Below are 230,686 nucleotides of genomic sequence, written 5' to 3'. Positions count from 1 at the left end.
TCTCGTCCGCGACCAGATGCATCATCCCAATCTTGTGCAGGAGCCTCTTGCCCGAGAAAAGCGGGTCCAGCGAGGCGCCAATCAACAGGTAGCGCAGGTTGATCACGAGCACGGCGAGGGTCATCTCGAATATGGGCATATGGCTCGACCACATGTCCACCATGACGAACTGGGCGGCGCCGGCGAAGACGGCGGTGTTCATGTACATCATGTCGAGCCAACTCAGCCCCTTTTGCGAGGCGAGCACCCCCAGCACGCTGCCATAGGCCATGGCGCTCGCGGCGACAGGCACATTGGCCCTCGCCCCTCTTATGAACTCGGGCTTTCTCTGTTTCATATTCCCACCTTAAAGGCTCATGCGCCTCGTTAAACTCTATATACCGCGTCGATACTACCATAGCCAAACTGTCGTCAATAGGCACAAATACAACATTAAATCGAGCCTTACTGTATTGCCCCTTAAACTTCGAGACATGAGCCCATGGATAATACTCCAGATGGAATTTAAATGTACGCAAAAACCTAAAAAAGCCTTTGACTGTCCTTATGAGAAAGTGATAAGTTCTCAATCGTTATCGCGGGTTCTGAACGAGTCCCAAAGAAATCTCGCTGCAAGAGGTTAGGAGGAGACGTGGGCGGTGTGGCCACCGGCAACGAGATGCAACGGACTGAAACGCAGGTCGTTTCCTTTGTCACGTTCGCGCTCGCTGTCCTGATCCTCTACATCTGCAGTCTGTACTCATATCTGCTGTTCCACACCTTGGTGGAACTCTTCTGCACCATCGTCACCATGGGTGTCTTTTTCATCGCCTGGAACTCTCGTAGATTTCTGGACAACCACTACTTCCTTTTCCTCGCCCTTGCCTTCTCCACCTCATCGGTCCTGCAGCTTCTACACACCTTCTCTTTCAAGGGCCTTGGCATCTTCATCGGATATGACGCCAACCTCCCCACGCAGCTTTGGATAGCCTCTCGCTACGTGGTCAGCCTCTCTTTTCTTGCCGCTCCACTCTTCATAGTCCGAAAACTCCACCTGCAGGCAGCCCTCTCGGCCTTCGTAACCGCGACCGTCCTCCTCGTCTTCGCCATATTCTCTGGAAACTTTCCCGACTGCTTCATCGAAGGGAGCGGGCTCACACCGTTCAAGATCTACAGCGAGTACCTGATCATCTCCATTTTGCTTGCTGCAGCCGCCCTGCTTTACAGGAACAAGCAACGTTTCGACAGCCACGTGTTCCGGGCACTTTTCGTCGCCGTGCTCAGCGGCGCCACCGCCGACCTCGCCTTCACGAAGTACCTGAGTGTCTACGGGCAGGCTAACCTCGTCGGGCACCTACTCCTCTTTCTCTCCTCCTTCATGATCTACCAGGCCATCGTGTCGACCGGGTTGAAGCAGCCCGCCGCGCTCCTGTTCCGTAGCCTCGAGCAGAGCGAACAGGCCCTGAAGCGCAGCGAGGCACAACTGCAAGCCGCCCTGGAGCAGCGCACCAAGGAGCTGGTCGAGAAAGAGGAGCTGTACGCCGAGTTGCAGCGCGAGTCTGCTGTGCGCAAGGAGGCGGAGGAAGCACTCAGGGGACGCGAGGAACAGTTCCGGCGCGCCATCGAGGATGCCCCGATCCCGGTGGTGATGCTGACCCAGCAGGGAGAGGTGCTCCAGGTAAGCTGGAGCTGGGTCGAGCTCACCGGCTACGGTCGCGCCGAGATGACGAGCTTCGACGCATGGCTTATACAGCATGTGGCGCCCCCGGCCGCCCAGGCCGTGCAGGCGCAGATGCAGGACATCTTCAGCGGCGCGAGACAGAGCTTCTACGCCGATTTCCCCATACGGACCCGCGCAGGGCGCTCGCGACACTGGACCTTCAGCGCCTCGGTGCTGCAGGGCAGGCGCCCGCTGGCGGTCTGCATGGGCGTCGATATCACCGAACGCGAGGAAAGCGAGGCCGCCTTGAAGCGAAGCAACCAGCGCCTCGACCTTCTCGCGGCATCGGCCAGCCGGCTGCTGCAAAGCGGCGCACCGCAACAACTGGCTGACGAGCTCTGTCGCGAGGTCATGAATTTCCTCGGTTGCGACGTCTTTTTCAATTATCTGCTGGACGAGACCGAAGGCATCCTGAAGCTGAACGCTTGCGCGGGCATCAGCGAGGAACGGGCGACCGAGATCCGGCGTCTGGATCTGGGGGTAGCGGTCTGCGGGTGCGCGGCACGGGATGCCTGCAGGATCGTCGCCGAGAACATCCAGGAGACGCCGGACCCGCGCACGAAGCTGGTAAAGTCCCTCGGGGTCCGCGCGTACGCTTGCCACCCGCTGTTGTCACAGGGACGGGTGCTGGGGACGCTCTCCTTCGGCACGCGCAGCAGAAACAGTTTCAATGACGACGAACTCTCCCTCATGAAGGCGGTAGCCGACCAGGTATCCATCGCCATGCAACGGCACCTGATGGAGGAGAGCCTGCGCCAGGCGAAGCAGGTGGCCGAGACGGCCAGCCATACCAAGAGCAGGTTCGTAGCTAACATGAGCCATGAGCTGCGCACGCCGATGACCGGCGTGCTCGGGATGCTGGACCTCGCCCTGCAGACGTCGGACGACACCGAGAGGACCGAATATATCGAGACCGCCCAGCGCTCCGCCGGATCCCTGTTGCGGATCCTGAACGACGTGCTCGATCTCGCCAAGGTCGAGGCGGGGAAATTCTCGCTGGACCCGAAACCGTTCGCCCTGCGCGCCTGCCTCTCCCAGACCGTGGAGATCGTCATGCCGGAGGTGCGGCGCAAGGGGCTCGAGCTCGCCCTGCAGGTCGATGAGCAGTTGCCGGATCACGTGCTGGGCGACCAGGTCCGGCTGCGCCAGGTGCTGACAAACCTCGTCGGCAACGCCGTAAAGTTCACCGAACGCGGCGGCGTCCAGATCGCGCTGCGCAGCGGAGCGCGCGCCCCGGACGGGTCCATCGAAGTCGGCTTCTCGGTGCGTGACACGGGCATCGGCATACCGGAGGAGAAACGGCACCTCCTTTTCAGCTCTTTCAGCCAGCTTGATGACTCAGACACCCGAAGCCACGGGGGGACCGGACTGGGGCTTGCCATCAGCAAGGAGATCATCGAGCGGATGGGAGGAAGCATCTTCCTGGAAAGCGAGGGAGGCAAAGGGAGCTGCTTTTCCTTCTCCGTGCGCCTGGGCGTGGCCCAAAGGGCAGCGGAGGCGGTCACTCCGGCAGTCGCACCTGCTTCTTTCTCACCGGGCATGGGCAAGGGACGCCGGCTGCTGGTCGCCGAGGACGACCCCACCATCCGGCAGGTGCTGGGGACGATGCTGGCCAGAATAGGTTACGAGATAGAGTTCGCGGAGGACGGCATCCAGGCCGTGGCGCGGTGGCAGGAAGCCTCGTTCGACATGGTGATCATGGACGTCCAGATGCCGCGGGTGAACGGGTTCGAGGCGACGCGCAGCATACGCGAGATCGAGGCTGGGCGCGACGGTAGGATCCCAATCCTCGCCATGACCGCCCACGCCATGAAAGACGACGAGCAGCGCTGCATCGCGGCAGGGATGGATGACTACATATCGAAGCCGATCGATTTCAGGGAGTGCCTGAACAAAATTCACGCGCTCCTGGGATGATCGGGGAGCAGCGGCGCTCCCCTTTCCCTTCTCCATCCCCTACTCGCGTTGCGGCGCCAACCTGCAGCGCCGACGTCCGAGGCGACACTTTTCAGTCGATCTGCTCCGTCAGGTAGTTCTGGATTCCCATCTGCTTGATCTGGTCCAGCTGGGCCTCCAGAAGGTCGATGTGCTCTTCCTCGTCGTGCAGTATCGACTCCAGGAGCTCACGGGTCCCGTTGTCGCCGAGCTCGACGCAGAGCCTGATGCTCTCGTTGTACCCCTTGATGGCCCCCTCCTCTGCCTGCCTGTCGTTCTCGTGCATCACGGGAACCTCGGCACCTATGTGCATTTTGTTGTAGTTGCTCACGATGGGGATGCCGTCCAGGAACAGGATGCGGGCGATCAGCTTCTCCGCATGCTTCATCTCGTCGATGGAGCGCTTGCGGATCATGCCGTGCAGTTTCTCGTAATTCCAGTTTTCACACATCTCAGCATGAACGAAGTACTGGTTGATTGCGGTGAGTTCCTCTGCCAGACGCGCGTTCAGCGTGGCAATCACTTTCTCATGTCCTTTCATTTAACACCTCCCCGTAGTTAGCCTGTCAAACGCCCCAAATGCTTTCGCTGTGACTTTTGCCTGAACAATTGAAACAGGGGTTTTCAAACTGTCAAATGAGCTGCTGAGTGTGGGAGCGCACTCTGTGACTGTGGCTGTGACTGCGGGGTGTGAACTGCAGACTGCGGAGTGCGGGATCATGCATGGAGGGAGTGACTGGGCCGACGATAGCACAGCCGGATTTTGCAGGCGGCGGGGGCCTGTCTTACGGGGTGGGGTCGGGCCAGGCGAGCAGGTCGCGCTCAAGGTGTAACTGGTAGGGTTTTAACGAGTAGGACCGGTAGCTGACCCTGCCGTCGTAATACAGCAAGGCCTCCAACCGCTGTCTCATGGTGGGACTCACCACCATTTCGAGGGCGGTTTCCTCGGAAACCCAGACGGCTTCCTCGCTGTCGTCGGTCGGGTTCAGCTCCCCGCTAAGGTAGCGCCCCAGAAAACCGAAGATGAGCACGGAGCTGGGCGAGACCATTGACCACATGGCGGCTAGCGGACCGATCTCGGCGTTCACCCCCGCCTCCTCCGCCACCTCACGCTTCGCGGCATCAACGAGGTTCTCGCTCTCTTCGACGTGCCCCTGGGGAATCTCCCAGCCACGCCTATAGTGGCGGATCAGCAGGACCTGGTTCTCGGCGTTGCGGACCAGACAACCAACTATCACCGTGTGCCGCGGCTCGCTCTTCCCGGTCATGCGCCACCTCCTTCCTTACCTTTGACTGCCTCGCACACTATGCCATTTGCAACGCGGCCTTGGCAAGGGCCCAACTCACCAACATCACCGGCCTAGCCATGTTCCGCCCGCGGTAGAAGCCTATGCACCACCATAAAAAACGACAACGGCAGTGCCTGTGCACCTCTTCTCCCAACGATGAGATGCCGGACACTGCCGTTGCCGTATTGTTGCCGCCGCAGTTGCGTTAGATCTCTGCGTTCACCTCTGCCAGGGACTCCTCGAGGATGGCGAGGCCGCGTTCCAGCTGCTCGTCGGTGATAACGAGCGGCATCAGCAGACGGACCACGTTGCCGAGGGCGCCGCAGGAGAGGATGACGAGCCCCTTGTCGAAGCAGAGCTTGACCAGTTTCTTCGCCAGGTCGCCGGCCGGGGCCTTGGTATTGCGGTCGCGCACGAGCTCGAGGGCGAGCATGGGCCCTTTGCCGCGCACCTCGCCGATGATCTCGTACTGCTCCTGCATCTTCGCGAAACGCTCCTGCAGCTGATCGCCGAGCTTCACGGAACGCTCGAGCAGGCCGTCTTTGAGGAAGATGTCGAGAACCGCAAGGGCCGCGGCGCAGGAGAGCGGGTTGCCGCCGTAGGTGCCGCCCAGGCCGCCTGCATGCGGCAGGCTCATGATCTCGGAGCGGCCGGTCACCGCGGAGAGCGGCATCCCGCCGGCGAGGCTCTTGGCGGTGGTGATGATGTCGGGCTCGATACCCCAGTGATCGATGGCGAAGAGCTTGCCGGTACGCCCCATGCCGCTCTGGATCTCGTCGATGATGAGCAGGATGCCGTGCTTCTTGCAGATCCCCTGCACGATCTCGAAGTACTCCTTCGGCGGGGTGACGAAGCCGCCCTCACCCTGGATCGGTTCGATGATCACCGCCGCGGTCTGCTCGGCGGCCACGTAGCCGGTGAAGAACTCGTCGAGCTTGTGCGCGCAGGCGCACTGGCAGCTCGGGTAGGTCTCACCGTAGGGGCAGCGGTAGCAGTAGGCGGAGGGGATGCGGTAGCTCTCCGGCGCGAAGGGACCGAAACCGTATTTGTAGGGTTTCACCTTGGAGGTGAGGGTCATGGTCATCAGAGTGCGGCCGTGGAAGCCGTTCTCAAGAGAGATGATTCCGGGACGCTTGGTCACGTAGCGGGCGATCTTGATGGCGTTCTCGACCGCCTCGGCGCCGGAGTTGGCCAGCATGGTCTTCTTCTCGGAGCTGCCGGGAGCGAGCTCGTTCAGACGCTTAGCGAGCTCGACGTACCCCTGGTAGGGCGCGACATGGAAACAGGTGTGGATGAACTTCTCCGCCTGCTCCTGGATCGCCTTAACGACCTTGGGGTGGCTGTGCCCCACGTTGTTGACGCCGATCCCCCCGGCGAAATCGATCAGGTCTCGCCCATCGACGTCGGTCATGATGGCCCCCTGGGCCTTGGCGATGAAGGCGTTGCTCAAAAGCGCGACCCCTCCTGGAACATGTTGGTTGCGTAACTCCATCAGTTGTTCGTTACCAGCGGTCATGGATACAGCTCCTTTGCCTAGTATTTGTGACTGCCGGGGTCGCTCGATGAGGACTCCGGCCCACGTGGCGGATCGGCACGGACGGCGTACGACGGCGTCGTCGGAATATCCCCCACTACAAGGACCGTACCAAGCACCCGCCGTCTACCCACGCCCAGTCATAAATCGGGATTTGACGTAAAGGTAAACAAGACTGAGACACGAACCGAACCTTATACAATGGAGCCCCTATGTATCTGCACATACGGGCACAGACAGGAGCCGAGGGGTTCCCCTGTTTCAAGGGCCGAAAATGTCATACGCGAAAAATAAGGACTTAGGACTGTGACAGTGGTATGAAGGGCCGTGACTGTTTTAGACTCCTTTTTTATTTATCCTTGAATATTTGATTCAATTCTGCATAATGCGCCGAAACACCCCCGTCAGCGACGCCGTGAACGGCCGTCGCGAAACCGCCTAAGCGGCCTTGCAACACTTGCAAAATAAGCCGGGAAGAAGGAGACGCAGCCCGTGAACAGCTCGCTCAACCCAGTGGAACTGATCGGTTTTTTAGGCAACGGTGATCTGCGCTCGGACCACTTCTACCAAGCCATGGTGAACGCCGTCGAGGTAGGCATCCTCGCCGTCAACACCTCGGGGATGATCATCCTCGCTAACCGGGCCGTTCGCGAGGGGTTCGGCGCCTTCCAGGGGGTACACCTGAACGACGTACTCCCGGAACTCTGGCCCAAGGTGGCGCAGCGGCTTTTGGGAACCTCTCGGAACAACGCGGAAATATCGGTGCACGGCATCGAGTCGAACTTCCTGGTACGGGTGAGCCCGATGCTCCTGGACCAGGAACAGGTAGGCGCGGTCTGCGTCTTCGTGGAGAGCACCGAGCTAGAGGACATGGCGAAGCAGATGGAGTTTTTCCAGGAACTTACCCGGGAACTTGACACCATCATCGACTCCTCCTCGGACGGGCTCTGGATCTGCGACGCCGACGCGAACGTGGTCCGCATCAACCCCGCCTCCGAGCGCATCAACAACGTGCAGGCAAAAGACGTGGTGGGGCGCAACATGCGCGACCTGGTAAACCAGCGTGTTTTCGACCGTTCCGCGACGCTCGAGGTGCTCCGCACCCGCTCGCGGGTGAACCTTCTGCAGTCACGCGAGGGGAAAAAGCTCATCACCATCGCGACTCCGGTCTTCGACTCCGCAGGCCGCATCACCCGTATCGTGGTAAGCGAGCGGGACATAACGGAAATCGACGACCTGCAGCGCGAACTCGAGGACCAGGAGGCGATCAAGGACCAGTTCCGCAACCAGATGCTCGAGATGCAGCAGGAACAGCAACTGGAGAACCAGCAGATCATCGCAAAAAGCCCCGCCATGCTGAAGGCTTTGCGCCAGGCGCTCAAGGTGAGCAAGGTGGAATCGACCGTGCTCATCCTCGGCCCCTCCGGGGTGGGAAAGGGGCTCTTCGCCGACCTGATCCACAAGAACTCGGAGCGCGCCGACAAGCCTCTCATCAAGATAAACTGCGGCGCCATCCCGGAATCCCTTATAGAATCGGAGCTTTTCGGCTACGACAAGGGTGCCTTCACAGGCGCGCAGACCGGCGGCAAACCGGGCTACTTCGAGCTCGCCGACGGTGGCATCCTCTTTCTCGACGAGATCGCCGAGCTCCCCCTCCCCTCGCAGGTGAAGCTTTTGCGCTTCATGGAGGACGGCACCATCATGCGCCTGGGCAGCACCCGGCCCCGCGAGGTGAAGGTGCGCATCCTCGCCGCAACACACCGAAATCTCGAGCAGATGGTCGAGGAAGGGAAGTTCCGCCTCGACCTCTACTACCGCCTGAAGGTGATCCCGATTCACGTCCCCTCCCTGAAGGAGCGCAAGGAATGCCTGCTCCCCCTCATCCTCCACTACATCGAGTGGTACGCGAAGAAACACAAGACCCGCAAACGCCTCTCCCGCGCGGCCTGCGACACCCTGCTAGGCTACCCCTTCCCCGGTAACGTGAGGGAGCTCATGAACCTCTGCGAGCGCCTCGTCGTCATGACCGAGACCGAGGTGATCAGCCTGCAGGACCTCCCCGCCGATGTAGCCAAGGGGGATGCCGCAGGCGACGCGGTGCCGGCGCAGTGGCCCGAGACCATGACCCTGCCGCAGGTGATCGAAAGCACCGAAAGAGCGCTCCTCGCGCAGGCGGTGGAGGCCCACGGCAGCCAGGCCGACATAGCCCAGGCGCTCGGCGTGAGCCAGCCGACCATAGCCCGGAAGCTCAAGCGCTACGGACTGACCGCATAGCGGGCACCCCGCCCGTATACGGACACCCTCTCGTTATTCAGATCTGAATATTTTCCTACCCTCCACGGAACCGTTCCGCCGAAACACGGCGCGCCACCCAGGTGCGTTTTCCTGCGGACAACCCTGTGCAGCCCCTCCGGAGCGCGATTTTCCGTCCCGATGCCCCCGTCGCCGCCCCCTTTTTACCCGTCGCCACCTCCTTGGCATGCTTTCTGCTGTATACGGCCAACCTGCGCCGAGGGTGCGGGCCGGGTCTCCTTCGGTCGCCGACAGCCGACGTCGCCTGCCTGAGCGCCGCGAGCACCGGATGTAATGCAATGCAACGCTGGCCGAACTCTAATCGCAACATCACAAACAGGAGGTAGCACAATGAAGTTTGGATTCGTCAGGGTACTGCTGCTCATCGCGGCCCTCTTCGTGGCCATCCCGGTCCACGCGGAACAGAGGAACTTCTACAAGATCGGCGTCATCACCGAGCTCTCGGGTGACCTCGTGACCGGCGGCAACATCACCAAGCGCGGCTACGACCTCTGGGCCCAGGAAGTGAACGCTAAGGGCGGCATCGAGGTCCAGGGCAAGAAGTACCAGGTGAAACTGGTTTACGCCGACGCCCAGAGCAACCCGGCCGCCGGCGCAGCGGCAGCCGAAAGGCTGATCACCCAGGAGAAGGTCGATTTCATCCTCGGCCCCTACTCCTCCGGCGTAACCCTCGCCGTGGCACCGGTGGTCGACAAGTACAAGGTCCCGATGATCACCGGCTCCGCAGAGAGCCCGCTCATCTGGAAGAACAAGTTCAAGTACACCTTCGGCACCATCCCCCCGATCAACTTCACCGGCGCCACCTCCATCAAGACCCTTACCGAGCTGAAGCCTGCTCCGAAGACCATCGCCATCATCGGCTCCAACGACGCCTTCTCCAAGGCGACCGCAGAGGCCTACAAGACCGCAGCCGAGAAAGCGAAGCTTAAGATCGTCAAGTTCAGCATCGTCCCCTCCGGCCAGGACATGACCCCGCTTCTTTCCGCAGTGCGCAGCATGAAGCCCGACGTCATCGCCTTCGGCGGCCATGACGAGGAGCACGTGAAGTTCGTGAAAGCGCTCAAGCAGATCGGCTACACCCCGAAAGCGCTCCTCATGCACTGTGGCATCACCGACAAGGCGTTCACCGACGCGGTAGGCAAAGACGGCGAGCAGATCTTCGGCACCACCTGCTGGACCGGCACCGCCAAGACCAAGAGCAAGGTGCTCTGGCCGACCGCTTCCGCCTACGCCGCAGCCTCCCAGAAGGCCTTCAAGAACCCGGGCGACTACACCCAGGGCGGCTGTTCCGCGGCAGGCATCGCCTTCCAGACCGCACTCCAGAAGGTCGGCGCGAAGCCGGGCATGGACGAGGCGATGCGCGCGAAGCTCGTGCAGGCGCTCGAGCAGATCGACGTGCAGACCTTCTACGGCCGCGTGAAGTTCGCCACCTCCGGCGAGTTCTACCACGCCAACGTCGGCCTCGACCCGCTCACCATCCAGATCCAGAACGGCCAGATCAAGACGGTTGGCCCGAAGGCATCGGTGGAAGCGGCCGCCCAGTACCCGATGAAGGAATGGAAATCCCGCTAAGCCTCGAAGATGGAACAAAGCTTCCCTGCCGGTCACCGCACCGGCAGGGACTGTTGAGGCCGCGAGTGCGGGAGATTCGCCCTCCCGCGGCCCCCATGAAGTAACTGCCGCATTTGCTTTAATCGCAACGCTGGAGGACTCGCTTTATGATGGAACTGCTGCCACAAGCCCTGACCGACGGGATTCTTTTGGGCGGGATCTACATCACCATCGCCATCGCTTTCTCGCTCACCTACGGGGTCATGCACGTCATCGACTTCGCCGTCGGGGAGTGGATCATGTTCGGGGCCTTCACCGGCTACTACCTGAACAAATGGACCGGTCTCGATCCCTTCATCTTCCTGCCGGTCATCTTCGTCATCTACTTCGGGGTCGGCTACTTGGTTCAGCCGGTGATCCACCGGGTGCTCTCGGGCACCAAGGGGAACCCCTTCCTGATGGGGCTCGTCTTCACCTTCGGCCTTGCCATCATGTTCCGCGGGCTCGCCCTCACCGCGTTCGGCTTCTACTCGAATTCGATCCCGTCCGCGTTCTCGGAAGGGTCCTTCAACCTCGACTCCATCGGCCTCACCGTGACCATCCCGACGGTACGCCTCATGGGGCTTGCCTACGCTGTTGCGATCACCCTGATCCTGCATTACCTCCTCAAAAAGACCAATTTCGGCCTCGGCGTCCGGGCGCTCGCGCAGCACAAGGATGCCGCGGGTCTCATGGGGGTGAACGCAAAGCGGACCGGTTCCTACGTGTACGGCATCTACGTCGGGATCTCCGCGATGACCGGGGTGCTTTTGGGCTGCATCCTCTCCATCGGCGCGCAGATGGGCAACGAGTACACCATCTTCGCCTTCTTCGTGGTGGTCTTAGCCGGCATGGGGTACCTGGCCGGCGTCCCCTGGGCGGCGCTTCTTTTGGGCCTCGTGCAGTCGATCTTCATGATCTACTTCAACCCGAGCCACACCCTGCTCGCCGTGTTCGTCATCCTTTACATCATCCTGCTGATTTCCCCGCGCGGGCTGTTCGGCAAGGGGGTCTGACATGAAAACCAGTCGCGGCGCAGCCATCCTCGCCATCATCACCGCAGCCCTATTGATCCTGCCTCTCGTCGTGCACGACACCTTCGTCCTGCGCGTGCTCACCGAGGGGATCATGTGGATCGGGCTTGCCATCGCCTTCGACGTCATCGCGGGCTACACCGGTTACCTGAACTTCGGTCACGGCGCCTTCTTCGGCATCGGCGCCTACACCATCGGCATCCTCATGATGCAGGCGCATCTCCCCTTCTGGGTGGCGCTGCCGCTGGGCGGCGTGGCGGCCGCCTTGACCGCGCTCATCGCGGGTATCCCGACGCTCCGGCTCAAGGGTGCCTACTTCGCCATCGCCACCTGGGCGCTCTCCCGCGCCATCCAGCAGCTCGCCCTGAACGTCGAGTTCACCGGCGGCCCGGACGGTATGCGCCTCGAGGCCTTCCTGAACCCGCTGTTCTTCTACTACCTGATGCTCATCACCGTCGGGGCTATCTTCCTGGTCCTTTGGTACCTCCTGGAGCGCGCTCCCTTCGGGCTTAAGCTGAAGGCGATCCGCGAGGACGAGGAAGGGGCGAAGGCACTGGGGCTCAACCCGACCATGCTGAAGATGCAGTCCTTTATCCTCTCGGCGATCCCGACCGGCATCCTGGGCGGCATCTACGCATATTGGATCACCTTCATCGACCCCTCCTCCACCCTGGGGGACCTGGTGAGCGACCAGGCGGTGGTCATGGTGGTGTTCGGCGGCATGGGCACGCTCTTCGGACCGGCGCTCGGGGCGATCCTCATCTTCGCCTTCAAGACCATCTTCTGGGCGTACCTGTCCGACTTCCAGCTTCTCTACCTCATCATCCTGGGCGCGCTGATCGCGATCAGCGTCATCTTCATACCCAACGGCCTCTGGGGCACCCTGGTCAAACGCAAGGCGGTGGCCAGGCCGCAGGAAAAGCCTGAACCGGCATCGGAACCCGCGGCCCTCTCCGCCGTGGCAGTACCGGAAGAGGGGAACTAATCATGACTGAACCCATCCTCAAGGTTAATTCGGTAACCAAATGTTTCGGCGGCCTCACCGCGGTCGACGACGTGAGCTTCAGCGTAGAAAAAGGCGAGATCGTCGGTCTCATCGGCCCCAACGGCGCCGGCAAGACCACCCTTTTCAACGTGATTTCCGGCTACTACGCCCCGACCAAGGGGAGCGTGGTGTTCCAGGGTAACGACATCTCCGGCAAGCCCCCCTACCACCTGGCCGGGGTCGGCATCGGGCGCACCTTCCAGGTGGTGAAGCCGTTCGCCGGGCTCACCGTGCTCGAAAACGTCACCATCGCCTCGTTCCTCAAACACCCGAAGAAGGCGGACGCGGAGCGCCACGCCTGGCAGGTGCTCGAGACCACCGGGCTTGCCGACCGCGCCCACCTTTCCGCCGCCGGGCTTACCCTGGCCGGCAGGAAGCGCCTCGAGATCAGCAAGGCGCTCGCCCTCGACCCCTCCTTCCTCCTTCTGGACGAGGTGGTGGCAGGGCTCAACCCGACCGAGGCGGACCGCACCGTCGAGCTCATCATGAAGCTCAAGGCGCAGGGGCTCACTATCCTCATCGTCGAGCACATCATGCGCGTCATCATGAACATCTCGGACCGCCTGGTGGTGCTCAATTTCGGCAAGAAGATCGCCGAGGGGACCCCGGCCGAGGTGTCCAGCGATCCGCACGTGGTACAAGCGTACTTTGGAGAGGAAGCAGCATGAATCTACTCGACGTCAACGGCATCTCCGTCAACTACGGCGACATCCAGGCCCTCTGGAACATCTCCTTCTCGGTGGCCAAGGGGCAGCTCGTGGCGCTCATCGGTGCGAACGGCGCCGGCAAGACCACGACCCTCAAGGCGCTTTGCGGCCTGATCCCGACCGCGAACGGCACCATCCACTACGACGGCACCCAGGTGACCGGCATGCCGGTGCACAAGGTGGTCGACCTCGGCATCACCCTGGTCCCCGAAGGGCGCCAGCTCTTCCCGAAGATGACCGTGGAGGAGAACCTACTGGTCGGGGCCTACCTGAAAAGGGCCCACGGCAAGCGCCAGCAAACCCTGAAGAGGATCTACGAGATCTTCCCGCGCCTGGAAGAGCGTCGCACCCAGACCGCCGAGACCCTCTCCGGCGGCGAGCAGCAGATGGTGGCCATCGGCCGCGCGCTCATGCAGGACCCGCAGGTGATCATGTTCGACGAGCCGAGCCTCGGTCTCGCGCCCATCATGGTGCAGGAGGTCTTCAAGGTGATCCAGGAGCTGCACAAGGCGGGGCTCACCATCTTCCTCGTCGAGCAGAATGTGCACCAGACCCTGAAGGTCGCGGACTACTGCTACGTCATGGAGAACGGGCGCATCGTGGGCCAGGGGACCGGCACCGACCTCGAGGCCGACGCCTCCATCCGCGAGGCCTACCTCGGCTTCTAACCAACCACCCAAGAAAACACGTTCCTTTCAGACTCCCTGAAACCGCTTTTCCTATAGGCGCCGGGTCCCTCCCGGCGCCTGCAAGGGAACCGTGCGGCCTGACGGGGGCTTTTTACCTTTTAGCTACGAGGTTTTAAGGATGCAGATCAGGATCAAACTCTACGCTTCCCTGCGCTGGAAGCTTTTCGAAGAGGCGGAGTGGGAATGCACCCCGGGGCAGAAGATCGCCTCCATCGTGGAGCAGTTGGGGCTTCCCAGAAACGATGTGGGGACCGTCCTCGTGAACGGGCTGCATGCGGCCTGGGACGAGATAGTACAGGACGGCGACGTCCTCTCCTTTTTGCCCCGCATGGGCGGGGGGTGACCCTGTCGGCACCGGCTCTCTGCAGGTGCCCTCGCCAGAGTTCCACCAATACCTGGGGGCAGGCACCTGTCGGAGCCAGTCCCAATAACGATTTTGCGGAGCAAAAAGATATGAGCGACAACAAAATGATGAGCACCAACCCGGAAAGCGTAGTCTACCAGCGCTGCACCATCGACCTCGCCACCGGCCGCGCCGACTTCGCTGCGGTCCCCTGCAGGAACTTGGAGGACGTCCTCGGCGGCTTCGGCAGGAGCTTCCAGATCTTGGCCGAGCGCGACGTGGCAAACGCCTACTCCCCGGAAAACCCGCTGATCCTGAACTCCGGCCTTCTGACCGGCACCAGCGTGATGACCGGGATGCGCAGCTATTTCTCCGGCTACAGCCCCCTGAAGCAGTCCGGCACCGGCCGCCCCGGCGCCATGTGGTCCACCGGCAGCGGCAACTTCGGCAACAAGTTCAAGTGGACCGGCCTCGACGAGGTGATCTTCGAGAACCGCTCCGAGGCCCCGGTGTTCGCGGTGCTGAGGGATGGGGCGAACGGTCCCGAGGTCGAACTGAAGCCGGCCGGGCATCTCATCGGCCTCACCGGGCATGCGAAGATCATGGCGCTTGCCGCCGAGTACCCGGACGCCCATTTCGCCGCCATCGGCCCGGCGGGCGAGAACTGGGAGACGAACTACATGGGTGCGGTTGTCATGAGCACCGATAACGAGCTGAAATCCGGGGAGCCGAAGAGCCGCTTCGCCGGGCGCGGCGGCATGGGGAGCCTCATGGGGTACAAGAACCTCCTCGCCATCGTGGCCCAGAGCCCGGACAAGCTGCAGAAGATCACCCCCGAGATCCGCGACGTGAACCGCGACATCCTTAAAAGCGGCGGTAGCGCACGCTTCCAGCCGACCAGCCAAGGGGGCGGTGGGGGTACCTGGGCCAACATCGAGGTGCTGCAGGTCTTCCACGCCGTGCCGCTCAACAACTTCCGCCCCAAGGGGTGCGACAACGTGGAGCGCCTGTTCCGCGACGAGGTGGAGAGGGAATTCGAGGTAGCCACCGAGGCCTGCCACCGCTGCGGCATCCGCTGCCACAACAACCTCTTCCACAAAAACGAGGACGGCAGCCGCGGCAAGCTCGCCGCGAAGTTCGACTTCGAGCCGCTCATCCTGTTCGGCTCGAACCTCGGCGTGCACAACCCGAAGGAGGTGTGTGACCTGATCCACCGCTGCGACCTCCTCGGCATGGACGCCATCTCGCTCGGCACTACCATCGCCTACCTGCTCGACTACAACGAGCGCCACCCGGAGGCGCCGATCCTGAACGGCGCAACGTTCGGCGACTACGAAAAAATCGCGGCGCTCATCGACGGCGCCGGGCGCGGCCTCTACCCCGAACTCGGGCGCGGCGTGAAGCGCCTCTCCGAGGCGCTCGGCGAGACCGCCTACGCCATGCACGTGAAGGGGCTCGAGCTTCCCGCCTACCTCCCGGACACGAACCCCGGCTACATCTTCGCCATCGCCGGTGGACACATGTCCATGGGGACGCACATGATGCTCGCAAAGGAAGGAAAACACTCCCTGGACGAGTGGGTGCAGGCGATCACCAGCGGCGGTTTATTACAGGTAGGCTACGACATGATCGGCCTGTGCAAGTTCGTCGGCGTCGGCATCGGCCACGACATCATCGTGCGCGCCGTGAAGGAAGCAGCAGGGCTCGAGATCGCTTCGGCGGACATTCTCGCCTCCGTGCGCCGGGCGTACCTGCGCGGGCTCGCCCTCGAACTGCGCCAGGGCTTCCACGAGCACGAGGAGTACACCCTCCCCTCGCAGGTAATGGACGACCCGAACCACAAGGTGACGCTCCCGAAGTTCATCACCCACGACTTCCTGGCCCAGCTGCGCGAGCGGGTCTGGAGCGTGTTCAAGCCTGAAATGGAAGGACTTTTGCCGGTCCTAAAGGGGTAGCCATGCGCCCAAGCGCCGACCAGAACCTCCTGGCAGCAGTCGACCGCCTCATCGCCGAAAGCGACGCGAGGTCCAGGGAGAACCTCGCCTGGCTGAAGGCGCAGATGGATTCCTACTTCTTCATCACCATGAAGGAGGAGTCCGAGGCGGTGCACGCCCTCGCCGTGGGGCTGAAGACCCTGGCGCAGAACCAGCGGCTCACCGTGGCGGACCGGGCGAAGACCCTGATCCTCGCCCGCCTGAACCGCCCCGGCTCGCTCTACGACACCCTGCGCACCCTGCAGGAGCGCGACATCTCCTACGCCGAGTTCACCCACTCCAAGGGGGCGGTCCCCGGGCTTTCCCAAGGGCTCGAGGTGCAGCGCTTCGACTTCGACAGGAAGGAGCACAGCGAAATTGCCGACGCCTCGCCCCCGGAGATCCCGGCCGAGCTGCGCACCGGCATCGAGGAGGCGCTGAAGGCGCGCTATCCCCTCTTCGACCTCGCCCAACTCGACGCGCTCCTGCGCCTTTTGTGGCTCAACAACGAGCAGTACGTCCGCATCTCCCCCCCGAACCGGGTGGCCCAGATCCTCTGGGTCTTCCAGGAGGGAAACCGCCAGGGTGGCATCTTCCTCGACGTGGAAGAGACCGACGACATGGGGCTCGACAGCGAGACCCGCGTCCTCTTCGCAGTCGGCAACCCGCCGCAAAACGATTTTCTCCTGCAGACCATGGAGGTCTTCAACCGCCTGGGCTTCGGGGTGCAGCGCGCCTACTGCCTCACCATCTCCAACGGCGTGCATCCCTACTTCCTCGGCACCTTCTACGTCAGAAAGCGCCCGGACGCGCCGCTTCTCTCCAAGGGGAGCGAGCTCTTCGACCGGCTGCAGATGGAGCTCTACAACACCCAGATCCTCTCCACAGCCTCGCGGACCTACCGCGAGTTCGTCACGAGCCGCGTGATGAACGGCGAGGAGGCGTCGCTCGTGAACGCCTTCATCGCCTTCTGCCACACGAACCTCGCCCATCACCACCCCGATCCGTACGGCTACGAGGACGTGATGCTCGCCTTCCACTCGCACCCGGACATCGCGCTCCAGCTCGCGAAGCTTTTCAGGATCCGCTTCCAGCCGGGGCTTTCCCTGCGCGAGGAGTTCTACCGGAAGACGCTCGAGGAGACGGTCCGCTTCGTCGAGTCCTACAACACCGGGCACCGCTACATCGACGACCTGCGCCGCGCCATCTTCCGCTGCGCCATCACCTTTATCAGGAACACGCTGAAGACGAACTTCTACGTGCGCGAGAAGCACGCCCTCGCCTTCCGGCTCGACCCCGCCTACCTTGGCGAGCTGGCACCCGAGTTCACCGCCGACCTTCCCCCGGAGCTCCCGTTCCGCATCACCTTCTTCTTCGGGCGCTACGGCAGCGGCTACCATATCGGCTTCTCCGACATCGCCCGCGGTGGGTGGCGCACCATCATCACGAGGAATCGCGATGAGTACGTCACCTCGGCGAGCACCCTCTTCCGCGAGGTGTACGTCCTCGCCCACACCCAGCACCTGAAGAACAAGGACATCTACGAGGGTGGCTCGAAGATGGTGGTGGTGCTCGACGCCGCCCGTCTCGAGGCGCGCGACCTCTCCACCCAGCGCCTTTACAAGCTGCAGTTTGGCTTCATCAACGCCTTCTTGGACATCTTCGTCACCGAGAACGGTCAGGCCTGTGACCCGCGCGTCGTCGACTACTACGGCGAGGACGAGCCGATTGAGCTAGGCCCCGACGAGAACATGCACGACGTGATGATCGAGATGATCGCGCGCCAGTCGCTAAAGCGCGGCTACCTGCTCGGCATCGGCCTCATCTCCAGCAAGCGCGTCGGGATCAACCACAAGGAGTACGGGGTCACCTCGACCGGCGTGATGCAGTTCGCCGAGACCGCCATGCAGCAGCTAGGCATCGACATAAGGCGCGACCGCTTCAGCGTGAAGTTCACCGGGGGGCCTAGCGGCGACGTGGCGGGGAACGCGCTGCGCATCATGCTCGAGCGCTCTCCCGAGGCGTGCATCAAGCTGATCCTCGACGGTTCCGGCGCCATCTTCGACCCCGAGGGGATGGACCACGGAGAACTATCCCGCATCGTACTCAAGCACGACCTGGACGCCTTCGATCCGGCCCGGCTGCACCCCGGCGGCTTCATCCTGTACCGCAACGAGCGGCGCACCGACGGGCTGCGCGAACTGTTCAAGCGCGCCGTCAGCACCGGGGCGGGGGTCCAGGAGCAGTGGGTGACCACGGACCAGTTCCACCGCGAGTTCGGGAACCTACTCTTCTCGGTCCCGACCGACCTCTTCATCCCCGGCGGGGGACGCCCGGAGACCATCGACGCCGAGAACTGGCCGCGCTTTTTCCGCGAGGACGGCACCCCCACCACCCGCGCCATCGTCGAGGGGGCGAATTCCTTCATCACGCCGGAGGCGCGGACCCAGATGCAGCGGCGCGGCATCGTCATCATGCGCGACGCCTCGGCCAACAAGTGCGGCGTGATCTCCTCGTCCTACGAGATCATCGCGAACCTCATGCTCTCCGAGGAGGAGTTCCTAGCCCACAAGGAGCGTTACGTGGGGGACGTGCTGACGATCCTGGAAAGACGGGCGCGCGACGAAGCGGAGCTCATCTTCCGGCGCCATCGCGAGGCGGGGGGAAGCTTCATCTACACCGAGATCTCCGACGCCATAAGCCACGAGATCAACGGCCACTATGCGCGCCTCTTCTCGTTCTTCCAGAGAAACCCGGAGCTGTGCGACGAGCCGGTCTTCCAAAACGCCATCCTCGCGCACCTCCCCGCCATGCTGCGCGAGCCCCAGTACCAGGGGCGCCTGGAGCGGCTGCCGGCCAAGTGCCGCTACGCCATCCTCGCCGCCGAGATCGCCTCGTCTCTCGTCTACCGGGGGGACCAGGAGGCGGACTTCAAGGAGATGATCAAGGGACACCTGTTGCGCAACTTCGCCCGACCCGAGATGCTCGCACAGACGGTGACGGCAGCACCATACATCCAGTAACTCACCCGCACGCATCAAGGAGGCGCACCAGATGGAGTTGAAACAGATACTAGTCTTCATGGACAACCTGGAACATTCCGCGGACCGGCTCGAGCTGGCCATCGACCTGGCGAAACGGCACCGCGCGACGATCACGGGACTCAAGGTGGCGGTGCATCCCCTGATCCCGATGCGAAGGGGGCACGACAAGGAGGCGGGCAAGGAGCTGGCGCTGCTTTTCCGTGAGAAGACGGCGGCCGCCGACGTGAAGGGTACATGGATAACGGCGGACACCAAGGTACTCGGCGGGGGCGTCGTCGAGGCGATCAGCCACTACGCCACCTTCGCCGACCTGGTCATCGTCGGGCAGAGCGAGCACGGCTCCACGGAGCGCCGCGCCACCGACTTCCTACCGGAAAAGGTGGTCTTCGGCTCCGGCAAGCCGGTTCTCATCGTCCCCTACGCCGGGCGCTACCAGAGCGTCGGCAGGAACATCCTCGTGGCATGGAAGACCGGGCGCGAGTCTTCGCGTGCACTCAGCGACGCCCTCCCCCTGCTGCAGGCCGCCGAGTCGGCCCACATCTTCGAGGTGAACCCGAGCAACGACGAGGTGGCCGACATGGAGGGGCTGCGCCGCTACTTGGCCTCCCACGGCGTGAAGGCCCAGGTCGAGACGAGCGCCATCACGGAGCTCGGCATCGGCGACGTGCTCTTAAACCGCGTGTCGGACGAGGGTAGCGACCTTCTGGTGATGGGTGGATACGCCGACCTGCACTTTGGCACCTACGTCCTTGGCGACGTTGCGAAGCACGTGCTGCGCCACATGACCATCCCGGTCCTCATGTCCCACTGATGGAGCGGATCGTCTTTCTCGACCGCGGCGGCATTTCGGTGCCGCTGCGCGCGCCGCACTTCCCGCACCGGTGGCAGGAATATCCGGACACGCGCGCAGGCGAGGTGGTGGAGCGCCTGACCGACGCCACCGTCGCCATCACGGACCAGGTCGCCATCACCGCCGAGCACCTGGCAGAACTGCCGCAACTGCGCATGATCGCGGTCGCCGCCACCGGCGTCAACCACGTCGATCTGGAGGCCTGCCGCCGCCTTGGTGTCGCCGTGACCAACGTGCGCAACTGGTCGGTGAGCGTTCCCGAGCACGTCTTCTCCCTCGTCCTCGCCCTGCGGCGTAACCTCCTTGCCTACCACGAGGCTGTTCAGGGGGGCGTCTGGCAGCGCTCGGAGGGGTACCTGGTGCAGGTGGAACCGATGCCGCGCTCCCTTTACGGGGCGACCCTCGGCATCATCGGCGTCGGCGCCTTGGGTAGCGCGGTGGCTGCGCTGGGCGAGGCATTCGGCATGGGGATCCTCTGCGCCGAGAGAAAGGGTGCGTCGGAGGTACGCGCGGGACGGACTCCATTCCCGGAGGTGCTTGCGAAAAGCGACGTTCTGGTGCTTCTGTGCCCCTTGACCGAGGATAGCTGTGGCATGATCGGAAAAGCCGAGCTCGAGCTGATGCCGCGCCACGCGATCCTCATCAACTGCGGCCGCGGCGGACTGCTCGACGAAGCGGCGCTGGCGCAGGCGTTGGCGGAAGGGACCATCGCGGGAGCGGGGCTCGACGTCCTGGCCCAGGAACCGCCCCGAGATGGCTCTCCGCTTCTCGACTTGAAACAGCCCAACCTGATCGTCACGCCGCATGTCGCCTGGATCAGCGACCGTTCCCTCGCCACACTGGCGGAGCAGTTGATCGGAAACCTGGAAGGGTTCGTTCTCGGGCACCCGCGCAACCTTGTGGTCTAACAAAAAAGCCGGGCCTCTGTCGGGGCCCGGCTTCGTTGTTTCCCTGTTTTTTACTGACTATTCGCCGTAGACGTGCAGCTTGTATTCGCCGAAGAGACCGAGGATGTTCTTCCCTTCCCAGTCGACTGCAGAAACCTTGGAAACGCCGCCGTTCTTCTTCGCGGTTTCGATGCTGCAGTCGCCGGTAGCTACCAGTCCCAGCACGCTCTTGCACTCCGCCACGCCGTGCTTTTTATCAGCACCGTTCCCGGTAGCCGCCACGGGGAGCTTCAACTCCGTGTAGAGGGCGCCCATCGGCATCGGCGAAGCGCAACCGAACATCATCCCAAGACCAGCCAACATACCAACGTAAAGAACTTTCTTCACAGCTTCCTCCTGAACAAAGATTTTGCCATCGCCTGCCGGGAACCATGGATTGTGCCAATCATCCCCGAAGGTTAGGCCCGGCGACCTTAGCATGAGCCCGCTCTTAATTCAAGTATTCGTATACGACAGTTCGCATTACCTTACTTGTTTATTAATTGACTGGTACAAACCATTGCTAGTAAAATCCACCAACCCCGCTAACTTAGGAAACCCATGGAAACCACTGCAGACATATTCCCGGTTTTAGCAAAAGTCATGTCGATCCTGCTCCTCTCTGGAGCCGCACTTTTGACTGCGGCGCTCTTTCTGGTACGGCAACTGACAAGGGAACTCCCCAAGAGCGCCAACCGGAACTGGTGGTACGTGCTGGCCGGGTTCCTGCTAATGTTCGTTGCAGGGTACGTAGGCTTTTTCTGCCTGAAGGCGGGCAGTCTCTACACGCACTCAGAGATGCTCGTCGTGGTCATCTTCGTGTTGGGCGCTGTCTTCTGCCTGATGGTCTGCCTCCTCGCCTACCGGACCACCCTGGAACTGAAGCGGATTTTTGTCCTCGAACACGAGGCGATGACCGATCCGCTGATGGGGATCTACAACCGGCGCGTGCTGGACCGCAGGCTGCGCGACGAGGTGATGCGTGCCCGGCGTCACCACCTGGACCTGGGGCTTTTGATGGTCGACCTCGACCGCTTCAAGTCGGTGAACGACACCTACGGCCACCAGGCAGGGGACCTCGTCCTGCAGCACGTGGCGCGGCTTTTGGTGGAATCGCTGCGGCAGACCGACGTGGTAGCCCGCTACGGCGGCGAGGAGATCACCATCCTGCTGCCGCACACCCCGCCTGCCGAGACGTGCGACGTAGCCGAGCGCCTGCGCCGCACCATCGCCGGGACCCCGGTGACCATCACTGATCACCACGGAGAGAAGACGGAACTGACGGTGACGGTGAGCATAGGCTGCACCAGCCTTCTGCCGGAGCACGACACGGTCGAGACGCTATTGCAGCGCGCCGACCAGGGGATGTACCAGGCGAAACAGCAGGGGCGCAACAAGGTGGTGCGGTTCGAACCCCAGCAAGAGGCGGCCACGGCGTAACATGATCCTGAGTCTTTTTTCCGTTGAAAATCTGGACATCCTCCCGGGGAACTGCTAGCCTATGTCAAGGCATAGGCCAACAGCAGCAGGAGGTAAAGATGAGCGAGCCTATCGAACGCCACGTCCGCCTTTTTAAAAACGGGAGAAACCAGGCTATCCGCATTCCCCGTGAATTCGAGCTGCCTGGGGATGAGGCCATCATGCACAAGGAAGGTAACCGGCTCATAATCGAGCCGGTGAAGAAAAAATCATTGCTGGGGCTCTTGTCCACGTGGACGCCTTCGGATGAGGAGTTTCCGGATGTCGACCAAGGTCTTCCGCCGTTGGACGATGTGGAGCTTTAGCTGTGTATCCTCTGGTTTATCTCCTCGACACCAACATCCTCTCTGAGCTCATCAAGCGCCCTGGCGGTTCGATAATGCACCGCATAGCGACCCAAGGCGAGGAAACCATCTGCACAAGCATCATCGTCGCCAGCGAACTCCGTTTCGGGGCTGCGAAAAAAGGGTCATCTTCCCTTCGTGCCAAAGTTGAACAAATCATCGACAACATCGAGGTGCTCGCGCTCGACGTCGATGCGGACGATCACTACGCCGAGATCCGAAGCGATTTAGAGCAGCGTGGACTGGCTATCGGCCCCAACGATCTCCTGATCGCAGCTCATGCCCGGTCTCTTGGCCTCATCTTAGTCACGAATAACGTACGCGAATTTTCTCGAGTTCCCGGACTAGTAGTGGAAAACTGGCTGGACACCCACTAGAACGACGCCGCGTTCGCTGAGATACGCCGACTCCTTCCCCACCTAAATCATGCGTGATCCCCCATCTGCACGTACTTCTTCACCGTGCGCCGGTCGAGGCGGGTGCGGCGGGCGACTTCCTCGTAGGTGCCGCAGGTATCATATAAAAGCCCGCAGTAGGCGGCGAGAAGCTCTTCCGCACCGAGCGAGCCCTCCCGCATCCCAGCAGCGATACGATCCGCACGGCCCAGCCCCTTCTCCCGGCGCACCACCTGGTAGCGACCGGTTAGGATGATCCGCTTCACCGCCTGCTCCAGCTCCCTTACGTTCCCCGGCCAGTCGTAATCCACCCCGACGTCGCGCCTAATCACCTTCTTCACCAGTTGCCGCTCCCGCGCGGGCACCTGCTGCCCGGCAACGCGCGACAGGATGGCCGCGATCAGGTTGTCCAGCTCCTCCGGGTCCTCACCGAGCCTCTCACGCAGCGGCGGGATGGTGACCACGTCTGAACAGAGGCGGTAGTAGAGGTCCTCCCGGAACCTTCCCCCAAGCATCATGTCATCGAGCGGCCGGTTCGTGGCGGCAACGATGCGCCCGCTGAAGCGCCTCGCCTCATGGCTCCCCACCGGATAGAAGACCCTTTCCTGCAGCACCTGCAAGAGCTTTATCTGCACCGGTACGCTCACGTCGCCGATCTCGTCGAGGAAGATGACGCCGTGCGGCGCACAGCGACTAAAAAGCCCCTCGTGATTCTCCACCGCACCGGTGAACGCCCCCTTCTTGTGCCCGAAAAGCTCGGACTCGAGCACCCCCTCGGAATATTGCGAGAGGTTGATGGCGACGAAGTTCTGGGTAAAACTCTCCGGGAAGCCGTTTGCGGCCCGGTCGTAGGGGATGAAGCCGGAGCGTCCGATGGCGGCGGCCGCGGCCCCCTTGCCGGTTCCGGTCTCACCGAGGAGCAGGATGGAGAACTCCTCCATACGGTTCCAAAGCCCCGCCTCGAACCAGCGGATATCGTGGGTGAAGACGCAATCCCAGAGATGCCGGCGCAGCGCCTTCATAGAAGGGGAGCTCCCGACGAGGCCGTTTCTGATGAAGTAGAAGGCGCGGCGCAACTGGTAGAAGACGGCGAATGTCCGCTCTGCCTCGTCTTCCGAGAGCCCGAAGCGCGCCATCTCCCCGAGGGCGTCGCCGGCGAAGCCCACCCGGCACGGCTTGTCTCCCGCCTGCAACTGGGCCTGGATGAGCCGGTCGAAATGGTCGACGTAGCGGTGAAATACGTGGAAGAGGAAGAACCTCCGCAGCACCTCGCGCCGGTTCCCTTCCACGGCACGCAGTTCGGCCACCCCGCGCGCCCGCAGGCTCTCGACCTGGGTCGCCACCCGGGTGAGCACCGAGGTGAGGATCTCGTCGGGGGAAGAACCGGGCGACGCGCCGCCGATAAGGATATCGAGGTCGTCGCGCGTATCGCCAAAGGGATTGGCAAAAGCCGCCCGTGCCACTGTCTCCAGGAAGGTCCACTCTTGATCAGTAATTTTTGCGACTGTCATATAACCTCTTCCCCTAAGTAATGCTGTTACTCCAACCATCTCATTTTCCCCTCTCCCCTTGGGAGAGGGTCAGGGTGAGGGAGTCGACACAAAGACAATGATCATTTTATGTAGTATCAATGCACATAAAATGTCAATAACCCATTTGAAGCCTCAGGCACAGTTGCAGTCATGTCTTACGGCAAACCAGCACTTTAGCCGCTATCACCTCTTTAAAACAGTCCTTGGCACACTCCCTGTAATAGTAATGCCATCTCGCGCACAGGAGACACCGACATGCACGCAGCACCCGCCAACGGCATCATCGACATGCACTGCCACACCGCCGGCATCGGCGCAGGAAGCAGTGGCTGCTTCATCTCGCCCGCCATGCGCAAAAGCTGGCGCTACAGGGTCTTCTTGAAAGCCTTCTGGGTCACCGAAGAGCAGCTCTTGCAGGAGGGAGACGCCCTGGTGTTGCGGCGCATCTCCGAGCGGCTCGCCGCCTCACAGCGCGTAACCGCCGCCGTCATCCTCGCCATGGACGGCGCGGTGGACGGCAACGGCGAACTTGACCGGAGCAGCACCGAGATTTACATCCCCAACGACTTTGTCGCGGCTGAGACCGCAAAACATCCGAATCTTCTTTTCGGCGCAAGCGTGAACCCGCTGCGCCACGACGCCCTCACGCGTCTGGAGAAAGCGGCGGCGGACGGCGCCGTACTGGTCAAGTGGCTCCCCTCCATCCAGCACTTCGACCCGGCCGACGAACACCTGGTCCCGTTCTACCTGAAGCTGAAAGAGCTTCGGCTTCCGCTCCTCACCCACACCGGCACCGAGCACTCCTTCACCATGACGCGCAACGAACTGGGCGATCCGGAGCGGCTCAGGCTCCCTCTCTCGCTCGGGGTGAAGGTGATCGCTGCGCACTGCGGCAGCTGTGGCAGAAACGAAGGGGAGAGCAACTATCACCGCTTTCTCCGACTCATCGACGAGTTCCCCAACTGCTACGGCGACATCTCCGCGCTCACCCAGATCAACCGGAAGTGGCACCTCGCGCGCCTGTTGAAGAAGGGCGTTTCAGGACAGCTTCTCTACGGCACCGACATGCCGCTTCCCAACACCGTAACGGTCACCCCCTACGCGTTCCCCATCAAGCTCTCGCCGCGTCGCATGGTGGAGCTTTCCCGGATCGCCAATCCCTGGGACCAGGACGTCGCCCTCAAGGAGGCGCTCGGGGTGCCCGAGCAGGTCTTCTCGAATGCTAGCGCCATCCTCAGGCTTCCCGTCCCCACACCCTGATCACCTGGAGCACCGCCATGACCACTGCCTCATCCAAATCCTTCGCCTGGTTGAACGCCACCCAGTTCCTCGGGGCGCTGAACGACAACATCCTGAAGCTCTTGATCATCTTCTTCCTGATCGGTAGCCGGGGACGCGCCCACGCCGGGATGATCACCGCCTCGGTCGGCGCCGCATTCGTCATACCCTTCCTCCTCTTTTCCGCGCCGGCCGGATGCCTCGCCGACCGCCTGGCGAAGTCGAGGCTCATCGTGAACGTGAAGCTCTTCGAGGTGGCGGTCACCCTCTTGGCCGTCGCCGCCTTCGCCTCAAGACAGGAACATCTCCTCTACCTGGTCGTATTCCTCATGGCGGGCCACAGCGCCTTCTTCGCACCGGCGAAGTACAGCATCGTTCCCGAACTGGCCCGAAAGGATGAACTCTCCCGGGTGAACGGCCTGATGGAATCCTGCACCTTCCTCGCCATCATCGTCGGCACCGGCCTTGCCTCCGGACTCGCCCAGGCAGCGGAAGGAACCTTCTGGATCGCCTCGCTCTTCAGCCTCGCCGTCGCCTGTGCCGGGCTTGCCTGCGCAAGGATGATCGGGGAAAGCACTCCCGGCGACGCGGCCCGTCCTGTGGCCCTGCTCCCCACTGGCATCCTGCACACAGTCCGCGGCATCTCCCGTGACCGCCACCTCATGCTCGCCATCATCGGGCTCGCCTGGTTCATGTTCATCGGCGCCTTCGCTCAACTGAACCTGATCGGCTACGGCATGGAAAGGCTCGGGCTCTCCGAGGCGCAAAGCGGCTACTTGTTCCTCGCCGCAGCACTCGGCATCGGCGCGGGCTCGCTCATAGCCGCCAAGCTCTCCGGCCGCGACGTGGAGTTCGGCATCGTTCCGCTTGGCGCCGCCGGGCTCACCCTCGCCCCGGTCCTCCTGCATGTACTCCCCGGCAACCTCGCCGCGAGCCTCATCGTCATCGTCTGTTTCGGTATCTCGGCGGGGGTCTTCAGCCTGCCGCTCCAGACCTTCATACAACTGCGGGCCGACGCCGCCATCCGCGGCGAAGTGCTGGCCGCTTCCTCCTTCATCAACTGGGTCGGCATCCTCGCAGCATCCGGGCTCACCTGGCTCTTCAGCGGCCCGATGGGACTCACCGCCGCGCAGGGCTTCAGCGCCGTCGGCGCGCTGACCCTGATCCTGACGCTTATCTCCTTCCGGATTCTCCCGGACTTCCTGATCCGCTTCGTAGCCCTCGTCACCATGCGGGTCTTCTACCGCCTGCGCATCAAAGGGCTCGAAAACCTCCCGGTGGAAGGGCCGGCGCTTTTGATCCCGAACCACGTCACCTGGGCCGACGCCCTCTTGCTCACCGCCACCTGCCAGCGCCGCATCCGCTTCGTCATGGAGCGGAGCATCTACAACACGCCGCTTCTGCGTGGCCTGTTCCGTCTCATGGGGGTGATCCCGGTTTCCTCGACGGACGGCAAAAGGGAGATGCTCGAGTTCATCAGGAGGGCGCGCGTGGCGCTCGACGAGGGGTACATGGTCTGCATCTTCGCCGAGGGGGCGCTGACGAGGACCGGCATGCTGGGCGAGTTCCGCGGCGGCTTCGAGCGCATAGTGAAGGACAGCGGCCACCCGATCATCCCGGTGTACATCGGCGGGGCATGGGGAAGCATCCTCTCCTACGCTCACGGGAAACTCCTCTCCCGGCTCCCGGCACTCTCCCCCTACCCGGTCACCATCCTCTTCGGGGACCCGATGCCCGCGACGAGCCTCGCCGTCGAGGTGCGCCAGAAGGTGGCCGAGCTTTCCTGCGACTACTTCGCCTCCAGAAAGGAGCAGCGCCGGCCGCTGCCGGAGTACTTCATCCGCACCGCACGCCGTTACTGGGGACGCCGCGCCATCGCCGATACCTCCGGAAAGCACCTCAGCTACGGCCGCACCCTGACCTCCGCTGTCGCCCTCGCCGGAAAGCTCGACGGGATGATCGACGATGCGGAACACGTGGGACTTTTGCTGCCGCCGTCCGCCGGGGGCGTACTCGCGAACCTCGCCCTCTCCATGCTGGGACGGGTCACTGTGAACCTCAACTACACCGCCTCCGAGGTTTCACTTTCCTCCGCCGTGGAGCAGTGCGGCATCCGCACCATCGTCACCTCGCGCGCCTTCCTGGAAAGGGTCCCGACCCTGCCGCGGCTTGACGACATGATCTTCCTGGAGGACATCGTCCCCGCCATCTCCGGCCGTGAAAAGCTCGCCGCCCTTCTCAAGGCGAGGCTCTATCCCGCCCCCCTCCTGTGCCGCGCGAAGGGGTTCCACGCCGACCAAAGCGCAACGGTGATCTTCTCCTCGGGGAGCACCGGCGAGCCGAAGGGGGTGATGCTCAGCCATCACAACATCATGTCGAACATCGAGGCGCTGCGCATGGTGTTCAAGGTCGATCTGAACGACAACATCTGCTCGGCCCTCCCCTTCTTCCATTCCCTGGGCTTCACCGCGACGCTCTGGTTCCCGCTCACGAGCGGCTTTTCCTCCGCCTACCACGCGAACCCGATGGAGGGGGAGAGAATCGCCCAAGTGGTGCGCGAACACCGCTCCACGCTCCTCCTCGCGACTCCCACCTTCCTCCTCGCCTGCCTGCGCCGCGCGAAGCGCGAGGACTTCGCCACGCTGCGCCTCGTGATCACTGGCGCGGAAAAACTGAAGAGCAAGGTGGCGGACAGCTTCGAGGAGAAGTTCGGCATCCGCCCAATGGAGGGGTACGGCGCCACGGAACTCTCCCCAGTTATCACCCTGAGCCTTCCGGACGTGGAGATCGATGGGGTGAAGCAGCACGGGGCCAAGGAGGGGAGCGTAGGGCACCCAATCCCGGGCGTCGCCATCCGCGTGGTCGACCCGGAAAGCGGAGCGGTATTGAAGCCCGGGAAGGCCGGGATGCTCCAGGTGAAGGGTCCGAACGTGATGCTCGGCTACCTGGGACGAGAGGAGTTGACCGACGAGGTGGTGCGCGACGGCTGGTACGTCACCGGAGACCTAGGCGTCATGGATGACGACGGCTTTGTCAGGATCACGGACCGCATCTCCCGCTTCAGCAAGATCGCCGGCGAGATGGTGCCCCACGGCGTGATCGAGGACGAACTGCACGCCCGGCTCGGGCAGAGCGGGATCCTCGCGGTAACCGCGGTCCCCGACGAGAAAAAGGGAGAGCGGCTGGTGGTGGTCTATACCCGCGGCGCGACCGATGCTGCGGCACTCTCACGGCACCTATCCGAGAGCGAGCTCCCCAACCTCTGGAAGCCCGGGCGCGACGGGTTCATCGAAGTGGAAAGCCTTCCCATCCTCGGAACGGGAAAGCTGGACCTGAAAGGGCTGAAGGAGATCGCGCTGGCGGCAACAAATTAGTTGTCATTTAGATGCGTTACCGGTATCTTTTCCGCGCCTGCGGTCACCATCCCCAAGGTGGGTAAAGGCCCGGCGGGAGAGGGAAAATTCAAACAATCGTACAAGGAGGCCCCACATGAGGCTTCGTCTCTGCATCCTGTTCTCGCTCTTCATCGCCCTCTCCTGCGCGCCGCCGGTCCTGGCCGGCGACACACTCAAAGAGCTCGTCGAAAGAGGGGCGTGCGGCGGGGAATCGGACAAGACCTGCACCGGGCACTTCCTCGAGGCGCACGGCTGCACCAAGGCGAGCGTCGAGCAGGGGCTCACGCGGGAGCTCAATGCGTTCCGCACCCTCGCGGAAGAAGCGCTCGCGCTGCGGGCGGAGACCATCAAGACCGGCATCCGCATCAAGCAGGGGATGGAGCAGGGCAAACCGCTCTCAGGCGACGACCTCGCCCTCATCAACCAGGGGATCATCCAGCACATGGCGCTGCGTGAGAAGCTCCTGGCCCTGGCAGAGGCGCACGAGTGCTGGCTCGACGCCGGCGACAGCGAGCTCGCGGAACTCGGCGTCACAAAGGAGAGTCGACTCAAGGGGGTCATGCTCTCCCTCTCCTCCGCCCTCGTTCTCTACGACAACTACCTGCTCGCCGTCTCGCTCTTCGAGGGGGACGCGAAGCTGCGCCGCATCCTGAACGAGCGCGACCCCGGTTATGCGGTGCAGCGCGCCGAGCTTGCCAAGGTCACCCTGAACTACGACTCGATCACGAATCGTCAGCGGGTGCGCAAGGCAATCAAGTTCTACGAGAAGCAGACGAGGAAGTCCCCCTTCACCTCGGACACCCTCGCCATGGACTACGTCTCCACCCTGATAAGGCAAAGTCCCTCCTACGACATAGTGAAGAAATGGTCCCCCTTCTACGTGATCGGCAGGAAGCTCGGCTTCTTTGGCGCGGTGACCACGGACACGGTGCTAGGTCTTGAGCGGGAAGGGACCAGCCTGTTCAGCATGGTCTTCGGCAACGCGGTGGGGCTCGTGGAGACCCGAAAGGGCAAACTGTACGGGAAGGAAGCGGTAAGGGCCGAGGTACAGAAGAACCTGCAGGCGGGAGACATCCTCCTGGAGAAGACCCCCTTCCGGCTCACCGACAAGCTGATTCCCGGTTACTGGGGGCATGCGGCGGTGTGGACCGGCACCGAGCAGGAGTTGCGGGAACTGGGAATCTGGGAACATCCGGTGGTGAAGCCGTACCAGCAACAGATAAAAAGCGGCCACATGGTGGTCGAGGCGCTGCGCTCCGGGGTCGAGATGAACACCATGCAGCACTTCCTCAACATCGACAGCATCGGTATCCTGCGCAAGACCGCGGCCACACGCCAGGACCGCGCCCACACTGTGATCCAGGCGCTGCGCCAGGTGGGGAAGCCGTACGACTTCAACTTCGACGTCGAGTCCAAGGGGAGGGTGTACTGCTCAAAGCTCGTGTACATGAGCTACAGCGGGGTCGATTGGCCGACCAAGAAGTCGCTCGGACGCGCCACCTTCACGCCGGACGACGTGGCTATCAAGGCGATCAAGGGGGGCACCCTGCAGTTGGTGACCTTCTACCACGAGGGAAATCTGGTCTCGCGCGAACCGCTCAACACCATGGCGAAGCTGATGGGGGTAGCCAACGGGAGCCAAGCGGCGCGGTAAGGAGTTGCGCTTCAACGGCGGGCTTCTAGGGACGTAAGGAAGGGGGACCGGCACACAAAGAGCCGGTCCCCTTTTTTATCAGACGCGGTGGATCATGGCGCCCTGGTGCTGGACGGTGCGCGCGTATTGGACGGCGGGCTTGCCGAAGGCCATGCAATAGCCGACGGTGTGGTCCTCTGGGATGCCGAGGCGGGCCAGGGATTCGGGGACGAGATCGTTGATGGCGATCTTGGCGAGGCCGTCCCAGACGGTACCCACGCCGTTTGCCTGCGCGAAGAGCTCGAAGTAGCTGAGCGCGATCATGCAGTCCTGCAACGGCGAGACCGCCTTGTCCGAGACCGACGCGACCAGCAGGTGCGGTGCGCCGCGGAAAAGAACGTCCACGCACTGCTCCTCCCAGAGCTTCACGAAATCGCCGAAGAACGCGAGCTGTTCGGGAAGCGCGTCCTCACGCACCAGGCGCGCGATGCCGGCCATGAGCTCATCGCGGAAAGAGGCGAGCTTTTCCCGATCATCGATGACCGTAAAGCGTACCTGGCGGGTGTTGACGCCGGTGGGCGCATGCCATGCAACCTCGAGCAGGCGCTGCAAAAGTTCGGGCTCCAGGTTCTCCTGCTTGTAGCGACGCACCGAGCGGCGCCCTTTCATCAGGGTCTCAAGCTTCGCCGGGTCCGGCCGCCAGTCCCCCTCAAGCGGCGTGCTATCTTGCGGGTCGAGCCCCAGGATCGATACGGCGCCGGTGGGACAGACCGCGAAGCAGTGCTGGCAGCGGTAGCATCCCGCCTCCTTCTCCGCCGCGATCAGCGGAAACCCATCGGCCGTATCCATGACGTGCGCCGGACAGTCGGCAACGCACAGGCCGCACCTGGTGCATTTATCCTTGTCTATCTTGAATTGAAGCATCCTTCCCTCCGAACCCTTTACCTGATGAAGTTGGTGAAGATCTTGGTTTCCTGCTCCGGCTCAGGCACCACCCCTTTGCCGTTTTCCACCAGCTTGAGAAGCCACGCCATGTTCTTGGCGAGAACGCGCATGATCTGCACCCCTTCGCCGTCCTGAAGGGCCTCGCCGGGGGTCCTGCCGTGGATCACATTCCAGTAGTTGGAGGTCGGGAGCAGCATCTCTGAGTAGTTCAGGAAGTGGTTCAGCTGGTCGAAGGTCGTCACTCCGCCGGAGCGGCGCACCGCGACCACCGCAGCACCCACCTTATGGCGCAGCAGGCCGCCGTTAACGCCGGCCACGAAGAAGGCGCGGTCCATGAACGACTTCAAGGTCCCGCCGACCCCTGAATAGTGCACCGGGGACCCCAGGATGATGCCATCGGCACCCTTCATCTTCTGGACGTACTCGTTCACCTCGTCGTCCTTGATGGCGCACCGTTCGTCCTGGTTCTTCAAGCACTGGTAACAGGCGATACAGCCGCGGATCGCCTTGTTTCCCACATGCACGATCTCGGTCTCGATCCCCTCCTTGGCCAACTCTTCGGCCACCAGCTTGATGGCGTGATAGGTGTTCCCTTCCTTGTTGGGGCTGCCGTTGAATGCCACGACCTTCATTGTGTCTCCTCCCGCCAGGCAGTTCTGAATCAACCCGACGCTTTTCTTTTTTTTGCAATTGGGCTATATAGGACCATTGGTGCCGGACCGTCAATAACGTACTTTTACGAAACGTAGTACCTTATTTGAAACACGGTACCCTACAGGGAACCTTACCAGAAGGAGATGACATGCAGCAAAGCCAGTCGACGGCCGAAGTAATGACATTGCGGGACAAGGAATACAAGTGCGGTATCGACGTGACACTGGCGCTCGTCGGTGGAAAATGGAAGGCCTCCATCCTCTGGCATCTCGCACAGGACACCATGCGCTTTTCCGATCTGCAGCGGCAGTTTGCGGACACGACGAGGAAGATGCTCACCCAGCAGTTGCGCGAATTAGAGGGCGATGGACTGGTGCACCGCAAGGTCTATCCGCAAGTACCGCCCAAGGTCGAGTACTCGCTGACCGAGCAGGGAAAGAGCATCTTTCCGATTCTGGAGATGATGTGCGACTGGGGGTCGAACTACCTTAAGGCGGCGAACACACCCTAAGGCAAATCCCCCCTGTCCCCCCTTCGCAAAGGGGGGAACGCTGGTTCGCGTTCCATGCTTTGTGGGCACTGTTACTGTAGGTTTCCCTGAATTCTGCGCAAAAACAAAGTAAAGGGCCCCTCGCCAGATGCCGGGGAGGGGCCCTTCGTGCTAATGGATTACCGCGCTAGCGGCCGCGTACCTAATCCTTATCCTGGCCGCGACCTCTGCCCTGGCCGCCGCCCCTCTCGGGGCCGCCACCTCTTTCCATCCTCTCCTGCATCCTTTCCTGGCGCGGTTCCATGCGCTGCTCCATGCGAGGCTCATGCCCCCTTGGAGGCTCCATGGCCTTCGGCGCATGCTGGGCAGGAGGCTGCATCCTCGGTTCGTGCTGCATCGGTGCCTGCCGCTCGCGTTCGGGGCCGCGCTGCATCTGGGCCGGCGGCATTGCACCCGGTCCTCTCATCTCGGGACGCTCCTGGCGTACCGGCGGACCCGACGGACGTTTTTCCGCCTCCCTCAGATGTTGCCGTACCACGTTGTTCTTCGGCTGGTAACGGTAACTGTCACGACGCACCCTTTGCTGCTGTTCGTAAGAAGAAGGATAGCGATCACCGGTATAGCGGCGCTGGTAGGTGGGAAGCGGCGCCCTGCCCGGCGTGCGGCTTCTGTCCCAGCGGTCCCAGCCGTGGCGACGGTCTTCCCACCCGCGTCCCCAGTGCTGTCCCCAGCGAGGCGGGTAGTTGGGCGCCCAGGACCTGAAGTAGACCGGCGGTTCAACATAGTACCGCACCGGAACGCGCAGGATGTAGACCGGTACCACGTAAGGATCGACGAGAGCCCATGGCCCGTTGTACCAGGAGCTCACGTACCAGTTATCGTTCCAGAAGGACCAGTACATGCCGTCATAAAAGAAGTAGTTGCCAGGGACGTTGGGGGCATAATAGACGGGATATCCAGGTATAGGGCGCAGGTCGGGGTAGCCACCGAGATTGATCCCGATGCTCACGTTGGGAAGCCCGATCCCTATGCCAACGCTGACCGAGGCTGTTGCGGTAGTGGACAGACAGAACAGCAAGCCCAGTACTATGAAGCAATGACGCAATCTTCGCATATTGTCCTCCATTTACTCAGCAGGGTGTTTTAGGTATCTCACAGCAAGGCGCGGCCTTCTCTTACAGCATCGCGCCGCCTAACAGCATACCACATTCCGGCTGCTGCACCAAAACAGCCGCACACGAAACGCTGCATTAGCCCCGGCGTTCCCCCCTTTGCGAAGGGGGGGCAGGGGGGATTTGTCTTGGTCAGACCATACACGTACTTTCTGCCGCTGCAATCGCCCACGCTAAAAAAGAGAATGACAGATGCCGAACACCGTGGTGGTCGCGTCTAGAAGGAAAGCGGCTTACGGGATCCAGTCAAACCTGCGGAAACCGCTGTTAAAAGCAAATCCCCCCCGTCCCCCCTTCGCAAAGGGGTGGGCGCGAGGTCACCTGCGGCGCTTCGTAGACACATTTTTGCTTCGTGCGGCATTACTTCGTGCAAAAGGAAAAGCCACCCGTTCGGGTGGCTTTTCGGTGCTGCGTTGTTACTGCTTATTACCGCTAGTGCTCTTCGGTATGCCCGCCGGTCATCCCTGCGCTGAAGGTATGGCAGTTGCTGCAGTCATACCCTTTGCTCTGGACATGGATGCTGTGGACGGTGTTGGCGCCCGGGAAGCTCTTGTTGCCGTGGCAGTTGTCGCACAGCGTGGCGATCGCTTCCTTGAGCGGGTAGCCAGTGCCGTGGCAGGCCGCACAGTTCTTGCGATCACGGTGGTTGCTGTGCAGCGAGGTGAAGCTCGTGTAGGTCTTAGCACCGTGGCAGACGTCGCACATCTGGGCCGTGGTGCCGCGACGCACATAGCCAAGGCTTGCAAACGGCATGCGGTTCGCACCTGCGGTGATCTGCGGGTGGCAGCCGCCGTTGGAGCAGGAAACTGCGGTCGTCTTCGGACCTACGCCGTGGAAGATCCCCTCGTACTGCTCGGTCGGGACGAAGGTGTGTGCGTTGTAGGTCATCCCCTGGGCGGCAGCGCCGAGCTGGATGGCGGTGTTGATGTCACCGGTCTCGAAGGCGTACTTGTTCTTCACCGGCAGGAGCTGCTTCGTGGTGGTCTCCATCGGCTGCGAGCCGGTGTGGAGCTTGAACGGGTAGAGCTTGGAGAACTTCCCGGTCGGATCCACGAAGGCGCCGTCGGGGCTGCTGATCACCTGCACGCCGCGGGAGTCGAGGCTGACGGGATCCTTGAACTTGTAGAAGTGGCTGAACCCGTTGAACCACGCGTAGGTCGGCATGATGTTGGTGCCTTTGGTCATCTCCGGGTCCCACAGCGCCTTGGCGGTGTCGATCTCCATGACCGCCCAGTTCCTGTGCGTGTCGGTCGGGATGGTCTTCGCGAAGGTCGGCACGTGGCAGACGGAGCAGTTAACCTTGTCGCTGTGACGGTTCAGGTCGGTGTAGCTCACGTTGGTTGAACGGTGCGGGATGCGGGAGTGGCAGTTCTCGCAGGAAAGTACGCGGGTGGTGTCGAGGGCGCGCATGTCGGAGCCGCGGCCTGCCATCCGGTGTCCCTCGGTCCTGTGGCACTCCTGGCAAGCGAAGTTCTGCCCATCGCTCCCCATGTGCACGTCGTAAGCCTTGGTGCAGACCTTGTTGGTCGATTCGATGTCGCCGCGCTTGTAGTTGTCACCGCCGCCGGACTTCTCGTGGCAGCGCATGCAGGTGGTGCGGGTCGGGCGGATCACGTTCTGCGCGATGGACAGTACGTTCAGGCCATCGGCCGGGACCATGGAGAAGGTGCCGTCTGCGTTCTGGATCACCTTCCTGGAGTAGCCGTTGCCGTGGCACATGAGGCAGTCGATGTTCTCGAGCTGCGCTTGGCTGGAGGTGGTGGAGGGCTTCAGGCCGTTGCCTGCATGGCAAACCGCGCAGCCGCCGGGGCCGGTGGTCCCGTCGGTTTTGGCGAAGATGGTCAGCCAGTTCATGTCCGGCTGGATGCAGAAGTTGTTGATGCCGCCCATCTTGGAGGCCTTGGAGCCGGAAGCCGCCAGTTCGATCGCCTTCTGGTTGTCGCCGGTCCACTGGTAGTGTACCGAACCGAACATGGCGCTCGCCTGGCCTGCGTGGCAGGCGCTGGTGATGCAGGTGGCCGGACCGTTGTACGCGGTTACGTAGCTTGCATGGCTCGGCACCGGGAGCTGCACCTTGAAGGTGGTGGAGCCGGTTCCGGTGTTGCTGCTCGAATCGGTGAAGCTGACCGTTGCGGTGTAAGTCCCTTTCGGCGCGGAGCTAGAGAGGGTGTAGTTGTAGTAGGCGAACCCGGTGTAGGGGTCCTTGCTCATGGCGACACCGTTCAGGAGCGTCGTCCCGGTAGGGCTCTTGATGGTGACGTTGGCGTAGCGGATCTGGGAAGTGGTGATCCGGGTGGTGCCGTTCTCGGCGTTGGCCTTCACGGTTACGACGGAGCTCTGACCATAGTTCAGCTTGTTGGTCGCCGTCTGCACCGAAAGGGTCGCCGCGAAAGCGGTGCCGTAGCAGGAAGCGGCCAGCAGCACGCCTCCAACCAGTGCGGTTTTCTTCATGTCAACCTCCTTGGATGTGTTCCCTGCAGTGCGAACAATCTGCCGTGGCCACGGTCTGTGCGTTCACAAGTGGCTACAATAAGCAACACTTATACCAAAATGTGCACGTCCTAATAAGTATCCGTTCCATCGACGGAAATGTCCGACCCCTTCCTACATGCTCGCCCCTCCGGGTGAGCCACCCCACCCTGTTGGGTGTTATACACCACGGACTAGGGTGAAATCCCCATTAGCAGAGAAACGTTGACATATTAAGCTAAATCTCATACAAGACCCCTGCTGACCATCACCTGCTCCAAGAGAGCCGTTCCAAGAGAGGCATCATGAAGAACGCTATCCGTGCCGTGATAACCGCCATCCTGCTTTTCCCAGCGTTCGTCAACGCTGCCGACGTCACCCTCACCCGTATCAGCAGCGGCGCAGGAACGAAACTGTTCCCGGACATATACGGCGGCCGCGTGGTCTGGCAGGACAGTCGTAACGGCAAGGCCGACATCTACCTCTACGACATCGCATCGGGAACGGAAACACGGATAACCCAAGGTGGGCACGACCACAAGAAGCCGCGCATCTACGGGGACAGGATCTACTGGCAGGACTACCGCAACGGGACCTCGGACATATACATATACGATCTTGCAGAGAAAAAGGAGAGGCCGGTGGTGGTGTCGCCGACCCAGAAGATCGACCTTGCCGTCTCGGAACGCTACCTGGCCTGGACCGACCTGAGGGACGGCAAGGGGACGGTCTGCCTGTACGATCCGGCAACAAAAAAGGAAAGGCGGATGATGTCAGGGCAGGCACCGCAAGGGTTCGCCGCCCTTTCGGCGCAGTACCTGGTCTGGAAGGACGAGCGCAACGATTCGGGCGACATCTACCTCTACGACATCGCCAAAGGAAAAGAGGCGAGGATCACCAGCAACCCGGAGGCCCAGTGGTCGCCCGCCGCGTACGGGAACCTGGTGGTGTGGGAGGATAACCGGAACAAGGACGTGCTGCCCAACTACGACATCTACCTTTATGACACCGCCACAGGGAAGGAGAGACAGCTCACCAGAAGCGACGCCAACCAGCGCTTCCCGCGCATCTGGGGGACCAAGGTGGTTTTCGTCGACAATTCCCGGGCCGAGGCCGAGGATATCCACCTGCTCGATCTTGCGAACGGCAAGGAGACCGCGCTGACCCGCGGGACCACGGATTACTACACTCCGACAATCTACGGCGATCGTGTTGTCTTCAGTGACCTGAAGAACATCTATCTGGCGACGATACCAACCGGCAGCGCCAGGTAACCGCCCCGAGGCGGGTGCGTGAACTTATCATGACTCGGGAGGCTTCTCCCGTTTGGACTGCAGGCCTTCTTTCATCTCCGCGAAACATGAAGGGCAGATGCCGTGGCTGAACATGGCGTCGGTGTGCTCCGAGATGTACTGCTCCATCTGTTGCCAGATCTCCTCGTCTTTACGGATCTTCTTACAGTAGGAGCAGATCGGGATCACTCCTTCGAGGATGCGCACCTTGGCAAGGGCAGCCTCCAGCTCTTGAACTTTTGCGGCCAATTCTCCCTGGATCACCTTGCGCTCCGCCACGTCCTGTTCCAATTTCCGGTTCAGCGTTTCAAGCTCCGCAGTCCTCTCCTTCACTTGCCCCACCAGCCCATCCTTTTCGGCACGCAGATGCCTGGACAGATCGTTGAAGGCGCCGGTCAGCTCCCTGAGTTCCGTACCCTGGGACGGCAACACGATATCCTCTCCGAGCTTGCTGTCGTCGCGGATGATGGCCATGGTTCGGTCGCGAAGCTCCCCGAGCGGCCCGAGCAGCAGCCGGTCCATGAACAGGAACTGCAGGGCCGATGAAACTCCGAGTATGGTCAACAGCAGCACGGAAAGCTTGAAGGAGAGTTCGTTGGCGCTGGCGTAGGCCTGCTGCAGCGGGATGCGGATCGAGATGGCGGAGACAAGCTCGCGATCCTGCCGGTTGAAGCTTCGCGTCTCCCCGTATTGCCTGACCAGTTCCGCGGGCGCCGACTGCGGCATGCTGTGGCAGCGCAGGCAGCTCTTCTCCATGCTCTCCCCGCGACGCATGACGACGAAGTAGGGCTTTCCGTCGATATCCCGGATATCGGAACGGGCATTGAGGCTTATGTCACGCTTCAAGTCAGCGATGAAGGCGCGCTCGAACGGGTCCGCCTCGTTCTTCGGACTTCTCGCGTTCACCGCGCATTCCTTGTAGTAGTAATCACTTCTCGAGAGCGCCTTGTTGTAGGCGTCGATCTCACGCACCGCATAGGTGGACGACATCCAGACTGGATCGAAGTACTCCGGCGTCCGGTAGCGGTCGCTGAGATCGAAAACATGCGGCTTCAACTGGTTGGAGAAGTAGCTGTGGATGGCCATGTTGTGGTCCAGGATGAGGTGCGCCTTTTCCTGGGCCTCTGCCAGTGCCTGCTCGCGCTGGTGATAATTCACCGTAACGACAATGGCAGCCGCGACAGTAACAAAGGAGGCCACATACAGAACCAGGAACAGTTTTTTAGCCGATACCACCCGCATTTGCCTCCCGTCATGAATTTTTCGCCACCCTACTGTCAGCGACAACGGCTGTCAATGGGTTTTTAGCCAATTCTGCTATCGCACCATCCCAGACGTAGTCCCGCTGAAGCTGCCCAGTACTCGCAGTCGCTCATCAAGGGGAAGGCGGAAGTGGCCAGGCTCAGGGAAAAGGCAATAACGGACGGCATGACCACACTCAAGCAGGACGGCATACTCAAATGCCTGCAGGGAGTCACCGATATACAAGAGGTGCGTCACGTCTGTATCAAGCAGGAGGGTTGTTTTTCACCGAGAGATCGGTTATAAAGTGATGTCTGCCTGTAACTCGTCGGCAAACCTTCACTATGATCAATAAAACGCTGCATCATAGATCACTGCTGATATTCCTCACCTGCGTAACCACGCTCTGTGTCCTCATATTCGGGATGCGGATACCGGACCTGTCGCAGCCCGGCCACCCCAAGCCGAAACCCCGCGCCTACATAGAAGAGCAGTTCAAGAAGCACCATGAAACCGCGGCCAAGAAGTCACTGGACCACGTCCAGGCCGAACTGCCGCCGGTCGTCGAACCGGTGCTTCATGCCACCTATCGCACCGAACTCCCCCACGCCTTCCAAGGCGCGGCACTCTCCTCGTATTTCCCCAACCTTTCCCGGGCGCCTCCTCACTCCGCAGCCTGACAGTTTCGCCCCATTAACCACAGCTCCGTTGCCACGAGATGGCAATCATGCGGTCGCTTGCGTCCGCGCGCGCCCTGTCGCGTCCAATAAACTACTGAAAGCAGAAGATGGAGGTTTCCCATGAAGATGTCTCTCAAGCGTTTCGTTCCCGTTCTTTGCACCGGCCTTTTGATCGCAGGCGGCTGCGCCAAGCAGCAGGCAGTCAAGGCCGATCAGCCGATCGCTCCTTCTACCACCACCCAGCAGGTAGCCGCACCCACGCAGGCTAAGCCGGCCGAGTCCAAACCGGCTGCGGCTCAAACGACGGCCCTGCCGGACTCCACCATAAAGAGTGAAGGGCTCGCTCAGGGTCAGGCAGCCTCCTCGAAGGCCGCCGCAGTTTCCCAGGCTCTCGAAAAGATCTACTTCGACTTCGACTCCGACGTCCTGAGCGACACCGCCCGTAAGACCCTCGCCGCCAACTTCGACAAGCTGAAGGCTATGGGTAACGTCAAGGTTCGCGTCGAGGGTAACTGCGACGAGCGCGGCTCCGACGATTACAACCTGGCACTCAGCGAGCGTCGCGCCCAGGCAGCGGTGAAGTACCTGGCCTCGCTCGGCATCCCCGCCAGCCGCCTCTCCTTCATCGGCTACGGCGAAGAGAAGCCTGTCGACGCAGCCCACACCGAGAACGCCTGGTCCAAGAACAGGCGTGACGAATTCACCATCAGCAAGTAGAACGAGGCAGACATCAGGAGGGGCAACGACAGCAATACGCTGCGGTGCCCCGTCCCCCTGCGAATTTCAATGTAAGTTCTTCACGAAATTCCGGTGGACGTAAAGGACAGCTGGCAACCAAGCACTGCACGCCCCTAACGTTCCCCCCTTTGCGAAGGGGGGGCAGGGGGGATTTGCCTTAGTCATCCCAGACAAACTCCTTCTGACGCTGCGATCACGCATGCTGCGGAAGGAAATAGCAATGCGCAACAGCCGTCATGGTCCCGTCCAGGAGTAAGCAAATCCAAGTTCAGCCGGCGAAAACTGAGGAAGAAAGAGCAAATCCTCCCCGTCCCCCCTTCGCAAAGGGGGGAGCGCTAGTTCAAGTGCAGCGCTTCGTGGAAACTTTTAATGCCTCTCCCAGAACTTGCCGCAGAACCAATAAGCCGGGCGACGGCAACGGCCCTTTCAGCATTCAATAGGTGTGCAATGAATCACAAATCAAGACGCGGTGCCTTGCGTGCCGCCATCGTCGTTATCGCCTTTCTTTCCTGCGGTTTTACCTGGGGGGGGAAGGACAAATGCACGGAAGCACGTGAAACAATAGAAAAGATCACCCCCGAGAGTGCCGCCGCAGAGAGGGCCGAGGCGGATCGCAAGGTGCGCGACCTCTGCCCCGACGGAGGTGCGCCGCTTTACCTGAAGGGGATTTCCATGGAAGCGGCCCACGACAGCGATGGCGCCGTGACTGCCTACCGCGATGCCTTCGCCAAGGATCCGCTCCTTTTGCAGGCGAGGGGGCGCATCGGCCTTTTGCTCCTGGCGAAAGGTAACCGCGAGGAGGCTTCGGTCGACCTCTTCGAAGCGGCGCGACAGACGAAAGAGCCGCGCTACGCACGAGCCCTTGCCGACATCTTCCTCGACGCCAAACTTTACGCCCTGGCCCTCACCCAGTACCGCCAGGTCCAGCCCTCCTTCCCGGACGATGCGAACCTGTACCTCGGCATCGCCCGCAGCTACCGCGGCCTGGGCGACCAGAACCACGCCCTGGAGGCCCTTCAGGAAGCGCTCCGCCTGCAGACTGGCAACGCCACGACCCATCTCGAGCTGGCCACCATTTACCAGGAGCGCAACGACTACATACAGGCTGCTACACATCTGCGCCAGGCGATCACCGCAGATCCTAACAACGCGAGCTACCATTTCCGGCTGGCCCAACTGCTGGAACTCTCGGGGAAACGCGACGAAGCCGCTAAGGAATACGCGCGTTCCGGTGTGAAGCGCACCGGCACGCTCGCCGACCACCTGAAGCGGGCGGCCAAATACGAGGACGAAGGCGAGTTCGCCCTCGCGGCGACCGAATACCGCGCCATGTTGGTGAAAAATCCCAATGCCGCCGGTGTGCGCGAAAAACTGGGCGACGCCGAACTGGCCGCCGGCCACGACGCAGAGTCGATCACCGCTTACGAGGATGCCCTGCGCAAGAAGGAGGATTCCGGGCGGGTGCGTTACCACCTGGGCACCCTCTACGAGCGCAAGGGGGACCTTGACGAGGCGGTACGCAACTTCAGCGCCTCGCTCAGGCTCGATCCGGCAAACAGCGACGCCCGCAGGCGGCTCGCCGACATCTACGCCCTGCGCGGCGATCTTGAAGAAGCGATCCGGGCCTATCAGGACCTCATCTCGCGGCAGGCGGACAACCCGCTGAACTACCTGAAACTCGCACGCCTGCAGGAAAAGCGGCGTACCTACAAAGACGCGATCGGTTCCTACGAAACGGCGCTCGCCCTGGACCCTGCCAACAGCGAAGCGCACCGCAGCATCGCATTCCTGTTCCTGCGCTTGAAGCAGACTGAGCAGGCCGAGCAGCACCTGCACGCGGTGCTGAAACTCGATCCGAGGAACGCTCAGGCAAGGGACGCGCTCATCTCCTTGTCGGTGAAGCAAAAGAAGTACGACCAGGTGACCTCGCTGCTCGAGGAGGACGCGCAACTGAACCCGCAGAACGCTGACAGCCAGTACCGGCTCGGCGTGATATACGCCTTCAAACGCGAGGACGAAAAGGCCCTGCAGCAGTTCGACGCAGCATTGAAGCTGAAGCCGGACCATGCCCGGGCCCTGAACGCGCTAGGCAAGCTCTACCTGAAGGAAGGGGACCGGGACAAGGCACGTGAAGCCTTTGCCGCGGCGAGAAAGGCGGACCCGGACCTGCTCGAGCCTGTGGAACTTTGGAGCAAGCTGAGCGCAGAACCGAAGAAATACGCAGAAAAGAAGGCGAAAGTGAGCAAGTCATCGAAGAAGAAAAAGGGGAGCTCTAAAGCCGTTTCGAAGACGAAGAAGAAAGGGAGTTCCAAAGGAGCTTCGAAGAAGGGGGCCAAACGGAAGTCCAAACGGTAGCGGACCCGCTTGAGTATGAATAAAGAAAGGAGGCGCGGCACAAGGCGCCTCCTTTTTACCGTCGATGGCTTTGCGTCACCGGCGCCAGCCTGCCCAAACGGGGACACCTGCCGCGTCGCGCAATTGCAGGACCGCATCACCCTTTTTGACCTCCGCCGCGATGATGGCGGGCTTGCCGTCGAAATTGATCCGCGCACCCTTCACTTCGACCCGGTCCCCCTTTTCGATCTTCGCGTCGAGGCGCTCCACAAACCACGCCGGCCCGATATGCACCGGGATGGTCCCCTGGTCGGTCTTCAACTGGAGATGCACGCCGTTACCAGGCCCCTTCCTTGCCGACACGACCTCCACCTTTACCACCTCACCGGTCACGGTCTCCACCTTCGCAGGGTCGTAGAGCCGCTGGTAGGCACCGTTCATGCCCCATCCCCCGCTGCCGCGCCACCCTTGCCACGGTGCGGCGTAGGCTGAAGCGGTGATGGTTAAGGCAAGCAGTGATGTCACAACTACGGAGACGTTTCTTGTTGTCATAAGAACCTCCTTGTGTGAAGTAGGAAAAGCATACCACCGCCCGGGACTTCCTCAGCTACAATGCTCCAGGTGCCTCATCTTTTCCATTCAGACCTCACTGAGGCCGCGTGCTTAACGACACCATTGATGAAGTCATCGCTATTGCAGCAATCAGCCGTCAGCCGAGATGGCGGTAACCGCCGTTGAATCCAGATAGAGAAGAAAGGACGCATGTGAACCGAAAAATAGTCGAACAGGTGACGCTGCTTGCCAGCGTGGTCAAGTGGGCAAGTTACGCATCAATCGTAGGGGTCCTGGTCGGAGGGGGCACCACGGCGTTTTTGAAGGCCCTTTCCTGGACCTCTGCACAGTACGACAAGGTACCGGACTACTACCTGCTGCTGCCGGTGACTCTCGTCGTGAGCACCCTGCTGGTCAGGTGGTTCGCCCCTGACGCTGCCGGGCACGGCACCGAGAAGGTGATTGAGGCGGTGCACCAGAAGATGGGGAGAATATCCGTGATGGTGGTCCCGGTTAAATTGGCCGCCACTGTCATCACGCTGGCCGGCGGTGGCTCGGCGGGCAAGGAAGGCCCCTGCGCACAGATCGGCGCCGGGCTCGCCTCTTCCTTCGCATCTTTGTTGCGGCTGAACGACGTCGACCGGCGCAAGCTTGTGATCTGCGGCATCAGTGCCGGGTTCGCCACCGTCTTCGGCACCCCTATTGCGGGTGCGCTTTTCGGCGTCGAGGTGCTTGTGCTCGGACAGGTCTTCTACGACGTGCTCTTTCCTTCTTTCGTAGCTGGCATCATTGGGTTCCACGTGGCGGGAAAACTCGGGGCGAGCTATCCGCATCCAGCCACTGAAATCATCCCCGCCGTCACCGGCTGGAGTTTCACGGAGATGATCCTACTCGGCATATGGTGCGGCATCGCGGCCCTGCTCTTTATCGAGCTCATGCAGTTGGGGCACCGGCTTTTCGCGCGCCTTTCATGGCATCCGGTGGTGAAGGCTATTTTCGGCGGGACGCTAATGGTGCTGATCGGCAGGTTCGTGTCCCAGCGCTACCTGGGTCTCGGGCTGGACAGTATCGACGCCGCGCTGAAGGGGCAGGTACTTCCTTTCGACGCCACCTTCATGAAGATGATCGCCACTTCGATCACCCTGGGAAGCGGCGGCAGTGGCGGCGTGGTAACCCCTATCTTCTTCATTGGAACGGCAGCGGGGAACCTCTTCGCGTCGCTTTTCCATGAACCGCTGGTCGCCACCTTCTCGGCGATCGGCATGGTCGCCCTTCTTGCCGGCGCAGCCAACACCCCGATCGCCGCATCGGTGATGGCCATGGAACTCTTCGGCGCGGGGATCGCTCCGCATGCAGGCGTCGCCTGCATGGTCAGTTTTCTCATCGTCGGATACCGCAGCATCTATCCGAGCCAGATCCTCGGCATCCAGAAAAGCACTTCCTTGAAGGTGGAAACGGGAAGGCCCCTCGGTCAACTGAACCCCGAGAAACTGCAGGACCGCCTGGCTATCTCCTTCCCGGCCTTCATAGTTAAGGGAGCGAAGGTGCTTGGCAAAGGGAGGAAAATCCGCAAATAAACCGCGGTTGCCACCCCCGGTAGTGATCGGGCGCCCTGCCGCCAAAGTTAATTTTTTCACATCTGATATCATGGTTTCCTTGTCTTCGTGGTAAGCGGCTGGTTCACCCGCCGAAAATCGCAGGCACAAGGAGGCTCACATGGGAAAAAGTTCCGGCAGGGTTGTCGTTATCACCGGCGCATCGGCCGGTGTTGGGCGCGCCACAGCGCAGGCGTTCGCCCGCGAGGGTGCATGTATCGGTCTTTTCGCGCGGAACCTGGAGAGGCTTGAGGCAGCCAGGGAAGAGGTGGAACGACTCGGGGGAAAGGCGCTCGTGCTCGTGGGGGATGTGGCTGACTCCGGGCGGGTTGAGGAGGCCGCGACCGAGGTGGAGCGGGAATTCGGTCCTATCGATGTATGGGTCAATAACGCCATGACCTCGGTCTTCTCTCCGTTCGACGCTATGACGCCCGAGGAATTCAAAAGGGTCACCGAGGTGACCTATCTCGGTGCTGTGCACGGCACCATGGCGGCACTGAAGAGGATGCTGCCTCGCGACGACGGTATCATCATCCAGGTAGGCTCGGCCCTTGCCGATCGTAGTATCCCGCTGCAGTCCGCCTACTGCGGTGCAAAGCACGGCATGCGCGGCTTCACCGACTCGATCCGATGCGAACTTCTGCACAGGAAAAGCCGCGTGCGCATGACCATGGTGCAACTCCCCGCGATGAACACTCCCCAGTTCGACTGGGTGAAGTCGCGTCTTCCGAACCGCCCGCAGCCGGTCCCCCCGATCTTCCAGCCCGATGTAGCCGCAAGGGCCATCGTCTGGGCCTCACACCACCGGAGCCGGGAAATATACGTCGGCATGCCGACGGTGAAGGCGATGTGGGGCAACAAATTCATCCCCGGCCTCATCGACCGTTATCTCGGCCGCACCGGGTACCGTTCGCAGCAAACCGATGAACCGGAGCGGGCGGACCGGCCCGCGAACCTGTGGGAAAGCGTTCCCGGGCCGTACGCCGCGCACGGTCGCTTCGACGCGCGTGCGAAGTCGACTAGCGCACAAGTCTGGATCTCCGAGAACAAATGGGGGCTTGGCATCATGTTGGCGGGATGCGCCATGGCTGCGGCCGCTTTCGCCGAGGCTCGCGGGAAGTCCGGATCGCGAAGCAAGCCCTTTTGGCATCGGAAGCTATAGCTTGTGCAGTCGGATGCCGTAGCTTTGACGGGCGAAACTTATGGCTTCGCAAGTCGAATGAGAAGGTGTCGGGCCGGAAGTTATAGGTTTCGGGGTTGGAAGTGGCAGGTTTGGGCCCCGAAGTGGTAGGTTTGGGGCGCGAAGTGGTAGGTTTGGAGGACGGAAGTGAAAGGTTTCGATTCGAAAGTGGCAGGTTTGGGTCCCGAAGTGATAGGTTTGGCAGTCTGAAGTGATAGGCTGGGAATCGGACGGTGGAGGTTACAAACCAGGATCGCTGCCGGAGGCAAATGACGAAAAAGGGGGACGGCTGATGCCGTCCCCCTTTTTCGTCATTCCTTGCTCTTCTTGAAGTAACCCAGGAATTCCTGGCGGGTTAACCACTTCTTGCGCACGAGGTGCTCGATGCCGCGGCTCATGGCCTGACGCTCGCCATCCTTCATCTCTCCCTTCAGGAGTACGAAGAACGGGATGTTCCTTGTCTGCGGGTAGAGCCGGAAACGCTCCAAGAGCTCGAAGGCCGCCTGGTCCGGGAGCATGAGCGCACAGAACATCATGTACGGATGCATGATGGTGCCAACGGCCACCGCCTCCTTGGCGGTGTAGGCGTTCACCACCTCAAACCCCATCTTGGTGAGCGCCTTCTGTACATCCTCTTCACCCCTGCGGGTCACCATCATCACCTGCAGGTCGTAATCCTCGGATTCCTCAGCCAGCCCAAGCTGGTTAAGCTTCCTCGTCATGTATGGGACGTCCATCGGGAGGGTGAAGAACCCAGCCACCGGGAAGACCGCCCCCACCTGGCCGATCTCGCTCAGGTACATCGGAAGAATCGGAATCTCGCGAGTTGCCGGGTTCTCCTTCAGCTTCAAGAGCACCCCCCATCCATCGTCAGACCAGGGGGAAAGATCGAGGAGGATCGCCCTCGGCGTGCAACCGGTCAGTTCCGAGATCTTCGCCGTCCTTGCCCGGTGCCCTCCTTCCGCCAGATAGCTGCAGACGATGGCTCCGCGCTCAACGCGCTCGCCCAGTCCCATGATCCAGAGTTCCCGCTCATCACATTCGATCATCTGCGCTCCTTATCGTACCTGCGCCCGGTCATGAACCTCTCCGGGGCGTACCTTTAATGGTGTGAAGAGCACCGTTGCCGCAAGCAGGCTCGCCGGCCGGAGGGCGGGATGCCGCTCCCACCGCGCCGTTCCGGCCTTGCGCCGTTCCGGTTCACTCAGAATTTTTAATAAATAACATATTTTTACTACAGAGCAAGAAAAAGTTGTGCAGTTGAATTGACCAGCGATATGTGATACCAATCGCTGACCGCTGTTCGGGTGCAACCGCTAAAGGAGGGGAAGTTTATGAAGAGCAGGGTATTTTTCGCTGACATGCGCGCCGGAGCCAAGGAGAACCTTTTCGCCAAAATCGGGCGACTGATGCAGCAGGCTGGGCTTTCGGTGGCGATCGCCCCCGGCGACCTGGTCGCGGTAAAGGTGCACTTCGGTGAGCGGGGGAACCATACCTTCATCCGCCCGATCTTTTTACGCCGCGTGGTCGATGAGATCAAGGGGTGCGAGGGGAAACCTTTCCTCACCGACTCTTCCACGCTCTACCCCGGTGAGCGCAAGGAAGCGGTATCCGCCCTTGCCTGCGCCGTCGAGAACGGTTTCGCATACGCGGTGGTGAATGCGCCGCTCATCATGTGCGACGGCCTCAAGGGGCATAACGCGAAGGACGTGCAGGTGGATGGCGAGGTCCTGAAGACGGTGAACATAGGGGCGGAGATCCTCGAAGCGGACGCCCTGATCGCGGTGTCGCACTTCAAGTGCCACGAGTTGACCGGCTTCGGCGGGACGCTTAAGAACCTCGGCATGGGATGCTCGAGCCGCACCGGGAAGATGCAGCAGCACTCGACGGTGGCCCCTAAGGTCGCGGAGCGTTTCTGCAACGGCTGCAGCGTCTGCCTCAAATCCTGCGCCCATGCCGCCATCACCATCATCGAAGGAAAAGCCCACATCGATGCGGATGCCTGCGTCGGGTGCAGCCGCTGCATCACCGCCTGCCAGAGAAAGGCGATCAACATCCAGTGGAACGAGAGCGCCTCGCTCGTCATGCGCAAGATGGCCGAGTACGCCAAGGGGGCCCTGCACGGCAAGGCCGGCAAGACCCTGTTCCTCAACTTCATCACCCAGGTCTCCCCGGCCTGCGACTGTTACGGCCACGCCGACGCCCCCATCGTGAACGACATCGGCATCTGCGCCTCCACCGACCCGGTGGCGCTGGACCAGGCCTGTGCCGATCTGGTGAACAACGCCCGCGGCAACCAGGACACCGCGCTCGCCTCAGGGCATGAACCCGGCGGCGACAAGTTCCGCGGCGTTCATCCCGAGATCGACTGGGAGGTACAGTTGGAGCACGCCGAGAAAATCGGTATCGGCACCAGGAGCTACGAGCTCGTCAAAATCTAGAGGAAACTCCCGCCGTCCAGAGAGATAAGCAGGGAGAAATCGTTCTCCCTGCGATCCTCGGTCAGGTTGTTGATACCGTTGAATTCTCCCTTGATCCCCAGCGAGGGGGAGCGTGTCCATTTGAAAAGGCCCGCCAGTGGGTAGAGGGCCTTCACCTTTGCCCCCAGCACCTCCCGACCGGTCCCTACTCCGGTGCTCTCTCTCTTGAAGCCCCCCTTCACCTCGTAATCCAGCCTCTTCTCCAAAAGATTCCCGGTAACCCCCAGGTTCACCGCGTACTGGTCGGTACGCTGGTCCGCAGCATAGTCGTTGGTCCGTTTCATGGAAAGATCGGGGAAAAGGGTGAAGTTTGCAGCGGAGAATTTGGGGAAGAACCCGACGCTAGCGCTGGAGAGCTCCCGTTGCTGCTTGATCCGGTCGGTCCTCTGCGTTACGCCACCGCGTAGCCCCAGATCCCATCGCCCGGCAAGAAGGTTCACCTGCCCGGACATCGCGTCCTCGGCGACGTCCTTCGGAGCGTACCCCACCGGTTCTTTGGTGCTGTCGATGAAGGTCTTGCGGTACTGCAACGCGAGCGGGACCATCTTGAATCCCTTGAACTTGTAGTCAACGACCCCCTCGTAGCGGAAGAGCCGCGGGTTAAGCGGGTCCCTCTCCGTGTTGTCGTTGTAGCGCGAAAGCCTCACGTCGAGGTCGTGCAGCTCCAAGGCGGTGGCCACACCAAAACTCCCCCCTTCCCGGTCCCGCTCCGGCCCATCTCCCATGAGTCGGTACCTCGGACCGGTCCTCTCGTAGAGCGCCGTGTAGCGGGTGCGCCCCCAGTCCCCTGTCATCTTCAAGCGACATGCGCTGTCGCGCAGTGCAGAGCCGGGAATGGCGGTGTTTGCGTCATAAACGGAGTAGTCGTACTCCGCTTCGGCGGCGAGCTTCCCCCGGACCGGCTCCAGGCGGGCCACAAATCCTACCACGTCCCCCCTCTTGGCCCCCGCGGTCGGCCAGCGCCCCTCGCGGTCCAGCGAACTGCGGCCGGAGACGAAGATGGTCTTAAAGAGCGCGCTGTCGTCCAGAAGGGAAAGCTCCCCCGTCGCCCCCACCAAGGTGTCTTCCGGCCCAGGGTGAAGTGCCCCTGAAGTTGCGAAGGTCTTGAAGGTGGCCCGGTTCCCGCCGCTTCCGGTCAAAAGGGAGAAACGCCCTCCCCTGCCCCGCGCCTCCTGCAACGTATTGCCGGTCTCCTTGAGGTGCAGGTCCCCCATCTCCGCGAGCACCTTAATGCCGCTCCCGCCGTACTCGCCCCGCTGCAGAACGAAAGACGGCCGATTTTGCCGGTCGTTGAGCCACGGCTTGTCCGGGTACTCAGCCTGAAACTCACTGCGGAATGAAGAGGTCGGAACGACCGGGGTAGCGCCCAGGGCGAGCCCCGGGATGGGAAGGGGAACGAAGTCCGGTGCCTGGGCAACAGGCACGGGTAAAGCGAGGAGCGGAGGGACCGCGTCGGAATAGGAAGCGCAGGCGGACAACGGCGCCGCGAGATACGCCGCCAGCAGGACGAAGAACGCCCCGGCATGGAATCTGCCAGGGCGAAGGATCATTTTTCGAAGGGATGTCTTTGGCATCCGGTCTGTACCAACTACTGCGCCCTGCCCCGAAGGAGCAGGGGAACCTCCAGGGACAAGGCTCCTATTTGAGGAAGCCGAATTTCTTCATGCGGTAACGGAAGGCGTCGATGCCGAGGTTCAGCTTCTTAGCCGCCTTGGACTGGTTCCAGTCGGTCATCTCGAGCGACTGTTTGATCAGCTCGCGTTCCACTTCCTCGATGTCGATCCCCTCCGCGGGGAGCTTGAAGGTGGTGAGGGGAACGGTCACCTGCGAGGCCTTGGCGATGATCTCTAGCGGCAGGTTCTCCATAAGCAGGGTGTCCTCGTTGCCGAGGATGATGGCGCGCTCGATCACGTTCTTCAGCTCGCGGATGTTGCCGGGCCAGTTGTACTCCACGAGGAGCTTCTCCGCCATGCTCGAAATCCCCTTGGTCGACTTGCCGAACTCGCGGGAGAAGGTCTCGATGAAGTGGTTGGCGAGCATCAGGATGTCCTCCTTACGCTCGCGCAGCGCCGGAAGGAAGATCGGGATTACCTGGAGCCGGTAGTACAGGTCGTTTCTGAAGGTCTTATCCTCGATCGCCTTCAACAGGTCCTTGTTGGTCGCTGAAACGATCCTCACGTCGACCGGGATCATCTTGGTGCCGCCGATGCGGCGGAAGGTGCGGTCCTCGAGAAAGCGGAGCAGTTTCGCCTGCATGCCGAGTTCCATGTCGCCAATCTCGTCGAGGAAAACGGTGCCGCCGTCGGCCAGTTCGAAAAGCCCCTTCTTGGAGGTCTTCGCGTCGGTAAAGGCACCTTTCTCGTGGCCGAAGAGTTCGCTTTCGAGGAGAGTGGCCGGGACCGCAGCGCAGTTGATCGCGACGAACGGCTTCTCGGCACGGGCGGACTCGTAGTGGATATACTTCGCCACCAACTCCTTGCCGGTCCCCGACTCACCCTGCACGAGGACGGTGGAGGCGTCGCTTTTGGCCACCTTCGCCATCATCTCGAGCACGTTTTTCATGTGCTTGGAGTTGCCGATGATCTTCGGCGGCCCCTGCTTCTTGTGCTCGCTTCTGAGCTGGACCACCTCGCGGCGCAGCTCGGAGGTATCGAGCGCCTTCCTGACCACGAGCGACATCTCGTCCAGGTTGAAGGGCTTGTTGATGTAGTCGTAGGCCCCGTGCCGCATGGTGTTCACGGCTGTCTCCAGCCCCCCCTGCGCGGTGACCATGATGACGAGCAGCTCCTCGTCGATCTCTTTCAGGCGCTGCAGCACCTCCAGGCCGTTGATGCCGGGGAGGTGGTAGTCGAGCAGCACCAGCTCGGGCTGCTCCTCCCTGGCCAGCCTTATGGCGTCCTCGCCGGTTCCCGCCGTGCAGACTTCGTACCCCTGCTTCTTGAGGTTCTGCTCCAGGGACCACCGGATCAGGTGCTCGTCATCGACGACCATTATCTTCGCTCTGCGCATAGCGGCTCCTTAAGGATGATGTGCCGTGCTCAGCACCGGAATGCGCCGGTTGCTGCCGTTTTCAACCGATGGTCCCCGAACCCGCCATCGCCTCTTCCAGCTCGGCCTGCGTCGGGCAGTAGGCGGGGAGTTCCACGGTGAAGGTAGTTCCCGCGCCGTCCTGGCTCACGCAGGAGAGGCGCCCACCGTGCTGCTCGATGAGACGGTGGCTGATGGCGAGACCAAGGCCGGTCCCCTGGGCCTTGGTGGTGAAGAACGGGGTGAAGATCTTCTCCAGGATCTGCGGGGGGATACCCTGGCCGGTGTCGGTAACCTTCACCTGCACCATGTCCATGTCGTCGATCCTGGCGAGCCTGCTCATGACGGTGAGCGTTCCACCCGACTGCATCGCCTGCACCGCGTTCAAAAATAGGTTCAGGAAGACCTGCTGGATCTGCTTCGGGTCTACGTACACCGGCGGCAGGTCATCAGCGAGCTCCAGCTTCTTCTCGATGTTCTTGCCTCCACGATGCTGCGAGGCGAAGATGAGGATTTTTTTAAGGGCGCTGTTTATGTCGGTGCAGGTCGGCTCCGCCACTGTCGGCTTCCCGAAGAAGAGGAGGTCGTTCACCGTCTTGTCCAGACGCGAGATCTGCTCCAGCACCTCGCCGATGATCATGGCGCGCCCGTCCTCGGGAGAAAAGTCGTCCTTTAAGACGGTGATGGCGGCCGCGATCCCGGTGAGCGGGTTCTTGATCTCGTGGGCGATGCCGGCGGCCATCTCACCCACCGAGGCGAGCCGGTCGGCGCGCTCCATCTGTTGGAAGTGGTAGGTCTCCAGTTCCCTTTTCGCACGGTCCAGTCGGTCCACCATGGAGTCAAAGGAGACGATCAGGCGCCCGATCTCATCCTTCCCCTCCGGGACCATGCGCACCGAGAGGTCGCCCGCCTCTACCCGCGCCATGTTCCTGGCGAGCTGGTGCAGCGGCTTCTTAACGAACTTCAGCATGACGAGCGAGATGGCGAGCGAGAGAAACCCGATGATGGCGACCGTCGACATTACGAAGAGCTTTGTCAGCTCGACGATGCGGCGCCTAGTCTCAACCAGCGAGTAGTTGACGTTGAGAAGGCCGATGATGCGGCTTTTGGAGCCGTGGCACAGGTTGCACTGGCGGTTGTTGTAGATCGGCTTCACCATGCCGAGCACCTCGCCGTGCCCGTCCAGGGTGAAGACCCCCTCGCGCTTGTTGTCCAGGAAGAGCTTGAAGTCGTGTTCGTCGACAACACGCCCAACTTCGGATCCCTGCGAGGACTTGAGGATGACGCCGTGGGGATGGAAGATGCGCACTCCCACGAGGTTCTCGCTCTGCCCCACCATCTCGAGGATGACCTTCACGTCCTCGGTGTTGCCGTGGCGCATGGAGTTGTAGAGGGAGCGTTCGATGGTGTCGAGCAGCAGCTCGCTTGACTCCCGGGCGGAGTTTATGAGCTGCATCTGCTCGCGCCTGAGCGTCAGGAACGCGAAGGTCCCGATGCCGAAGACGAGCAGGCAGATGGAGAGCACGATAACGCGCGATGTGAGACTCTTGAAGATCAGGGTGCCTCCGCTTCCATCCGCTACGGTGTTGTAGTTGTGCCCGATGTTCCGGTTGAAGGTAACTTGACGGAGCTCTTGCTCCCCCCGAGGCCGGTTACGGCCCCTCCTGTTGCGGTGGTCGGTGGGACGTGGTCATAGACGAACTCCCACTCGCTGTACTTTTGCTTTTTCTCGAAGTCCTGCGGATGCAGGTCGAAGGGGAAGTTCCCCTGCTTGATCGGGGCCTGCGTGCTCGTGGATTTTACGCCGACGATCCTCCCCTCCTGCTTGATCAGGTCCCACTTCTTGCCGGTGATGGGATCAATGAGGCAATAGGGTCTCAGGGCTCGCGCCTGCGGATCTTTCACCAGCACATCTAAATCCGTGGGACCTGGTATCGGCTTCGGTGCGGCGGGCTGTGCGCCCGCTGCCGGGGCCTCGCTCGAAACGAGCTTGCCGTCCACGACCTTCACCTTGTACCACTTGCGCAGGGCATCGCGGATTTGCGTGCCGCGGGAGAGTAGTTCCTCCTCGCGCTCGCGCTTCGCCGCGGTGCTCCAGACCACGGCGGCCCGGGTGGCCATGATCCCAACGATCATGACCATCACCAGGGCGCCGATGTAGGTGAAGCCACCCTTGGACCGGAGCACCCTCAGCATCATTTCTTCCTCGAGATGATCTCCCTGGCCTCTTCGATGAGAGTTTCAGCGTTCAGCCCGAAATACTTGAGGAGTTCGTCCGACTTCCCGGAGGTACCGAAACGATCGTACACGCCGACGCGCTTCATGAGGGTCGGGCAGGTTTCGCCGAGGAATTCGGCAACCGCGCCGCCCAGGCCACCGACCACGGAGTGCTCTTCTGCGGTGATGACGGCGCCGGTTTCACGTGCCGCCTCTTCGACGAGCTCCTTGTCGAGCGGCTTTATGGTACCAATGTGCAGGACGCGTGCGGAGATCCCTTCCGCTTTCAGCTTCTCGGCTGCGATGACCGCCTGTGCGGTCATGAGGCCGGTGGTGATGAAGGTGAGGTCGGTGCCAGGGACAACGACTACCCCTTTGCCGATCTCGAATTTGTGACCCGCCGGGAAGACGCTCGGCACCTTGTTGCGGCCAAGGCGTACGTAGACAGGCCCCTTGTATGCCGCGGCGGCGCGGATGGCCCCCTTGGTCTCCTCGCCGTCGGCGGGGACGATGACGGTCATGTTCGGGATGGCGCGCATGATGGCCACATCCTCGACGGACTGGTGGCTCCCCCCGTCCTCACCGACCGTGACGCCGCCGTGGGTGGCGACGACCTTCACGTTCGCCTTCGGGTAGGCGAGCGCCTGGCGGATCTGCTCCCAGCCGCGGCCGGCGGCGAAGATGGCGAAGGTGGAGAGGAAGGGGATCTTGCCGACAGAGGCAAGACCTGCCGCGGTCCCCACCATGTTGGCCTCCGCGATCCCCATGTTGAAGAAACGGTTGGGGAATTTCTTGGCGAATACGCCGGTCTTGGTGGAGCCGGAGAGGTCGGCGTCGAGCACCACTATCTTATCGTTCTCGCCCCCCAGCTCGGCCAGCACCTCGCCGTAGGCGTCCCTCGTTGCGATCATAGTCGTGTTCCTTTCTTGTATGTCCCTGCCACCCTGACCCTTCCCCCGGAGGGGGAGGGTCAGGGAGGGGGAAAGATTTTCGGAATTTAGTCGAAGCAACCAAGGCACTTGAGCGCCTCGGGAAGCTCCTCGTCGTTGGGGGTAACGCCATGGTAGGACGCCTTGTTCTCGAACAGGTGAACGCCCTTGCCCTTCACCGTCTTCGCGACGATGGCGGTCGGTGCGCCCTTGTGCGCCTCGGCGGCATCCAGCGCGGCGATGATCTGCCCCATGTCGTGCCCGTCGATCTCGATGACGTTCCAGCCGAAGGCCTTGAACTTGTCGGAAATCGAGGAGACGTTCATGACCTTGGAGACGTCGCCGTCGATCTGCAGCCCGTTGGAATCGATGAAGGCGCAGAGGTTGTCGCTCTTGTAGTGGGCGGCGGCCATCGCGGCCTCCCACACCTGCCCTTCCTGCAGCTCGCCGTCGCCAAGAACCGCATAGACGCGGTTATCCTTGCCGTCGAGCTTAAGTCCTAGTGCCATGCCGTTGGCCATCGAAAGCCCCTGGCCGAGGCTGCCGGTGCAGACGTCGACGCCCGGGGTCCCCTTGCTGTCCGGGTGTCCCTGGAGGTGGCTCCCAAGACGGCGCAGCATCATCAGGTCCTCGGAGGGGAAGTAGCCGCACTCGGCCAGGGTCACGTAGAGCGCCGGAGCGGCGTGCCCCTTGCTGAGCACGAAGCGGTCGCGCCCGTCCCAGGTAGGCTCCTGCGGGTTGTGGCGCATCTTGTGGAAGTACAGCGCGCACACCATGTCGATGGCGGAGAGCGACCCGCCGGTGTGCCCGGACTGCGACTTGTGCAGCGTCTTCACAATGGCGACGCGCAGGCGTCTCGCCTTTTCCTCCAGATCTGCAATCTTTTCTTTCACGAAGGTTCCTTTCAGGCTGGCTTTTATTTGTCCTCGCCGGTGATGAGGTAATCGAGGATGACCTCATCCAGGCTGCGATTGGCTGGGGTTGTCGGGGGTGTGTCTTTGGGCGGTTCCGGTGCCTGTGGCGCGGCACCCGGCTTCTGCGGTGCGGCGGCCTGGGCCTGGGCCTGCGGCACCGGCACTTCTGGTACTTGCGGTGCGGCTGCCGATTCCTGCGGTGCCGTCGTAGGTTCGGGGGCTCCATCGGGGAAGATGCGTGCGTCGAACTCGCCGTTTTTCAGGCGGCGCATCATATCCTTGTGCTGCTCTTTCATGATCGATTCGACCACCGCCTCGAGCTGCTCCACCTTGATGATGTCGGCGTAGCTGGTCTTGGCGGAGGCGATGATGGTTCCTTCACGGTAGAGCAGGGTGATTATGTGCGGGTTTGCCTTGCCGCTGTCCTCGGTCTGGACGTGGAAGAGAACCCCTTTGTACCTGATATTGTGATTGAATCCCAGAACCATGAGCTGCCCTCTACGCCAAATGGCGTACTTCGCTGGCACGTTAGCACAGGGTGCGCGGCGTTGCAAGCGATATTGCGGACGCGTCGTGACTACGACAACGCAAAAAAGCGTTTATTTTGCCAGCAGTTCCTTGATGCGCGCCACCGCCTCCATGGCATCCTTGGCGTAGAGGTCGGCGCCGATCTCGTCGGCGTACTGCTGGGTCACAACCGCGCCCCCCACCATGGTAAAGCTCTTCACCCCTTCCGACTTCAGAAGGGTCACCACCTTGTCCATCTGGGCCATGGTGGTGGTCATGAGCGCGGAGAGTCCCACCGCGTCCACCTGGTGCTCGCGCGCCGCATCGAGGATCTTCGCCGCCGATACGTTCTTGCCGAGGTCGATCACCTCGAAACCGTTGTTCTCAAGGAGGGTAACCAGGATGTTCTTGCCGATATCGTGAATGTCCCCCTCGACGGTGGCCATGATGATTTTGCCCAGACTCTGCAGTGCACCGGTGGCAAGTTCGCTCTTGAGACGGGCGAAGGCGGCCTTCATGGTGTCCGCAGAGACCATGACCTGCGGTAGGAAGAAGGAGCCGTTGCCGAAGCGCTTGCCCACCTCGTCCAGGCCGACCAGGAGCGCCTCGGAGCTGATCTCCATCGGGGTGAGCCCTTGGGCGAGCGCTTCCTCTACCAGAGCGACCACACCTTCCAGCTCGCCGTTAATGACGGCCTTGGCGAGGCGACCGCGGATCCCTTCCGGCTCCACGGTGACTTCGACGGGGGCGCCGGCAGCGGCCGACGCGGGCTGGGTTGAGGCTGTCACCGCCTGCCCCTTGTAGGCGTCGATGTAGCCGGCCGCGTTCACGTCCTTGCCGAGGAGCACCATGGCGCTGCGCCATGCCGCCATCATGGGCGCCTCCTTCACGTTCACGATCGCGGAGGTAAGTCCCGCGGCGAGCGCCATGGAGAAGAAGGTGGAGGAGATGAGCGGGCGACAGGGAAGCCCGAAGGAGATGTTGGAGACCCCGAGCGTCGTGTTGAGCTTAAGCTCGCTCACCTTGCGCACCGCCTCGAGGGCGACGAGTCCCCCCTTCGGCTCGGCGCTCACGGTGAGGGTGAGGCAGTCGACGACGATGTCGCTCCTCTTAATCCCCATTTGTGCGGCACGCTCGGCGACCTTCTGCGCCACGGTCACCCGACCATCTGCCTCGGCGGGGATGCCCGCTTCGTCGAGAGTCAGGCAGACGACCGCCGCCCCGTATTTCTTCGCGAGCGGCAGCACGGCGGCCATGCTCTTCTCCTCGCCGTTCACCGAGTTGATGAGCACCTTGCCGTCCGCGGCCTTGAGGCCCCGCTCCAGCGCCTCGGGCGAGGAGGAGTCGAGCACGAGCGGGGTCTGCACCGCGCCGGTGATGCAGAAGACCGCGCGCTCCATGGCGGCCGGCTCGTCGATCCCCGGGGTGCCGACGTTCACGTCGAGCAGGGTCGCCCCAAGTTCGGTCTGCTCCAGCGCCTCGCGGCGGATGTAGCTCACCTTCCCTTCCCTGAGTTCCTGAGAGTAGAGCTTCTTCCCGGTCGGGTTGATGCGCTCGCCGATGAGTGCAGCGGGGTGTTTGGCACCCATCGGGGCGAAGGAGCCACGGCTCGAGATCCAGGTGGTGCCATCATCCTCCTTCGGGACGAAGGGGGTCTGTTTTTCGGCGAGGGCGCCCTTGATGGCGCCGATGTGGGCGGGAGTCGTGCCGCAGCACCCGCCGATGACGCGCACGCCGAGGCCGATCATGCGGTCGTGGTAGGCGGTCATCTCGTCCGGGGTGCCCGGGAATACGGTGACGCCGTCTTTTAGGATCGGCAGTCCCGCGTTCGCCTGGGAGATGAGCGGTAGCGAGGTCACCTTTCTCATGGCGCAGAGGATGTCGTAGATCCCATCCACGCCGAGACCGCAGTTCGAGCCTACGAGGGAGGCGCCGGCCGCCTCGAGGGTGATGGCCGCTGCCTCCGGCGGAGAGCCGAGCACGCTTCTTCCCTTCTCCTCGAAGGTGAGCATGGCGATGACCGGAATGTCGGCGGAGAGGTCGCGGATGGCGATGAGAGCCGCGCGGATCTCCTTAATGTCGAGGAAGGTCTCCAGCGAGATGAGATCGGCGCCGGCGTCGATGAGCGCCTTCGCCTGTTCCTGGAACATGCCGTAGGCCTCGTCGAAGCTCATGTCGCCGACCGGCTCCACGAAGCGCCCGGTGGGGCCGATTGAGCCCGCCACGTAGGAGTTTTCGCCGCACACCTCGCGGGCCAGGCGCACCGCCTCCGCGTTGATGCGGGTTACTTGGTCGCCCAGGCCGTAGTGCTCCAGCTTCGCCTTAGTGCCGCCGAAGGTGTTGGTGACGATGATGTCGGCGCCCGCCTCGAGGTAGGCGCGGTGCACCCCTGCCACCACCTCGGGAGCGGTCAGGTTCATTTCCTCCGGAGACTGCCCGGGTTTGAGTCCGCGCTCCTGCAGCATCGTCCCCATGGCGCCGTCCAGAACCAGCACCCGCTCCTTAACCGCCTGCATAAACGGCATCTTCATCTTACCCCCCAGGAAACGTTCGACGTTCTACGTTCAACGTTCAAAAAGTTTCTTCCCTCCGGGCCGCCCCAGTGCCGCTGATGCAGCGCAACAAGGCAAAGCCAGGAGCAACCCCAATGGCGAACGTTGAACGCTGAACGTTGAACGTTATTTCTTCTCCAGCGTGAAGTCCGGTGCAATGGGGGTGGAGAGGTCGAGATGCCCCTTGAACTCCTTCACCGGCTTGCCGTCAATCAGGAACTGCACCCCCTTCACCTGCGGGAAGTTGGCGGCCACGGTGTCGACCACGGAATACACCGCGGTCATCTCTGCGGAACTCCCCTCCGGAAGCCCCTCCACCAGCTCGTGGGAGAAATCGACCTCGGCCACATCCCCCTTAAGGTGCGCCCCGAGCACGCGCGCGTTGGTCGGCAGGCTCGGCGCGAGGCTCCCCAGGGGGCCCACCACCAGCTCGTCCACGACGCTTGCGACCATGTCGTCGGCGGTATCCTCCACGGCGATCTCACGCCCCTCACGCGCAAGACCGGACCCTTCCTCGTTGCCGAAGAAAAGCGTCACCACCCGCGTATCGGGAGCCTGCTCGGTCTGCGGCGCAACCTGGGCCGGCTGAGTCGCGGTCCGGTACTTGCGCAAGACGAGAAGCCCCACGACGATGGCAAACACCAGGAAGGCTACCAGGAGGACGCCTTTGGCCTTGTTAGTACGTTTCTTCACCGTCCTCGCCCTCCTGTTCCTGTTCCAGACTCACCTGGTAAACGTCCCCCAGTTCGCCGCCGAGGAAACGGTTGCCGACCCTGATGAAGCCGGCCGGGATGTCGGTCACATAGAAATGGTGGTTGCCGCGCTCGCATTCGGGACGCAAAAGTCCTTCTTCGGAGAGGATCTGCGCCACGGTCCGCGCGGTTTCAGCGGCGGAGTCGACCAGGGCCACCTCCGGCCCCATCACCTCGGCGATCACTTCCTTCAGGATCGGGTAGTGGGTGCAGCCAAGTACCAGGGTGTCCACACCTTGCCGTTTCAGGTCTTCGAGGTAGATGCGCGCCGTTATCCTGGCGACCTCGTTGTCCACCCACCCTTCCTCGGCCAGCGGCACGAAGAGTGGGCAGGCACGGTTCACCACCTCGATGTCCGGGTTGATCCTCTTGATGGCCTTGGTGTAGGCGGAGGAGGCGACGGTAGCGGCGGTGCCGATCACGCCGACCTTTCCGCTTCTAGTGGCGGCGGCAGCGGCGCGCGCGCCCGGCTCGATCACCCCCACGATGGGGATGTCGAACTCCTGCTGCAGCGCGGCGAGCGCCACGGCGGAGGCCGTGTTACAGGCGACGACCAGGAGCTTTATGTCGCGGTTCATGAGGTAGCGCGCGATCTGGCGCGAGTAGCGGATCACCGTTTCCGGCGACTTGGTGCCGTAGGGAACGCGGGCGGTATCACCAAGGTAGATGGTGTCCTCCTGCGGTAGCGTGTGAATCACTTCCTTCAGGACGGTAAGACCGCCCACGCCGGAATCGAAGATGCCGATTGCTTTCCAGGCCAAAACTGTTTTCTCCATTGCTTCTGAGTAAGTCGCCGTGGCGTTCCCGCCCCCGCCTGCGGACCGAAGCCTACGGTGGGCGAAGGCCCGGAGGGGGAGGGGCAGGGAGGGGGAGCGCAGCAGCTCCATCGGCCTTCTCCCCTCCCAGCCTCCCCCCTCCGGGGGGGAGGTGCGCTATCCCGGGAAGCACCGCATGTTATTAGATTTTTAGAGGGAGTGTCAAGGTTTACGTCCAGCGGAGAGGTCAGGAAGCGACGAAGAGCATGACGAGGGGAGGAGCCAGGAAAACCGCGGGGAGCAGGTTCCCCACCGGGACCCGTTTCACCCCGAGCATGTCGAGGCCGATTGCTAGGATCAAAAGCCCGCCCACGGCGTTCATTTCCTGTACCACGGCGGGGGTCATGATCTGCTGCGCAAACGACGCGGAGAGGGTGATGGCACCTTGGTAGGCTAAGAGCGGCAGCGCGGAGAAGAGGACGCCCACTCCGAGGGTGGAGGCGAGCGCCACCGAGGCGATGCCGTCCAGGGCGGCCTTCGCGTAAAGGATGTCCGGCCGCGACCCGAGACCGTCCTGCAACGCCCCCATGATGGCCATGGCTCCGACGCAGTACAAAAGGCTCGCCGTGACGAACCCCTCGGCCACCTTGCCGCTTCCCTTGAAGCGGTCGCCGATCCAGTTCCCAAGCGCCTCTAGGCGCCCCTCGATGCCCAAGAGCTCGCCGATGATCCCGCCGCCGATGAGCGAGCCGATGATAATCAGCGGCTGCTGACTTTTCAAAGAGAGCTGCATGCCGATAAGTAATACTGCGAGCCCGACTCCGGACATGACGGTCCCCCTCACACGACTGGAAATGAGGTGTCCCGCCTTGATGCCGATAAAGCCACCGATTACTATTGCTGCTGCGTTTGCTGCCGTACCTTGCATGATCATCGCGCCAAGATAAGGCAGGTCCCGGGTCAAGGCAAGCAAAAAGCCGCCCCGCTGCTGCCCCCATTTTGGGGTTTAGCGACAGCATACAAAAATATAACTACATTCTGGATTGACAATCTTTTTCGAATCTGCTTTTATATGCCACCTTTTTGAATACATAATTAAACCCTCAGAAATTAAAGGGAAATTGGTTTTACCAATAGGGCGGCAACTGTTTTATTATCGCAATAAAATTTCCACCATTTGTTTTAGTCTCGGTAAAAAACACCCCACTAAAGGAGAAGAAATGGAAGCTCGGAAATTCAGGAAGGTGATGGCGGCTAACCGCGGGGAGATCGCGATCAGGATCTTCCGCGCCTGCACCGAACTAGGCATCAGCACGGTTGCCATCTATTCGGAAGAGGACAAGCTCTCACTGCACCGTTACAAGGCGGATGAAGCCTACCAGGTAGGAAAGGGGAAAGCCCCTATCGATGCCTACCTGGGAATCGACGAGATCATCGCGCTCGCCAAGAAGCGCGACGTCGACGCCATCCACCCCGGTTACGGCTTCCTGGCCGAGAACGCCGAATTCGCCGAGAAGTGCGAGGCAAACGGCATCGCCTTCATCGGACCTACCGCCGAGATGCAGCGCGCCCTCGGTGACAAGGTCGCCGCGAGGAAGGTGGCGAAAGCCGCGGGCGTTGCGACGGTCCCCGGCACCGAGGAGCCCATCCTCCACGAGGAGGACGCGCTCAAGTTCGCCAAAAACCACGGCTACCCGATCATCATCAAGGCAGCGGCGGGCGGCGGCGGGCGCGGCATGCGCGTAGCCACGAACCAGAAGGAGCTCCTCGAAGGGCTGCAGTCGGCCTCTTCCGAGGCGAAGGCCGCCTTCGGCGACCCCTCCGTGTTTCTCGAGCGCTACCTGAAAAACCCGAAACATATCGAGGTGCAGGTCCTGGGGGACGGCTACGGCAGCCTCGTGCACTTCTACGAGCGCGACTGCTCCATCCAGCGCCGCCACCAGAAGGTGGTCGAGTTCGCGCCGTCCCTGGCCCTTCCCGGCGACACCCGCTTAGCCCTTTGCACCGACGCCCTGAAGATCGCCAAGCAGGTGGGGTACCGTAACGCTGGCACCGTCGAGTTCCTCCTCGACGAGGAGGGGCGCTACTACTTCATCGAGATGAACCCGCGCATCCAGGTCGAGCACACGGTGACCGAGATGATAACCGGCCGGAACCTCGTGCAGGCCCAGATCCTCATCGCCGAAGGGAAAAGGCTCGCCGACCCAGAGATCAACATCCCGAACCAGGGCTCTATCGAAATGCGTGGCTATGCCATCCAGTGCCGCATCACCACAGAGGACCCGACCAACAACTTCGCCCCCGACTTCGGCACGCTGACCACCTACCGCTCCTCAGCAGGCTGCGGCGTCCGCCTCGACGCGGGGAACGCCTTCACCGGCGCGCAGATCACGCCGCACTACGACTCGCTGCTCGTGAAGGTGAGCTCCTGGGGCCTCACCTTCACGGAGGCGGCCCACATCATGGATCGAAGCCTCCAGGAATTCCGCGTGCGCGGCGTGAAGACCAACATAGGCTTTTTGGAGAACGTGATCACCCACCCGGTCTTCCTGGCGGGCGAGTGCAACACCTCCTTCATCGACCAGCACCCCGAGCTCCTCGTCATCCCCGAGAAGAAGGACCGCGCCAACAAGGTGCTGAACTTCCTGGGCGACGTCATCGTGAACGGCTCCGCCGGCGTCGCGAAGCCGCTGCGCTCAGCCGAACTCATCGACGCCTGCGTCCCGCAGATCGAACCGTTCGCGCAAAAGCCCAAAGGGACCAAGGACATCCTGCGCGAGAAGGGGGCCGAGGGGCTCGCCAAGTGGGTCCTCGAGCAGAAAAAGCTCCTCCTCACCGACACCACGATGCGTGACGCGCACCAGTCGCTTTTGGCCACCCGCGTGAGAACCTACGATCTGTTGAAGATCGCCGAGCCGACCTCGCACCTTGCGAGCGATCTCTTCTCGCTGGAGCTTTGGGGAGGCGCCACCTTCGACGTCTCGATGCGCTTTTTGAAAGAGGACCCCTGGCAGAGGTTGCACGCCCTCTCCGAGGCGATCCCCAACGTTCTCTTCCAGATGCTTCTAAGGGGGGCGAACGCGGTAGGCTACACGAACTACCCGGACAACGTGGTGCAGCGCTTCGTGGCCCAGGCCGCCGAGAGCGGCGTCGACGTCTTCCGCGTCTTCGACTCGCTCAACTGGACCCGCGGCATGCAGGTCGCCATGGAGGCGGTGCAGAAGTCGGGCAAGATCTGCGAGGCAGCCATCTGCTACACCGGCGACATCTCCGACCCCACCCGCACCAAGTACCCCCTCTCCTACTACGTCTCCATGGCGAAGGAACTGGAGAAGATGGGGGCGCACATCCTCGCCATCAAAGACATGGCGGGGCTACTCAAACCGTACGCCGGCTACCAGCTCGTGAAGGCGCTGAAGGATGAGATCGGCATTCCGGTGCACCTGCACACGCACGACACCTCCGGCAACGGCGGCGCGCTTTTGCTCATGGCGGCGCAGGCCGGTGTCGACATCGTCGACGCGGCGCTCTCCTCCATCTCCGGCCTCACCTCGCAGCCCAACCTGAACGCGCTGGTGGCGACCCTTAAGGGTACCGAGCGCGACCCGCAGGTGGACGAGCGCGGCATGCAGCAGCTCGCCAACTACTGGGAGACGGTGCGCGACTACTACACCCCCTTCGAGTCCGGGCTCAAAAGCGGCACCACCGAGGTATACCACCACGAGATCCCGGGGGGGCAGTACTCCAACTACAAGCCGCAGGTCGCAGGGCTTGGCCTCATCGAGCGCTGGGAGGAGTGCAAGGAGATGTACCACAAGGTGAACCTCCTCTTCGGCGACGTGGTCAAGGTCACCCCCTCCTCCAAGGTGGTCGGCGACATGGCGATGTTCCTCGTGAAGAACAACCTCGAGCCGGAAGACGTCTTCGCCCCCGGCGCGGACTTGGCCTTCCCCGAATCGGTGGTCGGCTTCTTCAAGGGTATGATCGGCCAGCCCTACCAGGGCTTTCCCAAGGAGCTGCAGAAGATCATCCTCAAGGGGCAGGAGCCCATCACCTGCCGTCCGGGCGAACTCCTCGAGCCCGCCGACTTCGAGAAGGAGCGCGCGACCGCCGAGGCGAAGGTAGGCCACCCGGTGAACGACGAGGAGTTGATGTCGTACATGATGTACCCGAACGTCTACGTGGAGTACGCGAAGCACCGCCAGGAGTTCTCCGACGTCTCGGTGATCCCGACCCCGATCTTCTTCTACGGCTTAGAGCCCGGCCAGGAGACCTCCATCGAGCTGCAGCCGGGCAAGACGCTCATCGTGAAGCTGAACGCCATCGGCAAGACCCAGCCCGATGGTACCAAGAAGATCTACTTCGAGCTGAACGGCAACGCGAGGAGCGTCACCGTGCGCGACCAGTCGGTGCAAAGCGACGAGGCCGGCCACGAGAAGGCCGACAAGTCGAACCCGAAGCACGTGGGCGCCCCGATGCCGGGCAAGGTGATCAAGCTCAACGTGAAGCCTGGGGACGCCGTCAAGGCGGGTGACATCCTCGCGGTCACCGAGGCCATGAAGATGGAGACGAACATCAAGGCAAAGGAAGACGGCTGCGTCGCCGAGGTGAAGTGCAAGGAAGGCGGAAAGGTGGAAAAAGAGGAGCTTCTCTTCGTTTTGTCCTAAAGCAGAAAGATCAAACGCACGCCAAAGGGGGGCACGAGCCCCCCTTTTTTTTCGTCCCATCGCCAAAACCTTGGCGACACAGCAATAACGCCCTTTTACGCCGCCTAAAATTTAGGCATTTTGCTAGAAATATCCCGTTTGTTGCCAATAGTCCCCTTTAACGCCCATTTCTCCACATACTTTTCCACAGGTCACGTGGATAGAAGAGCATCATCCAGCAACGCTCCGCACCGTAAACATCCCTAAAGCCTTGATAGTTGTCCACTTTACGTGGACAAAACGGGTTTCCGACATTTCCTTGACGTTTTTGGTCTCCCGGCCGGGTCCCGTCCCCCGCTAGTGCCGGACAGGAAACCGTGTCGCGTCCCCCTGGCAGCGGGCTGATTTGACGGCCTATAATAAGTAGGCTTTTATCTCCCACGAAAAGAGGGTAGAATCACGAGCCGTCGGCGAATTTGCTCATAGAGCGCGTTGTCATTTCTCACGGAACGTTTATAAGTTTGCTATGACTGTCTTTTTTTGGTCTTGAGCTGGCCTATTGTGCGCCAATCGGAGTTCGTGTGCTTTTTAACAGCATGAAAACCAAGATGACGCTTGCCGTCTTCCTCATGGTCGGCGTACTGATGTCGGCAACCGCCGTCACCTCACTGCTGTTTTTGCAAAAAACCTTCAAGCAGAACATCTCGCAGCAGCAGTCGATTCTGCTCGACTCGCTGGCGAACCAAATCGACGACCGCATCTTCGACTTCACCGCCGAACTCGATCACCTGGCCCAAAGCCTTCCGCCGGACATCCTGGAGCACCCGCATCAGGCGCAGCTCATTCTGGACGCCCAGATCAGGCAGCGTCCGTTCTTCGACAACTCCCTGTTTCTCTTCTCGAAGAAGGGGATCCTCGTCGCGGCTACCCCCCAGGACCTCAACTACATCGGCCGGGACTTTTCCTTCCGGGAATATCTCAAGGAGACGGTCAGGCTGCGCAGAAACTACATCTCCGGCCCCTTTGCCTCCCTTCAGCGCCAAAGTCGGCCGATCATCATGTTCACCGTCCCTCTTTTCGGTCCCGGACAGAAGTTGATCGGGGTACTGTCCGGCAGCATCGACCTGCGCGAACAACACTTCCTGCACTCCCTCGCCTCGCTAAAACTCGGCCAGAACGGATTCCTGTCCCTTTACGACGCCCGCCGCAACGTGCTCATGCACCCGAATAAGAAGCGGGTGCTGCGCCGGGACCCTCCTGGCAGCAACGAGATGCTGGACCGCGCCCTCGCCGGATTCCAGGGAACCGCCGAGACGATGACACAAACCGGAATCCCCGTGCTCAGATCGGTGAAACGTCTGAAGTCCACCGGGTGGGTGCTCGCGGTCAGCTACCCGCTCGACGAGGCGTACGGGCCGCTGCGGACCGCCAGAAACTACCTGCTTGCCGGCTCACTGGCGGCTGCGATCCTGTCACTGCTCATCGTCTGGCCCTTCATGCAACACCTCACCAGGCCGCTTGTTTCCTTCACGAGGCACCTGGAGCAGCTTCCGGCCATGGGGGAACTCGCACAACGACTCGCCCCGGTGACCTCGGAAGACGAGATCGGACAGATGGCCCGGACCTTCAACCGGATGCTGCTCGAGCTCGAGCGCTCGGCGGATTTCTACCTGACCCTCTTCGAGAATTTCCCCGCCCTGATCTGGCGCGTCGGCACCGACGGCGCAGCCAACTACTTCAACCAGACCTGGCTCGAATTCACCGGGCGCCCCTTGGAGAGCGAACTTGGTGACGGCTGGACCGAGGGGGTCCACCCCGAGGACGTGGCACAGTGCATCTCGACCTACCGTAACGCCTTCGCCTTGCTGGCCCCCTTCCAGATGCAGTACCGGCTAAGGCACCATAGCGGGAGCTATCGGTGGGTCGTGGATATGGGAAGGCCCTTCAACGGGCTGGACGGGAACTTCGCGGGGTACATCGGGACCTGCTACGACGTGACCGACCGGCTCGAAGCGGAGGAGGCGAGAAGGGCGCTGGAACACCAGCTGACCCAGTCCCAGAAGATGGAGGCGATCGGCACGCTGACCGGCGGCATTGCCCATGATTTCAACAACATCCTGACCGCGATCATCGGGTACAGCACCATGATCCAGCTGCAGCTCGAGCCCGCGCACCCCATGCAGGTGAAAGTTGCCGAGATCATGCGTGCCTCCGAGCGTGCCGCGAGCCTCACCCGCAGCCTGCTCGCCTACAGCCGCAAGCAGGTAAGCAACCCGGTTCCGGTCGGCGTGAACGGCATCCTCACCAACGTGCAGGCGATGCTGCACCGCCTGATTCCCGAGCATATCGAGTTCAGGATGCAGCTTTGCCAGGAGGAACTCTCCGTCCTCGCCGATGCGGGCCAGATCGAGCAGGTTGTGATGAATCTGGCCGTGAACGCGCGGGACGCCATGGCCAGGGGGGGGATCCTGCGCATCAGCACCGATCCCATCATCCTGGACCAGGAGTTCATCGACTCACACGGCTACGGAGAACCCGGCAGTTACGCCCTGATCACCGTCGCAGACACCGGCATCGGGATGGACGAAAAGACCCGTGATCGCATTTTCGAGCCGTTCTTCACCACGAAGGAGCCGGGCAAGGGGACCGGTCTTGGGCTCGCCATGGTGTACGGCATCGTGAAGCAGCACAGCGGCTTCATCAACTGCTACAGCGAACTCGGGCACGGCACCGTGTTCCGGGTTTATCTTCCATTGATCGACCTCCCTGCGGGAGGCGAGAGTGCGCCTGAGGACCAGGCGGTACGTGGGGGAAACGAGACCATCCTTCTCGTCGAGGACGATGCGGTGATCCGCGACATGGTGCGGGAGCTTTTGCAGGATTTCGGGTACCGGGTGATCACCGCGGTGGACGGGATCGACGCGGTGGAGAAGTTCAAGGTGGCGGGAGACCGGATTGCGCTGGTGATACTGGACGTGATCATGCCGCGCATGAACGGGCGCGACGCCTACGAGTCGATAGCCGCCATCTCTCCCGGGGTGAAGGCTATGTTCATGAGCGGGTACACGGCGGACATCGTCACCGACACGCTGACCAAGGGGGACCCCCGTCACTTCGTGTCGAAGCCGATCAAGATCAACGAACTGCTCGGGAAGGTGAGGGACATACTGGACGAAGAAGGCTGAACGGCTGAACGGTCGTTCAACGTTCAACGTTTAATGCTTCAAGTTTGATGCTGTCTCAAGAGGTGGGAGCCCCCCCCTCGCCTCCGCAGAAGGGGGAGAGGGGGGGTAACGTTGAACGCTGAACGTTGAACGTTTTTAGACTTCTTTGACCGCAGCGAGGAGCTGGGCCAGGGTAAGCCCTTGCTGCACCGGCTCGGCGAAGGGGCCGGCACCGGCACGGTACAGATCGAAACGCGGCGCGCGCCCGGCCTGGTCGTTCACCAGACGCGAAGCGACGATCCCCGCCTGCGCGAGCTGCGGCTGGGCACAGCAGTTCGGACAACCGGAAATGGCCCAGTTCATGGCAAGCGCCTCCTCCCCAAGCTCAGCCACCACGGCGGCCGCCACCTCCCGGGTCGGGGCAAGCCCCATGATGCACTCGTGGCTCCCCGGGCAGCACCGGAACACCACCCGCTCCGCAGCGCTCGCTCCGGCAAACCCGGCCTGCGCCAGCGCCTCGCGCGCCTTCTCCCGATCCGCCTCCTCGACCACGTGCATCACCACGCTCTGGTTCCCGGTCACCATGAGGATCCCACCGCAAAACTGCGCCGCGACACGGGCAAGGGCCGCGAGCCCTTCCGCCTGAAGCTCCCCGGCGAAGACGTGCGCCTCGAGCCGATCCTCGGAATCGGCAGGTACCGGCACCAGGCTCCCGGTCAGGGTGGGAACGGTGGTGAGCTCCTCGAGCGCCCCTTCCCCCATCACCCTGCGGCGAAACTCCTCCTGCCCGATTTCGCGCACGAGGTGCTTCAGACGCTTCGGGGGAGGCGTGTTCGCCTCGTACTCCCTGAGCACGTTCTCGGTAAGCGGGATGAGAGCATCCTCCGCGACTCCTTGCGCCAGCAAAAAGCCCGGGGTCGGCTCGCGCCCGAGCCCGCCGGCCGCGTAGACGTCGTAGCGCGACCTCTCGTCATCGGAGGGAACCGGGATGAAGCAGAGGTCCTGGATCAGGTGCCTGCGGCTTGCCGTGTCCGCCTCGACGCCGATCTTGAACTTCTTCGGGAGCTTCTCAAAACGCGGGTTCCCGGTGAAGTGCCGGTGGATCTTCCTGACTAACGCCTCAAGGGCGGGGGCACCGGCTGCGGAGAGGCTGCCGCAGATGACGCCGCGCACCGCGCCGCCGCAGGCGCCACGGTTGTACAACCCCACCTGCGCGAGTTGGGTCGCAACCAAAGGGAGCGCCTCCTCGGACAGCCAGTGCAGCTCGATGCTCCCCCTCGTGGTAAGATGCACGAGGCCGCGCGCGTGGACCCCGGCTACCTGCGCCACCTTGAGCGCTTGGTCGGCGGAGATGATCCCGGCGGGGAGCTTGACGCGCTGCATGAAAAACTCCTTCTGGCGCTGGGGATAGATCCCCTCCAGGCGCAGATTTCTGTCTATGGACATGGCTTTTGTCTCCTGTACGTTAAAAGCCGGCCGCAGCCGGCATGGTCACGGATAGTACAGGAAAAGCCTCAGCCCCGGCAACGAAAAAGGCTTCAGTGGAAGTCATCCTCGGCCGATGAGAAAGGTGCGCCGGACAGGCAACCGACGGCGCCGCTAAGAAACACGCCGATGCGGGTTTGGAACTATGACCGAATTCCCAGAGCAGCCGGACATACTCGTCGTTGACGACAGCGCCGCCATACGCAGCTACGTGGTCGCCCTTCTCTCCCAGGACGGCTACCGGGTGCGGGAGGCGGTGGACGGGGCGAGCGCCCTCGTCGCCTTGACCAGCGCTCCTCCAGACGTGATGCTCCTCGACGTCGAGATGCCGGGGCTCTCAGGCCTCGACGTGCTGCGCGCGCCCCCCCTGCACGATCGCATGTACTCCGTGATCCTCTTCACATCCCAGGGAACCCACGAGCAGATCGCTGCGGGCCTCGATCTTGGGGCCGATGACTACATCGTCAAGCCGTTCCAGGAACTCGACCTCCTCGCCCGCATCCGTGCCGCCGTGCGCAATACCCGCCAGAAGACCGCCCTCGCCAGGGCGCGACATGAGATCGAGCAGACCCTCGCCAAGCTGCAGAAGACCCAAAGGAAACTGGTAGAACAGGAAAAAGTGGGAGCCGTCGCGCGCCTTGCCGCCGGGGCCGCCCACTACATCAACAACCCTTTGGGCTTCGTGATGAGCAACCTCTCGACCCTGGAGCGTTACGCCTTCGCCCTGCAGCAGCACGCAAACGCGCTCACGGACCTGCTGCGCGCCGCCGACCCAGATTCCGCCCAGGCGATCCTGCAACTGGAAAAGAAGCACCGCCTGCGCCAGATAAACCTCGACCTCCCCGCCCTGCTGCACGAGACTAAGGAGGGGGGGCAACGTATCGCCCTCATCGTTCAGCAGATGGCGCAGCTAGAGCTCGGCCTTGCGAACCAGGCGATGCAGGAGTTGGAGCTCGTCGGCCTCATGAAGCCGCTGGTGGACATGACCACGGTGCTCACCCCCCCGGGGACCCAGGTGCACTGGTCCCAGCCCGAGCACGGCGTATTCGTGCAGGGGGCGCTCACCCTCTTGAACACCGCGCTGGTCGCACTCTTAAAAAACGCCTGCGAGGCGCTTGGCAGCGCCCCGGGCACCATCAGCGTCTCGGTCGCCACGCAGGGCGAACTCGCCGAGATCGTCATCTCCGACAGCGGACCCGGCATCCCGCCGGAAAACCTCCCCTCGCTGTTCGATCCCTTCTTCACCACCAAGGCCCCGGACAGCCACGTGGGGCTCGGTCTGACCATCGCCCAGCGCTTCATCGCCGGGCACGGCGGACGCATCCTCATCTCCAGCGACGCCTCCGGAACCTGCATCCGGGTCGAACTCCCCCTATCCCAGCACCTCGAAGGCGCGACCGTAGCGAATTAAAAGACATTAACCTTTTCGTTTCGGCAAGTTAGCGCAATATTCCCCTCAAGAAAACAGCGTTTTTTCCGATGGAAGCAGGAAGCGGAGGAGGCGCATCTCGTCACGCGATGTTGCCTTACGCCCTCTTCGGAGCGCAAGCATATGAGGATAAAGACCAAGATATCCGGGCCGGTGTTCCTGCTGGTGTCATCACTTATGGTGCTGCTCACCCTGGCGGGGTACCGCTACCTGGCCCACGCCCTGATCGAGACCGTGGCGCGGCAGCACGCGGCGACGCTGGCCCTCGCCTCTCGCTACATCGATGACGAGCTTTTGCACTCACGGCAGATGCTCGATCTGATGGCGAAGGGGATCGATCCTGCCCTGCTCGACGACCCGAAGAAGATGCAGCAGGCGCTCGACCAGTTCCGCGCGGCGCGCACCTTCTTCAACGGCGGCCTTGAGGTGATCGATGCGGAAGGGCGCAGCATCGCGCAAAGCCCCCATACGACACAGAGCCCGATCCAGAAGGGGAACAGCTACGTCGCCTTCACCCTCGCCACCGGCAAGCCCTACATCTCCGCCCCCTACTTCTCCTCCGCCCCCCCCAAACACCCCCTGATCAGCTTCGGGGTTCCTATCCTGCGCGCAGACGGCAGCGTGGCCGGGCTTTTGGCGGGACATCACGACCTCCACGAAGACGGCAGAACCGACCGGGCGCTCCACACGGTCGGAAAGCGCGGGCGCCTGCTGGTTATGGAGAGAAACCGCACCATCGTCTGGCATCCGGACCAAAGCCAGGTGATGTCCTACCTCGCCCCCGGGGAGAATCCGGCCATCGACGACGCGCTGCAGAGAAACGTCATGGCCAGCGGTGAGACCCGGGACGCCGCGGGAGAGACCTGGATCTCCACGGCCCTTCCGTTGAAAAACGCGAACTTCATCGTGGCGGTGCAGTACCCCGAAACGGAGGCGTACGAACCGCTCAGGGAGGCGCGCCTTTTTTTCGCCGCGGCTCTCGTCATCATCCTCCTTTTGACCCAGGTGACGCTATGGCGCCTGATCCGGCACATCACCGAACCGCTCGCTCGGCTGGTAAACCACGTCGGCACTCTCAACCAAAAGAAGGGGCCGGAACGGCTCGTATCCATAGCGACCGGCGACGAACTGGAGCACCTGGCGCTCGCTGTGAATGACATGGTGGAAACCATGGACAGACGTCAGGAGACCCTGGAGGAGAACCAGGAGCTCTACCGCATCATCGCCGAATTCACCTCGGAACTCGCCATCCTCACGAACCCGGACGGCTCGCTGCGCTACATCTCCTCTAACTGCGAAGCGCTGACCGGCTACACCGACCGCGAGTTTCTGGCCGTCCCCGGCCTTCTGGAGAGCATCATCCACCCGGACGACCGCGAGCTGTTGCGCCGCAACTGCTGCGGTGCGGCCCCGGACAAGCAGGCATCCCCCGTGGAGTTGCGCCTCAACACAAAAGGCGGGGAGCAGCGCTGGTTCAAGTACACCTGCCGGGAGGTGCGTGGCGCCGACGGCGAGAGTCTCGGCATGCGAGGCAGTTTCAGGGACATCTCCATGGACCGGCGCCTGGAGGGGATGCTTGAGGAGGAGCGCCGTTTCGTCGAGAGCCTTCTGGAGAACACCTCCACGCCGCTCTTCGTTATCGACAGAAACCACCGCATCATCGTCTGGAACCGCGCCATCGCGGAGCTGACCGGAATGCCCGCGACCGAGATGCTCGGCACCGACCGGCAGTGGGAACCCTTCTACCCGACCAAACGCCCCACCCTGTGCGACCTCATCATGTCCGGGAAGACCGACCGGGCCGCAGAGTTCTACCCGACCTACAGCTGCGACGTCGTGATGAAGGGGATCATCAGGGCCGAGGGGTGGTACCACAACCTGAACGGCAGGGAACGCTACCTCTTCTTCGATGCGGCGCCGGTCACCAGGGACGGCGAAACCATCGCGGTGGTGGAGACGCTGTACGACATCACCGAGCGGGCCCGTGCCGAAGAGTCCCTGCACCTGTTCTCCGAGGCGGTGGAACAGAGCGCGAGCGCCATCGTGATCACCGATGCCCAGGGGGTGATCCAGTACGTGAACCGGAAGTTCTGCGAGGTGAGCGGCTTTAAGAAGGAGGAAGCGCTGGGTCAAAAGCCGAGCATCCTAAAGTCGGGACGTCAGTTGGAGGAAACCTACCGGCAGCTGTGGGAGACCATAACGGCCGGGAAGGAATGGCACGGCGAGTTCAACAACAAGCGCAAGGACGGCACCTTCTTCTGGGAGAACGCGACCATCGCCCCGATCTGCGACCAGCAGGGGCGCATCACCCACTTCCTCGGGGTGAAAGAGGAGATCACGGCGAAGAAGAACGCCGAGCGCCAGCTTTTGAAGAACCAGGCGGAGATGGTCCTGAAGCACGAGCAGCTCTCGGAGCTGTTCCGGCAGGTGGAGAAGGGAAAACGGGAATGGGAACAGACCATGGACTGCGTCGACGACCTGGTGGCCATGGTGGACAGCCAGGGGCGGGTCAGGCGCTGCAACCGCGCTTTCAAGCAGCTGACCGGCAACTCCTACTCGCGCCTGGTCTCGGCCAACTGGCGCGACCTGATGCAAGGGGCAGGGCTCGACCTGAGCACCCTGGACCGCGGGCAGGCCGAGCTGCAGCACGAGGCATCGGGGCGCTGGTTCACCCTCAGGATCTATCCGTACGGTGAACAGGGGTCGCAGGTGATCATGCTGCACGACCTGACCGAGATCAAGCGGGTCTCTGAGGAACTCATCGTCGCCTACCAGGAGCTGAAGGCAACCCACTCGCAGCTTTTGCAGCAGGAGAAGATGGCCTCGATAGGGCAGCTGGCGGCCGGGGTCGCCCACGAGATCAACAACCCCATGGGGTTCATCTCCAGCAACCTAGGCACCATGGGGAAATACCTCGAGCGGCTGGAAGGATTCCTGGAGGCCCAGTCCGACGGGCTCGCCGCGGCGACGCCGGAGGCAAGGGAGCGCATCTCCCAGGCGCGCAAGAAGTTCAAGGTGGATTACATCCTCGCGGATGCACGGAGCCTCCTGGCCGAGTCCCAGGACGGAGCGGAGAGGGTGCGCAACATCGTGCAGAACCTGAAGAGCTTCTCCAGGGTGGACGACGCGCAGGCCACCTACGTGGACCTGAACGAATGCATCGAGAGCACCATCACCATCGCCTGGAACGAGCTCAAGTACAAGACCACGCTCACGCGCGACTACGGCGAACTCCCGCCGGTTAAGTGCCTACCGCAGCAGTTGAACCAGGTGTTCCTAAACATGCTGGTGAACGCGGCGCACGCCATCGAGAAACAGGGGGAGATCACCGTAGCCACCAGGCGCGAGGGGGATCAGGTCCTCATAGCCATCAGCGACACGGGTGGCGGTATCCCGGAGGAGCTCAGAAGCCGGATCTTCGAACCGTTTTTCACCACCAAAGAGGTCGGTAAGGGAACCGGGCTCGGCCTCTCCATCAGTTACGACATCATCAAGAAACATCACGGGAGCATCGAGGTGGAAAGCGAGGTTGGGGTCGGCACCACCTTCACCATCAGGCTCCCGATAGAGGGGGTTGGCTCAGATGAGTGATCACCAGACCAGGATCCTATGCGTGGACGACGAGCGCAACGTGCTCCGCGCCCTCGAGCGCATCTTCATCGACGACGACTACGAGATACTCACCGCGGCCTCCGGCGAAGAGGGGCTCGAACTTCTGAACGCCTCGCCGCAGGTGCAGGTGGTGATATCGGACTTTAGGATGCCGGGGATGAACGGGGTCGAGTTCCTGAAGGAGGTGTTCAAGAGCCATCCCGAGACGATCCGTATCGTCCTCTCCGGGTACGCCGACACCGCGGCGGTGGTCGCCGCCATCAACGAGGGGAAGATCTACAAGTTCATCCCGAAGCCGTGGAACGACGACGAGCTGAGGGTGACGGTCGCCAAGGCGCTCGAGCACTTCGCCACCCAGCGCAGGAACGAGCAGTTGGCCGAGGAACTGAGGCGCAAGACGGACGAGTTGAGAGAGCTGAACGCGGACCTCGCACGGCGGGCGGCCTCATGCTCCTGCGGTTTCATGCAGGAACACGCCTCGCTGGCGCACGCGGCCCTCATCCTGGACCATCTGCCGTTCGGGGTGCTCGCCCTGAACGGCGACGGCATCGTGCTGCAGATGAACCGGGAGGCGGCGGATCTTTTGCAGGTCGCCGACGGGCAACTGGTGGGGCGACGCCTTGCCGAAGCGTTGCCGCAGTTCGCAGACCTGGGCGACGGTTTTTCCGCGGCGGCTCCCGGTTCAGGCACCGTCGAGACCGGGGGATTCCGGCTGAACCTGCGGCAGTTCCACCCGCCGGGTGACGGTGCGGTGGAGCTGCTGGTCACCATCGCCCGCGCGGCGTGAGGTGACGCGGCGTAAGGCGCCCTCCTGCGGCGCACGCGCCCTATGACGCAAACGAGGAGCAACGGATGGACATACAAACAGAAACGGCACCGCACAAGGTGCTTCTGGTTGACGACGAGGAGAACATCACCCGCTCCATTGCGCGCCTGCTCATGGAGCAGGAGGTGGAGCTCGAGGTGCTGCGGGCCGCCTCCGGGGCCGAGGGGCTGGAGAGGCTCAGGGAGCACCCGGACGTCGCCCTCATCCTCTCGGACCAGCGCATGCCCGGCATGAGCGGCGCGCAGTTCCTCGAGCAGGCGCGGGGACTCGTCCCGGACGCGGTGCGCATGGTCCTGACCGGCTACGCCGACATGGCGGCCACCATGGATGCCATCAACAAGGGTGGCGCCTCGCGCTACCTCCTGAAACCGTGGGACGACGACGTGCTCGTGCGCACCATCCAGGAAGGGGTGCAGCAGTACCACCTGGTCCAGGAAAACCGGCGTCTGACCGCCCTTGTCGAGGAGCAAAACCGCGAGCTTTCCGCCTGGAACGACAACCTGAAGGGGCGCGTTTTGGAGCAGACGGCGACCATCAGGCGGCAGAACGAGGAGTTGAAGGAGCGTAACCGGCGCGTGGGGCATGCCTTCCGCGAGACCATCGTCGCCTTCTCCCGCCTCATCGAGCTCCACTCGAGCCGGCTGCAGGAACACACCCGGAACGTCACCGAGCTGAGCGTGCGGATAGCCCGCGAGGCGGGGCTCTCCCCCGAAGAGGTCGAGACGGTGCGCACCGCCGCTCTTTTGCACGACATCGGCGTGATCGGCATCAGCCAGGAGATCCTGCAAAAGCGGATGTCCGCGATGACCCGTGAGGAAACCGGCATCTTCTTGCAGCACGCGGTGCGCGGACAGGCCACCCTGGACGCGGTCGAGGAATTGCGCGAGGCGGGGGTGCTGATCCGGCACCACCACGAGCGCTACGACGGCGCAGGGTTCCCCGATGGGCTGAGCGGAAGCGGCATCCCCTTGGGCGCCCGCATCATCGCCATGGCTGACTTCGTGGACCGCGAGCTTACCGAGCAGCGCGGCGACGATCCGCTTCCCGCCCTTTTCGCGCGCATCACGCAGGAGCTCGGCAAGAGCCTCGATCCGGAGCTCTACCCCGCCGCGGAACGGCACGTGCGCGAGCTCTACCTCGCAGCCTACTCTCGGCGCGCCGAGGCGGCGGAGAAGGAGCTCCGCCCGAAGCAGCTTCTGGAGGGGATGACCACCACCCGCGACCTTTTCAGCGGTTCCGGGGCGCTCATCGTGGAACGCGGCACCGTGCTCGACGCGGGGCGCATCATGGCCGTCGTACGCAGCTACCAGGTCGATCCCCCGTCGGGGGGGATCTTCGTCAGTTGGGCCCCATCCGGGCGCAGCGACGCGGGGAGTGTGAAGATCGCCGTGACCGAGACGGTAACCGAACGCGAGGTCGAGCCGAAGCGCCTAAAGGAAGGGATGCGGCTCACCAGGAACCTCTACAGCGGGACGGGACTTCTGCTTTTGACTGAGGGAACGCAGTTGAACCGCGGCAGCATCGAGGCCGTGCTGCGCTACTACCAGATCGACCCCCCTTCGTGCGGGGTCTACGTGGCGGACGAGAAGGCGCGATGATCGAGTTCGACGAGAAAGAGCGGCGCATGGTGCTGAAGCTGGTCTACTACGGCCCGGCGCTCTCGGGGAAAACCACCAACCTGTTGCAGTTGCACGACCTCCTTACCCGGCAGGGACGCGGCGAGCTCATGGTGCTCGACACGAGCGGAGACCGGACCATCTACTTCGATCTCCTCCCCTTTTTCCTCACCGCGCCGAGCGGCCTTAAGATCAAGGTGAAGGTCTACACAGTTCCGGGGCAGGTCTGCCACGACGCGACGAGAAAGGCGGTCCTGCAGCGCGCCGACGGTGTGGTCTTCGTCGCCGACTCGAACCGCGCCGAGGCGGGAAGCAACGTAGCGAGCTTTGACAACCTGGAGCGCAACCTCTCCCTGGTCGGGCTCGACATCGACAGCATCCCGCTGGTGATCCAGTTCAACAAGCGCGACCTGCCGGCCGCGGTCCCCGAGGAGGAGATCCGCACCACCTGGGACCCCACCGGCATCCCGGTGGTGCTGGCGAGTGCGCTGAACGGCCACGGCGTGGCCGAGACCTTCGCCCTCGTCGCCGGGCTCGTCTACGACCGGATCGACGCCCGGTTCGCCCTCGCCGCGAAGCACGGCCTTACGCGCGAGCGCTTCGTCGCGAAGCTCACCTCGCTCAAGGAGGAGCCATGAGCGCAGACACGCTGCATTTCGTGGTCGGGGAGGAAAAAAAGGTGCGCGAGCTCCTGCTCGACGCGGACGTGCTCCCGCTGCTCAAGGGTGCGCTCGCGGCGGGTGCCTCCTGCGCCCGGGTCACCGGTGACGACGGGGAGGAACTCTGGGGGGCCTGTTCCCCGGCCGGTCGCGGGGGGCTCCTCCGGTCCCTGCCGCTCATGCTCGAGGGTGAGCCGGTGGCGCACCTGGAGCTCTTCGGGGCACCGGAGATGCGTGAGCGCCTGGAGCCGCTCGCCTCGCTCCTTATCGTGGCGCTCGACACCGTGCTCAGGAACAGCCTGAAGCGGGTCCTCACCACGGAGATCCACACCTCGGTGGTGAACAGCTCGCACGAGGAGCTCGTCGCCATGAACGCCGAGCTCGCGAGAAGCGAGGCGCGCTACCGCGAGCTCGCGGAAAACCTGGAGCTGCGCGTGAAGGAGCGGACCGCGGAACTGCGGCGCGCCCAGGCGCACCTGCTGCAGCAGGAGAAGATGGCCGCGGTGGGGCAGTTGGCCGCCGGGGTCGCCCACGAGATCAACAACCCGCTCGGCTTCATCACCTCGAACCTGCACACGCTGCAAAAGTACGTGGCCCGCTTCTGCGCCATGCTGCAGTTCTACCGCGAGCACCTGGAGCTCGAGCAGCCGCGCGAACGGCTCGTTACCGAGGCCGAGACGAAGTGGCGCGAGCTGAAGCTCCCGCATGTCATGGCCGACGTCGGCGACCTGATGGCGCAGAGCCTCGCCGGGGCCGAGCGGGTCTCCCGCATCGTCGCCGACCTGAAGGGTTTCTCCCATGTCGACGAGAGCGGCGAAAGCGTCGTGGACCTGAACCAGGAGCTGGAGCGGACCCTCACACTTTTATCGCACCAGTTGGCCGGCCGCGCCGAGATCGTCAAGGAGCTGCAGCCGCTCCCGGAGGTTAAATGCCAGGGGCAGCTCCCCGGGCAGATCTTCCTGAACCTGATCCAGAACGCCCTCACCCACGCCGGGGCCTCGCCGCGCATCACCCTCTCCAGCTGCTTCGACGGGGAGAGGATCAGGATCAGCATCGCCGACAACGGCCCCGGGATCCCCGCCGCGCTCAGGGGGCAGATCTTCGACCCGTTCTTCACCACGCTGCCGGTCGGCTCCGGAACCGGCATGGGGCTTGCCGTGGTCTGGGAGGCGGTCCTTAAGCTGCAAGGAACCGTTGCCGTAGCCGACGCCCCGGGGGGAGGCGCCGACTTCATCATCACCATCCCCGCAGGCAGGAACTAAGCGATGTCGAGATATTCACAGCTATTCAAGACGGCGGCAAAGGGGGAGGAACGGGAGGCGCAGGAACCTGCCGCCAAGAGTTTCGGCGTCCTCTTCGTCGATGACGAGGCAGGTGTCCTCTCCGCGATGCGCCGGATCTTCATGGAGGAGAACTACCGTCTCTTCACCGCGGCAAGCGGCGTGGAAGCGCTCGCCGTGATGGAGGAGAACGAGGTGCAGCTCATCGTCTCGGACCACCGCATGCCCGGCATGACCGGAGCGGAACTTTTGAAGACGGTGAAGGAACGCTGGCCCCAGGTGATCAGGATCATGCTCACCGGGCATGCCGACGTGAATTCGGTGATGGGAGCGGTGAAGGACGGTGCGGTCTACAAGTTCATCACCAAGCCCTGGAACGACGACGACCTGCGCCTCACGGTGAGCCTTGCCCTGCAACAGTACGTCCTGATGCAGGAAAACCAGAACCTGAAGGAGCTCACCCGCTCGCAGCAGCAGCGCATCAAGAACTACGCGAGCCTCTTCGACGAGAACCGCGGCATGGCGGGCAACATCCTCGTCAAGGCGGGGGCGGCGACGAGGGAGGACCTGGTGCGCGCCGCGACGGAACGTGCCCAGGGCGAACTGATCATCGACGCCCTGGTGCGCCTCGGCGTCGTCACCGAGGGGGAGGTGGTGAAGGCGCTGCAGGCGGCGCTCAACATCGACTACGTGGATCTCGCCTCGGCGGAGATCATGCCCCAGGCGGTGCGTTTTTTGCCGCGCGACCTGTGCGAGAGAAACCGCATGGTCCCGATCCGGATGACCGGCCGCCAGCTCACCGTAGCCATGGCCGATCCCTCAGACATCTACAAGGTCGACAACATCTCCATGATGACCGGACTCGCCGTGGTCCCCCTCATCGCCACCGGTTCCGAGATCCTCGCCCTACTGGAACGGGCCTGGGCCGAGGGACCGGCGCTCGAGCAGGCTGCGGACCTGGAGCCGATCGACGAGATCGACATCATCATCGACGACGAGGAGAGCCAGGTGAGCGTCACCGAACTCATCGGCTCCTCCGAGGTCCCGCCGGTGATCCGGATCGTGAACGCGGTCATCTCGGAGGCGATCCGCTACCACGCAAGCGACATCCACATCGAGGGGAAGACCAAGTACACCCTGGTACGCTTCCGCATCGACGGCCTGTTGCACAGCAAGATCAAGATCCCGGCCGACCTGCACCCCGCCATCGTTTCGCGCGTGAAGATCCTCGCCAAGATGGACATCTCCGAACGGAGAAAGCCTCAGGACGGGCGCATCACCGTGAAGGCCGGGACTCGCATCGTCGACATGCGCGTCTCCTCCATGCCCACCCTGAACGGCGAGAAGCTCGTCCTGCGCATCCTCGACAAGAGCGCCGCGATCAAGGAGCTACCCGACCTCGGGGTGCTTCCGGACGGGCTGCAGAAGATCCGCACCCTGGTGAAGAAACCGCAGGGGGTGATCATCGCGACCGGCCCCACCGGCAGCGGCAAGACCACCATGCTCTACTCGATCCTCTCCACCATGCTCGAGGGGAGCAGGAACTTCGAGACCATCGAGGAGCCGGTGGAGTACTTCGTCGAGGAGGCAAACCAGGTTGCGGTGCGGGAGAAGATCGGGCTCTCCTTTGCGAGCGTCCTGCGCGCCACGCTGCGCCAGGACCCGGACGTGATCCTGGTCGGCGAGATCCGCGATGCCGAGACCGCGGACGTCGCCTTCAAGGCGGCGCTCACCGGCCACATGGTCCTCTCCACGCTGCACACGAACTCCGCGGTCGGCTCCATCACGCGGCTCATCGACATGGGGGTGAAACCTTACATCATCGCCTCGGCGCTCGAGGGGCTCTTCGCGCAGCGCCTGGTGCGGCGTGTCTGCTCTGCCTGCAGCACCGAGGTCGCCCCGGACCGGGAGATCATGGAGCTGCTGCGCGTCCCGCCGGGGTACCTCGACGGGGCGGTGCGCCGCGGCAAGGGGTGCGATCAGTGCAACAAGACCGGCTACCGGGGGCGGACCGGGGTCTTCGAACTCTTCACCATGAACGAGGACTTCCGGCATTTCATCAGCACGAGCTACAAGGAGACCGAGCTCTTCGACATGGCGCGGGCCGGGGGTATGCGCACCCTACTCGAGGACGGTCTGGAGAAGGTGCGCCTGGGGCTCACCACGCTCGAGGAGCTGCTGCGGGTCCTGGGGCCGCAGCTACTCCACCAGCGCCGGTGCGACTGCTGCAACCGCATGGTGGACGCGAAATATCTCTTCTGCCCCTTCTGTGGCACCCTGCGCCGCAACCTCTGCCGCGACTGCAAGCTCCCCCTGGAACCGGAGTGGCTGAACTGCCCGCACTGCGGCGCGGCAAGGGAGTAGCGGGTAAGCTCCCCCCTTTGCGAAGGGGGGCTGGGGGGGATTTGCTTTTTGTCGGCACGTCCGAAAAGAAGCCCGCTCAACATCTGCTATCCACCTGCGCAGGTTGCGTGACCGCAGTGGTCGTATGGCCTATCAAGGCAAATTCCCCCTGTCCCCCCTTCGCAAAGGGGGGAACGTTTGGCCATACTTTTTGCTTCGAGGGCAACGTCTGCTTCGGAGGAACTCCCCAAAAACGCAGAGGAGGGGTGGTTCAAGCTGCATAGTACCGGAGGTACAACATGACCGATGAAACGAGGATTCTATTAGTGGACGACGAGCCGCACGTGATCTCGGCCCTGGTGCGCGGGCTGGACGAGGAGCCCTACCTGATCACGGGGGCGCACGGCGGAAAGGAGGCGCTCGGCCTCATGGCGCAGCACCGCTACAAGGTGGTCATTTCCGACGAGAAGATGCCGGGGATGGACGGGGCGGAGTTCCTGGGCGCGGTGAAGGAGCTCTACCCGGAGACGGTGCGCATCATGCTCACCGGGCATGCCAGCGTCGAGGCGACCATGCGCGCGGTGAACAGCGGTGAGATCTACCGCTTCTTCACCAAACCATGGGACGAAACGGAGCTGAAGCTCGCGCTTAGAAGCGCCGTGGAGAAGTACGACCTGGAAGAGGAAAACCGTCGCCTGTTGAGGACGGTGAAGCGCCAGTCGCAGGAGCTTAAGTACCTAGAGAAGAGTTACCCGGGGATTACCGACCTGCGCCGGGAAGCGGACGGCGCGATCCGGATCGACGAAGACGTCACCGAGGAGGAGATAGCGAGCATCATCGCCGGGTGCAACGATGCCGAGCGGTCCCCCTAGACCGCCTGATCGCGCCCGCCGCTCTTCGCCCGGTAGAGGTTGCGGTCGGCGCGGCGCAGCACCTGCATGAGGTCTTCGTCCCCCTCCTCCACCGTGGTCATGCCGATGCTGGCGGTGAGCTGCAGGGGGGCCCCATCCAGGCTGAAAGGCTCCCGCCGGATCAGCGTAAGGATCTTTTCCGCCACCGCGCGGGTCTGTGCCAGGTCCGAGCCGGGGAGCACCACCAGGAACTCCTCCCCACCGAAGCGCCCGAGCGAATCGTAGTTTCTAAGCGACGCGGCGATCCGCTCGGCGAACTGCCGCAAAAGGTCGTCGCCCGCCAGGTGCCCGTGGCGGTCGTTCACCTCCTTGAACCGGTCGATGTCGATCATCAGGAAGCCGCTTCCCGCATCGGACATCCCTTTCTCCCTGCGCCGCGAGGCGCGTGCGAATTCCCGCCTACCGATCAGTTCTATCTGGCGCTTGTTGAAGGTTCCCGTCAGCGGATCGGTGATCGTCTGTTTGCGGAGCACCTCCTGGGTCTCCTTGAGCTCCCGGGTCCCCCTGCGGATAACGAAATAGGAGATGCCGAAGACAGCTACCAGGATGGCCACCAGGAACGCCAGCGAGAGGAGCCCGGCGTTGACGCTCTGTCTGCGGTAACGGGTGACATCCATGTAGACCTCGAAGCTTCCGATCACCCGGCCGTGGTCCCGGATCGGGATGTAGGTCTCCACCACGTCCACGTTGAACTTCCGCTCGTCCGCTAGGTCCTTCACCTCTTCCTTTCTCTCAAGCTTGGAATCGTTGGCACCGGCGAGGGCGTTGGCGAGCCGCTTGTTGCCTCGGTTCGTCTCGCCGATCAGCTTCGCCTCGGTGCTGTAGACGATACGGGCGTCGGAGGAATAGATCTTTATCTTTACGATGTCGAAAGGGGCGAGGAACTTTCTCAGGCGGTCGTCGAGCTCGGCGAGGTTTTCCGGCGCCACGGCGACCCTGCTGCCGCTGCCGTCGGCCGAGAGGATGCGTTTCCGCTGGTTCTCAAGAAGCGCCTGGCTCACCTTGACGGCGTCGTCCTCGGCGCTGACGATCACGTTTTGGTACAGGAGATGGAAAAAGGCGTAACCGGCCCCTGAGGTGATCAGGACCATGGAAAGGAGGGCGATGGAGACGAACAGGCGCAGCAGGGAGTCGGGATCCCTTTTAGCGTCGGCGTGGGTAAAGATGCGTAACAGCTTCACGTTGCTTCCTAAGTCCGGCGCACCGGGAGCCGCGTCAGGCCCAGCGCCAGAGCGACAGTATCAGCACGATGAGAAAGACGATGCTGAGGTTCATGTAGGCCATGAAGAAGAAGACGCGCTCATGCAGGGGTGCCTTGCGCGGCCCGGCGGAGAGCGTCCCCACCTGCGGCATGGCGAGCACCTTCTCCGGGCCGTGCGGCGCGAGTTTGAGCGCCTCGCTCAGGTCTTCGCCCGAGTTGTGCCGCCCCATGTGCACCCCCTGTTTCCAGAGCCGGCTGGCGCTCGCATCGTAGAGCTTCCCGTCGTAGGCGAACCAGGTGGGACGCCCCTCCTTGCCGTCAAAGGAGCCGAGTTCATCCACGGTTAGTTCGCTCCCCGCGGGAAGGGCGACTGGTTCACGCCGCTTCGCCTTCAGCTTCGGGCCGATGAAGAGGACCACGTAGGTGGCGGAGAGGACCATGAACAGGTAGAGGGAGATCTTTATCAAAAGCAGCACCCCGAAACGGGTGTGCAGCAGCATGTCCAGCGAGGTGACGCGGAAGTGGGTGAGCAGCGCGCCGGTCACCCCCATGACCGCCATGGAGAGAACGCCGACCCGGACCTCGCCGCGCGGCAGCCCCCCTGCGGCGTACGCCGGCTTCAGCACGAGATGGACGTAGAGGATGGTGCCGAACCAGAGGATGGCGGTGAGCATGTGCAGGTAGCCTGCCGCGAAACGGACAATCTTGGCGACACCCCCCATGGCGGGCGCTTCGCTTTTCGCGGTACGGGAGGCCGCGAATTCCTTGCCCGCGGCGGTGAGCTCCCCGCCCCCTGCCGGGTCGAGGTGGCAGACGTTGCAGCTCTTACCGGTCTGCTGCGCGTAAATTTCGGTGGCCGCAGCGGGAGCCGCACACCATAGGCACGAGAGGAAAAGGATCAGTAGGAGGGCTCTTTTCATGCGCATCTGTATATCTCCATCTACCTGTAAAGTCAACTTTTTGCCCATTCCCACCGCGATGTTTTCTCTTTGAACAAATACGGGCTATGGCAGGAATCTCCCGCGAAGCGCGCCCGGGCGTTGAAAAGAGAGTGCCGTGCCGGTACAATAGCTCCCTTGTCCAGCGTAAATACCACCTTGAGAGGGAAACCATGTCACAGTGCCGGCACCAGACCATCCATCAGAAAGACTACACAGTTCCCGACTACCTGGTTGAGACAGTCGAGCTCGAGTTCGACCTTCACCCGGAAGAGACCAAGGTGGTCTCGCGCCTCTCCGTGCGCAGCAATCATGAGCGCGGCGCGACTCCGCGTCCCCTCGTGCTGGACGGCGAGGAGCTGACCCTGCTTTCGCTGAAGTTGGACGGCGTCGAACTCGCACCTGAGCGCTACCGGGTCGAAGAGGAAAGGCTCGTCATCGAGGCACCGCCGGAGCGCTTCGTCCTCGAGGTGACCACCAGGATCAACCCCGCGGCGAACACCGCCCTTTCCGGCCTCTACGCCTCCGGCCCCATGCTCTGCACCCAGTGCGAAGCGGAAGGGTTCCGGCGCATCACCTACTTCCTGGACCGCCCCGACGTCATGGCGGTCTACACCGTGACGCTCAGAGCGGACAAGGCGGCCTGCCCGGTCCTGCTCTCCAACGGGAACCTCGTCGAGAAGGGGGAACTGCCGGACGGGCGCCACTACGCCGTGTGGCACGACCCCTTTAAGAAGCCGAGCTACCTCTTCGCTGTGGTCGCCGGCGACCTCGTGCACATCTCGGATCGCTTCACGACCATGAGCGGGCACGAGGTGACGCTGGAGATCTACGTCGAGGAGCGAAACCGAGACAAGTGCGAACACGCGCTCCTCTCGCTCGCAAACGCCATGCGCTGGGACGAGGAGAAATTCGGCCGCGAGTACGACCTGGACGTCTACATGGTGGTCGCGGTGGACGATTTCAACATGGGCGCCATGGAGAACAAGGGGCTGAACGTCTTCAACTCGCGCTACGTGCTGGCAAGCCCTGAGAGCGCGACCGACGACGACTACCAGGCGATCGAGGAGGTGATCGGGCACGAATACTTCCACAACTGGACCGGCAACCGCATCACCTGCCGCGACTGGTTCCAGCTCTCGCTGAAGGAGGGGCTCACCATCTTCCGCGACCAGGAGTTCTCCGCCGACATGCAGTCGCGACCGGTGAAGAGGATCGCCGACGTGAAGAGCCTGAGAAGCGCCCAGTTCGCCGAGGACGCGGGCCCCCTGGCCCACCCGGTGCGCCCGGAATCATACGTCGAGATCAACAACTTCTACAGCATGACCGTGTACCACAAGGGGGGCGAGGTGATCCGGATGCTCGAGACCCTGCTCGGCCGGGAGGGTTTCCGCAAGGGGATGGACCTGTACTTCGAGCGGCACGACGGCCAGGCGGTCCGGGTCGACGAGTTCGTGCAGGCGATGGCGGACGCCGGGGGGCGCGACCTGTCTCAGTTCATGCTCTGGTACGACCAGGCCGGCACCCCGGTCCTCACGGTGACCGACGCCTGGGACGCGGGGAGCGGCAGCTACACCCTCACCGTCAAACAGAGCTGCCCACCAACGCCTGGGCAGCCCGAGAAGAAGCCGTTCCACATGCCGCTCGTCATGGGGCTTTTGGACCGCGAGGGGAACGAACTTCCGCTTGCGCTCGCCGGCGAAGCCGCCCCGTCCGGGACGCAACGGGTGCTGGAGCTTACTAGAGAGACCGAGAACTTCGTCTTCACGGGGCTTTCCAGCCGCCCGGTTCCCTCGCTGAACAGGAACTTCTCCGCGCCGGTGAAGCTCGACTATCCCTACAGCGACGATGACCTCACCCTCCTCATGACCCGCGACAGCGATCCTTTCGTGCGCTGGGAGGCGGGACAGGTGCAGGCGCTCAAGCAGATCATGGGGCTTGTGGCCGACTTCCAGGCGGGGCGCGATGCGCGCGTTTTGGAGGGCTTCATCGAGTCGTTCCGCAGGCTTCTGAACGACGACCGCCAGGACCGGGCCTTCCTTGCCGAGGCGCTCACCCTCCCCGCCGAGAGCTATCTTGCCGAGCAGATGGAGGTGATCGATCCCCCCGCGATCCACGCAGCCCGCGAGCTCGTGCGCGCGACGGTGGGCGAGAGGCTTTCCGCCGAACTTCTACGCGTGCGCGAGGCCTGCGCGCCTGCCGCCCCCTACCGCCCCGACGACGGGCTCGCCGGTTGCCGCAGGCTGAAAAACCTCTGCCTCTCCTACCTGATGGCCGCAGGCGGACAGGACGCCGTCGACATGAGCATGGCCCAGCTTGGAAGTTCGGACAACATGACCGACACCTTAGGCGCCCTCGCTCCCCTGGCCGGGTGCGCCTGCCCGGAGCGCGACGAGGCGCTGGGGCTTTTCTACGACAAATGGCGCGGCGACCGCGGCGTCATAGACAAGTGGTTCTCTCTGCAGGCGACCTCGCGTCTTCCCGACACCTTGGACCGCGTGCTTGCGCTCCTGGAGCACCCCGACTTCGACATCCGCAACCCGAACCGGGTGCGTTCGCTGGTCGGCGCCTTCAGCCAGGCGAACCAGGTCCGTTTCCACGACGTAAGCGGACGGGGTTACCGCTTCCTTGGCGACCAGATCCTGCGCCTGAACGCGATCAACCCGCAGATCGCCGCGCGCATGCTCACCCCGTTCAGCCGCTGGCGCCGCTTCGATGCCGCCCGCCAGGAGCTGATGAAGAAGGAGCTGGAGCGCATCCTCGCCGAACCCGGCCTTGCCCGCGACGTCTACGAGCTCGCCGAGAAGAGCCTCTAGTACTCACGCTCTCCTTCAGATAATGAAAAAACGGCCGATAAGTAGCTCATCCGTAACCCTTTGGACGGAGGAGCCGCTTATCGGCCGACATATGAAACCAACCACGTCTCAAGACAATCTGCTGACCGCGCGGCCGCTGGCCGTCCTCGGCCTGCTCCTCATGGTCACCTTCGTCACGGAATCCGTGGTGATGTCCCTCCTTTCATACCTATTCCCCTCCCTTGACGGATTCCCCGCGGTCTTCACCGACGCCCTTTTCCTTACCGCCCTGAGTGCCCCGGCGGTATGGTGGCTCATTGCACGTCCTCTGGAACTCCTCGCGCGTCGGGAATCGGTCACGGCCCGGACCGTGCTTCGCTCCATCGCCGAAGCGGTGATCATCTTCGATGCGAACGGGACCATCTACACCCTGAACCACGCCGCCGAAACCATCTTCGGCTACGCTCCCGGCGAAATGGAGGGACGCGACATCCTTCTCGTCCTGCCGGAAATCGCCCCCAGCGAACCGCCCCTTGCCTGGCGGCGTCCCCCAGGCGAGAGCCGCGGGCGGCACCGGGACGGCACCCTCCTCCCGGTGGAGGTCTCGGTGGGAGAGCTCGAACTGCCGCGCGGCGGGAAGTTCATCGCGATAGTCCGCGACATCAGGCCCCTGAAGCGCGCGCTCGCCGCGGCCGAGGAACAGCATGCTCTTTTGGGGAGCCTCCTGCAGCAAAGCGCCGTCCCCATCTTCGTGCTGGATCCCGAGCACCGCGTGCTGATCTGGAACCGCGCCTGCGAGGAGCTGACCGGCAGGAAGGCGCAAGAGATGGTCGGGACCGACCTCGCCTGGCAAGCCTTCTACCCCTCCCCCACCCCGGTTCTTGCCGACCTCGTGATCACCGGCGACCTGGAAAGGGTGCGCGAGGAGTGCGGCCCGGTGCGGCAGTCCCATCTCATCCCTGAAGGGCTCCAGGCGGAGGGGTGGTACAACAACCTGAACGGGCAGGACCGCTACATCGTATTCGACGCCGCACCGGTACGCTCCGGCAGCGGGAAGCTGCTGGCGGTGATCGAGTCCCTGGAGGACATCACCCAGCGCAAGCGCTACGAGGAGCAGCTCGAATACCAGGCGAGCTACGACCTCCTGACCGGACTCGTGAACCGCAACCTGCTCGCCGACCGCATGCGCCAGGCGCTGCTCATGTCCCGCCGGGAGCGGCGCGAGGTGGCGCTGTTCATGCTGGATCTGGACAGCTTCCAGTCGGTGAACGACGCAGTCGGCCACGACGAGGGGGACCGTCTGCTCAAGGTGATCGCCGAACGCCTGGCCGGCTGCGTCCGGGCCGAAGACACCGTCGCGCGCCGCGACAGCGACGAATTCGTGGTACTGATCTCCGATCCCGCCGCCTCCGACAACGCGGCCCTCATCGCCGGCAAGCTCCAGGAGGCCGTGGCCCGCCCGATACGGCTTGCGGGACGGGAGGTCGCGGTGACGGCGAGCGTCGGCATCGCGGTTCATCCACGAGACGGCGAGGACGCACCGACGCTTTTGCGCAACGCCGAGGCAGCCCTCTACCGCGCCAAGGAACTGGGGCGCCAGAACTTCCAATTCCACACCGGCGAGATGAACGCGAGATCCCTCGCCCGCATGACCCTGGAAAACCACCTGCGCCACGCCCTGGAGCGCCAGGAGCTGGTCGTCTACTACCAGCCCAAGGCAAGCCTCTCCTCCGGCGCCGTGGTCGGGATGGAGGCGCTTTTACGCTGGCACAGCCCGGAGCTCGGGGTGGTCCCCCCCGACACCTTCATCCCGCTTGCCGAGGAGACCGGCCTCATCCTTCCGATCGGGGCCTGGGTGCTGAAGACGGCCTGCGCCCAGATCCGCGCCTGGCGTGACGCCGGGATAGCGTCCCCCCCCGTGGCGGTCAACCTGTCGCCGCGCCAGTTCCGGCAGCATGACATAGCGGCGGCGGTGGCACAGGCTCTCGTCGAGACGGGGCTCGATCCGCACCTGCTCGAGCTGGAGATCACCGAGGGGATGGTGATGCAGGATGCGACTCGGGTCGCCGCGGTGCTCGGGGAGCTGAAGCAGATGGGACTCACCCTCGCCATGGACGACTTCGGGACCGGCTATTCAAGCCTCGGTTACCTTAAGCGCTTCCCCTTCGACAAGCTTAAGATCGACAAGTCCTTCGTGCGGGACATAACCCGCGATCCCGACAGCGCCGCCATCGCCAAGGCGGTAATCGCCATGGCGCACAGCCTGCACCTCAAGGTGATTGCCGAGGGGGTTGAGACCCAGGGGCAGCTGAACTACCTGCAGAGCCAGGGGTGCGACGAGATCCAGGGGTACTTCCTCAGCAAGCCGGTCCCGGCGGGTGAGTTCGAAAGGCTCCTCACGGAACAAAGACACATCCAGGTCCAGGAGCCCGGAGCCGCATGCCCGGAAAAAACGGTGCTGGTGGTGGACGACGACGAGGGGATTCTTGGGGCGCTGCAGCGGGTGCTTCTTGATGAGGGATACAACGTTCTGACGGCAAGGAACGCGGAGGAGGCTTTCGAACTGCTGTCGCTCAACCGGGTCTTGGTGATCCTTTCCGACTTCAAGATGCCCGGGATGGACGGGGCGGAGTTTCTCGGGCGCGCCAGGGAACTCTACCCGGACACGGTGCGCATCATGCTCTCCGGCTACGCCGACATCAACGCGATCACCAATGCGGTCAACCTCGGGGCGGTCTACAAGGTTATGTACAAACCGTGGGGTGAGAACGACATCAAGGAGAACGTGGGGGAGGCGTTCAGGCACTACGCGCTGCTGCACTCCAGCCGCTAGGGCGCCTCACAGCCAGCGCTTCTTTCTGAAATAGATCAGCATCCCGCCGGAAATGGTGAGGCAGAGGACGAAGACCATCGGGTACCCGAAGCTCCAGTCCAGCTCGGGCATGTGTTTGAAGTTCATGCCGTACCACCCCACCACGAAGGCGAGCGGCATGAAGATGGTGGCGATGATGGTGAGCACCTTCATCACCTCGTTCAGCCGGTTCGAGACGCTTGAGAGGTAGATGTCGAGCATGCCGGATAGCATGTCGCGCAGGGTTTCCAGGGTGTCCAGCACCTGCACGGTGTGGTCGTAGAGGTCCCTCAGGTAGATGATGGTGGCGTCGTCGATGAGCCGGGAATCACGCCGCTGCAGGCCGCTCACCACCTCGCGTAGCGGCCAGACGGCCTTGTGCAGGAAGAGCATCTGCCGCTTCAGGTGGTAGATGGACTGCACCGTGGCCGGGGCGGGGTTGTCGATCACCTCGTCCTCGAGGTCCTCGATCCGGTCGGCGAGCTTCTCCAGCACCAGGAAGTAGTGATCGACGATCACGTCCAGCAGGGCGTGCAGCAGAAAGTCCGCTCCCATGGTCCGCAGCCGCGCCTTCTCATTGCCGAGCCGGTTGCGGACCTGTTCGAACACGTCCCCTTCGAGCCCCTCCTGAAAGGAGATCAGGTAGTTCCGCCCCAATACCAGGCTCACCTGCTCGCTCTTGATCTCCCCCGTCGCGTCGTCCAGTTCGATCATCTTCAAGACAACGTAGAGATAGTCGCCGTAGTCGGCGGCTTTCGGGCGTTGGTCGGTGGCAAGGATGTCCTCCAGGACCAGGGGATGAATGCCGTAGCAGCTCCCGAAGTGCCTGAGCACCTCCAGGTCGGAGAGCCCCTCCACGTTTATCCATGAAACGGTGGGGGAGTCCGGCCCGATCAGGCAGCGGTCCAGGGACGCGCCCCGGTGCTTCTCGAGGCGAGTCGCGTCGTATTCCACCATGTCCACCCTGGTGGCGCCCGCCTTGGCGCGCCCCATGTGGATCAGCGTGCCCGGCGCAAGGCCCGCCTTTTTCGAGCGCTTCTTTATCGATGTCATGAAAACCCCGGTTCATTCTAGGTTCTAGGTTCTACGTCCCGTGCGGTACTTCAGGGGGCGACACCGGCGAGCTTCAGGATCCTGTCCCACTCCTCCTTGCGCACCGGCTGGACCGATAAGCGACTGCGGTTCAAAAGCGCCATCTCCGAAAGCTCGGGGATGGTCTTAAGCTCCGCCAGGGTCACCGGCCGCGGCAACGCGCGCACGAAGCGTACGTCCACCATGAACCAGGTCGGCTTTTCCGGATTGCTGCGCGGGTCGAAGTACTTGCTCGCAGGGTCGAAGGCGGTGAAGTCGGGATACCCTTCCCGCACCACCTCGGCGAGCCCAACGACGGCGGGCTCCGCGATGTTACTGTGATAGAAGAAGACCTGGTCACCGACCTTGATCTGGTCGCGCAGGAAGTTGCGCGCCTGGAAGTTGCGGACCCCGTCCCAATGCTCGGTGGCGTCGGGACGGCTCCTGAGATCGTCGAGGGAGAAGCTGGAGGGTTCGCTCTTGAAGAGCCAGTAGTTGGGCATGTCTTATGTTCCTTTCTTGGTTACTTCTTCCTTTTCAACCGCTTCAGCAGTTCCTCCGCCGAGAGCGTGTTCAGCACGTCATCCCGCTCGAGCCAGCCGCGCTGCGCCACGGAAATTCCCCAGGGCAGGGTCTCGAACTGCAGCTTCGCGTGCGTGTCCGTGTTGATGGCGATCTTCACGCCAAGCTCCTTCGCGCGGCGCACATAGCGGTCCTCGAGGTCGAGCCGGAGCGGATAGGCGTTGATCTCGAGCGCGGTCCTGGTCTCCTTCGCTACCTGCAGCACCTCTTCCATGTCGAGCTGGTACCCCTCCCGTTCCCCGATGATGCGGCCGGTCGGATGCGCGATGATGTGCACGTGCGGGTTGCGCATGGCGGCCACGATGCGCGCCGTCATCGCCTCCTTCGTCCCGTTGAAGCCGGAATGGATCGAAGCCACCACCACGTCGAGCTCCGCCAGCACCTCGTCCGGGAAATCAAGGGAGCCATCGTTGCGGATGTCCATCTCGGTGCCGTGCAGCACCCTGAAACCATCCAGCTCCCGGTTCAGCGCCCGGACCTCCGCCTGCTGCTCCATGAGGCGCTCCACGGTGAGACCGCGGGCGACGCCGAGCCCCTGGGAATGGTCGGTAACCGCGATGTAGGAGAGCCCCCTGAGCCGGGCCGCCTCGACGAGCTCCGCGATGCCGTGGGCGCCGTCACTCCACCGGGAGTGGACGTGGAGGTCACCTTTCACGTCCTGCGCGGTGATCAGTCGCGGCAGCCGCCCCTTGAGCGCCGCCTCGATCTCACCCTGGTCCTCGCGCAGCACGGCGGGGACGAAGGAAAGCTCCAGCAGGCGGTAGATGTCCTCCTCGTTCTCGCCCCCCATCCTGGCGTTGTCCTCCTCGCGGAAGATGCCGTACTCGTTGATCTTCAGCCCGCGTTTCTGCGCCATCTCCCTGAGGCGAACGTTGTGGGACTGGCTCCCGGTAAGATAGGCGAGCGCTGCGCCGTACGAGGCAGGCTCGACCACGCGCAGATCCACCTGCACCCCCTCCCGAATCGTGACGCTGGCCCGGGTCGGTCCCCTCATGATCACGTCGTGCACCTGGGTGAGACCGAGGAAGGCCTCCATCACCGCCGCGGGATCTGGAGAGGTGGCAACGATGTCGATGTCCTTGATGGTGTCGCGCCGGCGCCGGATGCTCCCGGCAACCTCGATCCGCTCGATGGGCGCCTTCTCCCTTAGCGCCGCCACCAACTCCTCGGCCGCCGGCAGCATACGCCCGAGCGGCTGGCGCTCGCGCCCCCGCTTCACCGACTGGATCCCCTTGAGGATGTTCTCCTCGGTCTTCTGCTTGATCCCCTTGATGCCGATGAGGCGGTGATCGAGAGCGGCCTTCTCCAACTCGTCAAGACCCGTTATCTGCAGCGCGTCGTAGATCGCCTTGGCGGTCTTGGGGCCCAAGTCCGGGACGGCCAGCATGTTGAACACCCCCGCCGGGATCTCCTGCTTCAGTTGCTCGTAGTAGGCCATACTCCCGGTCTGCAAGTATTCCTCTATGCGTGCCGCGAGGTCCGCGCCCACACCCGGGATCTCCAGGAGTTCCTTGTGCGTCATCTGGGCGAGGTCGCGGTTCAGCCCCTCCAGGTTTAAGGACGCCCTGCGGTAGGCCCTGATCTTGAAGATGTTGTCCTGCCGGATCTCCATGATGTCGGCGATCTCATCGAAGATCCGCGCTATCTCGCGGTTTTTCATATGGACCTCCAACCGGTTTCCGTCACCGTCGTCGGATCAGCGCCCGGCCTGGTCGCCCCAAAGCTCCTTCAGCCTGTGGTCCCGGCCGCAGCTCAAACGGTAGTAAGAGTACCGCAACGGGTTCTTCTTGTAATAGTGCTGATGATATTCCTCAGCCGGATAAAACTCCGTCGCCGGCACGATCTCCGTCACGATAGTCCCCTTGAACGGCTTGTTCGCCTCGAGGGCCTGCTTGGACTTGAGCGCCAGACGGCGCTGCTCCTCGTCGTGATAGAAGATGGCGCTGCGGTACTGGTGTCCGGCGTCGCAGAACTGGCGGTCCTTGGCGGTCGGGTCGATGTTGTGCCAGAAGCGCGTGAGGAGCTTGTCGTAGCTTATCTTCCCGGGATCGTAGATGACCTGAACCGATTCGGCGTGGCCGGTGCCTCCTGCGGAAACCTCATCGTAGGTCGGGTTCCTGGTATGTCCGCCGGTGTACCCGGAGGTGACGGAAACCACTCCCGGCAGTTCATCGAAGGGATGCTCCATGCACCAGAAGCACCCCCCGGCGAAGGTCGCCTTCTGCAGCGGGGCGGCCGGCAGCGAACCCGCCGCCGTCAGCAGGAACAGGAAGGCTAGCGTCACTGCAGTCAAAGTTTTCATCGTCGTCTCTCCAAAACGAGCCGCAAAGCCAGACAAAAAGCGAAATATACAGGGATGAAGGGGATACAGGGGATAAGGTCAAACCCGAAGGCTCTATGGTTTACATTCCTGTGTTTCAAGGTGTAAAGCCTCTATCCTGTTCATCCCCTTCATCCCTGTTAAACGTATTAAAGCCTTTCTTTGCGCCTTAGCGGCTTCGCGTCTTTGCGTTGAGTCTTTACGTTTTTCGCCTTCAGCTACTTGGTGGCCACGAACTGCAGCGCCGCTGAGTTCATGCAGTAGCGCAGCCCGGTCGGCTTCGGACCGTCATTGAAGACATGACCCAGGTGACCACCGCAGCGGCGGCAAAGCACCTCGGTCCTGGTGGAGAAGAAGCTTCTATCCACCGCCGTCTTCACGTTCTCCGGCGCGATGGGGCGGGTGAAGCTGGGCCACCCGGTGCCGGACTCGAACTTGTCCTCGGACTTGAACAGATCCAGTCCGCACCCCCCACAACGGTAAACCCCATGGTCATGGGTCGTCGCGTACTTGCCGGTGAAGGCACGCTCGGTACCTTTCTCACGGAGGATGTGGTACTGCTCCGGGGTGAGTATCTTCTTCCATTCCGCGTTGGTCTTTACGACCTCGTCAGTCATGATATAACTCCCCTTTTCCGCGGAGTACACTTTGAGCTTGGAAGCGGCGTCGGCCTCGATACCTAGTGCCGTCGCCAGAAAGAACAAAAAGCCGATTATCAGCCTGGCCTTCTTCATGACGTCTGCCTCCTCTACACTGTTGGAACGTCTCCAGTTGCACAGACTCAGGATAACATACGGCGTCAAATATTGCATTGCAGCCCCGGACTGAAGAATCATCGCTCTTTGCCGAAGAGTAATGCCAGTTTGGGGTTGAACAGGGAGAGCTTATCCTGAATAATAGGTAACGCTGCAAGTCAGCATCTGGAGGGAAGATGAAGGCGCTTCTGGCATTATTGCTGCTCACGTTCTCGGCCACCGCCGTGTCGGCCGACATTTACACATGGAAAGACAACAAGGGGACCAGATTTTACACCAACAGCCTGCACGAGATCCCTGCGAAGTACCTGAAAAAGGCGCGGGTTCTCGACGTGGCCACGGGCAAGCTCGGGGGCCTCGCCACCGCACAGCCCCCTGCCCCTGCGCAACCGGTGGCGTCCGCCACGGCAAGGGCGCCGCTGGCGCTGCCGGCTCCGGCGACCGCCCAGCCTGCCGCACCGCCTACGGCAGCGCCCTCACCCGAACCTGCTGCAGCCGCTGCCGGGCAACCGGCGACGCCCCCGCCTGGGCCGGCCGCTGCAGCTCAGCCTCAGCCGGCACCGCAGCCGCAGGTAACCACACCCTCCTCTCGCCGCCCCACCAGCTTCGCCGAACGCCGCGCGGCCCGCAGGGCGCGTATCAACGCCTCGGACGAGTGACACGCCCCGGAGGAAACCCATGAAGAGACTCATGGCACCGTCAATTCTGCTTCTTTTGCTGGCCGGCACCGCCAGCGGCGAGGAACTCTTTTGCCGCGGCAATATCATCAGCACCCAGGGGGAGGGAATCGTGGCGCGCAAGCACCGCTTCGAGGTGGCTGACGTCACCGGAAGCGACGTGAAGGCGGTCCTCGTCCAATGCAAGATCATCGCGCGCGAACGCCAGGCAAGGGCGGCGCGCAAAAATCCCGGCGGCAATTTCAGGGCGGTCTCGGAGGTGGAGCTGCATTGCACCAGGGGGACGGAAAGCTTCGAGGTGCGCCGCTCGCTACAGACCTTGCCTTAGCAGCTCATCCGAATAGTTCGCTGACTGCGGTCAAAAGGGGAGCCCCATCGGGCTCCTTTTTTTTAAACCTGTGTTACTATTTACTCTTAATTTGAAATTCCACCCGTTGTTGCCGATAAGTCCTACATGCCGCTTCGCCGCGAAGGCAAGCGGAACGGACGCTTACCCCGCATGCGCTGAAAATCCATAGCCGCACCAGAGGAGATCGTGATGAACATTCATGAGTATCAGGCCAAGGAGATACTGAATGCGTACGGCATCCCTATCCCGCGTGGCCGCGTGGCGCTCACCGCCGACCAGGTGGAACGAGCCGCGAAAGAGATGGGAGGCCGCTGCGTCGTCAAGGCCCAGATCTACGCCGGTGGACGTGGCAAGGCAGGCGGCGTCAAGCTGATCCACCACCCCGAGCAGGCGCAGGAATACGCAAAGGAGCTGTTCGGCAAGACCCTCGTCACCCCGCAGACCGGTCCGGAGGGACTCAAGGTGCGCCGCATCCTCGTGGAGGAGGCGGTGGACATCGCGCGCGAATTCTATCTCTCCATAACCCTCGACCGCAGCAGCTCCCGCTACGTCCTGATCGCCTCCGCCGAAGGGGGGGTGGAGATCGAGGAGGTCGCCAGCAAGACCCCGGAGAAGATCCATACCCTCACCATCGATCCCTTCACCGGTCTTAGGTCCTACCAGGCGCGGTGGATCGCCCTGCAACTTGGACTCTCCGGCAGCGTCTGCGAGGACTGTGTCAACCTGATCCTCAACCTCTACCGTGTCTGTCTTGAGAAGGACTGCGCCCTGGTGGAGATCAACCCGCTGGTTGTGACCCGGGCCGGGTGGCTCATGGCGATGGACGCCAAGATCACCTTCGACGACAACGCCATCTTCAGGCACCGCGAATACCCCGACATGATGGACTACTCGCAGCTCGACCCGCTCGAGATCAACGCGGGCAAGTACGACCTCGCCTACATCAAGCTCTCCGGCTCCATCGGCTGCCTGGTGAACGGCGCCGGGCTTGCCATGGCCACCCTGGACGTCCTGAAGGAGTACGGGGGCGAGCCGGCGAACTTCCTTGACGTAGGCGGCGGCGCCACCCGTGAAAAGGTAGCCGAGGCCTTCAAGATCATCCTGCAGGACACCGACGTGAAAGGGATCTTCGTCAACATCTTCGGCGGCATCATGCGCTGCGACGTGATCGCCCACGGTATCATCGAGGCGGCCGGCGAGGTGAACTGCACCCTCCCCATCGTGGTGCGCATGGACGGCAGCCAGGTTGAGGAGGGGAAACGTCTGCTTACCGAGAGCGGCCTGAACGTCCAGTGCAGCGACAACCTGGGCGACGCGGCCTCCAAGATCGTAGGCATGCTTGGATAGCTCCCCCCAAACGGGTTAGGGATCCAAATTCAGGGAGATAGCGATATGTCCATACTGGTAAATAAATCCTCGAGAATTGTGGTCCAGGGGATCACAGGCCGCAGCGGGCTCTTCCACACCCAGCAGTGCCGCGAGTACGGCAGCAACATCGTCGCAGGGGTGACTCCGGGCAAAGGTGGGATCCACATCGAGGGGATCCCGGTCTTCAACACCGTGGCAGAGGCCGTGAAGTACACCACCGCCAACGTCTCCATGATCTTCGTTCCGCCCCCCGGCGCGGCGGATGCCATCCTCGAGGCGGCTGACGCGGGGCTCGAACTCGCGGTCTGCATCACCGAGGGGATCCCGGTCCGTGACATGGTCCCCGTGAAGGCGATCCTCAAGCAAAGCAAGATGCGGCTTGTCGGCCCCAACTGCCCCGGCGTCATCACCCCCGGCGAGTGCAAGATCGGCATCATGCCGGGACACATCCACAAGCCGGGGAATATCGGCGTCGTCTCGCGCAGCGGCACGCTCACCTACGAGGCGGTGAAGCAGCTCTCCGACGCGGGTCTCGGCCAGTCCACCGGCGTCGGGATCGGGGGAGACCCCATCATCGGCATGAACTTCGTCGACGTCCTCAAGCTCTTCAACGAAGATCCCGGTACTGAAGGAGTCTTCATGATCGGGGAGATTGGGGGGGCCGCGGAAGAAGACGCGGCGCACTGGATCCAGGAGAACATGAAGAAGCCGGTGGCCGCCTTCATTGCCGGCGTGACCGCCCCGCCGGGCAAGAGGATGGGGCACGCAGGCGCCATCATCACCGGCGGCAAGGGAAAGGCTGAAGACAAGATCCGCACCCTCACCGAGTGCGGCGTCATTGTGGCGTCAAGCCCGACGCGGATGGGAGAGGCGATGCAGATGGCGATGGCCGCTAAGGGGAAGGGAAAAGGGTAACTGACTCGGCGACATTACACATACACCAGGGGCACTCAGCATCGGCTGGGTGCCCTTTTTTGAATTATTTTCCTCTAACCACTTTGTTATCCTTGAAGAAACGTTCAAGTTCGAACCTCCTCCCCCGATAAGAGCCATGTCCGTTAAAGTATCACTGATAGACGTGAGGAACTGTTTCACTGGTAGCGGCTGCAACGTAAGGAGATGGACATGACTCAAATCTGGAACTACTACCTAAACCTCACTATCAAATTCAGGCTGAGCCTCTTGTGCTTTTGCTACAGCCTCTGTCTCATCGCGGCAGCATGGGCAGCCCAGGCAGACTCGATCATCATCAAGTACGGCTCCGTCGCACTTTTCATCGTGCTGGGTGGCATCTTCGGCTGCATCAACATTTGGTCCATCAGAACTCCGCTGGTAAGGGCGGTCGGCTACCTGGAGACCATGGCGCAAGGCGACCTGAGCGAGGAAATCGTCATCAACCGCCGCAACGAGATCAGCCAGATGCTGCGTGCCCTGCAGAAGTTGCAAGGCTCTATGCGCGGCATGATCGCAGGGATTCAGCAAACCGCCGATCACCTGACCAGCGCCTCCAACGATCTGAGCAGCACCTCTACCATGATCGCCCAGGGAACCGAGCATGCCTCGCACCAGTCGCATTCCGTCTCGAGTGCGGTAGGGGAAATGGCCGGGGTGAGCAACAACATCGCTGAGAGTTGCCAGAAGATGGCCGAGCGTGCCGGGAGCACCAACAGCGCCACCAGCAAAGGGGAAGAGACCATCTTCCGCATGATCGCGGTGATGGATGAAATAGAGACTATGGTTACCGGTACCGTCGAGGCGGTGAAGGCCCTAGGGACCAACTCAGACAAGATCGGCGACATCGTGGTGGCGATCCAGGACATCGCCGATCAGACGAACCTCCTGGCACTGAACGCGGCCATAGAGGCCGCGCGGGCCGGCGAGCAGGGGCGTGGCTTCGCGGTCGTCGCCGACGAAGTTAGAAGGCTTGCCGAGCGGACCACCTCATCGACCAGGGAAGTTCAGACCATCATCGCTTCTCTGCAGGGAGACGTGCGAAACGTGGTGGGGCTCATGGAGCGGAGTGCGACGAGCGTCAGAAGCGGGACGGAGGACGTGCATCATTCCAGCCGGGCCATCGGCACCATCAAGGAACAGATCACCCCGCTGCTGGATGACGTATCCCAGGTGGCCACCGCAGCAGAGGAGCAGTCCGCGACGACGAACGATATTTCGGAGAGCATGCGGCAGATCATGGATGTGGTGCATGAGACGGCGAGTGGAGCCCAGGAATCGGCCCGCGCCGCCGAGGAGCTCGCCCGCTCCGCACAGTCGCTGCAGGAGATGGTAAACCGGTTCAAAACCAATTGACGATTGACGATGGATAATTGACAACGAAAACCCGAAGCAACAAGAAGGGGGATGACCGCTGCCTAAAGGCATTGCAGTCATCCCCCTTGTTTATTCAGCCAAAAGCGCCGTCCATTGCCAATTGTCAATCGTCCATGTCAATTGACTACACATGGAACTTGCGGGCCAGATCGTTGTCGATCACGTACACGCAGATCTCCTTGGCGCACTGCTTGGTGTACTTGAACTTTTCGGAGCTCAGGTTGTTGATCAGGAAGGTGACGTCGTCCCGGATCCTCTTGTCGTAGGTCTTGAAGGCCTCGGTGTCGAAGTCCTTGATGGCGCGCCGGAAGTTGGCGTTCTCGAGGAACGGCTCTAGCACCTTTTCCTTCAGGTTGAAGACGTAGCGGTCATGCAGCGACTGGAATAGCTGGGTCTCCTGGGCTCTTCTACCCTCGACCATGATCTCCTGCGTCAGGGTGCGCCCGGTGTATTCGCGCTGGGTCTCCTGACGGAAGGCGAGACGCGCCTCGTCCTCTACCTTCGCCCCCAATAGGCGCCGCTCGATCGCGGCCAGGAACTCTTCGGTGATCTCGAGCTTCTCACCTGTGAAGCGGCACACTTCTACGGCGCCCGGCTCGAAGTTCACCGCAAACATGTAATGCAGGATGTCGCGCTCGATCTGCGCCTCGTTGTAGTAGTAGAGCGCCTCCTTCACCTCCTGGAGCACCACGTAGTCGTAGTTGTGCACGAGGCTCTCCATGAAGCCGTCCGGGATCGACTCCTTGAGTTCCTTGTGCCATCTCGTGAAGAAGGTGGACAGGTTGTTCATGTTGATCATCTTGTCCTTGCGGGCGTAGGCGGCGTAGAAGTCGGAGAAGATCTTGATCGACTCGCGCCCCGAGAAGCCGTGGTCCCCTTCGTGCTCGCTCTCGGCGATGATTTTTTTCCTCCGCTTCGCGTTCAGCCTCTTCCTGTCGTCTTCCGAGAGCCAGTCGGGGATGTGCCCGGTGTAGATCTCCATCTTCAGGAGCTGCAGGTTCTCGTCGCAGTAAAGCCGGTACTTTTCGGGGTCGCCGATCCACTCCAAAAGCGCATCGGACTTCACGTTCATCCTGGTGGAGATGATGACCCGGGCGAAGTTGTGCAGGACCCGCGGCAGGAAGCTCGTGTCGATGTGCTTGCCGAAGATGTTGCGGTAGATCTCCACCTCGGTGTTCAGGTCCATGACGTAGGGGATATTGATGAACTCGATGCGGTCCGTGAAGGACTGCACCCCTTCGATGCTCCGCTCGTCCTCTGGGTTCATGAGAGCGATGAAGAGGCTCCTCACGTTCTCCTCGATGTCCTCGACCTTGTGGATACCCTCGCTGATGATGTTGTGCAACTCGAGAAGCCGCTCCGCATTGTGCGACTTGACGTCCATGAGGGCGTAGATGCCGTTGTTGGTCTTGGCGAAGTTGGAGAAGAGGTACTTCACCTCGTTGCTGTCCCCAAGAAGGAGGTCGATCTTCCTCTGCAGCATGTCGTTGGTGAGGATGTTCTGCTTCATCGACTTGTCGCCGGGGTTGAAGACTGTGATCCCCTCGCCGAGCCTGCGGTTGAAGCGGTAGGGACGCACCTTGATCATGCTGAAGATCTCGGCCGGGTCCTGGAGCCGCGCCGAAAGGGCCTGGAAGATGGAGGTGCAGATGGTGCATGGCGAGTCGCGGAAGACCCAGTCGTACTCCTTCTCGGTGAAGAGCTTCCATTTGAAGGAATCGTTCTGGAACAGGTCGTCGAAGAAGGCCCGGCGCTGCGCCTTGTCGATCATGAGGAGCGGGCTGTCGTGCGACGGGCAGGGGACCTCGACGACGTCGCCGCCGCGCAGAAGCGCCCGCGGATCGATGTGGTCGTGGGTTTCCAGCTCGTACTCGTCCAGAAGGTGCGAAAGCTTCTCGACGAAGGCGCTCACCTGGTGCTCCTTGAAGCTCCCCAGCACGCGGCGGTCCAGGTGCCACACCACCTCGTAGGTCTTACCTTCTTCGGTGCTCGCGTACTCCTCGAATTTCATCAGGAGGTTGTTCAGGAAGGTGCTCTTGCCGGAACCCGGCGGCCCCTCGAAGATGTAGATCTTGTTCTGGCGCGCGCCGCTCTTCATGGCGGCCACGTGGTTCATGAAGCGGTTGGCGAAGAGGCGATCCGCGAAGAAGGGACGGTCGGAGTCGCGCACGAAGAGCTTCCCGGTATCGTACGGAACGAAGTTGATCGATTCCGGGTCCTCGGGATACTCGTCGTTGCCTTCGTTCACGTAACTTTGCACCATGTCGTGGAAAAGCTGGAAGATGTTGCGCATCACCCGTTCCGGCTGCTCCGTGGCGAGACGCATATACTCCTCGAAGGACATGTTCGCCGCCTTCTTGTGCTCGACGATGGTGCGGCTCAACTGCTTTATGACTGTCTCTAGATCTGGCATAGCTTATCCGCCTGTCACAGTATCTGCCGGCTGAGAACCTTGTCTTTCATGGTGTAGACCACACGCTGCCAGGTGATGTCCGCTTCCTCCACCCCTTCACGCCCGGCGCCGCCGCGCGGCTGCTCGATGTGCGCCTCGCTCGTCTCGAGCTGCACCGGCGCCCCCCAAAGGTATTCGATCCCGACCATGGTGTTGGCGATGTATTCGGAGACGAGCTGCTTCCCCTCGAAGTGGTGCACCAGGTACAGGCTCCCCTCCTCGCCACGTTCCGGCGCGATCTCGATGTGGGGGGGATGGTAGAGCGAGGCAAGCACCATGTCACGATACTCCCTGGCGTCCCGGCTCTTCACGTAGTACTGCCAGACCATGCGCTGCGGGTCGAGCCTCTTTCCGGTCACGAAAAGGTCGTAGCGGTCGGTGAATTCCTGGTCCACGAAGTCCTTGATGAAGAGGTAATCGCAGTAGTTGCTCCTGATTTTGAAGAGGTACTCTTCCCCCTTGCCGGCTTCGGTGTCGAAGTGCCGCCTCTTTTCGCGGTCCGAGAGACGGTCGAACTCGTAGCCGGTCTTGCCCTTGTCCCCCGCATCCTTCAACTGGTACATGAGGCGCATGCCGAGCGCGTACGGGTTCATCCCCACCCGCGGCATCGAGGTGACCCCGGCGTGGACGCGGGCGAAGTCCACCTCGTGTCCCTTGATGCGGTCGTCCACGAGGAAGAGCTTCTCGTGCCAGTAGCTCGCCCACCCCTCGTTCATGATCTTGGTGCGGATCTGCGGCTGGAAGAAGATCGAGGTCTTTCTCACCACCTCGAGCACGCTGCGCATCCACTGGTTCTCGTCGCGGGCGAGGAACTCGGAGTTCTCGATCAGGAACTTCATGAGGTCACGGCGTTCCACTTTTTTAACGTTTTGCGACTTGGCGAAATGCGCTTCCATTTCCGGGTACTTAGCGGTCACCTCGGCGAAGAAGATGCGCTCACCTTCTTCCCTGTTCTGGGCGATGGCCTCGTTGTAACGCGCCACCTCCTTCAGGTAGTCGCCAACCGGGATTTTTTTCTCCACCTGGAGGAAGACGTCGAAGTAGTAGTCGAGCCGGCTCGAAGTGGCCGCCTCAGGCGCCGCGAAAAGCGGTGAAAGCTCGTCGTGGTAGGCCACTAGGTTGTCGATGGAGCGGGCGAATTCCAAGATGTAGTCAACCCAGCGTCCCTTCTCCGCCCTCAGCTTCGCGATCACCCGTTTGTCAGAGAGCGCCTGGCCGGTGAAGTCGTACTCCCAGGTGTGGCGGAAGTAGAGGTTGTTCTGGAAGAAGTCGATGTGTCCTAGCACGTGATAGAAGATCATCACGTTCAGCCAGTCCGGGTTGTTGTCGTTATAGAAGGAGATGGGGGGACGGGTGTTGATCACCGTCTCGTAGGGGTTGTGCGGGTAGAGCTCGTACTCCCCCTTGCCCCGGAGCACCTCGACGTCGTGCACCCAGTAGTCGTAGAGCGTCGGGATCATTACCTTAGGAGAGAGCTCGATCAGGTCGCGGTTCGTGACGATGTACTCGAGGCTCTCGTCGGTGAAGGTGAGCCCGGCGGCCCGCGCCCTCTCCTTGCACCCTTCCATGATCGCTTTCGTATGTTGGTTGATGAGTTCCATGACTGCCTCTTACGAGATGAGCCTCTTGATCCCCTCGATGACTCGTGCCTCCTCGGCGTCCTCGTGCATGATGTCCATGCGCAAAAGATCGGGCTTGTCCCGCAAAAGCCCAGAGTTCTCGAGGTAGCGCGCCACCTCGGTCCACTGCGTCCCGGCGTGCTCGGCGATGGTGACCCCCATGCGGCTTACGTAGCTGAGGATCTTAACTAGCTCGGGAATCGACTTGTCGCCGCCGGTGTCCCAGTCGTCGCCGTCGGTACCGTGGAAAACGTAGATATTGTAGTCGGCTGCGAGATTCTCCTTCTCCACGATCTCGTTCACCAGGCGGTACGCGCTCGCCACCTCGGTCCCCCCTGCTACGCGCGAATTGTAATAGGTGTCGAAGTCCGGCACCTCCTTCGCCTCGGTGTCGTGCAGGATGAAACGGGACTCCACCTGCCCCGCGTACTGGTACAAAAGCCAGCTGTAGATCATCACGTGCTGGGTTGCCACGAGCTCGGTCACCTTGCCCGCCATGGAACCTGAGTAGTCGCGCAGGAAGAAAACCATGGCCTGGGGCTCGTAATCCTTCTCCTGTGAGAAGATGCGGTAGACCTTGTCCCGCGGCGAGATCAGGAAACGGGTGGGATCGAGATCGGCCGGGTCCGGCAGATTGCCGAGCGAGATGTTGGTCTCGACGATCTTTCTCAGCGTCGCCTTCTTGTCCAGCACCTGGCCCGAGCCGCGGTTGCGGTCGGTGAGATCGTAAATGTAGCGGGTAAAGGAGCGCTTCTTCCCTTTCTCCTTCAGGTTCGGGAGCTGGAACTGTTCGGTGAGCACACGCCCGAGTTCGTAGGCCGAGGCGCCCATCTCATGGGCCTCCCCCTCGCCCTGCCCGGGCCCCTGCCCCGGTTCCTCACCGGTCTCGCGCACCTTCTGCTCGCCGATGACTTCCCCTTCCTCACCCTTGCCGGAGCCCCCGGTTGAGCCACCCTCACCAGGAGGTCGGATGGTCGGGTCGTGAAGGAACTTCTCCTCTTCCGTCGAGGGAACGACGACGATCTTACCTTTACCCGCCTTGCCCGGCTTGATGAGCCGCCCCACCCGGATCTTCCGGGGGAAGCCGTCCTTTTCGCGCTGCCGGTCTCTTTCCAGAAGCTCGTCGAGTGCCTTCATGTGGAGCTGGTACGGGTTCGGCACCCGCTCCTGCCCCATGAGGACAGAGAGGTCCTGCCAGGCGTAGAGACTGCGGGAGAAGTCCGGGAAAGGACCGTGCCCGCGGCCGGAGGGAAACTCCCTCGTCACGCGCAGCTCCTCCCTGAAGCGCTCCTCACGCTCCGGCTCGAGCCCCTTGGCCTTCAGCTCTTCGAGGTATTTTTGAGGATCTTTCATGGCGTCATCGGCCTTTTAAAAGGCGGGCGAAGATCACTCGCCCCTTGTTTACTTCCACCAGGCGGGCGAATGATCATTCGGCCCACTTTGCATGCATCCCCTCGCCCTTCGGGAGAGGAGCAGGGGTGAGGGCGTCACCCCTCCAGTTCGTCTCTTCGTGGCAACGCCCGAGCTAGCTCTCATCCTCCTGGGTGCAGAAGTACTCGATGGTCTTCTGCGCGCAGGTGCGGCAGTAGCCGAGTTTTCCCAGCATGGTGACGATCATCCTGTCGTAGAGCTTCTGGTTCTCCTCGTTGGTCCGGTTGGCCAGCGCACCGATGAGGCTTCCCGCCCCGGCAATGTCAGATTTGAGCCGCACGTCGGTAACCGCCTTCACCAGTTCAAGGTTGTCCATGAAGTCGTAGCTCGGGTCTACCGAGATCTTCTGGCCGTAGATCTTCCTGATCGAGGTCCGGAACGAGGCGCGCTGTTCCTCAGTCTTGAGGCCGATGCGCTCCTCGACGCTCTTCACGTAGCGCTCGTCGATCTTCAAGGCCTTCAGCTCGCCGGTTTGCGGGTCTTTGTACTTCCACATCCGGTCCGGCCCCAGGTTCTCGGCGTCGATGCCTATGATCATGTTGACGTAGTTCTGCACGTCCTTCTTGATCGCGAAGGGCTCGTCCATGTAGGCGTTAAACATCTCGGTCATGATCCGTTCGCGGTAGAGCTTCTTCCCGGTCTTAAGGTCTTCCAGGTACTTGGCCCGCTCGTTCGGCTCGACCACGTAGTCGAGCACCACCCGCTCGAGGCTCTTGAAGACGTCGTAGGCAACCATGCAGCGCCCCTCATTAGTCTCCGAACTCTCCTTCAAAATCTGGATGCTCCTCCCGAGGCTGCGATGCCCAAGCCCGCGCTGCCCGAAGCGCTTGGTGATGTCCGGCTCCTGCCCCAGGGTGTCGATCACCTCGGCGAGCGCCTTGATGCTCTTCTCGCCGGCCACCTCGCCCGCGGCGAGCTTCATGGTCTCGATCGGGGTGAGTTTCTCCGATCTCGGGAGCCTGGTCAGGACGACACCCACCGAGGCCGCATAGTTCAGGTTCGGGTCCTGGTGCAGCTCCTCCTTGGTGAGGGTTGTTTTCGACTCGCCACCGATGGCGTAGGCGGTGAGCCCTTCCTGCATCCGGTAGTTCGTGTTGTGAGAGACGTAGCAGATGCGGCAGCGGTCGACGATCGGCGCCTCCTCCTTCTCGGCCAGGAACCGGTTGAACTCGGAGTTGTTACTCGTCGCGATGATCATGGAATCGATTGGCCACTTGTACCCGTCGATCTCGATGGCGCGGTTCTGGATCACACCGAGGTAAACCTGTACCAAGTCCTTCTTGTTCTTGAAGATCTCGTCCGAGAAGTGGATGCCGCCACCGGCCACGCGAGCGAGTGCACCGCGGCGCAGGTCGAAGCGGTACGGGTTGTTGGTGTCGGAGAGGTGCAAGAGGCGCTGTATCGACTCCTCGCCCAAGAGGTCGACCGCCGAAGAGGTGATCTTGTCCTTGGCCGGGTACTTGCCGGTCAGCGTGCCGAGGCTCTCGCTCATCGGGACAGGGAGCACCGCAATCGAGTCGAGCACCTTCTCGATATCGTTATCGTGATGCATCCGGATTTCGTTCAGGATGTAGCCGGTACTTGCGCCGAGCGGCCGGTAGTTCCGGTACAGGTTATCCAGTTCGACATCAGAGAACCCCTGCTCGCCGATGAAGCGGCGGCTCTCCTCCGGGTCCTCGAAGAGGTTCATGGCAAGGATCATGGGATCCTCGTACGTCTCCGAGTCGATCTCCCGGATACGTCCGTAGTTCCCCATCTGATCCATGTCCAGGAACCTGAAGCTGTACTTGCGGTTGCGACCTTGCAGGAAGTTGCGGTACTTGCCGCAGAGAAACTCCACGAAGAAGGTCTTGCCGTTGCCAGGTTCCCCTACCAGCACGAACGCCATCTCCTTGCTGGAGCCCCCTTCGGCCGCGTCCTTCACAAAAGAGACGAAGCTGTTGATCTCGTCGTACATGCCGATGGTGTGCTTGCGCCCGGTCCGGAAGATGTTGAAGTCGTAGGTCGTCTTGCCGTTCACGACGACCTTCTCGAACCCCGGCTCCAGGATCATCCGGATGATCCCCTGGAAGGCGTTTTCGAATACCCTTTCTCCCGCCTTGACGGCGGCCAGGTGCTGACGGAGCGTTTCGTTCTTCGCTGTCATGGTTCCCTCCGCGTGTTATTAAACTGCGGTTTTTCTGTTTTAATTGATTTTGATATCCAAAAAAATTATACGCCCGCCCCCTTTACTTTTGCAAAGTCTTTGGGAGAGAGGCTCCGGGGAGGCAAGTGGCGGCGCGGCAGTTCCCTGTTCCGCTGTTAATGCCTGCACTTCGGCGTTTACATTAGAATTTAGCCAAGGTATTGTACCCGGCATTGAGGTTTGTGCAAGCTGCCCCGTAAAACCAAAAACTGCCGGTGGACACCCCGGCGTCGTCTTTTATTTTCCGTTTCGTCTGGTAGGATTTTGCGTGTTCCACCTGGGGGGGACTCTAATTGGGATGAAGAAAAGGAGGTCTAAATGAAGAGGAAGATTTTATGGCTGGTGCTGGCGGCTGTGCTTGTCGCACTGGCAGGATGCGGTGGTGGAAGCGACAGGCCGGTATTGGAAACCACCATTGAGAGCGATTTGAACGTCGACGGTGATATTTTTGAGCCGCTAAACGGCGACCCTCGCATAGTTGCGCAGGGGGCAACCGTTTTGACCGGGGTGACCAGTACCGGAGAGTACCGGGGATTCCTGAGCTTTCCACTGAATGCCATCCCCTTGGATGCCTTCATACATTCGGCGACGTTGACCTTTACACTCGTTCCGCCTACCGACGACATCCCGCTCGAAATGGAGTTGGTTTCCTTCCAGCCGTCGTCCGGGCTACTTCCGTCTTACTACGAGGAGGGGCTCACCATTTACGCCTCGTCCCTGTACACCCTGCCGGCCCCAAACGCTTTCAATCAGGTATCCTTCAACGTCACGTCCCTGATGCGCGAGGCCCAGAGGCGCGGTTTCGACGACTTACAGCTCCGCGTTCTGGAGAACCGCGACTTCACCGTCCAGGGGCTAGTGGAGCTCAGCGAATCGAACTTAACGCCTCCGAAGCTGGTCGTGGTCTACGACTAGCTAGAAAAACCTGCTCACGTCCAGGTCGTAGTGGTAGGCGTCGAGCGTTGCGGTAACGGCCTGGGGGGAGCCGGGGGAGCCAAGAGCGACCACCTCTCCCCCCTCCACCCACTCACCGCTGCTATCGGCGATGATACGCACGAGCGGGTTGTCCCACTGCGCCGGGTCCTCGCTGTTGCCGACCACCACGGCCAGTTCCCCGCCGTCGAGCAGCAGGAGCGAGCCGACCGGGTGGATGCCGACGCAGCCGACGAAGAGTTTCAAGAGCGCCTGATCGTAGGATCTCCCGCTCTGGGAAAGCATCACCCTGAGCGCCTTATGGGGTGGATAGGCGTTCCTGCCGCTCACCCGTGATGAGGTAAGGCCGTCGTAGCTGTCCGCGATGCTGATGATGCGCCCCAAAAGCCCCAGCTTCCGGTACCCGACCCGCGGGTAGCCCGAGAAATCCGCCATCAGGTGGTGCTCGAAGATCCCCGTGATGATGCGGGCGGAAAGATCGTCGAGTCCTTTCAGATTCATCACCTTCCTAACGCCGTACAGGGGATGCCGTTCCATCACCTCCCGCTCCTCGGCGGTAAGCTCCCCTGGCTTGTCCAGCAACTCCGGCGGCAGATCGCAGTACCCGATGTCATGGAAGAGCGCGGCAAGCCCCAGTTCGCAGAGATGGAACTTGTTCATGCCGAGGCGCTTGCCCATCACGAGGGAGAGGATGCAGACGTTGGCGGCGTGGTGCTGGGTGGAGCGGTCGTGGGAACGCATCGTGCTCAGCCCCAGGAGGTCGGCCTCGTGGGTGTAGAGGAGGTCGATCACCTGCTGCACCACGCGCTTCGATTCCCTAAGTCGCAGACGGCGCCCGGAAGCCACCTCCGCCGCGACCTCATCCATCGTCACCAGGAGTTTTCGGTACAACGGGCGGGCCGTGTGTCCACCGCCCCTCACCCGGCGCTGCCGCGTCGAGATGGTCAGCACCTCTTCCGCACGCAGGATATCAAACTCCAGCCCGGTGATCCCCCGCTCTTTGACGGCATCTAGGAACCGCTGGTACGGGTCGTCGCCGGTTTCCGGCTCACGCAACAGGTACGCGAGACGCTGCACCTCCTCCGCGCTCACCTCGGGAGCGAAGGTGATTCTCCCGAGTTGGTGACGCTGCATGAGCTCGATGATGTAGCGGGGCCCCTCGAAACTCGCGATGTCCGGCTTCAGCCGCAACTCGCCCAGGTACAGATGCGCTCCGGTCAGCTGGAGAGAGGCGTCCTCGCTTCTCCCGGCGATCTCCCGCACCACCGCAAGCAGGTTCGTCACCCGCTGCAGGACGGCCGCGTGCCCCGGGCTGTAGTTGGCGCAATTCTTCAAAAGGACGAAGAGGTGCGAGACCAGGGTTTTTCCCAGCCGCGCCATTTCAGCTCCCAGACGTTCCCGGTCTGTCTCGACGCTCACGACCACGCGCTCCCCCTCATCTCTTTCTCCCGGCCTTGGCCGCCCTTGCTTCGCTCACCGCCCGGTCGAGAAGCTCGCGCAACTCCCCCCCTCTTTTCTGGCTGCGCGCCTCCTCCAGAAGGGGGAGGATAGCGGAACCGTTGACGCGCGCAAGCCCAGCCAGGGCGAGCTGCACCGCCTCCTTTTCGTTCCCTTTGTTGAACCAATAGCGTTTCATGAGCAGCTCGCGCAGCATCGGGATGGCACGCTCCTGCCCCAGCTCGCCAAGTGACTGGCATACCGCCATCCGCTCCGGGAAAGGACGCTCCTGGAAATCGTCGGCCGCGGCCAGGGCTACGATCGGTTTCAAGGCGAAGGGTAGCCGCTCACGCGCCAGCACCTGGAGCGCCTTGATGCGCAGCGCGCTTGACTCGTCACGCAGGTACTTGAGGATGTACGGCTTGGACTTTTCATCGTCGGTGCGTTCAAGAAAACCAAGCACCTCGCGCCGGATGCGCGCCTCCCGGTTCGAGGTGAGCCCGAGAATCATCCTGAGCGCCTCGGGTGTCCCGATCAGGGAGAGGATCAAAACGAGGTTCCGTACCAGGTACCAGCGCGGGTCGCTCAAGAAGGGGCGGAAGACCGCGGGATCCTCGCGCCCGAGTTCGACCAGTACCTCGATCAGCAGCTTGCGCACCTTGAGCTTTTCCACCCTTCCGAGCAGTTCACAGATCGGCCCGAGGGCAGGGAGCCCAAGAATAAGGAGCAGCTCCTTCAGCTCGCCATAACCGGTGCTGGCATCGGTGGTGTCCAGGGAGACCTGCAGCGTCTGGACCGTCGTGTCGGAGAGGACCGCGGCGAGCGCCGCTTCGAGCGGAGCCCGCTGTTCTTCTGTGATACCGCTGCGCTGCCTCATCCGATCGAGGAATCGAACCAGCTTCAGGGCATGCCCCATGTCGCCTCCCAGGAGCAAGGTGACGGCAAGGGTTTCCATCATGGAGATGAAGTCGCGGTAGAGTTTGGGGTCCCGGGTCCCCGCCACCGTCGCGGCCAGGACGCCGATGACGTCGTCAAGTCCGTTGCAACGCCCCTCGGCTTCCAGTGCCCCCTGCAGCCATTTCTCCTCGTCGGCGTTCAGCATGAGGAGATGCTTCGGTATCATCCTCGGTGCGGGAGGGGGCTGTTCCAGGAGCGCCTGGCGGATGCGCTCCATGGCCTCGCGCTGGTCACCGGATGTGCCGGACTCCTCGGCCGGAGCACCCTCACGGAAATCCTCCTCGGTCAGGTAGCCTATGTGCTGGAGGTTACGCTCCCAGAGCCGGGTGACGATATCGTCGTCGTTACTCAGGCGGTCAAAGCCGGCGATCCCGAGGAAGGCGGTGAGCTCCGCACTCTGCACCCCCTGGTCGAAGAACAGGGCCCTTATGCCGTCGGCGTAGAGGCGACTCGCGATGCTCTCCTTGGGATCGGTGTTCTCGTACACCTTGGCGCCCTGGCAGCGAAGGGCGAAAGGGTCGACCTCCAGGCTCAGCTCGCCGTAACGCGCGAGGTGCACCGTCATCCTAGTGCCGAGCTCGGAGATGAACCCAATGAGGACCGGGTTGTTCGGCAGATAGATCCTGAGCGCCTTGGAGGTCTTCACCATGGTCTGGATGATCTGCACCACCGAGGCGTGCTCCTCCTTGCCTATGGTGTCTTCTTGTTGCAGCGTCTCTTGCGTCATGCCCTTCCCCGGCGGCTGCCGTACCTCATGTGTTTCCGGCCTGAGTCGTTCTCATCTTTGCCCCGGGTAGTATACGCGGCGGGAGGGGGGCATGTAAAGACGACGTTCTCATGAAAAACGCGGGAAAGGTGCAAAGGGGAGGCTCCGGCTCGAAAGCGGGAGAGGGACCAGCCAGAGGCCGTCGTCGACCGGGTAAAAAAAAGGGGGGACAACCTTGCGGTCATCCCCCCCTTTACTGCCACGTTGCGGCTTTTATTACATCATGCCGCCCATGCCGCCCATGCCGCCCATACCGCCCATGCCGCCCGGCATCGCCGGCATTGCCGGCTCTTCCCTCGGCTTGTCGGCGATCATGGCCTCGGTGGTCATCATAAGACCGGCCACGGAAGCGGCGTTCTGCAGCGCGCTCCTGGATACCTTGGTCGGGTCGATGATGCCGGCCTGGATCATGTCGACGTAAACATCTTCGGCCGCGTTGTAGCCGAAGGCCTCCTGGCCGTTTTTCACCTTGTCGACCACGATGGAGCCGTCAACACCCGCGTTCTGAGCGATCTGACGGATCGGCTCCTCGAGGGCGCGCTTGATCACATTGACGCCGAACTGCTGCTCTGGGGCAAGTTTGAGGTTGTCGAGCACCTTGAGGGCGCGCAGGTAAGCCACGCCGCCGCCAGGGACGATACCCTCGTCGACTGCCGCGCGGGTCGCGTGAAGAGCGTCTTCTACGCGTGCCTTCTTCTCCTTCATCTCAATCTCGGTAGCCGCACCGACCTTGATCACGGCGACGCCGCCTACCAGTTTCGCCAGGCGCTCCTGGAGCTTCTCACGATCGTAGTCAGAGGAGGTCTCCTCGATCTGGGCACGAATCATCTTCACACGGCCCTGGATGTCCGCCTCGGCGCCGTAGCCGTCGATGATGGTGGTGTTGTCCTTGTCGACGGTGATCTTCTTAGCCTGGCCGAGCATGTCGAGGGTGGTGTTCTCGAGCCTGAAGCCGACTTCCTCGGAGATGACCTTGCCGCCGGTGAGGATGGCGATGTCTTCGAGCATCGCTTTCCTGCGGTCGCCGAAGCCCGGGGCCTTGACGGCGCAGACGTTCAGCACGCCGCGCAGCTTGTTGACCACCAGGGTGGCCAGCGCCTCGCCCTCGATGTCCTCGGCGATGATCAGCAGCGGACGGCCGGACTTGGCGGTCTGCTCGAGAACCGGGAGGAGATCCTTCATGTTGGAGATCTTTTTGTCGTGGATCAGGATCGCGACGTTGTCCATGGCCGCTTCCATGCGCTCCGGATCGGTCACGAAATACGGGGAGAGGTAGCCGCGGTCGAACTGCATGCCCTCGACGGTCTCAAGGGTGGTCTCCATCGCTTTGGCTTCCTCGACGGTGATGACCCCTTCCTTGCCGACCTTCTCCATGGCCTCGGCGATGATGTCGCCGATGGTCTTGTCGTTGTTGGCGGAGATGGTGCCGACCTGTGCGATTTCCTTGTGGTCCTTGATCGGCTTGGAGATGCTCTTCAGCTCGGCTACCAGCGCCTCTACGGCCTGGTCAAGACCGCGCTTGATCTCCATCGGGTTGTGGCCGGCAGCGACCAGCTTGGCGCCCTGGCGGTAGATGGCCTGGGCGAGAACGGTTGCGGTGGTGGTGCCGTCACCGGCGACGTCGGAGGTCTTGGAGGCGACTTCCTTCACCAGCTGCGCGCCCATGTTCTCGAACTTGTCTTCCAGCTCGATCTCTTTGGCGACGGTCACGCCGTCCTTGGTGATGAGCGGTGCACCGTAGGACTTCTCGATGACGACGTTGCGCCCCTTCGGGCCCAGGGTCACCTTAACGGCATCTGCCAGGGTGTTGACGCCTTTGAGGATGCAGTTGCGTGCTTCCTGGTCGAACTTGATGATCTTTGCTGCCATTGTATATATCCTCCTTGAATTTTATGAATCGCGATGCGCGTGATAGCGCGAGCTGGCAGGAATTACTTCTCGACGACGCCGAGGATGTCGTCCTCGCGCATGATGAGGAAATCCTCCCCCTCGAGCTTCACTTCGCTCCCTGCGTACTTGCCGAACAGCACCTTGTCGCCCACCTTGAGATCGATCGGGTACACCTTGCCGTCCTCGCCCCTCTTCCCGTTGCCGACTGCCACGACTTCGCCCTGCTGCGGCTTTTCCTTGGCGGTCTCCGGGATGTAAAGCCCACCGGCGGTCATGGTAGCTTCCTCAACCCTCTTCACGATGATACGGTCCTGCAGCGGTCTTAGATTCATGCTTTTCCTCTCCTTTCTTGAGATGCATATGATCTCTTGATATTGAAAAAAATATTAGCACTCAAAACTACTGAGTGCTAAAGACCTGCTAAATATAAACAGCATGCCCTCAAAAATCAAGGGCGCTCTCCAAATTATTTTTCCGCGTGTTATACCCGCGTCACCACTTCCTTTTCGCCAGTTCCTCCGCGTAAAACTTCTGGTACAGGATCTCCCATTCCCGGCTTCCGGGAACCTTGGCCTGGCTGTAGGAGGAGAGCTTCGCGCGCACCGCCTGGTCCACCTGTTCCATGATGGAGAAGAAACCCTCGATGGCCCCCTTGATCGCTTCCAAGGCGCGCCGCTCGTCCGGGAAATCGGCTAGGTCGTCGTTGTAGAGCTTGTCGTATATCTTGTGGGCTATGTGCGAGATGCGGTCTTCAGAGATGTGCATGGTGAGCTCCTTGGTCTGCTTTACCTGCCGGGACGGTTATCACAGGACGATCTTCCTCTCCTTGGCCAACTTGTCCTTGATCATCCTCAGCATCTTGTGCCGGTCGATCCCCGCCCCTCCCGTCGCCTTCAGGGTCTGTTCGAGAAGCGCCTCCGCGTCGCGCTCCAGGTCCTCTTCCCGCTTCAGATCCTGCGCGATGGCCGCTTTGATTGCGGTGAGCACGGCGCTGCGCCCCTGCTTCTGCTCCACGAGTTGGGCTCGTTCCAAATCGCCCAGAACCTTCTCCGCCAGACGTGCGACCTGCTCCTCTTTTAGACGCATCTTCCCTCCCATTTATGAGGATATTTCGTTCGGCGCATTCTACGTCAACCGGGCAAAATTGCAACAGTTTTGGGGTCCGAGGGGCAACGATTCACATTAAAGAAAACAATGTTGATTTCACATTGGGGCAACGCTACAATACAGCCACTTACTCGCTCTCTCTGCGTTGTCCGTGAGGTTATTAACGCCCCTGCGGAATAAATTATTGTACGGGAGCCTGTTTCGGTCGTGGTGAGCTGCCCCATTGCGCGGGAATTGCCTAAAGCGACCTACAGGAGCCCACCTGAATGGGAACTCGCTGTGAGGCCCCCCCAACCAAACGACAAGGCGGAGAGAGCTGTAGCACTGAGGGGATCCGGAAACGGATCCCCTTTTTTCGTCTTGCACTAAGCCCCATATGGATATATAGCAGGAGTTGCTCCGCCTCCAGGTCCTCCATGCAACGTAGAACTTAGAACGTAGAACGGCTCCATGTAGAACGGCTGTTAAGGAGGCCGCATGACTCCCCACTTCCTCCCGAGGCTCGTCAACCCACCATTTGGTGACCCCGGTGTCTACGTCGACTTCCAGTTCGCCCGGCGTGCACTCCTCTTCGACCTGGGCGAGATCGCCTCCCTGGGCGCACGGAAGATTCTCCGGCTTACCGACGTCTGTATCTCCCACACCCACATCGACCACTTCATCGGCTTCGATCTGATGCTGCGCATCATGCTCGGCCGGGATATGAAGCTGCGCCTCTTTGGGCCACCCGGCATCCTGAGCCAGGTCGAGCACCGGCTCGCCTCCTACAGTTGGAATCTGATCCAGAGTTACCCGACCGAGTTCATCATCACCGTGACCGAACTGCATCCCGAAGGGCGGGCGCGACGCGCCCGCTTCAGCTCACGGCGCGTTTTCACGCGGGAAGAAGAGGAAGAGTTCACGTTCCGGGACGGAGTGGTCCACGAGGAGGAGAACCTGAGGCTCACCGTCACCTTCCTGGAGCACAGCGTCCCCTGTCTCGGCTACGCCTTCGAGGAGAAGCTGCACGTGAACTTCATGAAGAACAAGCTTGCCGCACTCGGCCTGCCCGTGGGCGCGTGGCTCTCCGAGGTGAAGCGCGCCGTGTTGCGCGGCGCGCCGGACGATACCGTGTTCAAGGTGACGGTACCCGAAGGCAAGGTGCGCGAGCTCTCCCTCGGCGAGTTGAAGGAGCAGGTACTGCAGGTAGTCCCGGGCGAGAAGATCGCCTACGTGACCGACACCGCATACACGCCGGAAAACCGGTGCCGCATAGTGAAACTGGCACAAAGGGCCGACTACTTCTTCATTGAGGCGGTTTTTCTCGATGCCGACCGCGAAAGGGCCCGCGAGCGGGCGCACCTGACCGCCAGGCAGGCCGGAACGCTCGCACGCGAGGCGGGTGCGGCACGCGTTATCCCCTTCCACTTCTCCCCGCGACACCTGGGCGCCGAAGAGGAACTGCGTCGGGAAGTGGCGGAGGCCTTCGGGAGCTGACCCGAACCCGCCCCCTCACCCCGGTCCTCCCGCCGAAACACTTCGGTCCGCGAAGGCGGAAGAGAACCTGGGGGTGAGAGTCGCACGCTGCGCCGAACAAAAAGGGGGACCCGGTACACCGGGTCCCCCTTTTTCTACTTATGAATAACGCGATACCTAATCGATCCTGAGAGCCACGAAGAGGGAGGCGTCGCCCCTTTTGAGCAGCATCTTCAGGTAACCACCCTTCTTCACGGCCGCAATAGCCTTGCTGTAATCCTTCACGCTGGTGACCTTGACGCCGTTGATCTCCCGAATCACGTCCCCCTCGGCGATGCCGGCACGCTCGGCGAGGCTATCCGCATCGACGTCGGTAACAAGCACCCCCTTCTCGCCCTGGAGCCTCAGTTGCTGTGCACGCTCCGCCGAGAGATCGGCCACCTTGAGGCCGAGACGGTCGCCGCTCACCGCGGCGTCTTCCTCCTCGCCGTCCTTCAACTTCTCGATGGTGACCTGCAACGGCACCTGCTTGCCGTCACGCAGCACCACGAGCTTCACCGTTCTCCCCACCGCCGTTGCGGCAACGCGGCGCGGCAGCTCGCTCATCTCCTTGATGTGGTGACCGTCGTACTCGAGGATGATGTCCCCGCCCTTGACACCGGCCTTCTCGGCGGGGCTGTCCTTGATCACCTCGGCAACAAGCGCCCCCGCCTCCCCTTCCATACCGAAGGACTGTGCGAGATCCTGGGTCACCTGCTGCACCGACACGCCGAGCCATCCGCGGGTCACTTTGCCGCTCTCCTTCAACTGGGGCAGGATGTCCTTGGCCATGTTGATCGGGATGGCGAAGCCGATCCCCTGGCCGCCCGAGACGATGGCGGTGTTGATCCCGATTACCTCGCCGTCGGTGTTGAAGAGGGGACCGCCGGAGTTGCCGGGGTTGATCGAGGCGTCGGTCTGGATGAAGTCGTCATAGGGCCCGCTGCCGATAACGCGCCCCTGGGCGCTGATGATCCCCGCGGTCACCGTCTGCGCGAGACCGAAGGGGTTGCCGATCGCCATGACCCAGTCCCCGACCTCGATCTTGTCGCTATCCCCCAAAGGTGCCACCGGCAGGTGGCCCTTGGCGGCGATCTTTATCAGTGCGAGGTCGAGCTTGTCGTCGCGTCCCTTCACCTCGCCCTTGAATTCGCGGCCATCGGAAAGCTTCACCTTGATCTCGTCGGCGTCCTTCACCACGTGGTTGTTGGTGATCAGGTAACCGTCGTCACTGATGATGAAGCCGGAGCCCATGCTCCTTTGTTTGTAGGGGTGCTGCCTGGGCGTTTCGAAGAACTTTTCGAAGTAGTCCTGAAAGGGGTCACCGCCTGGACCTACGTTCGGGTGCTTCTTCATGCCTACCGTTTTGGAAGTGCTGATGTTGACCACCGCCGGCTTTAGTTTCTTGGCCAGTTTGGCAAAGTCGGGGGTTAGGGTCGCGGCTCCCGCTACTGCGGAGAAAAGGGAAGAGAGGAATAAGCTTAACACCAGGAATCTTGCTACGATTGCTGCCTGCATGGCTACCTCCTGAGGGTTTGAGTAGGGTAAAGCTAATACCGCTCCCGGACTTTGTCAAGACTTCCGACACTCGACCGCTTCCAAAGAAAAAACGGACCCCTCCCGGTCGTGTTTCGACTGGAAAAGGTCCGTTTTATTCAGCAGGACAGGTGCCTTCGGCCTCTGCTTATTCTTCTTCTTTGAGGATGTAGCCTACGCCCCTCACGGTGTGGATGAGCTTCTTGTCGGCGTCGCGGTCGATCTTCTTACGCAGGTAGTTCACGTAGACGTCGATGATGTTGGTGAAGCTGTCGAAGGTGTAGTCCCATACGTGCTCGGCGATCATGGTCCTGGTGAGCACCTGGTGCGGGTTGCGCATGAAGTACTCGAGCAGGCCGTACTCCTTCGCGGTAAGGTCGATCTCCTTGTCCTTGCGCCACACCTTGTGGGTTACCGGGTCGAGACGCAGGTCGGCGAAACGGATCTCGGCACCGCGGTCGAGCTCGCTCCTCCTCATCAGTGCACGGACGCGGGCGAGCAGCTCGGCGAACGCGAACGGCTTGGTCAGGTAGTCGTCGGAACCGGAATCAAGACCAGCCACGATATCTTCTACGGAGTCCTTTGCGGTCAGCATCAGGATCGGGGTGACGTTCTTCCGCTCCCTGAGCTCCTTCAGAACGGACAGGCCGTCCTTTTTCGGGAGCATCCAGTCGAGCACGATCAGGTCGAACGGCTTCTCCAGCGCAAGTTTCAGCCCCTCTTCACCGTCCGCCGCGGTGGTGACTTCGTACTGCTCTTCTTCGAGCCCGCGCTTTATGAAGCTGGCAACCTTCTTCTCGTCTTCAACCACCAGAATTTTCATGTTGTTTTCCCTCTCTTTGTTAAATATGTCGACCTCTAATCGTGCCTGATATCACCATGGAGCCGGCTCAGGATCTCTGCCGCGGACTCCTCAACGGATTTGTTGGTTACATCGATGACCAGCCATGCGGGGTGGTCCCGGTAAAAGCGCCGGCAGTACGCCAGCTCCTCTTCGACCAGCCTGAAATCCGCGTAACTGCCGCGCGGGCTCTGCCTGAGGTTTCTCAGGCGCGCCGAACGGATGTCTACCAGCCGCTGGGTGCTGATGATAAGGCCAACCACCCGCTCCGGCTCAACTTCTTCCAGCTCCGGCGGCGGTTCGATCCCCTGGATGATCGGGACGTTCGCCACTTTGTACCCCTTGTGCGCCAGGTACATGGAAAGTGGCGTTTTGGAGGAGCGGGACACCCCGACCAGAACGATGTCGGCCTTGTGCAGGTTGCGCGGCTCCTGGCCGTCGTCCTGCTTTACCGTGAAATCAACCGCCTCCATGCGGCGGTAGTACTCCGAGTTCATCTCGTACTGCAGGCCGGGAAGCTTCTGCGGCCTCATTTCCAGAAACTCGGCAAGCTTGAAGAGAAGCGGCGTGATGAGGTCCACCGCATCGAGCTGCCTTGCCTCGCATTCGTTTCTTACGAACTGCGCCAGTTCCGTGTTGACCAGGGTGTAGAAGATTATGCCGGGGGTCTTGGCGACCTCGTCCAGAGCCTTCAGGATGTCTTCCTGGTTTCTGATCTGCCCGACCCGGCGCAGCCGGACGTCCACGTCCTTGAATTGGGTCAGCGCGGCCCGCGCCACCCTCTCCACCGTCTCACCCGTTGCATCCGAAAGTAAATAGACGTGATACATCTTTAATCACCCAAAATCCGCGACCTTGCGGGGTTCTTTCCGCCCGCCCAGCCAAATTCATTAGATATATACCATGTTTTTTCATTTTAGGCAAAACTAAAATTTAATGGGAAAAGCTTCTCGATTTTTCTTATCGACACATGCCCGAAAAATTTTAATTATAATTACGCCCGACTTTTTTTGGATGTCAAGGTTTTCATTGCCATTTCCTTTATTTCTCTGCTAGTTTAATCCGGCATTCGCAAACCCCAAAGGAGACAAAAACTCATTATGACCACGGACTGGGCCGAAATCGCCTGCGACGTCCCCGCCGAAATGGTGGACACATTAGCGGACTTCCTCGTCGAACTGACCGGCAACGGCGTCGGCATCGACAACATGCACCTCGATACCTTTTCCCTCGATTCCCTCGAGGATAGCAGCATCAAAACCGTCAAGGGGTACCTCCCTCTCGACGACTCCCTGGAGGACATGCGCATCAAGGTGGAGCAGTTCCTCGCCACGCGCGGACCCGAATTCGAGGGGTACGTCTACAAGCCTCCCGTCGTCACCGTCATCAAGAACGAAGACTGGGCCAACAACTGGAAGGTGCACTTCAAGCCGGTCCGTATCGGCAGGCGTCTGGTCATTAAACCGACCTGGGAGGAATACCAGGAGGTGGCAGGCGACTTGGTGATCCAGATCGACCCCGGCATGGCGTTCGGCACCGGTGCCCATCCCACGACCAAGATGTGCCTCGAGTCGATGGAGCGGATCGCCCTCGACCATTGCGGCGGCGTGCTCCCCTCCCCCGTTCTCGACGTCGGGACCGGCTCCGGCGTGCTCAGCATAGCCGCCGCCCTTCTCGGCGCCGGCGCCATTACCGCCGTCGACATCGACCCCGAGGCGGTGCGCGTCACCCAGGAAAATCTCGAGCTAAACGGTGTGGCCGACCGGGTGGCAGCATCCACCACGGACCTCGGCAAACTCCCGGGCAGCTACCCCGTGGTCGTCGCCAACATCCTCGCCGAGGAACTCGTACGCCTCTCCGACCAGCTCATCTCCCGCGTCGCCCCCGGCGGATGGCTCATCCTTTCCGGCATTCTGACCGAGAAGGAAGAGCTCGTTCTCGCCGGCTTCCCCTCGCTCACCCTCGTAGAAAACCCCAGGGAGGCCGAGTGGTCCTGCCTTACCCTGAGAAAACCCCAGTAGCGGATGCGCAGTTTTTTCCTGGGCGACAACGCCATCAGTGACGGTGAAGCCGTCGTCACCGGTGAGCTCTACCGGCACATGGCCCGCGTGCTGCGGCTCAAAGAAGGGGCCGAGGTTGAGCTCATCGATGCCGGCGGGGTGAGGCACTGCGGTACCATCGCGGAGGTGGGGGCAAAATCCCTCACCGTCCGCATCGCCGCGAGCGCCGCACTTGCCGAAGAAGAACCCGCCATCAGCATCACCCTCTACCAGGGGCTCCCAAAGGGGGAGAAGCTGGACCTCATCCTGCAAAAGTGCACCGAGCTCGGCATCTCCGAGGTGGTCACCTTCGACGGCGCGCGCTCCATTGTTAAATTTCGGGGCGAGAAGACGGCAGGAAAACTTGCGCGTTTCGAGAAAATCGTGCAGGAAGCGGCCCGGCAGTCGGGGCGTGGTGTCGCGCCGAGGGTCGCGATAGGCGGGAATCTGAAGGAAGTGCTCAAGGAGTCGCGGCAGGATGTGAAGCTGCTCTTGTGGGAAGGGGAGGACGAGAACACGCTGCGGGAAACGCTGGCCCGTCACACGGAGCCAAAGAGCGTGGCGATTGTCATTGGCCCTGAGGGGGGCTTGAGCCCTGAGGAAGTAAAGGAGGCACTCGCCTGCGGTTTCACCCCGGTCACCCTCGGCAAGCGGATCCTGCGCACCGAGACCGCGGGGCTTGCCATGGTCTCGATCCTGCAGTTCCACTGGGGCGACATCAGGTAGCAGGTGATAATCCTTAGCTGAGCGCCACCACCAGTGCTGCAATGGCCACCACCAAAGAAACCGCCGTCGCAGCCATCAAAACTTTCTGACGGGCCAGCACCACCTTCAGCGTCTTAACGGCAAGTTGCAGGTGCCCGGAGGTCTCAAGAAGCGCCTTCTCCAGTTTGCGGTTCTCCTCGTGGAGCTGCTGCACCCTCGCCTCCAGGTCGCTTGCAGCGCCGTCCCCCATGAATCGCCCCTTGGCCCGGTTCGCCATCTCCACCACCACCGGGAGGTTCTCGAACACCCTCCCCCACGGGATCTTCGTCGCCGCGATCTTCGCCACGCTCCAGATACTCATCTGTACCTCCGTTATTTGCTTTCCGCGGCCCTGCACCGCCCTTGGTCTTGTCTTGGCCGTTATGAGGGGCGCGCTCGTTGCCCCGGGTTTCTCATCCACCCGCGACGATATCGAGAAACTGTCGCGCGAACAGCGGTCCCTTTGCCGCATCCTCGTGCTTGAAGAAGACGAAGGCGTCGCGCCACCCCTGCCTGTTGACCAGATCCACCCACTTCCCCAATTCCGCAGCCCCGTACTCCTGACGCCTGAGCCTCAGGTATCCCCACGCCGCAGTCGCCACCGCAGGCATCGCTTCGTCTTCCTCGCTGTCCACCAGACATAGCGCCGCATCGTTTCGCTGCATCAGGGAGAAGACCTCGTCGTCGAACCAGGAGCGGTTGCGAAACTGAAGGGCGACCCGGCGCCCTGGAGGGACCAGGGACAAAAAATCGTGCAGCAGGGGGACGTCCTTCTTAAGGCTTGGCGGTATCTGAAACAGCACCGCCCCCAGCCGCTCTCCAAGCACCCCGGCCACATCGAAGAAGTAAGAGACCGCGTCGTCGACCTCCCGCAGACGCCGGACATGGGTGATGCTCTGCGGCGCTTTGAGCGCGAAACGGAAAGCTTCCGGGACCTCACCGCGCCACCCTTCCAGCAGTGAGGGCTTCGGCATGCGGTGGAAGGTGTTGTTGATCTCCACACCGTTGAAGCTCGTCCCGTAAAAAGCGAGCATCTTTTGCCCTGCGAGGTGCTCTGGGTAGAAGCTACCCTTCCATGCCGCGTACGAGAACCCGCTGGTGCCTACGTATAGAGCCATCTTCTCCCCCGCCCGGTCCCTTCCCACTCCAGCTTCATATTTATACAACACCCCTTGCCGCGCACAAGGAGTTCTAATGGAAATCAGCGGCCGGCGGGTCTCATCTACGAAAAAAGGCGGGTTCACAGGAACCCGCCTCTTAGGCACATCGATTATGTACGCTCTTTAGGAAATGAGCGAGACCAGCTCGTCGCCAAAGGCCTCGCGCTGCCAGCGCTTCAAAAGCGCGTTATGGGAGGAGCCGGGCTCGGCCAGGGCCTCCAGAAGCGTATTGTTGGCGACAAGACCGACGCCGAGCCCTAGCTGGGCCGACTTCGCCTCGCGCCAGACCTTGAGGCGCTTCACCTTTTCATCCTGGATCCGGTCCAGCACCGGACGACGCGACTGCTGGACCTGGGGGAGCTTATCCTGCGGCACCGCAAGGCCGGCGACGACCGCCTGCAACAGGCCGCGACCCAGGCGTTCGATCAGCTTCGAGGACATGCTGTGGATGCCGACCAGCTCGAAGTTGTTCCTCGGCTGCTTCTCCGCTAGCTCGCGCAGCAGGTCGTTGCTCAGGATACGGAAAGGGGGGACGTCGGCGCTGCGCGCCTTCTCGTCGCGAAACTTCAAGAGCTCCTCGAGGACGGCAAGCTCGCGCGGCTTCATCTTGTTGGCACCCTTGAAGCGCAGACACATGAGCTCCCCTTCGCGTGAAGGGGAACGCACACCGGCCACCAGCTCCGATTCCTCCTCCACCCAGGTGAGCCGCCCCTTGCCGACCAGTTCCTGCTCGAGCTGACGGTAAAGCGGGATGAGGAGGGAGGTGTCCTTCATGGCGTATTCCAGCATCTCCGGCGAGAAGGGACGCTTGCTCCAGTCCGCCTTCTGGTAACGCTTGTCCAACTCCACCCCGAAACGCTTCTTCAGCAGCGCCGCAAGGCCGAACTCGCTCTCGCCGAGGAACTGGCTGGCGATCATGGTGTCGAACAGGTTCACGACCTCGATGCCGAAGTCGCGGTACAGCGAACGCATGTCGTAGTCTGCGCCGTGGAAGATCTTCTTGATGGCGGGGTTCGCGAAGATAGGGGCGAGCACCCTCACATCGAGATCGGCCAACGGATCGATCAGGCGGTTTTCCTGCTCGGAAGAGACCTGGATCAGGCAGACCTTCTCGGTGTAGTGGTGCAGCGAGTCGGCCTCGAGGTCGAAAGCCAGAACCGTCTCTTTCGCGAGCCGCTCGACGAGTTCATCCAGGGTCTTTTGGTCGGTGATGAGGTATGCCGCTGCGGGATTTGTAGCTTTATGTCTGTTCTGCAAAAGTCTCCGTCCGTTTCTGCATCTCTATATGCGGTCAAAATGGTTAGCTGGGCAGGATGCCGGCGGGCTGGGCCAGTCGACGCGCCAGCCGCAAAGATTACAACTTTTTCACCTTATACACAAGTGCCTGAATATCTTTTTTGCGAAAAAACTTCTCGTTCAGGAAACGGTTTACCGCCCCGGGCCGATCTCGACCAGGGCCTGCACGGTGCGCTCCATCTCCTCTTTCGTTCCGATGCTGATACGCAGGCCGTGGCTGAGCTTCGGGTCGGTGAAGTGCCGCACCAGGATCTTTCTGTCGTAGAGCCCCTGGTAGACGCGGGTGCCGTCTCGGTCGGGAGGGGAAGCGAAGACGTAGTTCCCGCTGGACGGAATCACGTGGTAGCCGATCTTTTCAAGTTCGGCGCTGAACCAGGCGCGCGTCTCCTTGATCTTCGCTACGCATCCGCGGAAATACTCCTGGTCGCTCAGCGCGGCAGCCGCTGCGGTCTGGGCCAGGCGGTCCAGGTTGTAGTGGTCGCGGATCTTGTTGAGTGCAGCGATCACCTCGGGACGGGCGATGGCGAGGCCAAGCCTCATGCCGGCGAGCGAATAGCTCTTGGAGAAGGTCCGGGTGACCACGACGTTGTCGAGAGAGCGCACGAGCTCGAGCGAGGTCTCCTCGGCGAAATCGGCGTACGCCTCGTCAACGACGAGTACCCCTGAGAGCCGGCCTGCCAGATCCGCTATGTACTTTTGGCTGTAGGTGAAGCCAAGGGGCGCGTTCGGGTTGGTGAGGAAGAAGAGCTTCGCATCGTAGCGCTCCGGAATCCCCTGCGGCTCGAACGCCTCGGAGAGCCCGAAGGTGCGCACCTTGGCGCCCTGGATCTCGGCAAGCGTCCCATAATAAGAATAGGAGGGATGGATGTAGGCGACCTCCTCCCCCTCCCCGGCAAAGGCGCGGATCAGGTTGTTCAGCACCTCGTCCGAACCGTTGGCCATGATGATCCATGAGGGATCGAAACCGTACAGCCGGCCGGCTTCTTCGCGGGCCAGGCGGCTCGCGGCGTCCGGGTAACGGCGCAGCCCCTCGCCGACCTCGGCGGTGATCGCCTCGATCACCCGCGGTGACGGCGGATAGGGGTTCTCGTTCGTGTTCAGCTTGATGTAGGAGGCCGCATCTTCGGGCTGGAAGCCGGGGACATAGCCTGCCATATCTGCGATGTTTTTTCGCAGGGCACTCATGGCAACTCCTTTGCTGGCAGATTCAGGGTGTGAATATAACCAAATTTCAACGGGAAAGTCAAAGATCGCCGCGATTAGTAGCGCTCGAGCTCCCGGTAGAGGGTGGTGCGTCGGACCGGCGTGAAGCCGGCACCCTTGATCAGTTCAATCATCTGCTGCTGCGACATGCGGAAGCGACATCCCGCCGCGGCGACCACGTTCTCCTCGAGCATGGTCCCCCCCACGTCGTTCGCGCCGAAGAATAGGGCGACCTGGGCCATCTTGGCTCCCTGGGTCACCCAGCTTGCCTGGATGTTTTTGATGTTGCGCAGCACGATGCGGGAGAGCGCCAGCACCTTCAGGTATTCGACGCCGCTCGCCGTCTCGCCGCCAAGCTCGGTGTTCCCCGGCTGATAGGTCCAGGGGATGAAGGCGGTGAAACTGCCCCCCTCGACCTGCAAGTCACGCACTCGGAACAGGTGCTCGACGATGTCCTCTATGCGCTCCTTGCTGCCGAACATCATGGTCGCCGTGGTGGACATGCCGAGTTTCGCCGCCTCGCGCATCACCGTCGCCCATCCCTGCCACCCGATCTTCTTCGGGGAGATCTCGGCGCGCACGCTGTCCACGAGGATCTCGGCGCCGCCGCCCGGGACGGAATCGAGCCCCGCCTCCTTGAGGCGCGCGAGCGTTTCGGGGATGGAGAGTCCGGAGAGCCTTGCGGTGTGGGTGATCTCCGCGGGAGAGAGCGAGTGGTTCTGCACGCCGGGGAAGCGACGCTTGATCTCGCGGAAGAGCTTCTCGAAATAGGTGACGTCGAGGGAGGGGTGCAGCCCACCCTGCATCAGGAGCTGGGTGCCCCCCTGGTCCACGAGTTCCTGGATCTTCGCCATGATTTCGCCGTTCTCCAGCAGGTAGGCGTCCGAGGCGTCGGCGTTTCTGTAGAACGCGCAGAACTTGCACTGCGACTCGCAGACGTTGGTGTAATTAACGTTGCGGTCGACCACGAAGCTCACGCACCCATCCGGGTGCATGCTGCGGCGGATAGTGTCGGCGATGCGACCGACGGCGACGAGGTCCCCCTCGGTGAGGCACCAGAGGGCCTCTTCACGGGTCAGTTCGGCGCCGGAGGCTACTTTTTCATTTATTGTTTTGAGCATGGTGAACCTGCCATTTTCTTTCGGCTCGCGGCAACGGGGTTGTGGACCCGGTGGACCTGGTGAGGCCGTGGAGCCGGTGGACCGTCCGTGGACGGGGATACTAGTAAACGTGCAGTTCGCGGTAGAGCGTGTCGCGCTCGACCGGGATACGCCCCGCCTTGCGGATCATGGCGACGATGGCGTCGCGGCTCATCGCCTGCGGCGTCTCGGCGCCGGCATCGTGGCCGATGCGCTCCTCTACAACGGTTCCGTCGAGATCGTTGACGCCGAAGCAGAGCGAGACCTGCGCGATCTTCTCCCCGAGCATGACCCAGTAGGCCTTCACGTTGGCGAAGTTGTCGAGATAGATGCGCCCGACCGCGAGGGTCCGCAGATCGTCGACGCCGCTCGTGCCGCTGCCGCCGATCTTAAGCTCCGAGTGCTCGGGCTGGAAGGCAAGCGGGATGAAAACCTGGAAGCCGCCGGTCAGGTCTTGCAGCTCCCTTAACTGACGCATGTGGTCGACGCGGTCGGCAGCGCTCTCCAGGTGCCCGTAGAGCATGGTGGCGTTCGATTTCAACCCGGCCTCGTGCACCTGTTTCATGATCGAGAGCCACTCTGCGCCGCTTATCTTCTCGGGGCAGAGCTGGTTGCGGATTTCCGGGGCGAAGATCTCTGCGCCGCCGCCGGGAAGCGAACCGAGCCCGGCCTCTTTGAGCTTCTCGAGGGTCTGCGGGATGGTGAGCTTGGCAAGGTCGGCAAGGTAAGCGATCTCGACCGCGGTGAAGGCCTTCACGTGCAGGTCGGGAGAGACCGACTTGATGGTAGCGAGCAGTTCCAGATAGAACTCGAAGGGGAGATCGGGGTGCAGCCCGCCGACTACGTGGATCTCGGTTGCCCCCTGTTGCAGCGCCTCCTCGGCCCGGGCACGCACCTCGTCCAGGGACATCAGGTAAGCGCCCTTCTCGCCGGGCCTTCTGAAGAAGGCACAGAAGCGGCAGCGGTTCACGCAGATGTTGGTGTGGTTGATGTGGCGGTTGACGTTGAAGAAGACCTTGCGGCCGTTACGCCGCTCGTTCACGGTCTGGGCCAGTTCACCAAGCGCCAGGAGGTCGGGGTACTCAAAGAGAAAGAGCGCCTCGGCTTCGTCGATGCGCACTCCGGAATTCACTTTTTCTGCTATCGCTGCAAAGTTCATTGCTGCTTTTTCCTTTCTTGTCGGACGTCAGACCAGTCAGACCAGTCGGACGGGTCGGAAGTGGCGGACCGGCAAACTCACAAGCCCGCCTATGCTTCGGCACCCCAGCGTTTGAAGAGATTGTGCTCGACCTGCACGCTGTCCAGCACCTTCCCCACCACGAAGTCCACCAGATCCTCAAGGCTTTGCGGCTTGTGGTAGAAACCGGGCATCGCGGGTACGATACGCACACCCAACCGGGAGAGCTTCAGCATGTGCTCCAGGTGTATCGCGTTGAAGGGGGTCTCACGAGGCACCAGCACGAGCGGGCGCCCCTCCTTGAGCATCACGTCGGCCGCACGCTCGAGCAGGTTGCCGGCGTTGCCGCAACTGATGCGGGAGAGCGTTCCCATGGAACAGGGAACCACGATCATGGCATCCGGCGCGGAAGAACCGCTGGCGATGGGGGCGAAAAGGTCGTCGCTGGCGTAGTAACGCAGCCCGTCACCCTCATACCCAAGCCAGCCGCGCAACTGTTCCTGCACCTCTGCGGCCGTCCCCCCCCAGGAAAGCCCGCACTCCTCGCGCAGAACGGTGAACCCCGCCGCGGTGATCAGGACGCTGACCCGGGCCCCACACTTGAGCAGTTCCTCGACAACCCTCAGCCCGTACACGCTGCCGGAGGCACCGGTTATGGCGACTACGAAGTGCTGCTTGCTCACAGCGCACCTGCGGTCATCGTGTCCAGTAAAGTGGCGAAGAAGAGGGTCACGCTGATGTAACCGTTCATGTTGAAGAAGGCCGCATCGAGACAGGAGAGGTCCCCGCCGCGCAACAGGTGATGCTCATACAGCAGCATTCCGCAGGTGGCGACCACACCGGCCAGAAAGAAATGCCCGAGCCCGAGATGGAAGTACAGGCCGATCAGAAAGAGACAGGAAACGACGTGGAAGATGCGCGAGGTCCAGAGCGACCCGTTGACGCCTAGCCTCGCCGGAATGGAGTGCAGCCCGCTTTCACGATCGAAGTCCATGTCCTGCAGCGCGTAGAGGATGTCGAACCCGGCCACCCAGAACAGCACAGCGAAGGCAAGCAGGAAGGCGGGGAGGTCGGCGCTGCCGCGAATGGCGATCCATGCACCGAGCGGTGCACCGGCAAGACAGATGCCCAGGACCACATGGGCCAGCGAGGTAAAGCGCTTGCAATACGAGTAGAGCAGGATGAAACCGAGCGCCACCGGTGAAAGGTAGAGGCAGAGCGGGTTCAGCATGCGCGCCGCGAAGAGCATGAGCAGCACGGAAATGGCGATGAAGAGGAGCACGGCGCCGCGCCCCAGAAGGCCCGCCGGAATAGCACGCCCCGCGGTGCGCGGGTTTCTGCCGTCGATCTCGGCGTCGATCACACGGTTGAGCCCCATGGCTGCGGTACGCGCCCCGACCATGGCGAGGATGATCCAACCCGCCTGGGCCAGCGTCGGCACCCCACGGGCAGCCAGTACGGCACCGGTGAAGGCGAAGGGAAGCGCGAAAATGGTGTGGCTGAACTTTATCATCTCCAGGAAAATTCTTACCCTGGCGTATATCGTCATCTCTACTCCTGCGTGACTACTCATGAACTACCTTTCCCGCCCGTCGCTGTCGAAGAAGCCGTACTCCCGCCACCTCTTCTCCACCCGGGCGCTTACCGATGCGTCCTGCCGTACTTTATCCGAAACAAGTCCCCCTTCCTCAGGAAGCTTGTCCGTCGCGTCGACCCCGAGACAGCCGTCGGGCGTCACCACCAGGTCGCGCGGAAATTGAACCGCGTTCAGGGCCTGCCAGAACCCTTCCGCAATGGTCAGCTCCCCTTCGGGCCGATCCACGACCACCAGGAGCTTTCCCCGTTTCAGCCATCCCTCGCTGCGCAGCCTTTCCAGGACCCATCGTCCGCCCCCCGGCGCCTTCTTGTCGATGGCGACGATGGCGCAGCCGTGAAAGATCCCCTCCAAAGGCATAACCAGGTCGACTATCTCGGGACAGTCGCGCCGCAAAAACGGGAGCAGCAGCCGCTCTCCGGCCTTGGCGAGGTAGCAGTCTTCCATGGGCGGAGGACCGACCACGGTGGCCTGGCAGATGGGATCTTTTCTGTGGGTAATGCAGGTTACCCGCAGCAGCGGGACCTCTTCCCCCGGATCGTATGCGCCGGTGTGGTTCCCGAAAGGCCCCTCGGCCCGGGCCACTCCCGGCTCGATGACACCTTCAATCACTATCTCGGCGAAAGCCGGAACCAGGAGATCCGAATCGAGGCAGCGCGTCATCTCCACCGGCGCCCCTTCGAGGTAACCGGCAAAAGCGGCCTCGTCCACTCCTTGCGGCAGGGGAAGTGCGGCAGCCAGGGTCAATGCAGGGGACGCACCTACCGCGATGGCGACCGGCATTGGTTTGCCCGCATCGCGGTACTTGCCCCAGTGCGCATGGCCACCGCTTCCCGACTTCCAGCGAATCCCCGCGGACCGATCATCGAAGATGCGCACCCGGTACATGCCGCAGTTGACGGCACCGGTGGCGTGGTCGCGCGTGAAGACTAGGGGAAGGGTGATGAAGCGCCCTTTTTCGCCGGGCCAGCTCTTCAGGAAAGGGTAACGTCCCAAGTCCGGAGTACGACAGACCACTTCCTGGCAGGAAGGGTCCCGCACCAAACGCGGCGCCGGGGCCAGGTCCGGAGACTCAAGCAGGTGTTCCATCTTGCCGGTCAGTTGGGAGAGGTTCTCAACCTGGAGTGCGAGCGCCATCCGCAGGGGTGAGCCGAAGAGATTGGTTGCCAGCGGGTGTGAACTTCCCTTCACGCTCTCAAAGAGAAGCGCCTTGCCGCCGTTGGGGAGCTTGCTCTGGCGGTCCGTGATGCAGGCGATCTCCAGTTCGGGATCGACCTCCGCATCCACCCGCTGCAGTTCTCCCGCCGCGTCCAGCTCGGCAAGAAACCCGCGTAAGTCCCTGATGGCCATGCACACTCCGCAAATAACCTGAACTGCAAGTTTTTAACACTTCCACCGGGCGATGACAACGTTTTTCTTCCCCCAGACCAGGGCGCCCAAAGCATCCCGCGCAGCTCCAGTCTCAGTCTCCGGAATGCGCAGCTGTTCATGAGCCTTCCCCCCGGACTTGGCAGGCCGTGCTGCTAGCCAAGTTTGGTACAGCACCCCCCAAAGCTGCGCAAACGCTGAACATCAACTTTTTGAAAATAGCGAGCAAAATTTCTCCAGTTCAGAAGAATTAATGCCGATAAGTGGACTACATACGACGTTTCTGTCACATGAGAAAATTCTGGCACCGTGTATGTAATAGAGGTAGCAACCAGGTAAAAAAGGGGGGCTTCCATGAACACCTACACCACCACGAACCACGCATCCCGCAAAAGCTCATTCAGCGCAAGAACCAGGGCGCTTCTTCTCTCGATTTCCTTGGTGGTCATCGCCGGCTGCGGCGGTGGCGGAGGCGGCAGCGCCCCTGCAGGCGTCGACACAACTCCGACCGCGCCGAGCAACTCCTACACCATCACGAGCGACGGCTACGGGCTGGCAAAGGTGACCTACCTCTCCTCCAGCAAATCCGATCTCGGGATCGTGTTCCGCGCAGCCATCGCGACGAGCCTCACCGATCCGGACTACAAGACGGTCACCCGCATCGACATCGACCCCGGTGCTGCGATCACGCCGCAGGCGGTGTACTCTCTGGGGAGCGGTGGAGCGGCCCCTGCTTTCCCCGGCAGCGTCTACTTCCTCAACGGGCAACCTTCTACCCTGATTAGAACGATCGGTGGCACGATCAGCTTCACCCGTTACGGCAGCAACACCGGGGACAGGGTGAGTGGAAGCTACAACGCGATAATAGAAGACGACAACAACCCGGCCAAGCCTACCTACACGGTCGCCGCGAGCTTTGACTTCGTGATCGACAGCTACGGCCCGGCACCGGCCCCTTAACCAAACATAAAAGGCCTGAAAAACCACCGCCGCCGGCAGCAACACTGCCGGCGGCGGTTTTTTTCCTCTCCAGTCTGCCCCCCTGATCGAAAACCGACTCATGAATGAAGCTGGGTGCCACCTGCCGCAGCGGCAAGACAGATGCGCCGATGCACCCGCCCCACCTCTCATTGGAAAAATAACTTTATATTTTTCAAGCAATTTGGTATTGTGGCGCGATTTTGTAGGACATAAGATGGCGGACATCTAAGCATACTCGGAAGCGCCGCTGGAGATCGACTCCGTAACCGCTCGACAATATTGGTATAACCAGTTTCCAATTACTCAAGGTAAGGCATGGTTTCATAGCTCACTTAGAGACATAGCTTACTCCGATAACGGCAAACCCGGAGCAATCCGGCGACGCAAAGCCACGGGTCCACTGCGAGAGGCAGGGGATAGCCGGGTTACCGAAGAGCATCTGGAGTCAGGCCCGCAAGGGGAGAGCTGCGCTTTCCCAACGGTCAGAGATGCCCGTCTCCATTTATATGCAGACGGGTATTTTTGTATCAGAAGCATCAAAGTGTGAAAGCTGCCGTATAAGCGGCACTTATGCACACGACAAACGTAAACAATAAGCATCACAAAGAGCATCAAGCGCCACAACAAGGAGAAAAAATGAAAAGAACAAGCAATTTGTTGGCAGGCACCGTCGGTCTCCTGCTGGCGGCAATGCCGCTATCGGCATGGGCGCAGCCCAAGGTGGCCATCACCATCAAGGCCGAGAAAGAGGTGAGCGTAACCGCCAAGGGGAAACAGGTGAAGAAGCGGATCGCCGCGAAGGGCGTTCAGCCGGGCGAGGAGATCATCTACACCCTCAACTACGTAAACTCAGGCACTGAGGCCGCGAAAGACGTGGTCATCAGTGATCCCATCCCTGCCGGAACCTCGTACATCCCCGGTAGCGCGAGCGAGACCGGCGACCTCTCCTTCTCCATCGACAAAGGAAAGACCTTCAAGAAGCCGACGCTGCTCACCTACGAGGTGAAGGGAAGCACCGGGAAACTCGAAAAGAAGGTGGCATCTCCGGAGGATTACACCGATGTGCGCTGGACCATTCCTCAGGTGCCGGCAGGGGGCAAGGGCTCAGTCAACTTCAAGGTAAAGGTCAAATAGTTATCAAAGCGTATATGACACACTGCAGACAAATACATCAAGTTATCGAAACAGGAGGCTTATGACACAAAACTGAAGCGAAAACCACATGTGCAGTAGAAACAAGCAAAGCAGTGCCAGCAGTACTTTTATTTTTTATTGAAATGATGCAGTAAAAAAGGAGACCAAATGAAACGTAATCTTTTTGCCGTCCTGGCGCTTAGCGCCATGGCGGCGGCCGCCGTTCCAGCCACGGCAGTGGCCAGCACCACCGCCGGCACAACAATTCTCAACGTAGTAACCGTCGACTACAAGGACGTCAGCAGCGCTCACACCTTCAACGCAGCGTCTTCCACCACGGTCACCGTCAACCTTGTCAAGGCAGGGCTTAACGTCACCACCGCGCCGAGCAGCGCCACCATGCCAGGCTTCAGCTGTCTCGTAACCGGCAACTACGCCTCCAACGAGACCTTCAGCGCCTACTACGCTCTGACCGCTACCGCCAACGGCCAGGACACCTATCAGCTCTCCTTCACCAGTACTGCGAACGACGCAAGCAGCAGCAGCGCGACTTACACCGTACTCAAAGCTGACGGGTCTCCCCAGGGTGCAGCTAGCTCCCTCATGCTGAACAGCGCCATCGTAGTCGGCATCTCGGGCTCCGACACCCTGCTCTTCCCGGGTGGCTCCCTCAAGAGTGAAGCTGACGGAGGTTTCACTCCAGGCGACATCGTAGTCGTTGATTACAGCTCCTCCAAGACCGCCTACCTGGTCGACACCGTAACACTCGGCCATGCTGCAAGCACCACGGTGCTGGAAGCCCGCGACGCAGTTAAGCTCAAGATGTTCCCCAACGCGAGCGGCATCGGCATCGGCAACGGCAATACCGCACCGGCTTTCGGGACCACTCAGCCGGTTATCGGCTCCGTGATGGGCGAAGCGGCAATCGTCAGGATTGATGTGACCGCCGTCCCCAGCGCGAAGGATACCGACGCCACAGTGGACTACCAGCTCACCGCCACCGACAGCTCTAACACTTACACCACTTACATTGGCAGCAGCAGCAACTCCCCGAAGAACTACTGCCGCGCCGGCTACTTCCTCGCGACCAAGCTCCAGATCCTGAAGCAGGTGAAAAACCTGACCAAGAATCAGGCGGAGTACACCGCTACGGCAAGCAGCGACCCCCGCGACGTACTCGAATACTTGATCACGGTAACAAACGGCGGCGGACAGGCCATATCCACTGCAGTCTCCGACAATGTCCCCACTTACACGAAGCTCGTCACCTTCCAAGACAACTACGGTTCCGGCACAGCCAACGATACGACCGGCTTCTTCGCCCAGGTATCCGATAGTTCCAAAACGGTCGACGTCAAGATGGACACCGCCGGCGACAGCCAGCCGGCAAGCCCGAATCCTAGTGTCGGTTTCGGCAGCGCAACTGGCGTATCTGCCGGCTCCGCACTCCACTTCTACCTCGGTCAAGGCTCCAGCGAGAACGCAGGCGGTACCGTGCCCTCTTGCAACGACAGCGGCAAGAACACCCAGGCACTCTGCGTCACCCCGTACAAATGGAACAGCACCTACACCATTAAGTACCGCGTGCAGGTGGACTAAGCCCGTCGGGCTCTCCGGACCGGCAACGGACCGGAGAGCCCCGCCTAGGAGGTAGATAGATGCGAGCTGTTAAATCGCTGCTGGCGCCTGTGCTGGCAGCTACGGCGGTGCTGTGCGCCCACGCTGCGTTCGCCAGCACTGCCGCCAATACCGCCATCGTGAACAAGGCGGTCCTTTCCTATAACGGGGGGCTCACCGCCGAGAGTTCGGTCACGGTTAAGGTCGACCTGGTGCCGTCGCTCCCCAACGTCACCATCACTAGCGGCAGCGGCGCCTACCAGGGCCCCGACACCCCCGCGATCTCGAACACGGTAACCGTGACCTCGTCCGCGAACGGCCCGGCCGACTACACCGTCACCCCGTCCGTGGCAGCTGCAAGCAACACCACCGGTGCAACCGTTACCGGCGGAGCCAACATCAAGCTCGGCGCAACCATCACCGCCGGCACCGGCACCACCACCTCCATCGTGGTCCCAGCCCCGATCGGGGGTGCCATCACCGCCGACGCCGAGGTGAACGGCATCGCAGTGAACGACATCATCGTCTTCACGGTGAATAACCACACCTACACCCCGAAGGTGACGTCGACCCAGTACAACTCGGCCAACAACACCTTCACCATCAACTGGGCCAACACCCAGGCGATCGCCTCGACCGATGTCCTCGGCGCCGGCGTGCAGGTCGGGGAGCGCCAGGAGGTCACCCTCACGGCGAAGCCCGGCACCATCGCCACACTCGGCCTCGACATCACCACCACGGTGAAGGCGGAGGTCACCGCGACCAACTTCCCGACCAATTCCGCCACCACCGCGCCGGCGAACAAGTGGACCTCCACGCCGCCGACCATCACCTTCCAGAAGTACTCCAGGAACGTGACGTCGCCGGTCACCGGCAGCGGCACCCCGCACTACAACTCCTCCATCGAGGGGAACACCGGCGCGGGTTCGCTTCCCTACTTCACCGGCGGGGTCACCGGGAAACCGGACGACGTGATCGAGTACGTCATCGAGGTATCCAACAGTGGGTCCAGCACCTTCGACCTCACCACGTGCGCCGTCTCGGACCACATCCCGACCGCCTACGTAACCGACCCGTTGCCGGCCTACACCGGTTCCCGTTCGATCTTCTACATCGACACCAACGCCGCTGCCTCCACGATCGCCGCCGGTGCCATTGGCGCCAACCAGGCGAGCTACGTAGCCGGCAACTCCCCGAACCTGATCGTCAACGTCGGAGATGGCGCCAACGCCACCACCGCCGGGACCATCCCGATCGGCAAAGGGGTCGCCGTGGCTTACCGCGTGAAGATCAAGTAAGGAGCATAACGGCAGCGTGATGATGAAACGGATCTGCAACATCTTGAGCAGTCTCTCCGGCCTTCGAGCCGGGGAACTTGCCGGTACCAGTGGTCGCCGGCCTGGCCGCGGTGCGTCTGCACCGCGGGCTGCGCTCGAGTTGCGTCCGAAGCGGCGCCACATCCCTGCCTCGCTGACACTTCTCATCCTCTCCCTTCTCCTGCTGTTCGGGGGAAGGGAGGGCATGGCCGCCGTGAACGGCGACCGGATCGTGAACCGCGCCACCTTCAGTTGCAGCCAGCTTCCGGAAGTCGCAACCCAGGTAACGGTGACGGTGATGGCGCGCACCAGCTCGACCGCGGAGTTTCTCAAGTACTCGCCGGGCGTGACCGGCGCGAGCAGCGTCACCGTCCCTGCCACCTCCTTCTACGACGCGACCGGCACGCTCGCCAAGCTCGCCGCACCGGTCACCTCTGGAACCGAGAGCGCCATCGACCTCTCCACGCCGGTGCAACTATCGGCTTCCGACGCATTCCACGCCGGCGAACCCCTCTTCGTCAGGATCACCGATCCGGACCAGAACCTGGATAGGGAAAGCGCCGAAAGTGTGAAGGTGACGATTACCGATCCTGCTACCGGCGACAGCGAGAACCTGCTGCTCACGGAAACCGGTCCTGATACCGGCATCTTCGTCGGCTACATCCAGACCACGTCCCAGACGGGCGTCACCGGCAACGGCGTTCTCAGCGTGACCGAGGCCTCCGACATAAGGGCGCGGTATGTCGACAAGGTGGACGGCAGTGACAGCTCCGCAGCCGCCGCCATCGTCGACCCCTTCGGTATCGTCTTCGATTCAGTGACCGGACGACCCGTCGACGGTGTCACCGTAGAACTCATCGACGCAAGCACCGGGCTTGGCGCCAAGGTCCTGGGCGACAACGGTGTCGCCAGCAACCTCTTCCCGAATAAAGTCGTATCCGGCGGTATCGCCCACGACAGCGAGGGAAGAACCTACGCATTCAGCCCGGGGGGGTACCGCTTCCCGTACGTTGCTCCGGGTAACTACATCCTCAAGGTGACGACGCCGGACCGCTATACCGCCCCCTCAAGCGTCGACACCGCGAAGCTGCAAACCCTCTCAGGGGCCCCGTACAAGATCCTGGAGCCCGGTTCGCGCGGTGAGGTCTTCGTAGTACCAGCAGGTCCCGCGATCCGTGTCGACCTCCCGATCGATCCGAAGATCGGCACCCTCTGGCTTAAGAAGAGTGCCGGCAAGAGCATCGTTTCAACCGGCGAGTACCTAAGCTACGACGTCGCGGTGCAGAACACCGATTCGGTCGGCACCGTCTTCAACATCGTGATCACCGACAAGCTCCCCGCCGGGTTCCGCTACCAAAAAGGATCCGTCCGTCTGAACGGCTCCGCCGTAGCAGATCCCGCGATCTCCGCCGACGGCAGCACGCTGACCTTCAGGATCGGGGACCTCGCTCCGAAAATCACTGCACTTCTGCGTTATGTCGTCGTGGTCGGGACAAGCGCGAGCCCCGGCACCGCGGTGAACACCGCTTCGGCCACGAGCACACCCGCCGTCAGCGCAACACCGGCCACCGCTTCCGTAACGGTGCAGGAGCCGTTCATGCAGAGCCGCAACATCATCATGGGGCGCGTCTTCGTGGGTGCGTGCAGCGAGAACTTCGAGGACAACAAGAAGGGGATGGAAGGAGTCGGGATCTACCTTGAGGACGGCACCTTCGTGGTGAGTGACAAGCGCGGCATGTTCCACTTCGAGGGAGTGGCCTCGGGCACGCACGTAGTGCAGCTCGACATCGACTCCCTCCCCGAGGGTTACCAGGTGCAGCAGTGCGAGAAGAACAGCCGGTTCGCCGGGCGCGCCTACTCGCAGTTTGCCGAGTTGCAAGGCGGCACCATGTGGCGCACCGACTTCTACCTCTCCCGGCTGGGCGACAAGGGCGCCACCGCAGACGCAGTGCCGGCCGTAACCGCCGCGAAAACCACCGTGGCCGCCCCAGCTACCGCGCCCGCAGTTACCACGTCTGCGACAAGCGCGCCCACGGCATCCACTGCACCTACCACATCCACGGCATCCACCGGGCCCACCGCAGCAGCGCCGCCATTGGAAGACCCGAGATACCAAGGCGAAGTTGCCATGGAGATGATCAGCGCCCAAAGCGGTGAAGTAATCGAGTACCGGATACCGATGCAGGCTGCCGGCGTGCCCCTCCAGAGGCTGCACCTCACCGTTACCCTGCCGCAGGGAGTGAGCTACCGCAAGGGAAGCAGCAGCCTGGGCGGCCTCCCGTACCTCGACCCTGAGAGCACCGGGAACCGTCTCATTTTCGATCTCGGTGCTGCCGACGCGGCCTGGGTCAAAGAACTCCGTTTCAAGGCAGGCATCGACGGCGCAGCGCAAGGTGCCCTGCAGACGAGGGCGACCCTCACCTTCGACACCCCGGACGCGAAAGGTGTCGCCGCCCCTGAGGCAGACAACGTCCTATCTCTGGTGCGCGAAGAAAGCCGCGTTTCGCTTCCGCCGATGGTGCTGCGCCCGCATTTCCCGACCTTCGGCGCCGAGCTGAACGAAGAGGACCGCAAGCAGCTTGCTTCGCTGGCCGACCTCCTCAAGCAATACAATATCGACCGGATCGACGTGACCGGGCACACAGACCAGGTGCGCATCTCCCCGCGCAGCCGCACCGTCTATGCCGACAACACCGCCCTCTCCTTCGCCCGTGCGAAGAACGTCGGGCGTTACCTGACCGCCGCGCTGCACCTTCCGCCCGAGGCGCTTTATCTTACCGGCCAGGGCGATAAGGAACCGGTAGCGAGCAACAGGAGCGAAGCTGGGCGCGCGCAGAACCGTCGCGTGGAGGTGAAGGTGTCGCTCTCCCGACAGGTGCAGACAAGTCGGGTGACCATGGTGAAAGACAGAAGCGGCGTGAAGAAGCAGCCCTTGGCCGGAAGCAAGCCCGCACACGCACCGGCGGTGGCATCCGCGGCTGCACCCGCATCCGCATCCGCATCCGCATCCGCACCCGCATCCGCACCCGCATCCGCGCCCGCATTAGCGCCTGCATTAGCGCCTGCATTAGCGCCTGCATTAGCGCCTGCATTAGCGCCTGCATTAGCGCCTGCATTAGCGCCTGCATTAGCGCCTGCATTAGCGCCTGCATTAGCGCCTGCATTAGCGCCTGCATTAGCGCCTGCTCCGGCTAATATTTCGGCAGCCCAGGCCGCTGCCACCAGTCCGACCAGTCCGACCAGTCCGACCAGTCCGACCAGTCCGACAAGTCCGGCAGCTACGGCAGCTACGGCAGCTAAGGCGCCACCTGCCGCCGCAGCCCTTAAAGCCGAACACGTCGAGCTCTACTCAGCCCTCAACGAAGGAGTGGTGCACCACCGTATCAAGCTGGCCGGCATGGACCAGGCGCTCAAGAACGTAACGGTGAACCTCGCGCTCCCGAAGAGCCTCCTCTACATGAATGGCACCTCCCGCCTGTGCGCGAGCGAAACCGCGGACCCGAAGGTCACCGACACAGAAGTTGTGTACCACTTCGACAAGCTCCCGGAGGACGGCAAATTCGACCTGCGCCTGCAGTCGCTCCTCGACCCTGACGTCAAGGAGGAGAACTCCAACACCAACGTCACCATCCGGATCTGCGACGCCGACGGAAAGGCGATGAAGACGTTCAGTGCCACCGCGGAACTCTCCGACAGCATGGAAGAGATCAACCGCCCCGATATCGCGCCGCAGCCCCAGGTTGCACCGACCCCGGCGAAAACGAACGAGGAGACCAGCGTCGAGTTCGAGGAAAAGATCGCCAAAGGAAAGGCCGACGCCGGGCAGGAGAAGTCGAACGACCTACACGTCACCGAGAAGGAAGGTATCCTGTCCCTCACCAACGGCACCGTGCTCGCCTCGCAGATCAACGCGGTCCAGGTCGTGCTCAACTCTGCCCTCACCCCGGTGCTCATGCTCGATGGCCAGACCATCCCGACGGACAAGATAGGCTTCAAACTCAAAGACAGGGAGAGCGACAAGAGCCTCTACACCTACATTGGCCTGGACTTCGGCGACAAGGGCGAGCATATCCTCCAGCTCAAGGGGACGGACACCTTCGGCGCGGTCCGTTTCGACCAGAGCATTAAAGTGAACAGGACCGGCGAGATTGCCGCCCTGCGCCTCGTCTCAGCGGACGGCAACGTCGCCGACGGCAGAACCCCGGTCATGGTGCGTATCGAACTCATGGACCAGGATGGCAAACCAGTTCCGGCAAACGCCCAGCTCGCACTGAAAGGGGGAGAGCTTCGCCCCTACATCGAGCCCGGCACCATTGCGGTCAGCGCAGGCAGCGGCCTCGCCTCGGTGGACGCCCAGGGGTGGATCAAGTTTCAGCCGGTCACCGCAAGCGGCGCGTATCGCACCCAGCTCTCCTACAACAAAGCGACGCTGGACATAGAGACCTACGTGAAGCCGAAGATGCGCGACTGGATCCTGGTCGGCCTCGCAGAGGGGACCGTCGGCTACAACACCGTCACCGGCCATATGCAGAACCTTAAGGATGCCGGAGCGGACGAACACCTCTACGACGACGAGCGCCTCGCCTTCTATGCCAAGGGGAGCGTCAAGGGGGAGTGGCTCCTCACCATGTCTTACGACAGCGCCAAGAAGAGCACCGGCCCGAACGGGAACTCGCTGTTCCAAAACATCGACCCGAACGCCTTCTACACGCTCTACGGTGACGCCACGGCCCAGGCCTACGACGCCTCCAGCCAAAGGAAACTCTTCCTGAAAGTGGAACGCGACCAGTTCAGCGCCGTCTTCGGCGACTTCGACACCGGCCTGTCGGTAACCGAGCTCTCTCGCTACAGCCGCAGGCTGAACGGCGTGAAGACGGAGTACCGCTCCAGGGAATTCGAGGTCACTGCATTCGGCAGCGAGACCGGTCAGTCCTTCGTCAAGGACGAGTTGCGCGGCGACGGCACCTCCGGCCTTTACCGCCTGAGCCGCAAAGGGCTGATGATCAACTCCGAGCAGATCACCATCGAGTCCCGTGACCGCTTCCACAGCGAACGCGTGGTTGAAAGCCGCGCTCTGAGCCGTTTCGTCGACTACAGCATCGATTACGAAGCGGGTACCATCTTCTTCAAGAGCCCGGTCTTCAGCAAGGACGATCAGTTGAACCCGGTCTACATCGTTGTTGACTATGAGGTCAACGATGCCGGCGGCGAGGCCCTCACCTACGGCGGACGCGCCGGCGTAAAACTCATGGACGGCAACCTGCGCATCGGGGGGAGCTACATCCGCGAGGGGCACATAAGCGGGGACAGCACCCTCTACGGCGCCGACGCCAGCATGAACCTAGGGCCGGGGACCAAGGCGCGTGCCGAAGTCGCCACATCCAAGCGTGAGACCCCGCTTGAGAAGGACAGCGGCAACGCCTATCTCGCCGAGATCACCCACATCGACCAGAAGCTCGATGGAAAGGCGTACTACCGTGAGCAGCAGGAAGGGTTCGGCCTAGGGCAGCAGAAGGGGACCGAGTCCGGGACACGCAAGTTCGGCGCCGAGGGAAGCTACCGGCTGAGCGAGCGGTTCACCCTGGAAAGTCAGCTCTACCGCCAGTACAACCTGGTCGGCGACAGCGTCAGGGATTTTATCGAGGCCCAGGCAGGTTACGCCGATAAGGAGTTCACTGGGAAGGCCGGATTGCGCTACGCCAACGACACCCTTACGGGGGGCAACAACGCCACCTCGGTGCTGGGTACAGTCGGGGGGAGCTGGAAGACCTTGAACCAGCGCCTCACCCTACGCGCCGAGCATGAGCAGGCACTACTGAGCAAGGACAAGAACGCCGACTACCCGACCCGCACCGTGTTGGGCGCCGACTTCCAGGTCATACCGTCGCTGCTGCTCTTCGCCCAGCAGGAACTCACCAGTGGCGATGCCGCGGACACCAACACCACGAGGGTCGGGATGAAATCGACCCCTTGGAGCGGTGGAACCTTCTCAAGCTCGGTCGGCAGCGACCGCAAAGAAAACGACCAGAGGACCTTTGCGACCGTAGGACTTGCCCAGAAGTGGCAGGTGAACAGCTTGTGGTCCGTGGACGGCGGGCTTGACCGCAACCAGACCATCCGCAGGAGCAACGGATACCAGTTCGATGCAAAGGTCCCCAGCGCCTCTGGCGGCGAGGACTTCAGCGCCGTTTCGCTCGGCGCCACCTACCAGGAGAAGAGACTCCTTTGGTCCAACCGGATTGAGTACCGCGACGGAGAGAGCGAAGACAAGTGGGGGATCATCTCGGGACTAACCAACGAGCAGGGGCTCTACTGGGGTTGGACCGGAAGGCTACAGGTGCTTCAGACCAAAGGGATTGACGGCTCGCGTACCACCGATGCCGATCTGCGGCTGGGGATGGCGTACCGGCCGCCGGTCACCCGTTGGATCGTGCTCGACCGCCTCGACCTGACCGTCAAGGACACCAAGAGCAGCGGGAGTTCAACCCAGGGCAAAAGGATAATCAACAACCTGAACGCCAACTTCCGCCCGGACAAGCACAACCAGCTTTCGCTGCAGTACGGCGCGAAGTACGTGCTGGAACAGCTGGACGATGACGATTTCAGCGGCTACACCGATCTTATCGGCATCGAGGGGCGCCATGACCTGAGCGACACCTGGGACATCGGGATACGCAGCTCAGTGCTGCACAGCTGGCAGGCACGCCAGGCGAATTACAGCCTGGGCGCGTCGGTCGGCTGCAACGTCATGCAAAACGCGTGGCTCAGCCTGGGCTACAACCTGATCGGTTTCCGCGATGCCGATTTCTCGGCCGCAAACTACACCGCCCAGGGCCCCTTCGTCCAGTTCCGCTTCAAGTTCGACCAGAACAGCGTGAAGGAAGGGCTGGCCGCGCTGAATCGCGGCGAATAAAACCAGCAGACCGTCGTCAAGCCTCGCGTTTCCGGGCGGCGGCGTACCATACGCTGTGAGCGTGGACGCGATAGAAGCGCGGCCGCAAACCGCGTAAAAGCTTTTGTAGCGGCTTCACCTGTAGGAGAAGTAGATGCCCAAAGATTTCAACAAACAAAAAAGCCGTCCCGGGTTCCGATCATGGCGTCGCGCCTCCTTTGCCGCTCTTTTCTGCGTCATGGCCGCGCCCTCCCTCGGTCAGGCTCTCACCACCAGTGCGTGGCAGGATCAGACCTGCGTCGGCTACCGCACTGGCGGCCTAAACTGCACGGCCGGGGAATTCACCATAGCCCCCGTGTTCACGGCGCAAGCCAACACCCCGCCGTTTTGCACACTGGGGAGCGACTTCCGTTTCAAGGTGGAGCTTGGGCTCTCCGGCACCAACACCGACCGCTACGATGTCGGCTTCTTCGTTGGTCAGCAGGGGAACGATCCGCGCGACACCACTCCGGGCAACATCTGCTCCGTAGCCACCTTCCCCACCAGTCCGAGCCCGTGGCTCAACCTGGACGGGGACGGTTGCGGCGACTTCAAGGGGGGGGCGAACTTCATCACGACCGTCGACGAGATAAAGGTCCTCTGCACCGGTGACAGCTCCGGCGCCCTCAAGATCCCCTATGTCGTCACCTACTGGCAAAATCCCGGCAACGCCTGCACCGGTCCCGGCGACGTCAGCAATGGCTCACCCGCCAAGTGCAACTCCGGAATCGCCACCGTAGCAGGCAACGTCTCGGTTTATAGCGGCGCTTTCGTCGACGTGACAAAGCAAACCCTTCCGGGCGGCAGCCCCCAGTCCTTCACCTTCACGGCCACCGGCCCGGCAGGCTCCAAGGTGATTGTTCTCACCGGAGCCACCCTGTCGGGGACCTCCGCCACGGGAGGTACCTACACTCCTGCGACCGTCGCTGCCGCAAGCAACAGCATAAGCTTCACCCTGCACGATAATGAGACCGCGCGCGTGTTCATCACCGCCCTCGCGACCGACCAGACCCTCACCATAACCGAGACGGCTGCCGGCGGCGACTGGGACAGCACCGCCGCGATCAGCTGCGCGCCGGTCGCTGGGAGCCCGCCCCTCAGCACGAGCCCTGCGGACCGCAGCATCAGCGCTACGCTGAACACCACGAACAGTGGCGCGGCCTGCACCGTCACCAACACGAAGCGTCCGCGCATCACCTTGGTGAAAAACGTTGCCGGTCGCATCAGCACCGGGGACCAGTTCACGGTGAGCGCAACGGGCGGCGGTACCCTTTCCGGCACCGCATCGGCCACCACCTCAGGCACCCTAAGCAGCGTCAGCACCCTGTTCAACTCTTCCCCGGATGCCACACTAACCCTGAACGACGTGAAGGCGACGGGAACCACAGAAGCTTCAAAATACGCGGCTACCCTTACCTGCAGCAACGCGTACACCGGCACGGGTGCTACCCCAGCAGCGAGCCTTCCGAACGGTCTTTCCGCCACCAGCTACACCTTCGCGCCGAAGGCGGGGGATGAACTCACCTGCACCTTCACCAATAAGCCGCGCCCGACTCTCACCAAAAGCTACACGAGCAGCAACATTGCGGTAGGGGGAAACAGCACGCTGACCTTCAACGTAGTGAACGAGCCGACCTCGAAACCGGCCCAGTCTACCCTTGCCTTCACGGACACCTTCCCCGCAGGTCTGACGATAACGGGCATCACCGGCATATCCGGCACCGGTTGCAGCGGCACGCCCTCCTACACCGCCTCGTCCGTCGCCCTCTCATCCGGATCGATGACCCAGGGCACCTCGACCTGCAGTTTCAGCGCGACGGTGCGCGGCGATACGGCGGCCTCCTACCTGAACAACAGCACGAGGTTCAGCGGCCAAGGAGGGGGACTCGACACGAGCAGCACCAGCGCAACGCTCAACGTATTCACCCCTCCGGCAACGGCGAAATCCTTCGGGGCCGCCAATGTTGCCCCCGGTGCACCGGTCGGCCTGACGCTTGTTCTCACCAATCCGGCGGCCAACGCAGCCCCCCTGACCGGCGTCAGTGTCACTGACAGCTTCCCTGCCGGGATGGTGCTGCGCGACACGAGCACAACCTTCATCCCTGCCAGCTGCGGCAGTGTAACCAACACCTCCGGCGGCCAGATTGCCGCGAACGACGGCGGGGTTCGCTTCTCCGCGGCGTCGCTCGCCCCCGGTGCCAGTTGCCAAGTCACCATGAACGTAACGGCATCCGGCACGGGAACGGTGACCAATACCACCGCGGCACCTCTCGCCACCGGTCCCGTCTCACTCACCGGAATCAGGGCCTCCGCCGCCGTCAGCCTTTCGTCGATGCCCCTTATCTCCGTCCTCAAGACCGCCGACCGTGCCACTGTAGATCCGGGACAGGACATCGTCTACACCATTCAGTTGGTCAACAGCGGTGCCGGTGCCGGGAGCAACGTGGTCCTCACCGATGACCTCGGTCCTTACACCTCAATCTACCTGGGTGGCGGCACACCCTTCGGTTTCACCGACAGTACCCCTGCCTCCGGAGTCTCCCTCGGAGCCCCTCAATATTCTAACGACAAGGGAGCGAGTTGGACCTACCTTCCGGCTACCGGCGCAGGCGGCGCACCTCTCGGGTACGACGGCAACGTCACCGGCTGGCGCATACCGATGACCGGCAACATCAGATCCGGCGGGAGCTTCACCCTCCAATACCGGGTGAAAGTGAAGTAACAACGACGCGATTCCAAGGGATTGGCAGAGTCAGAAATAGAAAAAAGTGAACAAACGACCCCACCCTTTTCAAAGTGCTTGACATAGAGGCAGGAAAGCTGATATATCTCTCCTCCTGATTGACCCGTCAGAGTTTCAGAACCGGAATGTAGCGCAGCCTGGTAGCGCACCTGCTTCGGGAGCAGGGGGTCGGAGGTTCGAATCCTCTCATTCCGACCATTATTTAGAAAAGGCCCTTGACATCCGCCAAGGGCCTTTTTTCTTCATCTCTCCGACCTTTTCCGGTCCACGGAAAAGATCCCTTTCTTCGCCTAGCCTCTCTCGAATCAGCCCCCGGGAAACCGCCTCGCCGCTTAAACTCCAAGCCTGAAGTCTCTTCTGCCCGTATGGAAACACTGACAGGCAAGCATGCGCGGCCAGGGGAGGAGCCCAGGTCAGTGCCTCATTTCATTGGGTGAGAGGCAGCCGGATTCAGCTCGGCTTCGACGTACCCCATATCCGGGATCCCGTCGACGACTCTCGGGTTCCCTTCAAAATCAGTGGCTGGAAGAGCGGTTGCATTGAGGGTCCCTGCATTGATGCAGGGAGAGTGCTGCCGTAGTAAAAACTTGCCCCCCTTGAACATCGGATCGGCGTTGATGTTGCCGGCGCCGGCAAAGCCCCCCATGATGTCTGAATAGGTGACCTCGACGCTATCGGAGCGCAGCACTTCTATCTGATCCGGAAGGTTCCCCCATATGATGGAGTTTTCAATTCGAACGCGCACCCCGCTCTCATCAACGGGGGAGTTGCAGTGTATGGCCCCACCGCCGACTCTGGCCTGGTTGTGGACGAAGGTGCAATTGGTGAAGACGCCCGACGGGAACACCTGGGGGCAGTAGACTGCGCCGCCGAGCTGCGCCTCATTGTCGATGAAGAGACAGTTGATGAATACCGGCCCCCCCCTGTTCATCCAGATCGCGCCGCCATTGAGGCCGGCGCTGTTACCGATAAAGGCGCAGTCGAGGATTCTGCCGAGATAGAAGCAGTTTATGGCCCCTCCGGACCCTGCAGACATATTTCTGGTGAACGAACACCCCTCGATGCTTCCATTCGTGTCGCCGCCGCTGATGGCGCTGCCGTCGTTGGAGGAGACATTCCCCGTGAATTCGCAATTCTTGATCTCAAAAGTCCCCTCATGTATCAATACCGCTCCGCCCCTGTTGTCGGTAAGCTTGCAGTTGCTCACGTCGATACTTCCGGAGATGGAACTCTCGACGATTGCGCCACCCAGACAGCGCGTGATTTCCACTCCGTCGACGATCAGCCTGCCGGCTGATTGCTCTTTCACGATTCCCCGGAACCGGTTTTCGCCGTCGATGACCGTCTTGTGCGTTTTCCAGTCCCTTTGCGACAGCTCCACCTCCTTGCCGTCAAAGCCGCCGTAGATGCGTGGCGAGCCGGTGACATGGAGCTCTGCCGGGAGGTGGTAGGTGCCGTGCCTGATCCATACCTCGTATTCCTCAGACCAGGGCGGCAGGTTCTGCGGGAAAGCGGCCTGAAGGGAGTCGAATGCGGTAGCCCAGGATTTCCCGTCGCCACCGGGCCGCGCATTCAGGTCTACTCGGTAGACCGTCGTTGTTTGTGCTTCCTTCTGAACGGCAGTTTGAGTAGGCTGTGGCTCGGACAGGGTAGAATCTCCACACCCAGCCGACAAGCCCATAGCGGCGACCAGCAGGATCTTCGTCCACGTCCTCATTGTTTACCTCCTTTGATCGGGTAGTGATGGCACCGAACTGCACCGAACCAGACCATGGTCTTGCCCAACAGTAGGTCCCGGCGACGAAATGTCAACACCCACCCCGCGGCCTCCCACCCGCAGCGCCCTCCCCGAAATCACAAGAACTTCTCTCCCCCACCCAAGAGAATAGGCAACAGTAGGGGCAAGCCACTCCGTTCTTTCCTTGGTCTCTTCCTTAATTTTCGTGTACTAACCTGCCCTTGGCGCCGTTGGCCTTCGGGTGCATGGGCTGCAGTTCACTGCACCTGCTTCGGGAGCAGGGGGCGGAGGCTCGACCCCTCTCATTCCGACCCAAAAAATCAAGGCCTTTGGCTAACGCCAAGGGCCTTTTTTCCCGCCACTTCGGTCCAATTTCGGTCCACGAAAAGCTTTCTTTCCTCGCCCAGCCTCTCTCGCCCCCCCCCGGAAACCGCCTCGCCGCTTAAACTCCAAGCCTGAAGTCACTTCTCCCCGCATGGAAACGCTGACAGGCAAGCATGCGCGGCCAGGGGAGTGGTCCAGATCAGTACCTCATTTCGTGGGGTGAGAGGCAGCAGGATTCAGCTCGGCTTCGACGTACCCCATATCCGGGATCCCGTCGACGACTCTCGGGTTCCCTTCAAAATCAGTGGCTGGAAGATCGGTTGCATTGAGGGTCCCAGCATTGATGCAGGGAGAGTGCTGCCGTAGTAAAAACTTGCCCCCCTTGAACATCGGATCGGCGTCGATGTTGCCGGCGCCGGCAAAGCCCCCCATGATGTCGGAATAGGTGACCTCGACGCTATCGGAGCGCAGCACTCCTATCTGATTCGGAAGGTTCCCCCAGATGATGGCGTTTGCAATTCGAAGGGTCACCCCGCTCTCCTCAGCGAGGGAGTTGCAGTGTACGGCCCCACCGCCGACCCTGGCCCGGTTGTGGACGAAGGTGCAATTGGTGAAGAAGCCCGACGGGTACATCTCGGCGCAATATACCGCGCCGCCGTGCTGCGCCTCATTCTCGGTGAAGAGACAGTTGATGAATCCCTGGTTGATCCCCCTGTCCATACAGATCGCGCCGCCATCGAGATCGGCGCTGTTACCGATAAAGGCGCAGTCGAGGACTCGGTCGAGATAGAAGCAGTTTACGGCACCTCCGGACCCTGCGGAGATATTTCTGGTGAATGAGCACCCCTCGATGCTTCCCCTTGTGCTGGTGCCTCTGATGGCGGCGCCGTCCTTGGAGGAGACGTTCCCCGTGAATTCACAATTCTTGATCAGAAAAAACCCCTCATGTATCGATACCGCTCCGCCCCTGTTGTCGGTAAGCTTGCAGTTGCTCACGTTGAGTCTTCCGGAGATGGAAGTCGTGACGATTGCGCCATCCAGACAGCGAGTTAATTCCACTCCGTCGACGATCAGCCTGCCGGCTGATTGCTCTTTCACGATCCCCCGAAACAGGTTGTCGCCGTCAATGACCGTCTTGTGCTTTTCCCAGTCCCTTTGCGACAGTTCCACCTCCTTGCCGTCGAAGCCGCCGTAGATGCGCGGCGAGCCGCTGACACGGAGCTCTGCCGGAAGGTGGTAGGTGCCGTGCCTGATCCATACCTCGTATTCCGAATCTGGCGACAGGTTCTGCGCGAAAGCGGCCTGAAGGGAGTCGAATGCGGCAGCCCAGGATTTCCCGTCGCCACCGGGCCGCGCATTCAGGTCTACTCGGTAGACCGTCGTTGTTTGTGCTTCCTTCTGAACGGCAGTTTGAGTAGGCTGTGACTCGGACAGGGTAGAATCTCCACACCCAGCCGACAAGCCCATAGCGGCGACCAGCAGGATCTTCGTCCACGTCCTCATTGTTTACCTCCTTTGATCGGGTAGTGATGGCACCGAACCGCACCGAACCGCACCGAACCAGGCCACGGCCTTGCCCAAACAGTAGGTCCCGGCGACGATATGTCAACACCCGACCAGCGTCCCCCCACCCGCATGCCGACCATTAATTGAAAAGGCCCTTGGAGAAATCCAAGGGCCTTTTTCGCTGCCGTTCATCATGATTGTAGATCGCACTTCCGTACCATCACGCCGCCGCCATTCACCGGCGCCTTGTGCCGCGTCCATGGCACTCCGTGCATCCCTGCAGGCCGATCCAGCCGGCCGTACCTTACCCGATATCTACCGATGCTCGCTGTGCTCCGGGAAAAGCTGGACGTGAAGTTCCGTCTGATCCAGGTCCCACGCGCCTGCCCCCATGATGCCGATCGCGGGGACGAGGAAAACGGCTGCGCCCACGACGTCCAGCTTTCCGGTAGCGTTCAAATGGTGGTCGATCAGCCGGGTGTAGGTTTCAAACCCTTTTTTCTCCGCCTCGACCTCGATGGTCTTGTTGCGCAGCACCTCGATGGTAGCGGGACAGTCGTGCCTGTTCCCGTTTACCCTGAGGACCGTACCCTTTTCATTGCACGTGATGTTCAACGTCTGCGTTTCGGACCTGAATACGGAGCACCCCGTGGTGCAAAGCACCAACCATGTGACCATAAAAAGAAGACAGCTGCGCAAAAGTTCCTCCTGACATCCATTACATGAAAAATTTTTCATTGAATACATCTCGATGACACTATATGTCAAGAACAAGATGTAATAGAGGGGGCTGCGGGCTAAGGCCATCCGCGTTTCATCGTTCTCTATCCTGCTCGCGGTTTCGTTCCCTCAATACGCATCGGATTTCAACGGCGCACATGCGCCCTGCACGTACTGATAGCCTGGCAGAGGTATCCGGTACTGGTTGCTTACGAAATCCCATGTCCCGATCGGAGAGCTTGACATGATCCCTCCATTGTTACCGGTACAGCTGCCAGTGGTTCCCAGAAACGCCGTATCCTCCACCTGGCAACGACAGCTCAACGGCCTCTCCGGGTCGGATGGATTCTGGATTTCCGTGCATGGCGCGCCGTCGCAGACAGCCCAATTCAAGTCCCCGCTGTAGCCCGGCGCGCTTTGATCGCAACCGACCGGCTTCACCTTCAAAATATCGCACCACCCGCGATAGGAAAAAGTCGAGACCCAGTCATACCTGACGTTGTCCACCTCGTACTGTCCGTCCCTGATGGCCTTGCAGACGGGGGCCTCGTCAGTATCGCAACGATGTCTCGTGGTGCATCGGGCGAGGGTCAACCGTTTGACCGCGACATCCTGGATATTCGATGTTTCAACGATGTGAGGCTCGTTCACCCTCATGCAGTCGCAGTAAGCCTTGTCGCCGTTCATTATGCAGTCGGGGGATGCCGTACAGAGGGCGTGCCATCCGGTACACACGACAAATGCCTGAGGCTCGTTGCGTTGCGGTACGTCCTGCGCGTAGGCGTTGGCGCAAATGAAACCGGCCATCGCCAGGAACGCGAGCGGTTTGAACACTACACTTCCAATCCTTCTCATTGTTCCACCTCCTGCGAGATTGGCCATTATCGCTCCTTCATGCAGGCTTGCCAGCCGCCGTGCATAAAGGTCGCTTTATCGCACCAGACGGCGACCGGGTAGTAATCGCCCATCGCGTCCTGGGAGCATGGCCCCTTTTCATCCAGAACGCTTCGGTCAGGAAGGCTCTTGAAATCCAAATCGAACGGGCAGCGGGCCCATGCCTCCTTGACCGCATAGTGAAAATCGTCCGATACCAGCGTGTTACGCAAAACCAAGAACTTGGGATACTGCTCGTCACCATACGGCAGCCAGTTGATGTTGGGGCTCAACCAACCCGGGCGCTGGCGATCGTCCGATATGACGATCGTATAATAGCCTCCTTCGAGCCGTGTCGTCAGATCGGTTGCGCAACCGATGAGCGAAAGCGGCACGGCGAAGTCCTGCTCACAAAGCGCCCAGTAGCGCATGTCGACGCTCCGGAAGCCCCGTGACGGCTCCCAGATCGGCGCGCCGTTGAAGGTATCGGGAACCCCCGGCGCCTTGCCGTGTATGACGATGACCCGCCCCGGTTGGTATTCGTCACCCGGCCACATCATCATGTATTTGCCGTCCGGATTGGGCCACAGGATCGACGGCGGGTTTGCCGGTGAAGCGAACCAGAGCCGATCGGTGGCCGGCGTGCCTTCAATGACCTTCGGGTCGAAGTTCAGCGGGAAGAGCAGTTGGGCCAAGGCACTGATCTCACCCCACTTGTTGACCGTCTGGCAGGTGTCCAGTTGCTTGCCGGTCCCGCTTCCGTCCGTCAGCGTTATGGTGGGAAGCGGCACCCCGCCCATCAGGGCTTTGCCGGTCAAGGCCGGATCGGCGTTCGGTACGTACATGCGCAGGACCACCCACACGAGGTCCGAGGAAACCTTGATGGTATTCCCCGAGCTGGGATCGGAGCGCGAGATCACGACCGTATAGGTGCCGCTGCGACCGCCCGGCGGGACGAACGGGTTGCTGCTGCCCGGATCGGGGGCGATCTGGGCATCGTACAGATGCTGCTCTACGAGGTGGAATCCCTGATTGGTGTTGTGTTCAGCGTCGTAACCGAGAGTTTCGTAAGCGGTGATGGCAAAATACCGGATTTTGGGATAGGTGCCCTTGATGGTCATCTTTTCGTACCGCGTGTCGAAGGGCATGATCCAGTAACGGGCAGCACCGTCAGGGCCCTGCACATTACCGGAGCCTTCGGGCGAGAATACGAGCGGCCACCCACAGCCTCGAGCATTGAACTCCACGGCGCGTGCGTCACCGGGATGCAGCAGTAACGCGAGCGCGATGAGGCAGCCGAACGTAGCGATCCAGGCAGATACTTTCATCGTTTCCTCCTTTGCCGGCCGGAAGGCAAAACCGGCCCGGCCCCAGTCCGTTGTTCATGTTCAGTCGCTTTAAGGACGCGGCGAAAACTTGATGATGCGGTCGTAAAGCATCTCCTGCGTGGCGGCTCCCACTTTGGTCGCAGGTTCAAGGTACATGCGGAAGTACACCCCCAGAATCGTGTTGTCATCGAGTTTCACGCGCGCGCAGGGGGCGGACAACGGCACGCAGCCGGCTTCGTTGCCGCAGTTGCGCGACGCCTTGTACACGTACATCAGATGCGCATCTGGATCCCCGGCGGCGAGGTAGCTGTCGGCCGAGCCTACCGGAAGATCGTCGTCGAAAAATCCGCCTAAAAACGCATTCCATTTCTGATGCGGGCCGTCCTCTTCCATGTAACCGGTGGCGTAAAAATTGACGTTCATGTACGTCGTTTTCCGGGTGGCGACGTGATTGGCGCCATAAATCACGAGATACTCGTCGTCGGCCAGCGTGAGAACGTCATTGAGATTGGATTGCGGCATCATCCAACCCGCATCCAGGACAAATCCATCCCGGGTGCCGCCATCTGCCCATGTTTTGCGTTGCAGGTTGTCATAATCCTCGTAGCAGGCTACCGCGGAGAGAAACTCGGTTGCATACATGCCTGGATTGGCAGCGATGATGCCCGCGCGGAGCTCCGCCAGCTTGTTCATCAGGTGCATCTCGCTTTCTCCCGTTCCGCGGACACGCAGAGGGGGCATAGGGAAGGGTTTGGCGATTGCCGACGCGCCTGGCGTCACCCGGAAGAGATGGAGGTTCTCCGGCGAGCCCTCGATGTAACGCGTGCCGGCGACCGGATCTTCAAACCTCGCCGTGCGCAGCGTGATCTGGAAGTCATCGGCGGTGTCGCCATGTCCGAGCTTCAGCATCGATGCGGGGAGCACGAGGGTGTTGAAGATCGCCTCCGGGTAGCCGGCGCGCCTGAGCGCCGCACGAATTGCGGCATCGGTACCCTGGTCCGGGGTCAAAATCAGCACAAAGGGAGTGTTGAAAGGGGTAGGTCCGGCGGTTTTGATGGTGGCGTTGTTGACGGCATCTCCCACGGTGCCGAAGATGTCCGTTTTTTTTAGGCCGCCTTCCTTGTCGGGGTAGAACCGGCTGTAGATATGCGCGTAGAAGGCGAAGTATTTTGCCGATGGCGGGGTCTTTCCTATCAGCACGATCGCTTCGTCATGCCGGACTTTGAATTTTTGTGTCAGCACCGGCGCCTCTCCCGGTTTCGCGGCCTCTTTGGGGACGCTTGGGATGAGATAGAGACCGGAGTTCGACATCACGGCGTCCGGGAGGTTGCCGGCGCAAAATTCCCCCAGCGGGTTATAGACCGTTGCAACGCCGGGGGTCACCGCAAAGCCATTTTGTTTGAGCGTTTCTTCGAAGGTAACCAGGGCGCGCTCCGGTGCCTCTTTCGAGAACGCACAGGGCGCCGGCAGCAACAAAGCTGCCACCATCAAGGATAAGAATATTTTCCCTCTCATACCCGTTACTCCTTCCTTTGGTCACAGGATGTGTTTTTCTCTCCTCTTTTTCGGCGCTCTGCCGGATTTCACAGCGTTTTCCTGCAGCAAGCATCTGACTATCTGCTATTCACCATTCAGCGAATATTCGACCGCGGCCTCCGAATGTATTTGAGTCGTGTCGAAAACCGGTATGGAAACATCCTCCTGTTTGATAAGCAACGGAATCTCCGTGCAGCCTAAAACGACCCCTTCCGCACCTTCTTCTTTCCGGAGGCGATCGATGATTTTCTTGAATCCCTCCCTGGATTCCCGTTGCACCTTATTGGCGCACAATTCGTCAAAGATCACGGTGTTGATGTAATCCCGCTCTTTCTTGCTGGGTATGACCACCTTGATCCCGTACCTAGTGAGACGATCCCGATAAAAGGGTTGCTCCATCGTGTACGTTGTGCCAAGCAGGGCGACGGTACGTACCCCTTTTTTGGCGACCGCTTTTCCCGTTGCGTCGGCGATATGGAGCACGGGCAGCCCGACTTGCTGTTCGACGGTGCCCGCAAGCGAGTTGAGCGTATTGGATGCGATGACGATGAAATCCGCGCCGCCTCGTTTCAGCCTCTGAGCGGCATCGACGATGGTTTTCGTCATCAAGGTCCAGTCGCCTTTATCGGCCAGTTTTTCCTGCTTGGAAAATTCGCCGAACTCGATGGAGTACATCAGTAACTGCGCGGAACTCACCCCACCCAACCGGTCACGGACCTGTTCGTTCATGATGCGATAGTATTCAATCGATGACGCCCAACTGACCCCTCCTATGACGCCGATGGTCTTGATGGGACGTTTTTCCGCAGCGGTTGCAGCGGGTGTGTTTTGCTTTTCGCTTCCGTTTTTCTGTACATCTTGCGCGTAAGCTGCGGAAAATCCGCTGACGATCATCATCAGAAGAACCATGAAAGAGCAACAGCGCGTCAAGGTGGTTTTCATAGCTGCCTCCTTTTCCGGCCAATGCCGGGCCAACCATCCGGTCCCTTTTCTCGATCATCTGCACAGCATCCCGGACACCTCACCTTAGATAAAGCGGCATCAGCGTGAACTTGCCGTCCAGGCTGTCGGGCACATCACGCAAGGGTTGCCAGGCCCACGGCGACTCGCTCCAGATGAACGGCTTCCCATGCACGTGGGGAGTACCGTAGAGCATCCAGAAACCGGTGCTCGTGGCTGAAGCATCGAGGACGCCGGCCAACGCCATAAAAGAACGCACCATTTCAGTCGATCCCACCTTGGCGTCGAGCGCCCCGTCCGGAATCTGCTTGGGATAGTCGGTCACCCCATACCCCAGGTCCCAGCGCCCGAAGACGGAGAGGGGGTTGTTCGGATCGGTATAGGTGATGACGTTTCGTGCCGTCTGCAGATTCGTCACCCCGGGCAACCATCTGTTGAACTGCACCCGCCGCTCGGGGCGATTGTCGGTGGATTGGAGATCCTCCCGCACCTGCAGCGAGGCGGGGTAGTTGATCCCCATCAGGTAGTCGGGAGTGACCATCTCCGCGTCGTAATCGGTCGAGCAAACGCCGCCGTCCGTCGAGCGGCTCGTGACCGCGTAGGGGCCGCCAGTCGAGCGGTAGTAAACGAAGCAGCGGTAGGACATCTCCACGAGCCCAGTCTCGCCGGTGTTGGCGTCCGCCAGCATGTAACCGTTCAGATAGCTGCCGGTGTTGTCGAGGGAGATTGCGTCGAAGAACGCGGTGATGGAATCCGAAAACTGCTCTGCAAGGGCCGCCCGCCAGAAGATCCAGAGCCCCAGGGGGTTGACCTGGCTGTGGGACATCCGATGGGTTGTCTCGTTGAACATGAGCCCCTTGTTGTTGTAGCCGAAATCGGTGGTCGAGCCGATCAGGCCGGGGGTCGCCGCGTTGAAGGTGATCATGTCGTTGTTGACGACGAGGGTCTGCGCCATCGACTGGGAAAGGAACCCCGACCAGGTGTTGTGGGTGAGGATGGTCTCGCCCCCCGCGCGCTTCAGGAAGGCGGAACATCGGTCCGGGAAAGAGCCCGTTCTCGTCCCCCCCGGGGGGAGATCGAGGAAAGAGATCACGTCCATTAGGTCGCAGAAGGCGTTCACGAAGTAGACGTCCATGAAGGTGGGGCCGGCGGTCTCATAGCCTAGGAGAAGCTCGGACGCCTGGAAGTAGTTGCCGTTGGGGAGCCAGTTGCCGGAAAAGTCGAGGCCGGCCGGCTCCTCGACGGTGGCGCCGTGGTAGATGCCGAGCATCCGGAAGAGAAGCCTCTTCAGCCGGTGGGCTGTCTCCGCATCCGTCGCCGGGTCTTCGAGGTACCGCAGGAAGGCGGCGTAGTTGGCGTTCAGCAAATCGGCCGCCTTGTCCAGCTCCGCCTGTGCCGGACCGTGCTGCTTCGGAAACGTGTGGTCCGGATTGATCAGGTAGGCGTTGTCCCAGCAGTTGTCCCGGGCCGAGACGATCATCGACCCCTGCAACTTCCCCTGGATGAATCCGGCCCGGTACTCCGCCTTCAGGTCGTTCGCGTCCCTCGACACCACCGTGAGGTTGACGATGTTGTTGATGGTCTGGATCGCGCCTGAGGCGCTCGCGTCCAGCGCGTAGCTCGTGAGTGCGGGAGCTCTCCCCGGCGCCAGGTATGACTTGCCGGGGGTGAATTCCCCGGCGGCTGCCGTCGTGGAGATACCAAGGACAGCGGCCCATAGCAGAAGGATGTACCGTCCGACTTTCATGATGGTTCCTCCTTTCCGACCTCCTTATTTCTTCTGTCGCCGCTCTTGGAAGGTAATTCCGTGATCCTTCAGGCTTTTATCCACGTACAGGACGGCAGCATCGACCTCTGCCTTGTAATCGTCGCAGATCCCCATGGCGCTGAACATGGCCGCTTTGAGGATGTCGACGGAAACGGAGAACCCGAGTTCGGAGAGCACCCCCGTAAGCTGCACGGCGAGCAGTTGCACCGCAACCGGTTCGGGCTGGGAGATGGCCTGTCCCAGGAAGATCATGTCCTTTCGGTGCCCTTTCTCGGCAGCGGTCAACGCAGCGGCTGCGGCCGAGGAGTCGCCGCCGAAGCAGTAGGCCGCGTAATCCTCCGCAAAGGCCTTCACGAAAAGGGGCTGGAACCCCTTCGTGTCGCTCCGGGCCGCTGCGGCCAACCGCCGGCCGAGCAGAGGGGCCACTTCGTTCCCGAGCCTTATGTCTATCGCTTCTTCCACGATCGCGTGGGCGGTCAGGAGCGCCATGTCGGGGTCCATGCCGAGACTCGCGAATGCCTTGCCGAAAGTCTGCTCCGGGTCGGCGGGGTTTATCGGAGCGTTCAGCAGTAGCCTCGCCTTCACGATGATGTACCCGTCTTTCTCCCCGCATGTCTGGCAGGAGGTATGGGCTACGTGATCGGCCCCCCATTGCTGGTTGTGACTTACGAACCCGAAAGCAAGGGGCTCTTCGGTTTTTGTCTCCGCCGCGTCCCAGACCTTCAGGAAGGTGTCGGCGTAAGTACCCTGGGTCTGATCCCCTATCCAGCCGGGGCACAAGTCCGGGTCGAACACGAAGTTGTACATGTCCGGCGCGACGCTCCCCCACATCTCTTTCAAGTCGTCATGCCCCGCATGGTTACCCAGCCGGTCGACAATGTAGGCATGGGTCGCCTGGTTCCAAGAAAACGCCACTGTCGGCATCACGAGGAACAGGCAGCACAACAATCCCAATGCCATGATAGGTTTCTTAGCACCCTTTCTTTTCATCTCGCTAGTCCTCCGTGGTCATCTCCCCTCAACCGATCAAAAGTGCGGCACCCGGCGGCGAAAACATCGGTTGACCGGCCGAGGGGATCTGCATGGACCAATGTCCTTGGCTATTTCTTGAAGTGGATCGCACGGTCCCACAATATTTCGAACCAGTACGGCCCTACACCCGTCTCAGGTTCGACATAGGCACGAAAACCCAGGAACAGATCATCATCCAGGCTACCCCTTGGGCAACAATCCCCGAACGGGCAGTTTCCTACCGGAATCTGCTGGACCTCCAAGCATTCCGTCGCAGGAAGTCCGCCACAATCGCGTGCCACTTTGAAGGCATAGAGATGTTTGGACATCGCCTGATATTTGCCTAGATCGTAACGATCTGCAGTTCCGTTGATTTCTCGGCTGTTTTTGCCCGCAACCCCCAATTCCATCGCTGCATGGTACAGGGTGAAATTGGAGTAGGTCGCTTTCCCGGTAGCTTCATGATTCACCCCGAATACCACCAGGAAATCTTCAGGGTTACTGCCAAGCTTGAAATCGGCCGTTTTCAGGTACACGGTATCCCTGCACTCGCCTATGAGGTTCGTCCCTCTTTGGAAACCGTCCAGCCATTCAAGCAGCCAAATACCGCTTTGGAGTTTTTCGGCCTGATACCCGGGGTTAGCCGTAACAATTTCCGATTCCAGACGGTCAAGGGCAGGCATAAGATCGGCTTCCGTTTTCCCTGTCCCCCTCACCAGCATTTGCGGTGTGGGGTAAGGGTCCAGCTTTGCGGGCTTCTCCGGATAGGTCAAGTACAACACGCTGGCCCACTGGCTTGAGGTATCCATGTAGTTGTTGAGGTCGTCCTGGTTGGCAGGCAGATACATCCTTTCGACGAAAATGAGAGTGTCGGCCTTTTCATCCTTACCCAACTTCACGACGGATGAGGGAACCACCATGGTGTTCATGATCGATTGCGGAAAGCCCGCTCGCATCGCCGCGTTTAGAACACTCGCGTTGGTGCCCTGGTCCGCGGTCATGACGATGATTACGTCTTTGTCGAAAGGATGTTTCTTATCAATCGTGTTGATTCGGGAGTGGTTTATGGTGTCTCCAATACTTGAGAAAATTTGCTTTCTGTCTTTGCCCTCTCCGTTGTAACGGCTGTACACAAAACCCGTATAGCTAAAGTAAGCAACGGGCGGGGGCGTCTTTCCGATAAATATCACCGCATCATAAGGCTCAAGCTGCATTTCCCGCCCTACCCGCACCCCCTCATACGGCTCGCTTATCACCTGGTACGGGGCCGCAGCATTGTTGCCGAACGCCGTATCGGTGAGTCCGTTGCATACCCAACAAGCGAGGTTAACGGGTCCGAAGGCATCTGCCCAACGGCTCACTTTAAATCCTTGCTGCTCCAATTGCTTCTGGAACACGACGACTCTTTTGTCCGTCACGTGGAGTTTCCCATCTCCCTGAGCAAAGGCGGGATTTGCAGCCACCAATCCTGTAAGCAGTATTGTGAACAGCATTATTTTCGCCTTCATGTCGGTTCTCCTGTGTTTCTGAGCGCCCCTCAAAGCGCCGGACGCATCCCCTTTGTGCCATCGAACTGGATGGAATACGGGGCGAGAACCTTCAACGGGTCCGGTCCGCGCGTTGTACCGGGGGTCATGTAGTTCCGCTGCAAGATTTTGATGGTGCCACCGGCAGGAACGAGCTGCCTCGGGACTTCCTCACAGAAAGGATAGAGCCCGCTGCAGTCCCGCGCGTAATAGTAGACGTAGAATTTTTTATACAGCTGCGGATCTGACAGTGCGCCTTTAAACTTCTCCGCACTCTCTTCGAGAACAGGGTCGTCACTGTTCAGGACGCCGACGAGCTGCGGGAACCAGTTGACCGCAAGGCTCGTGTAGGTGGCATTGCCGGTTTTGGTGCCCAGCGTCCCGACCACTGCGATCACCTGCCCCTCATCGAGCCGGTAGGTTCCGGCACTGATCTGGGGCTCGTCATCCATGTTGTCGCCCAGGCAGTTCATCGGGCCGCGCGGCAGCGTGATGTTTTCCGCCGGGTCCGTGGGGGGAGGACCGTCATACCCCAAACAGTGCTGGCCGACGAGGTCGACCCAGCCGGTAAGGCTCTTGAACTGGGCTGTCGGCGCGTCCGGCCGCTGACCGGCGCCGTCCTGGCGCCAGTAGCTCTTGACCGCCGCCACGAGGCTATTGAGATCGCCCTGCAAGGCCGACTCGTCGAAGTTCCAGCTCTTCGTCTCGTATTGCTGAATCTTGTAAGGCTTCTGAGCCTGGCCGCCGTTCGGGGCCCGGACCCGGAGTATCGTCAGTGGCAGCTCTTCGCGCCACTTCTCACCCAGAACAGTGTCGTTCGGCATCGAGTAGCGAATGTACGTGATGAAATCGTCCGCCTCAGGGCCATATCCCAAACGAAGCAGTTGCGGTTTGGCCGCGTCGTCCGGGTTGATGAAACCTGCCGGCTCCGTGAAAACCAAGCTCTTGTCGACCCCCGCTTTCTGGAGCGCCTCGGTCATCGCCGTGGCCATCTGCTCGTCGGCCGTGATCACGAAATAACGGGGCTCTCCCCAGACCCCGGCACTCTGGTTGTCGATCATGACGTTGTTGATGGTGTCGCCGAAGCTCGCGATCATCATCATGCGGGTGGGATCTGGCGACGCACCGAAGATGATGTACAGCAGATCCAGTGTTGAGGGTGTATCCAGCTTCGCATACACCGGGTCACTCTTGTTGAGCTCGGTCTGCCGGGTAAAGACGTTCGTCCCCATGCCGAAGTAGCGGGCCGGCGGGGGCATCTGGGCAAGAATCACCAACGCTTCCCTTTCACCCAGGCGGTAATTTGCCGCCATCCCCCTTTTCCCTTGAACGAGCGCATGCTGCAGGCTCCGGTCAACGAATTCGTCCTTCCACGGGGGGACAATGGCCAGCACGTACGGAGCGGTCGGATTATTGCCGTAGCAGAAGCCGACCGACTGCAGCGGCAACTTGCAGTCATCGGCTCCCCACAGCCTCCAGTACCCCCGCGCCACCTCGTACCCCTCCTGCAAGACCGCGCCCTGGAAATTCTGCACCGTCATCTCAAGGGACGCCGGCAACCGGTTCGCCTTGCTGAGCGGGTCCGTCGCAGCGCCTTGGCTGCCGGAGACGGTAATGAGCAGCGTAAAAATACATAGCCAAAACAATTTCGATGCACTCATCGGTATCCTCCTTTGCAGCAGAGACGTCCGGAGCCATATTGGGACGCCCCTGGCCTTGAGAAGCGCGGCTGATCTCCAGCCCCAAGTGCTACCGTGTCACGGTCTGTATCGTGGACCGCCGATGTTGCGCTGCGGGTGTTGAAGCGGCGAAATTCACGGCCGCGAAAACTTGATCATCCGGTGATAGACGACTTCGGTGAAGGCCGGTCCGACGCTCGTCCCCGGCTCGAGATAGGAACGGGTGCCGAAGGCCAACGGCGTGTTTGCCCGGTCGGCCGCGTGCTCGGGACCGTCGAGCTGTAATCTCGAGCAATCGCCGCTAGACATTTGCAGGCAGAAATCCTCGCCGCCGCACTGCCATGAGACCTTGTAGGCGAACATCGAAGAAGCTGCCGGATCGCCTGCGTCAAGATACGCATCAGCGCTGTGCACAAAGTCGGTATCGAAGACGCTGCCTATCGCCAGCTGCGACGGCTTCGCATAGGCATTCAGGTTCATGTACGAGGCTTTGCCGGTGGCGGTGTGGTTGACACCGTACACGACCATGAATTCGTCGTCGGTCAACCTGATATCGTAGCGGTCGGGAAACGATTCGGCGCCGGCACCGACGTAGATCGTGTCGCGGCAATCGAGAAAGGCGCGCTTCATCTGCTGGATGAAATCGTAACCGTCGTAGCTGCCCGGCGCCGACGTGTATTCGGCGGCCACGACGTAACCCATTTCGGTGTATTTGCCGATCACGCTTTCGCGGATCTCGTCAAGTTTCCCCATCAGGCTCATTTCCGTTTTTCCGGTTCCGCGGACGCGCAGCTCCGGGGCAGGGAATGGATCGAGGCCTGCCACCGAGAATGTCTTCGGGGTCACTCGGAAGACGGATATCGGCGAATTTGCCGTGTTCAAACTGGCGAGATAAGCAAGCCCCGCGGCTTCGCCGGCCGCGCCGTTCAGCCACATCGCGTTTCGCCCAAGAAGCATGAGTACGTCGTGCCCTGGTCCGATTCCCAGATTCGCCAACGAGACGGGGATGACGATGGTATTGAGGATTGACGCGGGATAGCCCGCCTTCAGAAGCGCCGAGCGAACGCGCGCATCGGTGCCCTTATCGGGAGTGAAAATCAGCACCATCGGTGCGTTGTACGGCCCGGGGCCCAGCGTCTTGATGGTCGCGACGTTCACGGTATCCCCCAGGCTGGACCCCACGTCCAGACAGTGCGGATCTCCCCCGCATCCCTGGATCGGCGCGGTAAGGAGCTCGACAGGCACGGGCTGGGCGTAAAACTTATTGGTAAGGAAAGGCTGGTAGGAGAAGTAGGTCTCGGGAGGAGGCGTTACGCCGATCAGGACCATCGCCTCATCGGGACGGAGTTGGAAAGCATACGGAATCACCGTGGTATCGCCAGGAAGATGCGGAACCGCTGCTGTCAGATACGGCGCGCCCTTGTTGTTGTATTTGGCGCTGGAGGTCACTCCGTTACAGTACTGCTGCCACATGTCGAGGGACATGCTCTGGCCTGTCCGGACGTCGAATCCGTCCTGATCGAGCGCGTTTCGAAAGCTCGCCAGCGCACGGGAGTCGTGTCCGGTTGGTTGGGCGTACGCACATGGTAGCAGCGACAACACCGCACACGAGATTGCGAGGAGCAGTAATTTTGCCTTCATAACCGTTTCTCCTTTCCTGTTTTCGGTCATTTCGCCTGGTTCTCCCGGGGGCTCGGGTGATCCGCCTCGTAGTGCGCCTTTCCTGTATGGCATCCTGACGCGCTGCCATGCCGGCTGCCCCTGCGATGTCGTTACCCTCCGTACCGGCACAAAAAAAGGCCGAGCGCGCTAGGGGAAATTTCCCTTGGCAGCTCGGCCATCTTCGAACGAAGATCCGCCGCTTTCCGTCCCCTCCTCGCGAAGGGGTTGGCCTTTCAGGATGAAGTTATTTTTTGGTATTTTCCCCTGGCCGCCCCCTGTAAGGGCGGCCAGATTTGCTTAACTCTGGGCCTCGCTCACTCATTGACCTGATTAGTGTGTTTCACTTTCGGTCCGTTTTTTCCGTGGCTGAGTTCTTTGGAAGACTAATGATAGACGGTATCCCGGGCTCCTAATTTTTCAAGTGATGCACAGTTTTTCCCGCGGGACTCGAAAGTCTCCGCAGGAGCGGTTTTCGCCACACTCAGACACGTTTTCGAAACAAATTGCAGCCAAAACTCGAGGCTGTTGAAGATAAACTCTTCGGTAAAGAATTTTCGCATCGCTCAGAAGAGTTTTCGAAAAAACGGAGCGACAACGCGAGCCGCCTCTTACAAAAGTGGACAAGAAAGGCCCTTGGAAAAATCCAAGGGCCTTTTCTAACGGTGGAGATCCGTCCCAAGTGCTGCCCCATCACTCAAACCGGACGCATTCCCTTGTGCATCTGGGTCAGCAGACGATCGAGCGATGAGGCGAAACGCTGACGGTCGGTGAGGCTGAACTGGGCCGGTCCTCCCTGTACGAGCCCCCCATCCCTCAACTCCATCATGAAGTCCCTCATGGCGAGACGCTCGCCTACGTTCTCCTCGGTGAGCAGTTCGCCGCGCGGATCAATGGCGACGGCACCCTTGGCGACAACCCTCGCAGCCAACGGTATGTCCGCGGTGATGACCACGTCGTCCGGACCCACGTGTTCGGCGATGTAGTCGTCGGCGACGTCGAACCCTTTCCCGACCACGACGGATCTCACCAGCTTGGTTTCATGCTTGGCGAGGCTTTGATTGGCAACCAGGCACACCGGCATCTGTAGGCGCTCCGAAGCCCTGAAGACAATTTCCTTTATCACACGAGGACACGCATCCGCGTCGATCCATATCATTACCTTGCTTTCCGCCAAGAATCTTCTCCTTTAACACCAACACTCGAATGATGCGGATTATACGCAACAGGTGTCGATCCTCCAAGACATATCCGGGTCGAAGAACCGCCCTCCAACAGAGCGCAACGAAAAAAAAGGCCTCACCACAGGCAAGGCCTTTTCTCTTTCAGATTCCGGTTGCAACCAACTAGAGAACGCGCGGCCGGTTCCTATTCAGGAACATGCGCACGGCAAGGTAGACCACCGGCAGTATCCCTATGATGAAGAGGGTGTCACCGGGCAGGCGCAGCCACTCGAATACGCGCACCATGGGATCGGTGAAGAAATCCGGCTGCCGCCCCTCCCAATAGGAGGTGGCAAGGATCTTTCTCAACTGGAGCAGCCCCACCGGGAAGAGGTTCAAAAAGAGCATACAGGCGAGCCCCAGGTTGGTGCACCAGAAGGCGATGGCCATGGCGCGGTTGCTGGCGCGGTCAAGAGGAACGAAGTAGCGCGCCACGAACATGAAAAAGCCCAGGGATAGCATGCCGTACACCCCCATCATGGCGCCATGACCGTGATTGGCGGTCCACTGGGTGCCGATCTCATAGTAGCTCACGATGGGAAGATTGATCAGGAAACCGAACACCCCAGCGCCCAGGAAGTTCCAGAAGCCGACCGCGATCAGGAACATCACGGCCCATTTGTGCGGGAACATGTCGGCCGCGGTACTGAGCATGGAAGTCCCGGCAGGAGCACCAAGGCCCATGAACTTCCACGCCTCGTAGGTCAGAAGCAACAGGGGGATGACCTCCATGGCGGAGAAGAACGCACCAAACGCCATGTGCACTTCGGGCTGTCCGCTGAAGTAGAGGTGGTGCATGGTGCCGAGCACCCCGCCTATGGAATAGAGGATGATGTCCAGATAGATGATGGTGGTTGCTACCCGCACGCGCACCACCCCCATGAGCATGAAGACGTAGGCGACCATGATGGTGGTGAAGAGCTCCAGGAAGTCCTCAACCCACAGGTGCACCACCCAAAAGCGCCAGAACTCGACCTGGTTGAAATGGGTCGTCTTGCCGTACAGCATGCCGGCGGCGTAGAAAAGGGGGATGGAAACCGCGCTGTAGACGAAAAGCCACGGCATGTTGCCCGGGTGCTCCCCACGCAGCCTTTCCCTCATGCCGCGCACCAGGATGACGAGCCAGATCAGCATTCCGACCGTCAGCAGTATCTGCCACAGCCGCCCGAGATCAAGGTACTCCCACCCTTGGGATCCAACGTAGAACCAGGGGCCGCCGGTGGACAGGAGCCCTTTGAGGCTCATCGCTTCACCGGTGAGGCTCCCAACGACCACGACCACCAGCGCGCCGAGAAGGACAAGCGCCAGCTTCTCCTGATGCGGCGGTTCCTTTCCGGCGATCATGGGTGTCAGGAAGATCCCCATGGCTAGAAAGCTCGAGGCCACGAAGAAGAGTGCGAGCTGCACGTGCCACATGCGCGAGAGGTTGTAAGGCAGGATGTCACCGAGTGACCAGCCGTAAAAACCAGCCGGCTCGACGTGGTAGTGCGCGTTCACGCCGCCAAGAAGCCCCTGCAGGAGGAATAGCCCGGAGACCACCAGGAAGTACCAGGCCACCGTGCGCTGCGACGGGGTGAGCTGCATCTTGTCCGGGGCCTCCATCTTCGACGAATATTCGTCCGCCGCATGCCACCCGAGGAACTCGTAGCGTCCGAATGCAAAGAGGGTGGCGCCGGTGCCGCAGAGCAGTGCGATCAGGCTCAGCACGCTCCAAAGCAATGCTCCCGAGGTGGGTCGGTTACCCGCAAGATTGTCCGGCGGCCAGTTGTTGGTGTAGGAGTGTTCGGTACCCGGGCGCTGTGCAGTGGTGGTCCAGGCGGCCCAGGAGAAATAGGCGGTGAGCTTCCTGATCTCCTCCGGGTCGTTCAGGTACGGCCGCTTCAAACCCTGCTGCGTCTGCAAGGGCCCGAACCAGCCGCGGTAGTAGTCGATGAGTTCCGCGTGCGCGCGCGCCCTGTCCGGAGAAAAGGTGAGCTGGCCGCTCTCCGGGCGGTAGCTGTTTTCCCTGAACTCGGTGCGAACCTTGGCTGCCGCGTCCGCGGGGGAAAGTCCTTGCCCCGCATAATACCCCGTCTGCTTTTCGCCGCTTAGGTGCAGGTATTGGGCGGTAAAGTCCGGGCCGAGGTAGGCGCCGTGGCCGAAAATGGTCCCGTACTGCATGAGCCCCAGCTTCTGGAAGATCTGCTGTCCGGCGATGACGTCGTCACCGGTGTAGAGCACCGTGCCGTCCGTCACCCGCACCTCCCGCGGGACCGGCGGGCCCTCGTAGGCGTTGCGGTAGGCGAGGTAGCCCATCACGGAAAATCCGAGCAGGAAGGTGACCACTGCGGTCACCAGCCACCGGGGTGAGAGAACCAAGTTCTTATCGCGCACGTTCATGGAAACCTCCATTACTAGGTTTTGACGACAACCGGTCCAACACTTCCTAACTCTGCATTAGGCTTATCTATTATGGGGAGATTTGGAGGAGGGCTTTTCGAATTGCCACAACTGAAAGAATGTAACAGCCTCTCTTCGTGTGTCAAACATGGCGGGAAGAAGTGCCCATTACCCGGAACTCGTTATCCATGATCACGGCATTGGGTGAGCGCGGCGCGTAGCACCGGGTATGGGCATTCATCTGCGTGATCAGTAAGCGTTTACGCTCGAGATAAGCTCCTGCTGTCCCATATGCTCAATACCGCTCCAGTAGATGGGCCAATTCTTATCAGTGATCGGGTTGATGAGCGTATCACTCACTGAAGCGGGCGCATTATGGCCCGAGTAGTAGTGCCCCCGGTAAAGCGCCTGGTCGGCGCTGTTCGTTACCAAGGCCGGAGTGAGCCTTGCCAGGGAAGCGTCCAGATCTCCGGTCAGAGAGTACGCACCGGAGAAGGTGTAATAGCGGGAGAAGGTCAAAGAAGCGGTGGCAAGGTCGTAGTTGAAGGAGCTGTAATCGACCGGCTTAAGGGTGCGGCCGGAAATGGTGAAGACCTTGAATGCCGGGTTGTTCCCGAAATACGGAGCTATGGCCGGCGTTATCTCCACCGTGTCCGAAGAGGGGAGCATGCGATATTCATCCATGTGGGTATGCCCGGCAAGGGTAAGTGAGATCACTCCGGGGTAGTTGGCGAGTATCTGCAGAAACCTTGTCTGATACTGGGGCACCCACATCATGGTGGCGGAGGAAATATGGCCGTCGGCGTCCAGATTGGCAGGCTGCGCCGTCGTGCCGAGATCGGCGCCGGGAGGAGCGTGCATCAGCAGCCACACTTTTTTGCCCGCGACCGTGGCGGCGGCAAGCCTTGAGTCGAGCCAATCCAACTGCTCCGCCACCGCGTCGTCATTCGCGCCGGGAGTCGGCGCTACCAGCGGAGAAAAAATGATGGTGTTCATCCCGATCACCATGAGATCGGTTCCGGGCGGTTCCACGGAGTAATATCCGCCGGATGTGAAGGTCCGCTCGAATACCTGACGGTCGCCTATGCCGGTAAGAAACGTCGTGTGGAAGAGTTCCTTCGTATTGGAAAGAAAGGTGCTGTCCGGCCCGTATCCGGTATAGGAGTCGCCGTTGCCCAGCGCGAAAAAGACCGGGAGTTTTCCGACAGCAGCGCGCACCTTTTCCATGAAAAAGGTGACCGCCTTATCGGTAAAGGCCTGCATGGCCGCAGTATCCGACGCATCGCGGGGAGCCGTGGTCCCGTTCAGATGGTAATAAAACAGCTGTGGCAGACCGTGCCCGAGAATGTCCCCTGTGAAAATCACGAAAGGGCTCGCCCCGAGCACCGCCTTCAGGCTTGCCAGGGCGAGCTCGAGCAAGGGATAGTTGGAATCCTTGCCCCAGGCCGATGGAGAGGTGATGACTGATGTCTTGAAGACCGCATCCCAACCGCCCGCATCCGCTGCGACGAGCGCCTGGAAAAGCGTTCCGTCGTACAGAGGGTTGAAGTGCACGTCGGAGAAGACGACTACCGGGAAATCGCTGTTGCGGGTCGAACTGCCGCAGGCGGTGGTTAATGCCCCGAGGTACAGGCACGCAACGGTCCCCGTCGTGTATTTCACGAAGTCCCGTCTGCTGATGCCGCACCTCGCCGAACTATTGCCCCCATTTTCTGCCATGCCATCCTCCAGGATGATTAAATTGTAAAGCTGTACCTCCAGCCGGCGTCGCCGTACCGGTCGTGCATTCGCTCCCGGCGCTAGTTGAGCGCCACGGTGTAGCGGGACAGCAGCTCCTTGCGGTTGTGTCGCAGGTTCTTCCCCGTGGGCTTCGCGGGATAGGGGCGTTCACCCATCAACCCCTTCCAGAGGACGCGGTTGTACCGGGCGAAGTTGAACTTGTCTTCCGAGGAGAAATCCATCCCCTTCGTGACCTTCGCCCAGTACTTGGCGTCGTGCGTCGGTTTCGGCACCTTTGCCGTCTTGCTTAGCGGAGAAAGACCGACGAAAGGCGGCAAGGTGGTGCCGTAGAGGATCGGAGCGGGCTTGGCGGTAAAGCTCCAGGCAGCCGGGGCCGTGGTAAAGATGTCGGTCATCGGCCGGGCAAGTGCGTCGTTCAGGTTCATCGGCTGGAGCCCCAGAACCTCCTCTATGGTGCGCAGGAAATTTACCGTGTTGTAGTGAGAGGAGACGAGCGCCCCCCGCTTCACGTAGGCACCCGCCACAAACGCGATGCTGCGGTGGGAATCGACGTGGTCCCCGCCGTCCTGGGAGTCGTCCTCGATGACGAAGACGAGCGTGTTGTCCTTGTACCTGGGGCTTTTCGAGATCTTCTCCAGAAGGAGCCCGACGGCATAGTCGTTGTCGGCCTGCTGTATCTCGGGGGTGTTCACCCCGTCGATCGCCGTGTTGAAGTTGCCGGTGTGGTCGTGCATGAAACGGACGAGGCTCAGTGCCGGGAGGTTGCCGTCCGTCTCATAGGCGTCGAACTCCCGCTCCCATTCCTTGAACCGATAATAGTCCGGGAACGAATTGTCGAAGCCGCGGAAGTAGATGTCGGTGCACGGGGCAAGCGCCGCACTGGAGGGGTACGCCACCTGAACATTGACGGAGGCGGGGTCCTTCAAGAGAGCGATGCCGCCTGCGGCCAGTGGGACGTTGTAGCGTGTCGTGTCCAGGAAGAAACCGTAGTTTCTGACCGAGAGCCCCTTGCGCAGTGCGGCGTCCCAGAGGTACCCCTTGTTCACTTCGTTGCCGGGGCCGTCCGGCGCGGCCACGTCGGTCTGTCCGGGGAGCAGGTCGTCGTCATCCGGAGTGAGCGGGTTGGCCGCCCTGCGTTCGGCAAGGGTCGCATAAGCCACGTTCACGCTGCGGTTGGTCCCCTCCGTATCGAGGCTGAGCCCCCTCCCCGCGTATGCGACGGCATACTGGCGTTCGACCACATCCGGCGCGCGCCCCGACGTGGTCCACGCCCAGCCGTCGTTACTCACCTCGGCCGTATCGTAAAAGTTGTCGAGCGTCACGAAGGTCCGAGCCACGGCGTGCTGGTTCGGCGTGTATCGCTCTCCGAACTCCGCAAGTGCGGGATCGCCGTTACCCACCTCCAGGTCACCGAGGATCTGGTCGTAGGTCCTGTTCTCCTTGATGATGAAGATGACGTGCTTCACATTGGCTTGCAGAACGCTCATGACCTCCCGGTCCCTCGCGCCATCCGCATAGGAGAAGCGGTTGTTGGAGATCACCTGGACCGTCAGCGGCTGCAATTGTGCAGCGGCGGGAAGCGGGAAGCTTTGGAGCCCCGCCTTGGTCAACTGCGGGTTGTAATGGTTGGTGAGAAAACCGTTCGGGCGGGACGGGGGTCCGTAACTGTAGCGGAAATCGGGATTGGGCCCCGTGGCGGATTTCCCATTGATCACGTAAAGCCAATTGCCGTCAGCACTGGTACTCACCGAGTTGGGATACCACCCGGTGGGAATGAGCCCCACCACCTCGCCGTTTGTACGGGTGTCCCTCAGATCCACTATCGCGACGCTGTTCAGGTTGCCGTTCGTCACGAAGAGCCTTTTCTCGTCAGGCGACAAGGTGACGCTGTTGGGGTTTGCGCCCCTGAGCTCCGCCAGCGAAGCGGGCAGTACCGACGCCGGTGCGATGACCGGGATGGTGCCGACGATCGCGTTGTCGGCGGTGCGAATCACGTCTACCGTGTCCGACTGGTCTTCGACCACGTAAAGCAGTGACTGGTCCTTGTTGAGCGTCATCTTGTTGGGCTGGCCGACGACCTTGATCCGCCCCGTCACGGCCGGCGCACCGTTCAGCCTGACGACGACGATCTCCCTGTCGCGGATGCTCGACACGTAGGCCGTCGCGGTCCCGTCCGACTCGTTCCCCTTCACGGTCACCCAGAAGGGATATTCGCCGCCCGCAACACCTTTGGTCCCGCCGCTTTTGCCCGGCCGCAGATCCAGTTCCGCTGCCGGCATCCAGTTGTTCAGCCCTCCCCTGAAGACGGTTATGGAGTCGTTGTAATAGTTCGCGACCACGAGCGTCTTGCCGTCGCCGGAAATGGCCACACCGGCGGCGCACGGCTTCACTCCGATCTGAAGGTTTATCGAGCCGTTCCCGAAGTTTGCGTTCCAGGGAAGGCCGTTCCCGGTACCGTTGTGTCCCAGGGCAAGCGGCGCGTCGACCTCTCCCCAAGCCCCGTCGGCGATACGGGTAAAGACGTGCACGTTGTCGCTCACCCCGCCGCTCACATAGAAGGCCTTGCCCGACGGATCGAAGACGATCCCGTTGTAGCTGTTGGGAATCTGCACCACCTGCTTTTTGACCGGGGTGCCGGTTGAGATGTCGTAGATGAAAACGTACTCGTTGGAGTCCGGCGTGTACCAAGGGTAGGGAGAACTGGGGGTGGCCGTATAGACGCGATTGTAGCCGCTGGTTAGCACCAGAAGGGTTTTGCCGTCAGGACTTTTGACTGCCGTCACCGCTTGGCCTGCGAGCCAGTCCGGCTTGTCCGACAACCCGGGGTTCAGCGGCTCGAACCGGGAGCCCGATGGGGCCAGCGGCGTGATGTACTGGTTCATATTGGGAAGGAACTGCGCATCACCGACACTGCTGCTGCCGTTGCATCCCGAGAGCAAAGAAAGTGCTGCAGTCAGAACAATGGCGAACCATAAACCGGGTCTCATAAAAACCTCCTATTGTCAAATAGCTCCTCAATCCAGTCCGGAAGGCAACAGTCGAGACAACAGTTCTCCAAGTCGGTCAGCCTGTGAATTTCTTTAAAATTATTTTCTATTGGACGGGTTCCAAAACCGGAAATACGTCGTCGCTCGAGGTCGCAATCTGCCCCTGCAAACAGATTCAAAACTGCACCTGTACGTGGAAAGAGTCCCGGCTTAATCTAGTGCTCACCGGCCGGCCGTGTATCAAGAAGAGTGGCATGGCTCCCGCTTGAGTCCCAGGCGCGGAAGCCCTAAAGTGATGCGTTCAACGGGAAGAGTCAGGAGAATGTTTTGTTCCGATTGAAGAAAAGGAGAATCCAGTGTTTGAAAGATTGAAATTAACCTTGGCGGCTTTGTCCTCGTTTACCGTGCTCATTTCTGTCAGCCCCGTCGCTTTTGCGGAAGACCTCACCTTTCCGCTCGGGACGGCAACCCCGTCTGAGACGTGCGGGGCCTGCCATGGCGCCATCTACCGGGAGTACACGCTTGGCACCGGTAGCGATAACCATAGTGCCCATGCACAGACGAAGCACGGCAACCTCGCCATGCCCGCCAAAGTCAGCTCCTCGGCGACGGCTCATGCGACCGCACTTTCCGAGTCACGCGGCCAGGACAAAAAGGACTTTCACTGCGACAGCTGCCACTTCCCCGACGCCTTCAACATCACCGACAAAGGTGCGGACGGCAAAACAAAGCCCAAAACCGCCGCGGCGGTAAATGGCGGACTCACCTGTGCAAGCTGCCACCTCACTCCCGACGGCAACATCCGTGCGTCACACAGCACGAGCGGCGCGCCGCATAAAACCGTAGTCGAGCCTGCACTGCAGAGTTCCGTCATGTGCGGCCACTGCCACGGCTACCAGTCCCCCGACAAACGGGTTCCCGGGAAGATGTTCCAGACCTTCCTCGAATGGCAGGAGGATTACTACAAGCCGGGCCTTGGAAAAGATCAGTGCCAGGACTGCCACATGCCCCGGACGCTTCGCAAGACTGCCGAGGACTTCGACGTCCCCCCCCGCAGCGTCGGGCGGCACACCTGGACGGGCGCCCATTCTAGGCAGCGTCATCTGAGCTCCCTGAGTGTCACCATCGTTCAGCCGTATGAAAACAAGCAGTCACTCGACTTCGCGGTCGTGAACATCGGAGCGGGACACTCCGTACCGACCGGCGAGCCGTCGCGTGCCGTCTACCTTCAGGTTGAGGTGTCGGATAAAAAGGGGGTAAATACGACCCGGAAGGAATGGATGTTCGCCCCGACCACGGACGGGCAGACCACCGACGTCATGGGACCGCATGAGGCTTCCATTCGCGCCGGTGAGGAACGGACGCTTCACTGGGACCCGGCACTGGCGCCGGGCGAGTACATCGTGAAGGCGAAACTGCTCTACTGCACCGACCGTTTCCTGAACAAGCCGGTAAAGGAAGAAGTGACCAGCGCCGAACTCGTCATAACGGCAAAATAGAGTTCTTCTGGAAATTTAGCGCAAGCATGTGCGTTAGGCACGGAGCAGCCGGGAAAAAAGGCAAATCCCCCCTGCCCCCCCTTCGCAAAGGGGGGAACGTTAGAGTGCATGCAGCGCTTCGTAGGCAACTGCACTTCGCGCTCCCCCGGAACTCCCGGAAGAATCCAAATAAAGGCGAGCTACATTCGATCAGTCGTTTCGGCCCCTGGCGAAAGCCAGGGGCCTCGTTGTTTTCAGCTCTTTCCTCCCGTTGCCAGGAAAAGCGTCCCCAGGTCAGCACCCTCCCTTTTTTCCGCAGCCGCAGCGTACCCCGCAGATACAGCAGCAGTAAACCCCCCAAGAAACCTCGCAGAGATCAAGGCAGAAAGGCGCAACTGTAGTGCGAACGCAGGATGCAAACTGGAAGGGTTGGCCGCCAAACTGCCTTTTGAAACCGATTGTCGATCAGCCAAGGCTGGAAGAGGCACCAAGTGGTATGCCGAGGCGGGTCATGAGGTCAAGCAGGCGATCGGAAACGGCAGCATCCAACCGCTCATACACATCTCTTCGTGAACTGTGGAAGGCGACTAGGTTGCAGCCGGTGAGGGGTAACTGAGAGAACTCTGCTGAGGTAAGTGATAAAAGCCCGTAGTTCGTGGCGTAAAGTCGGGATCCTTCCGAGACCCAGGCACTGATGAGGTAGTCGATGTCGACAACACAGATGCGATAGCCTATGGATTCAAGCCATGCTACATGGGACGGTACCGCCTCACCAAATGGGAACGCGCCACGTTCGGAATTGAACCCGAAAACCCCCTCGAAAACAAGGGTGGGAAATGATGATTCTATTACGCGGCGCGCCCCTTCAAGCACCAGGCGTTCGGCACCTTCAGTGTCTATCTTGATGAAGTCGGGAATTCGGCCAATCGAGCGCGAAAAATCATCCACCCTATCGGTCTCCACCAGGCAGCGGCGCACACCCGCTCCGAGACGGCTCTCGCTTCCCAGCTCCGGCATAATGCTGGAGGATTGCGCGGTCGCATCCGGTGCGAGGAAAAGCACCTGATGACCTGCAGTGGCCGAAATGGCCCGGCAGTAAGGGAATACGTTAGCACAGGGCTCCTCGCAGGCACGCATCGACAACGCAAGGAAGTGCTCGGGGTGAGGCTCGAACGAGTACACCCGCCCCTCTTTCCCCGCCAACGCAGCAAAGAATAGCGAGAGCTCCCCTTCGAAGGCGCCGATATCGAAAACGGTCGCGCCAGGTGCAATCACCAGCTTGAAAAGATCCTGCAGTAACATCACTCACCTCGCTCTTCCCCACTTGAAGTCGTAGTGCATCCGGCGGGAATGTGAAGCCCTGCCGCCTGTGCTCCGGCCGACGGCCGCGCCGCGCGCGGTTTAGCGGCAACATCATCCCCTATATATCGGACGAATCAAGCCGCACCTTAAGTCAGAACACCCGCCCCTCGACTGGAAGGCTGGCACATCTGCGATCTTGCGGACCGTCTCACTTTGGAACTGCGCCATCTTCCACACACATCCACCCTGCCCGGTGTCAGCTCAACCAAGCCTCACCCACTATTTGATACGGCGTCAGTCAGGATCACCTCGGGGAGCACGGTCTCCTACTGTCATAAATACGAAGCGTGCTCTTGCACCTTTGAGCAAAGAGACTAAAATTAGCCGTGTCTAATTTTTCTGACAGGAGGGGTCACTCTTATGATATGGGAAAAGCACGTACGGCGTGCGGAGGCAGTACTCGGCTCTTCGCGGCTCCCCGGGGCCGAAGAGATCATCTCCCTCATCAAAGGGGTCAACCCTACCTCGCTCCAACTTTCGGAGGTCGACCGCGAAACGGGCTACCGATTGAAGGACTCCCTGCAGAACCTGCTCCTGGAAAATTACGGCCAGAACTTCCGGCTCGTTCCTCACCCCTACAGCGACGACATTCTACTCATCAGACACAGATCCAATCCGACCATCGACGCCTGCCATACCCACATCAGAGTGCTCTCGGTCAAGGCCCTCGATGCCATCGATGAACCTGCACCGATCAAGGCACCGGCGACAACGAAGCCATCGCCTAAGAAAAAGCAGAAGCAGGCGAAGAGCGGTACTCCTGCAAGGGAGGCCCTGGCCATCGCCCAGCGCCTGCTGGTTGAGTACGACTACAGCGGTGCGGAGGAGACTCTCGCGGCCATCCGGGTCCGGGACCGCAACGAGTTGGCGCCCCTGATCAAGGCAGTGCGCATGCTCGTGGAAGAGATGGGGACCTACGAAAGCGCCGCAGCAACCATCCTCGCCCAACCCGACGATGTCCAGGCGGACCGGCAGGTGCGTGAACTCCTGGCGCTTACCTGTTACAGCAGGGGCATGATCCCTGAGGCGAGGGCCCTTTTCGAAAACCTCCGTCCCGACACACTCGGCAAGAGCGCGCTTTTCGCCTGCGCCGACATCTCCTTCCGTGACGGGAACCTCTCAACCGCCCTGTCTCTATTGAAGCTTGCCGAGGCAAAAGAAGGGATCCTTCCCGCCGAAACCGAGCTGAGAAACAAGATCGAACAACGCATGCGGGCGGAGGCGGAGCCGCTTCTGCTGCAGGCTCGGCCGGCTTTAGCCGCAGGGAACCTCGACCAGGCTGAAGCGCTGATCCGGCAGGCCCTCGCGCGTTATCCGCACTATCCGGAGGGGCGCTGTCTGCTGCGGGAAATCGAGGCGAGAAGAACCGAAGAGGAGATCAAGGCGCTATGGCTGGAGTACGAGAGGGCGACATCACCTCAGGAGAGGCTGAAACCGCTCGCGAAGCTGCAGGAACTGGACAGAAGCAGCGCGGACAGGGTCCTGGCGCTCATCGAAAAGGAAAAGGGCGTACTGAAGCTTCAATCGGTCGACCAGCGCCTGGGTGAGCTCCGCGTCCTCGCCGCCGCTGAAGAGTGGTCCGACTGTTTCGACATCCTGATGTGGCTGTCACGCGAGGGGGAGGCCAGGAGACTCGAGGAGGCTTGCGCCGTCGCACCGCTGTTTTCGGTGCTGCAGGGAAACCGCAAGCTGATGAAGCTTCCCGATGAGGAGGCCAAGGAGATATGGCTTTCATTCGTCGCGGTGAAGGCGCAGCTTTCGGCGGGCAAGCGCACGGGATGCCTGGAGCGGATGGAGAAGATCAAGCAGTACTTTTGCGGCTATCCCGAGTTCGACGAGGAATACGCTGGCCTGCTGGAGACGGAAAGGGAGCTGGCGAGGAGTGCTGCCAGCGACCTGATGAGGCGGATGTTCCAAGCCGAGTCTTTGGCTGAAGCGAGGACTTACGCCGCCCGGTTACGCAGGGTGACCACGAAGCTTCCTGCCGAGGAGGCCGCACGTTCCCGCGAGTACAGAGACATGACGCTGAACTACCACAGCTACAGAATTCAAACCGAGGAGGACAAGCTGGAAGACTATAGGACCGCCCTTTTGATCGGCAATGCCGCAAAGGCCGCCGCGCTGAAGGATTCCATAGAGGACCGGGAAAAGCTCGCCTCCATCGACAAGGAGATCGCCGATTATTTCGCCATCGAAATCGAGCCTGTTACCGTTATCGTCTCGCCGGACGCGGACCTTGATCTGGCGACAAAGCCCCAGGTCCCGTTGATCCTGGTCGGAGAATCGCTCCTGCACAAACTGTTCAGGGAGGACGATGAGACCATCCTCGTGATAAACGTCGCCAAAGGCACGGCGGCGCGGTACCGGTCCCCCAATTTCAAGGATCTCGGTTTTCTGGACTCGATCCCCGACAGGGATCTCTTTCTCTTAGCCAACGCCGAGACTTCCAACCACGTCTGGCGGGTCAAGCTGTCGGAAACGGAAGCGCATTTCCTGGCCGAGATAGTCATCAACGAAAATTTCACTTACGAAGAAAACCCCTCGTTCCAAGGCATGCTCATGTCGAGCAGCAAGGACAACGATTACTACGCAGTCATCACGGAGGGGGAAAACGTCCGGGTGGTACGGCAGAGCCTCGACGTGGTCAGCACCACGGTGAGAACCTTTCATGTGCAAGGCGAGGTGACCTGCGTAAGCAGAGGATCGTACCGCCCCGACACCTTGTTCCTTGGGACCGAAACGGGGACCTTCCTCCTCAACAGCAACCTTGACCTTCCCCACGGCCAAAGCCGGACGGCCCGCACCATCCCGATGCAGACCTTCGCCGTGGACTGCGATAAGCTCCAGGTCTACATCAGGGAAGGAACCGTGAAGGTGCTGAACTCCAAGCTGAGGATCATAAAGCAGTATCCCAATTCCGTCGCGGGAGGCCTCATCTGCCGGGCAGGCGTCCAAGGGTTATGCACCGAGACCGACGTCGCCCTCTTAAGCCTCGCGGAGGGAAAGGGGACCTTTTACAACCTCAACACGAACAAGTTCAGCCAGACCATAGCGCTCGAGCGGATGATGTGGACCGATACGCCGACCAGATGGCACGCCTATGATTATGACAAGGATGCCTCCACCCTGATCCTCTGGGACATCACCCGTCAGTTGGACACCCTTCTTGAGTGGCGGATCATCTGCACGGCGGATGAGGACGATGACACCCAGGTCGCGAAGGTCAGACAGTTCGAGGACCCCAACTTTTTCACCCTCCCCCCCCGAACACCGGTGCAAGGTGACGCAGAAAACGAGCCCGCACCAGAGAATAGCGACACTACCGAGCCCGCAAAGCCCTCAACTTGAGACGGCAAGCACCTCGGCGACTTTGCGGGCGAACTCGTTTAGCGCGAAGGGCTTCGCGATATAGTGGGTCCCTTCGTCCAGCACCCCCTGGTGCACGATGGCATTGCTTGTGTAACCGGACATGTACAGTACCTTCAGGGCGGCGTCGTGCTGGAGGAGCTTTCTGTGCAGTTGCGGACCGGACATGTGCGGGAGCACCACGTCGGTAACGAGCAGATCCACGCGGCGCCCTTCGGAAAGCTTCAGTGCCTCTTTCGGATCCCCGGCTATCAGCATCTCGAAACCCGCCTGTGTCAGAAGCTCGGCCACAAGCAGGCGCACCATCTCGTTGTCCTCGACGAGAAGGATGGTCCGCCTTGCTCCCTCCAGGCTGACCTTGCCGCCGGCATCGGCGCGCTCGGTAACAGCCGTCCCCTCCGCGAGCGGGAAGTAACACTTGAAGACAGTCCCCTTGCCCGGTTCGCTGTACACCCAGATGTTGCCGCCATGCTGCCGCACGATGCCGTAGACGGTGGCAAGACCAAGCCCGGTCCCCTTGCCGATCCCCTTTGTGGTGAAGAACGGCTCGAAGACGCGCTGCCGCGTCTCCTGGTCCATGCCGCAACCGTCGTCGGCGACGGCGAGCATCAGGTACCGTCCGGGTATGACATCCTTGTGCAGACGTGCATACTCGTCGTCCAGAAGCACCGGTGCCGTTTCGATGGTTACCACACCGTGCTCGCTGATGGCGTCCTGCGCGTTCACCACGAGGTTCATCACCACCTGCTCGATCTGGTTTTTGTCCGCCCTTACCGGATAGCTTCCTTCCGCAAGCGACATCTTGAGATCGATGCTTTCACGTATGGTGCGCCGCAAGATGCTCTGGAAGTTGCCAACCGCCTGGTTCAGGTCGACCACCTTCATCTCCAGGACCTGTTTCCGGCTGAAGCTCAAAAGTTGCTGCACGAGCTCCTTCTCCCCTCCGGCGGCTTTTAGCATGTTACCGCAGCGCTCCTGAACCAGCGTGTTTTCCGGCAGGTCGAGCCGCAACAGCTCGCAGTACCCCATGATGGGGGTCAAAAGATTGTTGAAGTCGTGGGCGATACCTCCTGCGAGCCTGCCGATCGACTCCATCTTCTGCGCCTGGATCAACTGATCTTCGAGCAACTTGCGCTGCGTGACGTCGATGAAGGTGACCACCGCGCCGCAAATCCCCCCGTTGTCCACCACCGGGTGCGCCCAGAGCTCGGTCTCCAGCGCCGTACCGTCCGCACGCCACAGCACTTCGGCTGGTAGATGGGCGCCCACACCGGTTCTAAACGTGTTACAGACCGGACATTCCTCGCTGGGGACCTCGTCACCATCCCCCCCTGAAGGATGGATGAGGTTGTGGATCCGCTTACCAAGCAGATCTTCCTCCTGCTGGTAGCCAAGCAGTTGCAGACACGACCTATTACAGAAGGTGCAGACGCCGTCGGGGTCGACACCGAAGATCCCTTCCTCCGTGCAGTCGAGCAGATTGTGTATCCGTTCGTCCTTGGCCCTGAGCTCTTCCTGTATCCTCGTCCGCTCCGCCAGTTCCTGCCGCAAGGTCTCGGTCTGTTCCGTAAGGCGCTGGAAGGCGTCGTTGACTACGTTCCCAACGATGTCGAATTCAGTGACGCCAGTCGGCTCCACCCGTCTGGATGAACTTACCGCCGCAACCATGCTCTCCACCGGGCGCTGCAGGTTCTTCTTAAGCACCAGGAAGATGCCGAAGACCATGACAAGGCACCCAGTGGCTACAAGCGGCGTGAGCATGGCGACCTTGCCGTCCTGCAACCAGGTGTTACGGGCCTTGCTTACCGTCACAACGTCCCATCCCCACATGGGGAAGCGCTGACCGAATACCGCCACTTCATCGCCACCGATCTTTATGGCACGGTACCCTTCCGCAGCCTGGGCTGCCACCGCCCGGGTAACCGGAAGGGGGAGCGTGGTGCACAGCACGACGCCGCTCGAGTCGATAACGACACCGCCGTGGCTGGTTCCAGACCAAAGCAGCCTAAGCGTCTCCATCACACTTTTCTGTTTTGCCTCGGTGACTTCTTCGTTTCCCGCAAGGAGGGCGGCGGTCAGGTCGTTGGCGGCAGTGGTGAGAACCTTACGCACTTCGCCGTTAGCAGAGGCGAGCGTAAAGCGGACATAGTCGTCGTGGACCCGGACGGTGATTGACTTGATGAGGAAAAGCAGAGCGAAGAAGACAACAGCGATGACAACGAGGCTGGGAGCTATCAGCTTGCAGCCGAGGCTTTTTCTATCGAATGCCATTACCTGCGTCCTTGAACATATCTCGAATTCGGAAGACGCCGACGAGGAAGTCCCGATCAGGGGTGACAAAACCGTGCTTTACCTCGTCGTCCCAGTGACTGACAAACGCCCTGTCCCGTGCATTGGTCAAGGGTTTGAGTTTCAGTAATGATGCAACGAACCGTTCCCGGGCCTTTGCGGGAAACGTGGGGAGGGCGCAGACGGCAAAATTGGGCAGGGGTTCTGAACGGGAGAGGACATGCAGCTTCTCACGGGAGACCTTCTGGTAGAGCCCCTCCTTTATCCCAGCCGCGGCGATGTCACCGGTAAGCAGCGCGGATACGAGCTTGTCCTGGCTGCCAAGGAACACGGGCGAGATGTCCGCCATGTAGACCCCGGCATCCTTTAGCATCCTCACCGGCACCACGTGTGCAGCCGTGGAGCCCTTGAAAAAGCCTACCCGCTTCCCTTTCAGGTCGCGCAGGTTCCGGATCGCCTGATCGCTCGAGACGAAGACGGAGTGGTAAACCGGCTTGCCGTTTGGAGCGAGGGCGACCAGCAAGGGTCTGGCGCCGCACGCCTCATAGGCACGGGCGAGCGGAACCGGACCGGTGAAGGCAGCAGAGATCTTTCCGTTGCAGATGTCGTTGAGAAATTCGGCGTGATTCGGGTAGAACTGGAGCTGCCATTTGTCACCGGTGGTCTTGCTGAGATAATTCACCACCGGTGTGAAAAGCGTCCAGATCTTCTCGGGACTGTAATAGGGTACGACGGCGAAGGTATACGTATCCTGTGAAGCAGCACAGGCAACGTGCGCCGTCAGTAACAGGTTAAGGAAGAGACAGCAGCAGGCGGCAAGTCTTTTCATCTAAAACACCTCGTGTTCCCGAATAGGTATAACACACCGGCGTCGGCCTATTTGTAGGTGATTTCGAAAGTATCCCCTACCAAAGATATGATATCCGTCTCTGAGAGTTATTCAAACCTTCTCCAGAATAAGTCGCCCCAGTTCCAATGTCATGCCATCGTCCTCGAAGAGTTTTGCAGAGGCAGAAAGAATGCGGCAACTAAGTTCATCACGAAGCTGCGGGTTCGATGCGATCGTCACAGCCTTTGTCACGTAATCCCCAGCATCCAGTGCGATGCACTCCTCGATGCCTAGCCGCCGGTAGCACGCGAGGGTCTGCCTGCCGCGCATGAACCTCCCCGGGAGCGTTACCACGGGCGTTCCCATGGCAAGAGCGTCAAAGGTGGTGGCCCCGCCGCAGAAGTGCAGCGAGTCGAGGATGACGTCAGCAAAACGAACCACGGACAGGTAATCGTGGTACGGCATCCTCGGCAGGAAACGGACGCGGGAGGCATGCTCTGGGACCGCTTTGGCGACGCGGTCGTGCAGCACCTCGTTCCAGTTGGCATTCCACCCCTCGAACAACAGAAGCACGGCGTCCGGGTCGTCGCGCAGGATCGCCGCGAAGAGCCCATCCATGTCGGGATGGATTTTGAACACGGACTGGGGGCAGAGGTAGAGGTGTGCCGCGGCGGCGAGCGAGAAATCCTCACGGCAACGGGGCGCAGCAGGCGGAACTGGGCGGCGGAACCAGGTGTATGAGACCTCACGGCTTAGCAGCAAAAGTTTCTCGCTGTAATGCCCGGGGCTCTCGTCAGTCTCGCAATCCTCGTGGGAAAGGAAGTAGTCGACGTTGGGGATGCCGGTGGTGACAGGGTGACCGTAGAGGGCAATCTGCACGGGGGCGAGTCGGGCGAAGGCAAGGAAGTAGGTGAGCGGCTCCATGCCGATGTCGCAGAAGATGAGGGCGTCTAGCGCCGCCTCTTCGATCGCCTGCTGCGCCGCCGCCAGGTTGTTCGGGATAACGATGCATTCGTCCACCCCCTCCCTGATCGACGCGCTCACCGTGTCATCCACCGTGAAGTTGGAGATGGCGGTGACGTGAAACCATTCGCGGGAAAGCCGGCGCATCACCTCCCCGAAGTAGCGACCGACCGTGTGATCGTAGAAGAAGGTGGAGACGAAACCGACACGCGCCGGCTCCCCTGCCCCCCTTTTCCTCCCCCCGGCCACGCAGTGCGGGGCGACCCGCAGTAGCTGCGGACAGGCGCCGGCGTAAAAGGCGGCGAGTTCCCGCATGAGCGGCAGGTCGTCCATCCCGGCGTAGGCAAGATAAAAGGGGGTGATACCCACCTCGCGCACCGGGTCGTGCAGCCTGATCCCCTCTGCGGCAAGCGCGCGCAGCTCCGACACCATGCGCGTGCGCCCCTCATCGATCTCAGCAACCGATGATACGACCGCGGGGAAGATCACTGCATGCTTGACGCGGCAGGTGGGTGGCGCTCCGAGGGTCGCGGCGCGTTCGAATGCCGCCAGCGATTCCCGGTACCGTCCCTCGAGGTTGTACATGGTGCCAAGGTTCATGTAGGCGAAGGTGTAGTTCGGGTCGAGTTCCACGGCGCGCTTCACGTGCACGAAGGCGCGGGAGGTCTCCCCGACGGCGAGCAGCGCGGAGGCTAAATTGTTATGCGATTTCGCGTGGTCTTCCCTCAGTTGCAGGGCCTTTTGATACCAGGGAACGGCTTCCGCATCCCGCCCCAGATCCTGCATGAGAAAACCGTAGGTGTAGCAGGCGCCCCAGTGTCGCGGATCTGCGGCAACCGCCGCGGAGAGCGCCTCTTCGGCTTCCCGCATGAGCCGCGCATCGTGAAGCGCATCACCCAGGCGGTACAGCGCCTCGGCGTTACCGGGGGCAAACGCCGCCGCGACGCGGCAGCAGAAAAGCCCCTCGCTCTGCATCCCCTCGCGCATCAGGGCGGCTCCGAACGCCGACAAGAGGGCGACCACCCCGGATGCGACCTCTCCGGCAGCACCTTTAAGTGAACCGGCAATGGCGGCGGCGGTGTCGCGCGAGAGCGACGGGAGCTTCTGCAAGGATCTCACGCCGCCCCGGTCCCCCTGCTGCAGGGAAAGACACGCAAGCAGGAAGTGTGGTACAGGGTCATCTGGGTTTTGCGCCGCGAGGGCCTCGTATCCCCTACGCGCTTCGCCAAGGTTCTCCCCGATATGCGACGTCAGTGCCCCTTGCAGATCACACCGACCCTCAGCCGGGGTCTCCCCCTTTTTCGTGAACCAGCTAAAGACCATGCAGAACCTCCTCTGCCGGCGGTAACCCACCGGCTCCCCTTCCATCCCCGCTTTTAAAGTGGTGCGCTTGCCTTTTCCGAAAAGCTGATTTAAGATCCGGGCCCCACGGAGAAGTCACAGATGATCTACGAAACCCAATTCACTTATCGCCCCATCGGCACGCTTAGATCCCCATATGCACGCCGCATCGATGCGCCGCACCAGGGTACCGTGGTAGCGGGAACGCAGACCGGCACACCGGCATTGGCCACGCTCGAACTTGAAGAGTGGCTAGATGAGAAGGCGATACAAGACCTGGAAGGGTTTGAGAGACTCTGGCTCATCTTCGCCTTTCATTTGAGCGAAGGGTGGCGCAGCAGCGTGAAGCCGCCACGGGGCGGTCCGAAACGTGGTGTTCTCGCCACGCGGTCACCGCACCGTCCCAACTCCATCGGCTTGTCGGCTGTGGAGCTGGTCGGCATCGAAGGGAAGACGCTGCACCTGCGCGGCGTGGACCTTCTCGACGGGACCCCAGTCCTGGACATCAAGCCTTACGTGCCCTACGCAGACGCGTTTCCCCACGCCAAAGCGGGGTGGATCGACGAGCTCGATGCCTCACTCGGACGCGGTTACGCACCGGGTCCGCGTAGGCCGAGGTAGGCTACCGCATCCGGGCGCCGCTGCGAAGACTCTCCTTCACGTACCCTCCACACTCCATGGCCCCCTGGCAACGGCGCTGTTTACCACACAACCGCCACATGAGTCGAGCAAAATTAACCAGAGGCAACATACCGCCCGGTCTCCGCCACCCCTATGTTCCCGCCGTAGCTGCCGTGCGTCGGTGTCCCCGAAACACCCACACCGTCCCTAACCGGGACACCCATTTACCGGCCCATCCCGCCAAACCTCCGGTCCCGCCTCAACTTGGGCTGATGGCACGCTCCCTGCTCTACCCCGTGTCAGTACACCGGTCGCACCTCTTCCCTGTCTTCCCTGTCTTCCTGTGGGACAACGGGTGCAGCCCTACTTCACGTGGGATGGAGAAAAGGACATGTTTTCGGATCATTTGCTTGGGAGAATCGGCTGCGCCGGTCCGGCTCTGGAAAAATCACTCATCCAGGAGACGAGAAAAATCTTCTCGACGCTCCTCGGCATGGATCACCTGCTGCACCTACCTCTCTCGGTCGACCCCGCCTCCAACTTCGCCGACTGCATAAGCGGCCTGGTCGGTCTTGCCGGGGAATACAACGGCCTGGTGAGCCTACACGTCTCGACCCGGCTGGCACACCGCATGGCCTGCCAGATGCTCGATATCGATGAACCGACCGACGAGGAGGTCGAGGACGCCCTGGGCGAGGTCGCCAACGTCCTCGCCGGTGCCTTCAAGCGCTACCTCTCCGAGGAGTCACTCGCCATCCGGCTTTCTACCCCGTCCATCGTCTCCGGAAAGCAATACGTGATTCACGTGGCTAAGAAGCCGGAGGTGATGACCCTGCTCTTTGATTTGGAAGACGAGTGGTTCATCGCGGCCCTCGCCGTGGAACGGGACTGACTCCAGCAGGAAGCGCCACGCCTGCCGCCTTGACACCGGCGCCATCATGTGACACCTTGGGCCGACTCATCAAGCGGCCACATGCGGGGTTGTCCGATGGACCTTAGAGAAGCCGATCAAGCTAATCCGCAACGACACCCGTGGGAGACCGCACGGCTAAGGGCCGTGCGCCGCATCATCGCCCCCTCCTGTTTCAAGGGGATGACGATCCTCGATATCGGGTGTGGCGACGCCTTCGCAGCCCGCGGCCTCTTCGCCGACATACCGGGTCGGAGCATCACCGCCGTGGACACGAGCCTTACCGACGCGTGGATCGAGCGGCTCTCCGGTTCCTCCAACGGCATCACCTTCCGGCGCACCCTCCCCGAATCATCCGTCTTCGACATGGTATTGCTGCTGGACGTGATGGAGCATGTCGAGGATGACCGCCAGTTTCTAGCGAAGATCGTGGAGCACCATCTCGGCCCGAAAGGGAGGATGATGATCACGGTTCCCGCCTTCCAGTCCCTCTTCAGCGCACACGACCGCGCCCTGGGGCACTACCGGCGCTACCGGCTGCCGGGGCTCGTACAAGTTGCGAGTGCCTGTGGCCTCAAGGTCCAGGGCTCCGGCTACCTCTTCTCCTCGCTGCTGCTCCCCAAACTGCTGCTGTTCAAGGTCCTCAGGATGAACGACGGCTCCGAAGGCGTCGGGCAGTGGCGCAGGGGAGCATGGATCACCTTCCTGGTGGAAAAGACGCTGCGCCTCGACAACGCACTCCTCACCGCCGCGGCCCGCATCGGCATCAAGATCCCGGGGCTCACGGCCTGGGTCCTGTGCGAGAAATCATGATGGCACCTTGCCGGTGCAAACTTCCCCTTACCGTCTTCGATATCAGAACCTGAACACCAATTCCGTGGCTATTGTGCAAACGCTGAACAGTAGCTACGAAAAGGATTTTCAAGTTCCGACCTAACACGCTGTAATAGCATGACTTAGCCCTTCTGATATTCTTTTGCGCGATGGCATCGTCCTTGTAACGGTACGTTCAACACGCACCGCACAGGAGGAAGCCATGAGACCCCTGACAAGATTTCAAGCAAAGCTTTTCACCATACTGACACTCACCCTCACCGCCGTTGCACTTGAGGGGCTCAACACCACAGCCCATGCCGACGAGACCCCAGCGGCGGCCGCATCGACCAAGGGGACCTGCCCTTATTCCCTGATGCTGCAAAAGTCGGTCGAGGCGCAAAAGGCGTATCTTGCCAAGGTGGAAAAGGCGAAGATGAACAGCCGGATCGATGACCGTGAGGAGACAGCCGACGCGGACGAAGGCGAGACTTCCGGAGAACGCTCCTTCGCCCTGGTGAGCTTCTCATGGGGTTCCAGGACCAGGTAGACAGGAAAAGGCTTCTTCCCCTAAAGTCCCGCCGGAGTGCCGCCGAAGAGATCGGACAGCACGCGTTTTATGAACCGGCCTGACAAGGGGGCAAACATGCCATGGAGCAATAGAAAAAGCGCACTGATCGCAGCAGCGGCGGCGCTTCTCATAGCTAACGCGGGTCCGGCACCAGCCGACGCACCGCCGGAGATCGACCCGCTGTCGCGGGAGTGCATCGGCTGCCACGACGGCGCCGCAGGGCCGGACGTGAAGGTGAACCTGCGCAACAACGCATCCAGCAGGACAAGCCACGTGCACTCCTTCGACGGGGAGCACCCCATCGGGATGATCTATCAAAGCTACGTGAACAAACAGGGGTACAAGCCGATCTCACCACAGGAACGCAACATGATTATGGTGAACGGCGCCGTGGGGTGCCTCACCTGCCATGATCCCCTGAACCCTGCAAAGGGGCACCTGATCAAGAGCGATAAGAACAGCGCGCTCTGCATCACCTGCCACGACAAATAATCCCCATCAAGGCAAGGCCCGGAGTCCCCTCCGGGCCTTCGGTTTTTCCAGATCCGCTTTTTCCCTTGCAAAATTAAGCCGTCGGCTCTAAGTTGCCGGCATCGCTTATCAAACCTCGGCGACATGGAGGAAGCACATGCAGCCCCTGAACGATTACTTCGCACTGCTCAACACGATGGAGTCCGGCGCGGGAGAGGTCGCCATAGACCGCAACCACAACATGTTCATCATCGGCACCCTCCTGTCGCAAAAGCCGGACGACGTGCTGGAACTAGGCATCGGCACCGGCTATCTCACCGTGAGCCTTATCCACGCGCTGCGCTACAACGGGAAAGGAAAGCTCACCTGCGTCGACAACTGGGGCGACGCGCGCGGCGGCGACATGGAGGACGTGGCGGGTAACCTGCGCATGGCCGGGGTGAACGTGGTGGCCCCGATGGAAGAGCGCACCTTCCTCGCGAACTCCCCCGACAACGCCTACGATTTCCTCATCTCTGACGCCGACCACGTGAACAGCGGCACCTGGGTGGACGAGCACCTGCGCGTGGTGCGACCGGGCGGCATCCTCTTCTTCCACGACACCAACAACACCGTCGACTACCCGAATATGGCGCTCATCACTCAAAAGGTGCGGGAGCTGGACCTCCCCCATTACCATTTCACGAAGAGCAGCAGGCCCGACGAACGCTGCGAACGCGGCCTGCTCTTCGTCATCAAACGCTGACAAGGGATCTCCCAGCACCATGCCCCAGTTCCTTTCCCCTCTACTGAGCGGCTTCGGCCTCGGTGCCGGTCTCATCATCGCCATCGGAAGCCAAAACGCCTTCGTGCTGCGCCAGGGGCTCAAGCGGCAGTACGTCTTCACCGTCTGCACCATCTGCTTTCTCTGCGACTCACTGCTCATCTCGCTCGGCGCGGGAGGCTTCAGCTCCGTGGTCGCCGCCTCCCCGCTTTTCATGAAGCTGACGCTCTGGGGAGGGGTCCTCTTTCTCTTCGCCTACGGCCTGCGCGCCTTCGCCGCCGCCTTAAGGCCCGGCTTGCTGGAGGCGGAAGACGGCACCGCTTCCGAAGTACCGCTCCGGCAGGTGGTGCTCATGACCGTCTCCTTCAGCCTTTTGAACCCGCATGCCTTCCTGGACACAGTGCTTCTTTTGGGAAGCCTCGCCGGGCAGTACCCGGGGCTCTCTCGTCTCGCCTTCGCTCTCGGGGCCATGGCCGCCTCCCTCACCTGGTTCTACGGCATCGGATACGGCGCACGCCTCATCGCCCCCTTTTTCCGTAAGCCGCAGGCCTGGCGGATGCTCGACATCATGGTCGGCTGCACCATGTGGGTCATCGCCTTCAGGCTCGCCTTTCCCGCACGTTAGCCCCCACCCCCGTTCACCGTTTTTTGACCTGCGTCAAGGAAAAGACCGTTTTCATGTGGTTTACATGTCCCCTGTTTTTTTATCCATAAAGGGGAGGTATTTCATGATCGATTGCTGTAAGAAGCTGGGAGGGGCGCTGGCGCTGGTACTCATGCTCGCCGGGGCGGCCTTCGCCGGGAAGAGCAACTGCATCACCTGTCACGAGAAGGTGACGCCCAACATCGTAAAGGATTTCCTGGAAGGGGAAATGGGCAAGAGCGGCAGCGTGGACTGCTCCAGCTGCCACGGCAAGGCGCACCAGAGCGCCGCCGACGTCGCCAAGGTGAGCATGCCGACCGAGAAGACCTGCAAGGAGTGCCACACCAAGCAGCACGACCAGTATGCTTCCGGCAAACATGCCGCCGCCTGGGTGGCGATGGACGCCATGCCGACCAACAAGCTCCAGCCCCACGCTTACATCCAAGGGATGAAGGGTTGCGGCGGCTGCCACAAGGTCGGCATCCGCGACGAGAAATCGCGTGCCGACGGGCAGTACGGCTCCCCCTGCAACTCCTGCCATACCCGTCACAAGTTCAGCAAGGCCGAGGCGAAGAAGCCGGAAGCCTGCCGCACCTGCCACATGGGCTTCGACCACCCGCAATGGGAGATGTGGTCCAACTCCAAACACGGCTCCATCTACCAGATGGAAGGTGACACCGGCCGCGCGCCGACCTGCCAGACCTGCCACATGGGCGACGGCGACCACAACGTGATGACCTCCTGGGGCTTCCTGGCGCTGCGCCTCCCCGAGGAAGACGCCGAGTGGATGGGCTACCGCGTCACCATCCTGAAGGGTCTCGGTGTGCTCGACCCGGCAGGCAAACCGACCGCGCGTCTCGACCTCGTGAAAGCCGGTAAGGTCGCCCGTCTCTCCAAGGAGGAGTGGCAGGCATCCCGCGACAAGATGGTGGGGATCTGCAGCAAGTGCCACAGCGCCACCTACGCGAAGACCCAGCTCGGCAACGCCGACCAGATGATCAAGGAAGCCGACAAGCTGATGGCGGAGGCGATCACCATCGTCGCCGGTCTTTACGAGAAGGGTGTCCTCAAGCCGCAGAAGGGGCAGCCGGCCTACCCGGATCTCCTCACCTTCTACGACACGAGGACGCCGATCGAGCAGACCCTCTACGTGATGTTCCTGGAGCACCGCATGCGCGCCTTCCAGGGGGCGTTCCACATGAACCCCGACTACGTCACCTGGTACGGCCTGGCCGAGCTGCAGAAGGACCTGGTGGATATCAGGACCGAAGCCGCGACGATGACCCGCGAGGCAGAACACAAGAAGTAGCCGGAAACGGATCAAATAAGAGGCGGGGCGTCACAAGGCGCCCCGCCTTTTTGTTGCGTGCGACATGGGAGTTACCATAACCGCAACGCCTAAAATACCAGAGTTGCCCACCGTTATATTCGCGTTACACTCAAAGGGTTTAAAAGAGGGGTCTTTGAGCAGCGCCACATCAACAAGACGGAGGTGACTTATGCTGAAAAAACTCGCTTTGACAGTGATGATGCTTTCCATGATCACCGCCTGTGCGTCCACCCGCTCGAAACAGGACGCGAACCCCGCCTATGCCTCCCACCAGTTCAGCAACCATGAGGTTGCCATCGCATGGAAGGCACAGGAAACAGACAAGGGGGTCAGGATCGACGGCACGGTTCAAAACGTGCGTCAGGACATCCCCTACACCTCCCTCCAGCTCACCGCCAAACTGCTCGACGCCAAAGGCAAGGTCATGGCTAAGGAAACCAAGACCTTCAGCGGACGTTTCGCCGGCAGCGAACCCTTCACCATCGAGATCCCGGTGGAAAACAAGGAGTGCCTCGACGAGCTGGACTTCTCCTACTCGTATGGGCGCGATGAGGACTTCTACAAAGGCGGCTTCAAAAGCGTGCCGTAACAGACTGTTACGCTTTCTCCAAAACGAAAAGGAAAAGGCCCTGGCTTGTAATGAGCCGAGGGCCTTTTTTTATCTCCAGCGATCATGCGCTTTGACTTTGTCTAGTGCGGGCCGTGGTGCCGCAACCCTTTCCAGTGGCCCCAGTGACCGTGTTCACCATGGCGGAAGGCCTTGATTGAACCTGCCACCACACCGGCGGGAATCAGCACGAGCCAGGCGGTCAGGATGATCGCTACGATCGCTAAAAGCACGAGCAGTAACGTTTTCATGGTACGCCTCCTTTTTCCTCTTAATAAGAAGTGTAGCACACGCGCTCTCACATGAACAAGTCGCCCCGGGGTTTGCAGGGGGCCAATCTCGGGTATCATTCATCACGGTCCGCATCTCCCCGGCATGGTGCCTGCGGGAGCGAGGATCAAAAGGGGGTGTGCCATGACGTCCCAGGATGCAACCGGCAAAGAGGACAAACTGCAGCGCGACCTCGACTACCTCATGGAGTGTCTCGCGGAGATGTTCCACGGCCTGGGCGAGTCCCGGCTCGCCTCCTGCCTTCCCAAGAACGGCTCGGTTGCCCCCTCCGAGGACTGCAAGTTCGTGAGGGCGTGGTCGGTCGCCTTTCAGCTGCTCGGTATGGCTGAGGAAAACGTCGCGGTCCAGACGAGACGGGCCCTGGAAACGAGCCAGGGGCTCGCAGCCGAGCCGGGTCTTTGGGGGAGGGTCCTGGAAAAGCTCTCACGAAGCGGGGTGGCCGAGGAGGAGATCGCCGCCATGCTCGGGGAGATCCGTGTGGAACCGGTGCTTACCGCCCACCCGACCGAGGCGAAACGGGCGTCGGTGCTCCGGCACCTGCGCGAGCTCTACCTGCTCCTCGTGAAAAGGGAGAACACGGTCTGGACCCCCGCGGAGTGCGACGAGATCAGGGAGGAGATCGTGGCGATGCTGGAGCGGCTCTGGCGCACCAGCGAGGTGCACCTGGAAAAGCCAAAGGTGCTGAACGAGCTCGCCACCATCATCTACCATCTGCGCGACATCTTCCCGCAGGTGATCCCGATCCTCGACCGCAGGATCTGCCTGGCCTGGCGCGAGGCGGGGCTCAAGGGAGAACTGTCGCTTTTGACCGAGCGTCTCCCCTGCGTCTCCTTCAGCACCTGGGTGGGAGGGGACCGGGACGGGCACCCGCTGGTAACCGCGGAGGTGACCGAGGCGACCCTGAGGGAGCTCAGGCTGAACGCGCTCATGCTGCTGCACGGTCAGCTCACCACGCTTGGCAGCCGGCTCAGCATATCGCGCCGCCTCCTCGCCCCTCCCCCGGAGCTCACGCGGCGCCTGGATGTGCTAAAGGCAAGGACCGGTGCGCCTGGGGAGGAGGCGCTCAGGCGCAACCCCGAGGAGCCGTGGCGCCAGATGGTGAACATGATGAGGGCGAGGCTCCCGGTTGAGGTAACCGGCGACGGCGAGGTCCTCTGCGGAGCCGAGGGGTCCCGCTATTGCCGGGCCGCCGAGCTGGAGGACGACCTGCGCCTTTTGCGGGACAGCCTGGTTGCGCGCGGCGCCGCCCGCTTGGCCGCGGCCGACGTGGTGCCGGTGTTACGCAGCGTCGAGGTGTTCGGCTTCCACTTGGCCTCGCTCGACGTACGACAAAACAGCGCCTTCCATGACGCCGCACTGGAGCAGCTCATGGCTGCCACAACGGGAGAGAGCGGTTTTTCCCGGTGGAGCGAGGAGGAGCGCATCGCTTTTTTGAACCGTGAGCTCGCCTCGTCGCGCCCCTTCCTGCTCCCGGGTACAAAACCGGGACGCGAGGCGGAGAGCGTCCTCAGCTGCTACCGCGTGCTCGCCGCCCATCTCGCCTCCTTCGGCGGCGCGGGGCTTGGCTCCCTCATCGTCAGCATGACGCGCGGCGTCTCCGATCTCCTCGTGGTCTACCTGCTCGCGCGCGAGGCGGGGCTCGCCGTCCGGGGGGCGCAGGGGTTTGTCTGCCGCCTCCCGGTAGTCCCCCTTTTCGAGACCATCGACGACCTGGAGGGAAGCGCCTCCATCCTGGAGCGGTTCCTGGGCCACCCGGTCACCAGGCGCACCCTCGCAGAGCTCCATGGCGAGCGTCCGGTGCAGCAGGTGATGATAGGCTACAGCGACAGCAACAAGGACGGCGGCATCATGGCGAGCCTGTGGGGGCTGTACCGGGCCCAGGAGGCGATGCTCGAGGTGGGGCGGCGCGTAGACGTGCGTCTGCGCTTTTTCCACGGCCGGGGCGGAACCATCAGCCGCGGGGCGGGGCCGACGAGCCGCTTCCTGCGCGGTCTCCCGGAGGGATCCGCCGGCGGCGACCTGCGACTGACCGAGCAGGGCGAGGTGATCTCGCAAAAGTACTCGAACCCGTTGAACGCCGCCTACCACCTGGAACTGTTGCTCGCCGGCACCGCCGGGGTAAGCATCCCCGGGCGCAGCGAACCGGGCACCGGGCACCCGCTGGAGCCGGTGATGGACCGCCTGGCGCACCGCAGCCGGTGCGAGTATGAAAAGCTCCTCGCCCGCGAGGGGTTCGTCACCTTCTTCCGGCAGGCAACCCCCATCGACGTCATCGAGTCGAGCAGCATCGGCTCCCGGCCGACCCGGCGCACCGACCACGCCACATTGGCTGACCTGCGCGCCATCCCGTGGGTCTTCAGCTGGAGCCAGGCGCGCTACTTCCTCTCCGGCTGGTACGGCATCGGCTCGGCGCTCGAAGAGCTGATGCTCGAGGACGCCCCCCTCTTCGCGCAGTTCGTCCGCTCGACCCAGAGCTGGACCGCGCTGCACTACATAATCAGCAACGCCGCCACCAGCATCGCCAGCGCCGACCCCGCGATCATGGAGGCTTACGCGGGGCTCGTACACGAAGAAGGGCTCCGAAAGCCGATCCTCGCCGCCATCCATGCCGAGTACCGTCGCACCGTGCGGGTTCTGGAAGAGATCTACGGCGGCCCACTGGCGGAGCGCCGCCCCGCGGTCCACGTCCCGCTCGCCCGCCGCACGGACGCCCTGCGCGTGCTGCACGAGCGCCAGATCGCCCTGCTGCGCCAATGGCGCCAGGAGGGGATGCGTCAGAACCGGGGGATGTCGGAAGAGCTTCTTTTCCGTCTCCTGGAAACGGTGCACGCCATCGCCGCCGGCCTCGGCACCACAGGTTGACCCCCTCCGCGTAGGGGAATCCGCACCACCACCCTCCTTAATTCCCCATTAGAGAAGGCTCGCTTTGCTCTTAAGAAAAGGTGCGTTATGCCGAAAAGTCCCACTGAATACGGGGAAATACCCGTTACGGACACCCGCCCCCTGACCTAAGGAGCACTGTGATGACCATCAAAGCAAAGCTGATGTTGAACGCCACCATCGTGGTGGTAGCCGTTGCGGCGGTCTCCGTCGCAAGCTTTCTGAGCATGAGCTCCATCAGGGGCAAACTCTCGTACCTCACCGAAAAAAGTACGCCGTACCAGGTCCGCACCCTGGAGTTCCAGCGCGCCCTGCAGGGGGCGACCGCCGACCTCGTCAAGGTGGCGGCGGCCCGCAGCCAGACGGACTTCGCCGCCGCAAAGACGGAGGCGGAGAAATCGCTCGCTGAAGTCAGGTCCTCACAGGAAAAACTGGAGGCGGTATCGGGTGAGAAGCTCGAGGCCTCCACCGAGTTCAGCAGCATCGCCCAGGAGCTCTTCGCCACCATGACGGCCCGGCTCGCCTCGGAGCGGGACTCGACCCAGGCCCACGCCCTCATCCTGCAGAAGAGCAAGGAAGCAAGCAGCCGGCTGCAGGAGCTGGAGGTGAAGGTCAGGACCCTGCAGCAGTCCAGTTCTGCCGCCTATACCAAGGCGAACGACGAGACGGACAAGAGTTCGAGAAGCATCGCCAGCATCGAGACCCTGAAGGCCTCGCTGAAGGACATGAGGTACCTTCTCTACGACATACAGCGCTCCCCGGAGAAGAGGCGCATAACCCAGTACCAGGGAGGGCTGAAAAGGATCCAGCAAAACGGCAACATCAGGCAGAACAAGCAGATAGGCGGCCTCTTCGCCACTTTCACCTCGAAGGCAGACCAGTTCGTCAAACTGGCCACCGAGGGGGGTGACGCGCAGCGTGCCGATGCAGTGTTGAAGGAGGCCCTCGCGACGCTTTCCGAGGTCGAGGACCGCATCGAGGACGAGGTCGACCGGGCCCAGGTCCAGGTCGGGAAGATGTCCGACAGGCTCCCGGGGTACCTCTCCCGGGCCAACACCGCGGTGAACGTCCTCTCCTACAACACCGAGCTCGTCTCCCTCGGCAAGTCGCTAGAGGGGCTTTCCGGCCGGCTCTTCTTCGCCAACACCCCGAAGGAGCTGGACGCCGTCGCCGCCGAGTTCGCCCGGGATTACGCCCGCCTCACCGTGGTGGAAAAGGCGGTCGCCCAGCTTTTGAAGGCGGCGGGCGCCGAGCGCGAGTTGCGCAACCTGAACGGGGTGGCCGCTTCGCTTGCCGGTGTGCGCGACACAGTCTTCGCCCCGGACGGCATTGTGGCCAAGCTGCAACAGAAGATGCAGCTCCAGGAAAAGGCGGCACAGGGAGGCGCCAGGCTGCGCGAGGTGGTGGCAAAGCAGGCGGAAAAGGGAAAGCAGACCGTGACGGTGGCCCAGGAGGGGCAGGAACAGGCGATCGGGACGGTGAACCGCACCGTGCGCTACAGCATGACCCTCATCGTGGTGATCGCACTCGTCTCCGCCATCGTCGGCAACCTTGTCGGCATGTGGATCTTCCGCACCATCTCCCGCCCGATAGGGGAGCTGATCGCCATGGCGGAGCAGGCGGCCGAGGGGAACCTGGCCGTCCAGATCTCGGCGACGAGCTCGGACGAGGTGGGGAGGGTGCAGGGGGCCATGGCCCGCATGCTTGGGAGCCTCAGAAACGTCGTAGGGAAGATCGGCGAGGCCACCAGCACCCTGGCCGCAAGCTCCGAGCAGATGGCGGCTACCGCCGGAGTTTTGGAGGACGGCGCCGCGCGTCAGGCGCAGCGCGTCGAGGGTTCGGCAACCGCCATCTCCGAGATGACCTCGACCACCATGGACATGGCGAGGAACACGGCGGATACCGCGAACGCGGCCGACACCATGATGGAGATCGCCAAGGAGGGGAAGGAGGCGATGCAGCTGACCGCGGAAGAACTCCGGCACTTCGTCGGCAGCTTCGGGGAAACCGCCATCATGGTGGAGCAGTTGAGCGACCAGTCCGCGCAGATCAGCGAGATCGGCGTCCTGATCAGGGATATCGCCGACCAGACGAACCTTCTGGCCCTGAACGCCGCCATCGAGGCGGCCCGCGCCGGTGAGCAGGGACGAGGCTTCGCCGTCGTCGCCGACAGCGTGCGGCAGCTGGCCGAGCGCACCGCGGTCGCCACCGCCGACATCAACCACACCGTGAAGGCGATGCAGGAGAGCGTGAACCGCTCGGTGACCAAGATGGGGGACGAGAGGAAGTGCGTCGACACCATCGTGGAGCGCGTGCAGGGGACCGGTGAGGCTATCGACCGCATCGCCACCTACGTGGAGCAGGTGAACGAGATGGTACGGCGCATCGCCGTCGCCACCGAGGAGCAGTCGGCATCGAGCAGCGAGGTTTCCCACAACGTGGACGAGATCGCGGGCCTGACGCGCGAGCTGCGCACCGCCTGCAGCGGCATCCGGGAGTCCTCCGCCGGGCTGTCACACCTGGCCGGCGATCTGAAGGGGATGGTGGAATGGTTCAGGGTGTGACCCGGGCCGACGTCCGAAACAAGAAGGCCCCCCGGCACATGCCGGGGGGCCTTTTCATTGGTATTCCGGTAATTCCCGGGGTAAGAGGAGTGCCGCTACCCACGAAGCGCCGCAGCTGGCCTCGTACTCACCCTTCAGGATGCGACGCCGGAGAGGACGGACCTGACCTTGGCGGCAAGGCTCCTGACGTCGAACGGTTTCTGCAGGAAGTTGACGCTGTCGTGCACCACGCCGTGGTCGGCGATAATGTCGGCGGTGTAGCCGGACATGAAGAGGCACTTGAGTCCCGGCCTCAGGGCCTGGAGCCGCTGCGCGAGGTCTCGGCCGTTCATCCCCGGCATCACCACGTCGGTCAAGAGGAGATCGACCGCCCCCTCCGCTTCCTCCACAAGGCGCAGCGCCTCCTCCGGGTCCCTGGCCACCATGAGGCGGTAACCGAGGTTCTCGAGGATGGTGCGGCTCATCTCGATGACCGACGGCTCGTCCTCCACGAGGAGGATGGTCTCTTCCCCCCCCTTAATCGGTTCGGCGGCCTTCTCCTCCGTCCCCTCGGACGCCCCGGCCTCGACCGCCGGTAGGAAGATGTCGAAGGTGGTCCCCTCCCCCTTGCGGCTCTCCACCCGGATCCCCCCCTGGTTCTGCTTCACGACGCCGAACACGGTGGCGAGGCCGAGCCCGGTCCCCTTTCCCATCTCCTTCGTGGTGAAGAAGGGTTCGAAGATGTGCTCGAGGAGCGGCTCGTCGATTCCGTCCCCGGTGTCGGCGATCGACAGGAGCACGTAGGCGCCGGGAGAGAGGTCCCCCTTGCCGCGGCACTCCGCCTCGCCCAGGACGACGTTTTCCGTTCTGATGGTGAGCCTGCCGATCCCCGCGATCGCGTCACGGGCGTTGACGCAGAGGTTCGCAAGCATCTGGTCCACCTGGGCGGGGTCGATCCTCACCCGGCAAGGCCCTGCGCCGGGGAGCCAGACCAGCTCGATCCCTTCCCCGATCAGGCGCTCCAGCATACGGAGCATGCCGGCCACCGTCCCGTTCAGGTCCAGGACCTTCGGCTCGGCGATCTGGCGCCGCGCGAAGGCCAGGAGCTGCTTGGTGATGTCGGCGGAGCGTGCCCCGGCATCGCGGATCGCCTCCAGGTGCCGGCGCTGCATCGACGAGTGCTCCGGGTCCATGAGGCAGAGCTCCGCATGCCCCAGGATCACGCTCAGCATGTTGTTGAAATCGTGGGCGACGCCGCCTGCGAGCCTTCCCACCGACTCCATCTTCTGCGCCTGGTAGAACTGCTCTTCCACCTTCCGGTACTGGGTGATGTCCATGACGATAGAGAGAAGTGCCTTGCGTCCCGCGAGGGTGATCACCTCGCCCCAGCGCCGACAGAGGAGAGGCTGCCCGCTTCTCGTGCGGCAGGTGATCTCCAGGTCCTGGATCCTTCCTTCGCGGGCGAGCTTCTCGCGGATGATGACGGCGTCCTCGGTGCGGATCCAGCCGATTTCCACCGCCGTCTTCCCCACCGCCTCCTCCCGGGTGAACCCGGAGGTGGTGCAGAACTTGTTGTTCACGTCGAGAAAGCGCCAGTCGTCGAGCGAGGTGAGCGAGATCATGACGGGGGCGCTGTCCCAGGCGGCGGCGAACTTCTCGTTGCTCTCCCGCAGGCGCTCCTCCACCCTCGCCCGCCCGGTTATCTCCTGCTGCAACTCGCGGTTCAGCGCCTCGAGCTGCAGGGTACGCTCGACCACGCGCTGTTCGAGCCCCTCTTGCGACTGTTTCAGCCGGTCCACCATGGCGTTGAAGGAATAGGCAAGCTCGATGGTCTCCCGGGTCCCCTCGAGGGGGACCCTGAGGGTCAGATCACCCCCCTCGATCTCCGCCGCGGTCCGGGCGATCCGCTCCAGTGGGCGCCCCAGCACCCGGGCTACCACGAGGGCGCAGCAAAGTGTGACCGCGATCCCGAGCGCGCTGAAAACAAGGGCGCGCTGCAACTGCCGGTGCACCGGCGCCATTGCCTCGGCCTCGTCGATCTTCACCACCATCCCCCAGGAGACCTCCGGGTTGAGCGGGATGTGCCTGAAGGCGGCGAGGACCGGGACGCCGCGGTAGTCGAGCGTCCTGATCGCCCCTTCGCTCCCCTCCGTGGCGAGGCGCGGCGCCTTGCCGCCGTCCACGGTGACGAGCGGCACCGCGGGCGCTCCCCCCGGCATCGGGTGCCTCGTGGTCATGAGGAAGCGGCGCTTGCCGTCGACCATGACCACCTCTCCGGAGCGCCCGAGGACCCCGGCGATGGAGCCTTCCAGCAGCGGCTTCATGACCTGGTCCAGGTCCACGGAGCAGTCAAGGAGCAGCACCGGCCGCTCGTCCAGGGTCAGGTCCTGTCCTACCTGCCTGACGAGGTGCAGCCGCGCGCTGCGCCCGGGACCGCCCGGGAGAAAGCTCACGGTCTCGTCGTTACCCGGGCGGGAGGCTTCCGCGAGCAGCGCCGGGGCGAGCGGAGGATCGGGGAGGTCATCGGCACCCCCCGCCACCAGCGCACCGGTTTGCGGGTCGACGATGCGGACCGCCTCGTAGCGGTAAGCGGAGCGCAGCACCTCCAGCCACTCGCCAAGCGAGCGGTCCGCCGGCTGCTTCCCCGCACGGACCCGTTGCACGGCAAGGGACCTGACGGCGGGGGCACTGGCGACGGAAAGGGTGTCGGAGTGGCGTTCCTCGAGCCAGGAGGTGATGAGCTTCTTGTTGCCGTCGGCGATGGAGGAAAGGACGGTGAGTTCTTTGGCGGTGCTGTCGGCGACCCTTCCCTTGGTGACGCCGAAGGGAAGGCCGTAAAGCTCGCTCAGTTCCACAGCCATGAGGACCAACAGGGACAGGGTGCAGAAGGTGATGACGACACGTCCACCGATCCCGGAGTGCCAGGGCATGCGCTGCCTGGGATGTACGTGCGTTTCATCAGTCATAGTCGAACCTGGTGATGCGGTACTGTTTTGGGTTTTTCATCACCTGGTCCAGGTATTCGAACCTGAAGCTTCCCTTCAGCGTGGACCACTGTACCGAAGCGGGCACCTTGCCGAGCTTTTTCAGGAAGAGAAACTCGTCGCAAAGGCTCGAGCCGTCCGCCTCGATACCCCTCGGGAGACGGGGTACCCTGCCGACCGCCTTAAAATCCGGGCGCAGATCCTGGGCCAGGCGGGCCTGGGCTGCCTGCGACAGGGCTTTGCCGTTCAGGGCTGCGATGTCTGCCGCGTTCCACCGTGTGACTTTTTGCAGCGCGCCCCGGTCCCGCTCCACCCACATAAGCGCCCGCGTGAGCGCCGCCGCGAGCAGGCGTGGGACCTCCGGATGGAGCTCAGCAACCTTAGCGCTCATGGCCAGGAAGGCGATGCTTTTTTGCTTGCCGATGGCGGTGAAGCGGTCCGGATAGCGCGCGAGGGTGAGTTCCGGGGTGGGTGCCCATGCCGCGTAGGCGTCGATTTCCCCCTTCAAGAGGGCGTCCTCCATCTCGTTCACCTCCATCGGGACCAGCACCGCATCCGCTTCGCTCAGGCCGCTCCCCGCCAGGGTCTTCATGAGCGCAAAGTGCCCGGTGGTCCCGAAGGTGTTGCCGATCCGCTTACCTTTCAGATCTGCGGCCATCATCCCCTTGGGGCCGATCACGGAGACGTAGTTCTGCTTGAGTAGCGTCACGGCACAAAGCGGCATCCCGGAGGCGACCGCCTTTATGAAGGGCATATCCCCCATGGTGGCGAGCGCCACGCGCCCTTGGGAAAGCTGCGTGATCGCCTCGCTCCCGTCCCGCACCGGGAGCATGGTCAGCTGAAAGCCCTGGCGGGCGAGGGCCTCGCGCAGGATGCGGTCGTGCTGCAGCGCCGCGGCGAGCGCACCGCCCGGAGAAGCGAGCGGCTGGTAGCTGAAGCCAAGCGGCACCGGCTTCGCCGGTACCGCGGCGGGAACGAGGACGAGCAGCACGACGAGCGCAAGATGCAGTCGGCGGAAACGAAGCAGGGCGTGGCATGCCCTGCGGGCGGGGCTGGCTGACATACTGTAATCCTCCGGCGCTTAGGGTGCGTAGTCAAAGGTGGTCAGGCGAAACCGCGAGCGCCTGCCGAGGACAGACTCGAGCAGATCAGGACGGATGCTGGAACGAAACCGCTCCCGCGAGGCGTTGGCCGGAATCCTGCCGATACTCTTCAGGAAGTCGAACTCACGCAAGAGGTTCGAGTTCGCCTCACGGTCCGCGGCGGAGATGAGCGGTGCCGCGGGCACGTCGAGGAGGTCGCTGCGGGTGATCGCCGCGATGTCGGCGGCGCTGACCTCCGCGTTCCTGCCGCTGAAGGCCGTCATCCCCTGGACCGCCCACTGGCTCGCCGTGTTCAGGTTGTTTCCCTTTTTGAGCCAGCGCACCGCCCTGATGATACCCGCGCAGAGCGCGTCCGCCGCGGGGCGGTTAACCCGCAGCAGCTCTCCGGAAAGGGCGAAGAAGGAAAGACTCACCTGCCGGTAGATGACGCAGAACTGTCCCGGGTACTTCTTCATGGTCATGGTCGGCGTCGGCTCCCAGGCCGCGAAGGCGTCGATGCGCCCCTGTGCGAGCGCCTCCGGCATCTTGTGCAGCTCCATGGGGACCAGGTTCACCTCGCGCTCGGAGAGGCGGACCGAGGCGAGCGCCTGCAACAGGGCATAGTGGGAGGTGGACCCCGTAACGTTCCCAACCTTTTTCCCGGCCAGTTGTTCCAGCACAACGTTACTGTGCGCGAGCACCGAGGCATAGCTCCGCTTCACCGTCCCCGCGATGACAAGGTCGCCCGAGCTTGCCGTCTCGATGGCGGGCATGTCCGAGAACATCACCGCGTCGATCTGGCGACTGTGCACCAGCGGAACCGCATCGGCTCCCTTGGCCAGGGTCCGAAATGCGATGCGACAGCCCGCTTGCTCCAGCTCACGCTTTAGCAGGCGGTCCCTTTTCAGCGTTTCCCCGAGGACGGCGACGGGGACCGCCATCGGGAAATAGACGAAGGTGATCACCATCGGCTCCGCGGCGGGCTTTTTTACCTTCGAAGCCGAAGGCGCACCGGCAGCCGCAGTGGCGAAGAGCTGCACAAGCAGCATCACCCAGATCATTTTGACTGCATAGCGGATTGCAATGGGAGGTTGATTCATCAGTCGCCTGTATTGAAACAGAATCAATAATGGTTGAAGTTGCTTTACTGATCGGCGATGAACAGAGATAGCTTGAGCATTTTCCGCACAAACAGTGCGGGTTTGGCAGTATAAAATGACACAAGGGAAGTAGACAAGGAAATAGGTGATCGTGCACCACTTGGGAAACTGTGAAGAACGGTTGACTTGAAGGTAAAATGCTGTATCTGAACAACTTGTGCCGCAGCGCCCATCCAAGCCGGGGCCTAAGAACCGCCCCAGAAGGAGGATAGCGATGAGTTTCATCACCGTGGGGAAGGAGAACTCCTGCAACATCGACCTGTACTACGAGGACATGGGACAGGGGCAGCCGGTGGTTTTGATCCATGGCTGGCCGCTCAGCAGCCGGTCATGGGAGAAGCAGGTACCGGCGCTTCTCAAGGCGGGGTACCGGGTGGTCGCATACGACCGGCGCGGGTTCGGGGCGTCGGGCAGGCCGTCGACCGGGTACGACTACGATACACTCGCCGCCGATCTTAACGTGCTGATGAACGCGCTCGACCTGCGCGACGCGGTGCTGGTGGGTTTCTCGATGGGCGGGGGCGAGGTCGCGCGCTACCTCGGCCGCTACGGTTCCGAGCGGGTGCAAAAGGCGGTCTTCATGGGGGCGGTGACCCCGTTTCTCCTGAAGACGCCGGCGAACGCCGCAGGGCTTGACGGGAGCATCTTCGAGGGTATCCGGCAGGGGATCGAGCACGACCGGCTCTCTTTTCTGACGAGCTTCCTGGGCAATTTCTACAACGTGCATGCCCTGGGGAGGAGGCAGGTAAGCGAGGAGGTGCTGCGACTTAGCTGGAACATCGCGGCGGGGGCGTCCCCCATCGGGACCCTGGCCTGCGTCACCTCCTGGCTCACCGACTTCAGGGACGACCTTTTGAGTATCAAGATCCCCACCCTGGTGATCCACGGCGACGACGACCGGATCCTCCCCTTCGCCGCCACCGGGAGCCGGACGCACGAGGCGGTGGAGGGAAGCCGCCTCGTCGTGGTCGCCGGCGCGCCGCACGGCCTCAACTGGACCCACGCCGAAGAGGTGAACGACGGGCTGATCGACTTCCTGCAGGCAGCGCTGTAAGAAGTTTAAGAGCTAGGACGAGACATCGAACTCCCTGAACCTGCGCACCGCCTCGGGAATGGCATCCTCGGTGACGTTCCCGAAGGCGAGGCGCAGGTACCCTTCCAGGCCCGGGCCGAACACCTCGCCCGGCAAAAGCAGCATCCCCGCCTCCTCCACCAGCCGCTTCACGACCTGGCGGCCGGTCTTCCCGCTGCACGGGTGCGCCACCCAGCCGAAGAACGGCCCGCTCGCCACCAGGCGAAACGGGTTGCCAGCCTTCTCCATCTCGGCACGGAACACCTCGTGGCGCCGCTCCATCATGACCCGGTTGCGCGCGACCCATTCGGAAAGGTGCTCGAAGCCGTACCGGACCAGGTGCTGGGTCACCCGCGGCTGGCAGACCGCCATGGTGTCCTGCACCTTCAAAGCGTGACCGATGAACTCCTTCGAGGCGGCGAGCATCCCCGCCCGGTAACCGGTGAGGGCGAAGGTCTTGCCGAAGGAGGCGATGTGGACGAAGTGGTCCCCCCAGTCGGGGTCCTCGAAGAGCCGGTGCGGCCGCACCCCGCCGGTGATGAAGCTGTTGTAGGTCTCGTCGAGGACGAGCGCCAGGTTGCGGCGGCGGGCGAGCGCGTAAAGCTCGCGCACCGTATCCGGCGGGGTCACCGCACCAGTCGGGTTGCTCGGCGTGACGATGAGGATGGCGCGCGTTTTCTCGCTGATGAGCGCCTCGATGGTGGAGAGGTCGGGGAGCCCGCCGGTCTTTTCGTCGAAGGGGGCGAAGACGCAGCTAATACCCAGGGAGGCGAGTGCCATGGGGTGGTCGAAGTAGGCCGGGAGCTGCACGATCACCTCGTCCCCCGCGCGGCAAAGGGTGACCATGGCGAGCCACAGCGCCTGGCTTGCGCCGATGGTGAGGCAGATCTGGGCAGGATCGATGCAGGCGCCGTAGAGCTCGCGGTAGCCACGGCAGACCGCCTCGCGCACCTCGGGGAGCCCCTCGTCGATGCTGTAGCGCGAGGTGAGCGGGTCGCGCATCACCGTTTCCAGGTGGTCGATCAGCTCGGGGGGTGGCGGGTAGTCGGGGATCGCCTGGCAGAGGTCGATGAGGGGGAGTTCGGGGCTCGCCGCGGCGAGCCATCCCTTCACCTCGGAGATGGGGGGCGGGGGCACTCCGCGCACCAGGGGGGAAACCGGGAACTTCATGCGGCAGCTCCTGCAAAAGGCTTGGGCCGTTCAACGTTCAGCGTTCAACGTTCAACGTTCAACGTTCAACGTTCAACGTTCAGCGTTCAACGTCAGACCAGTCAGACCAGTCAGACCAGTCAGACCCGTCAGACCAGTCGGACTAGTCTGACGGGTCCGACAGTCCGACAAAAAAACGGCCCTGCCGTTTCCGGGGGGCCGTCCACAAAAGGCTAATGTTCGGGCGGGGTGGTGAGGTACTGCTCGAACTGCCGTTTGTCCTGGCAGCAGCGGTACGCCTCCTCCGGACTCACCCGCTTGGTCTTCAAAAGATCGAGGATGTGCTGGTCCATGAGCTGCATCCCGTCCTTCCGACCGGTCTGCATGATAGAGGGGATCTGGAAGGTCTTCCCTTCCCGGATCAGGTTCCCGACCGCTGGGTTCCACACCATGATCTCCTGGGCGGCCGCCCTCCCCTTCCCATCGGCGGTCTTCAAAAGCTGCTGGCAGACGACCCCCTTCAGCGACTCGGAAAGAATGGCGCGCACCTGCTCCTGCGCGTCCTTCGGAAAGACGTCGATGATGCGGTCCACCGTCTTCGCGGCGGAACTCGTATGCAGGGTCCCAAAGACCAAGTGCCCGGTCTCGGCGGCGCTCATGGCGAGACTGATGGTCTCAAGGTCGCGCATCTCCCCAACCAGGATCACGTCCGGGTCTTCCCTCAACGCCGCCCGGAGCGCACTGGAGAAACTCTCGGAGTGCTCGCCGATCTGACGCTGGTTGAAAAGCGACATCTTGTTCTCGTGGATGAACTCGAGCGGGTCCTCGAGGGTCAGGATGTGCTCGCGCCGCGTGCTGTTGATCAGGTCGATCATCGCGGCAAGGGTCGTGGACTTGCCGCTCCCGGTCGGACCGGTGACGAGCACGAGCCCCTTCCTGAGCTTGGTCATGTTCCGGATCCCGTCCGGAAGACCAAGGTCGTCGGCCGAGAGGATCTTGCTCGGGATGATCCTGAACACGGCGGCGATGCCGCGGTGCTGCAACATGTAGTTGCCGCGGAAGCGCGCAAGCCCCGGCACCGAGTAGGCGAAGTCGAGGTCGTGCTTCTCCTCGAAGGTCTCGCGCTGCTTCGGCGTCAGGATCTCGAAGAGTATCGCCTTCAGCTCCTCGTGGGAAAGCGACTTGAAGTTCTGACGCTCCATTTCGCCGCGCAAACGGAAAATCGGGGGAGAGCCCGCGGAGAGGTGCAAATCGGAAGCCCCGGCATCGTTCAACAGCTTGAACAGCGCATCAATTCTTGCCATTTTTCATCTCCGTCACAGTAGTATCGAGGCGACATATTCGCCCGGGGAGATCTCCCCGCGTTCGAGGAGCTCGAGCCCCTCTTCGGCCACGCCACGGAAGCCGGACTCCCTCAGGTAGCGGAGCATCTCGTCGCTGTTGCGGATCATCTCCAGCGCCTCCAGGAGCTCGCCGTCGAAACGGAGCACCTCAAGGAGATATTTACGCCCTTGGTAACCGGTCTGGTCACAGGCGGGGCAGCCGACGGGGCGGAATGAGGGGCGCTCGCTCGCCGGAAGCCTCAGTGCGGCCAACTCCTCCGGCGCGGGTACGTAGCGCTCCTTGCAGTCGGGGCAAAGGAGGAAAACGCTGCGGCAGCCAACCACTCCCTTCAGGTGGGTCGGGATCAGGAAGTTCTTCTGGATCAGGTAGAGCAGCTGTTTCAGCACCTCACCCTTGCTCCCGTGCGAGATCCCGGCCAGCACCAGTTTGCCGCGCATCACCGCCTTGCTCGCCGCGATGAAGGCGGGAAGCTCGGTTATGTCCTCGATGACGAGGGTGTCGGGATCGTGGTCCATGGCCCGGGCCGTCACCGCAGCGGTGTCGTCGGCGATGCAGCGCGCCAGGGGGAGGCGGGGGAAGCGTTCCTTGCCGCGCCCGAGCCGCTCACCCACGATCATCACGTTGCGGTCGGTGTGGTCGCACGAGTCGAGGAAGAGGTCGATGAGCCTGCCGCGCGTCTCCGGCTCCCTGCCGGAGAAGAGGATGAGACCGTCGCGGACGCCGGCCAGGGCGTCGATGTCGGCGCGCTGCCGCGGGGCGAGCCCCAGGTCGTCGAGACCGGTCAACTGCGGCGCGCTCACGTGCAGCCTGAGCGTCACGTATTCGCCGCCATCCCCCGCCATGAGGAGCGCCTGGAAGGGGATCTTCTTTCCCTGCAACAAGAACCTAAGCACGCCGTTCGACGCACCCTGGGTGGCAGCGGGGAGCGAGCAAAGGCGCCGGATGCGCTCGGTGAGAAGGGCGTAGTGGGTGATGGCGAGGCTGCCGAGTTCGGTGGTCTTTCTCCCGGCACGGGCTAAGAAACGCACCCGGTCCCCCAGGGGCTGCAGGGCGAGGCTGTCGAACTTCTGCTGCACCACGCGCAACAGGAGGTGGTTCAAAAGGGTCGCGCAGGTGAGATCCGTGTTGATGGCGGAGAGAACGGTCGCGCTGAAAAGCCCCGAGGAAAAACCGAGCTCCGGCTGTGTGACGTCTGGCCCGTAGAGGATCTCGTGCATCTCGCGGATCTCACGGATGAGACCGACGGAGATGTTGACGTGGCACCCGGTGACGCGGGAGAGCTCCTCGATGGCGCCCTTGTCGAGCGGGTCGGCCATGGCTACCGAGAGCTCGGTGCCGGTCAAGACCACCGGACAGAGGCTGTAACGCCGTGCCAACTCCCCCGGGACCTTCTCCACGGCGGCCGGGTCTATGTTCTCCTTCTTGAGGCGTACGTAAGGGATGTTCAGCTGGTTGGCGAGCGCCCAGTCGATGTCCTCCTGGGTGACCACCCCCATGCGGACCAGCGCTTCGCCGACCCGGCATCCCGAGACCTTCTGCGCCTCGAGGGCGGCCCTCAACTCATGCTCGGTGATGATCTGCGATTTGAAAAGGACCTCACCGATGGACCCTTCCTTGACAAGCCCGTTCATTGCATTACCTCCGGGTTCCTGCAGATGGCGGTGCCACGGAAATGTAACCGAAAACGCATCGAATGACAATTGACAATGCCAAGGCACAAATCAATTGACAATTGACAGTGGACAATTGACAATGCCACGTTTGCTGCAGGCATAGAAGCCGATGCCCCGTACCTCTACAAGCAGAACCTCAACGCAGATCCCCTTCCTGACTATCCGTAAGTCGCGTTGCAAGTCACTGCCATCATTACTGAACAAGACAACACGTTGTCAATTGCCAATTCTCAATTGTCAATTGAATAAGGAGTTTGCATGCAGAGAAAAGCCATCGCCCTGCTTTCGGGCGGACTTGATTCCACCCTCGCCGTGAAGGTGCTCCTCGAACAGGGGATTGCAGTAGAGGCGCTCAACTTCACCTCACCCTTTTGCACCTGCACCGGAAAGAACGCCGGCTGCAAGTCTGAGGCGGTTCGCGTGGCGGAGGAGTTCAAGATCCCCATCAAGGTGATGCACAAGGGAACCGACTACCTTGAGATCATCAGGAATCCGAAGCACGGCTACGGCAAGGGGATGAACCCCTGCATCGACTGCCGCATCTTCCTTTTGCAGAAGGCGAAACAGTACATGGAGGAGTCGGGCGCCGACTTCGTCATCACCGGCGAGGTGCTAGGCCAGCGCCCCATGAGCCAGCGCCGCGACACGCTGCGCGTGATCGAGCGCGAGAGCGGCCTCGAGGGGCTCCTCTTGCGCCCCCTCTCGGCCAAGCACTTCAACCCGACCGTCCCGGAGCAGGAGGGGTGGGTGGACCGCGAGAAGCTCCTCTCCATCTCGGGGCGCTCCAGGAAGGAGCAATTCGAGCTCGCCGAGGAACTCGACGTGAAGAACTACCCCTGCCCGGCCGGCGGCTGCCTTTTGACCGAGCTCTCCTTCGTCGGCAAGATCCGCGACGTCTTCGACCACTCCGACGAACTGAACATGAGGGACTTCAGGCTCTTGAAACTCGGGCGCCACTTCAGGATCGGACGTCGCACCAAGGTGATCGTAGGTAGAAACGAGGCGGAGAACGATCTCGTCGAGCGCAACATCCAGGCGGGTGAGGCGGCACTGCGCTGGAAGGACGGCAAAAGCCCCCTCGCAGCCCTCATGGGGGAAAGCTCTCCCGAACTCCTCGAGCGCGCGGCGCAGATCCTTTTGCGCTACACCAAGGCGGAGCCGGGTGAGACTGCCACCATCGCGGTCACCTGCGACGGCGTCGAGAGCGAGTTCGTCACCACCAACGCACTAGACGAAGCCGCGGTGGAAAGCCTCAGGGTATAACCTCCCCTTCCCTTCGTTGCGGCGGCTCGCAGTAACGGTAGACGTTCTTGCCGTCCTGTTTGGCGCGGTACATGGCGCCGTCGGCGCAACGCACCATGCCATCCATGTCGGTATCGTTAACGGGGTAGATGCAGATACCGATGCTCACCCCGACCGACGCCTCCTCCCCTTCCACCTGGAAGGGGAGCGAGAACGCCGCGATGATCCGCTCCGCAACCACCGTCGCGTCCTGCGGCTCCGCCATCTTGCTCAGGATGATGGTGAATTCATCCCCTCCCATGCGCGCCACCATGTCGCAGGCCCGCACGCAATCTTTCAGACGGCGCCCCGCCTCCAACAGCACCACGTCCCCCGCGGCATGGCCGAAGCGGTCGTTCACCTCCTTGAAGCAGTCGAGATCCAGGTACATGAGCGCCATCGGGTGGTGATAGCGCTTCGCCTCCGAGACCACGTGGTTCAGCCGATCGAAGAAGAGCACCCGGTTCGGCAACGAGGTGAGCGAGTCGTAGTGGGCAAGCGTTTCCAGGCGCGCCTTGGCGAGTTTTCGCTCGGTGATGTCCCGGAAGATGACCTGCAGCGCCTTCTGCCCACGGTACACGAAGGGCCCCACCCCGAGCTCCACCTCGATAGCGGTGCGGTCGCTGCGCAACAACCTCTCCTCGACCCACGGCGCGGTGGTATCGGTCGACTCCGCGTAGCTCATCTGCTCCAGGAAGACCTCCTCCGACTCCCTCTGGATGAACTCCCGCATCTCGCGCCCCATGAGCTCGTCGGGGACGCCGCACCCGAGCATCTCGCACCCCGCCGGGTTCACGAAGACGAAGCAGCGGTCCACGAGGATGGCGATGCCGTCGAGGGAGAGCTCGACCAGGCGGCGGAAGCGCTCCTCGCTCTCGCCGATCGCCTCGACCATGTTCCTCAACTGCTCTTCGGTGTTGGCGCGCGTGGTCACGTCCTGCAGGGTCTGGATCGCCGCCAGGAGGTTCCCCTCGGTGTCCCGAATCGGGGCGGCATCGAAGCATAGGTAGCGTTGTTTTCCCTTCAGCCGGTACCACCCCTCCGCCCGGAGCCCCTCCGGGATGAGGGCCGAGTCGGCGTAGCAGGGATAGAGATCCGCCATCTCGTGCAGCGCTCCGTCCACCACCACGTCGGCCAGCACCCGGCGCGGCTCCTCATAGAAGGCGCGCCACGGCTCGGCCCCGCCGACCTGACGCGAAGCCTCCACGCCGGTCAACTCCTCCATCGCCCTGTTCCAGATGATGACCCGGTGCTGGGCGTCGATGACGAAGCAGGGAACGGCGGAATGCTGCAAAAGCTCTTCCGCGAAGCTCTTCTCCCGCTCCAGAAGACGCCGCTGGCTGGTCAGCTCCTGCATCATCGCGTTGAAGGCCTGCACCAGCTCGCCGATCTCGTCCCCGCTTTGCAGAGGGATCGGTGTGAAGGGAGTCCCGTCGCGCCCGGACTCGCGCACCCGGCCGGCGAACATCAGAAGCGGAGCGGTGAGACGGCCTACGAAGAGCCATACGGTGATGAGCGCCAGCGGCAGTAGCGCGCAGAGGCTGTAGAGGACGAGCCTTTCCGCCCTGGCGATCGGTTCGTAGGCCGTTGCGAGCGGGCGCTCCGCGGCGAGGATCCACCCCGTCGTCTTAAGCCGCTTGAAGGAGTAGATGCCATCCACCCCGGAGGGGCTCACCATCTCCCCACTCCCCTCGTACCCGGCAATGGCCCGGTCCAGGAGCTCCCGCTCCCCCTTGTGCACCATGGGAAGGCCGACCTTGTCCCGGTCCGGGTGCGCGATCATCTGGCGGTTGTCGTTGAAGAGGAAGAAGTTGCCGCCGTCCCCCACATGCATACGGGCCACGCGACTCAGGAAATTTTCCTCCCGGAGTTCCACCTTCCCGCCCAGCACGCCGATCACGCTGCCGTCGGCGCCCATGACCGGTGCGGTGAACATCACCACCTGATGCCCCTCGCCCCGGGCCGAGGTGAAGGGTGTGGAGATCTGCGGCCTGCCCGAGGCGAGCGTGCGTACGAAGTACTCGCGCGTGGCGAATTTTTTTCCGATGAGCGGGGTCTCCCCCGGAGCGTAGGCGAGAAGGGTGCCGGCAGGTGAGAAGAAGGCGGTGCCGTCGCTGAAGACCTGGTGCAGGTCGAGGCGGGAGTCGAGGAAATGCTGCAGTTTGGCGGCGTCACCGGCCATCGAGGGTGGAATGCTCAGTGCCACCGCGGTGAGTTCCCGCTGCGCCGCGGTGATCCGGTCGTCGAGCTCGCCCGCCATGGCGCTCACGACGGAGAACTGCCGGCTGGCGGTGCTGGCCTTGAACTCCTGGATGAAGAACAGGAGTCCCAGCCCGGCGACCCCGGTGCTCACGGTGCCGACCAGGATGAAGACCACCGCAGCCAGCTTTATTTTCAGGCTGAACCTCGACATTGCCGTCGTCTGCTTCGTTTAGTCGGTGTGGGTGGCGAAAATCTGCTCGAAGTCGCCCGCCGCCCCCGCGAAGGCCTCCAGGACCTCCGGGTCGAAATGGTGCGGCATGGTCCTGCCATCCCCCTTGGTGATGATCTCCACGGTCCTGTCGTGGTCGAGGGCGGGCTTGTAGACCCGCTTGCTCCTGAGCGCGTCGTACTGGTCGACCAGCATCACGATGCGCCCCTCCATCGGGGTCGCTGCCCCGACGAGGCCTGCGGGATAGCCGCTGCCGTCCCAGCGCTCATGATGGGTGTTGGCGATGGAGGCCGCCATCTGCAGCACCATGTGGTTCGACCCGGTGAGGATCTTGCCGCCGATGGAGGTGTGCCCCTTCATGATCTCGAACTCCTCCCGGTTGAGCGGTCCCGCCTTGAGCAGGATGGCGTCCGGGATGCCGATCTTGCCGACGTCGTGCATCGGCGCCGACATGGCGATGGCGTCGGTGAAGTCGCGCGGCATGGCGAGCTGCTCGGCCAGCCGCTTCGCGTACAAGCCGATGCGGGCGATGTGTTTGCCCGTGTCCTCGTCCCTAAGCTCCGCCGCCGCGGTGAGCCTCTCGATGGTCTCGCGGCTCATGGCGCGCATCTGCACCAGGGCCTCCCCGAGCTCGCGGGTCCGGTCGAGGACCTGGCGCTCAAGTTCCGCCTTGTAGTTCTTCTCGACAAGGACCAGGCGCTGGTAGTTGATCCCCTTCTCGACGGCGTAGATGAGGTAGGGGGTCTTGAAGGGTTTGATGATGAAGTCGAAGGCCCCCTTCTTGATCGCCGAGACCGCCATCTCCAGCTCCGCGTAGGCGGTCATCAGGATCACCGGGATGTCCTTGTCGAACTCGTGCACCTGTTCCAGGAGGTCAATCCCGGTCATCTGGGGCATGTTGACGTCGGTCAGCACCACGTCCGGCGGCGACTGGCGCAAAAGTTCCAGCGCCTCCATGCCGTTCGAGAAGGGGTGCACCTCGAAGCCGCTCACCGACAGGAGCAGGGCCACGCTCTCCAGGACATAAGGGTCGTCGTCAACCAGGATGACGCGACCGGACACAGTTGTTTCCATAGCTTCTCCGGATGTTTGCGCGATGATTGCTCCCTTACGTAATGTCGGCAGATTTAATGGGAACTTGAGGGGGAGTTTTCTAAGGAAAGGCTAAGAGGTGCGGCGGGGACGGGGAGGAAAGGGTAAAAGGGGACTGGCCCCGCAGGTGCCTGTCCCCCCTCCGATGGTGCCGGAAAGGGGGGACAGGCCTGCGTTGTCCAGCTACTGCTTCTCCTGCGCCGGCGCCTCCTCCTTCGCGGGAGGAGCTCCCGCGTCCGGGGCTTTTTCCGGCGCGGGTTCGCCTGCGGCAGGCTGCTCGGTGGCAGCGCCTCCCGAGATTTCGGCGCCCCCCTTGCCGGGCTCCTCGGACAACCCCTGCGGCACGGTGGCGCTGGTGTGGTTCGCCATGACCTCGACCTGTTTGATGCTCTCGTCGACCTTTCTCTGCAGACGTCCGATGTTGGGCATCTCGGCCAGTGCCGCCTGGTATTCGCCGGAGGAGAGCACACCCTTGTTGGCCAAAAGCCTCAGGATCATGTTGGAGCGCTTGAGCACCTTGTCCAGGTTCTTGTACGGGTTGTAGGCGACGCGGGGACCGGGGAGCATGGCGGCCAGGAAGGCGCACTCGCGTGGGGTGAGTGCCGCCGCGGGTTTGCCGAAGTAGTAGCGTGCGCCGTGGCCGATGCCGTGCACCATGGGCCCGAGCTCGATCACGTTCAGGTAGAGCTCGATGATGCGCCCCTTGCTGAGTTCCTGCTCCATCCGCTTAGCAAGGTAAAGCTCCTTCGCCTTCCTGGTCAGGGTCTTTTCCCGGGAGAGAAAGAGGTTCTTGGCCACCTGCTGCGTGATGGTGGAGGCGCCGCGGGCGAAGCTCTGCTTCTCGAGGTCGTACTTGATCGCCTCCTTGATCGCCTTCACGTCGACCCCCTCGTGCTTGTAGAAGGAAGCGTCCTCGGCGAGGATCACCGCCCACTTCATCTCGGGGGGGATCTGGGCAAGCGGGGTCCAGTACTTGTTCTTCGGCCCCACCACCAGGGGGTGGTAGTTACCCTGCCAGTCCTTCACCTGGATGGTCATGTTGGTCTTTTTGTTCTTTAGCTCGGTGACCGGCGGGAGGAAGAACAAGGAAACGACGACGTAGACGACATAGAGGGCCAGGAGACCGGCGCCCCAGCGGAGGTATTTCTTCAGATTCATGTGATGCGATTCCTTTCTAAGCCTCAGATTTCCTGAACCGTCTGTGCCATCCCCGCCGCCATGACGAGGGCGGCCTTCATGCTGGCGGCACTCGCGCGGCCGGTCCCGGCCAGGTCGTAGGCGGTGCCGTGGTCCACCGAGGTGCGGATGATGGGAAGCCCCAGGGTGACGTTCACGCCGTCATCGAAGTGGAGCAGCTTGAGCGGGATGAGCCCCTGGTCGTGGTACATGCAGACCACCGCGTCGTACCCCCCCTCACAGGCGAAGTGGAAAAGGGTGTCGGCGGAAAGCGGCCCCGTCGCGTCGATCCCCTCCGCCCTGGCCTGCGCGATGGCGGGAGCGATGATGCGGCTTTCCTCGTCGCCGAACATCCCCCCCTCGCCGCAGTGCGGGTTGAGCGCAAGAACGGCGAGGCGCGGCGTCCTGCAGAACCAGCGCGAGAGCGAAGCGTTGGTGATCCTGATGGTGGAGAGGACGCGCTCGAAGGTGACGAGCTCCGGGACCCGGGAGAGCGCCTCGTGGATGGTGACCAGGGTGACGCGCAGGCGTTCGCCGGCGAGCATCATCACCACCTCGTGCCCGCCGGCCAGCTCGGCGAGCAGTTCGGTGTGGCCGGGGAAGTGGTGCCCCGCGCTGTTCAGCGACTCCTTGTTGATGGGGGCGGTCGCCATGGCCGCCGCGGTCCCTTCCATGCAAAGGCGCGCCGCCTCGCAGATGTAGCGGTAGCAGGCGTCTCCCCCCGCGGGGGTGGGACGGCCGTACTCCATCTGGTCCGCTTTGAGGGTGGAGAGCTCACGCAGGTAGAGCGTCCCCGGTGCTGCTGCCGCGGGAGGGATGAGGTCCGGGGCGGAGACGATGGCTAGGTCGACGCCGGCGACGGCGATGCCGCGCTCCATGGCGCCGCGATCGCCCAGAACCAGCGGGCGGCAGAGGGCGGTGACGGAGGGGTCGGCGAGGGCGGCGGCGATGATCTCAGGGCCAATGCCGCTTAGGTCTCCCATGGTTACGGCGATGATCGGTTTTTCCAAAGGGGTTCTCCTTCAAAGCCCGCACAAACGAATAGGGGCCTTTGAGCCCCTATTCGCGCTTCAAGCTGCGAGACTTCGCGCCTACTTGCGCACGTTGAGCGGCAGGCTCAGCTTCTGTACCTGGCCGGTCTCACGCTCGCGCCACTGCAGCCTCAGCTCCTTGGCGCTCGGGGCCTCCCCCGGAAAGAAGACGAATCCGTTGGAAAGGCTGTCGGCGGGGATGGGACGCCCCTCCAGCCCCTTGCTCCTCAGGTCGTCCGAGATGCGGTTCTCACGCTCGTTGGAGGTCCCCTCCGAGGTCCCGCCGATGACGGCGCCGCCTGCCGCACCGATCGCGGCACCCTTGCCGAGGCTCCCCGCCACGCTCTGGCCGGAGACGATGCCGAGAGCGGCACCGAGCACGGTACCCGCGGCGGCGCCGAGGAGGGCGCCCTTGCCGGCACCCTTGCCGAAGAAGGAGGCGAACTGGGTCGAGCTCTCCAGCCGGTCGAAGGCGACCTTGTTGGTGACCATGGGCCAGTAGTTCCCCCCCTCGTCCACCAGGAAGGTCTGCCCTGCCATGAGCTCCAGGGTCTTGCCGCTCTTGTTGTCCATGACGAGCATGACCGGTAAAAGCCCCGCCCCCTTGATGTCGAAACCGAAGGCCTGCTCGGCGGAGTCCGCGGTCGCGTACGCCTCGCCTCCGAGGGAGACGCCGCTTTGCTCCATATGGTTCACGTACGCCTCGGGGGGACGGAAGGAAACGTACTGGCTCTTGTAATGGGTGCATCCGGAAAAGAGCATCATCGCGATCATCATGGCGGCTACTTTTCTCATGGCTGGCCTCCTTGCATTCTCATTAGTATCACCGCAGTAACTATATACCCGTTTTCAGGCCCGCTCAAGCCCGGCGAAGCGTACGAGGAGCTTCTTCGGTCCGCCGAGCGAGTTAAACCAGACGATCACCTTCTGGTTGTCCCCTTCCCCCTCGATCTTCCGGATGGTGCCCGGACCGAACTGGGCATGGCGCACCTTCATCCCGACCCAGATGCCGTCCTCCCCGTCTTCCGGGACCATGCGCACCTCGTTGTCCGCCACCTCCGGCTCCATCTCGTCCTCGAAGAGGGAGGCGAGGTTGTGCGAAGAAGAAGAGGAGGAGAAGTCGCGCGAGGGCTCACTGCGCTGCCAGAGGTCGCCCCCGTCCAGGAGCTCCTTCGGGATGTCCGCGATGAAGCGGGCCGGCGCGTTCATCTGCTCCTGGCCGAAGATGTGGCGCCGGCGCACGTTCAAAAGGAACAGGCGCTTTTTCGCCCGGGTCATCCCGACGTAGCAGAGCCTTCTCTCCTCCTCCATCTGCTCCGGATTCTCAAGGGCGCGCGCGTGGGGGAAGAGCTTCTCCTCCATGCCGATCATGAAGACGAGCTGGAACTCGAGTCCCTTGGCCGAGTGCAGCGTCATGAGCGTAGCCGATGCCTTCTTGCCGTCCCCCTCGTGCTCGAGGTCGCTGACCAGCGCCACCTGCTCCAGGAAGTCGGCGAGCCCCTTCTCCCCCGGCCCGGTCTCGTAGACCTGCATGGCGGTCACCAACTCCTGCAGGTTCTCGATGCGGTCCTGCCCTTCGTCGCGGGGCAGGCTCTTCAGGCGCGCGTAGTACCCGGAATCGTTGATGACGGCGGCGGTGAGCTCGGAGAGCGGGAGCTTCTCGGAGAGGGCTTTGTAACCCTCCATCTCGTTCACGAAGGCGGCGACCTTCCCCTTTGCGGCGGCCGGTAAGAGCGGCCCGTAGGCCCCCTCCAGCATGGCGTCGTGGAACGGGATCCCCTTTTCGTTCGCGAACTCGGCGATCCTCTGCACTGTCGTGTTGCCGATGCCGCGCGGCGGGGTGTTGATGATGCGCTTTAGCGAGACGTCGTCGGCGGGGTTATCGAGCACCTTCAGGTAGGCGAGGATGTCCTTCACCTCGAGGCGCGCGTAGAAGCGGACGCCGCCGACCATGTGGTACGGGACGCTCGCCGCCACCATGGCGTCCTCGATGACGCGGGACTGGGCGTTGGTGCGGTAGAAGACGGCGACCTCGGAGAGATCTCCCCCTTCGGAGAGGAAGCGCTCGATCTCGCGGCAGACCAGGCGCGCCTCCTCCCACTCGTTCGGGAGGGTGCGGTAGACGATCGATTCCCCTTCCGGGTTGTCGGTCCAAAGGCGCTTGGGCTTTCTGCCCCGGTTCTTCTGCACCACGTGCCAGGCGCCGTCCAGGATGTTCTTCGTGGAACGGTAGTTCTGCTCCAGCTTCACCACCTTCACGCCCGGGAAATCCTTCTCGAACTCAAGGATGTTGCGGATGTCGGCGCCGCGCCAGCCGTAGATGGACTGGTCGTCGTCCCCGACGACGCAGAGGTTCTGCCTCTCCCCGGCAAGGAGCTGCACCAGGCGGTACTGCACCGGGTTCGTGTCCTGGTACTCGTCCACCATGATCCAGCGGTAGCGCTTCAGGTACTTTTCCAGCACCTCCGGGTGCTCCTCGAAAAGCTGCACGGTAAGGAGCAAGAGGTCGCCGAAGTCGACCGCGTTGCAGCGCTTCAGGCGCTCCTGGTAGCAGCGGTACACCCGGGCGAGCGTCGCCTGGTAGGGGGAATCGGCCGGGACGTCGAAGGGGGTCATCCCCTGGTTCTTGAACTCGTCGATGGAGCTCCCCAAAAGCTTCACCGGATAGCGCTTCTCGTCCAGGTTCAGTTCGGCGGAGCAGTCCTTCAGGAGGCGTTCGCAGTCCTTGTCGTCGTAGATGGCGAAGTTCGGGTCGTAACCCAAGCTTTTGATGTCGTTTCTTAAAAAGCGGGCGCAGGTGGAATGGAAGGTGGAGACGAGCGGCGTCTCGCCGTCGCCCAGCATATGCCGGATGCGCTCGCGCATCTCGCCTGCGGCCTTATTGGTGAAGGTGACGGCCAGGATCTGCCAGGGGGGGACGCCCCGCTCGTGGATCAGGTAGGCGATGCGGTGCACGATGACGCGGGTCTTGCCGGAGCCCGCGCCGGCAAGGACCAGGAGCGGTCCCTCGCCGTGCTGCACGGCCTCCTTCTGCGGAGGGTTCAGATTGTGGAGCAGTTTCATGGTTTTCCTTAAGGCCCGCCGGGGCTTAGGCGCCCCGGGAGGAAGCGCCTCTTTATACCACCTAAGCGCCGTTCAGGTCAAAAGGGAATCTGCCTACAGCTTCTCCAGGGCCCGGGCCAGCGCCCCGCGCAGCGGTTTCGGGAGCAGGGCGAACCTGACGCCGATCCCCCTCGGACGGGTCTTTCCGCTCTCGTCGATCCAGACTGCTTTGCAGGGGGTATCTACGGCGGTGCCGTCGGGAAGGGTGAAGGAGACATGAATGACGTTCCCCGCCTTGGCGAGTAGGTCGGTGACCAGATAGGCCCCCTCGACCCCGAGGTCATGCAGCGCACAGGGTGCGGAGACCCCGTTGCAGGAAAGGGTGGCCGGGAGGCAGCAGGGGACGCGCTTCTCTCGACGGTCGATGTCCGGGATGAACTCGCGGGCGATCTCGAGAAAACGGTCGCGGCCGGCGGGCTTGGTGAGGAAGTAGTTGCAGCCGGCGGCGAAGCTCTCTTCCCGGTCCGCCTCCGATGTACTGGAGGATATGATCACCACGGGGGTGTCGCCGTGCGACTGTGTGGCCCGGATCGCCTTACAGCAGCTCGCGCCGTCCATGTTGGGCATCTGCAGGTCCATAAAAACGACGCGAGGACTGTGGGATTGCACCGCTTCCAGCGCCTCGACGCCGTCGCGTGCGGTAACGATTTTTACGTCGGCATGCCGGAAAAAATCTCTCTCGATTTCGAGGAACATCTGCAGATCGTCAACGAGCAGAATGGTGGGTTGCAATGGCATCTTCTCCCTATGGGGGCAAGTTCTTGAATATAGAATTTTCCGGATAAAATACGACTTACCGTGCGCCAAGTCAAGGTACAGCAGTCCCCAGAGCCGCTTCTGTCCGCGCATGCGACCGGCAAGGGAGCACCGTCTGCCCTTGAAAACCATACAAGCTACCGGACTTTGGGCCTTTACGGTCGTGAGAGCCCGATAAGGCGAAGTAAGACAAACACGGACATGAAAATGGGCCCCGAACTTATATATGGCAGGAACAATTATTGTTATCTTTCAAGGGCTTTCCTGAACCAACCCGTAAAGCACCCCTCTCCCAGGAGGGGGAGGCCGGAGGGGGGAAGCTGGCCGGCAAGGGGACAGGCACCTGCGGAGCCAGCCCACACGATCATCCGTCAGTCAGGATCGCCTTTACCGCCGTCCGTTGCATGGAGCAGCCGCGTTTATGACAGCAAACAGCATGACCCGCATCCCCATCGTGGCCCTGGCCTACGCCGTTCTCGGTGCCCTCGGCCTCGCCCTGGCCATTCCCCCGGGCTATGCGAGCCCGGTCTTTCCTGCCGCCGGCCTCGCGATCGCCGCGGCACTGTACTTTGGCCACCGCATCCTCCCCGGCATCTGGCTCGGCTCGCTCTTCATAAACCTTGCCACCCCCTGGTACCACGGCACGCTCCACGTAGACTCGGCGGTAGTGGCCGTACTTCTCGCCACCGGTGCGACGCTGCAGGCCTACGCCGCGGCAGACCTGGCAACCCGGTTCCTTGGCGATAAGTGGCGCGTGCTCGAAACCGAGCGGGATATCGCCTGTTTCCTCGTCTGCAGCGGGCCGGTCGCTTGCCTCGTCTCGGCCACCGTGGGCATCGCGGCGCTTCACCTGGCCGGCATCATCCCGAGCGAAGATCTTGCCTTCTCCTGGTGGAGCTGGTGGAGCGGCGACACGTTAGGGGTGGTGCTATTCGCTCCGCTCACCCTGATCTTCCTGTTCAGGGAATCCCCCTGGAAAGAGCGTTTGGTGAACGTTACCGTCCCGATGACGGTAACCCTCATGCTGGTCACGGCGTCCTACCTCGGCATCGCACGCTGGGAGCAAAGACAGCAGGAGGCACAGATCGCCGACCACGGCAGAAAGCTGACCCGGCTCTTGGATCACCGCCTGATCGCGCACCAGGAGGCAATCGCCGCGCTGCGCCGGGTGATCGAAATGAACCCGGAGATGACCTTCCGGCAGTTCGAGCATTTCACCAGCATAACTTTGCGCGACAACCCTGACATCTTCGGGCTAAGCTTCAACCCCTTCGTCCCCCATGCCGACCGCAGCCGCTTCGAAAGTGCGATGGCGGCTAAATCCCCGACCGGCAGTTTCAGGATCACCGAGAGAAACAGCCGGAAAGACCTTGCCCCCGCCGGAGCCCGCCCGCACTACGTCTGTGTCGGCTACATCGCTCCCATCGCCGGGAACCTCCCCGCGATTGGATTCGACATCAACTCGGAACCGATACGCCGCGCCGCCATCGACAAGGCCCTCAGTACCGGGCGCCCTGCCGTCACCGCACCGATCCAACTGGTGCAGGAGCAGCAGAAACGGGTAGGGGTACTGTTGATGCACCCCGCCTACCGCGGGTCTGGGGCGGCGGTCGCGACCGACCCCACTTCGCCTCTGGGCTTCGCGGTCGCCGTCATTAAGGTCGATGAGATGATCAGGATCGCCGTCCGCGACCAGTTGCCCGACGGGCTGGAACTGCGGGTCAGCGATCCCGCAGCGCCTGCGTCAAAACGCGCCCTCTTCCAGTCGGTAAACGCGCCACAGCCCGCCGACTCCTATGCCTGGCACGGCAAACTAACCATCGCCGACCGCCAGTGGACCGTCGACATCTTCCCCACCTCCGAGTACCTAGCCCAGCACCGTTCCTGGATCGCCTGGAGTGTCGGGATCATCGGGCTCCTCTTCGCCGCCCTCCTGCAGGTGATGATGCTTGCCATGACCGGACGCACCTCGGTGATCCAGCGGCGGGTATCCGAACAGACCGTGGCGCTCATGCAGGCGAAGGAACAGGCGGACGCGGCGAACCAGGCCAAGGGGGAGTTCCTTGCCAACGTAAGCCACGAGATCCGCACGCCGATGAACGCCATCATCGGCATCGCCTATCTCATGCGCCGCGACGCCACCGGCCGCCAACGCCAGCAGCTTTGCAAGATCGACCGGGCCGCCCGACATCTGCTCGGCATCATCAACGACGTCCTCGACTTCTCGAAGATCGATGCCAAGAAAATGACTCTGCAACCTACCGTGTTCGGCGTCCCCTCCATCATCGAAACGATCCGCTCGGTACTCGCGGACCGGATGGAGCAGGCCCAGGTGGATTTTATCGTCGACGTACGCAACATCCCGCGTCGCGTGCACGGCGACGACCTGAAGTTGGAGCAAATATTGCTTAACTTCGTCAGCAACGCGTTCAAGTTCACCGAGCGCGGCACCATTGAGCTGGTTGGCGAGAAAATACGTTGCGAAGGGGAGCAGGTCTGGCTCAGGTTCTCGGTGCGCGACACCGGCATCGGCATGACCGCCGAGCAGCGGGAGAAGATCTTCAACGCCTTCGAGCAGGGGGACGGCTCCATGACCAGGCGCTACGGCGGGACCGGCCTTGGCCTTGCCATCTGCCAGCGCCTGGCGGAACTGATGGGCGGGCGCATCCACGTCGAAAGCACCCCCGGTGCGGGTAGCACCTTCTCCTTCGAGGCACCTTTCGGCCTGGTGGACGGCGCCGAGGTCACCGATCGCAGCGTAGCAGCGGCAACGGCGCGGGCTGAGGCGGTTGACGTGGAGGCACGCCTTGCCCCCCATGCCGGCCAAAAGATCCTCCTTGCCGAGGACAACCCGCTCAACAGGGAAGTGATCATCGATCTTTTGCGGCATGTGGGGCTCGAGGTGGATGCGGCGGTCGACGGCGAGAAGGCGTTACAACTCGCCCGGCAAAAGCGTTACGACCTCGTGCTTCTCGACCTGCAGATGCCGGTGATGGGGGGGATCGAAACGGTGCAGCAACTGCGAAGGCTTGCCGGGTATGAGTCGGCACCCGTGCTCGCGCTGACGGCGAACGCCCTGGAAGACGACGTGGAAGCCTGCCGCCGCGCCGGGATGAACGCCCACCTAAGCAAGCCGGTCGATCCGAACCAGCTCTACGCCACGCTGCTCAACTGGCTGCCGAAGCCGGTCGCCGCACCGCGTAGCGCGGCAAGCGGGCCCAAGACCGAGGAGAGTACCAGCGCCAACGACCTCATCATGGGGATTCCGGGGCTGGACGTCGCGACGGCGTTGCGCAGTTTTCGCGGCAACGCGGCGCGCCTCGTCGCGATGCTGTCGCGCTTTAGCAGTTCGCACGCGGCGGACACCATGATCATCGAAGAGGCGGTCGAACAGGGAAACATTGCGGCGGTACGGCATCTCGCCCACAACCTGAAGGGGACCGCGGGGGCCCTCGGGCTCGCTGCCATTCAGCTGGCCGCTGGGGAGGTGGAAATGGCGGCGAGGACGCAGCAGCCCAAGGAGGACCTGTTGCGGCTTTGCCGGAATCTGCAGAGTAAAGTCAACGAGGTTTCGCCTTTCCTGCGGTCCCTTCCGGGAGCGCTCCCGGTGCCGGAGGCGGCCGTTTCATGGCCCCGGCTGCGTGACGGCATGCAGCGACTGCATGACCTGCTTGCCAACGACGACATCGAGGCGGTACAGTGCTTCGACGAGTTGCGCGGCATGCTGTCCGAGACGGGGCAGGAAGAGACCCGGGAACTGGCACGACACGTGGAGTCCTTCGCCTTCGACCGGGCGCTGGTGCAATTGGGAGCGATGATAGAGCGGTTTCAACAGGCCCCGAAGTAAGAGCGGATGCCGATTGCGGCAGGGCAATGAAACGAGGAGGGTTTGATGAACAGCAAAAAGGAGCGCCCGACGGTCCTCATCGTCGACGACACCCCGGACAACCTCGCCTTCATGGGACAGCTTCTAAAGGACGACTACCAGGTGCGCGTGGCCACTAACGGCGCGAAGGCCCTGCAGATTGCAAGCAACACGCGCCCTCTCGACGTTATCCTGCTCGACATAATGATGCCCGAGCTCGACGGTTACGAGGTGTGCCGTCTCCTTAAAAGCAATCCCGCCACCAGGGAAATCCCCGTCATCTTCCTGACCGCAAAATCGGACCCGGAGAGCGAACGCCGCGGCCTTGAGCTCGGCGCCGCCGACTACATCACGAAGCCGATCAGCCCTCCCATCGTGCTCGCACGCATCAAGACCCAGTTGAACCTGAAGGCCGCCGCCGACTTCATGCGCAACAAAAACGAGCTTCTGGAGCGGGAAGTGCTCCAGCGCACCGGGGAGCTGCAGAAGTCCAACCAGCAGTTGCGGCTGCTCGCCGCACGCGTGGAAACGGTAGCGGAGCAGGAGCGCATCGAGATCGCAAGGGAACTGCACGACGAGTTGGGGCAGCTCTTGACCGCCTTGAAGCTCGACCTCTCCTGGCTCAAAAGGCGCTGTCCCGAGGGGGACACGCCGGTCGCCGGCAAGATCGAGGCCATGGACCAGGTGATCAACGCAACCATCGGAACGGTGCGGCGCCTGACCACCGGGCTGCGCCCGAGGATGCTGGACGAACTCGGCGTGGTTGCGGCGATCGAGGCGGAAGTGCAGGAGATGCGCAACCGGCACCTGGAGTGCACCCTCGACGTCCCGCGGCGTGACACAGCAATCGACAAGGAGCGCCAGGTGTCGCTGTTCAGGATCTTCCAGGAGAGCATGACCAACGTCATGCGCCATTCGGGGGCCACCCGTGTCGAGATCCTGCTCGACCTGGACGACGAGCGCGCCCTTTTGCAGGTGACCGACAACGGCTGCGGCATCGGTAGCGCGCCCGCCAACAACCGTTCTCTCGGCCTGGTTGGGATGCAGGAGCGCGCGCACCGCTGGGGCGGGAGCTTTGAAATCCTCGGCACCCCCGGTGCCGGCACCACGGTCCGCGCCGTCATCCCGCTCAGGGAAAGCGGCGACGCCGGAATCGGCGCCACGTGATCCCGACTTGAGAGCTACGCCGACTTCCCGTGCCTTTCCAGCAGGCGGTTCTTTATCTCACGCACCTCCCGGAGCGCTTGCGGGCTCAAACGGTCGGGAGCGACGTTCTCCCGGTCGGCACGCCGCACCTCCTCGCAGAAGGCGATACTCCCGAGCAAACGGTCCGCCGGTATCGCCGCTTCGATGAGGCGCAGGTCCTCCGCGTCGCGCACCTTGCTTCCCACCACGAAAACCTCCTCGATGCAGAGGTCCCCGGCAAGCTTCACGATCTGGTGCGCCGTCTGGAGGCTGCGCTGCCCCGGCTCCACCACGACCACCAGCGCGTCCACCGCTTCGGCGGTGCGGCGTCCCAGATGCTCGAGCCCCGCCTCCATGTCCATGATGACCACCTCGTCACGCTCTAGGAGAAGGTGCCCCATGAGGCGCTTCACCAGAGTGCTTTCCGGGCATGCACAGCCGCTCCCCCCCTGCTCCAGCGTCCCCATCCAGAGGAAACGGACCCCGTCGTGCTCCAGGCAGAACTGCTCCGGAAGGTCGCTCACCTTCGGATTCAGCTTGAAAAAGGAGCCGTAGCCGCCGCTTGCGCCGGTGCGCTCCTCGGCGAGCTCCTTCATGCGCGCCACCGGCTGGAGGTCCGCCGCACTTTCCGCCGGGATGCCGAGCGCCGCGGCCAGGTTGGCGTCGGGATCGGCGTCGACGGCCAGCACACGGCCGCCGTCGTCGGTAAAGGCGCGGCAGAGGAGGCTCGTGAAGGTGGTCTTCCCGACGCCCCCCTTGCCGGTGATGGCGATCTTCAGCCCCGGTCCGCGCTGCGGGACAGCGTGGAGATGGGGGTGGTGATGGTCGTGATGATGATCATGGTCGTGGTCATGGTGGTGGTCGTGAGCGTGGTTATGGTGATCACACATAATTTTCCTACTCCATTGTTTTTTGCCCTGGTCCACGTCCCCGCCCCCGGAGGGGGAGGGTTAGGGAGGGGGGAGCACAGCAGCTCGCTCGACCTCCCCCCCTCCCCCCCTCCCAACCTCCCCCCTCCGGGGGGAGGAGCCGTCGGCCCCTATTCCGTTAAATTCCCAGGCCCTTCCTGCGCTCCTCGATCACCTCCAGGAGCTTATCCGCCGCGACCTCCGGGTCGAGCTCGACCAGGAAGTAACCTCCCAGCAGATCCTTCGCAGTCTGGGTGAGGAGTTCGGTCACCTTTGCCGATCCGGTCACCTGCGGCATGGTGCCCAGGTGGGTCGGGATGCCGAGGGCAACGCTCCAGGTGCCGATGGCGACCGCCTTCTCCGACATCGCCTCGGGCGCCGAGGCAACGAGGGGAAGCTGATCGAGATCGACGCCGAGCTTGTCGGCGACCGCCACGGCCACCTGGACGGCGCGGCTGTTGTCCACGCAGGAGCCCATGTGCAGAACGAGCGGCAACGGCCCGTTCAGACCGGCGGAGGTGCCGATCGCGGTCAGGACAGCCTTCAGCGACTCGCCCGCGTACTCGAGCGTCGCCTCCTGGGTCATCAGGCCGTGCTTCGCGAAGGACCCGGCGCCGCAACCGGTGGCGAGCATAAGCACGTTGTTGGCGGCGAGCTTCTTCGCCATGGTGACAAAGCTGCTGTCCTGGGCCACCTGGGTCGAGTTGCATCCTGCGAAGAGCGCGATGCCGCGGATGTTGCCGTTGGCGATGTTCTCGATGAGCGGCTGGAGCGGGTCTTCTGCGTTCAAGGTGGCCAGCGCGGCAAGCACGGACTCGACGCCGAAACCGACTATGGCGGTCTGCTTGAAGTCCGGGATGTTCACCCGGCGCGGGTCGCGCCGCTTGTAAGCATCGATGGCGGTGGCGACGATGCGGCGCGCGTTCTCCAGGGCGGTCTCCTCCTTGAAGTCGACGTGGGTCGCACCGGGGATCTTGTTTTCCGCCATGGTGGTGATCACCGCGGTGTGGAAGCAGGCGCCGATCTCGCTCACCGAGGGCATGATGCACTGCACGTCGACCACCATGGCGTCCACCGCGCCGGTGACGAGCGCAAGCTCCTGGGAGAGGTAGTTCGCCGCGAGCGGAATGCCGTGGCGCACCATCACCTCGTTGCCGGTGCAGCAGATGCCGACGATGTTGATGCCCTCCTTCGCACCGGCCTTTCTGGCCTCCTCGTCCATCTGCCCCGCCACCTCGCAGACCACCTCGCTCAAAAGCGGGTTGTGGCCATGCACCGCGATGTTGACCGCATCCGGCTTGATGACGCCGAGGTTCGCCGCGGTCACCACCGGAGCGGGAGCGCCGAAGAGGGCGTCGGAGAGCTCGGTGGCAAGGCACATGCCGTTAAAGTCGGCGAGCGCCCCCTTGATCCCGCCGAGGATCAGGTTCACCGGGTCGGCATCGCAGCCGACCAGGGTGCGTCCCATGATCTGCGTGATCACCGCATCGATGTTGTGCGGCAGGACGTGCAGGGCCTGCAGCCGCTCCAGGCGCTTCTTGGTGAGGGTCGCCTCGATCCAGTTGCAGGGGACGTCGTGGTCCTGGTTCTGGAAGTCCTCGAGTGTCGCCTTCGCCACCGCGGCGGCGATGGCCGGGATGTCCTCACCCTCGGTGCAGATGTCGAGCTTCGCCGCGACCGCGCGCAGCTTCGCCTCGTCGCGGATTTGGTAGGCGGGAAGCCTCCCCTCCGCCACCCCCTGCAGGGCGAGCGCCACGTGGCGGCCGTGCTCGGAGTGTCCCGCCGCGCCAGCGGCGATCATGCGGATCACGTTCCTCGCCACGATGGTGTCGGCATCGGCGCCGCAGATGCCGCGCTGGGGGCCGTCCCCGAAGGGGTCGACGCGGCATGGTCCTTTCCAGCAGATGCGGCAACAGACACCCAACTGGCCGAAGCCGCACTGCGGCTGCATGGCGCGGTGACGGTCCCAGACGGTGGTGATGCCTTCTTTTTTCGCGATGGGCAACAGGGTCGCCGCGGACGGATCGGTGCTGAGCTTCATGGTCATATCCTTGCCTTCCTTGATTTGAAATGTTGGAGCGATTGGGCCAGCTCGGCGGCCCGAGCCTCGATAAGGGTCTGACGGTACTCTTCCAGGTCGACGAGCGAGAGTGCCTTGGTTGGGCACGCCTCGACGCAGGCCGGCAGCTCGCGCCCGGTGCCGGCGCAGAGGTCGCACTTGCGCGCGATCCCGCCGTTGGTGCGGCAGCTCTCGGGATCGCCCCCCTCGTGTTTCACGCTGATGGCGCCGAAGGGACAGACCATGACGCAGACCTTGCAACCGACGCAGTTCTTCTCACGCACCCCGACCTGTCCGCTCTCCTGCAGCATCGCCCCGGTGGGGCACGCCGCGGCACAAGGTGCATCCTCACACTGGCGGCACTGCACCGGCATCATCACCCCGCCCGCCGCCACCACGCGGTTACGCGGCCTCAGGGTCAGCCCGGCGAGCGCCGCCTGGTGCAGACCGGTGCCGGAATGGGCCACCGCACAGGCCAGTTCGCAGCCGTGGCAGCCAAGACAGCGCTCCGGGTCGGCAAAGACGATGGCATTTTCACGTTGTCGCTTCATTGATGGTCTCCTTTGCATACTGCCTCCAAACTCTCCACATACAGTTCCCTGCCGCCGGTCATCGCGACATCGCCCGATGCGCAGGACGGACAGGTAAAGTTGAAATCTGCGATCCTGAAGTCCGCGCCGCAGCCGCGACAGCGTCCGGTGAGCGGCACCTCCTCGATCTCCAGCCGTGCCCCTTGGGCCACCGTCCCCTCTGCCACCACCTCGAAGCAGGCGGTAAGTGTCATCGGCTCCACCGCGGCGAGCTCTCCCACCTTCAGGCGCACCTTCGAGATGGACTCGATGCCGCGCGCCGCCACCTGCTCCTTGATGATCTCGAAAAGACCTGTAACGAGGGTGATCTCGTGCATGGCGCGCCCCCTAGCGGTCCGTGCAGGCGATGCAGGGATCGATGCTGTTCACGATGAGCGGGATGTTAGCAACCGGCTCCCCCTTCAGCATCACCTTCAGGGCGTCCCAGTTCATGTAGGAAGGGACGCGCCACTTGAGACGCACCGGCATGTCCGAACCGTCCGTCCTCAGGTAGTACATGAGCTCGCCGCGCGGCGCCTCGGACTTGGCGATCGCCTCCCCCGCCGGGATCTCGGGGAGGGTGTCGGCGCAAAGCGGCCCGGCCGGGAGCTGCGCCAGGCACTGCTCGATGAGAGACACCGACTGGCGCGCCTCGGCAAGACGCACCAGGTTACGTGCCCGGACGTCCCCCCCCTCCTGCACGGCGACCTCGAACTCCAGCCGGTCGTAAGCGCCGTATGGACTCTTCTTGCGCACGTCGTAGTCGATGCCGCAGCCACGCGCCACCGGCCCCACGACGGCGTACTCCCGCGCCGCCGCGCGCGGCAGCACCCCGACCCCGGCCATGCGCACGAGGAGTGCCGGGTTGTTACTGTATTGCAGGTAGAGCTCGTCCAGCGGCTGTTTCATCGCCTCCATCTGCCGCGCGAGGTAGGCGGCCCCCTCGACGCTCAGGTCGTAGCGCACGCCGCCGATCACGTTTGCCGCCAGGTCCATCCGGTTGCCGTAGATAGCCTCCTTGGCGCGCTGCATGATCTCGCGGACCTCCATGACGCGCCTAAAGAGCGCGGTTTCCCCGATCACGTTCGCCTGCACCGCGCAGCAGAAGAGGTGCGAGGCGATGCGCTTGATCTCGTCCGCCACGGCGCGCAGGTACTCGGCCCGCTCGGGAATCGTGATGCCGGCCACCTCCTCGACCGCCGCGCAGAAGGTACTCGGATGACTGTTGGAGCAAAGGGAGCAGAGGCGCTCCAGCAGGGTGATGTTCTGGTAGAAGTTGCGGCGCATCACCAGGTGCTCCATGCCGCGGTGCACCTGCCCGGGGAGTACGTCCAGGTCGGCGACCCGGTCCCCTTCCAGCTTCACCCGGAAGTACATCGGCTCCTCCAGGGCGAGCTGATGCGGCCCGAGTTCGATGAGTTTCGTGCTCATGGCTCCTCCCGTTCGCCGGCAAGAACCTTGTCCCAAAGCACCTTGCCGGTTGCCGCGTTGGTGAAAGTGGAATACGGCACCAGGCGCTCGAAGGGGGCGTGGGGTAGCGAGTGATCGAGGAACAGGCGCCTCGGGTCGGGATGCCCCACCACCTGCACGTCGTACAGTTCCATCAACTCCCGCTCCTGCCAGTCGCAGTTGCGGAAGATGGCGGTAAGAGAGGGAACACGCGCCCACTGAAGCGGGAGAATGACGGTGAGAGTCAGCGTGGCACCGTCCAGGTCGAAGTGGTAGGCGATCTCGCGCTCGCCCTTCTCCCGGGCCCGTTCCGGCAGGTAGGCCGTCACCATGGCGAGCCGGCCGTCGAGTTCTGCCACGGCGCGCGCCGCCGGTAGCAGGGACCCGCCGGAGGGGAGGCGGCACCAGCCGGTCAGCACCCCCTTGCGGTCCTGGCACCACAGCACCTCGGTTTCCTCGCCGGCGGCACAAACCAGGGCGGCTGCAACGCAAGCTTCAAAACCATCCCTCCCCCCCCCTCCAGGCCCCCTCTCCCGTATTTCGCTTGTCAGGTTGATGCAATCGCTCATCGTCTGGGCACTCCTATGCTCATCTGTTGCCGGCAGGCCGGGCAGAGGCTTTTCAGTCGTTCGATGTCGGGGTTGGGGCGGCGGAAGGCGGCATGCAGGAGCTGCGGGGCGGCCGGGATGATGGGCTCGCCGCAGCCGACGCAGGGTGCGTAGGGAACCTCGCCCCGCTCGACTTGGCGGAAAGCGTCAGCGGCGGGGTGGTCGAGGCGCCAGTCGCCGGTAACGGAGAGGGCGCCGGTGGGGCAGTAGTGGCTGCACAGGCCGCAGAAAACGCAGCTGTTATGCCAGAGGGTCAGGCTGACGCCAGTTTCTCCCTCTTCGAAGCGGATCGCGCCAGCGGCACAGACATGGCGGCAGATACGGCAGTCCACGCAAGAGCCGGCGTCGTAACTTAGCCTGCCGCGCGCGGGGAAGTTGTCGACGGGTAACGCCCGCCGGACCGGAGCCCCCCCCTCCCGGCGGGCACGCCGCAGTTCCAGCGCCTCTGCGATGCCCGCCAAGAGGGCCTGGGGGCGCGGCGGGCAGCCGGGGATATTGACGTCCACCGGCAGGTGGCGCTCGAGCGGACCGTCGACGGCGTAGCTGTCGCGGAAAACTCCCCCGGACACCGGGCAGACACCGACCGCAACAGTTACCTTGTCCTGCGGCGTCTCGGCGTAAAGCCGCAGCACCTCTTCCCTGGCGCGGACGGTAAGCGGCCCGGTGATGAGGAGGATGTCCGCCTCGCGCGCCGCTTCCGTGTAGCGGCAGCCCAATTGCTCCACGTCGAATTCGGTCACCGCCGAGGTTACCGCCAGTTCGACGTCGCAGCCGTTGCAGGACCCGGTGTTGATGCGGAACAGCCGTACCGGAACTATCGCATTTTCTTCTGCCTGGATGTGCATCGAGATCTCCCATTGCAGACAAGTTGCAGCATGGGAGGCAATGTAGGGGAAAAATGACGCGCGGTCTGTCGGGGAGCCGACAATTCGAGATTTTTCTTTCTTAGGCGGGAACTGGACCGACTGGATGGTTCCGGCAAGGAACTGCCTGACGGGATCAGGGGATTTCTTTCATCTCTTTGAAGGCGTCGAGGTCCTTGATGAGGAGGGTCTTGCGGTCGATCTTCTGCAACAGGTCTGCCTTGATGAAGTCGTTGACGATCTGCGATATGGTCTGGCGGGTGGTGCCGACCAGGAGGGCGATGTCCTCGGTGCCGAGGCCTAGCTGCACCACGGTCCCCTGCGGGGTCACGCGCCCACGGTCCGCCGCCGCTCCCACCAGGAACTCGACCAGGCGCAGCCGGACGTCCTTGAAGGCGAGCCCCTCGATGGTCTGGATGGAACTCTGCAGCAGTTCGCCCAGCACCTTCACCATGGTGAGGGAGAATTCGGGGCGGCGCGCCAGCGCCTCACGGAAGGTTGCCGTGCTGCAGACCAGGATCTCGGCCCCCTCGAGGGCCTGCACGAAGGCGGGGGTGTGCGTACTGAAGACGTCCCCCTTCTCCAGGAGGGCCAGGGTGAACTCCTTGTCCTCGTAGGCGAGGTAGATGCGCAGCCTGCCGCTTCGCACCACGAAGACGAGGTTTTTCTCCTCGAAGGGCGAGTAAATGAGGGTTTTTCTGTCGTAGCGGCGCGGCGTGAAGCCGGCCTGAAACTCGGGGTCGGCCTGGAAGAGCGAGAGGAGGTCCGCGTCGGAAAGCTTCATCTTCTTATGCATCGATAGCTCCTCCATCAGAGTTACCGGCGCATTATGAAGCAGCCCGAATGCAAAAGGCAAGGCGGGTAACGCACTCCATGCGTATACAGCCAATGACTGCAGGGCACCGCCTGTCGACCAAAATCTTGCCGCGGGCTCTTTTTTTGTTAGCCTTCTCCAATGTGTTTTTTGACGGGGAGCGATTCATGGGAACGAGACGCGACATACTGATCGTCGATGACAACGAGGTGGTGACTTCGGTCCTGGTCGAACTCTTTTGCAAGGAAGGGTACGACAGCTCCGGGGTCGCGACCGGCGAGGAGTGCCTCGAGGAGTTGCAGCGCACACCGTACAAGCTGGTCATGCTCGACGTGCGCCTGCCGGGGATCAGCGGCATCGAGGTGCTGCGCGCCATCGGCGAGTCCCACCCCGGCGTCGACGTCATCATCATGACGAGCCACGTGTCGCTGGAGACCGCGGTGCAGGCGCTACGCCTGGGAGCCCAGGATTACCTCTTCAAACCGTTCGACGACCTGGAGATGGTGCTCACCACGGTGAACAAGACCCTGGAGCGGCGCCGCCTCATGAGCGAACACGACGACCTGGTGCGCACCTTGGCCGACCTCGCCGTCGAGAACACGCGCATCATGAAGGAACTGCGCCAGGCGAACAGCGACCTCGAGGAAAAGGTGTCGCAGCGGACCGCGGAGCTGTCCCGGGCCAACCTGCACCAGAAGGCGATCATCGCGGAGCTCAGGGAGGCAAAGGAGGCGGCCGAGGCGGCGAACAGGGCCAAGTCCCAGTTCCTCGCTAACATGAGCCACGAGATCCGCACCCCGATGAACGGCGTGCTCGGCATGGCGGAACTTTTGCTGCGCACCGACCTGGATCAGAGGCAGCGCGGCTACGCCGAGATGCTGCACCACTCAGGGGCGTCGCTCCTCGCCATCATCAACGACATCCTCAACATCTCGAAAATCGAGGCGGGAAAGCTGGAGCTGGAGAAGATCACCTTCGATCTGCACGACGCTGTGCAGGGGGCCGTCGAGCTGTACCGCGAGGTCGGGCGGCGCAAGGGGGTGGCGGTCGAGCTCGAAGTGGCGGCCAAGGTTCCCCGCCATGCCGTCGGCGACCCGAACCGTCTGCGCCAGGTGCTGATCAACATCATCGATAACGGCCTCAAGTTCACCGAGCAGGGCTCGGTCGAGGTCCGGGTCAACCTCATCGAGGAAAGCGGCGCGGGGCATCACGTCGGGTTCGAGGTTAAGGACACCGGCATCGGCATCCCGGCGCAGGCGCTTGACACCGTCTTCGACCTCTTCGCCCAGGTGGACGGCTCCACGACGCGCCGATACGGCGGGACCGGTCTCGGGCTCGCCATAGCCAAACAGCTGGTCGAGCTGATGGGAGGCGAGATCGGCGTCGAAAGCGAGCCGGGAAAAGGGTCCACCTTCAGCTTCATAGTCTTTCTCGGCAAGGCCCCGCAGGCACCTGAACTCCAGCGAGAGACGTCCAACAGGGAAGCGTACGCGGACGAGGAAAACTTCGAGGCGGCCTTTGCCGCACATGTGCTCTTAGCCGAAGACAACCCGGTCAACTGCGAGGTGGCCCACGCCATGATCACCGCGCTCGGGTGCCAGGTCGACGTGGTTCAAAACGGTGTGCAGGCGATCGCGGCGCTCTCCTGCAAAGAGTACGATCTCGTCTTCATGGACTGCCAGATGCCGGAGCTCGATGGTTACGAGGCGACCCATGCGATACGTTCCAAGGAGCGCGGCACCGGCAGGCATACCACCATCGTCGCCCTTACCGCCCACGCCATGGCCGGTTCCCGCGAGTTCTGTCTCGGCGCCGGCATGGACGACTATCTCAGCAAGCCCTTCAGTCTGGAGCAGCTCCGGGAGGTGGTGTCAAGGTGGCTGCAACCCTGCTCCCCCTCGGACTTCATCTCTCCGTGACGGTGAACCTGTGGAAGAAAACATAGGAATCGGCCTTCGACCAGAGGCCGATGCGGCCGTCGACCGGTTCACTCCAGGGCTGATCCACATACTTCACCCCGTTCAGGTATCCGAGTATCCTTTTCCCTTCCACGACGAGCCTGAGATCGTGCCACCGGCCGGACGGGACCGGCACCTTGCCGGCCCACTGCACCGTGGTCCGCCGCCCCTGCTCCATACGGAACAAGACCAGGTTGTCCTCCAGTGCGTTGGCGCGCAGCAGCAGGTAGTCCCCGTTCGGCTTGATGTCGAAGGCGATCCCCGCCGCCTGATCGATCGTGCCGCTCACCCCCTTGAAGGCCACCTCGATGCTCCCGCCCCGGAAGTTTCTGACCTCATTGCAGATCGACAGCGGGAAGTAGCGGTACCGCTCCAGTCCCGCAAGGAATTGCGAGGCGCCCGATCCGTAGAACACCTTCGCCTTGACGGGGGCTGCCGGAGCCAGGACGCCCTGTTCCCAGCTCCGGCCGTCGACCGCGTAGACGGCGCGGGTCCCGTCCCGGTCCACGTGCCAGCTCCCGACCAGCGCGCTGAAACTCCGCGCTTCGGCTCCCGACCTCTCCCCGGCAAACCCGATTTGCTCTTTCGCCGAGACCGGAAGTGCCGTAGCGGCCAAGGCAGCCGCCGTCACCAGTATCGTCAATATTTTCGTGCAGTTTCTCTTCACCTGGCTCATCTGTCGGCACTCCCGGCGCATTTTTGTCACCCCTGCTTGACCTTCAAGGTGAAGGTCACCCCGTTCATATCGGTCTGATCCTCGGTGTAGGAGCGGCTGTTGTAACGGTTGAGGTCGTAGATCAGGCGCGCCTTCACCGTGTAGGTGCCGCTTGGGAGCGCCGGGGTCCAGGTGAGGATGCGCTCCTCGCCGGCCCTGATGATCGCCTCATGCGGCCCCTGCGCATCGGCCTGGCTCGCCGCGATCGCATCGGGACGCTTCTTGTCCTCCTCGAGGAATTTCCTGTCGTCCGGGCGGGGGCCGTAGGAAGGGGCGAACATCCATTCCCTGGTCGCTACGGGCTTGCCCATCTGGTCCGTCACCACAACGTTCAGGTAGACGGCGCGACGGTTGGAACCGGTGGGGACCGAGTGTCCCGCGCCGATGTTGATCAGATGGAAGGCGAGATCGGCTTTCCCCTCGCCCGGCTGGCTGATCGCCATGCTGAGCGCGCTCGCCAGGCGCTGCTGGGAGCGCCCACCGGTCCACAGGTGCCGCGCCACCGGGCGCTCCGGGTTGTCATAATCCTCGGC

167 protein-coding genes, 1 tRNA gene, 1 other RNA gene, 2 pseudogenes and 2 riboswitches (2 of these 173 cut by a window edge) are annotated in these 230,686 nt (G+C 62.0%); of the genes and pseudogenes, 74 read left to right on the top strand and 97 right to left on the bottom strand.

Features of this window, described 5'->3' with window-relative positions; genetic code table 11:
* Nucleotides 1-337, bottom strand: partial view of an AzlC family ABC transporter permease gene (locus tag E8K79_RS15730; RefSeq protein WP_136515520.1) — the 5' end (the start) only. The gene continues 392 nt to the left of window position 1, outside the view; only the first 337 of its 729 coding nucleotides appear in the window; the start codon lies at nt 335-337; its stop codon lies beyond the left edge, outside the window.
* Between the two features lie 294 nt (nt 338-631).
* On the opposite strand from E8K79_RS15730, the gene E8K79_RS15720 reads away from it, so the two are divergent.
* Nucleotides 632-3,616 carry an MASE3 domain-containing protein gene (locus tag E8K79_RS15720; RefSeq protein ID WP_246043840.1) on the top strand — a complete coding sequence of 995 codons (2,985 nt, stop codon included), beginning with the start codon at nt 632-634 and terminating at the stop codon, nt 3,614-3,616.
* 91 nt (nt 3,617-3,707) lie between these two features.
* On the opposite strand, the gene bfr is transcribed toward E8K79_RS15720, so the two are convergent.
* From bfr to gabT, 3 genes are all read right to left on the bottom strand, one after another.
* Nucleotides 3,708-4,175 (bottom strand): bacterioferritin, encoded by a 468-nt coding sequence (gene bfr, locus E8K79_RS15715; RefSeq protein ID WP_135868649.1) that lies wholly within the window; start codon nt 4,173-4,175, stop codon nt 3,708-3,710.
* A gap of 244 nt (nt 4,176-4,419) precedes the next feature.
* Nucleotides 4,420-4,902: an NUDIX hydrolase gene (locus E8K79_RS15710; RefSeq protein ID WP_136515519.1), complete on the bottom strand. Its 483-nt coding sequence runs from the start codon at nt 4,900-4,902 to the stop codon at nt 4,420-4,422.
* 226 nt (nt 4,903-5,128) lie between these two features.
* Nucleotides 5,129-6,439 carry a 4-aminobutyrate--2-oxoglutarate transaminase gene (gene gabT / locus E8K79_RS15705; RefSeq protein WP_136515518.1) on the bottom strand — a complete coding sequence of 437 codons (1,311 nt, stop codon included), beginning with the start codon at nt 6,437-6,439 and terminating at the stop codon, nt 5,129-5,131.
* 510 nt (nt 6,440-6,949) lie between these two features.
* Here gabT and E8K79_RS15700 point away from each other — a divergent pair.
* The 11 genes from E8K79_RS15700 (at nt 6,950) to E8K79_RS15650 (ending at nt 20,953) form a co-directional block, all read left to right on the top strand.
* Nucleotides 6,950-8,731 (top strand): sigma 54-interacting transcriptional regulator, encoded by a 1,782-nt coding sequence (locus E8K79_RS15700; RefSeq protein ID WP_136515517.1) that lies wholly within the window; start codon nt 6,950-6,952, stop codon nt 8,729-8,731.
* 369 nt (nt 8,732-9,100) lie between these two features.
* Complete coding sequence (locus tag E8K79_RS15695) at nt 9,101-10,342, top strand: amino acid ABC transporter substrate-binding protein (protein WP_136515516.1); 1,242 nt, start codon at nt 9,101-9,103, stop codon at nt 10,340-10,342.
* 146 nt (nt 10,343-10,488) lie between these two features.
* On the top strand, nt 10,489-11,376 hold the full coding sequence (locus E8K79_RS15690; protein WP_246043839.1) for a branched-chain amino acid ABC transporter permease: 888 nt from the start codon (nt 10,489-10,491) through the stop codon (nt 11,374-11,376).
* Nucleotide 11,377: 1 nt separating this feature from the next.
* Nucleotides 11,378-12,379, top strand: a complete 1,002-nt coding sequence (locus tag E8K79_RS15685) for a branched-chain amino acid ABC transporter permease (RefSeq protein WP_136515515.1) — start codon at nt 11,378-11,380, stop codon at nt 12,377-12,379.
* A 2-nt stretch (nt 12,380-12,381) separates the two neighbouring features.
* Nucleotides 12,382-13,107, top strand: a complete 726-nt coding sequence (locus E8K79_RS15680; protein ID WP_135868655.1) for an ABC transporter ATP-binding protein — start codon at nt 12,382-12,384, stop codon at nt 13,105-13,107.
* Entirely contained in the window at nt 13,104-13,814 is a 711-nt protein-coding gene (locus E8K79_RS15675) for an ABC transporter ATP-binding protein (RefSeq protein WP_129128080.1), read from the top strand. The genes E8K79_RS15680 and E8K79_RS15675 overlap by 4 nt, the downstream gene beginning before the upstream one ends.
* Before the next feature lie 139 nt (nt 13,815-13,953).
* The gene (locus E8K79_RS15670) at nt 13,954-14,178 is read left to right on the top strand and encodes a MoaD/ThiS family protein (RefSeq protein ID WP_136515514.1); all 225 of its coding nucleotides are present in this window, start codon (nt 13,954-13,956) and stop codon (nt 14,176-14,178) included.
* Nucleotides 14,179-14,288: 110 nt separating this feature from the next.
* Nucleotides 14,289-16,133 (top strand): aldehyde ferredoxin oxidoreductase C-terminal domain-containing protein, encoded by a 1,845-nt coding sequence (locus E8K79_RS15665; RefSeq protein WP_136515513.1) that lies wholly within the window; start codon nt 14,289-14,291, stop codon nt 16,131-16,133.
* Nucleotides 16,134-16,237: 104 nt separating this feature from the next.
* The gene (locus tag E8K79_RS15660; RefSeq protein ID WP_246043848.1) at nt 16,238-19,174 is read left to right on the top strand and encodes an NAD-glutamate dehydrogenase domain-containing protein; all 2,937 of its coding nucleotides are present in this window, start codon (nt 16,238-16,240) and stop codon (nt 19,172-19,174) included.
* Between the two features lie 31 nt (nt 19,175-19,205).
* Entirely contained in the window at nt 19,206-20,006 is an 801-nt protein-coding gene (locus E8K79_RS15655; protein WP_136515511.1) for a universal stress protein, read from the top strand.
* Entirely contained in the window at nt 20,006-20,953 is a 948-nt protein-coding gene (locus E8K79_RS15650) for an NAD(P)-dependent oxidoreductase (RefSeq protein WP_136515510.1), read from the top strand. Before E8K79_RS15655 ends, E8K79_RS15650 begins: the two co-directional genes overlap by 1 nt.
* A gap of 57 nt (nt 20,954-21,010) precedes the next feature.
* Here E8K79_RS15650 and E8K79_RS15645 read toward each other — a convergent pair whose 3' ends face one another.
* Entirely contained in the window at nt 21,011-21,319 is a 309-nt protein-coding gene (locus E8K79_RS15645; RefSeq protein ID WP_198419830.1) for a TRL-like family protein, read from the bottom strand.
* Nucleotides 21,320-21,532: 213 nt separating this feature from the next.
* Between E8K79_RS15645 and E8K79_RS15640 the strand changes: the two genes are divergently transcribed.
* The 3 genes from E8K79_RS15640 to E8K79_RS15630 all read left to right on the top strand — a co-directional run bounded on the left by E8K79_RS15640 (nt 21,533) and on the right by E8K79_RS15630 (nt 23,171).
* Nucleotides 21,533-22,411, top strand: coding sequence for a GGDEF domain-containing protein (locus tag E8K79_RS15640; RefSeq protein ID WP_136515509.1), 879 nt, complete (start codon nt 21,533-21,535; stop codon nt 22,409-22,411).
* 98 nt (nt 22,412-22,509) lie between these two features.
* Nucleotides 22,510-22,755, top strand: a complete 246-nt coding sequence (locus E8K79_RS15635) for an antitoxin (protein ID WP_136515508.1) — start codon at nt 22,510-22,512, stop codon at nt 22,753-22,755.
* A 2-nt stretch (nt 22,756-22,757) separates the two neighbouring features.
* The gene (locus E8K79_RS15630) at nt 22,758-23,171 is read left to right on the top strand and encodes a type II toxin-antitoxin system VapC family toxin (RefSeq protein ID WP_246043838.1); all 414 of its coding nucleotides are present in this window, start codon (nt 22,758-22,760) and stop codon (nt 23,169-23,171) included.
* 47 nt (nt 23,172-23,218) lie between these two features.
* Here E8K79_RS15630 and E8K79_RS15625 read toward each other — a convergent pair whose 3' ends face one another.
* Nucleotides 23,219-24,700, bottom strand: coding sequence for a sigma 54-interacting transcriptional regulator (locus tag E8K79_RS15625; protein ID WP_136515507.1), 1,482 nt, complete (start codon nt 24,698-24,700; stop codon nt 23,219-23,221).
* Nucleotides 24,701-24,976: 276 nt separating this feature from the next.
* Between E8K79_RS15625 and E8K79_RS15620 the strand changes: the two genes are divergently transcribed.
* From E8K79_RS15620 to E8K79_RS15610, 3 genes are all read left to right on the top strand, one after another.
* Nucleotides 24,977-25,981 carry an amidohydrolase family protein gene (locus E8K79_RS15620; protein WP_136515506.1) on the top strand — a complete coding sequence of 335 codons (1,005 nt, stop codon included), beginning with the start codon at nt 24,977-24,979 and terminating at the stop codon, nt 25,979-25,981.
* Between the two features lie 17 nt (nt 25,982-25,998).
* Nucleotides 25,999-29,373, top strand: a complete 3,375-nt coding sequence (locus E8K79_RS15615; protein WP_136515505.1) for an acyl-[ACP]--phospholipid O-acyltransferase — start codon at nt 25,999-26,001, stop codon at nt 29,371-29,373.
* Nucleotides 29,374-29,488: 115 nt separating this feature from the next.
* Nucleotides 29,489-31,048, top strand: a complete 1,560-nt coding sequence (locus E8K79_RS15610) for a YiiX/YebB-like N1pC/P60 family cysteine hydrolase (protein WP_136515504.1) — start codon at nt 29,489-29,491, stop codon at nt 31,046-31,048.
* A 78-nt stretch (nt 31,049-31,126) separates the two neighbouring features.
* On the opposite strand, the gene E8K79_RS15605 is transcribed toward E8K79_RS15610, so the two are convergent.
* Nucleotides 31,127-31,951, bottom strand: a complete 825-nt coding sequence (locus tag E8K79_RS15605; protein ID WP_135868666.1) for a nitroreductase family protein — start codon at nt 31,949-31,951, stop codon at nt 31,127-31,129.
* 17 nt (nt 31,952-31,968) lie between these two features.
* Complete coding sequence (locus E8K79_RS15600; RefSeq protein ID WP_135868667.1) at nt 31,969-32,604, bottom strand: flavodoxin family protein; 636 nt, start codon at nt 32,602-32,604, stop codon at nt 31,969-31,971.
* A gap of 170 nt (nt 32,605-32,774) precedes the next feature.
* On the opposite strand from E8K79_RS15600, the gene E8K79_RS15595 reads away from it, so the two are divergent.
* Nucleotides 32,775-33,137, top strand: coding sequence for a winged helix-turn-helix transcriptional regulator (locus tag E8K79_RS15595; protein WP_135868668.1), 363 nt, complete (start codon nt 32,775-32,777; stop codon nt 33,135-33,137).
* Between the two features lie 181 nt (nt 33,138-33,318).
* Here the strand turns inward: E8K79_RS15595 and E8K79_RS15590 are convergent, their stop codons facing one another.
* Nucleotides 33,319-34,230: a hypothetical protein gene (locus E8K79_RS15590; RefSeq protein ID WP_136515503.1), complete on the bottom strand. Its 912-nt coding sequence runs from the start codon at nt 34,228-34,230 to the stop codon at nt 33,319-33,321.
* Nucleotides 34,231-34,720: 490 nt separating this feature from the next.
* Nucleotides 34,721-36,739 (bottom strand): hypothetical protein, encoded by a 2,019-nt coding sequence (locus tag E8K79_RS15585; protein ID WP_136515502.1) that lies wholly within the window; start codon nt 36,737-36,739, stop codon nt 34,721-34,723.
* 323 nt (nt 36,740-37,062) lie between these two features.
* Between E8K79_RS15585 and E8K79_RS15580 the strand changes: the two genes are divergently transcribed.
* Nucleotides 37,063-38,031, top strand: coding sequence for a TolB family protein (locus E8K79_RS15580; protein WP_136515501.1), 969 nt, complete (start codon nt 37,063-37,065; stop codon nt 38,029-38,031).
* A gap of 27 nt (nt 38,032-38,058) precedes the next feature.
* On the opposite strand, the gene E8K79_RS15575 is transcribed toward E8K79_RS15580, so the two are convergent.
* The gene (locus E8K79_RS15575) at nt 38,059-39,285 is read right to left on the bottom strand and encodes a c-type heme family protein (RefSeq protein ID WP_407925481.1); all 1,227 of its coding nucleotides are present in this window, start codon (nt 39,283-39,285) and stop codon (nt 38,059-38,061) included.
* 129 nt (nt 39,286-39,414) lie between these two features.
* On the opposite strand from E8K79_RS15575, the pseudogene E8K79_RS21750 reads away from it, so the two are divergent.
* From E8K79_RS21750 to E8K79_RS15555, 4 genes and pseudogenes are all read left to right on the top strand, one after another.
* Nucleotides 39,415-39,597: pseudogene (locus tag E8K79_RS21750) on the top strand (hypothetical protein); the annotation flags it as partial.
* A gap of 38 nt (nt 39,598-39,635) precedes the next feature.
* On the top strand, nt 39,636-39,971 hold the full coding sequence (locus E8K79_RS15565; protein WP_162604682.1) for a hypothetical protein: 336 nt from the start codon (nt 39,636-39,638) through the stop codon (nt 39,969-39,971).
* A 120-nt stretch (nt 39,972-40,091) separates the two neighbouring features.
* Nucleotides 40,092-40,688 carry an OmpA family protein gene (locus E8K79_RS15560; protein WP_136515498.1) on the top strand — a complete coding sequence of 199 codons (597 nt, stop codon included), beginning with the start codon at nt 40,092-40,094 and terminating at the stop codon, nt 40,686-40,688.
* Nucleotides 40,689-41,156: 468 nt separating this feature from the next.
* Nucleotides 41,157-43,064 (top strand): tetratricopeptide repeat protein, encoded by a 1,908-nt coding sequence (locus E8K79_RS15555; RefSeq protein ID WP_136515497.1) that lies wholly within the window; start codon nt 41,157-41,159, stop codon nt 43,062-43,064.
* A gap of 75 nt (nt 43,065-43,139) precedes the next feature.
* Here the strand turns inward: E8K79_RS15555 and E8K79_RS15550 are convergent, their stop codons facing one another.
* Nucleotides 43,140-43,595, bottom strand: a complete 456-nt coding sequence (locus tag E8K79_RS15550) for a DNA-binding protein (RefSeq protein WP_136515496.1) — start codon at nt 43,593-43,595, stop codon at nt 43,140-43,142.
* A 212-nt stretch (nt 43,596-43,807) separates the two neighbouring features.
* Here E8K79_RS15550 and E8K79_RS15545 point away from each other — a divergent pair, with 212 nt between their 5' ends.
* Both E8K79_RS15545 and E8K79_RS15540 read left to right on the top strand, forming a co-directional pair.
* Nucleotides 43,808-45,172 carry a chloride channel protein gene (locus E8K79_RS15545; RefSeq protein WP_136515495.1) on the top strand — a complete coding sequence of 455 codons (1,365 nt, stop codon included), beginning with the start codon at nt 43,808-43,810 and terminating at the stop codon, nt 45,170-45,172.
* Nucleotides 45,173-45,311: 139 nt separating this feature from the next.
* Complete coding sequence (locus tag E8K79_RS15540; RefSeq protein WP_136515494.1) at nt 45,312-46,352, top strand: SDR family oxidoreductase; 1,041 nt, start codon at nt 45,312-45,314, stop codon at nt 46,350-46,352.
* A 329-nt stretch (nt 46,353-46,681) separates the two neighbouring features.
* Here the strand turns inward: E8K79_RS15540 and E8K79_RS15535 are convergent, their stop codons facing one another.
* Nucleotides 46,682-47,419, bottom strand: a complete 738-nt coding sequence (locus tag E8K79_RS15535) for a response regulator (protein ID WP_136515493.1) — start codon at nt 47,417-47,419, stop codon at nt 46,682-46,684.
* 285 nt (nt 47,420-47,704) lie between these two features.
* Here E8K79_RS15535 and E8K79_RS15530 point away from each other — a divergent pair, with 285 nt between their 5' ends.
* A complete protein-coding gene (locus E8K79_RS15530) occupies nt 47,705-48,811 on the top strand; it encodes a DUF362 domain-containing protein (protein ID WP_136515492.1) in 1,107 nt (368 codons plus the stop codon).
* On the opposite strand, the gene E8K79_RS15525 is transcribed toward E8K79_RS15530, so the two are convergent.
* From E8K79_RS15525 to E8K79_RS15475, 11 genes are all read right to left on the bottom strand, one after another.
* Nucleotides 48,808-50,400, bottom strand: coding sequence for a hypothetical protein (locus E8K79_RS15525; protein WP_246043837.1), 1,593 nt, complete (start codon nt 50,398-50,400; stop codon nt 48,808-48,810). The genes E8K79_RS15530 and E8K79_RS15525 overlap by 4 nt on opposite strands.
* Before the next feature lie 88 nt (nt 50,401-50,488).
* Nucleotides 50,489-51,859, bottom strand: coding sequence for a sigma-54-dependent transcriptional regulator (locus E8K79_RS15520; RefSeq protein WP_136515490.1), 1,371 nt, complete (start codon nt 51,857-51,859; stop codon nt 50,489-50,491).
* 61 nt (nt 51,860-51,920) lie between these two features.
* Entirely contained in the window at nt 51,921-53,402 is a 1,482-nt protein-coding gene (locus E8K79_RS15515) for a two-component system sensor histidine kinase NtrB (RefSeq protein WP_246043836.1), read from the bottom strand.
* A gap of 53 nt (nt 53,403-53,455) precedes the next feature.
* A complete protein-coding gene (locus E8K79_RS15510; RefSeq protein ID WP_198419829.1) occupies nt 53,456-54,073 on the bottom strand; it encodes a type II secretion system protein in 618 nt (205 codons plus the stop codon).
* The gene (locus E8K79_RS15505; protein WP_136515488.1) at nt 54,073-55,005 is read right to left on the bottom strand and encodes a transketolase family protein; all 933 of its coding nucleotides are present in this window, start codon (nt 55,003-55,005) and stop codon (nt 54,073-54,075) included. Before E8K79_RS15505 ends, E8K79_RS15510 begins: the two co-directional genes overlap by 1 nt.
* Before the next feature lie 86 nt (nt 55,006-55,091).
* Entirely contained in the window at nt 55,092-55,916 is an 825-nt protein-coding gene (locus E8K79_RS15500) for a transketolase (RefSeq protein ID WP_136515487.1), read from the bottom strand.
* Between the two features lie 23 nt (nt 55,917-55,939).
* Entirely contained in the window at nt 55,940-56,425 is a 486-nt protein-coding gene (locus E8K79_RS15495; RefSeq protein ID WP_136515486.1) for a hypothetical protein, read from the bottom strand.
* A gap of 111 nt (nt 56,426-56,536) precedes the next feature.
* The gene (locus tag E8K79_RS15490) at nt 56,537-58,975 is read right to left on the bottom strand and encodes a homocysteine S-methyltransferase family protein (RefSeq protein WP_136515485.1); all 2,439 of its coding nucleotides are present in this window, start codon (nt 58,973-58,975) and stop codon (nt 56,537-56,539) included.
* A gap of 147 nt (nt 58,976-59,122) precedes the next feature.
* On the bottom strand, nt 59,123-59,689 hold the full coding sequence (locus tag E8K79_RS15485) for a GerMN domain-containing protein (protein WP_136515484.1): 567 nt from the start codon (nt 59,687-59,689) through the stop codon (nt 59,123-59,125).
* Nucleotides 59,673-60,509, bottom strand: a complete 837-nt coding sequence (murI, locus tag E8K79_RS15480; RefSeq protein WP_135868689.1) for a glutamate racemase — start codon at nt 60,507-60,509, stop codon at nt 59,673-59,675. Before murI ends, E8K79_RS15485 begins: the two co-directional genes overlap by 17 nt.
* 241 nt (nt 60,510-60,750) lie before the next feature.
* A complete protein-coding gene (locus E8K79_RS15475) occupies nt 60,751-61,431 on the bottom strand; it encodes a DUF554 domain-containing protein (RefSeq protein WP_246043835.1) in 681 nt (226 codons plus the stop codon).
* 292 nt (nt 61,432-61,723) lie between these two features.
* Between E8K79_RS15475 and E8K79_RS15470 the strand changes: the two genes are divergently transcribed.
* Nucleotides 61,724-65,170, top strand: a complete 3,447-nt coding sequence (locus E8K79_RS15470; protein WP_136515483.1) for a pyruvate carboxylase — start codon at nt 61,724-61,726, stop codon at nt 65,168-65,170.
* Between the two features lie 560 nt (nt 65,171-65,730).
* Entirely contained in the window at nt 65,731-68,334 is a 2,604-nt protein-coding gene (locus tag E8K79_RS15465; RefSeq protein ID WP_136515482.1) for a cache domain-containing protein, read from the top strand.
* A gap of 135 nt (nt 68,335-68,469) precedes the next feature.
* Here E8K79_RS15465 and E8K79_RS15460 read toward each other — a convergent pair whose 3' ends face one another.
* Entirely contained in the window at nt 68,470-69,759 is a 1,290-nt protein-coding gene (locus tag E8K79_RS15460; RefSeq protein WP_136515481.1) for a nitrite/sulfite reductase, read from the bottom strand.
* A gap of 184 nt (nt 69,760-69,943) precedes the next feature.
* Here E8K79_RS15460 and E8K79_RS15455 point away from each other — a divergent pair, with 184 nt between their 5' ends.
* The 8 genes from E8K79_RS15455 (at nt 69,944) to E8K79_RS15420 (ending at nt 82,435) form a co-directional block, all read left to right on the top strand.
* Nucleotides 69,944-71,209 (top strand): sensor histidine kinase, encoded by a 1,266-nt coding sequence (locus tag E8K79_RS15455; protein ID WP_136515480.1) that lies wholly within the window; start codon nt 69,944-69,946, stop codon nt 71,207-71,209.
* Between the two features lie 141 nt (nt 71,210-71,350).
* Entirely contained in the window at nt 71,351-74,818 is a 3,468-nt protein-coding gene (locus tag E8K79_RS15450) for a PAS domain S-box protein (protein ID WP_136515479.1), read from the top strand.
* Nucleotides 74,811-75,626 carry a response regulator gene (locus E8K79_RS15445; RefSeq protein WP_136515478.1) on the top strand — a complete coding sequence of 272 codons (816 nt, stop codon included), beginning with the start codon at nt 74,811-74,813 and terminating at the stop codon, nt 75,624-75,626. The genes E8K79_RS15450 and E8K79_RS15445 overlap by 8 nt, the downstream gene beginning before the upstream one ends.
* A gap of 65 nt (nt 75,627-75,691) precedes the next feature.
* Complete coding sequence (locus E8K79_RS15440; protein WP_136515477.1) at nt 75,692-77,263, top strand: HD domain-containing phosphohydrolase; 1,572 nt, start codon at nt 75,692-75,694, stop codon at nt 77,261-77,263.
* Nucleotides 77,260-77,919, top strand: coding sequence for a GTP-binding protein (locus tag E8K79_RS15435; protein ID WP_136515476.1), 660 nt, complete (start codon nt 77,260-77,262; stop codon nt 77,917-77,919). Before E8K79_RS15440 ends, E8K79_RS15435 begins: the two co-directional genes overlap by 4 nt.
* Nucleotides 77,916-79,202, top strand: coding sequence for a sensor histidine kinase (locus E8K79_RS15430; protein WP_136515475.1), 1,287 nt, complete (start codon nt 77,916-77,918; stop codon nt 79,200-79,202). Before E8K79_RS15435 ends, E8K79_RS15430 begins: the two co-directional genes overlap by 4 nt.
* A gap of 3 nt (nt 79,203-79,205) precedes the next feature.
* Nucleotides 79,206-81,584: an ATPase, T2SS/T4P/T4SS family gene (locus E8K79_RS15425; protein WP_136515474.1), complete on the top strand. Its 2,379-nt coding sequence runs from the start codon at nt 79,206-79,208 to the stop codon at nt 81,582-81,584.
* 278 nt (nt 81,585-81,862) lie between these two features.
* Nucleotides 81,863-82,435 carry a response regulator gene (locus E8K79_RS15420; protein WP_136515473.1) on the top strand — a complete coding sequence of 191 codons (573 nt, stop codon included), beginning with the start codon at nt 81,863-81,865 and terminating at the stop codon, nt 82,433-82,435.
* Here the strand turns inward: E8K79_RS15420 and E8K79_RS15415 are convergent.
* Entirely contained in the window at nt 82,432-83,655 is a 1,224-nt protein-coding gene (locus tag E8K79_RS15415) for a GGDEF domain-containing protein (RefSeq protein ID WP_136515472.1), read from the bottom strand. The two genes, E8K79_RS15420 and E8K79_RS15415, sit on opposite strands and share 4 nt — an antisense overlap.
* 34 nt (nt 83,656-83,689) lie before the next feature.
* A complete protein-coding gene (locus E8K79_RS15410) occupies nt 83,690-84,601 on the bottom strand; it encodes a CopD family protein (protein ID WP_136515471.1) in 912 nt (303 codons plus the stop codon).
* Nucleotides 84,602-84,786: 185 nt separating this feature from the next.
* Here E8K79_RS15410 and pepN point away from each other — a divergent pair, with 185 nt between their 5' ends.
* Both pepN and E8K79_RS15400 read left to right on the top strand, forming a co-directional pair.
* Nucleotides 84,787-87,429, top strand: coding sequence for an aminopeptidase N (pepN, locus tag E8K79_RS15405; protein ID WP_136515470.1), 2,643 nt, complete (start codon nt 84,787-84,789; stop codon nt 87,427-87,429).
* Between the two features lie 91 nt (nt 87,430-87,520).
* Nucleotides 87,521-90,241 (top strand): EAL domain-containing protein, encoded by a 2,721-nt coding sequence (locus E8K79_RS15400; protein ID WP_162604681.1) that lies wholly within the window; start codon nt 87,521-87,523, stop codon nt 90,239-90,241.
* Nucleotides 90,242-90,247: 6 nt separating this feature from the next.
* Here E8K79_RS15400 and corA read toward each other — a convergent pair whose 3' ends face one another.
* The 5 genes from corA to msrB all read right to left on the bottom strand — a co-directional run bounded on the left by corA (nt 90,248) and on the right by msrB (nt 94,966).
* Entirely contained in the window at nt 90,248-91,312 is a 1,065-nt protein-coding gene (corA, locus tag E8K79_RS15395; protein WP_136515468.1) for a magnesium/cobalt transporter CorA, read from the bottom strand.
* A gap of 50 nt (nt 91,313-91,362) precedes the next feature.
* Entirely contained in the window at nt 91,363-91,833 is a 471-nt protein-coding gene (locus E8K79_RS15390) for an EVE domain-containing protein (RefSeq protein WP_136515467.1), read from the bottom strand.
* 20 nt (nt 91,834-91,853) lie between these two features.
* Nucleotides 91,854-93,572, bottom strand: coding sequence for a DNA polymerase/3'-5' exonuclease PolX (polX, locus tag E8K79_RS15385; protein WP_136515466.1), 1,719 nt, complete (start codon nt 93,570-93,572; stop codon nt 91,854-91,856).
* A gap of 36 nt (nt 93,573-93,608) precedes the next feature.
* Complete coding sequence (msrA, locus tag E8K79_RS15380; RefSeq protein ID WP_136515465.1) at nt 93,609-94,214, bottom strand: peptide-methionine (S)-S-oxide reductase MsrA; 606 nt, start codon at nt 94,212-94,214, stop codon at nt 93,609-93,611.
* Nucleotides 94,215-94,450: 236 nt separating this feature from the next.
* Nucleotides 94,451-94,966 (bottom strand): peptide-methionine (R)-S-oxide reductase MsrB, encoded by a 516-nt coding sequence (gene msrB / locus E8K79_RS15375; protein WP_135868709.1) that lies wholly within the window; start codon nt 94,964-94,966, stop codon nt 94,451-94,453.
* 245 nt (nt 94,967-95,211) lie between these two features.
* Here msrB and E8K79_RS15370 point away from each other — a divergent pair, with 245 nt between their 5' ends.
* From E8K79_RS15370 to E8K79_RS15350, 5 genes are all read left to right on the top strand, one after another.
* On the top strand, nt 95,212-95,646 hold the full coding sequence (locus E8K79_RS15370; RefSeq protein WP_136515464.1) for a hypothetical protein: 435 nt from the start codon (nt 95,212-95,214) through the stop codon (nt 95,644-95,646).
* A gap of 19 nt (nt 95,647-95,665) precedes the next feature.
* Nucleotides 95,666-95,992 (top strand): hypothetical protein, encoded by a 327-nt coding sequence (locus tag E8K79_RS15365; protein WP_136515463.1) that lies wholly within the window; start codon nt 95,666-95,668, stop codon nt 95,990-95,992.
* A gap of 210 nt (nt 95,993-96,202) precedes the next feature.
* Nucleotides 96,203-97,360, top strand: a complete 1,158-nt coding sequence (gene sucC / locus E8K79_RS15360; protein ID WP_135868712.1) for an ADP-forming succinate--CoA ligase subunit beta — start codon at nt 96,203-96,205, stop codon at nt 97,358-97,360.
* A 45-nt stretch (nt 97,361-97,405) separates the two neighbouring features.
* Nucleotides 97,406-98,296: a succinate--CoA ligase subunit alpha gene (sucD, locus tag E8K79_RS15355; protein WP_136515462.1), complete on the top strand. Its 891-nt coding sequence runs from the start codon at nt 97,406-97,408 to the stop codon at nt 98,294-98,296.
* A gap of 210 nt (nt 98,297-98,506) precedes the next feature.
* Nucleotides 98,507-99,688 carry a methyl-accepting chemotaxis protein gene (locus E8K79_RS15350; RefSeq protein ID WP_136515461.1) on the top strand — a complete coding sequence of 394 codons (1,182 nt, stop codon included), beginning with the start codon at nt 98,507-98,509 and terminating at the stop codon, nt 99,686-99,688.
* Nucleotides 99,689-99,833: 145 nt separating this feature from the next.
* On the opposite strand, the gene E8K79_RS15345 is transcribed toward E8K79_RS15350, so the two are convergent.
* The 4 genes from E8K79_RS15345 to E8K79_RS15330 form a co-directional block, all read right to left on the bottom strand.
* Nucleotides 99,834-102,122, bottom strand: coding sequence for a serine protein kinase PrkA (locus E8K79_RS15345; protein WP_136515460.1), 2,289 nt, complete (start codon nt 102,120-102,122; stop codon nt 99,834-99,836).
* Between the two features lie 14 nt (nt 102,123-102,136).
* On the bottom strand, nt 102,137-103,762 hold the full coding sequence (locus E8K79_RS15340) for a SpoVR family protein (protein ID WP_136515459.1): 1,626 nt from the start codon (nt 103,760-103,762) through the stop codon (nt 102,137-102,139).
* Between the two features lie 9 nt (nt 103,763-103,771).
* The gene (locus tag E8K79_RS15335) at nt 103,772-105,133 is read right to left on the bottom strand and encodes a DUF444 family protein (protein WP_135868717.1); all 1,362 of its coding nucleotides are present in this window, start codon (nt 105,131-105,133) and stop codon (nt 103,772-103,774) included.
* A gap of 172 nt (nt 105,134-105,305) precedes the next feature.
* Entirely contained in the window at nt 105,306-107,357 is a 2,052-nt protein-coding gene (locus E8K79_RS15330) for a serine protein kinase PrkA (protein ID WP_136515458.1), read from the bottom strand.
* A gap of 357 nt (nt 107,358-107,714) precedes the next feature.
* On the opposite strand from E8K79_RS15330, the gene E8K79_RS15325 reads away from it, so the two are divergent.
* Entirely contained in the window at nt 107,715-108,311 is a 597-nt protein-coding gene (locus tag E8K79_RS15325; RefSeq protein WP_136515457.1) for a hypothetical protein, read from the top strand.
* On the opposite strand, the gene E8K79_RS15320 is transcribed toward E8K79_RS15325, so the two are convergent.
* From E8K79_RS15320 to E8K79_RS21530, 5 genes and pseudogenes are all read right to left on the bottom strand, one after another.
* A complete protein-coding gene (locus tag E8K79_RS15320) occupies nt 108,312-109,748 on the bottom strand; it encodes an HD-GYP domain-containing protein (RefSeq protein ID WP_136515456.1) in 1,437 nt (478 codons plus the stop codon).
* 16 nt (nt 109,749-109,764) lie between these two features.
* Nucleotides 109,765-111,450, bottom strand: coding sequence for a HEAT repeat domain-containing protein (locus E8K79_RS15315; RefSeq protein WP_136515455.1), 1,686 nt, complete (start codon nt 111,448-111,450; stop codon nt 109,765-109,767).
* Nucleotides 111,451-111,705: 255 nt separating this feature from the next.
* Nucleotides 111,706-113,358: a chaperonin GroEL gene (gene groL, locus E8K79_RS15310; RefSeq protein WP_136515454.1), complete on the bottom strand. Its 1,653-nt coding sequence runs from the start codon at nt 113,356-113,358 to the stop codon at nt 111,706-111,708.
* 62 nt (nt 113,359-113,420) lie between these two features.
* On the bottom strand, nt 113,421-113,711 hold the full coding sequence (gene groES, locus E8K79_RS15305) for a co-chaperone GroES (protein ID WP_012528687.1): 291 nt from the start codon (nt 113,709-113,711) through the stop codon (nt 113,421-113,423).
* Nucleotides 113,712-113,871: 160 nt separating this feature from the next.
* Nucleotides 113,872-114,465, bottom strand: a pseudogene (locus E8K79_RS21530) (DUF507 family protein).
* 155 nt (nt 114,466-114,620) lie between these two features.
* On the opposite strand from E8K79_RS21530, the gene ssrS reads away from it, so the two are divergent.
* Together ssrS and E8K79_RS15285 are read left to right on the top strand one after the other, a co-directional pair.
* Nucleotides 114,621-114,803: non-coding RNA, 6S RNA (gene ssrS, locus E8K79_RS15290), on the top strand.
* Between the two features lie 160 nt (nt 114,804-114,963).
* Nucleotides 114,964-115,962 (top strand): ribonuclease Z, encoded by a 999-nt coding sequence (locus E8K79_RS15285; RefSeq protein ID WP_136515452.1) that lies wholly within the window; start codon nt 114,964-114,966, stop codon nt 115,960-115,962.
* 156 nt (nt 115,963-116,118) lie between these two features.
* On the opposite strand, the gene E8K79_RS15280 is transcribed toward E8K79_RS15285, so the two are convergent.
* From E8K79_RS15280 to E8K79_RS15270, 3 genes are all read right to left on the bottom strand, one after another.
* Nucleotides 116,119-117,498, bottom strand: a complete 1,380-nt coding sequence (locus E8K79_RS15280) for a DegQ family serine endoprotease (RefSeq protein ID WP_135868726.1) — start codon at nt 117,496-117,498, stop codon at nt 116,119-116,121.
* Between the two features lie 166 nt (nt 117,499-117,664).
* Nucleotides 117,665-118,339, bottom strand: coding sequence for a response regulator transcription factor (locus tag E8K79_RS15275; RefSeq protein WP_129125324.1), 675 nt, complete (start codon nt 118,337-118,339; stop codon nt 117,665-117,667).
* 35 nt (nt 118,340-118,374) lie between these two features.
* Nucleotides 118,375-119,187 (bottom strand): pyruvate, water dikinase regulatory protein, encoded by an 813-nt coding sequence (locus tag E8K79_RS15270; RefSeq protein WP_135868727.1) that lies wholly within the window; start codon nt 119,185-119,187, stop codon nt 118,375-118,377.
* Between the two features lie 270 nt (nt 119,188-119,457).
* Between E8K79_RS15270 and prmA the strand changes: the two genes are divergently transcribed.
* Complete coding sequence (prmA, locus tag E8K79_RS15265) at nt 119,458-120,378, top strand: 50S ribosomal protein L11 methyltransferase (protein WP_136515451.1); 921 nt, start codon at nt 119,458-119,460, stop codon at nt 120,376-120,378.
* Between the two features lie 3 nt (nt 120,379-120,381).
* On the top strand, nt 120,382-121,122 hold the full coding sequence (locus E8K79_RS15260) for a 16S rRNA (uracil(1498)-N(3))-methyltransferase (protein WP_136515450.1): 741 nt from the start codon (nt 120,382-120,384) through the stop codon (nt 121,120-121,122).
* Between the two features lie 13 nt (nt 121,123-121,135).
* Here the strand turns inward: E8K79_RS15260 and E8K79_RS15255 are convergent, their stop codons facing one another.
* From E8K79_RS15255 to E8K79_RS15215, 9 genes are all read right to left on the bottom strand, one after another.
* Nucleotides 121,136-121,462 carry a hypothetical protein gene (locus tag E8K79_RS15255; protein WP_136515449.1) on the bottom strand — a complete coding sequence of 109 codons (327 nt, stop codon included), beginning with the start codon at nt 121,460-121,462 and terminating at the stop codon, nt 121,136-121,138.
* A gap of 91 nt (nt 121,463-121,553) precedes the next feature.
* A complete protein-coding gene (locus E8K79_RS15250) occupies nt 121,554-122,258 on the bottom strand; it encodes a DUF72 domain-containing protein (protein ID WP_136515448.1) in 705 nt (234 codons plus the stop codon).
* Nucleotides 122,259-122,423: 165 nt separating this feature from the next.
* The gene (locus tag E8K79_RS15245) at nt 122,424-123,557 is read right to left on the bottom strand and encodes a ribonuclease D (protein WP_136515447.1); all 1,134 of its coding nucleotides are present in this window, start codon (nt 123,555-123,557) and stop codon (nt 122,424-122,426) included.
* Between the two features lie 171 nt (nt 123,558-123,728).
* Nucleotides 123,729-124,781: a histidinol-phosphate transaminase gene (gene hisC / locus E8K79_RS15240; protein ID WP_136515446.1), complete on the bottom strand. Its 1,053-nt coding sequence runs from the start codon at nt 124,779-124,781 to the stop codon at nt 123,729-123,731.
* Nucleotides 124,782-124,855: 74 nt separating this feature from the next.
* Complete coding sequence (mqnC, locus tag E8K79_RS15235) at nt 124,856-125,920, bottom strand: cyclic dehypoxanthinyl futalosine synthase (protein WP_136515445.1); 1,065 nt, start codon at nt 125,918-125,920, stop codon at nt 124,856-124,858.
* 100 nt (nt 125,921-126,020) lie between these two features.
* Nucleotides 126,021-127,097 carry an aminofutalosine synthase MqnE gene (mqnE, locus tag E8K79_RS15230; RefSeq protein ID WP_136515444.1) on the bottom strand — a complete coding sequence of 359 codons (1,077 nt, stop codon included), beginning with the start codon at nt 127,095-127,097 and terminating at the stop codon, nt 126,021-126,023.
* Between the two features lie 89 nt (nt 127,098-127,186).
* Nucleotides 127,187-127,798 carry a UbiX family flavin prenyltransferase gene (locus tag E8K79_RS15225; protein ID WP_136515443.1) on the bottom strand — a complete coding sequence of 204 codons (612 nt, stop codon included), beginning with the start codon at nt 127,796-127,798 and terminating at the stop codon, nt 127,187-127,189.
* Nucleotides 127,795-128,664 (bottom strand): 4-hydroxybenzoate octaprenyltransferase, encoded by an 870-nt coding sequence (locus E8K79_RS15220; protein ID WP_136515442.1) that lies wholly within the window; start codon nt 128,662-128,664, stop codon nt 127,795-127,797. Before E8K79_RS15220 ends, E8K79_RS15225 begins: the two co-directional genes overlap by 4 nt.
* 27 nt (nt 128,665-128,691) lie before the next feature.
* On the bottom strand, nt 128,692-130,059 hold the full coding sequence (locus E8K79_RS15215; RefSeq protein ID WP_136515441.1) for a UbiD family decarboxylase: 1,368 nt from the start codon (nt 130,057-130,059) through the stop codon (nt 128,692-128,694).
* Between the two features lie 372 nt (nt 130,060-130,431).
* Between E8K79_RS15215 and E8K79_RS15210 the strand changes: the two genes are divergently transcribed.
* The 7 genes from E8K79_RS15210 to E8K79_RS15170 all read left to right on the top strand — a co-directional run bounded on the left by E8K79_RS15210 (nt 130,432) and on the right by E8K79_RS15170 (nt 144,997).
* Nucleotides 130,432-131,037, top strand: a complete 606-nt coding sequence (locus tag E8K79_RS15210) for a hypothetical protein (RefSeq protein ID WP_136515440.1) — start codon at nt 130,432-130,434, stop codon at nt 131,035-131,037.
* A 369-nt stretch (nt 131,038-131,406) separates the two neighbouring features.
* A riboswitch (cyclic di-GMP riboswitch) is annotated at nt 131,407-131,491 on the top strand.
* A 203-nt stretch (nt 131,492-131,694) separates the two neighbouring features.
* Nucleotides 131,695-132,192 (top strand): DUF11 domain-containing protein, encoded by a 498-nt coding sequence (locus E8K79_RS15205; protein ID WP_162604679.1) that lies wholly within the window; start codon nt 131,695-131,697, stop codon nt 132,190-132,192.
* A gap of 168 nt (nt 132,193-132,360) precedes the next feature.
* A complete protein-coding gene (locus E8K79_RS15200; protein ID WP_136515438.1) occupies nt 132,361-133,791 on the top strand; it encodes a S24/S26 family peptidase in 1,431 nt (476 codons plus the stop codon).
* 59 nt (nt 133,792-133,850) lie between these two features.
* Nucleotides 133,851-135,107, top strand: a complete 1,257-nt coding sequence (locus tag E8K79_RS15195) for a hypothetical protein (RefSeq protein WP_136515437.1) — start codon at nt 133,851-133,853, stop codon at nt 135,105-135,107.
* Between the two features lie 19 nt (nt 135,108-135,126).
* Complete coding sequence (locus E8K79_RS21330; protein ID WP_198419828.1) at nt 135,127-142,038, top strand: OmpA family protein; 6,912 nt, start codon at nt 135,127-135,129, stop codon at nt 142,036-142,038.
* A 133-nt stretch (nt 142,039-142,171) separates the two neighbouring features.
* Nucleotides 142,172-144,778, top strand: coding sequence for a DUF7933 domain-containing protein (locus E8K79_RS15175; RefSeq protein WP_136515435.1), 2,607 nt, complete (start codon nt 142,172-142,174; stop codon nt 144,776-144,778).
* Nucleotides 144,779-144,920: 142 nt separating this feature from the next.
* Nucleotides 144,921-144,997 (top strand) — tRNA-Pro (locus E8K79_RS15170).
* 223 nt (nt 144,998-145,220) lie between these two features.
* On the opposite strand, the gene E8K79_RS15165 is transcribed toward E8K79_RS15170, so the two are convergent.
* The 16 genes from E8K79_RS15165 to E8K79_RS15090 all read right to left on the bottom strand — a co-directional run bounded on the left by E8K79_RS15165 (nt 145,221) and on the right by E8K79_RS15090 (nt 169,756).
* The gene (locus E8K79_RS15165) at nt 145,221-146,516 is read right to left on the bottom strand and encodes a right-handed parallel beta-helix repeat-containing protein (protein ID WP_136515434.1); all 1,296 of its coding nucleotides are present in this window, start codon (nt 146,514-146,516) and stop codon (nt 145,221-145,223) included.
* Between the two features lie 552 nt (nt 146,517-147,068).
* Complete coding sequence (locus E8K79_RS15160) at nt 147,069-148,364, bottom strand: right-handed parallel beta-helix repeat-containing protein (protein WP_136515433.1); 1,296 nt, start codon at nt 148,362-148,364, stop codon at nt 147,069-147,071.
* Nucleotides 148,365-148,682: 318 nt separating this feature from the next.
* Nucleotides 148,683-148,982, bottom strand: coding sequence for a hypothetical protein (locus tag E8K79_RS15155; protein WP_136515432.1), 300 nt, complete (start codon nt 148,980-148,982; stop codon nt 148,683-148,685).
* A gap of 234 nt (nt 148,983-149,216) precedes the next feature.
* Nucleotides 149,217-149,942 (bottom strand): hypothetical protein, encoded by a 726-nt coding sequence (locus E8K79_RS15150; protein WP_136515431.1) that lies wholly within the window; start codon nt 149,940-149,942, stop codon nt 149,217-149,219.
* Between the two features lie 26 nt (nt 149,943-149,968).
* Nucleotides 149,969-151,288, bottom strand: coding sequence for a hypothetical protein (locus E8K79_RS15145; protein ID WP_136515430.1), 1,320 nt, complete (start codon nt 151,286-151,288; stop codon nt 149,969-149,971).
* 69 nt (nt 151,289-151,357) lie between these two features.
* On the bottom strand, nt 151,358-152,803 hold the full coding sequence (locus E8K79_RS15140; RefSeq protein ID WP_162604678.1) for a hypothetical protein: 1,446 nt from the start codon (nt 152,801-152,803) through the stop codon (nt 151,358-151,360).
* Between the two features lie 105 nt (nt 152,804-152,908).
* The gene (locus tag E8K79_RS15135) at nt 152,909-153,766 is read right to left on the bottom strand and encodes an aspartate/glutamate racemase family protein (protein WP_136515428.1); all 858 of its coding nucleotides are present in this window, start codon (nt 153,764-153,766) and stop codon (nt 152,909-152,911) included.
* A 79-nt stretch (nt 153,767-153,845) separates the two neighbouring features.
* The gene (locus tag E8K79_RS15130) at nt 153,846-155,531 is read right to left on the bottom strand and encodes a phospholipase B family protein (RefSeq protein WP_136515427.1); all 1,686 of its coding nucleotides are present in this window, start codon (nt 155,529-155,531) and stop codon (nt 153,846-153,848) included.
* Between the two features lie 24 nt (nt 155,532-155,555).
* Nucleotides 155,556-156,542, bottom strand: a complete 987-nt coding sequence (locus E8K79_RS15125; protein WP_162604677.1) for a hypothetical protein — start codon at nt 156,540-156,542, stop codon at nt 155,556-155,558.
* 110 nt (nt 156,543-156,652) lie between these two features.
* Entirely contained in the window at nt 156,653-158,071 is a 1,419-nt protein-coding gene (locus tag E8K79_RS15120; RefSeq protein WP_136515425.1) for a hypothetical protein, read from the bottom strand.
* 29 nt (nt 158,072-158,100) lie between these two features.
* Nucleotides 158,101-159,750, bottom strand: coding sequence for a hypothetical protein (locus E8K79_RS15115; RefSeq protein ID WP_136515424.1), 1,650 nt, complete (start codon nt 159,748-159,750; stop codon nt 158,101-158,103).
* A gap of 153 nt (nt 159,751-159,903) precedes the next feature.
* Nucleotides 159,904-161,409, bottom strand: coding sequence for a hypothetical protein (locus E8K79_RS15110; RefSeq protein ID WP_136515423.1), 1,506 nt, complete (start codon nt 161,407-161,409; stop codon nt 159,904-159,906).
* Between the two features lie 183 nt (nt 161,410-161,592).
* Nucleotides 161,593-161,670, bottom strand: a riboswitch (cyclic di-GMP riboswitch).
* Nucleotides 161,671-162,124: 454 nt separating this feature from the next.
* Entirely contained in the window at nt 162,125-162,586 is a 462-nt protein-coding gene (locus tag E8K79_RS15105; RefSeq protein WP_136515568.1) for a YaiI/YqxD family protein, read from the bottom strand.
* 187 nt (nt 162,587-162,773) lie between these two features.
* Nucleotides 162,774-165,029: a nitric-oxide reductase large subunit gene (locus E8K79_RS15100; RefSeq protein ID WP_136515422.1), complete on the bottom strand. Its 2,256-nt coding sequence runs from the start codon at nt 165,027-165,029 to the stop codon at nt 162,774-162,776.
* Nucleotides 165,030-165,278: 249 nt separating this feature from the next.
* On the bottom strand, nt 165,279-166,748 hold the full coding sequence (locus E8K79_RS15095; RefSeq protein WP_136515421.1) for a metallophosphoesterase: 1,470 nt from the start codon (nt 166,746-166,748) through the stop codon (nt 165,279-165,281).
* Between the two features lie 80 nt (nt 166,749-166,828).
* Nucleotides 166,829-169,756, bottom strand: a complete 2,928-nt coding sequence (locus E8K79_RS15090) for a beta-propeller fold lactonase family protein (RefSeq protein ID WP_198419827.1) — start codon at nt 169,754-169,756, stop codon at nt 166,829-166,831.
* Nucleotides 169,757-170,112: 356 nt separating this feature from the next.
* Between E8K79_RS15090 and E8K79_RS15085 the strand changes: the two genes are divergently transcribed.
* Nucleotides 170,113-171,255 (top strand): hypothetical protein, encoded by a 1,143-nt coding sequence (locus E8K79_RS15085; protein ID WP_162604676.1) that lies wholly within the window; start codon nt 170,113-170,115, stop codon nt 171,253-171,255.
* A 444-nt stretch (nt 171,256-171,699) separates the two neighbouring features.
* On the opposite strand, the gene E8K79_RS15080 is transcribed toward E8K79_RS15085, so the two are convergent.
* Nucleotides 171,700-172,536: an FkbM family methyltransferase gene (locus E8K79_RS15080; protein ID WP_136515419.1), complete on the bottom strand. Its 837-nt coding sequence runs from the start codon at nt 172,534-172,536 to the stop codon at nt 171,700-171,702.
* Between the two features lie 420 nt (nt 172,537-172,956).
* Here E8K79_RS15080 and E8K79_RS15075 point away from each other — a divergent pair, with 420 nt between their 5' ends.
* Nucleotides 172,957-175,944, top strand: coding sequence for a hypothetical protein (locus E8K79_RS15075; RefSeq protein ID WP_136515418.1), 2,988 nt, complete (start codon nt 172,957-172,959; stop codon nt 175,942-175,944).
* On the opposite strand, the gene E8K79_RS15070 is transcribed toward E8K79_RS15075, so the two are convergent.
* From E8K79_RS15070 to E8K79_RS15060, 3 genes are all read right to left on the bottom strand, one after another.
* The gene (locus E8K79_RS15070) at nt 175,936-178,233 is read right to left on the bottom strand and encodes an ATP-binding protein (RefSeq protein ID WP_136515417.1); all 2,298 of its coding nucleotides are present in this window, start codon (nt 178,231-178,233) and stop codon (nt 175,936-175,938) included. The genes E8K79_RS15075 and E8K79_RS15070 overlap by 9 nt on opposite strands.
* The gene (locus E8K79_RS15065; protein ID WP_136515416.1) at nt 178,220-179,080 is read right to left on the bottom strand and encodes a PhnD/SsuA/transferrin family substrate-binding protein; all 861 of its coding nucleotides are present in this window, start codon (nt 179,078-179,080) and stop codon (nt 178,220-178,222) included. Before E8K79_RS15065 ends, E8K79_RS15070 begins: the two co-directional genes overlap by 14 nt.
* Before the next feature lie 111 nt (nt 179,081-179,191).
* A complete protein-coding gene (locus E8K79_RS15060) occupies nt 179,192-181,162 on the bottom strand; it encodes an O-linked N-acetylglucosamine transferase, SPINDLY family protein (protein WP_162604675.1) in 1,971 nt (656 codons plus the stop codon).
* 324 nt (nt 181,163-181,486) lie between these two features.
* On the opposite strand from E8K79_RS15060, the gene tsaA reads away from it, so the two are divergent.
* From tsaA to E8K79_RS15015, 9 genes are all read left to right on the top strand, one after another.
* Nucleotides 181,487-182,005 carry a tRNA (N6-threonylcarbamoyladenosine(37)-N6)-methyltransferase TrmO gene (tsaA, locus tag E8K79_RS15055; protein ID WP_136515414.1) on the top strand — a complete coding sequence of 173 codons (519 nt, stop codon included), beginning with the start codon at nt 181,487-181,489 and terminating at the stop codon, nt 182,003-182,005.
* 391 nt (nt 182,006-182,396) lie between these two features.
* On the top strand, nt 182,397-182,897 hold the full coding sequence (locus E8K79_RS15050) for a chemotaxis protein CheX (protein WP_136515413.1): 501 nt from the start codon (nt 182,397-182,399) through the stop codon (nt 182,895-182,897).
* A gap of 96 nt (nt 182,898-182,993) precedes the next feature.
* A complete protein-coding gene (locus tag E8K79_RS15045) occupies nt 182,994-183,728 on the top strand; it encodes a class I SAM-dependent methyltransferase (protein WP_136515412.1) in 735 nt (244 codons plus the stop codon).
* A 223-nt stretch (nt 183,729-183,951) separates the two neighbouring features.
* Nucleotides 183,952-184,278, top strand: a complete 327-nt coding sequence (locus E8K79_RS15040; protein ID WP_136515411.1) for a hypothetical protein — start codon at nt 183,952-183,954, stop codon at nt 184,276-184,278.
* 96 nt (nt 184,279-184,374) lie between these two features.
* On the top strand, nt 184,375-184,791 hold the full coding sequence (locus E8K79_RS15035; protein ID WP_162604674.1) for a cytochrome c3 family protein: 417 nt from the start codon (nt 184,375-184,377) through the stop codon (nt 184,789-184,791).
* Nucleotides 184,792-184,927: 136 nt separating this feature from the next.
* Nucleotides 184,928-185,515, top strand: coding sequence for a class I SAM-dependent methyltransferase (locus E8K79_RS15030; RefSeq protein ID WP_136515409.1), 588 nt, complete (start codon nt 184,928-184,930; stop codon nt 185,513-185,515).
* Nucleotides 185,516-185,534: 19 nt separating this feature from the next.
* On the top strand, nt 185,535-186,158 hold the full coding sequence (locus E8K79_RS15025; protein WP_136515408.1) for a LysE/ArgO family amino acid transporter: 624 nt from the start codon (nt 185,535-185,537) through the stop codon (nt 186,156-186,158).
* A 103-nt stretch (nt 186,159-186,261) separates the two neighbouring features.
* Nucleotides 186,262-187,485 (top strand): multiheme c-type cytochrome, encoded by a 1,224-nt coding sequence (locus E8K79_RS15020; RefSeq protein ID WP_136515407.1) that lies wholly within the window; start codon nt 186,262-186,264, stop codon nt 187,483-187,485.
* Between the two features lie 190 nt (nt 187,486-187,675).
* A complete protein-coding gene (locus tag E8K79_RS15015; RefSeq protein WP_136515406.1) occupies nt 187,676-188,095 on the top strand; it encodes a hypothetical protein in 420 nt (139 codons plus the stop codon).
* 101 nt (nt 188,096-188,196) lie between these two features.
* Here the strand turns inward: E8K79_RS15015 and E8K79_RS21325 are convergent, their stop codons facing one another.
* Nucleotides 188,197-188,364 (bottom strand): hypothetical protein, encoded by a 168-nt coding sequence (locus tag E8K79_RS21325; RefSeq protein ID WP_198419378.1) that lies wholly within the window; start codon nt 188,362-188,364, stop codon nt 188,197-188,199.
* A 163-nt stretch (nt 188,365-188,527) separates the two neighbouring features.
* On the opposite strand from E8K79_RS21325, the gene E8K79_RS15010 reads away from it, so the two are divergent.
* The gene (locus E8K79_RS15010; RefSeq protein WP_136515405.1) at nt 188,528-191,266 is read left to right on the top strand and encodes a phosphoenolpyruvate carboxylase; all 2,739 of its coding nucleotides are present in this window, start codon (nt 188,528-188,530) and stop codon (nt 191,264-191,266) included.
* 161 nt (nt 191,267-191,427) lie between these two features.
* Nucleotides 191,428-193,848, top strand: coding sequence for a methyl-accepting chemotaxis protein (locus E8K79_RS15005; protein WP_136515404.1), 2,421 nt, complete (start codon nt 191,428-191,430; stop codon nt 193,846-193,848).
* A gap of 134 nt (nt 193,849-193,982) precedes the next feature.
* Here E8K79_RS15005 and E8K79_RS15000 read toward each other — a convergent pair whose 3' ends face one another.
* The 3 genes from E8K79_RS15000 to E8K79_RS14990 are packed head-to-tail and all read right to left on the bottom strand — an operon-like array spanning nt 193,983 to nt 198,954.
* Nucleotides 193,983-196,793: a response regulator gene (locus E8K79_RS15000; protein WP_136515403.1), complete on the bottom strand. Its 2,811-nt coding sequence runs from the start codon at nt 196,791-196,793 to the stop codon at nt 193,983-193,985.
* Complete coding sequence (locus E8K79_RS14995; protein WP_136515402.1) at nt 196,786-197,874, bottom strand: ABC transporter substrate-binding protein; 1,089 nt, start codon at nt 197,872-197,874, stop codon at nt 196,786-196,788. The genes E8K79_RS15000 and E8K79_RS14995 overlap by 8 nt, the downstream gene beginning before the upstream one ends.
* Nucleotides 197,875-197,892: 18 nt before the next feature.
* Nucleotides 197,893-198,954: an ABC transporter substrate-binding protein gene (locus E8K79_RS14990; protein ID WP_162604673.1), complete on the bottom strand. Its 1,062-nt coding sequence runs from the start codon at nt 198,952-198,954 to the stop codon at nt 197,893-197,895.
* A gap of 313 nt (nt 198,955-199,267) precedes the next feature.
* Here E8K79_RS14990 and E8K79_RS14985 point away from each other — a divergent pair, with 313 nt between their 5' ends.
* Nucleotides 199,268-200,107, top strand: a complete 840-nt coding sequence (locus tag E8K79_RS14985) for an alpha/beta fold hydrolase (RefSeq protein ID WP_136515400.1) — start codon at nt 199,268-199,270, stop codon at nt 200,105-200,107.
* Nucleotides 200,108-200,119: 12 nt separating this feature from the next.
* Here the strand turns inward: E8K79_RS14985 and E8K79_RS14980 are convergent, their stop codons facing one another.
* The 3 genes from E8K79_RS14980 to E8K79_RS14970 all read right to left on the bottom strand — a co-directional run bounded on the left by E8K79_RS14980 (nt 200,120) and on the right by E8K79_RS14970 (nt 204,249).
* Nucleotides 200,120-201,295 (bottom strand): aminotransferase, encoded by a 1,176-nt coding sequence (locus E8K79_RS14980; RefSeq protein WP_136515399.1) that lies wholly within the window; start codon nt 201,293-201,295, stop codon nt 200,120-200,122.
* A gap of 212 nt (nt 201,296-201,507) precedes the next feature.
* The gene (locus tag E8K79_RS14975; protein ID WP_136515398.1) at nt 201,508-202,578 is read right to left on the bottom strand and encodes a type IV pilus twitching motility protein PilT; all 1,071 of its coding nucleotides are present in this window, start codon (nt 202,576-202,578) and stop codon (nt 201,508-201,510) included.
* Nucleotides 202,579-202,590: 12 nt separating this feature from the next.
* On the bottom strand, nt 202,591-204,249 hold the full coding sequence (locus tag E8K79_RS14970; protein ID WP_136515397.1) for a GspE/PulE family protein: 1,659 nt from the start codon (nt 204,247-204,249) through the stop codon (nt 202,591-202,593).
* Nucleotides 204,250-204,549: 300 nt separating this feature from the next.
* On the opposite strand from E8K79_RS14970, the gene E8K79_RS14965 reads away from it, so the two are divergent.
* Nucleotides 204,550-205,554, top strand: a complete 1,005-nt coding sequence (locus E8K79_RS14965; RefSeq protein WP_136515396.1) for a hypothetical protein — start codon at nt 204,550-204,552, stop codon at nt 205,552-205,554.
* Here the strand turns inward: E8K79_RS14965 and E8K79_RS14960 are convergent.
* The 7 genes from E8K79_RS14960 to E8K79_RS14930 form a co-directional block, all read right to left on the bottom strand.
* Nucleotides 205,544-207,985: a sensor domain-containing diguanylate cyclase gene (locus E8K79_RS14960; RefSeq protein WP_136515395.1), complete on the bottom strand. Its 2,442-nt coding sequence runs from the start codon at nt 207,983-207,985 to the stop codon at nt 205,544-205,546. The two genes, E8K79_RS14965 and E8K79_RS14960, sit on opposite strands and share 11 nt — an antisense overlap.
* An 18-nt stretch (nt 207,986-208,003) precedes the next feature.
* Nucleotides 208,004-209,077 carry a response regulator gene (locus E8K79_RS14955; RefSeq protein WP_136515394.1) on the bottom strand — a complete coding sequence of 358 codons (1,074 nt, stop codon included), beginning with the start codon at nt 209,075-209,077 and terminating at the stop codon, nt 208,004-208,006.
* 201 nt (nt 209,078-209,278) lie between these two features.
* Nucleotides 209,279-210,253, bottom strand: a complete 975-nt coding sequence (locus tag E8K79_RS14950; protein ID WP_136515393.1) for a transglycosylase domain-containing protein — start codon at nt 210,251-210,253, stop codon at nt 209,279-209,281.
* A 23-nt stretch (nt 210,254-210,276) separates the two neighbouring features.
* On the bottom strand, nt 210,277-211,254 hold the full coding sequence (pdxA, locus tag E8K79_RS14945) for a 4-hydroxythreonine-4-phosphate dehydrogenase PdxA (protein WP_136515566.1): 978 nt from the start codon (nt 211,252-211,254) through the stop codon (nt 210,277-210,279).
* Nucleotides 211,255-211,362: 108 nt separating this feature from the next.
* A complete protein-coding gene (locus tag E8K79_RS14940; RefSeq protein ID WP_136515392.1) occupies nt 211,363-212,097 on the bottom strand; it encodes a glycine zipper family protein in 735 nt (244 codons plus the stop codon).
* Between the two features lie 54 nt (nt 212,098-212,151).
* Nucleotides 212,152-214,365 carry an ATP-dependent helicase gene (locus E8K79_RS14935; protein WP_136515391.1) on the bottom strand — a complete coding sequence of 738 codons (2,214 nt, stop codon included), beginning with the start codon at nt 214,363-214,365 and terminating at the stop codon, nt 212,152-212,154.
* A gap of 93 nt (nt 214,366-214,458) precedes the next feature.
* Complete coding sequence (locus E8K79_RS14930) at nt 214,459-215,142, bottom strand: response regulator (RefSeq protein WP_246043834.1); 684 nt, start codon at nt 215,140-215,142, stop codon at nt 214,459-214,461.
* Between the two features lie 439 nt (nt 215,143-215,581).
* Between E8K79_RS14930 and E8K79_RS14925 the strand changes: the two genes are divergently transcribed.
* Both E8K79_RS14925 and E8K79_RS14920 read left to right on the top strand, forming a co-directional pair.
* Nucleotides 215,582-219,007 (top strand): CHASE domain-containing protein, encoded by a 3,426-nt coding sequence (locus E8K79_RS14925; RefSeq protein WP_136515390.1) that lies wholly within the window; start codon nt 215,582-215,584, stop codon nt 219,005-219,007.
* 45 nt (nt 219,008-219,052) lie between these two features.
* The gene (locus tag E8K79_RS14920; protein WP_136515389.1) at nt 219,053-220,192 is read left to right on the top strand and encodes an ATP-binding response regulator; all 1,140 of its coding nucleotides are present in this window, start codon (nt 219,053-219,055) and stop codon (nt 220,190-220,192) included.
* Nucleotides 220,193-220,206: 14 nt separating this feature from the next.
* Here the strand turns inward: E8K79_RS14920 and E8K79_RS14915 are convergent, their stop codons facing one another.
* From E8K79_RS14915 to E8K79_RS14880, 8 genes are all read right to left on the bottom strand, one after another.
* Nucleotides 220,207-221,100, bottom strand: a complete 894-nt coding sequence (locus E8K79_RS14915) for an ATP-binding protein (protein WP_246043833.1) — start codon at nt 221,098-221,100, stop codon at nt 220,207-220,209.
* A gap of 157 nt (nt 221,101-221,257) precedes the next feature.
* A complete protein-coding gene (cooS, locus tag E8K79_RS14910; protein ID WP_136515388.1) occupies nt 221,258-223,165 on the bottom strand; it encodes an anaerobic carbon-monoxide dehydrogenase catalytic subunit in 1,908 nt (635 codons plus the stop codon).
* Nucleotides 223,162-223,728 (bottom strand): 4Fe-4S dicluster domain-containing protein, encoded by a 567-nt coding sequence (locus E8K79_RS14905; RefSeq protein WP_136515387.1) that lies wholly within the window; start codon nt 223,726-223,728, stop codon nt 223,162-223,164. The genes cooS and E8K79_RS14905 overlap by 4 nt, the downstream gene beginning before the upstream one ends.
* Nucleotides 223,725-224,084 (bottom strand): hydrogenase maturation nickel metallochaperone HypA, encoded by a 360-nt coding sequence (gene hypA, locus E8K79_RS14900; protein ID WP_135868790.1) that lies wholly within the window; start codon nt 224,082-224,084, stop codon nt 223,725-223,727. The genes E8K79_RS14905 and hypA overlap by 4 nt, the downstream gene beginning before the upstream one ends.
* 10 nt (nt 224,085-224,094) lie before the next feature.
* Complete coding sequence (locus E8K79_RS14895; protein WP_136515386.1) at nt 224,095-225,177, bottom strand: hydrogenase large subunit; 1,083 nt, start codon at nt 225,175-225,177, stop codon at nt 224,095-224,097.
* Nucleotides 225,174-225,764 (bottom strand): NADH-quinone oxidoreductase subunit C, encoded by a 591-nt coding sequence (locus tag E8K79_RS14890; RefSeq protein ID WP_136515385.1) that lies wholly within the window; start codon nt 225,762-225,764, stop codon nt 225,174-225,176. The genes E8K79_RS14895 and E8K79_RS14890 overlap by 4 nt, the downstream gene beginning before the upstream one ends.
* Complete coding sequence (locus tag E8K79_RS21800; protein WP_162604672.1) at nt 225,761-226,648, bottom strand: NADH-quinone oxidoreductase subunit B family protein; 888 nt, start codon at nt 226,646-226,648, stop codon at nt 225,761-225,763. The genes E8K79_RS14890 and E8K79_RS21800 overlap by 4 nt, the downstream gene beginning before the upstream one ends.
* A gap of 154 nt (nt 226,649-226,802) precedes the next feature.
* Entirely contained in the window at nt 226,803-227,462 is a 660-nt protein-coding gene (locus E8K79_RS14880) for a Crp/Fnr family transcriptional regulator (RefSeq protein WP_136515384.1), read from the bottom strand.
* Between the two features lie 185 nt (nt 227,463-227,647).
* Between E8K79_RS14880 and E8K79_RS14875 the strand changes: the two genes are divergently transcribed.
* Nucleotides 227,648-229,399 (top strand): response regulator, encoded by a 1,752-nt coding sequence (locus E8K79_RS14875; protein ID WP_136515383.1) that lies wholly within the window; start codon nt 227,648-227,650, stop codon nt 229,397-229,399.
* Here E8K79_RS14875 and E8K79_RS14870 read toward each other — a convergent pair.
* Together E8K79_RS14870 and E8K79_RS14865 are read right to left on the bottom strand one after the other, a co-directional pair.
* Nucleotides 229,386-230,114, bottom strand: coding sequence for a LamG domain-containing protein (locus E8K79_RS14870; protein WP_246043832.1), 729 nt, complete (start codon nt 230,112-230,114; stop codon nt 229,386-229,388). The genes E8K79_RS14875 and E8K79_RS14870 overlap by 14 nt on opposite strands.
* Before the next feature lie 26 nt (nt 230,115-230,140).
* Nucleotides 230,141-230,686, bottom strand: the 3' end of a protein-coding gene (locus E8K79_RS14865) for a hypothetical protein (RefSeq protein ID WP_136515382.1). The gene runs 693 nt beyond the window's last position; only the last 546 of its 1,239 coding nucleotides appear in the window; its start codon lies off the right edge, out of view; its stop codon occupies nt 230,141-230,143.

Source organism: Geomonas edaphica (genome assembly GCF_004917075.1).
GTDB lineage: Bacteria > Desulfobacterota > Desulfuromonadia > Geobacterales > Geobacteraceae > Geomonas > Geomonas edaphica.
This window is presented reverse-complemented; position numbering and strand designations above follow the sequence as displayed.

What these genes read in the sequence shown, in the direction of transcription:
- bfr (WP_135868649.1), bottom strand. Translation starts at nt 4,175, where the DNA reads ATGAAAGGACATGAGAAAGTGATTGCCACGCTGAACGCGCGTCTGGCA.
- E8K79_RS15710 (WP_136515519.1), bottom strand. Translation starts at nt 4,902, where the DNA reads ATGACCGGGAAGAGCGAGCCGCGGCACACGGTGATAGTTGGTTGTCTG.
- gabT (WP_136515518.1), bottom strand. Translation starts at nt 6,439, where the DNA reads ATGACCGCTGGTAACGAACAACTGATGGAGTTACGCAACCAACATGTT.
- E8K79_RS15695 (WP_136515516.1), top strand. Translation starts at nt 9,101, where the DNA reads ATGAAGTTTGGATTCGTCAGGGTACTGCTGCTCATCGCGGCCCTCTTC.
- E8K79_RS15690 (WP_246043839.1), top strand. Translation starts at nt 10,489, where the DNA reads ATGATGGAACTGCTGCCACAAGCCCTGACCGACGGGATTCTTTTGGGC.
- E8K79_RS15685 (WP_136515515.1), top strand. Translation starts at nt 11,378, where the DNA reads ATGAAAACCAGTCGCGGCGCAGCCATCCTCGCCATCATCACCGCAGCC.
- E8K79_RS15680 (WP_135868655.1), top strand. Translation starts at nt 12,382, where the DNA reads ATGACTGAACCCATCCTCAAGGTTAATTCGGTAACCAAATGTTTCGGC.
- E8K79_RS15675 (WP_129128080.1), top strand. Translation starts at nt 13,104, where the DNA reads ATGAATCTACTCGACGTCAACGGCATCTCCGTCAACTACGGCGACATC.
- E8K79_RS15670 (WP_136515514.1), top strand. Translation starts at nt 13,954, where the DNA reads ATGCAGATCAGGATCAAACTCTACGCTTCCCTGCGCTGGAAGCTTTTC.
- E8K79_RS15665 (WP_136515513.1), top strand. Translation starts at nt 14,289, where the DNA reads ATGAGCGACAACAAAATGATGAGCACCAACCCGGAAAGCGTAGTCTAC.
- E8K79_RS15660 (WP_246043848.1), top strand. Translation starts at nt 16,238, where the DNA reads ATGGATTCCTACTTCTTCATCACCATGAAGGAGGAGTCCGAGGCGGTG.
- E8K79_RS15655 (WP_136515511.1), top strand. Translation starts at nt 19,206, where the DNA reads ATGGAGTTGAAACAGATACTAGTCTTCATGGACAACCTGGAACATTCC.
- E8K79_RS15650 (WP_136515510.1), top strand. Translation starts at nt 20,006, where the DNA reads ATGGAGCGGATCGTCTTTCTCGACCGCGGCGGCATTTCGGTGCCGCTG.
- E8K79_RS15640 (WP_136515509.1), top strand. Translation starts at nt 21,533, where the DNA reads ATGGAAACCACTGCAGACATATTCCCGGTTTTAGCAAAAGTCATGTCG.
- E8K79_RS15635 (WP_136515508.1), top strand. Translation starts at nt 22,510, where the DNA reads ATGAGCGAGCCTATCGAACGCCACGTCCGCCTTTTTAAAAACGGGAGA.
- E8K79_RS15625 (WP_136515507.1), bottom strand. Translation starts at nt 24,700, where the DNA reads ATGACAGTCGCAAAAATTACTGATCAAGAGTGGACCTTCCTGGAGACA.
- E8K79_RS15620 (WP_136515506.1), top strand. Translation starts at nt 24,977, where the DNA reads ATGCACGCAGCACCCGCCAACGGCATCATCGACATGCACTGCCACACC.
- E8K79_RS15615 (WP_136515505.1), top strand. Translation starts at nt 25,999, where the DNA reads ATGACCACTGCCTCATCCAAATCCTTCGCCTGGTTGAACGCCACCCAG.
- E8K79_RS15610 (WP_136515504.1), top strand. Translation starts at nt 29,489, where the DNA reads ATGAGGCTTCGTCTCTGCATCCTGTTCTCGCTCTTCATCGCCCTCTCC.
- E8K79_RS15605 (WP_135868666.1), bottom strand. Translation starts at nt 31,951, where the DNA reads ATGCTTCAATTCAAGATAGACAAGGATAAATGCACCAGGTGCGGCCTG.
- E8K79_RS15600 (WP_135868667.1), bottom strand. Translation starts at nt 32,604, where the DNA reads ATGAAGGTCGTGGCATTCAACGGCAGCCCCAACAAGGAAGGGAACACC.
- E8K79_RS15595 (WP_135868668.1), top strand. Translation starts at nt 32,775, where the DNA reads ATGCAGCAAAGCCAGTCGACGGCCGAAGTAATGACATTGCGGGACAAG.
- E8K79_RS15590 (WP_136515503.1), bottom strand. Translation starts at nt 34,230, where the DNA reads ATGCGAAGATTGCGTCATTGCTTCATAGTACTGGGCTTGCTGTTCTGT.
- E8K79_RS15585 (WP_136515502.1), bottom strand. Translation starts at nt 36,739, where the DNA reads ATGAAGAAAACCGCACTGGTTGGAGGCGTGCTGCTGGCCGCTTCCTGC.
- E8K79_RS15580 (WP_136515501.1), top strand. Translation starts at nt 37,063, where the DNA reads ATGAAGAACGCTATCCGTGCCGTGATAACCGCCATCCTGCTTTTCCCA.
- E8K79_RS15565 (WP_162604682.1), top strand. Translation starts at nt 39,636, where the DNA reads ATGATCAATAAAACGCTGCATCATAGATCACTGCTGATATTCCTCACC.
- E8K79_RS15560 (WP_136515498.1), top strand. Translation starts at nt 40,092, where the DNA reads ATGAAGATGTCTCTCAAGCGTTTCGTTCCCGTTCTTTGCACCGGCCTT.
- E8K79_RS15555 (WP_136515497.1), top strand. Translation starts at nt 41,157, where the DNA reads ATGAATCACAAATCAAGACGCGGTGCCTTGCGTGCCGCCATCGTCGTT.
- E8K79_RS15550 (WP_136515496.1), bottom strand. Translation starts at nt 43,595, where the DNA reads ATGACAACAAGAAACGTCTCCGTAGTTGTGACATCACTGCTTGCCTTA.
- E8K79_RS15540 (WP_136515494.1), top strand. Translation starts at nt 45,312, where the DNA reads ATGGGAAAAAGTTCCGGCAGGGTTGTCGTTATCACCGGCGCATCGGCC.
- E8K79_RS15535 (WP_136515493.1), bottom strand. Translation starts at nt 47,419, where the DNA reads ATGATCGAATGTGATGAGCGGGAACTCTGGATCATGGGACTGGGCGAG.
- E8K79_RS15530 (WP_136515492.1), top strand. Translation starts at nt 47,705, where the DNA reads ATGAAGAGCAGGGTATTTTTCGCTGACATGCGCGCCGGAGCCAAGGAG.
- E8K79_RS15525 (WP_246043837.1), bottom strand. Translation starts at nt 50,400, where the DNA reads ATGATCCTTCGCCCTGGCAGATTCCATGCCGGGGCGTTCTTCGTCCTG.
- E8K79_RS15520 (WP_136515490.1), bottom strand. Translation starts at nt 51,859, where the DNA reads ATGCGCAGAGCGAAGATAATGGTCGTCGATGACGAGCACCTGATCCGG.
- E8K79_RS15510 (WP_198419829.1), bottom strand. Translation starts at nt 54,073, where the DNA reads ATGCTGAGGGTGCTCCGGTCCAAGGGTGGCTTCACCTACATCGGCGCC.
- E8K79_RS15505 (WP_136515488.1), bottom strand. Translation starts at nt 55,005, where the DNA reads ATGATCGCAACGAGGGACGCCTACGGCGAGGTGCTGGCCGAGCTGGGG.
- E8K79_RS15495 (WP_136515486.1), bottom strand. Translation starts at nt 56,425, where the DNA reads ATGGTTCTGGGATTCAATCACAATATCAGGTACAAAGGGGTTCTCTTC.
- E8K79_RS15490 (WP_136515485.1), bottom strand. Translation starts at nt 58,975, where the DNA reads ATGAAGATGCCGTTTATGCAGGCGGTTAAGGAGCGGGTGCTGGTTCTG.
- E8K79_RS15475 (WP_246043835.1), bottom strand. Translation starts at nt 61,431, where the DNA reads ATGCAAGGTACGGCAGCAAACGCAGCAGCAATAGTAATCGGTGGCTTT.
- E8K79_RS15470 (WP_136515483.1), top strand. Translation starts at nt 61,724, where the DNA reads ATGGAAGCTCGGAAATTCAGGAAGGTGATGGCGGCTAACCGCGGGGAG.
- E8K79_RS15460 (WP_136515481.1), bottom strand. Translation starts at nt 69,759, where the DNA reads ATGTCCATAGACAGAAATCTGCGCCTGGAGGGGATCTATCCCCAGCGC.
- E8K79_RS15455 (WP_136515480.1), top strand. Translation starts at nt 69,944, where the DNA reads ATGACCGAATTCCCAGAGCAGCCGGACATACTCGTCGTTGACGACAGC.
- E8K79_RS15450 (WP_136515479.1), top strand. Translation starts at nt 71,351, where the DNA reads ATGAGGATAAAGACCAAGATATCCGGGCCGGTGTTCCTGCTGGTGTCA.
- E8K79_RS15445 (WP_136515478.1), top strand. Translation starts at nt 74,811, where the DNA reads ATGAGTGATCACCAGACCAGGATCCTATGCGTGGACGACGAGCGCAAC.
- E8K79_RS15440 (WP_136515477.1), top strand. Translation starts at nt 75,692, where the DNA reads ATGGACATACAAACAGAAACGGCACCGCACAAGGTGCTTCTGGTTGAC.
- E8K79_RS15435 (WP_136515476.1), top strand. Translation starts at nt 77,260, where the DNA reads ATGATCGAGTTCGACGAGAAAGAGCGGCGCATGGTGCTGAAGCTGGTC.
- E8K79_RS15430 (WP_136515475.1), top strand. Translation starts at nt 77,916, where the DNA reads ATGAGCGCAGACACGCTGCATTTCGTGGTCGGGGAGGAAAAAAAGGTG.
- E8K79_RS15425 (WP_136515474.1), top strand. Translation starts at nt 79,206, where the DNA reads ATGTCGAGATATTCACAGCTATTCAAGACGGCGGCAAAGGGGGAGGAA.
- E8K79_RS15420 (WP_136515473.1), top strand. Translation starts at nt 81,863, where the DNA reads ATGACCGATGAAACGAGGATTCTATTAGTGGACGACGAGCCGCACGTG.
- E8K79_RS15410 (WP_136515471.1), bottom strand. Translation starts at nt 84,601, where the DNA reads ATGCGCATGAAAAGAGCCCTCCTACTGATCCTTTTCCTCTCGTGCCTA.
- pepN (WP_136515470.1), top strand. Translation starts at nt 84,787, where the DNA reads ATGTCACAGTGCCGGCACCAGACCATCCATCAGAAAGACTACACAGTT.
- E8K79_RS15400 (WP_162604681.1), top strand. Translation starts at nt 87,521, where the DNA reads ATGAAACCAACCACGTCTCAAGACAATCTGCTGACCGCGCGGCCGCTG.
- corA (WP_136515468.1), bottom strand. Translation starts at nt 91,312, where the DNA reads ATGACATCGATAAAGAAGCGCTCGAAAAAGGCGGGCCTTGCGCCGGGC.
- E8K79_RS15390 (WP_136515467.1), bottom strand. Translation starts at nt 91,833, where the DNA reads ATGCCCAACTACTGGCTCTTCAAGAGCGAACCCTCCAGCTTCTCCCTC.
- polX (WP_136515466.1), bottom strand. Translation starts at nt 93,572, where the DNA reads ATGAAAAACCGCGAGATAGCGCGGATCTTCGATGAGATCGCCGACATC.
- msrA (WP_136515465.1), bottom strand. Translation starts at nt 94,214, where the DNA reads ATGAAAACTTTGACTGCAGTGACGCTAGCCTTCCTGTTCCTGCTGACG.
- msrB (WP_135868709.1), bottom strand. Translation starts at nt 94,966, where the DNA reads ATGAAGAAGGCCAGGCTGATAATCGGCTTTTTGTTCTTTCTGGCGACG.
- E8K79_RS15365 (WP_136515463.1), top strand. Translation starts at nt 95,666, where the DNA reads ATGAAGAGACTCATGGCACCGTCAATTCTGCTTCTTTTGCTGGCCGGC.
- sucC (WP_135868712.1), top strand. Translation starts at nt 96,203, where the DNA reads ATGAACATTCATGAGTATCAGGCCAAGGAGATACTGAATGCGTACGGC.
- sucD (WP_136515462.1), top strand. Translation starts at nt 97,406, where the DNA reads ATGTCCATACTGGTAAATAAATCCTCGAGAATTGTGGTCCAGGGGATC.
- E8K79_RS15350 (WP_136515461.1), top strand. Translation starts at nt 98,507, where the DNA reads ATGACTCAAATCTGGAACTACTACCTAAACCTCACTATCAAATTCAGG.
- E8K79_RS15345 (WP_136515460.1), bottom strand. Translation starts at nt 102,122, where the DNA reads ATGCCAGATCTAGAGACAGTCATAAAGCAGTTGAGCCGCACCATCGTC.
- E8K79_RS15340 (WP_136515459.1), bottom strand. Translation starts at nt 103,762, where the DNA reads ATGGAACTCATCAACCAACATACGAAAGCGATCATGGAAGGGTGCAAG.
- E8K79_RS15335 (WP_135868717.1), bottom strand. Translation starts at nt 105,133, where the DNA reads ATGAAAGATCCTCAAAAATACCTCGAAGAGCTGAAGGCCAAGGGGCTC.
- E8K79_RS15330 (WP_136515458.1), bottom strand. Translation starts at nt 107,357, where the DNA reads ATGACAGCGAAGAACGAAACGCTCCGTCAGCACCTGGCCGCCGTCAAG.
- E8K79_RS15325 (WP_136515457.1), top strand. Translation starts at nt 107,715, where the DNA reads ATGAAGAGGAAGATTTTATGGCTGGTGCTGGCGGCTGTGCTTGTCGCA.
- E8K79_RS15315 (WP_136515455.1), bottom strand. Translation starts at nt 111,450, where the DNA reads ATGACGCAAGAGACGCTGCAACAAGAAGACACCATAGGCAAGGAGGAG.
- groL (WP_136515454.1), bottom strand. Translation starts at nt 113,358, where the DNA reads ATGGCAGCAAAGATCATCAAGTTCGACCAGGAAGCACGCAACTGCATC.
- groES (WP_012528687.1), bottom strand. Translation starts at nt 113,711, where the DNA reads ATGAATCTAAGACCGCTGCAGGACCGTATCATCGTGAAGAGGGTTGAG.
- E8K79_RS15285 (WP_136515452.1), top strand. Translation starts at nt 114,964, where the DNA reads ATGACTCCCCACTTCCTCCCGAGGCTCGTCAACCCACCATTTGGTGAC.
- E8K79_RS15280 (WP_135868726.1), bottom strand. Translation starts at nt 117,498, where the DNA reads ATGCAGGCAGCAATCGTAGCAAGATTCCTGGTGTTAAGCTTATTCCTC.
- E8K79_RS15275 (WP_129125324.1), bottom strand. Translation starts at nt 118,339, where the DNA reads ATGAAAATTCTGGTGGTTGAAGACGAGAAGAAGGTTGCCAGCTTCATA.
- E8K79_RS15270 (WP_135868727.1), bottom strand. Translation starts at nt 119,187, where the DNA reads ATGTATCACGTCTATTTACTTTCGGATGCAACGGGTGAGACGGTGGAG.
- prmA (WP_136515451.1), top strand. Translation starts at nt 119,458, where the DNA reads ATGACCACGGACTGGGCCGAAATCGCCTGCGACGTCCCCGCCGAAATG.
- E8K79_RS15260 (WP_136515450.1), top strand. Translation starts at nt 120,382, where the DNA reads ATGCGCAGTTTTTTCCTGGGCGACAACGCCATCAGTGACGGTGAAGCC.
- E8K79_RS15255 (WP_136515449.1), bottom strand. Translation starts at nt 121,462, where the DNA reads ATGAGTATCTGGAGCGTGGCGAAGATCGCGGCGACGAAGATCCCGTGG.
- E8K79_RS15250 (WP_136515448.1), bottom strand. Translation starts at nt 122,258, where the DNA reads ATGGCTCTATACGTAGGCACCAGCGGGTTCTCGTACGCGGCATGGAAG.
- hisC (WP_136515446.1), bottom strand. Translation starts at nt 124,781, where the DNA reads ATGAGTGCCCTGCGAAAAAACATCGCAGATATGGCAGGCTATGTCCCC.
- mqnC (WP_136515445.1), bottom strand. Translation starts at nt 125,920, where the DNA reads ATGCTCAAAACAATAAATGAAAAAGTAGCCTCCGGCGCCGAACTGACC.
- mqnE (WP_136515444.1), bottom strand. Translation starts at nt 127,097, where the DNA reads ATGAACTTTGCAGCGATAGCAGAAAAAGTGAATTCCGGAGTGCGCATC.
- E8K79_RS15220 (WP_136515442.1), bottom strand. Translation starts at nt 128,664, where the DNA reads ATGACGATATACGCCAGGGTAAGAATTTTCCTGGAGATGATAAAGTTC.
- E8K79_RS15215 (WP_136515441.1), bottom strand. Translation starts at nt 130,059, where the DNA reads ATGGCCATCAGGGACTTACGCGGGTTTCTTGCCGAGCTGGACGCGGCG.
- E8K79_RS15210 (WP_136515440.1), top strand. Translation starts at nt 130,432, where the DNA reads ATGAACACCTACACCACCACGAACCACGCATCCCGCAAAAGCTCATTC.
- E8K79_RS15205 (WP_162604679.1), top strand. Translation starts at nt 131,695, where the DNA reads ATGAAAAGAACAAGCAATTTGTTGGCAGGCACCGTCGGTCTCCTGCTG.
- E8K79_RS15200 (WP_136515438.1), top strand. Translation starts at nt 132,361, where the DNA reads ATGAAACGTAATCTTTTTGCCGTCCTGGCGCTTAGCGCCATGGCGGCG.
- E8K79_RS15195 (WP_136515437.1), top strand. Translation starts at nt 133,851, where the DNA reads ATGCGAGCTGTTAAATCGCTGCTGGCGCCTGTGCTGGCAGCTACGGCG.
- E8K79_RS21330 (WP_198419828.1), top strand. Translation starts at nt 135,127, where the DNA reads ATGATGAAACGGATCTGCAACATCTTGAGCAGTCTCTCCGGCCTTCGA.
- E8K79_RS15175 (WP_136515435.1), top strand. Translation starts at nt 142,172, where the DNA reads ATGCCCAAAGATTTCAACAAACAAAAAAGCCGTCCCGGGTTCCGATCA.
- E8K79_RS15165 (WP_136515434.1), bottom strand. Translation starts at nt 146,516, where the DNA reads ATGAGGACGTGGACGAAGATCCTGCTGGTCGCCGCTATGGGCTTGTCG.
- E8K79_RS15160 (WP_136515433.1), bottom strand. Translation starts at nt 148,364, where the DNA reads ATGAGGACGTGGACGAAGATCCTGCTGGTCGCCGCTATGGGCTTGTCG.
- E8K79_RS15150 (WP_136515431.1), bottom strand. Translation starts at nt 149,942, where the DNA reads ATGAGAAGGATTGGAAGTGTAGTGTTCAAACCGCTCGCGTTCCTGGCG.
- E8K79_RS15145 (WP_136515430.1), bottom strand. Translation starts at nt 151,288, where the DNA reads ATGAAAGTATCTGCCTGGATCGCTACGTTCGGCTGCCTCATCGCGCTC.
- E8K79_RS15140 (WP_162604678.1), bottom strand. Translation starts at nt 152,803, where the DNA reads ATGAGAGGGAAAATATTCTTATCCTTGATGGTGGCAGCTTTGTTGCTG.
- E8K79_RS15135 (WP_136515428.1), bottom strand. Translation starts at nt 153,766, where the DNA reads ATGAAAACCACCTTGACGCGCTGTTGCTCTTTCATGGTTCTTCTGATG.
- E8K79_RS15130 (WP_136515427.1), bottom strand. Translation starts at nt 155,531, where the DNA reads ATGAAAGTCGGACGGTACATCCTTCTGCTATGGGCCGCTGTCCTTGGT.
- E8K79_RS15125 (WP_162604677.1), bottom strand. Translation starts at nt 156,542, where the DNA reads ATGAAAAGAAAGGGTGCTAAGAAACCTATCATGGCATTGGGATTGTTG.
- E8K79_RS15120 (WP_136515425.1), bottom strand. Translation starts at nt 158,071, where the DNA reads ATGAAGGCGAAAATAATGCTGTTCACAATACTGCTTACAGGATTGGTG.
- E8K79_RS15115 (WP_136515424.1), bottom strand. Translation starts at nt 159,750, where the DNA reads ATGAGTGCATCGAAATTGTTTTGGCTATGTATTTTTACGCTGCTCATT.
- E8K79_RS15110 (WP_136515423.1), bottom strand. Translation starts at nt 161,409, where the DNA reads ATGAAGGCAAAATTACTGCTCCTCGCAATCTCGTGTGCGGTGTTGTCG.
- E8K79_RS15105 (WP_136515568.1), bottom strand. Translation starts at nt 162,586, where the DNA reads ATGATATGGATCGACGCGGATGCGTGTCCTCGTGTGATAAAGGAAATT.
- E8K79_RS15100 (WP_136515422.1), bottom strand. Translation starts at nt 165,029, where the DNA reads ATGAACGTGCGCGATAAGAACTTGGTTCTCTCACCCCGGTGGCTGGTG.
- E8K79_RS15095 (WP_136515421.1), bottom strand. Translation starts at nt 166,748, where the DNA reads ATGGCAGAAAATGGGGGCAATAGTTCGGCGAGGTGCGGCATCAGCAGA.
- E8K79_RS15090 (WP_198419827.1), bottom strand. Translation starts at nt 169,756, where the DNA reads ATGAGACCCGGTTTATGGTTCGCCATTGTTCTGACTGCAGCACTTTCT.
- E8K79_RS15080 (WP_136515419.1), bottom strand. Translation starts at nt 172,536, where the DNA reads ATGTTACTGCAGGATCTTTTCAAGCTGGTGATTGCACCTGGCGCGACC.
- E8K79_RS15075 (WP_136515418.1), top strand. Translation starts at nt 172,957, where the DNA reads ATGATATGGGAAAAGCACGTACGGCGTGCGGAGGCAGTACTCGGCTCT.
- E8K79_RS15070 (WP_136515417.1), bottom strand. Translation starts at nt 178,233, where the DNA reads ATGGCATTCGATAGAAAAAGCCTCGGCTGCAAGCTGATAGCTCCCAGC.
- E8K79_RS15065 (WP_136515416.1), bottom strand. Translation starts at nt 179,080, where the DNA reads ATGAAAAGACTTGCCGCCTGCTGCTGTCTCTTCCTTAACCTGTTACTG.
- tsaA (WP_136515414.1), top strand. Translation starts at nt 181,487, where the DNA reads ATGATCTACGAAACCCAATTCACTTATCGCCCCATCGGCACGCTTAGA.
- E8K79_RS15050 (WP_136515413.1), top strand. Translation starts at nt 182,397, where the DNA reads ATGTTTTCGGATCATTTGCTTGGGAGAATCGGCTGCGCCGGTCCGGCT.
- E8K79_RS15045 (WP_136515412.1), top strand. Translation starts at nt 182,994, where the DNA reads ATGGACCTTAGAGAAGCCGATCAAGCTAATCCGCAACGACACCCGTGG.
- E8K79_RS15040 (WP_136515411.1), top strand. Translation starts at nt 183,952, where the DNA reads ATGAGACCCCTGACAAGATTTCAAGCAAAGCTTTTCACCATACTGACA.
- E8K79_RS15035 (WP_162604674.1), top strand. Translation starts at nt 184,375, where the DNA reads ATGCCATGGAGCAATAGAAAAAGCGCACTGATCGCAGCAGCGGCGGCG.
- E8K79_RS15030 (WP_136515409.1), top strand. Translation starts at nt 184,928, where the DNA reads ATGCAGCCCCTGAACGATTACTTCGCACTGCTCAACACGATGGAGTCC.
- E8K79_RS15025 (WP_136515408.1), top strand. Translation starts at nt 185,535, where the DNA reads ATGCCCCAGTTCCTTTCCCCTCTACTGAGCGGCTTCGGCCTCGGTGCC.
- E8K79_RS15020 (WP_136515407.1), top strand. Translation starts at nt 186,262, where the DNA reads ATGATCGATTGCTGTAAGAAGCTGGGAGGGGCGCTGGCGCTGGTACTC.
- E8K79_RS15015 (WP_136515406.1), top strand. Translation starts at nt 187,676, where the DNA reads ATGCTGAAAAAACTCGCTTTGACAGTGATGATGCTTTCCATGATCACC.
- E8K79_RS21325 (WP_198419378.1), bottom strand. Translation starts at nt 188,364, where the DNA reads ATGAAAACGTTACTGCTCGTGCTTTTAGCGATCGTAGCGATCATCCTG.
- E8K79_RS15010 (WP_136515405.1), top strand. Translation starts at nt 188,528, where the DNA reads ATGACGTCCCAGGATGCAACCGGCAAAGAGGACAAACTGCAGCGCGAC.
- E8K79_RS15005 (WP_136515404.1), top strand. Translation starts at nt 191,428, where the DNA reads ATGACCATCAAAGCAAAGCTGATGTTGAACGCCACCATCGTGGTGGTA.
- E8K79_RS15000 (WP_136515403.1), bottom strand. Translation starts at nt 196,793, where the DNA reads ATGACTGATGAAACGCACGTACATCCCAGGCAGCGCATGCCCTGGCAC.
- E8K79_RS14995 (WP_136515402.1), bottom strand. Translation starts at nt 197,874, where the DNA reads ATGTCAGCCAGCCCCGCCCGCAGGGCATGCCACGCCCTGCTTCGTTTC.
- E8K79_RS14990 (WP_162604673.1), bottom strand. Translation starts at nt 198,954, where the DNA reads ATGATCTGGGTGATGCTGCTTGTGCAGCTCTTCGCCACTGCGGCTGCC.
- E8K79_RS14985 (WP_136515400.1), top strand. Translation starts at nt 199,268, where the DNA reads ATGAGTTTCATCACCGTGGGGAAGGAGAACTCCTGCAACATCGACCTG.
- E8K79_RS14980 (WP_136515399.1), bottom strand. Translation starts at nt 201,295, where the DNA reads ATGAAGTTCCCGGTTTCCCCCCTGGTGCGCGGAGTGCCCCCGCCCCCC.
- E8K79_RS14975 (WP_136515398.1), bottom strand. Translation starts at nt 202,578, where the DNA reads ATGGCAAGAATTGATGCGCTGTTCAAGCTGTTGAACGATGCCGGGGCT.
- E8K79_RS14970 (WP_136515397.1), bottom strand. Translation starts at nt 204,249, where the DNA reads ATGAACGGGCTTGTCAAGGAAGGGTCCATCGGTGAGGTCCTTTTCAAA.
- E8K79_RS14965 (WP_136515396.1), top strand. Translation starts at nt 204,550, where the DNA reads ATGCAGAGAAAAGCCATCGCCCTGCTTTCGGGCGGACTTGATTCCACC.
- E8K79_RS14960 (WP_136515395.1), bottom strand. Translation starts at nt 207,985, where the DNA reads ATGTCGAGGTTCAGCCTGAAAATAAAGCTGGCTGCGGTGGTCTTCATC.
- E8K79_RS14955 (WP_136515394.1), bottom strand. Translation starts at nt 209,077, where the DNA reads ATGGAAACAACTGTGTCCGGTCGCGTCATCCTGGTTGACGACGACCCT.
- E8K79_RS14950 (WP_136515393.1), bottom strand. Translation starts at nt 210,253, where the DNA reads ATGAATCTGAAGAAATACCTCCGCTGGGGCGCCGGTCTCCTGGCCCTC.
- pdxA (WP_136515566.1), bottom strand. Translation starts at nt 211,254, where the DNA reads ATGGGAGACCTAAGCGGCATTGGCCCTGAGATCATCGCCGCCGCCCTC.
- E8K79_RS14940 (WP_136515392.1), bottom strand. Translation starts at nt 212,097, where the DNA reads ATGAGAAAAGTAGCCGCCATGATGATCGCGATGATGCTCTTTTCCGGA.
- E8K79_RS14935 (WP_136515391.1), bottom strand. Translation starts at nt 214,365, where the DNA reads ATGAAACTGCTCCACAATCTGAACCCTCCGCAGAAGGAGGCCGTGCAG.
- E8K79_RS14930 (WP_246043834.1), bottom strand. Translation starts at nt 215,142, where the DNA reads ATGCCATTGCAACCCACCATTCTGCTCGTTGACGATCTGCAGATGTTC.
- E8K79_RS14925 (WP_136515390.1), top strand. Translation starts at nt 215,582, where the DNA reads ATGACAGCAAACAGCATGACCCGCATCCCCATCGTGGCCCTGGCCTAC.
- E8K79_RS14920 (WP_136515389.1), top strand. Translation starts at nt 219,053, where the DNA reads ATGAACAGCAAAAAGGAGCGCCCGACGGTCCTCATCGTCGACGACACC.
- E8K79_RS14915 (WP_246043833.1), bottom strand. Translation starts at nt 221,100, where the DNA reads ATGTGTGATCACCATAACCACGCTCACGACCACCACCATGACCACGAC.
- cooS (WP_136515388.1), bottom strand. Translation starts at nt 223,165, where the DNA reads ATGACCATGAAGCTCAGCACCGATCCGTCCGCGGCGACCCTGTTGCCC.
- E8K79_RS14905 (WP_136515387.1), bottom strand. Translation starts at nt 223,728, where the DNA reads ATGAAGCGACAACGTGAAAATGCCATCGTCTTTGCCGACCCGGAGCGC.
- hypA (WP_135868790.1), bottom strand. Translation starts at nt 224,084, where the DNA reads ATGCACGAGATCACCCTCGTTACAGGTCTTTTCGAGATCATCAAGGAG.
- E8K79_RS14895 (WP_136515386.1), bottom strand. Translation starts at nt 225,177, where the DNA reads ATGAGCACGAAACTCATCGAACTCGGGCCGCATCAGCTCGCCCTGGAG.
- E8K79_RS14890 (WP_136515385.1), bottom strand. Translation starts at nt 225,764, where the DNA reads ATGAGCGATTGCATCAACCTGACAAGCGAAATACGGGAGAGGGGGCCT.
- E8K79_RS21800 (WP_162604672.1), bottom strand. Translation starts at nt 226,648, where the DNA reads ATGCACATCCAGGCAGAAGAAAATGCGATAGTTCCGGTACGGCTGTTC.
- E8K79_RS14880 (WP_136515384.1), bottom strand. Translation starts at nt 227,462, where the DNA reads ATGCATAAGAAGATGAAGCTTTCCGACGCGGACCTCCTCTCGCTCTTC.
- E8K79_RS14875 (WP_136515383.1), top strand. Translation starts at nt 227,648, where the DNA reads ATGGGAACGAGACGCGACATACTGATCGTCGATGACAACGAGGTGGTG.
- E8K79_RS14870 (WP_246043832.1), bottom strand. Translation starts at nt 230,114, where the DNA reads ATGAGCCAGGTGAAGAGAAACTGCACGAAAATATTGACGATACTGGTG.